Source organism: Neptuniibacter marinus (assembly GCF_001597725.1).
Classification (GTDB): domain Bacteria; phylum Pseudomonadota; class Gammaproteobacteria; order Pseudomonadales; family Balneatricaceae; genus Neptuniibacter; species Neptuniibacter marinus.
Window position 1 is genome coordinate 1 of sequence record NZ_LUTR01000003.1, and the last position, 230,686, is coordinate 230,686.

The 230,686-nt window shown below is 42.0% G+C and carries 202 protein-coding genes, 5 tRNA genes, 2 other RNA genes, 3 pseudogenes and 1 riboswitch (1 of these 213 cut by a window edge); of the genes and pseudogenes, 94 read left to right on the plus strand and 118 right to left on the minus strand.

Annotated features, from left to right (window positions below):
- Positions 1 to 2: 2 nt before the first annotated feature.
- The 7 genes from A3774_RS03705 (at position 3) to A3774_RS03735 (ending at position 4,993) form a co-directional block, all read left to right on the plus strand.
- A tRNA-Gly gene (locus tag A3774_RS03705) sits at positions 3 to 77 on the plus strand.
- A gap of 28 nt (positions 78 to 105) precedes the next feature.
- Positions 106 to 181, plus strand: a tRNA-Glu gene (locus A3774_RS03710).
- A 17-nt stretch (positions 182 to 198) separates the two neighbouring features.
- Positions 199 to 273: transfer RNA gene (locus A3774_RS03715), tRNA-Gly, on the plus strand.
- A 28-nt stretch (positions 274 to 301) separates the two neighbouring features.
- Positions 302 to 377 (plus strand) — tRNA-Glu (locus tag A3774_RS03720).
- Positions 378 to 595: 218 nt separating this feature from the next.
- Complete coding sequence (locus A3774_RS03725; RefSeq protein WP_156473648.1) at positions 596 to 961, plus strand: type 2 periplasmic-binding domain-containing protein; 366 nt, start codon at positions 596 to 598, stop codon at positions 959 to 961.
- Entirely contained in the window at positions 933 to 2,135 is a 1,203-nt protein-coding gene (locus A3774_RS03730; protein ID WP_156473649.1) for a TonB-dependent receptor, read from the plus strand. Before A3774_RS03725 ends, A3774_RS03730 begins: the two co-directional genes overlap by 29 nt.
- Positions 2,136 to 2,140: 5 nt before the next feature.
- On the plus strand, positions 2,141 to 4,993 hold the full coding sequence (locus tag A3774_RS03735) for a putative bifunctional diguanylate cyclase/phosphodiesterase (protein ID WP_067863357.1): 2,853 nt from the start codon (positions 2,141 to 2,143) through the stop codon (positions 4,991 to 4,993).
- Between the two features lie 26 nt (positions 4,994 to 5,019).
- Here the strand turns inward: A3774_RS03735 and A3774_RS03740 are convergent, their stop codons facing one another.
- The gene (locus A3774_RS03740; protein WP_067864097.1) at positions 5,020 to 5,415 is read right to left on the minus strand and encodes a PA2817 family protein; all 396 of its coding nucleotides are present in this window, start codon (positions 5,413 to 5,415) and stop codon (positions 5,020 to 5,022) included.
- Positions 5,416 to 5,652: 237 nt separating this feature from the next.
- On the opposite strand from A3774_RS03740, the gene A3774_RS03745 reads away from it, so the two are divergent.
- The 6 genes from A3774_RS03745 (at position 5,653) to A3774_RS03770 (ending at position 11,572) form a co-directional block, all read left to right on the plus strand.
- Positions 5,653 to 6,585 carry an ABC transporter ATP-binding protein gene (locus A3774_RS03745; RefSeq protein WP_067863359.1) on the plus strand — a complete coding sequence of 311 codons (933 nt, stop codon included), beginning with the start codon at positions 5,653 to 5,655 and terminating at the stop codon, positions 6,583 to 6,585.
- Entirely contained in the window at positions 6,582 to 7,355 is a 774-nt protein-coding gene (locus tag A3774_RS03750) for an ABC transporter permease (RefSeq protein ID WP_067863362.1), read from the plus strand. Before A3774_RS03745 ends, A3774_RS03750 begins: the two co-directional genes overlap by 4 nt.
- A complete protein-coding gene (queF, locus tag A3774_RS03755; protein WP_067863365.1) occupies positions 7,355 to 8,179 on the plus strand; it encodes an NADPH-dependent 7-cyano-7-deazaguanine reductase QueF in 825 nt (274 codons plus the stop codon). The genes A3774_RS03750 and queF overlap by 1 nt, the downstream gene beginning before the upstream one ends.
- 12 nt (positions 8,180 to 8,191) lie before the next feature.
- Positions 8,192 to 8,749 (plus strand): nitroreductase family protein, encoded by a 558-nt coding sequence (locus A3774_RS03760; RefSeq protein ID WP_067863368.1) that lies wholly within the window; start codon positions 8,192 to 8,194, stop codon positions 8,747 to 8,749.
- Between the two features lie 18 nt (positions 8,750 to 8,767).
- Positions 8,768 to 9,232, plus strand: coding sequence for a YiiD C-terminal domain-containing protein (locus tag A3774_RS03765; RefSeq protein ID WP_067863371.1), 465 nt, complete (start codon positions 8,768 to 8,770; stop codon positions 9,230 to 9,232).
- A gap of 102 nt (positions 9,233 to 9,334) precedes the next feature.
- A complete protein-coding gene (locus tag A3774_RS03770) occupies positions 9,335 to 11,572 on the plus strand; it encodes a heavy metal translocating P-type ATPase (RefSeq protein WP_067863374.1) in 2,238 nt (745 codons plus the stop codon).
- Positions 11,573 to 11,671: 99 nt separating this feature from the next.
- Here A3774_RS03770 and A3774_RS03775 read toward each other — a convergent pair whose 3' ends face one another.
- Positions 11,672 to 12,238 carry a peptidylprolyl isomerase gene (locus A3774_RS03775; RefSeq protein WP_067863377.1) on the minus strand — a complete coding sequence of 189 codons (567 nt, stop codon included), beginning with the start codon at positions 12,236 to 12,238 and terminating at the stop codon, positions 11,672 to 11,674.
- A 461-nt stretch (positions 12,239 to 12,699) separates the two neighbouring features.
- On the opposite strand from A3774_RS03775, the pseudogene A3774_RS03780 reads away from it, so the two are divergent.
- Positions 12,700 to 14,313 (plus strand): annotated as a pseudogene (locus A3774_RS03780) (methyl-accepting chemotaxis protein).
- Positions 14,314 to 14,588: 275 nt separating this feature from the next.
- On the opposite strand, the gene A3774_RS16730 reads toward A3774_RS03780, so the two are convergent.
- Complete coding sequence (locus tag A3774_RS16730) at positions 14,589 to 15,014, minus strand: hypothetical protein (protein WP_067863380.1); 426 nt, start codon at positions 15,012 to 15,014, stop codon at positions 14,589 to 14,591.
- A gap of 201 nt (positions 15,015 to 15,215) precedes the next feature.
- On the opposite strand from A3774_RS16730, the gene A3774_RS03790 reads away from it, so the two are divergent.
- The gene (locus A3774_RS03790; RefSeq protein WP_067863383.1) at positions 15,216 to 16,634 is read left to right on the plus strand and encodes an aminotransferase-like domain-containing protein; all 1,419 of its coding nucleotides are present in this window, start codon (positions 15,216 to 15,218) and stop codon (positions 16,632 to 16,634) included.
- A 36-nt stretch (positions 16,635 to 16,670) separates the two neighbouring features.
- On the opposite strand, the gene A3774_RS03795 is transcribed toward A3774_RS03790, so the two are convergent.
- Entirely contained in the window at positions 16,671 to 17,411 is a 741-nt protein-coding gene (locus A3774_RS03795; protein WP_067863386.1) for a spermidine synthase, read from the minus strand.
- Positions 17,412 to 17,553: 142 nt separating this feature from the next.
- On the opposite strand from A3774_RS03795, the gene A3774_RS03800 reads away from it, so the two are divergent.
- The 3 genes from A3774_RS03800 to A3774_RS03810 all read left to right on the plus strand — a co-directional run bounded on the left by A3774_RS03800 (position 17,554) and on the right by A3774_RS03810 (position 20,233).
- A complete protein-coding gene (locus tag A3774_RS03800) occupies positions 17,554 to 18,873 on the plus strand; it encodes a deoxyguanosinetriphosphate triphosphohydrolase (protein WP_067863389.1) in 1,320 nt (439 codons plus the stop codon).
- Between the two features lie 77 nt (positions 18,874 to 18,950).
- Positions 18,951 to 19,325, plus strand: a complete 375-nt coding sequence (locus A3774_RS03805) for a translation initiation factor Sui1 (RefSeq protein WP_067863392.1) — start codon at positions 18,951 to 18,953, stop codon at positions 19,323 to 19,325.
- A 152-nt stretch (positions 19,326 to 19,477) separates the two neighbouring features.
- Positions 19,478 to 20,233: a retropepsin-like aspartic protease gene (locus A3774_RS03810; RefSeq protein WP_067863394.1), complete on the plus strand. Its 756-nt coding sequence runs from the start codon at positions 19,478 to 19,480 to the stop codon at positions 20,231 to 20,233.
- 16 nt (positions 20,234 to 20,249) lie between these two features.
- Here A3774_RS03810 and A3774_RS03815 read toward each other — a convergent pair whose 3' ends face one another.
- The 5 genes from A3774_RS03815 to A3774_RS03835 all read right to left on the minus strand — a co-directional run bounded on the left by A3774_RS03815 (position 20,250) and on the right by A3774_RS03835 (position 26,626).
- Positions 20,250 to 21,446: a hypothetical protein gene (locus tag A3774_RS03815; RefSeq protein WP_067863397.1), complete on the minus strand. Its 1,197-nt coding sequence runs from the start codon at positions 21,444 to 21,446 to the stop codon at positions 20,250 to 20,252.
- 1 nt (position 21,447) lies between these two features.
- On the minus strand, positions 21,448 to 22,245 hold the full coding sequence (locus A3774_RS03820) for an outer membrane lipoprotein-sorting protein (protein WP_067863399.1): 798 nt from the start codon (positions 22,243 to 22,245) through the stop codon (positions 21,448 to 21,450).
- A complete protein-coding gene (locus A3774_RS03825) occupies positions 22,220 to 24,571 on the minus strand; it encodes an efflux RND transporter permease subunit (RefSeq protein ID WP_067863402.1) in 2,352 nt (783 codons plus the stop codon). Before A3774_RS03825 ends, A3774_RS03820 begins: the two co-directional genes overlap by 26 nt.
- A 127-nt stretch (positions 24,572 to 24,698) precedes the next feature.
- Positions 24,699 to 25,442 carry a TetR/AcrR family transcriptional regulator gene (locus tag A3774_RS03830; RefSeq protein ID WP_067863405.1) on the minus strand — a complete coding sequence of 248 codons (744 nt, stop codon included), beginning with the start codon at positions 25,440 to 25,442 and terminating at the stop codon, positions 24,699 to 24,701.
- A gap of 230 nt (positions 25,443 to 25,672) precedes the next feature.
- Positions 25,673 to 26,626 (minus strand): methylenetetrahydrofolate reductase, encoded by a 954-nt coding sequence (locus tag A3774_RS03835; protein WP_067863408.1) that lies wholly within the window; start codon positions 26,624 to 26,626, stop codon positions 25,673 to 25,675.
- Positions 26,627 to 26,768: 142 nt separating this feature from the next.
- On the opposite strand from A3774_RS03835, the gene A3774_RS03840 reads away from it, so the two are divergent.
- The 3 genes from A3774_RS03840 (at position 26,769) to A3774_RS03850 (ending at position 29,644) form a co-directional block, all read left to right on the plus strand.
- A complete protein-coding gene (locus A3774_RS03840; RefSeq protein WP_067863411.1) occupies positions 26,769 to 27,335 on the plus strand; it encodes a DUF1285 domain-containing protein in 567 nt (188 codons plus the stop codon).
- Between the two features lie 107 nt (positions 27,336 to 27,442).
- The gene (locus A3774_RS03845; RefSeq protein WP_067863413.1) at positions 27,443 to 28,612 is read left to right on the plus strand and encodes a response regulator; all 1,170 of its coding nucleotides are present in this window, start codon (positions 27,443 to 27,445) and stop codon (positions 28,610 to 28,612) included.
- A gap of 594 nt (positions 28,613 to 29,206) precedes the next feature.
- Complete coding sequence (locus A3774_RS03850) at positions 29,207 to 29,644, plus strand: CopD family copper resistance protein (protein ID WP_067863416.1); 438 nt, start codon at positions 29,207 to 29,209, stop codon at positions 29,642 to 29,644.
- Positions 29,645 to 29,909: 265 nt separating this feature from the next.
- Here the strand turns inward: A3774_RS03850 and A3774_RS03855 are convergent, their stop codons facing one another.
- The 14 genes and pseudogenes from A3774_RS03855 to A3774_RS03915 form a co-directional block, all read right to left on the minus strand.
- On the minus strand, positions 29,910 to 30,644 hold the full coding sequence (locus A3774_RS03855; protein WP_067863419.1) for a Crp/Fnr family transcriptional regulator: 735 nt from the start codon (positions 30,642 to 30,644) through the stop codon (positions 29,910 to 29,912).
- Positions 30,645 to 30,736: 92 nt separating this feature from the next.
- Positions 30,737 to 32,215, minus strand: coding sequence for a surface lipoprotein assembly modifier (locus tag A3774_RS03860; protein WP_067863422.1), 1,479 nt, complete (start codon positions 32,213 to 32,215; stop codon positions 30,737 to 30,739).
- 157 nt (positions 32,216 to 32,372) lie between these two features.
- Complete coding sequence (locus A3774_RS03865) at positions 32,373 to 33,353, minus strand: HupA family protein (RefSeq protein WP_067863425.1); 981 nt, start codon at positions 33,351 to 33,353, stop codon at positions 32,373 to 32,375.
- A 72-nt stretch (positions 33,354 to 33,425) separates the two neighbouring features.
- Complete coding sequence (locus A3774_RS03870; RefSeq protein WP_067863427.1) at positions 33,426 to 36,554, minus strand: TonB-dependent receptor domain-containing protein; 3,129 nt, start codon at positions 36,552 to 36,554, stop codon at positions 33,426 to 33,428.
- A gap of 483 nt (positions 36,555 to 37,037) precedes the next feature.
- Positions 37,038 to 37,385, minus strand: a complete 348-nt coding sequence (gene nirD, locus A3774_RS03875) for a nitrite reductase small subunit NirD (protein ID WP_067863430.1) — start codon at positions 37,383 to 37,385, stop codon at positions 37,038 to 37,040.
- 31 nt (positions 37,386 to 37,416) lie between these two features.
- Positions 37,417 to 39,939, minus strand: coding sequence for a nitrite reductase large subunit NirB (nirB, locus tag A3774_RS03880; protein ID WP_067864099.1), 2,523 nt, complete (start codon positions 39,937 to 39,939; stop codon positions 37,417 to 37,419).
- Between the two features lie 102 nt (positions 39,940 to 40,041).
- Positions 40,042 to 41,223, minus strand: a pseudogene (locus A3774_RS16970) (NAD(P)/FAD-dependent oxidoreductase); the annotation flags it as partial.
- Between the two features lie 263 nt (positions 41,224 to 41,486).
- The gene (locus A3774_RS03885) at positions 41,487 to 43,205 is read right to left on the minus strand and encodes a bifunctional protein-serine/threonine kinase/phosphatase (RefSeq protein WP_067863435.1); all 1,719 of its coding nucleotides are present in this window, start codon (positions 43,203 to 43,205) and stop codon (positions 41,487 to 41,489) included.
- Between the two features lie 112 nt (positions 43,206 to 43,317).
- On the minus strand, positions 43,318 to 44,787 hold the full coding sequence (locus A3774_RS03890; protein ID WP_067863437.1) for a NarK family nitrate/nitrite MFS transporter: 1,470 nt from the start codon (positions 44,785 to 44,787) through the stop codon (positions 43,318 to 43,320).
- Between the two features lie 216 nt (positions 44,788 to 45,003).
- Positions 45,004 to 45,894, minus strand: coding sequence for an ABC transporter ATP-binding protein (locus A3774_RS03895; RefSeq protein WP_067863440.1), 891 nt, complete (start codon positions 45,892 to 45,894; stop codon positions 45,004 to 45,006).
- Between the two features lie 29 nt (positions 45,895 to 45,923).
- Entirely contained in the window at positions 45,924 to 46,910 is a 987-nt protein-coding gene (locus A3774_RS03900; RefSeq protein ID WP_082792337.1) for an ABC transporter permease, read from the minus strand.
- A gap of 59 nt (positions 46,911 to 46,969) precedes the next feature.
- On the minus strand, positions 46,970 to 48,349 hold the full coding sequence (locus A3774_RS03905; protein ID WP_067864103.1) for a CmpA/NrtA family ABC transporter substrate-binding protein: 1,380 nt from the start codon (positions 48,347 to 48,349) through the stop codon (positions 46,970 to 46,972).
- A gap of 406 nt (positions 48,350 to 48,755) precedes the next feature.
- Entirely contained in the window at positions 48,756 to 49,784 is a 1,029-nt protein-coding gene (locus tag A3774_RS03910; RefSeq protein WP_067863443.1) for a CmpA/NrtA family ABC transporter substrate-binding protein, read from the minus strand.
- 17 nt (positions 49,785 to 49,801) lie between these two features.
- Positions 49,802 to 50,398 carry an ANTAR domain-containing response regulator gene (locus A3774_RS03915; protein WP_067863446.1) on the minus strand — a complete coding sequence of 199 codons (597 nt, stop codon included), beginning with the start codon at positions 50,396 to 50,398 and terminating at the stop codon, positions 49,802 to 49,804.
- 362 nt (positions 50,399 to 50,760) lie between these two features.
- On the opposite strand from A3774_RS03915, the gene A3774_RS03920 reads away from it, so the two are divergent.
- The 14 genes from A3774_RS03920 to atzF all read left to right on the plus strand — a co-directional run bounded on the left by A3774_RS03920 (position 50,761) and on the right by atzF (position 73,660).
- Positions 50,761 to 53,400 carry a nitrate reductase gene (locus A3774_RS03920; RefSeq protein WP_067863450.1) on the plus strand — a complete coding sequence of 880 codons (2,640 nt, stop codon included), beginning with the start codon at positions 50,761 to 50,763 and terminating at the stop codon, positions 53,398 to 53,400.
- A gap of 158 nt (positions 53,401 to 53,558) precedes the next feature.
- A complete protein-coding gene (locus A3774_RS03925; protein WP_067863453.1) occupies positions 53,559 to 53,945 on the plus strand; it encodes a YbaN family protein in 387 nt (128 codons plus the stop codon).
- A 313-nt stretch (positions 53,946 to 54,258) separates the two neighbouring features.
- Positions 54,259 to 55,506 carry an HDOD domain-containing protein gene (locus A3774_RS03930; protein ID WP_067863456.1) on the plus strand — a complete coding sequence of 416 codons (1,248 nt, stop codon included), beginning with the start codon at positions 54,259 to 54,261 and terminating at the stop codon, positions 55,504 to 55,506.
- Positions 55,507 to 55,690: 184 nt separating this feature from the next.
- Positions 55,691 to 56,683, plus strand: coding sequence for a 23S rRNA (adenine(1618)-N(6))-methyltransferase RlmF (gene rlmF / locus A3774_RS03935; RefSeq protein WP_067863458.1), 993 nt, complete (start codon positions 55,691 to 55,693; stop codon positions 56,681 to 56,683).
- Positions 56,684 to 56,800: 117 nt separating this feature from the next.
- Positions 56,801 to 57,595, plus strand: a complete 795-nt coding sequence (locus A3774_RS03940) for a gamma-glutamylcyclotransferase family protein (RefSeq protein ID WP_067863461.1) — start codon at positions 56,801 to 56,803, stop codon at positions 57,593 to 57,595.
- Between the two features lie 9 nt (positions 57,596 to 57,604).
- Positions 57,605 to 58,318, plus strand: a complete 714-nt coding sequence (locus A3774_RS03945) for an MBL fold metallo-hydrolase (protein WP_067863464.1) — start codon at positions 57,605 to 57,607, stop codon at positions 58,316 to 58,318.
- Positions 58,319 to 58,341: 23 nt separating this feature from the next.
- Positions 58,342 to 63,405, plus strand: a complete 5,064-nt coding sequence (locus A3774_RS03950) for a diguanylate cyclase domain-containing protein (protein ID WP_067863467.1) — start codon at positions 58,342 to 58,344, stop codon at positions 63,403 to 63,405.
- 388 nt (positions 63,406 to 63,793) lie between these two features.
- Positions 63,794 to 63,893: riboswitch (guanidine-I (ykkC/yxkD leader) on the plus strand.
- A gap of 59 nt (positions 63,894 to 63,952) precedes the next feature.
- Positions 63,953 to 65,035 (plus strand): putative urea ABC transporter substrate-binding protein, encoded by a 1,083-nt coding sequence (locus A3774_RS03955; protein ID WP_082792338.1) that lies wholly within the window; start codon positions 63,953 to 63,955, stop codon positions 65,033 to 65,035.
- Positions 65,036 to 65,083: 48 nt separating this feature from the next.
- Entirely contained in the window at positions 65,084 to 65,914 is an 831-nt protein-coding gene (locus A3774_RS03960; RefSeq protein WP_067863470.1) for an ABC transporter permease, read from the plus strand.
- Positions 65,907 to 66,710, plus strand: a complete 804-nt coding sequence (locus A3774_RS03965; RefSeq protein WP_067863474.1) for an ABC transporter ATP-binding protein — start codon at positions 65,907 to 65,909, stop codon at positions 66,708 to 66,710. Before A3774_RS03960 ends, A3774_RS03965 begins: the two co-directional genes overlap by 8 nt.
- A 9-nt stretch (positions 66,711 to 66,719) precedes the next feature.
- Positions 66,720 to 67,451 (plus strand): urea amidolyase associated protein UAAP1, encoded by a 732-nt coding sequence (locus A3774_RS03970; RefSeq protein WP_067863477.1) that lies wholly within the window; start codon positions 66,720 to 66,722, stop codon positions 67,449 to 67,451.
- A 12-nt stretch (positions 67,452 to 67,463) separates the two neighbouring features.
- Positions 67,464 to 68,102, plus strand: coding sequence for an urea amidolyase associated protein UAAP2 (locus tag A3774_RS03975; RefSeq protein ID WP_067863480.1), 639 nt, complete (start codon positions 67,464 to 67,466; stop codon positions 68,100 to 68,102).
- 120 nt (positions 68,103 to 68,222) lie between these two features.
- Complete coding sequence (gene uca, locus A3774_RS03980; protein ID WP_067863483.1) at positions 68,223 to 71,855, plus strand: urea carboxylase; 3,633 nt, start codon at positions 68,223 to 68,225, stop codon at positions 71,853 to 71,855.
- Between the two features lie 2 nt (positions 71,856 to 71,857).
- A complete protein-coding gene (gene atzF, locus A3774_RS03985) occupies positions 71,858 to 73,660 on the plus strand; it encodes an allophanate hydrolase (RefSeq protein ID WP_067864109.1) in 1,803 nt (600 codons plus the stop codon).
- A 69-nt stretch (positions 73,661 to 73,729) separates the two neighbouring features.
- Here atzF and A3774_RS03990 read toward each other — a convergent pair whose 3' ends face one another.
- Positions 73,730 to 74,572: a LysR family transcriptional regulator gene (locus A3774_RS03990; protein WP_231867932.1), complete on the minus strand. Its 843-nt coding sequence runs from the start codon at positions 74,570 to 74,572 to the stop codon at positions 73,730 to 73,732.
- Positions 74,573 to 74,746: 174 nt separating this feature from the next.
- Between A3774_RS03990 and A3774_RS03995 the strand changes: the two are divergent.
- Positions 74,747 to 75,246, plus strand: a pseudogene (locus A3774_RS03995) (lactoylglutathione lyase family protein).
- A 97-nt stretch (positions 75,247 to 75,343) separates the two neighbouring features.
- Here the strand turns inward: A3774_RS03995 and A3774_RS04000 are convergent.
- Both A3774_RS04000 and A3774_RS04005 read right to left on the minus strand, forming a co-directional pair.
- On the minus strand, positions 75,344 to 75,577 hold the full coding sequence (locus A3774_RS04000; RefSeq protein WP_067863489.1) for a hypothetical protein: 234 nt from the start codon (positions 75,575 to 75,577) through the stop codon (positions 75,344 to 75,346).
- Between the two features lie 105 nt (positions 75,578 to 75,682).
- Complete coding sequence (locus A3774_RS04005; protein ID WP_067863492.1) at positions 75,683 to 75,958, minus strand: hypothetical protein; 276 nt, start codon at positions 75,956 to 75,958, stop codon at positions 75,683 to 75,685.
- Positions 75,959 to 76,469: 511 nt separating this feature from the next.
- Here A3774_RS04005 and A3774_RS04010 point away from each other — a divergent pair.
- The gene (locus A3774_RS04010; protein WP_067863495.1) at positions 76,470 to 77,000 is read left to right on the plus strand and encodes an REP-associated tyrosine transposase; all 531 of its coding nucleotides are present in this window, start codon (positions 76,470 to 76,472) and stop codon (positions 76,998 to 77,000) included.
- A gap of 115 nt (positions 77,001 to 77,115) precedes the next feature.
- Here the strand turns inward: A3774_RS04010 and A3774_RS04015 are convergent, their stop codons facing one another.
- Positions 77,116 to 77,376, minus strand: a complete 261-nt coding sequence (locus A3774_RS04015; protein ID WP_067863499.1) for an HlyU family transcriptional regulator — start codon at positions 77,374 to 77,376, stop codon at positions 77,116 to 77,118.
- Between the two features lie 260 nt (positions 77,377 to 77,636).
- On the opposite strand from A3774_RS04015, the gene A3774_RS04020 reads away from it, so the two are divergent.
- Entirely contained in the window at positions 77,637 to 78,011 is a 375-nt protein-coding gene (locus A3774_RS04020) for a hypothetical protein (RefSeq protein ID WP_067863503.1), read from the plus strand.
- Positions 78,012 to 78,316: 305 nt separating this feature from the next.
- Here the strand turns inward: A3774_RS04020 and A3774_RS04030 are convergent, their stop codons facing one another.
- From A3774_RS04030 to A3774_RS04040, 3 genes are all read right to left on the minus strand, one after another.
- Positions 78,317 to 79,363, minus strand: coding sequence for an alpha/beta fold hydrolase (locus A3774_RS04030; protein WP_067863509.1), 1,047 nt, complete (start codon positions 79,361 to 79,363; stop codon positions 78,317 to 78,319).
- Positions 79,364 to 79,400: 37 nt separating this feature from the next.
- The gene (locus A3774_RS04035; protein WP_067863512.1) at positions 79,401 to 81,029 is read right to left on the minus strand and encodes a flavin-containing monooxygenase; all 1,629 of its coding nucleotides are present in this window, start codon (positions 81,027 to 81,029) and stop codon (positions 79,401 to 79,403) included.
- 996 nt (positions 81,030 to 82,025) lie between these two features.
- The gene (locus A3774_RS04040) at positions 82,026 to 84,038 is read right to left on the minus strand and encodes a sigma-54-dependent Fis family transcriptional regulator (RefSeq protein WP_067863515.1); all 2,013 of its coding nucleotides are present in this window, start codon (positions 84,036 to 84,038) and stop codon (positions 82,026 to 82,028) included.
- Between the two features lie 608 nt (positions 84,039 to 84,646).
- Here A3774_RS04040 and A3774_RS04045 point away from each other — a divergent pair.
- From A3774_RS04045 to A3774_RS04065, 5 genes are all read left to right on the plus strand, one after another.
- Positions 84,647 to 86,233: a DUF1302 family protein gene (locus A3774_RS04045; RefSeq protein WP_067863518.1), complete on the plus strand. Its 1,587-nt coding sequence runs from the start codon at positions 84,647 to 84,649 to the stop codon at positions 86,231 to 86,233.
- Between the two features lie 19 nt (positions 86,234 to 86,252).
- The gene (locus tag A3774_RS04050; RefSeq protein ID WP_067863521.1) at positions 86,253 to 87,530 is read left to right on the plus strand and encodes a DUF1329 domain-containing protein; all 1,278 of its coding nucleotides are present in this window, start codon (positions 86,253 to 86,255) and stop codon (positions 87,528 to 87,530) included.
- 80 nt (positions 87,531 to 87,610) lie between these two features.
- Complete coding sequence (locus A3774_RS04055) at positions 87,611 to 88,675, plus strand: WD40/YVTN/BNR-like repeat-containing protein (protein ID WP_067863524.1); 1,065 nt, start codon at positions 87,611 to 87,613, stop codon at positions 88,673 to 88,675.
- 5 nt (positions 88,676 to 88,680) lie between these two features.
- Positions 88,681 to 91,023, plus strand: a complete 2,343-nt coding sequence (locus A3774_RS04060) for an efflux RND transporter permease subunit (protein WP_067863527.1) — start codon at positions 88,681 to 88,683, stop codon at positions 91,021 to 91,023.
- 115 nt (positions 91,024 to 91,138) lie between these two features.
- Entirely contained in the window at positions 91,139 to 92,020 is an 882-nt protein-coding gene (locus A3774_RS04065) for a helix-turn-helix domain-containing protein (protein ID WP_067863530.1), read from the plus strand.
- 330 nt (positions 92,021 to 92,350) lie between these two features.
- Here the strand turns inward: A3774_RS04065 and gcvP are convergent, their stop codons facing one another.
- Complete coding sequence (gene gcvP, locus A3774_RS04070) at positions 92,351 to 95,254, minus strand: aminomethyl-transferring glycine dehydrogenase (protein WP_067863533.1); 2,904 nt, start codon at positions 95,252 to 95,254, stop codon at positions 92,351 to 92,353.
- Between the two features lie 277 nt (positions 95,255 to 95,531).
- Between gcvP and A3774_RS04075 the strand changes: the two genes are divergently transcribed.
- On the plus strand, positions 95,532 to 97,517 hold the full coding sequence (locus tag A3774_RS04075; RefSeq protein WP_197468001.1) for a TonB-dependent copper receptor: 1,986 nt from the start codon (positions 95,532 to 95,534) through the stop codon (positions 97,515 to 97,517).
- An 89-nt stretch (positions 97,518 to 97,606) separates the two neighbouring features.
- Here the strand turns inward: A3774_RS04075 and A3774_RS04080 are convergent, their stop codons facing one another.
- The 8 genes from A3774_RS04080 to A3774_RS04115 all read right to left on the minus strand — a co-directional run bounded on the left by A3774_RS04080 (position 97,607) and on the right by A3774_RS04115 (position 103,678).
- The gene (locus A3774_RS04080; RefSeq protein ID WP_082792339.1) at positions 97,607 to 98,668 is read right to left on the minus strand and encodes a lipid A deacylase LpxR family protein; all 1,062 of its coding nucleotides are present in this window, start codon (positions 98,666 to 98,668) and stop codon (positions 97,607 to 97,609) included.
- Positions 98,665 to 99,195: a disulfide bond formation protein B gene (locus A3774_RS04085; protein ID WP_067863539.1), complete on the minus strand. Its 531-nt coding sequence runs from the start codon at positions 99,193 to 99,195 to the stop codon at positions 98,665 to 98,667. The genes A3774_RS04080 and A3774_RS04085 overlap by 4 nt, the downstream gene beginning before the upstream one ends.
- A 79-nt stretch (positions 99,196 to 99,274) precedes the next feature.
- On the minus strand, positions 99,275 to 99,619 hold the full coding sequence (locus A3774_RS04090) for a YdbL family protein (protein WP_067863543.1): 345 nt from the start codon (positions 99,617 to 99,619) through the stop codon (positions 99,275 to 99,277).
- 13 nt (positions 99,620 to 99,632) lie between these two features.
- Positions 99,633 to 99,833: a YnbE family lipoprotein gene (locus A3774_RS04095; protein ID WP_067863547.1), complete on the minus strand. Its 201-nt coding sequence runs from the start codon at positions 99,831 to 99,833 to the stop codon at positions 99,633 to 99,635.
- Positions 99,834 to 99,878: 45 nt separating this feature from the next.
- Positions 99,879 to 102,254: a YdbH domain-containing protein gene (locus A3774_RS04100; protein WP_067863551.1), complete on the minus strand. Its 2,376-nt coding sequence runs from the start codon at positions 102,252 to 102,254 to the stop codon at positions 99,879 to 99,881.
- 27 nt (positions 102,255 to 102,281) lie between these two features.
- Entirely contained in the window at positions 102,282 to 102,692 is a 411-nt protein-coding gene (locus A3774_RS04105) for a hypothetical protein (RefSeq protein ID WP_067863553.1), read from the minus strand.
- Entirely contained in the window at positions 102,692 to 103,330 is a 639-nt protein-coding gene (locus A3774_RS04110; RefSeq protein ID WP_067863556.1) for an O-methyltransferase, read from the minus strand. The genes A3774_RS04105 and A3774_RS04110 overlap by 1 nt, the downstream gene beginning before the upstream one ends.
- 15 nt (positions 103,331 to 103,345) lie before the next feature.
- Positions 103,346 to 103,678, minus strand: a complete 333-nt coding sequence (locus A3774_RS04115) for a hypothetical protein (RefSeq protein WP_067863561.1) — start codon at positions 103,676 to 103,678, stop codon at positions 103,346 to 103,348.
- A 178-nt stretch (positions 103,679 to 103,856) separates the two neighbouring features.
- Between A3774_RS04115 and A3774_RS04120 the strand changes: the two genes are divergently transcribed.
- The 8 genes from A3774_RS04120 (at position 103,857) to A3774_RS04155 (ending at position 110,491) form a co-directional block, all read left to right on the plus strand.
- Positions 103,857 to 104,216: a hypothetical protein gene (locus A3774_RS04120; RefSeq protein ID WP_082792340.1), complete on the plus strand. Its 360-nt coding sequence runs from the start codon at positions 103,857 to 103,859 to the stop codon at positions 104,214 to 104,216.
- A gap of 4 nt (positions 104,217 to 104,220) precedes the next feature.
- Entirely contained in the window at positions 104,221 to 105,708 is a 1,488-nt protein-coding gene (rmuC, locus tag A3774_RS04125) for a DNA recombination protein RmuC (RefSeq protein WP_067863563.1), read from the plus strand.
- On the plus strand, positions 105,708 to 106,343 hold the full coding sequence (locus A3774_RS04130) for a hypothetical protein (protein ID WP_067863566.1): 636 nt from the start codon (positions 105,708 to 105,710) through the stop codon (positions 106,341 to 106,343). The genes rmuC and A3774_RS04130 overlap by 1 nt, the downstream gene beginning before the upstream one ends.
- A 703-nt stretch (positions 106,344 to 107,046) precedes the next feature.
- Positions 107,047 to 108,288 (plus strand): cell division protein FtsA, encoded by a 1,242-nt coding sequence (gene ftsA / locus A3774_RS04135; protein ID WP_067863569.1) that lies wholly within the window; start codon positions 107,047 to 107,049, stop codon positions 108,286 to 108,288.
- 80 nt (positions 108,289 to 108,368) lie between these two features.
- The gene (gene ftsZ / locus A3774_RS04140) at positions 108,369 to 109,589 is read left to right on the plus strand and encodes a cell division protein FtsZ (RefSeq protein WP_067863573.1); all 1,221 of its coding nucleotides are present in this window, start codon (positions 108,369 to 108,371) and stop codon (positions 109,587 to 109,589) included.
- A gap of 326 nt (positions 109,590 to 109,915) precedes the next feature.
- Positions 109,916 to 110,003 (plus strand) — tRNA-Ser (locus A3774_RS04145).
- Between the two features lie 41 nt (positions 110,004 to 110,044).
- Positions 110,045 to 110,166: non-coding RNA, RtT sRNA (locus A3774_RS04150), on the plus strand.
- 203 nt (positions 110,167 to 110,369) lie between these two features.
- A non-coding RNA gene (locus tag A3774_RS04155) (RtT sRNA) lies at positions 110,370 to 110,491 on the plus strand.
- Between the two features lie 186 nt (positions 110,492 to 110,677).
- Here the strand turns inward: A3774_RS04155 and A3774_RS17230 are convergent.
- The 7 genes from A3774_RS17230 to A3774_RS04180 form a co-directional block, all read right to left on the minus strand.
- Positions 110,678 to 111,076 carry a YkgJ family cysteine cluster protein gene (locus A3774_RS17230; RefSeq protein ID WP_075107898.1) on the minus strand — a complete coding sequence of 133 codons (399 nt, stop codon included), beginning with the start codon at positions 111,074 to 111,076 and terminating at the stop codon, positions 110,678 to 110,680.
- On the minus strand, positions 111,069 to 111,236 hold the full coding sequence (locus A3774_RS16575) for a hypothetical protein (RefSeq protein WP_156473650.1): 168 nt from the start codon (positions 111,234 to 111,236) through the stop codon (positions 111,069 to 111,071). The genes A3774_RS17230 and A3774_RS16575 overlap by 8 nt, the downstream gene beginning before the upstream one ends.
- Before the next feature lie 54 nt (positions 111,237 to 111,290).
- Positions 111,291 to 112,373, minus strand: a complete 1,083-nt coding sequence (locus A3774_RS04160; RefSeq protein ID WP_082792341.1) for an oxidoreductase — start codon at positions 112,371 to 112,373, stop codon at positions 111,291 to 111,293.
- Positions 112,342 to 112,695 (minus strand): nucleoside triphosphate pyrophosphohydrolase family protein, encoded by a 354-nt coding sequence (locus A3774_RS04165; RefSeq protein WP_156473651.1) that lies wholly within the window; start codon positions 112,693 to 112,695, stop codon positions 112,342 to 112,344. The genes A3774_RS04160 and A3774_RS04165 overlap by 32 nt, the downstream gene beginning before the upstream one ends.
- A gap of 2 nt (positions 112,696 to 112,697) precedes the next feature.
- A complete protein-coding gene (locus tag A3774_RS04170) occupies positions 112,698 to 113,507 on the minus strand; it encodes a dCTP deaminase domain-containing protein (protein ID WP_067863582.1) in 810 nt (269 codons plus the stop codon).
- Between the two features lie 10 nt (positions 113,508 to 113,517).
- On the minus strand, positions 113,518 to 114,282 hold the full coding sequence (tmk, locus tag A3774_RS04175) for a dTMP kinase (protein WP_067863585.1): 765 nt from the start codon (positions 114,280 to 114,282) through the stop codon (positions 113,518 to 113,520).
- 446 nt (positions 114,283 to 114,728) lie between these two features.
- Positions 114,729 to 115,319, minus strand: a complete 591-nt coding sequence (locus tag A3774_RS04180; protein ID WP_067863588.1) for a 2-hydroxychromene-2-carboxylate isomerase — start codon at positions 115,317 to 115,319, stop codon at positions 114,729 to 114,731.
- Between the two features lie 164 nt (positions 115,320 to 115,483).
- Here A3774_RS04180 and A3774_RS04185 point away from each other — a divergent pair, with 164 nt between their 5' ends.
- Together A3774_RS04185 and A3774_RS04190 are read left to right on the plus strand one after the other, a co-directional pair.
- Positions 115,484 to 116,233 carry an AraC family transcriptional regulator gene (locus A3774_RS04185; RefSeq protein WP_067863591.1) on the plus strand — a complete coding sequence of 250 codons (750 nt, stop codon included), beginning with the start codon at positions 115,484 to 115,486 and terminating at the stop codon, positions 116,231 to 116,233.
- A gap of 80 nt (positions 116,234 to 116,313) precedes the next feature.
- Positions 116,314 to 117,189, plus strand: a complete 876-nt coding sequence (locus A3774_RS04190) for an AEC family transporter (protein WP_067863594.1) — start codon at positions 116,314 to 116,316, stop codon at positions 117,187 to 117,189.
- A gap of 93 nt (positions 117,190 to 117,282) precedes the next feature.
- On the opposite strand, the gene yghU is transcribed toward A3774_RS04190, so the two are convergent.
- The 3 genes from yghU to A3774_RS04205 form a co-directional block, all read right to left on the minus strand.
- Positions 117,283 to 118,149: a glutathione-dependent disulfide-bond oxidoreductase gene (gene yghU / locus A3774_RS04195; RefSeq protein ID WP_067863597.1), complete on the minus strand. Its 867-nt coding sequence runs from the start codon at positions 118,147 to 118,149 to the stop codon at positions 117,283 to 117,285.
- A gap of 39 nt (positions 118,150 to 118,188) precedes the next feature.
- The gene (locus A3774_RS04200) at positions 118,189 to 118,863 is read right to left on the minus strand and encodes a haloacid dehalogenase type II (protein ID WP_067863600.1); all 675 of its coding nucleotides are present in this window, start codon (positions 118,861 to 118,863) and stop codon (positions 118,189 to 118,191) included.
- A 93-nt stretch (positions 118,864 to 118,956) separates the two neighbouring features.
- Positions 118,957 to 119,496 (minus strand): carboxymuconolactone decarboxylase family protein, encoded by a 540-nt coding sequence (locus A3774_RS04205; RefSeq protein WP_067863603.1) that lies wholly within the window; start codon positions 119,494 to 119,496, stop codon positions 118,957 to 118,959.
- Positions 119,497 to 119,654: 158 nt separating this feature from the next.
- On the opposite strand from A3774_RS04205, the gene A3774_RS04210 reads away from it, so the two are divergent.
- From A3774_RS04210 to A3774_RS04220, 3 genes are all read left to right on the plus strand, one after another.
- The gene (locus A3774_RS04210) at positions 119,655 to 120,236 is read left to right on the plus strand and encodes a TetR/AcrR family transcriptional regulator (RefSeq protein WP_067863607.1); all 582 of its coding nucleotides are present in this window, start codon (positions 119,655 to 119,657) and stop codon (positions 120,234 to 120,236) included.
- Between the two features lie 233 nt (positions 120,237 to 120,469).
- The gene (locus A3774_RS04215; protein WP_067863609.1) at positions 120,470 to 121,432 is read left to right on the plus strand and encodes an ABC transporter substrate-binding protein; all 963 of its coding nucleotides are present in this window, start codon (positions 120,470 to 120,472) and stop codon (positions 121,430 to 121,432) included.
- Positions 121,429 to 123,399 (plus strand): diguanylate cyclase, encoded by a 1,971-nt coding sequence (locus tag A3774_RS04220; protein WP_082792342.1) that lies wholly within the window; start codon positions 121,429 to 121,431, stop codon positions 123,397 to 123,399. Before A3774_RS04215 ends, A3774_RS04220 begins: the two co-directional genes overlap by 4 nt.
- A gap of 161 nt (positions 123,400 to 123,560) precedes the next feature.
- On the opposite strand, the gene A3774_RS04225 is transcribed toward A3774_RS04220, so the two are convergent.
- The 14 genes from A3774_RS04225 to A3774_RS04290 all read right to left on the minus strand — a co-directional run bounded on the left by A3774_RS04225 (position 123,561) and on the right by A3774_RS04290 (position 136,041).
- A complete protein-coding gene (locus tag A3774_RS04225; RefSeq protein ID WP_067863615.1) occupies positions 123,561 to 124,640 on the minus strand; it encodes a hypothetical protein in 1,080 nt (359 codons plus the stop codon).
- Between the two features lie 195 nt (positions 124,641 to 124,835).
- Positions 124,836 to 125,747 (minus strand): hypothetical protein, encoded by a 912-nt coding sequence (locus A3774_RS04230; protein ID WP_067863618.1) that lies wholly within the window; start codon positions 125,745 to 125,747, stop codon positions 124,836 to 124,838.
- A gap of 91 nt (positions 125,748 to 125,838) precedes the next feature.
- Positions 125,839 to 127,767 (minus strand): phage tail tape measure protein, encoded by a 1,929-nt coding sequence (locus A3774_RS04235; protein WP_067863622.1) that lies wholly within the window; start codon positions 127,765 to 127,767, stop codon positions 125,839 to 125,841.
- Positions 127,768 to 127,862: 95 nt separating this feature from the next.
- Entirely contained in the window at positions 127,863 to 128,900 is a 1,038-nt protein-coding gene (locus A3774_RS04240) for a phage protease (protein WP_197468002.1), read from the minus strand.
- A gap of 31 nt (positions 128,901 to 128,931) precedes the next feature.
- The gene (locus A3774_RS04245) at positions 128,932 to 129,483 is read right to left on the minus strand and encodes a hypothetical protein (protein WP_156473652.1); all 552 of its coding nucleotides are present in this window, start codon (positions 129,481 to 129,483) and stop codon (positions 128,932 to 128,934) included.
- Positions 129,484 to 129,616: 133 nt separating this feature from the next.
- Positions 129,617 to 130,318: a Mor transcription activator family protein gene (locus tag A3774_RS04250; protein WP_067863630.1), complete on the minus strand. Its 702-nt coding sequence runs from the start codon at positions 130,316 to 130,318 to the stop codon at positions 129,617 to 129,619.
- A gap of 227 nt (positions 130,319 to 130,545) precedes the next feature.
- Positions 130,546 to 130,848 (minus strand): hypothetical protein, encoded by a 303-nt coding sequence (locus A3774_RS04255; RefSeq protein ID WP_067863632.1) that lies wholly within the window; start codon positions 130,846 to 130,848, stop codon positions 130,546 to 130,548.
- 21 nt (positions 130,849 to 130,869) lie between these two features.
- Complete coding sequence (locus A3774_RS04260) at positions 130,870 to 131,715, minus strand: ExeA family protein (protein ID WP_067863635.1); 846 nt, start codon at positions 131,713 to 131,715, stop codon at positions 130,870 to 130,872.
- 77 nt (positions 131,716 to 131,792) lie between these two features.
- Positions 131,793 to 133,562, minus strand: coding sequence for a DDE-type integrase/transposase/recombinase (locus A3774_RS04265; RefSeq protein WP_067863638.1), 1,770 nt, complete (start codon positions 133,560 to 133,562; stop codon positions 131,793 to 131,795).
- A 13-nt stretch (positions 133,563 to 133,575) separates the two neighbouring features.
- Entirely contained in the window at positions 133,576 to 134,541 is a 966-nt protein-coding gene (locus A3774_RS04270; protein WP_156473653.1) for a hypothetical protein, read from the minus strand.
- Positions 134,534 to 134,857, minus strand: coding sequence for a helix-turn-helix domain-containing protein (locus tag A3774_RS04275; protein WP_067863643.1), 324 nt, complete (start codon positions 134,855 to 134,857; stop codon positions 134,534 to 134,536). Before A3774_RS04275 ends, A3774_RS04270 begins: the two co-directional genes overlap by 8 nt.
- A 1-nt stretch (position 134,858) precedes the next feature.
- Positions 134,859 to 135,245, minus strand: coding sequence for a hypothetical protein (locus A3774_RS04280; RefSeq protein ID WP_067863646.1), 387 nt, complete (start codon positions 135,243 to 135,245; stop codon positions 134,859 to 134,861).
- Positions 135,242 to 135,721 carry a hypothetical protein gene (locus tag A3774_RS04285; RefSeq protein WP_067863649.1) on the minus strand — a complete coding sequence of 160 codons (480 nt, stop codon included), beginning with the start codon at positions 135,719 to 135,721 and terminating at the stop codon, positions 135,242 to 135,244. Before A3774_RS04285 ends, A3774_RS04280 begins: the two co-directional genes overlap by 4 nt.
- Positions 135,722 to 135,774: 53 nt before the next feature.
- Complete coding sequence (locus A3774_RS04290) at positions 135,775 to 136,041, minus strand: hypothetical protein (RefSeq protein WP_067863652.1); 267 nt, start codon at positions 136,039 to 136,041, stop codon at positions 135,775 to 135,777.
- A 99-nt stretch (positions 136,042 to 136,140) separates the two neighbouring features.
- Between A3774_RS04290 and A3774_RS04295 the strand changes: the two genes are divergently transcribed.
- Together A3774_RS04295 and A3774_RS04300 are read left to right on the plus strand one after the other, a co-directional pair.
- Positions 136,141 to 136,815 carry a helix-turn-helix domain-containing protein gene (locus tag A3774_RS04295; protein ID WP_067863655.1) on the plus strand — a complete coding sequence of 225 codons (675 nt, stop codon included), beginning with the start codon at positions 136,141 to 136,143 and terminating at the stop codon, positions 136,813 to 136,815.
- A gap of 7 nt (positions 136,816 to 136,822) precedes the next feature.
- The gene (locus tag A3774_RS04300) at positions 136,823 to 137,242 is read left to right on the plus strand and encodes a hypothetical protein (RefSeq protein WP_067863658.1); all 420 of its coding nucleotides are present in this window, start codon (positions 136,823 to 136,825) and stop codon (positions 137,240 to 137,242) included.
- A 376-nt stretch (positions 137,243 to 137,618) separates the two neighbouring features.
- On the opposite strand, the gene A3774_RS04305 is transcribed toward A3774_RS04300, so the two are convergent.
- Positions 137,619 to 138,569, minus strand: a complete 951-nt coding sequence (locus A3774_RS04305; protein ID WP_067863661.1) for a ketopantoate reductase family protein — start codon at positions 138,567 to 138,569, stop codon at positions 137,619 to 137,621.
- Positions 138,570 to 139,036: 467 nt separating this feature from the next.
- On the opposite strand from A3774_RS04305, the gene A3774_RS04310 reads away from it, so the two are divergent.
- The 6 genes from A3774_RS04310 (at position 139,037) to A3774_RS04335 (ending at position 146,056) form a co-directional block, all read left to right on the plus strand.
- Positions 139,037 to 140,389, plus strand: coding sequence for a magnesium transporter (locus A3774_RS04310; protein ID WP_067863664.1), 1,353 nt, complete (start codon positions 139,037 to 139,039; stop codon positions 140,387 to 140,389).
- Between the two features lie 11 nt (positions 140,390 to 140,400).
- Positions 140,401 to 141,198 (plus strand): hypothetical protein, encoded by a 798-nt coding sequence (locus A3774_RS04315; protein WP_067863667.1) that lies wholly within the window; start codon positions 140,401 to 140,403, stop codon positions 141,196 to 141,198.
- Positions 141,199 to 142,038, plus strand: a complete 840-nt coding sequence (locus A3774_RS04320) for a mechanosensitive ion channel family protein (protein WP_075107900.1) — start codon at positions 141,199 to 141,201, stop codon at positions 142,036 to 142,038.
- A 35-nt stretch (positions 142,039 to 142,073) separates the two neighbouring features.
- Entirely contained in the window at positions 142,074 to 144,305 is a 2,232-nt protein-coding gene (gene ptsP, locus A3774_RS04325) for a phosphoenolpyruvate--protein phosphotransferase (RefSeq protein WP_067863669.1), read from the plus strand.
- Positions 144,306 to 144,371: 66 nt separating this feature from the next.
- The gene (locus tag A3774_RS04330; RefSeq protein ID WP_067863672.1) at positions 144,372 to 144,959 is read left to right on the plus strand and encodes a DNA-3-methyladenine glycosylase I; all 588 of its coding nucleotides are present in this window, start codon (positions 144,372 to 144,374) and stop codon (positions 144,957 to 144,959) included.
- A 92-nt stretch (positions 144,960 to 145,051) separates the two neighbouring features.
- Positions 145,052 to 146,056, plus strand: a complete 1,005-nt coding sequence (locus tag A3774_RS04335; protein WP_067863676.1) for a class I SAM-dependent rRNA methyltransferase — start codon at positions 145,052 to 145,054, stop codon at positions 146,054 to 146,056.
- On the opposite strand, the gene A3774_RS04340 is transcribed toward A3774_RS04335, so the two are convergent.
- Positions 146,053 to 146,379: an MGMT family protein gene (locus A3774_RS04340; RefSeq protein WP_067863678.1), complete on the minus strand. Its 327-nt coding sequence runs from the start codon at positions 146,377 to 146,379 to the stop codon at positions 146,053 to 146,055. The two genes, A3774_RS04335 and A3774_RS04340, sit on opposite strands and share 4 nt — an antisense overlap.
- 88 nt (positions 146,380 to 146,467) lie before the next feature.
- Here A3774_RS04340 and A3774_RS04345 point away from each other — a divergent pair, with 88 nt between their 5' ends.
- Entirely contained in the window at positions 146,468 to 147,934 is a 1,467-nt protein-coding gene (locus tag A3774_RS04345) for a protein adenylyltransferase SelO (protein ID WP_067863681.1), read from the plus strand.
- Positions 147,935 to 148,157: 223 nt separating this feature from the next.
- Complete coding sequence (locus A3774_RS04350) at positions 148,158 to 148,364, plus strand: cold-shock protein (RefSeq protein WP_067863684.1); 207 nt, start codon at positions 148,158 to 148,160, stop codon at positions 148,362 to 148,364.
- A 91-nt stretch (positions 148,365 to 148,455) separates the two neighbouring features.
- Here A3774_RS04350 and A3774_RS04355 read toward each other — a convergent pair whose 3' ends face one another.
- Entirely contained in the window at positions 148,456 to 148,830 is a 375-nt protein-coding gene (locus A3774_RS04355) for a DUF3301 domain-containing protein (protein ID WP_231867933.1), read from the minus strand.
- A 77-nt stretch (positions 148,831 to 148,907) separates the two neighbouring features.
- On the opposite strand from A3774_RS04355, the gene A3774_RS04360 reads away from it, so the two are divergent.
- Both A3774_RS04360 and htpG read left to right on the plus strand, forming a co-directional pair.
- The gene (locus A3774_RS04360) at positions 148,908 to 149,621 is read left to right on the plus strand and encodes a DUF599 domain-containing protein (RefSeq protein ID WP_067863687.1); all 714 of its coding nucleotides are present in this window, start codon (positions 148,908 to 148,910) and stop codon (positions 149,619 to 149,621) included.
- 121 nt (positions 149,622 to 149,742) lie between these two features.
- On the plus strand, positions 149,743 to 151,668 hold the full coding sequence (gene htpG, locus A3774_RS04365; protein WP_067863690.1) for a molecular chaperone HtpG: 1,926 nt from the start codon (positions 149,743 to 149,745) through the stop codon (positions 151,666 to 151,668).
- Positions 151,669 to 151,921: 253 nt separating this feature from the next.
- On the opposite strand, the gene A3774_RS17235 is transcribed toward htpG, so the two are convergent.
- Entirely contained in the window at positions 151,922 to 152,086 is a 165-nt protein-coding gene (locus tag A3774_RS17235) for an EAL domain-containing protein (RefSeq protein WP_082792352.1), read from the minus strand.
- A 184-nt stretch (positions 152,087 to 152,270) separates the two neighbouring features.
- On the opposite strand from A3774_RS17235, the gene A3774_RS04370 reads away from it, so the two are divergent.
- Entirely contained in the window at positions 152,271 to 152,564 is a 294-nt protein-coding gene (locus A3774_RS04370) for a c-type cytochrome (protein ID WP_067863693.1), read from the plus strand.
- Positions 152,565 to 153,275: 711 nt separating this feature from the next.
- A complete protein-coding gene (locus tag A3774_RS04375; protein WP_067863696.1) occupies positions 153,276 to 155,516 on the plus strand; it encodes a diguanylate cyclase in 2,241 nt (746 codons plus the stop codon).
- Positions 155,517 to 155,572: 56 nt separating this feature from the next.
- Here the strand turns inward: A3774_RS04375 and A3774_RS04380 are convergent, their stop codons facing one another.
- The 5 genes from A3774_RS04380 to A3774_RS04400 all read right to left on the minus strand — a co-directional run bounded on the left by A3774_RS04380 (position 155,573) and on the right by A3774_RS04400 (position 159,498).
- Entirely contained in the window at positions 155,573 to 156,676 is a 1,104-nt protein-coding gene (locus A3774_RS04380) for a phosphoribosylaminoimidazolesuccinocarboxamide synthase (RefSeq protein ID WP_067863699.1), read from the minus strand.
- Positions 156,677 to 156,774: 98 nt separating this feature from the next.
- Positions 156,775 to 156,993, minus strand: coding sequence for a hypothetical protein (locus A3774_RS04385; RefSeq protein WP_067863702.1), 219 nt, complete (start codon positions 156,991 to 156,993; stop codon positions 156,775 to 156,777).
- A gap of 362 nt (positions 156,994 to 157,355) precedes the next feature.
- Positions 157,356 to 157,742, minus strand: coding sequence for a hypothetical protein (locus A3774_RS04390; RefSeq protein WP_067863705.1), 387 nt, complete (start codon positions 157,740 to 157,742; stop codon positions 157,356 to 157,358).
- Positions 157,743 to 157,865: 123 nt separating this feature from the next.
- Entirely contained in the window at positions 157,866 to 159,068 is a 1,203-nt protein-coding gene (locus A3774_RS04395) for an EAL and HDOD domain-containing protein (protein WP_067863708.1), read from the minus strand.
- 124 nt (positions 159,069 to 159,192) lie between these two features.
- Positions 159,193 to 159,498 carry a hypothetical protein gene (locus A3774_RS04400; RefSeq protein ID WP_067863713.1) on the minus strand — a complete coding sequence of 102 codons (306 nt, stop codon included), beginning with the start codon at positions 159,496 to 159,498 and terminating at the stop codon, positions 159,193 to 159,195.
- A gap of 244 nt (positions 159,499 to 159,742) precedes the next feature.
- Between A3774_RS04400 and A3774_RS04405 the strand changes: the two genes are divergently transcribed.
- Positions 159,743 to 160,672 (plus strand): AEC family transporter, encoded by a 930-nt coding sequence (locus tag A3774_RS04405; RefSeq protein WP_067863716.1) that lies wholly within the window; start codon positions 159,743 to 159,745, stop codon positions 160,670 to 160,672.
- Positions 160,673 to 160,710: 38 nt separating this feature from the next.
- Here the strand turns inward: A3774_RS04405 and A3774_RS04410 are convergent, their stop codons facing one another.
- Positions 160,711 to 161,778, minus strand: a complete 1,068-nt coding sequence (locus tag A3774_RS04410) for a nucleoid-associated protein (RefSeq protein WP_067863719.1) — start codon at positions 161,776 to 161,778, stop codon at positions 160,711 to 160,713.
- 140 nt (positions 161,779 to 161,918) lie between these two features.
- Between A3774_RS04410 and A3774_RS04415 the strand changes: the two genes are divergently transcribed.
- Positions 161,919 to 162,452, plus strand: a complete 534-nt coding sequence (locus A3774_RS04415) for a YaeQ family protein (protein WP_067863722.1) — start codon at positions 161,919 to 161,921, stop codon at positions 162,450 to 162,452.
- A 19-nt stretch (positions 162,453 to 162,471) separates the two neighbouring features.
- Here the strand turns inward: A3774_RS04415 and arfB are convergent, their stop codons facing one another.
- Together arfB and A3774_RS04425 are read right to left on the minus strand one after the other, a co-directional pair.
- Positions 162,472 to 162,885, minus strand: a complete 414-nt coding sequence (gene arfB / locus A3774_RS04420; RefSeq protein WP_067863725.1) for an alternative ribosome rescue aminoacyl-tRNA hydrolase ArfB — start codon at positions 162,883 to 162,885, stop codon at positions 162,472 to 162,474.
- Positions 162,886 to 163,054: 169 nt separating this feature from the next.
- On the minus strand, positions 163,055 to 163,270 hold the full coding sequence (locus tag A3774_RS04425; RefSeq protein ID WP_067863728.1) for a PA3496 family putative envelope integrity protein: 216 nt from the start codon (positions 163,268 to 163,270) through the stop codon (positions 163,055 to 163,057).
- A gap of 377 nt (positions 163,271 to 163,647) precedes the next feature.
- On the opposite strand from A3774_RS04425, the gene A3774_RS04430 reads away from it, so the two are divergent.
- Positions 163,648 to 166,392 carry a bifunctional acetate--CoA ligase family protein/GNAT family N-acetyltransferase gene (locus tag A3774_RS04430; protein WP_067863731.1) on the plus strand — a complete coding sequence of 915 codons (2,745 nt, stop codon included), beginning with the start codon at positions 163,648 to 163,650 and terminating at the stop codon, positions 166,390 to 166,392.
- Positions 166,393 to 166,415: 23 nt separating this feature from the next.
- Here the strand turns inward: A3774_RS04430 and A3774_RS04435 are convergent, their stop codons facing one another.
- The 3 genes from A3774_RS04435 to A3774_RS04445 form a co-directional block, all read right to left on the minus strand.
- Positions 166,416 to 167,048, minus strand: a complete 633-nt coding sequence (locus tag A3774_RS04435) for a GGDEF domain-containing protein (RefSeq protein ID WP_075107901.1) — start codon at positions 167,046 to 167,048, stop codon at positions 166,416 to 166,418.
- A complete protein-coding gene (locus A3774_RS04440) occupies positions 167,005 to 167,568 on the minus strand; it encodes a hypothetical protein (protein WP_067863737.1) in 564 nt (187 codons plus the stop codon). The genes A3774_RS04435 and A3774_RS04440 overlap by 44 nt, the downstream gene beginning before the upstream one ends.
- Positions 167,569 to 167,790: 222 nt before the next feature.
- Entirely contained in the window at positions 167,791 to 168,075 is a 285-nt protein-coding gene (locus A3774_RS04445) for an ArsR/SmtB family transcription factor (RefSeq protein ID WP_082792353.1), read from the minus strand.
- Between the two features lie 359 nt (positions 168,076 to 168,434).
- On the opposite strand from A3774_RS04445, the gene A3774_RS04450 reads away from it, so the two are divergent.
- The 3 genes from A3774_RS04450 to A3774_RS04460 are packed head-to-tail and all read left to right on the plus strand — an operon-like array spanning position 168,435 to position 173,184.
- Positions 168,435 to 171,050, plus strand: coding sequence for an efflux RND transporter permease subunit (locus tag A3774_RS04450; protein ID WP_067863740.1), 2,616 nt, complete (start codon positions 168,435 to 168,437; stop codon positions 171,048 to 171,050).
- 14 nt (positions 171,051 to 171,064) lie between these two features.
- Positions 171,065 to 171,874, plus strand: a complete 810-nt coding sequence (locus tag A3774_RS04455; RefSeq protein ID WP_067863743.1) for an outer membrane lipoprotein-sorting protein — start codon at positions 171,065 to 171,067, stop codon at positions 171,872 to 171,874.
- Positions 171,874 to 173,184, plus strand: a complete 1,311-nt coding sequence (locus A3774_RS04460; protein ID WP_067863746.1) for a hypothetical protein — start codon at positions 171,874 to 171,876, stop codon at positions 173,182 to 173,184. The genes A3774_RS04455 and A3774_RS04460 overlap by 1 nt, the downstream gene beginning before the upstream one ends.
- A 33-nt stretch (positions 173,185 to 173,217) precedes the next feature.
- Here the strand turns inward: A3774_RS04460 and A3774_RS04465 are convergent, their stop codons facing one another.
- Together A3774_RS04465 and A3774_RS04470 are read right to left on the minus strand one after the other, a co-directional pair.
- Complete coding sequence (locus tag A3774_RS04465; RefSeq protein ID WP_067863749.1) at positions 173,218 to 174,498, minus strand: GGDEF domain-containing protein; 1,281 nt, start codon at positions 174,496 to 174,498, stop codon at positions 173,218 to 173,220.
- A gap of 180 nt (positions 174,499 to 174,678) precedes the next feature.
- Entirely contained in the window at positions 174,679 to 175,092 is a 414-nt protein-coding gene (locus tag A3774_RS04470; RefSeq protein ID WP_067863752.1) for a YgaP family membrane protein, read from the minus strand.
- Positions 175,093 to 175,300: 208 nt separating this feature from the next.
- Between A3774_RS04470 and A3774_RS04475 the strand changes: the two genes are divergently transcribed.
- Both A3774_RS04475 and A3774_RS04480 read left to right on the plus strand, forming a co-directional pair.
- Entirely contained in the window at positions 175,301 to 176,230 is a 930-nt protein-coding gene (locus A3774_RS04475) for a universal stress protein (protein WP_067863755.1), read from the plus strand.
- A 25-nt stretch (positions 176,231 to 176,255) separates the two neighbouring features.
- Positions 176,256 to 176,519, plus strand: a complete 264-nt coding sequence (locus tag A3774_RS04480; RefSeq protein ID WP_067863758.1) for a hypothetical protein — start codon at positions 176,256 to 176,258, stop codon at positions 176,517 to 176,519.
- Positions 176,520 to 176,658: 139 nt separating this feature from the next.
- On the opposite strand, the gene A3774_RS04485 is transcribed toward A3774_RS04480, so the two are convergent.
- The 5 genes from A3774_RS04485 to xthA all read right to left on the minus strand — a co-directional run bounded on the left by A3774_RS04485 (position 176,659) and on the right by xthA (position 180,511).
- On the minus strand, positions 176,659 to 177,384 hold the full coding sequence (locus A3774_RS04485) for a hypothetical protein (RefSeq protein ID WP_067863761.1): 726 nt from the start codon (positions 177,382 to 177,384) through the stop codon (positions 176,659 to 176,661).
- 115 nt (positions 177,385 to 177,499) lie between these two features.
- Positions 177,500 to 177,817, minus strand: a complete 318-nt coding sequence (locus A3774_RS04490; RefSeq protein WP_231867934.1) for a 4a-hydroxytetrahydrobiopterin dehydratase — start codon at positions 177,815 to 177,817, stop codon at positions 177,500 to 177,502.
- A gap of 84 nt (positions 177,818 to 177,901) precedes the next feature.
- Positions 177,902 to 178,168, minus strand: a complete 267-nt coding sequence (locus A3774_RS04495; RefSeq protein WP_067863768.1) for a hypothetical protein — start codon at positions 178,166 to 178,168, stop codon at positions 177,902 to 177,904.
- 72 nt (positions 178,169 to 178,240) lie between these two features.
- The gene (locus A3774_RS04500; RefSeq protein ID WP_067863771.1) at positions 178,241 to 179,500 is read right to left on the minus strand and encodes a DEAD/DEAH box helicase; all 1,260 of its coding nucleotides are present in this window, start codon (positions 179,498 to 179,500) and stop codon (positions 178,241 to 178,243) included.
- 195 nt (positions 179,501 to 179,695) lie between these two features.
- Positions 179,696 to 180,511, minus strand: coding sequence for an exodeoxyribonuclease III (xthA, locus tag A3774_RS04505; protein ID WP_067863774.1), 816 nt, complete (start codon positions 180,509 to 180,511; stop codon positions 179,696 to 179,698).
- 193 nt (positions 180,512 to 180,704) lie between these two features.
- On the opposite strand from xthA, the gene gorA reads away from it, so the two are divergent.
- Positions 180,705 to 182,057: a glutathione-disulfide reductase gene (gorA, locus tag A3774_RS04510; RefSeq protein WP_067863777.1), complete on the plus strand. Its 1,353-nt coding sequence runs from the start codon at positions 180,705 to 180,707 to the stop codon at positions 182,055 to 182,057.
- Positions 182,058 to 182,176: 119 nt separating this feature from the next.
- On the opposite strand, the gene chrA is transcribed toward gorA, so the two are convergent.
- Positions 182,177 to 183,349 (minus strand): chromate efflux transporter, encoded by a 1,173-nt coding sequence (chrA, locus tag A3774_RS04515; RefSeq protein WP_067863780.1) that lies wholly within the window; start codon positions 183,347 to 183,349, stop codon positions 182,177 to 182,179.
- A 143-nt stretch (positions 183,350 to 183,492) separates the two neighbouring features.
- Positions 183,493 to 184,749 carry a glycosyltransferase gene (locus A3774_RS04520; RefSeq protein ID WP_067863784.1) on the minus strand — a complete coding sequence of 419 codons (1,257 nt, stop codon included), beginning with the start codon at positions 184,747 to 184,749 and terminating at the stop codon, positions 183,493 to 183,495.
- Between the two features lie 109 nt (positions 184,750 to 184,858).
- Here A3774_RS04520 and A3774_RS04525 point away from each other — a divergent pair, with 109 nt between their 5' ends.
- Together A3774_RS04525 and A3774_RS04530 are read left to right on the plus strand one after the other, a co-directional pair.
- Positions 184,859 to 185,392, plus strand: coding sequence for a DinB family protein (locus tag A3774_RS04525; protein WP_197468003.1), 534 nt, complete (start codon positions 184,859 to 184,861; stop codon positions 185,390 to 185,392).
- Positions 185,393 to 185,460: 68 nt separating this feature from the next.
- A complete protein-coding gene (locus tag A3774_RS04530; RefSeq protein ID WP_067863786.1) occupies positions 185,461 to 186,558 on the plus strand; it encodes a DUF1835 domain-containing protein in 1,098 nt (365 codons plus the stop codon).
- A 417-nt stretch (positions 186,559 to 186,975) separates the two neighbouring features.
- Here A3774_RS04530 and A3774_RS04535 read toward each other — a convergent pair whose 3' ends face one another.
- Positions 186,976 to 188,004: a GGDEF domain-containing protein gene (locus A3774_RS04535; RefSeq protein ID WP_067863788.1), complete on the minus strand. Its 1,029-nt coding sequence runs from the start codon at positions 188,002 to 188,004 to the stop codon at positions 186,976 to 186,978.
- A 376-nt stretch (positions 188,005 to 188,380) separates the two neighbouring features.
- Here A3774_RS04535 and A3774_RS04540 point away from each other — a divergent pair, with 376 nt between their 5' ends.
- The gene (locus A3774_RS04540) at positions 188,381 to 190,030 is read left to right on the plus strand and encodes a SulP family inorganic anion transporter (protein WP_067863790.1); all 1,650 of its coding nucleotides are present in this window, start codon (positions 188,381 to 188,383) and stop codon (positions 190,028 to 190,030) included.
- Here A3774_RS04540 and A3774_RS04545 read toward each other — a convergent pair.
- Both A3774_RS04545 and A3774_RS04550 read right to left on the minus strand, forming a co-directional pair.
- Positions 190,006 to 190,626: a YigZ family protein gene (locus A3774_RS04545; protein WP_067863792.1), complete on the minus strand. Its 621-nt coding sequence runs from the start codon at positions 190,624 to 190,626 to the stop codon at positions 190,006 to 190,008. The genes A3774_RS04540 and A3774_RS04545 overlap by 25 nt on opposite strands.
- On the minus strand, positions 190,623 to 191,801 hold the full coding sequence (locus A3774_RS04550) for a cation diffusion facilitator family transporter (protein WP_067863794.1): 1,179 nt from the start codon (positions 191,799 to 191,801) through the stop codon (positions 190,623 to 190,625). Before A3774_RS04550 ends, A3774_RS04545 begins: the two co-directional genes overlap by 4 nt.
- Positions 191,802 to 192,319: 518 nt before the next feature.
- On the opposite strand from A3774_RS04550, the gene A3774_RS04555 reads away from it, so the two are divergent.
- Entirely contained in the window at positions 192,320 to 193,201 is an 882-nt protein-coding gene (locus A3774_RS04555) for a bile acid:sodium symporter family protein (RefSeq protein WP_067863796.1), read from the plus strand.
- Positions 193,202 to 193,247: 46 nt separating this feature from the next.
- Here the strand turns inward: A3774_RS04555 and queE are convergent, their stop codons facing one another.
- Complete coding sequence (gene queE, locus A3774_RS04560) at positions 193,248 to 193,880, minus strand: 7-carboxy-7-deazaguanine synthase (protein ID WP_067863799.1); 633 nt, start codon at positions 193,878 to 193,880, stop codon at positions 193,248 to 193,250.
- A 114-nt stretch (positions 193,881 to 193,994) separates the two neighbouring features.
- Between queE and A3774_RS04565 the strand changes: the two genes are divergently transcribed.
- Together A3774_RS04565 and A3774_RS04570 are read left to right on the plus strand one after the other, a co-directional pair.
- Positions 193,995 to 194,504: a DUF3087 family protein gene (locus A3774_RS04565; RefSeq protein WP_067863801.1), complete on the plus strand. Its 510-nt coding sequence runs from the start codon at positions 193,995 to 193,997 to the stop codon at positions 194,502 to 194,504.
- A 175-nt stretch (positions 194,505 to 194,679) separates the two neighbouring features.
- Entirely contained in the window at positions 194,680 to 195,315 is a 636-nt protein-coding gene (locus A3774_RS04570; protein WP_067863803.1) for a rhodanese-like domain-containing protein, read from the plus strand.
- 34 nt (positions 195,316 to 195,349) lie between these two features.
- Here A3774_RS04570 and A3774_RS04575 read toward each other — a convergent pair whose 3' ends face one another.
- The 17 genes from A3774_RS04575 to ccoN all read right to left on the minus strand — a co-directional run bounded on the left by A3774_RS04575 (position 195,350) and on the right by ccoN (position 211,431).
- Complete coding sequence (locus A3774_RS04575; protein ID WP_067863806.1) at positions 195,350 to 195,808, minus strand: hypothetical protein; 459 nt, start codon at positions 195,806 to 195,808, stop codon at positions 195,350 to 195,352.
- Between the two features lie 208 nt (positions 195,809 to 196,016).
- Positions 196,017 to 196,988, minus strand: coding sequence for an SLAC1 anion channel family protein (locus A3774_RS04580; protein WP_067863809.1), 972 nt, complete (start codon positions 196,986 to 196,988; stop codon positions 196,017 to 196,019).
- Positions 196,989 to 197,101: 113 nt separating this feature from the next.
- Positions 197,102 to 198,016 carry a recombination-associated protein RdgC gene (gene rdgC / locus A3774_RS04585; protein ID WP_067863812.1) on the minus strand — a complete coding sequence of 305 codons (915 nt, stop codon included), beginning with the start codon at positions 198,014 to 198,016 and terminating at the stop codon, positions 197,102 to 197,104.
- Positions 198,017 to 198,120: 104 nt separating this feature from the next.
- Complete coding sequence (locus tag A3774_RS04590; protein WP_067863815.1) at positions 198,121 to 198,591, minus strand: thioredoxin family protein; 471 nt, start codon at positions 198,589 to 198,591, stop codon at positions 198,121 to 198,123.
- A 38-nt stretch (positions 198,592 to 198,629) separates the two neighbouring features.
- Complete coding sequence (locus A3774_RS04595; protein WP_067863818.1) at positions 198,630 to 199,511, minus strand: alpha/beta hydrolase; 882 nt, start codon at positions 199,509 to 199,511, stop codon at positions 198,630 to 198,632.
- 101 nt (positions 199,512 to 199,612) lie between these two features.
- Positions 199,613 to 200,155, minus strand: coding sequence for an adenine phosphoribosyltransferase (locus A3774_RS04600; RefSeq protein WP_067863821.1), 543 nt, complete (start codon positions 200,153 to 200,155; stop codon positions 199,613 to 199,615).
- 166 nt (positions 200,156 to 200,321) lie between these two features.
- Positions 200,322 to 201,116 (minus strand): fumarate/nitrate reduction transcriptional regulator Fnr, encoded by a 795-nt coding sequence (gene fnr / locus A3774_RS04605; RefSeq protein WP_067863824.1) that lies wholly within the window; start codon positions 201,114 to 201,116, stop codon positions 200,322 to 200,324.
- 72 nt (positions 201,117 to 201,188) lie between these two features.
- Positions 201,189 to 202,577, minus strand: a complete 1,389-nt coding sequence (gene hemN / locus A3774_RS04610) for an oxygen-independent coproporphyrinogen III oxidase (protein WP_156473654.1) — start codon at positions 202,575 to 202,577, stop codon at positions 201,189 to 201,191.
- Between the two features lie 83 nt (positions 202,578 to 202,660).
- The gene (locus A3774_RS04615) at positions 202,661 to 203,323 is read right to left on the minus strand and encodes a sulfite exporter TauE/SafE family protein (RefSeq protein WP_067863830.1); all 663 of its coding nucleotides are present in this window, start codon (positions 203,321 to 203,323) and stop codon (positions 202,661 to 202,663) included.
- Complete coding sequence (gene ccoS, locus A3774_RS04620; RefSeq protein WP_067863833.1) at positions 203,316 to 203,516, minus strand: cbb3-type cytochrome oxidase assembly protein CcoS; 201 nt, start codon at positions 203,514 to 203,516, stop codon at positions 203,316 to 203,318. The genes A3774_RS04615 and ccoS overlap by 8 nt, the downstream gene beginning before the upstream one ends.
- Before the next feature lie 52 nt (positions 203,517 to 203,568).
- Positions 203,569 to 206,049 (minus strand): heavy metal translocating P-type ATPase, encoded by a 2,481-nt coding sequence (locus A3774_RS04625; protein WP_067863836.1) that lies wholly within the window; start codon positions 206,047 to 206,049, stop codon positions 203,569 to 203,571.
- Complete coding sequence (locus tag A3774_RS04630) at positions 206,049 to 206,570, minus strand: FixH family protein (protein ID WP_067863839.1); 522 nt, start codon at positions 206,568 to 206,570, stop codon at positions 206,049 to 206,051. The genes A3774_RS04625 and A3774_RS04630 overlap by 1 nt, the downstream gene beginning before the upstream one ends.
- Positions 206,571 to 206,703: 133 nt before the next feature.
- Positions 206,704 to 208,128 carry a cytochrome c oxidase accessory protein CcoG gene (gene ccoG, locus A3774_RS04635; protein WP_067863842.1) on the minus strand — a complete coding sequence of 475 codons (1,425 nt, stop codon included), beginning with the start codon at positions 208,126 to 208,128 and terminating at the stop codon, positions 206,704 to 206,706.
- A 149-nt stretch (positions 208,129 to 208,277) separates the two neighbouring features.
- On the minus strand, positions 208,278 to 209,171 hold the full coding sequence (ccoP, locus tag A3774_RS04640; protein ID WP_067863845.1) for a cytochrome-c oxidase, cbb3-type subunit III: 894 nt from the start codon (positions 209,169 to 209,171) through the stop codon (positions 208,278 to 208,280).
- On the minus strand, positions 209,168 to 209,353 hold the full coding sequence (locus tag A3774_RS04645; RefSeq protein WP_067863848.1) for a cbb3-type cytochrome oxidase subunit 3: 186 nt from the start codon (positions 209,351 to 209,353) through the stop codon (positions 209,168 to 209,170). Before A3774_RS04645 ends, ccoP begins: the two co-directional genes overlap by 4 nt.
- Positions 209,354 to 209,359: 6 nt before the next feature.
- Positions 209,360 to 209,980, minus strand: coding sequence for a cytochrome-c oxidase, cbb3-type subunit II (gene ccoO, locus A3774_RS04650; protein ID WP_156473655.1), 621 nt, complete (start codon positions 209,978 to 209,980; stop codon positions 209,360 to 209,362).
- Between the two features lie 20 nt (positions 209,981 to 210,000).
- A complete protein-coding gene (gene ccoN, locus A3774_RS04655; RefSeq protein WP_067863852.1) occupies positions 210,001 to 211,431 on the minus strand; it encodes a cytochrome-c oxidase, cbb3-type subunit I in 1,431 nt (476 codons plus the stop codon).
- A gap of 371 nt (positions 211,432 to 211,802) precedes the next feature.
- On the opposite strand from ccoN, the gene A3774_RS04660 reads away from it, so the two are divergent.
- Complete coding sequence (locus tag A3774_RS04660; protein ID WP_067863855.1) at positions 211,803 to 212,402, plus strand: alpha/beta fold hydrolase; 600 nt, start codon at positions 211,803 to 211,805, stop codon at positions 212,400 to 212,402.
- Positions 212,399 to 213,466, plus strand: a complete 1,068-nt coding sequence (gene rlmM / locus A3774_RS04665; protein WP_197468004.1) for a 23S rRNA (cytidine(2498)-2'-O)-methyltransferase RlmM — start codon at positions 212,399 to 212,401, stop codon at positions 213,464 to 213,466. The genes A3774_RS04660 and rlmM overlap by 4 nt, the downstream gene beginning before the upstream one ends.
- Positions 213,467 to 213,497: 31 nt before the next feature.
- Here rlmM and A3774_RS04670 read toward each other — a convergent pair whose 3' ends face one another.
- A complete protein-coding gene (locus tag A3774_RS04670; RefSeq protein ID WP_067863858.1) occupies positions 213,498 to 213,779 on the minus strand; it encodes an antibiotic biosynthesis monooxygenase family protein in 282 nt (93 codons plus the stop codon).
- 150 nt (positions 213,780 to 213,929) lie between these two features.
- Here A3774_RS04670 and tusA point away from each other — a divergent pair, with 150 nt between their 5' ends.
- Together tusA and A3774_RS04680 are read left to right on the plus strand one after the other, a co-directional pair.
- Positions 213,930 to 214,172 (plus strand): sulfurtransferase TusA, encoded by a 243-nt coding sequence (tusA, locus tag A3774_RS04675; RefSeq protein WP_067863861.1) that lies wholly within the window; start codon positions 213,930 to 213,932, stop codon positions 214,170 to 214,172.
- 121 nt (positions 214,173 to 214,293) lie between these two features.
- Entirely contained in the window at positions 214,294 to 214,710 is a 417-nt protein-coding gene (locus A3774_RS04680) for a ProQ/FINO family protein (RefSeq protein ID WP_067863864.1), read from the plus strand.
- A gap of 66 nt (positions 214,711 to 214,776) precedes the next feature.
- On the opposite strand, the gene A3774_RS04685 is transcribed toward A3774_RS04680, so the two are convergent.
- The 5 genes from A3774_RS04685 to mqo all read right to left on the minus strand — a co-directional run bounded on the left by A3774_RS04685 (position 214,777) and on the right by mqo (position 221,851).
- Complete coding sequence (locus tag A3774_RS04685) at positions 214,777 to 216,723, minus strand: bifunctional diguanylate cyclase/phosphodiesterase (protein ID WP_067863867.1); 1,947 nt, start codon at positions 216,721 to 216,723, stop codon at positions 214,777 to 214,779.
- Between the two features lie 23 nt (positions 216,724 to 216,746).
- Positions 216,747 to 217,454: a transglutaminase-like cysteine peptidase gene (locus tag A3774_RS04690; protein ID WP_231867935.1), complete on the minus strand. Its 708-nt coding sequence runs from the start codon at positions 217,452 to 217,454 to the stop codon at positions 216,747 to 216,749.
- A gap of 22 nt (positions 217,455 to 217,476) precedes the next feature.
- The gene (locus A3774_RS04695; RefSeq protein ID WP_067863871.1) at positions 217,477 to 218,574 is read right to left on the minus strand and encodes a DUF3080 family protein; all 1,098 of its coding nucleotides are present in this window, start codon (positions 218,572 to 218,574) and stop codon (positions 217,477 to 217,479) included.
- On the minus strand, positions 218,555 to 219,886 hold the full coding sequence (locus A3774_RS04700; RefSeq protein ID WP_269454604.1) for an MATE family efflux transporter: 1,332 nt from the start codon (positions 219,884 to 219,886) through the stop codon (positions 218,555 to 218,557). Before A3774_RS04700 ends, A3774_RS04695 begins: the two co-directional genes overlap by 20 nt.
- Before the next feature lie 471 nt (positions 219,887 to 220,357).
- Positions 220,358 to 221,851, minus strand: coding sequence for a malate dehydrogenase (quinone) (mqo, locus tag A3774_RS04705; protein WP_067863877.1), 1,494 nt, complete (start codon positions 221,849 to 221,851; stop codon positions 220,358 to 220,360).
- A gap of 442 nt (positions 221,852 to 222,293) precedes the next feature.
- Here mqo and A3774_RS04710 point away from each other — a divergent pair, with 442 nt between their 5' ends.
- Positions 222,294 to 222,695: an SMI1/KNR4 family protein gene (locus A3774_RS04710; RefSeq protein ID WP_067863880.1), complete on the plus strand. Its 402-nt coding sequence runs from the start codon at positions 222,294 to 222,296 to the stop codon at positions 222,693 to 222,695.
- Positions 222,696 to 222,698: 3 nt separating this feature from the next.
- The gene (locus A3774_RS04715) at positions 222,699 to 223,112 is read left to right on the plus strand and encodes a hypothetical protein (RefSeq protein WP_067863883.1); all 414 of its coding nucleotides are present in this window, start codon (positions 222,699 to 222,701) and stop codon (positions 223,110 to 223,112) included.
- 67 nt (positions 223,113 to 223,179) lie between these two features.
- Here the strand turns inward: A3774_RS04715 and A3774_RS04720 are convergent, their stop codons facing one another.
- The gene (locus A3774_RS04720) at positions 223,180 to 224,937 is read right to left on the minus strand and encodes a PHA/PHB synthase family protein (protein ID WP_156473656.1); all 1,758 of its coding nucleotides are present in this window, start codon (positions 224,935 to 224,937) and stop codon (positions 223,180 to 223,182) included.
- Positions 224,938 to 225,467: 530 nt separating this feature from the next.
- Here A3774_RS04720 and A3774_RS04725 point away from each other — a divergent pair.
- Positions 225,468 to 225,716 carry a glutaredoxin family protein gene (locus A3774_RS04725; RefSeq protein ID WP_067863889.1) on the plus strand — a complete coding sequence of 83 codons (249 nt, stop codon included), beginning with the start codon at positions 225,468 to 225,470 and terminating at the stop codon, positions 225,714 to 225,716.
- A 32-nt stretch (positions 225,717 to 225,748) separates the two neighbouring features.
- Here the strand turns inward: A3774_RS04725 and A3774_RS04730 are convergent, their stop codons facing one another.
- Positions 225,749 to 226,549, minus strand: coding sequence for a TatD family hydrolase (locus A3774_RS04730; RefSeq protein WP_067863892.1), 801 nt, complete (start codon positions 226,547 to 226,549; stop codon positions 225,749 to 225,751).
- An 81-nt stretch (positions 226,550 to 226,630) separates the two neighbouring features.
- Positions 226,631 to 228,592, minus strand: a complete 1,962-nt coding sequence (locus tag A3774_RS04735) for a transglycosylase SLT domain-containing protein (protein ID WP_067863895.1) — start codon at positions 228,590 to 228,592, stop codon at positions 226,631 to 226,633.
- Positions 228,593 to 228,741: 149 nt separating this feature from the next.
- Between A3774_RS04735 and A3774_RS04740 the strand changes: the two genes are divergently transcribed.
- Positions 228,742 to 230,625, plus strand: coding sequence for an ATP-binding cassette domain-containing protein (locus tag A3774_RS04740; RefSeq protein WP_067863898.1), 1,884 nt, complete (start codon positions 228,742 to 228,744; stop codon positions 230,623 to 230,625).
- Between the two features lie 46 nt (positions 230,626 to 230,671).
- On the opposite strand, the gene A3774_RS04745 is transcribed toward A3774_RS04740, so the two are convergent.
- Positions 230,672 to 230,686: the 3' end of a universal stress protein gene (locus tag A3774_RS04745; RefSeq protein WP_067863901.1), read on the minus strand. The gene runs 429 nt beyond the window's last position; only the last 15 of its 444 coding nucleotides appear in the window; the start codon falls outside the window, past its right edge — the gene reads right to left on this strand; it ends in the stop codon at positions 230,672 to 230,674.

Sequence of the window (230,686 nt, forward strand, 5' to 3'; positions counted from 1 at the left end):
TTGCGGGAATAGCTCAGTGGTAGAGCACAACCTTGCCAAGGTTGGGGTCGCGAGTTCGAACCTCGTTTCCCGCTCCAAATTCAGTAGTGAATTTGAATTTTTTGTGTCCCATTCGTCTAGAGGTCTAGGACACCGCCCTTTCACGGCGGTAACAGGGGTTCGAACCCCCTATGGGACGCCATTCTCTTTGAAGGTTTTGCGGGAATAGCTCAGTGGTAGAGCACAACCTTGCCAAGGTTGGGGTCGCGAGTTCGAACCTCGTTTCCCGCTCCAAATTCAGTAGTGAATTTGAATTTTTTGTGTCCCATTCGTCTAGAGGTCTAGGACACCGCCCTTTCACGGCGGTAACAGGGGTTCGAACCCCCTATGGGACGCCATTTCCTTATTTTTCTTTGTTGTATCGTCCAGTAAAGTGAATTTCTGCTCAGTTTTAAGAAAAATCTCTTTTCTTGAACTAGACTACTATGCGTTGTACCTTATTTATTTGAAATAAATATTGTTTTATTTCGAGTCTAGGTTCTTTCACATAGGATGTGGTTGTATTCATTGTATGATCCGACTTTTGTTATTTTTATTATTGTTAGCGCTTCCTCGGATGGGTTTATCTGAGGTGATCGTCAATTCGAGTGTTTCACTTGATAGCGTTAGCCGACAATACCTCCTCTCTATTTTCTCGATGCAAACTCGTGTTTGGCCTGACGGTCAGTCAGTTAGGGTTTATATTCTTCCTCCCAATAAAGCAGAACATCAAATGTTTGTTAAAAAAGAGTTAAAGCTCTTCCCTTATCAGTTAGTGAAAATCTGGGATCGATCTGTTTTTTCTGGCTCAGGACAGTCCCCAATGGTTGTAGAGTCCTTTGACGAGATGCTAGATAAAGTATCTAAAAATAAAGGAGCGATAGGGTATATATCCATGGATAAGGAGGGGAGCAGTGATGCTAAGACTTTACAGGTTAAATAGATGGTTTAGTGTGTTCCTTTTCAGTCTGCTATGGGCAGGTGCTGTTGAGGCAGATGATATTGACTGGGAAGTTAATGGTTTTGTTACTCAGGGCTTTGCGTTAACAGACGATAATAACTTCTATGGTAAGAGTGAGAGCGGAAGTTTTGATTTTAGAGAGCTTGGTATTAGTTCAACTACGCGCTTAAGTGAACGGTTTTTAGTCTCTGGGCAGTTGGTTTCTCGTCGGGCAGGGGAAGTGGATGATGGTAAATTAAGTGTTGATTATGCCTTAGTGGATTATCGCTTTTTGGAACAACAATGGGGACATGCAGGTATACAGCTAGGGCGGGTAAAAAATCCATTTGGTTTTTATAATACGACGCGTGATGTAGCGTTTACACGGCCTTCAATTATGCTGCCTCAATCGCTCTATTTTGACCGAGCCCGAAATCTAGAGCTATCTTCTGATGGCTTGATACTTTATGGAACGAAAATGTTGAGCGGTGGGCGTATTAAATCGGAGTTGTTAGCTGGCGCCCCGCGCAAAGATAAAAATGTGGAATATGCGTATTTGAATGATGATTGGCCCGGTTCATTTGATCAAACTCGAGGCTACCTTTGGCGTACAGAGTATAGTTTGAATGACTATAGTTTTATCGGCGCTTTTACTTATGGGAATTTCAAGTTGGATTTTGATCACCCCTCGACTCCGGCTCCTGGGGCGCCTGGTGATGGTCGTCTCGATCTTGGCGTTATTGTTTTGTCATTACAATACAATTGGGATAAGTGGAGTGTGACGGGGGAGTATTTTCGGCAAGATGTTGATTGGGGTAGTTTAGGAGGCGTATTTTCGCTTAAGCCTGAAACGGCCAGTGAATCTTTTTATCTACAGTTAGAGCATAGGTTTACGTCTGAGTTGTCTATGTTTGCTCGACGAGATGTATTTTATATAGATAAGGACGATAAAGATGGTAAAAAGACGGAAGCGCTATTGGGAGTGCCTGCCTATAATCAATATGCTTTCGATTGGACGCTTGGGGTTGGTTGGGAGCCTTCCTCTCATTGGCTGTTCCGTGCCGAATGGCACAAAGTAGAAGGGACGGGTTGGTTAGCAACACAAGATAATCCCGATCAAACCAAGAAAAAAGAGAATTGGGATCTGTTTCTTCTCCAAGCAACCTATAGGTTTTAATAAAGATGACGGATGTGCATGCGAGTAGTCGCTCTTTTTTTAGCTTGCGCTGGAAGGTATTTATATACTTAGTTTTTGCATTGACTATGGTGCATCTTATTTATGGCTATTACTCCTATTTAAGCTTAGAAAAGAAAAGTGAGCAACAGCGTCTTGAATTTATAAAACGCGATGTGGATGTGCTAGAAGGGCTGGTCGCTACCTCTTATGATCGACTGCTCAATTTAGCAGAAATCATCCCCCTCGTTGTTAATAAACAGTATGAGGGAAACATAAGATCGGAAGCATATACGGAGGTTATCGGAACCCTCTTTCCAGATCTAGTTATGAGTGGATCAATGGATGCTATCTATTTTTATGATAGTGCAGGCAAACTTGTTGTTAAAGACGGTATTTTTGTCGACTTTCCTGTATCTGTTATCACTCAAGTTCAAGAGATTGAATCGCCCGTTAAGTTTTTTCATTGCGCCGAACAATGCTTACGTTTTATTGCTATGCCCGTTACTTTGGAGAATAGCCAAGTTGGTGTAGTCGTCGTTGGGCGTGAGATGCGCGATATCATTCTTGAATTTAACCATCAAACAGGACGAGATATTGGTCTTGCCTTGCAGCCGGCTGAAAGTGTTGATGATGCTCGGTTACAAATGTTGGAGCTTAAGTATTTAACTCAAAAGTCTGAAAATGAAATGTTGTTAAATACATTAGTAAGCGAGCAGCATATCTCTGCCGAAGGTGGGGTGTATGAAGTTGATGCCAATAATCGTCATTACCAAATTCTTTTAAAGGCGCCTGAGGGAACTATTCCTGGTCAAGCTTATTGGATTCTTATAGAAGACCATACAAATACTTATATAGCGGCGAGGGATGATCTAATACAGAGCTTATTGGTTTCTGGCTCAGGACTTTTAGTGGCGGCTCTGTTTTTATTGACTGTTTTGCGCTCACCTTTGAGTGCACTCGCTAAAGTATCGTCGCTTCTACCGCTTCTCGCAAAAAGTTCCTATGAAGATATTCGTTTAGGTATACATACAATCAAACGCAGTAATATTTTTGAGGATGAGTTAGATCTCTTGCAAAATAGTACCTTAGAGGTTTCACAACAGCTTGAGTATTTAGAAACGTCTTTACTTGAGCGAGCGGAAAACCTAACTGAGCGATCAGTCCAGCTTGAGGCTGAGCGTGATTTTGTTACTAGTCTTTTGAATACTGCTGAAGCAATTATTATGACCTTAGATGATGAGGGTAATATAGAGACAATTAACCGTTTTGGTTTAGGCATACTTGGGCTTAACAATGAGGAAGTGACATCACTTAGTTTTTTTGATCTGGAGCATGATCAGCAAGATGTGAAAGAGCATCAAGCGTTAATGGAACGTTTGTTAAATAAGCAAGAAAATAAGATACAGATTTTAGCTGGGATTCGAGCTCAAAGTGGCCAGGTATTACAGATTTCATGGTTGCATTCTGCATTAAATATCCCAGATTCAAATGCACAGGTTTTATCTATAGGTATGGATGTTACAGAACGCCAGCATGCTGAAAAAAGCCTTGAGTGGATTGCAAATCATGATTCGCTCACCGCCTTACCTAATAGATTGATGTTTAATAATCTGGTAGAGCAAGCGCTTGCTCGGCATTTGGGTGGTGAGGATATTATCGCTGTACTTTTTTGTGATTTAGATTCCTTTAAAGATGTAAATGATTCCCTAGGTCATCCGGTGGGGGATGAGCTGTTAAAGCAAGCGGCAGAGCGTATTCAAAATGTCATTAGTACTAGTGACATTTTAGCCCGTTTAGGTGGAGATGAGTTTACTGTTCTGTTGGAAGCGTGTTCCTCAGTTCAAGAGCTTGAGGATGCTGCTGCGCATATTTTAACAGCATTTAGAGAGCCCTTTATCATTGATGGTTACGAAATATTTAGTACCTTGAGTATTGGTATTGCGATCTATCCTGAACATGCTGTCGATGTAACTACGCTTGTGCAATATGCAGACGTGGCCATGTTTGATGCGAAAGAGCGAGGTAAAAATCAGCTACGTTTTTATCATGATGAGCGCGGTAGTGAGCGTTATGAACGCTTTTCTTTAATTAATGATCTGCGACGAGCATTAGAGCGTGATGAGCTTAAGGTTTATTTTCAACCTCAAATAGATACGAGTTCAGGTAGCGTGATGGGAGCGGAGGCGCTTCTTCGTTGGCAGCATAAAGAGCTTGGTATGATCTCTCCCGCCAAATTTATTCCTTTAGCTGAAGAGCAAGGATTGATTGTACCTATTGGCGAATGGGTGTTACGCGAGGCTTGTAAGCAAGGGAAGATCTTACATGATGAAGGTATACATATTTGTATGGGGGTTAATGTTGCTGGTCAGCAGATTATGCATGAAAGTTTATTGTCGACTGTGCAACAAGTAATACATGAGACAGGCATAGACCCTAAACTAGTTGATTTGGAGGTGACCGAGAATTTTTTATTACGTCAGCCTGAAATCACGATTCCTAAGCTGCAAAAAATCAGAGAGATGGGTATCTCGCTCTCTATGGATGATTTTGGTACAGGCTATTCTTCTCTTAGTTATTTGAAAAAATTACCACTCAATACCTTAAAGATTGATCAAAGCTTTGTGCGTGATATAGGGATTGATCCAGAAGGTGAAGCGATTGTGAAAGCAATTATTGTATTGGCAAAAAGTTTAGGTTTAAAAGTACTTGCCGAAGGGGTGGAAACAAGTGAGCAACTTGCTTACCTTAGATTGCACGGTTGTCATTTAATCCAAGGTTATTATTTTAGTCGACCACTGCCGGGCGCAGAGCTTGTAGGTTTTGTCGCTAACCAAGCAGTGGATATAACATTTGAATAAGAGAATAGGGAGTGTATGCTTCTACACTAGTTCTGACTAAATATACTTGCACGTTTGTTTAGGTAATCAAACTCTTCATTATTTTCTTCTGCGCTGAATCGCAGTTCATCTAGCTGTTGGAATTTATCTATCTCGTCGTCGGCCATGTTATGTAGACAACTACCTCCAAAAAACCAGAGTAGATCCCTAGCGATTAAGTGGGCGAGGGCTGGGTACATTCTAAACGCACGTTCTAGAATTTGTTCTCCAGTTATATAGATGTTTTCGTTACCTGCTTCAAAGTCTTCAATAAGTTGTTTGAGGCTAAGAATAAAGGCTTCGTCTTCTTGTGTGATCTCATCATGCGTAAAGGGCTCGCACTTTATCAAATTGTTATATGCAATTTTCAGGAAATTAAGGTGATGAATTTGGTAAGATGTCATTTCGGGCTCCGATATCATGGTGAAGCTATTTTATAAGGTGGAACTTAAGCCTGCTAGTTTGATCTGAATAAATAATCCATTGAAAGCAAATTTGAGTTACTTACAATGTACGGCCGTTGTTTGTATACATAGCTTATGGATTATATGGCGGAGCTGCGTCTGTTTGGTGTAAACAGTAGAACATATACTCTTTAAAAAATTCACGTACACCCCCTTATTTTAAGTCGGGATAGCTAGATGACATTAGCGTTAACAGTTGAAAAGTTACATAAAGTTTACGGCAATGGTTTTGAAGCGTTAAAAGAGATCTCTTTTGATGTGGCTGAGGGCGATTTCTTTGCACTACTTGGACCTAACGGGGCAGGTAAGTCCACGACCTTAGGTATTGTCTCCTCATTAGTTAATAAAACGTCCGGCAAGGTCTCTATTTTTGGTATTGATATTGATGACAATCTGACGGGAGCAAAGCTTAACTTAGGTGTTGTTCCACAAGAATTTAATTTCAATATGTTTGAAAATGTCAAAGACATCCTAGTGACGCAGGCTGGATATTATGGGATTAAGCGATCCGTAGCTTCAGAGCGCGCTGATTACTATCTTAAAAAGTTAGGTCTATGGGAAAAGCGCAATGGCGCAGCTCGTATGTTGTCAGGAGGAATGAAGCGTCGCTTGATGATCGCGCGTGCGTTAATGCATGATCCAAAATTACTGATTTTGGATGAGCCAACGGCAGGTGTTGATATTGAGTTGCGTCGCTCGATGTGGGAGTTTCTGCGTGAGCTAAATACGTCGGGTACTACGATTATTTTAACGACACATTATCTGGAAGAAGCAGAAAGCTTATGTCGAAATATCGCTATTATCGATAAAGGCCAGATTATTAAAAATACTAGTATGCGATCCTTACTACAACAGCTCACGACAGAAACGTTTATTTTGGATATCGATACTAGTTTATCTGAAGCGCCGCAATTAGATGGGTACGTTGTTCGTTTGATTGCAGATAATGTTTTGGAAGTAGACGTTGAGAAGGAGCAGGGTTTAAACAGTTTGTTTGAACGTTTACAAGCTCACAATCTGTCAGTGCGAAGTATGCGCAATAAATCAAATAGGTTGGAAGAGTTATTTGTATCGCTTGTGGATAAAAATCTTAATCAGGATAAAGCATGAACGCCCACGATCTTTTTATCGCCTTTTGGACTATTTTTCGCCGTGAAGTACGTCGTTTTACCCGTATTTGGCCGCAAACTTTACTTCCGCCTGCAATCACTATGACGCTGTATTTTATTATTTTCGGTAATTTAATTGGTAGTCGTATAGGAGAGATGGGCGGTTTTAATTATATGGAATATATTGTTCCAGGTTTAATTATGATGTCCGTTATTACAAACTCATACAGTAATGTGGTCTCCTCATTTTATAGTACTAAGTTCCAACGTAGTATTGAGGAATTACTCGTATCGCCTGTACCAAACTGGATTATTTTAAGTGGTTTTGTCCTCGGTGGCGTAGTACGAGGCTTAGGTGTGGGTTTAATAGTAACCTTGCTGTCCCTATTTTTTACGGAGCTGCAGGTACAAAATCTATTAGTAACTATCACAATCGTTTTCCTGACCGCGGTTTTGTTTGCTTTGGGCGGGTTTATTAATGCGGTATTTGCTAACTCGTTTGATGATATCAGTATTATTCCTACCTTTGTTTTGACGCCACTTACTTATTTAGGCGGTGTCTTTTATTCAATTCAGTTATTACCTGAATTTTGGCAGGGCGTATCTCAGCTGAATCCTATTCTTTATATGGTGAATACCTTCCGTTACGGTATTTTGGGGGTGAGTGATATAAATGTTGGGTTCGCTTTTATGATGATCTTGCTGTTTATTGGTGGGCTCTTCTCTTATGCACTTTATCTGCTTCAAAATGGCAAAGGAATTCGTAGTTAATGAACACAAATGATGATGTAAAAAACTCGCCGTTAGGCCAGGATACTGAGTATATTAATAGTTACGATCCCTCGATATTATATCCAATAGCGCGTGACTTAAATTGGAAAGAGCAGGGTGTTGATCGTACTACGCTACCCTTCAAAGGGGTCGATATTTGGAACGCTTATGAGCTTTCTTGGATAAATCAGCGAGGAAAGCCGGAGGTTCGTCTTGCTGAATTTCGCGTGTTTGCTGATAGTAAAAATATCATTGAGTCTAAATCCTTTAAGCTTTATTTAAACTCACTGAATTTGAGTAAGTTTGAATCGCAGAAAGAGGTTGAGGCCTTATTGATTAAAGATCTTTCTGAAGCGGCGGGAGGGCGAGTTAATGTAAGGATCTATCATCCGGATCAGGCGCCAGAGTTTGGCCAATTCACCGGCTTCTGTATTGATAACCAAGATGTTGAGATTACACAATACACACCAGATCCAGACCTTCTATTTACCTGTGAAGATCAGGTTGAAGAGGTTCTATATAGCCACCTCTTAAAATCTAACTGTCCTGTAACAGGGCAGCCAGATTGGGCAACTTTAGGTATAAGCTACTCTGGTAAGGAGATTGATCGAGAAGGTTTACTAAAATATATAATTTCTTATCGTGAACATGGTGATTTCCATGAGCAGTGTGTAGAAAATATCTTTATGCATATCTGGGAACGTTGTAAACCAGATAGTTTAAACGTTTATGCTCGTTATGTGCGCCGTGGTGGATTGGATATAAACCCATTCAGAAGTAGTGAAATGGAAGATATCGATAATCTACGTTTAAGTCGACAATAACTGGAGCTGTTTATGGATGCATTAGAACTCTTACATAACCGTGTATCTTGTCCCGCCTTGGCTGAACCTGGGCCAACTAAAGCGCAGCTCGATAATATCTACCAAGCGGCGCTTAGAGCACCGGATCATGGCGCGATTAGACCTTGGCGTTTTTTAACAGTCACAGGGCCTTCCCGTGAGCGTTTGGGTGAATTATTTTTACAAGCGGCGTTAGCTGATAACTCTGAGTTAGCTCAAGAGCGTCAAGAGAAAACACGCAAGATGCCATTGCGCGCACCTACTTTGATTGTCGTCATAGCGGCGGTATCTGATCACCCTAAAGTGCCTCAGCTTGAACAAGAGGTTTCGGCAGGATGTGCAGCACAAAATATTATCTTAGCGGCCCATGCTCAAGGTATCGGGGCAATGTGGCGTACCGGTGAGATGGCTTATCATCCGCTTGTTAAATCAGGTTTAGGTGTTAAGGAAGAAGAAACCATTATTGGTTACATCTATTTAGGTACGGCTAAAAAATTACGCAACCCACCTCAGCATGATCAGGAACTTTATGCCACTGATTGGCATGGGTAAAGTGAAAGGCAGCCATTTTTGACAGATTATAATCAAATAGCAGAAGAGTTCCTTATTAAGTTGAGGGGCCAAATTCCATTGATTAATCATTTGGGACTTTTTCCTCTCAAATGGGATGGATCAAGGCTAGAAATGAAAGCCTCTCTTGCGCCTAATGTGAATGATAAAGGCACTGGTTTTGGCGGGTCTTTAGCAACGGTGGCAACCTTGTGTGGTTGGAGCATCGTTACTCTTTACCTCAAGTCTCAGGGGCGGGATGATGATGTTGTCATCCGCGATAGTCATATAGAGTACTTTCTGCCAATTACCGCAGATTTTACAGCGATTACCTCTTTGCCTGATGAGGGGGCTGTTAGCCTGTTTTATCGGAAAATGTTAGAAAAAGGGCGCGCTAGAATGGATCTTATTATCGACATTAAGCAGGATGATAAGATCGCTATGCGTTTGACGGGTAGTTATGTTGCTTTAGAAAAAAGACGTTAATATAAATAATATCCCTACCTAGTCTTGTCCTTTAATACAAACTAACCACTTAGTGCTGAGTGGTTAGTACTTCTATTTAGTTTCTATTTATTGGATACCATCATGATATACCGCTTCTCGTTACAAGGTGTTAAGTGTGCTGGCTGCGTCCGTTCTTTGGAAAAGGGTTTAACTGCGAGCAGAGCGATCGATGACTTTTCGGTGAATTTTGCGGATCGTAGTTTAACGGTCTCTTCTATGGAACCTGTTGAGCAGATCATCAGCACGGTAGAGGAAATTGGTTATGGTGCGATAGAGATAACGGACTCGGATAGTTTAGAGAAAGTTCAGCTAGCTGAGCAGCAGCATTACCGAACAACGTTGATACGTAGCCTTGTTGCTTTAGGTTTTGGGGCTTTGTTAATGGTTCAGATGTGGCTTGGCTGGGTGCCACCTATTAATCAAACCAGTGGGATTTTGTTGGGTGTTATCACCTGCTTATTATCACTTGTGATCATGTTTGCCTGTGCAAGCCATATTTATAAAGGTGCTTGGCGGTCTGCACTTAAGTTAAATTTCAATATGGATAGTTTAATTGCACTTGGAACAGGTGCCGCTTGGTTTTATTCCACAGGGATTGTTTTAGTCTCCCTATTTGGCGTTGTTCTTCCTGAACCTGCGACCCATCTCTATTACGAAGCTTCAGTTATGATTTTGGGTTTTATCTTATTAGGGCAAGCACTCGAAGCAAAAGCGAGAAAGAAAACCGGTGATGCTGTGCGTAGTTTAATGCAGCTTCAACCGAGTACTGCATTACGGATACGCGGTGATGATGAACAGGAGGTCGCCATTGAATTACTCTCGCTACAAGATCTAGTGCGAGTGCGTCCCGGTGAAAGCATTCCTGTTGATGGCGTAGTAGTGTCAGGTGAAAGTTATATAGATGAGTCGATGCTGACGGGGGAATCTGAACCGGTGCATAAGCTTGAGGGAGAGCCGCTGGTGGGCGGAACGCTCAATGGTTCTGGTAGTTTACTAATGAAGGTGGAGAAGGTTGGCTCCCAAACCGTATTGGCTCAAATTATTGAATCGGTCAGGGATGCGCAAAACTGTAAGCCAGAGCTAGGTAAACTGGCCGATAAGATTGCCTCTTTCTTTGTGCCTTCTGTGATGTTGTTTGCAGTGTTGACCGCCTGTATTTGGTTCTTTTGGGGGCCTGAGCCTCAATTAACCTACGCAGTCATTACGATGATGACTGTTTTGATTATTGCTTGCCCTTGCGCTTTGGGATTAGCAACACCTATGTCGGTCATGGTGGCAGTAGGACGGGCAGCAAGTGAAGGGGTTTTGATTCGAAATGCAGATGCGTTGCAATTGGCTGAACGAGTAACAACGGTCGTATTTGATAAAACAGGTACAGTGACAGAAGGTAAGCCTGTAGTTACTGATCAACAGTATATTTGTGATAGTCGAAACATTAGCCAAGTCCGTCAAGCAATTTTAGCGATACAGTCTCGCTCTGAACATCCTCTTGCAGCAGCCATATGCACTCATATGCAGATGACGTTAGATCATAGTGGTGAAAACCTCAGTGTTGAATCGTTTGAAAGCCTCTCTGGCTTAGGGCTTTCTGCTTGTGTAGCGGATAAGCATTGGGTTATGGGTAATGCTGCTCTTATGGCTGAACAGGGTGTTCGTTGTGAGGAGGTTTTACCTAAAGCTAAGCAATGGGCATCAGAAGCGAAATCCTTAGTATATGTTGCTTGTGATAAGGAGTTGATCGCTTTATTGGCTATTGCTGATCAGGTTAAAAGTGATTCTGAACCGGCTATCGAAAAGTTAAAAAAAGCAGGGCTGAATATCATTCTATTATCAGGGGATAACCAGCTTACGGCAGAAGCTATTGCTCTCGAAGTGGGAATCAAGCGAGTGATTGCAGATGTTAAACCTGAACAAAAGCAGGAGGTTATTAAAGACCTTCAAGCACAAGGAGAGGTTGTGGCTATGGTTGGAGATGGTGTTAATGATGCACCTGCATTAGCTCAAGCTGATTTGGGCTATGCGATTGGTACTGGGTCTGATATAGCAATTGCGAGCGCGGATGTAACGTTGATTTCAGGGTCTATATCGAGTGTCTCTAAAGCGATGTCAATCTCTAAAGCCACGGTGAAAAATATCAAACAGAATTTGTTTGGTGCGTTTGTTTACAATGCGGTAGCGATTCCTATCGCTGCAGGCGTGCTATTTCCTTTTATCGGAGTGTTATTAAATCCGGCGATTGCTGGAGCTGCGATGGCGATGTCGTCCATTACCGTTGTTAGTAATGCCAATCGACTTAGGTGGCTTAAAATAGATGGTTAAATTTAGATAGCTAAAGGGGATTGAGTCTTACTATAAAAAAATCTGTTACCAGAATAAGCGAGAGCATAAGATCTTAGTAAGACTCAATACAGAGTTTGTTTATTCGCCGATGCGGCTAATTTTTTCTATTATAATAGGGGACTTTGGTACGTCCCTATGACCGCTTTTTTCTGTTCTAGGTGCACGACTTATTTGAATCGCTAAGTCCATGCCATCGGTTACTTTACCAAAAACGGTATAGCCAAAGCGGTTACCTCTTGCATCTAAATTTCTGTTGTTGACTGTGTTTATAAAAAACTGGGAAGTTGCGCTATGGGGGTAGTTTGTACGCGCCATAGCGATCGTGCCTAGTGTATTACTTAAGCCATTTTTAGACTCATTCTTGACTGCTTCTTGAGTTTCTTTCTTTTCCATCTCTTGTGTAAAGCCGCCACCTTGAATCATAAATCCTGCGATGACGCGATGAAAAATCGTGCCTTCGTAATATCCACTATCCACATAGTTTAGGAAATTTTCGACTGTTTCAGGAGACTCATTAGGAAATAACTCAATGGTTATATTACCTAAATTGGTTTGCATAATAACCTTAGGATTGTCACCTTCGGCGAATGCAGGTGAGATAAATAAGATAGGTAAAATGATGGTTAGCAAAATCTTTTTAAACATAAGAGGTCCATTAGTTTTTATTTATACGTATAGACGCTAAATCTACCGTTTATTCTTTGCCCTGGGTAGGGAAATTTTCAGTGCTGTTTGTGGTTCTAGTTGTGCAAGTCTATAAAAAGAATATCATTTAAGTACAGGAGGCGCCTACTTTAAAAGGAGGCGAGGCTACTTGTATCAAGAAAGCTCAGCGTCGGTCAGTTTTATCTGATCTATACTTTTATGAACGAGAGTGTGAATATGGATATCTGTTGGGGATAGGATTGATGACGCTTAAGAACAGGCCTTTTTAACAATTAAAACTATAAAATCTGGGTATATTTTGAGGTTAATGGCTTATTTTGGCCATTGTCTCTTGTGCGTAGTGCGAACGGTGGAGTAATTCAAATCATGGTAAATGTGACGTTAAACAGAAAATACTTCTGTTAACGCTGGTGCCTCTTCTTACGGTATTAAGTATTGTAATGTTTGTGGCCAATATACAGTTAAGGGAGTTTGGTGAACATCAAATTGAGGTATTTCGTTCGCAGCTGTTGGCGGATAAAAAAGATGCCTTAGAGGGCTATGTCGATCTTGCTCTATCGTCAATAAAGCACATTTATGATCAGTCTTCTGCTGATGATCAAACAGCTGAAGATCAAGCTTTAGATATCATTACTAAATTGGCTTATGGTGAAAAAAATGATGGCTATGTGTTTGTTTATAAATATGATGGGACTAATTTAGCAATCCGTCCTAAGCCTGAATTGAAAGGCAAAAAGTTAATGGGTCTTAAAGATAAAAATGGTGTTTTTATTGTTAAGGATCTGATTGAACAGGCCAAAAAAGGCGGTGGCTTTGTTGAATATGTTTGGGCGAAACCATCTAAAAAAGCGGATATGCCAAAGCTGAGTTATGCCAAGGGCCTTGATAAGTGGCAGTGGATGATAGGTACGGGCTTCTATGTTGATGATATCGACGATCAAATAGCAGTCGCGCAGCAAACTTTAGAAGAGGATATTAACCATATAATGATGGTGTTTCTGTTAGTGGGCGCGGGTTTAGTGGTGGTTTTCGGTGTGATGTCTATTATGTTTGCGAATAATATTGCTAACCCCCTTGCTGCAGCAGCGGAAGCATTAAAAGGTATAGGTGAAGGAGAAGGTGATCTAAGCAAACGCCTGGATACATCGGTTAAAGGAGAGGTTGGAGATGTCGCTTATGGTTTTAATGCGTTTGCGGCCAAAATCCAACTCTTAGTGAGTGAAGTTAAAAGTGTTGTTGAGGAGCTTTCTCGTACTTCCCATTGCATGATCAGTGTTGTAGATGAGACGCGGACTGAGGTGAATGAACAACGCCAAGAAACAGAGCAAGTAGCCGCGGCTATTCATGAGATGGCTGCCGCTGTTCAGGAGGTATCTATGAATGCCACTAATACATCACACTCAGTTCAAGAAGCTGATGAGTTTGCCCAAGGTGGGCAAAAGGTAGTGAATGAAACGGTAGTGTCTATCCAGTTATTGCAAGGGGGAGTCAATGCCGCTTCAGATGTTATCACCCAGTTGGATTGTGATGCTGAACATATAGGCACTGTTGTTAATGTAATTAAAGATATTGCGGATCAAACAAACTTATTAGCATTGAATGCGGCTATTGAGGCTGCACGAGCGGGAGACCAAGGGGGAGGCTTCTCTGTGGTGGCCGATGAAGTACGTACATTGGCAAACCGTACGTAGCAGAGTACTGATGAGATACAGTCCATGATCGAGAAACTGCAGTCTGGTGCACGACAAGCGGTACAAGAGATGGAAAAGAGTCGCATACAAACAGATCAAACGGTAGTGAAAGCGACTAATACGGGATCTCAGTTGGAGAGTATCACGGCATCGGTTAGCCAAATTAGTGCAATGAGTACACAGATTGCGACTGCGGCAGAGGAACAAACGGCTGTTGCCGACGAGTTGGGGCGCAGTATCCAGCATATTGCTGATATTTCTGAGAGGGCTAGTAGTACTGCTGATCAATTGTCAGAGACGACAAGTGAGGTATCCCAGTTAGAGGTACGTTTAAGCACTTTGGTTAATCAATTTAAAGTCTAATCTTATTTTTGTAGTGCTAAAAGCGAACAATTCTGTTCGCTTTTTTATTTGTATTATTAAATAAGGACGCTGTTTATATTATGGCAAAACCAAATAAAAAGGGTCCATCAACAACGGTTAATGTGTATTGCAGTCAGTGTCGAACGCGTCTTTTTAATTACCGAAAGGGAGGAAAAGGGGCGTTGGTAAAATGCTTCAAAGAACGGATTAATGAAGATTATACAACTACCCCTTGTGTATGCCCTAGCTGTAATAGGCTGTTTGCTCGTGAAGCATTAATTCGTGGTACGCCCGCCTACAAGTTGATTGGCGGGAAGGTGTTCGCTAAGTAAACGATTCTGATCTTTAGTATGGTTTGGTGCTAAGCAGTTTATTGTGCCTTCCAGTAAATAGTAATTATCATCTTTTGGAAGAAAACTACTATCTAAGCTTTTATTTGAACTGTCTTGCTGTGTTGGTGGAAGTAGCTTATGGGTATAAGCCCCACCTTTACATAATTCGCGAGCCTTGTGATGCCACATGGCTGTTACATCTTTTAAGCTGCTTTTTTCATTACCATAGTATTGGACGGAAAAACTAGTCGAGGTGAGGGGTGAAAACTTATAGCCTGATAACCCGTCAAATAAGTGGTAGTTGCTGTCACAACCATTTAATAGATAGCTTCCTAGTATTAGTACAACTCCTTTTTTGAAATTAAGCATGACCCGCCTCCGTATATCTATTTGCTATCTTTATCATTACAGATCTGTAATTAATTTAGATTGTTAGAATAAATTAGATTGATTTTTGGTTACAGATTTAGAATTATCTAATTATTCGTATACAGATTTGTTTTTTTTTAACTGTAATGTATTATAAATCAATATCTGTACCACTTAATTGAAGTGTAATGGTGTTTAGCGGTGAAACTGTATGAGCAGTTGTTGGAAGAATTAAGTTTGCGTATTGAGCAAGGGTATTATCCCGCGGGTAGCAAAATGCCTTCTATACGTATTTTGAGTAAAGAGCGTGGCGTTAGCATCTCAACGGTTCAAGAAGCTTATCAACGTTTAGAAGAACGAGGTCTTGTTGAGGTTAAACCTAAATCAGGTTATTACGTACAAGGTCGTTCAGTTGCGCCGACACTGCCAGAAATTAGCCGTCCAGCACAAAGACCACTAGAGGTCTCTCATTGGGAGCAGGTTTATCATCTGTTAAATACAGAGAAGGGAAATGGACATCTCGCATTGGGAACCGCGATGCCTGATGTCAGTTCACCGACGCTTAAGCTATTAAAAAAGGCATTGGTGGATTCTGCAAAGCAGGGGGGAGATGCTTTTATAAACTATTGTGATCTACGGGGCTCTGAAAAGCTAAGGAAACAGATCGCCCGCCTTACTTTAGATTCAGGGTGCCAGTTACATCCCGATGAGATTATTATCACAACGGGTTGTCAGGAAGCATTGGTTTGTAGTTTGCGAGCAACCACGAATCCTGGTGATGTAGTGGCAACAGATTCACCTAGTTTTTATGGTTCTACGCAAGCGATTAAAGCGTTGGGTTTAAAGGCGTTAGAAATACCTACTCATCCTGAAACGGGTATTAGTTTAGAAGCGCTGGAGCTGGCGTTAGATCAATGGCCGATCAAAGCAATTCAGGTAACGCCTACCTGCAATAACCCACTAGGCTATACAATGCCGGAAGATCGGCGAAAGGCCTTATTGCGATTAGCGCAGCAGTTTGACCTACCTATTATCGAAGATGATATTTATGGTGACTTGTTTTACAAATCACCGCGACCACGCACAATTAAATCTTTTGATGAAGAGGGGCGTGTACTTTTATGCTCATCATTTTCAAAAACATTGGCTTACGGACTACGTTTAGGTTGGGTAGCCCCTGGGCAATGTACTGAAAGAGTGCTGCATAAAAAGTTTGTATCAACCGTGAGTAATCCACCGATCCAGCAGGCCGCTGTGGCAGAGTTTATTGCGCAGGGAGGCTATGAGCGTCATATGAGAATTATGCGCGCTCAGTATCAACAGGCCCGTGATTTGATGATTGATCTTGTTAAAATAAATTTCCCTGAAGGGACGCGTATTAGTTATCCAGAAGGTGGTTATTTGCTGTGGGTTGAGTTACCTATTGAGGTCGATACTATTAAGCTCAATAAATGCTTAGAAGAACATAACATTAGTATTGCACCTGGGGTGATTTTTTCTGCTTCAGGTAAATATAGAAATTGTATGCGTTTAAGTTTTGCTAAAAAACCAGATGAATCAGTGACGCAGGCGGTAAAACTTATGGCAAAACAGATACGGGAGTTACTTGCTGTAGGGTGATCTGTTTTGGCATAAGGCTAGCCGACTTGTTTCTATTTAATACTGTTTGAGCCGGCTTAATGAGGAAGATAAAGAGAAACCTAGTTTTAAGTTAAGTGCTTTCGCCTGATGCTTTAGCTCCTTACTGGTGAGTGAACACTCCAATTTACCAGCGAAAATGATCCAGTTCCCACAGCTGGTGGTGCAGCCTCTGATATCGGTAAAGAGCCCTCTTAATATATCAAGGCAGTCACCGGATTGATGCTCTTTCCAGCAATTAAGCACCAGCCAACCGTCCTCTTTTAGTAACGAGTGGGCAGCAGTTAAATATTCTGGAGAGAGTTGTTTAGCATCTAAGCCTTCTTCGCTGTATATATCGCTAAAGATTATATCAACTTTGCGTTTGTGCTCATCATGCAAAAAGTCGTAAGCATCCATATTAATAAGTTCTAAACGCTTACTTCTGGGTAATTGAAAGTATTTATAGGCGGTGTGGATTACATCAGCTCGGAGTTCTATCACCTGTTGTTTTAGTTCTGGGTAATGGTGGTGCAAGCAATTATTCAATGCACCTGCACCTAATCCCAAAGTGATACAACGTTTTGGCTCGGTCATTAGCAGTGCAATTAACATCGCCCGCGCATATTCATGTTGGGGCACTAAAGGTTCACTTTTAAGCCAGCAACTTTGTTCATCGGTATCACCAAATGCAAGGTAGCGTTTGTTGCCATCATCTATGACGCGTATTGCGCCATATTCATCATAGCTACGATGTATCTCTTTCCCATGTATGAACATTTGGCACCTTGCTTGATTAGAGTAGAGCGGGCATTCTATAGCGGTCTTATACTATTATGCTACTTCAGTTTTGTCTTTGATGATCGACAGAATGGGTTGCAGCGAACTAATTTATATTAAACATTCTTTTGGAGAGTTGTGCATGGAGATGCAATGGCCACGTCTATTAACAACTAAACGTTATGGACATGCGGAGCTTGCCGATGAGGAGATCGGTCGTAGTCATTTCCACAAAGATCATGATCGCATTATTTTCTCCAGTGCTTTTCGGCGCTTAGGACGTAAAACACAAGTGCATCCAATGGCTTTGAATGATCATATTCATACACGTTTGACCCACTCTATTGAGGTGGGCAGTTTAGGGCGAAGTTTAGGCATCCGTGTCGGTGAGCAGATTCAGGATCAGTTACCCGAATGGGCCACCGCTTATGATATTGGCATGATTGTACAGTCAGCCTGTCTTGCCCATGATATTGGTAATCCACCTTTTGGTCATGCGGGTGAGTATGCAATAAGGGATTGGTTTAAGCGTCGTGGTGATAGTGAACTACTCAAGAGTTTAAGCCAAGAGGAGCGACTAGATCTGATGACCTTTGAAGGCAATGCGCAAGGGTTAAGGGTTGTAACTAGAATTGAGAATCATCTGTTCGATGGCGGTTTGCGGTTAACCTATCCAACCTTGGGGGCTTTGCTCAAATATCCGTGGAGTGCTCAATATTCTGGCTCAAAAGGGAAGTTTAGTGCCTACTTAACTGAGCTAGAAATATTGAATAAGTTAGGCCGTGAATTAGGTTTAGTATCTTTAGGGGAAAACCGTTGGTGTCGTCACCCCTTAGCTTACTTAATGGAAGCGGCTGATGATATTTGTTATGCCATTGTAGATCTAGAAGATGCGATAGAACTTAATATACTGAGTTTTAATGAGATTAAACCCATACTTCTTCAGCTTTGTGGGGATACCTCATTTGATGATGAGATTTTTACCTCTCAAGCATCTGCGCGACGTAAAATCTCTGCCTTAAGAGGCAAAGCGATGGAGTTTATGGTCTCTTCTGCAGTGCAGGCTTATATGGATAATCAGCAACAGATTATGCGTGGTGAGTATCAAGGTGAATTACTGAGTGATGGAGACCCTGATGTCCGTGATGGTCTTTATATCGCTAAAGCCTTAGCAAAAGAACGCGTGTTTCCAGATACGCGAAAAGCTGAGCTTGAAGTTGGGGCTTACACGACTTTAGGTATTCTACTTGAAGCATTTTGTCATGCGGTTTATGACAATCATCACTTAGATGGTGAGAAACTTAGTTATCGTAGTGAGAGGATTATCAGCTTGATGGGTATACATGCGCCAAAACCGGAGCTTCCTCTCTATCAAGCTTATATGCGAGCGTTAGATTTTATTAGTGGCATGACTGACAATTATGCGACCTATTTGGCCCGTCAGATTGGTGGTTTAAGCTAGTAACTATATTAAAGCGGGTTAGTGCGAAACGAGTAACTATCCTATAATGGGCTTTTAATAATGATAAGGAAAATGGCGTGGCATCGTTAAAAGATCAGTTGAGTGGTTTGGTATATTCAACAGAAAAAGGTGATCTGTGCCCAGGCTGTTCTGAGGCGGTAGATGCGTGTATTTGTGCCTCATTAAACGATCAGCAACGTTTAGACAGTTTGGATGGTATTGTTCGTCTTCGCCGTGAAACCTCAGGTAGGAAAGGCAAAGGAGTTACCACAATTACAGGGGTTCCCTTGGCGGATGTGGAGCTAAAAGCCTTAGCGAAAAAACTTAAAAAAGTCTGTGGTACCGGCGGTGCATTGAAGGATAGTGTTATAGAGATCCAAGGTGATCATCGAGAAAAACTAAAAACCGTTTTGGAAAAAGAGGGTTTTACCGTTAAGTTAGCAGGTGGCTAATATGGCGAAGAAAAAAATATGTACTCGGTGTATCGCGCTACGTTTTGCTTTGTTGTTTATGGCTGTAGTGGTTTTATTTATGCTTAATGGACTTTCACATTTCTTCTCATAACGCCGTGACGTATGTTTTAAATTACAGCGAGGTAGATTGAATGTTTGGCCTATTGTATAAACGGTCTGTCTTGCTTTTACTTTTATTTATACCTACGTTTGGCGAAGCAAAAATCTATCAGTACAAAGATGATTCTGGACGCAATGTTTATGTGGACCGGTTATCAAAAGTGCCTGCAAAATATAGGGACCAATTAGACGCCCGAGACGAGGTAAAAGATCGACTTTCTAGCCAAGCGTTACAGCAACTGTCTAGAGAACGGGATCGTAAACAGTTACAGATAAAGGTAAATGCTGAGCGCTCTAAGATACAAGACGCGATCAAAAAGTGGGTGACGCCTTTTACGTTCCATTCGAACCGTATTCAGCTACCGATTAAATTTGTTTATGGTGCTCGCTCAGTCACTCTGAATTTAGTTATGGATACGGGTGCATCATTTACGGTTGTACATAAATCAGCAATAGGTTCTCTAGGGGCACAGTTTATTGAGGCGGGTGCTGCACGAGTAGCTAATGGAAGTATTGTGCAAACCCAACGGGTGAACTTTGATCGTGTCGATATAGGACCCTATCAAATACCCCATGTGTCTGCGGCGGTTATCGATTATCAAGGGAATTCAGGCGGTAGCCATGGTTTACTAGGTATGGACTTCCTATATAACGCCCAGTATGAGTTAGACAGAGAGAATCAACAGATTATTTGGGCGCCAGCTAAGTATAAAAAACTCCAAGATGATCTGTTAACATTAGATAAACTAGAGCAGCGGCTTCTGAATGAAACCGCCGCTTCAGAGTAAGCATGGCAGGCTGTTATTAAAAGTAACGTTCAACCGTTAATTGCAGATGATCATCTTGCTTAATGCTATAGCTTAGATCCATAGGATCGTTGCTACTAAAAAAACGCCCATCTAAACTGAGTTTCCAGTTGTCACCATAGCGTCGGCTTGCTTCAATAATGAGACTATCGCTGTGATAATCAATGTCGTGGCTTAGGCCTGCCAGCATCTCTGTGCTACTTGCATCGTTGAGTGTTAATCGGGCGCCCAGAAAGAGATCGTTTTGAACTGCGGCGTCAGCATCTTCTCCACGCTCATCCCAACCATATTCCATTAATACGCCGAGATCTGCGACACTTTCTTGAATGCCATAAAAGGTATACTCAAATCCACCTTGGGCGGCCCAGTAGTTTTCGCTATTAGTATCGCGGTTAATGGTTTCTAGTTTCCATAACCAACTATCTATGGTCGCTTGCAGATCAAACCCTATTTGGTCCATCTGTTCATAGTAAGGTGCTAAGTAGGTGTTGCCATTACTATTCTTAAGTAGAAGCTTTGGATCACGGTTAGTACCATGAAACCAGTAAGCTCCAAGATCAAAGTCACCTAAGGTATGGCTCCAACGTATAGCGGTATCTAAATGATGTTCGCCCGCCGAAGATTCATAGCTGGCCTGACCCCTATTGACCACAAGCCCTGAACGCAATCTTCCATCTTCACCGGAAAAGGTTCTTTCTCTAAAGCCGGGTAAAAGATAAAGATCGACTATACCCCAATCTCGAACAAGAGAGAGGTTGATCATCTGTTGGCCTAGTTTATCTTCGCCATCAAAATCTTCTACGCTATCGGTTTGGTTAATAACATCAACCAGATGCTGAAACTCGGTTACCCCCCAAAATACTTTGCGTAGACCGATACGTAGTTCCCAATCTTCACCGATATGGATCCAGCTCAGTTCACGGATATCACCGTGGGTCCGTTCGTTATCGTTTCCATCGACACGCAGATAGGGGGTGAAGGTTAGACTGTCTATGCCATCATTCCATTCCCAATAAAATTCAGGCTCCACTGAGAAAGATAAGTTTGAGCTATAGTCCTGATGTTGGAACTGGGCATCTTGGGAAAAGTAACGTGCTTCAGCACTCACTTTACCTGACATCTCATAAAAGGTTTCTGCTTGAGTAGGCAGGGCTGTTAACAGCCCTGCGGTTAGCAGTAATCGCTTACTGTTCATATTAACGTGCCCGTTTAAGGGTGTTTTTATTGAAATCGTTATCATCTAAACCGGCTTTAAATAGGTAGTCGCTATAGGTTAGATCTGTGCTTTTACCTGATTGGTGGTTAACCATTTTCATTAGGTTCGGACGCCAATGCTTACCTTCGTACTCATTGTACTCATGGTAAGTGAGTGTTTTTAATAGTGAATTTTTACGATCAAAAAACTCAATTTTCCAAGGGCGGTATTCTGCTTGATCTAACCAAGCGATACGGCGGGTATAACCGGAATTTTTATCAACAGGGAACTGTTCAACCACATAACATGTACCCCCTTCGCAGGCCTCATCACGTAAAAAATTATAAGTGTACTTTTCTACTTCGAATGAGGATAAATCTTCGTATGAAAATTCCGAACCCATAAATGGACCTGACTTGTTCCGAGAAGCGATACGTTTAACCCGTTTTAGTTTAGGTAGATATAACCACTGGTCATCAGCACCGATGGCGTGAGAGAAACTGAGGAATGCTGTTCCTTTTACATCCCTAGGTTTATCAAAAACTGATAGGCTTTTATCACCATCATTCTCCATTTCTAATGATTTTAGGCGAATATCTCGAACGCTTTCCTGTCCCTGTTTGTTGCGAAGGATCATATTCATGCTGGCTTGCATATCTTGCCAGCCTTTATCGCTTGCTTTTGCTTCCACGGCGATGCGCGTGCCTTTCTCTTCAGGCGTTTCCGCTGAAGCGATCAATGGTGCCGTTATTAGGCCTAATACGAGGATTGAATTAAGCGATTTTTTTAACAGAGTCATTGTGTTCTCCTTCAGCAGGGTTGCTATTATTTTCAGTGGTTGAGATGTCGCTTTTATCCAGTTTCATTAATAGCGCTGGTAGAAATAAGAAATCGACAATTAAGGCAATAAGAATAGTAATGGCTGTGAGTAGACCCATATCTGCATTTAATTTAAAACTAGATTGGGCGAGTACCATAAAGCCAGCAACCAGCACAAATGTGGTGATCCATAATGCGCGGCCAACACTGGCAAAGGCATATTCTACGGCGGCTTTAGGGTCTTTGTTACGCTCACGGCGTGCATGTAGGTATTTGCTTAGGAAATGTACCGTATCATCGACAATGATCCCTAAGGTCATACCCGCGACAACAGATAAAGCTAAGCCGATTTGGCCATCAATAAAATACCAGATACCAAAGCCCATAGCGGCGGGCGCAATATTGGGAATAAGGCTAATCAATCCAAATTTAACCGACCTTAACGCAAAACCTAGAATAAGCGATATTAAGATCAGGGCAACGGTTGTACCTAATAACATGCTTTTAATATTACGCTGTCCAATATGAGCGAACATTAAATTGGGGCTGGCAATATCGACTTGGTAAGTCGGGGCATGGGCTTTGAACCAAGCATATATGCGCTCCTCAATTTCAATTTGTTCAGTACTGGTTAGATTGCGAAATGTTGCGATAACACGCGTGGATGACTTATCCACATTAAGTTGATTGTTGAGATCTAAGCCGTAGGGCAGTGACATTTCATATAAAAGTAAATATTGCGCAGAAAGTTCACGATCATCGGGTAGGGCGTAGAAGTTTTGATCATCACTATGCATATTTTTATTTAGGCGTTTAATAATGTCCGATAGAGAGCTGACATGGTCAGTTTCAGGCTGTGTACGCAGCCATTCGGTTAAGTCGCCGACCGATCGAAGAAACTTAGGATCGTTTATACCGCTTGATTCTCCTGTCTCAATAGAGATTTCCATTGTTGACATACCTGACAGGTTTTCCTGCATATAGTCAGTTGCTTGCCTAAATGGGACACTGGTATCAAAGTATTTAACAAAGTCATCGTTGAGTGTGTTTTGCGGCATAAATAGGATCACAGTGATCATAATAACGGACATGCTGGGTAGCAGTATTTTACGGTTGTTAACAACAAAGCCTGCGAGTTTGTGCATGAAATCCAGCTTACCTTCCTTGGTTGCCTTAACCTTAAGGGGCAATAAACTTAACATAGCTGGGAACAAAGTGATGGAGAAGATAAATGCCAACATAACGCCTGCAGCCACCATATTTCCTAAGTCTCTAAACGGTGGTGAGTCTGAAAAGTTTAAGCTTAAGAAACCTATAGCAGTAGTGACACTGGTGAGGAAGATAGGTTGGAAGTTAATACGAAGGCTGTCTCGAATGGCTTGTTTTTTCTCTACCCCTTGGCGCATCTCATAAAACATTGTCGTTAATATATGGATGCAATCGGCAACGGCTAAAGTGAGGACCATTATGGGGGTTGTGGAAGAGGGACCGGTTAAGAAAAAGCCTGTGTGTCCCGCTAATCCCATGGTTGAAACAATAGTAAAAATGATGATGACAACAGTGGCAAATGTACCGCTGAAGGTACGGAGTAAAAAAATCATACCTAACAGGACGACGCCAAACATAATCGGTACGAGTATAGCGTTGTCGCTTAATGATGATTCAGCAAAGCTATTATTCATCATCACCATGCCGGATAAGTGAACGGTAATGTCTGGGTTTTTCTCAATAAATTGAGTTTTTATCTCACGTATTTTAGAAACTACATGTGGGATCTCTTCTACTGGATTAATGCCGGGTAGTTGTACAGTGACATTCACCACGCTTACATTGCTTTTAGGTGAGATGATTTTATGCAGTAAAAGAGGCTCGTTAATTGCGATCTCTTTTAAACGGGGCATATCTGCGTTTGTTAGGGTGTCAGCATCTAAAACTAAATCTTCTACAAACATATCGTCTTCTTCAGACCATGTATGTTGGAAGTTAGTAATTGAATCTACGCGCGTGGAAAAGGGTACTTGCCAGGATTCGGTAGTGAGTTCTTGAATCGCTTTAAGTGTTTTGGGTGTAAATACTTCGCCATCATTGGGAGAAATAATAAATGCTACATTATCACTCTTACTATAAATTTTTTGCATCGACTCGAATGCTGTTAGTTGAGGATTTTCCTCACTAAAAAATACACGGTAATCGCTTTTAAACACTAAGTTTTTAGCACCATAAGCGGAGCCAAATACAAACACTATAGTAATTAAGATGACCCAGACTGGATGATCCAGCACAAATCGGAAAAGACGGTCTTTCATTTTCCTTCTCCAGAACCCTTTCCAAGGGATTATGTTGCTCTATTGGCAACTTTATAAGTTGGTTGAATACTTAAAAGTGACGTTTCGTCATTTTTAATGCCATAAAAACGATATAAAGACCGTTTTATTATTTGTTTTGTAGTCGCTTTAATTGCCGTACTTCATCTGCAAACAGTTCGGTTTTATATTTTTTAAGAGTTCCAGCCCAGTCATGCTCTTGGGTATAAGGTTTCCAGTTCAAGCCATCAAGCATCAAGTTAGCGTGATTAATCAACTCTCGTTCTAGCTCCATCTCTGTTCTAACGCTGCATCTATCGAGGGATTCATGGAGTAGAACAATAGTGCCAAAACACATCGACCAGAGAGCAAAGGCCACTTGTGCGGGGCTTAGATGACTTTGCAGTTTAAAATCGCCACTCGTCAAGCCTTCTGATATTACATGTAGAATATTTTCAAGGAGTTTGCCTTCAAGGTGCAGATGTTCTTCGCGACGCTTTTCAGACGATTTCTCACCTATTGATGGGGTCTTGGCCGAAATAACTAGCATAAATTCGGTAGGATTTAGTAGCGCATGCAGCATATAGGCGTAACCTATAGCGAGAATTTTTTCACGGCTACAGCCATCAAATGAAGCGGCGTGATAAAAGAGATTGTATAAATTTTCAACGCTTCTATTGCATAAGCCCGTAAGCAAGTCTTCTTTGCAAGTAAAGTGATTATAGATGGTGCCTTTTGAATAGGGGATTTTAGCTGCCACCTTATCAATCGTTAGGCCAGCAATCCCTTGAGCTGTAATGATCTCTAAGGCGGTATCCATTATCTCTTCTTCGCGTGCTTTTAATACGCAATTATTAATGCTTTTGCTGCTCATTTAATTTGATTCATTATTGTTGACGAATCGTCAAAATATCTTAGGCGTGCTTTTTTTTCAAGCGTTAAAAATGCAACAAACTATTCTTGCTGTTCATCAGAGGGATGCTGAAAAAATCACCATTTTATAGCTGTGAGAGAAAATAAAGAGGGAATAACGAGTTGGTATGGGGCTGTTTTATTTAGATTAAAAGATAAACAAAACAGCCATGATGAGAGAGTGGAGGGAGGTTATAGGTTCGCTTCAGCGAGCTTCAAATCCACTATAGACTTAAGGAGTTTAAATAAACGTATAGACGCATCAATCTCCTCTTTTCGGTTAGTTAAGCTCTCAATATTTAGACCAATGGAAATATTGAGTGGAATGACCGCTTCTAAAATTTGCTCTAAATTATTACGGCAAATTTGCGTAGATTCTTGTAGTGGGTTTTCCGCATCAATAATACGAAATTTAGTAGCCTCGGGGACTGAAATGCCAAGCCACTCCATAAACTCTAATGTTTTACTGCTGCCGCAGGGAGTGAAGGTAAGAATAACCCGTTTAGGTGTAATGCCATCTTGGCGGCATTTACGTGCGTAGCTGCTTAACATATCAATAGTAGCTTGGGCATTGTAAACCGCTTGAGAGACGAAAAATTCGCAGCCATTCGCTGATTTACTAATTAAGCGCTCATGTTCATTGTGTTTGACTGCATGACGTTCTGCAATGGTAACGCCACCGAGTTGAAAGTCAGCAGGGTGCTTTGCGATAGCGGCGTAAGCATCATTTAAACTGAGCTGTATATCTCCTTCGGATGAGGGGCTGCCGACCAATACCGTATCGCGAACACCGTAGGCATTCCATGCGCTATCAAGCCACTCAATAAATGTCTGTTTATCCCGTTGAGAGACACTTTTATAAGTGATAATTGGCTTTTCAGATTTTTCACGTAACAGCTTAGAATAGGCGAGAGGATCTAAAGTGCGCATATATGGGAAAGGTCTAGGGATATCTATTCGGCTACTTTCATCCTGAATGTCATAAACAATCAGGCCGTCAAACTCCACATTCTGAAGGCGACCGAGCAGCTTGTCAGCGATCTCTGATGCAGCATCGTCAGTCGTTGTTGCTTTAGGTGGAGTGGTGCCAAAGAGATAAACTCCGCGACTGTTGTCAGCAAATTTGCTTCTTAGATCCTGTTTCATGGTATTTTTTACTTTTATTACTAAGCTTTAATTGTAGGCTATTCTAACAATTAATTATTTTCATGTAGTTAGCTGAGCGTATGAAATTTTCTCTGATAGTGATGAGTAAATTTAATAGCCAATTTTGTAATGGGGTAGGCGTTTGTCCGAAACTAATTTTAATTTAGCAAAAGTAAGTAAAACTATTGAGGAGTCTTCTGACGGCATCCCCCCTTTAGAACGTTGGGACCCAGCGTTTTGTGGTGATATTGATATGCGTATTACCCGTGATGGTCGCTGGTTTTATATGGGTACGCCGATTGGCCGTCCAGCGATGGTTAAGCTTTTTTCACAAGTATTATGGATGGAAGAGGGAAGGTATTTCTTAAAAACTCCAGTTGAGAAGGTTGGAATTAAAGTTGATGATGCCCCTTTTCTGTTTGTCGCGGTTGAAAAAAAGGAAGGAGATAAAGGGCCTGAATTAGTCTTTACCAGTTTGACGGATGATAAAGTGACGTTAGGTAAGGCGCATCAGTTATGGATTGAGCACAGTCTTGAAACGGGGGAGCCTTCACCTTATATTCATGTGCGTTTTGGCATAAAAGGGTTGATACATCGTAATGTTTTTTATGAGTTGGTTAACATGGCTGAAGAGGTAGAAAAGGGAGGGGAGACAACTTTCATTGTCACGAGCCAAGGTGTTGAGTTTGTTTTAGATACGGTTTGTTAATTATTTTGATCTAGAAATGAACTTAATTCGGTGATTTTAAAGAAAATTATTTTAATTATAGTAAACTATAATAAATTTGACGTGTGCGCTGCTAGAGGTATCAGTAGATGAGTTCAGGGAAACGGTTTTCTGTTCTTTTAATCATTCAGTCAACAAAAGAGATCCAGTCTCTTTGCAATATGGTTAAAAGACATTTTCCACGTTTTTATACTGCTTCTACTGAAGAGGAAGCTATACGGCTTATTGCCAAACATCAGATCGATGTTCTTTTATTGGGCCTTGACGGTATTCAAAACAATGAAGTGTTTTATCTACATCTTCTCAGCGCTAAACAGGATGTAGATAAGATTATTTTTAAAAAAATTGTTTTTTGTAGCCGAGAGGAGCTGAAAGATGCGTTCGGCATCTGTAATAAAGATGTGTTCGACGATTATTTTATTATTCGACCTCTTTATGATCCCTACCATTTGTTACTTCGTTTACGATTTATTCGCCGTGAGATGACGGAAAGAGATGATAGAGGTCTGTTGGGATCGGGGGATTGTAGTGTTGAAAATCTATGTGGGTATTTTGATCAGATCATTAACTGTGATAGTGAAATAGCGGATCTTAATGAAGCTAACTATGCCAAATTAATGGAACTTGTCTCATACTCAATGAAGCATATGAAGGATAAAATAATTGATGATGGCAATATGACGGAGCAGTCACGTCAAAATATTAGTAGCCTTATTGATACCCATGCTAAAGAGCATTTACAGGAAGTGGGTGTGCATCAACAGGGTGCCAATGGACAGGTGAAAAGTAAGTTAAACACAGTTACGGAAGTCGCTAAGCAGAAAAAAGCCAGTTTAGAAGCGGAGAAAGATAATCCGATTGTATTTGACGATAGTAATATCCTTCTGTTGGAAGATGAGGTTGAAGAGCGAGATAAGATTAAGATGATCTTGGAGGGTGCGGGATATAAAGCGCAAGTATCAGGTAGTGCGGTTCATACTATGAAGTTATTAAAAAACTGGAAACCGGATATCATACTGCTTGATTTAACATTGCCAGATATGAGTGCGTTATTTGTTATTGATCAGATCAAGCAAGATCCTGAAATGAGTCATACTCGGATTATGGTCTTGGCTAAACCGGGTGACACTCAAAATGCTAAAGAAGCGATGAAGCAGGGTGTACATGAGGTAATGCTAAAACCATTGGATAAAGATATGCTGCTTTTTAAAATGGGCCATAACTTAGAAGCAGTAAAGAACGAATCCCAATCATCTTGAACTTAGAGCTGCGCTTATGTGATAGATAAGTGTAGTTGTCTTCAAATTAGAGTGGAATAAGTTGTAAGAAAAGCTAGTTCAGCGCTTTTATACTAGGCGGTTTAGCTGTAGTAGCTTAGTACCTTGAAAAAAGGTAATACTTAATTAACCGTAAGTTGGCTGTTTGATAAATTATTAAAATAAAAGTAATTTTATTTTCGGGGGGGAAAGTCTACTTTATCTATGTGGGTGCGGTTTAATCTAGAAAATTACCCATGCGATTCAAGGGGAAATTTGATATAAATGGGTAGGTCAACTTGGCCGTTACTTATCTAGCCTGAGCCCTTAACTAGTCAACTTAGGTTGCTAGAATAATAAATTTGTATGCACTCCCAAAGCCGTTATTTATAGCTCGCACCTAAGGTCTTACCTATAGGAATTGTTTAAGAAGACCCCTCTTAATTACCTTTAGTCAATTAACTTTCTATCCTTTTTGTAGCCACCTTTTATCTGAACTTTGTTGATAATAGTCATTATTATATAAGGTCGTAGTGCGGATAATACTTATCTTTAAGTAATTGATTTTTTAATTTTCAAGGAGTCAAAAAAGTATTTATGGAATACCCTATTCTGTTAATTATCCACCTTAGCTGCGCTATCCTATTTATTGGAGTGGTTGCATTCGAGGTTCTTTTTCTGGAGCCAATCCGTACACATTTACCTGATAGTATGATGGAATTAGTTGAAGCAGGTATTCATACTCGGGCACGTAAGTTTATGCCTTTCGTTGTTGTTCTGCTGTTTATTTCAGGTATTGGTTTGTTGGGGAGGATTTATTGGCATAGTTGGTATCCTCCGTTCTCCAGTGCTTTTTCCACATTACTTACTATCAAGATAATCCTTGCTATCAGTGTTTTAATTCATTTTATAACCGCAATCAGAGCATCGCTGTGTAATAACATGACCTCTCGTCGTTTTCGACTGACGCACTATAGTGTTTTTGCGCATATGATACTGATTGTTATTTTAGCCAAAACGATGCTGCATGTTTAAATGGCAAGCGGAATATTAGAAAAGTTTGTTCACCTTGTGTGTCGAAGGTGTTGGGGTTGTGGGTATTCTCCCTCCCTTATCTGAATAAGGCTTAGTCTTGATTTTTTGTCGTTGTGATCTGCATGCGATCGGGAGAGGAGTGCGCTAATTTCTTATGTGCATAAGCTCTAAGCAATAAGTTTATTAAAGACTGATTCTATGAGTGTGAGGTAATTTTCTTAAAGTGAGAAAGCGTTACACAATGGGCGATCACCTTTGTGGATAATTAACGAATACCACAGCAGCGGAGTAAATCAGAAGAGGCGCTTCCTATTTTATTGCTACTTAATGTGGTTGAAGGAAGGCTAACCATTGAACAAAGCTGATCTGGTTCTAATATAACGCAGTCTTTACCTTTAACACTCAGGCAGCCTGCATCGCGGAATTTTGTTAACATTCGGGAAAGTGTTTCAGGTTCAATGTTTAGTTGCCGGGCTAAGATGCCTTGAGTGAAAGGTAGTTTTAGCCAACGCGTATTCTGAGTTTGGTAGAGTTCAGCTAGAAACATAACAAGTCGTTGCGCCGACTTGTTGACAGTAAGTTGGTCAATACGACTAACAGCAGAGTAAAGGTTATCCGCCATATTGGCCGCAATGGTTAATGCGAAATCAGGGCTTTTTTCAAAGAGTTTAAGAAGCTTGAGGCTATCTAGCTGGAGAAGTTTGCTTTTTCGGACAGCCACCGCTGAGAGTGGTGCGAGTTTATCCTTTTGAAATGCAACCGTTTCAGCAAATATAGTGCCTTCACTGATTTCTTGGTAGACTTTTTCATGTCCTTCGTGACCGAGTCTGTACAGGCGGATACAGCCTGATTGCAAAAGATAATAATGATCCAGCTTGTCGCCCTGATGAAAGACATGTTCACCACGTTGTATAACTGGCCTACGAGCACCGTGGGTTAATGCTTGAAGGTTGTCTGTTTCTAATATACGAAATAAGTTAGTTTTGGCTAAACCTTCCATGAGTGACCCCAATATCAATGCAAATAATAATCATTTTCATAACGATTGTAATGTGAATAATATCTAATCTCAATTGATTGTGTTTTAGTTATTTAAAAAATATGACGTAACAGAAGACTCACTTCTGTTTGTTTAAAGCCAAAAGCCCAATCTAAATTACTCTGATTAATACTATGGCGTATTCTTAGCTCTGGACTTAACTCTGCAAACTCCCAGCCTTTGGCACCTGTGCTTAGGATATATATCTGTTGTTTATCGTGACGTCTTTCACCTAGGAAAAAATCATGTGCGTCGTTCTTGCTATCACGATAAATCGTCTGGGCATTGACGAATAATCCAGCAGGACCGGAGAAAGCATGATATACCCCAGCACGTACTGACCAACTTTTACTACTGGCCTGATCTACATCGTATTTATTTCGATCAAGTGTCAAACCACCATACACGCTAGTACTTCGGTTAGGCATATAGGCAGCAGTAAAATCCCATTGATACGAATCATAATCTGCCCCGCTGCGCTGTCCCTCTGTTGTGTATTCATAACGTTTGGCATCTAAGCCAGTGCCTACTTGCCATTGTTGATTTAATGAATGTTGCCACCCCATTTTAAGACCATGAGCAAGATAGTGACTACTGTCATTACGGTAATAATGTTCAAGGTAAGGCGTTAGGCTGATAGTGTCTTTAGCATCCAAATACTGGTAGCCCAACTGCAAACGCGTTAAGTTAGTACTGTAATCCTGAATCGTGGCGGTATCAGAAGGATTTTTAGTGGGATAATAACTCCCGTAGCTCATCGGTTTAAACGCCACATTATGATTACCAGAGACATTAAAACGGCGTTGAAACGCCAGCTCATAATTGATCATGTTCGATTCAATGGCTTCTGGCATTTGACGTTCAAACAAACAAATCCCTGCAAAACTGCTTAAACAGGTGTAATAGCCGTTTGCCTGGTTAATATTATTGTTGTAACCAAAACCAAACGCCGCACTGCCGTGCCAATCATCACGCATATCGATTGCTTGTTTGTATTGCTGAACCAGCATTTGAGCTTGAGGTGGCAAGCCGGCATTTAATGCCTTTTCAAAACCTTCTAGCGCTCGTTTTTCTTGATAGTCTTCAAACCATAGCCGCGCCAACTCCAATAAAATTCGAGCGTCTTCTGGTTCCAAATTATTAGCGTATTCCATTCGCTGTAGCGCTAGCGAATAATCATTATGAAAACGTGCCAACAAACTTTCTGCCATGGCCACCAAGGCAGGACGGTGATCAGGTAACTGCTGATAACGTTGAATAAAATCCGGTAATAACGTCCACTGATTGCTGTTGATAGCGATGTAAATCGCTGGCTCTAATGAATCTCGAGTTGAAGGCACTTGATAATGTTTACCTTGGTACATCAAAGTCCCCGGAGGGGCGGCCAATTCTTCCTCATGTTGGCCTTGCTGTTCAATAATGCGATGGGTTTCTTCTTGTAGGAAACGGGTATCGTCCTCATCCGCTTGCACAAAAGGCACGATAAGATAAACAGATATCAGTAGCCACACCGATCTGAAACGGAACGTCATAGAATTTTTTCCATTTTAAAGAGTGACGTAATAGAATAGAGGCCAGCGAACTGGCCTCTTGGGGTGTTGCCTCTAAAACGATACGAAAAGAGAACCTTCCAGAATCGCTCAATTTGACGCTTTTCACTGGTTGCACCCAGTGGAGAGTGGTCAAATATTAAGGCGTAATAGTACCGCTGACTTTGCTACCGCCGAAGGCTGTATCATCATAAGTACCATTGGTGTACATACCCGCTAGCGCTTCTGCATCGTTATAGAAACGACCTTCGATAGTGTTAGTTGCAGCTGAATTTCCAAAGGTACCGTCGCTATTGATAGTCGTGGTAGTAGCATCAAAGTCAATGGTTTGAGTTGTCGCACCTACAGTACGGCTAATGCTACCAGTGAGTTCATTACCGCTACAGCCACTACAGTAGTTGGCAGTCAATGTACCTTTATATAGATTCACGCTGTCAGGTAGTCCACCATCCAAGGTTACACCAGATGAATTTGTACCTGTTTGGCTGATGCCAACCACACCATATTCGACATCATCCAACGTTGGCATTTCATCGTTTTTAACTGCATCATCACCTACGTACCAAACAGTACGATCAGCGCTGGTCATATTCAGGTCATAGCTGTCAGCGTCTGGAGAATCAACGGCCGGAGCCCATTCACCAAAATAAACACCACTCTCTGCTGCTAACGGATCACCACTGGCATCCGCCACTTGGCCAATTACCAAACCACCAAATTGCGGAGCAAACGACAGTTTGGTAATTTGTCGCACACTGTTAACCACAAAGTTGGCATCGTTACTGCCTCCTGTCACTGTTTCAGTATCTTTCCATACCTGAGCAATATTAATTGGCAAATTAAGCATTCCTAAATCACCCGGTGTCATAATGGCACCATTTCCATGATCAGTAATTGCATTATTAGAACCATTAATTGGACCACTAGCTACATCGATAGCGGTGCCATAACTATTAAGTTCTAGACCTGAGTCGCCACCACCAAATACCGAATGATTTGATGCATAGGGATCAACTAATAAGTCATTAGAGCTACCACCCTGCACATTCGGTGATGCAGCTATTACAGCATTACTACTCAGTATTGCCATAACAGCCAAAGCTAATGTTGATTTTCTCATTTTCACTTCCTCATATTTAGATTAGTAAAAACTAGTTTTTATAAAAACCAGCAAAAATCGTTAAATAGACTATTAGAATTTCACCTTTAATCCTGCTGTCACTGTACGACCAGGACCCGGCAATAGGGTTTTAGCCATAGGATCGAGATAATATTCATCCGTAATATTGGTGATGCCTAGGTTTAAGGCCACAGAATTATTTACGTTGTAGTTGACATAAAGATCATGCAGTAACATAGAGCGCCAATAGAAAGTATCAACACCATTACTGAACCATGCATCGCTGACGGATTCACCTAACCCCCAATCATCGGGGTTTTCTGAGGACAAAAGCTGATCCAGTTGTTTATTTTCAGCACCGGCGTGATAGACACCGCGCCAACCGAGCTCTAATTGATTACTTAAAAAACGAGCACCCAACCCCATATTAATAGAATATTTGGGTTGCAAACTGCTACCGCTGTAGGTACCTGGGAAGCCGCCCGTCATACATTCAGGAATACGATTGTAGAAAAGGTCTAGGCCAGAGGCATAATCTTTATCACAAAGTTTTTGCTCTAGCCGATAGGTCACTCCTAGGCTACCGAAATAACGGCCTGTATCGAAACGTGACTGGAGCTCTAAACCGCTGGTCTTTTTTTCATCAAACTGGATAACATCATATTGGTCGTCACGATCAATAAAGTCCTTGATTTTGGTGTTGTAATAACTCAAACGTACATCCGCCATATACATATTGGGGAAGAATTGAGTCAGGTCATGGGAATAACCTAGCTCCCAGTTAATGCTGCGCTCTGGTTTGCTAGCCCCATTGATGGCTAATGTCCCTATGGTTCCAGCACCATCAATAACAGCGCTAGACGTTAATTCATTAACACTAGGGAAGCGGGTGGTTTGTGCATAACGTAAAAAACCTGTGCTGTGTGGAGTGATTCGAGCAGTAACACTGAACACTGGGCTAAAGGCATCACCAGACTGCTCCTCAGGGGCTTCCCAAGCTTGGCCAGCATCAAGATCTTGGTAAACAACCGTGTCTGAGCCAGCGAGAACTCCCGGGATATTCTTTATCTCATATTCTCCGCTATTAGCCCCTTGGGCCTCTATCACTTTGTCATAAAGAAGTGCTGTATCGATTTCGCCATTGGCGAAAGGGTTTTGTGAGGAATCAAGCTTGCCATCTTTATAAGGTACAAATGCCGTTTTCTCCCAAACGGGATAACTCCAACTGTTATATTTAGCATGTCCAAGTTGACGTCCATCAAGATACTCTGAAAATTCAGGACTATTAACTCCGTAGGTCTGCAGCATATTAGTGTATTCATCGACCTCTTCAACAGTTAAAGGCTCGCCCCATGTCAGCTCCACACCGTCTTTACGTTGCTCTGCGGCATAAAAGTCATTACCTTCATTACGACGTTTAGCCGTTCCAGTATCCTTACCTGTGTAATTTAGATAGCGTGTTCCGGCAGTCAAAGTAAGCCAATCAGTGGGCTGCCAAGCGAGGTTAAACATCGCCGAATATTCTTTACGTTCACCTGAACGAGGACCAAAAAGTTCACTGGTTATATGCAGATCTGCGCCGCCTAATGCAATACCATTAGCGGCTGCATTGCTGGTTTGTACCTGTTCGTTGAGTTTTTCCTTCTGATAGCTACCACCTAAAATCAGCTGTAGGCGATCGCTCAGCTGAATCTGATTGCTGAAATCAAAACCAGTTCGGTCATGTTGAGTCCATTGTCGTCCTTGACGAATAATGGTGCCGTCGTGTTCTGGTTCGACAAACCAGTCAGCAAATTCTGGGAAGGATTCTACGTTAAAATCATAATCATCAAGTGCTTGTTGCGTATCTTCATCAACGGAGTAACCAAAGGGGTTTACACCACTTTGATAGCGCTCCCCTTCTGTTGTGGTATGCCAAAGGCTGGTTTCTAGGTTCAACCATTTTGAGCCTTCCGGTTTAAAATCGTAACTGAGCTTGTAGTTTTCCGTTACTAGTTCTGAATGAGGTTTTTCAAACACAAATTGGTATTGAGACCAATCAACATCGGGTTGGCTTTGTTCTGCCGCCTCTCTATATCCCCAATAGAGGATGGAGTCACCAGGGACAGTTTCCCCAAAAATTGTATTAGTACGCATAAACTGCAAACCAATTTTTTGCTCATTGGGCAAATACCAGTGATTTTTAATCAGTGTCGTATCCACTTTACTAGCGGTATTAAAAACTTCACTTCCAGAAGGGTACAATTTAATTAAATTTGGAATATATCTATCGGTTGTTGTTGTATCGAAAGAATCATACCCTGAGTATCGGTCTGCATTATTGTCACCTGCGTAATAATTTCCGGTAGTCCGCTCACTTCGTGAGATCAAAATGTCGGTAAATTCATTACGCCCAGCAATAGTTAACATTTCGGAATGGTCATCAAAATTTAAGTGTTCACTGCTACCCTTGTAGCGCTGTTCAGGGTAGGGGACTTCGATACCCATTTGCCCTAATCGGCTTGCTCCAGGAATGTCTCGATAATCTTTGCCGTAGAACGATTCGGCATTAAAGCGTGTGGCGCTAGTATTACCGGATGTCTCGATGTTCGTTTCTATTCCCCAGCTTTCCCCTTCAGGAATAATGTCGTTCGCTTCAATAGTCCGGATATTTACGGCACCACCTACACCACTTTTTATGCCTCGACTTAGCGAAGGGCCTTTTTCCACTTCAATGCTGCGAAACAAAGCTGGATCAACATAACTACGATTACCCGAACCAAACATATGCAAGAAGACGTTGGTGGATTGTTCAGTGCCATCAATGGTTAAAGGGGTTCGACCTTCACCCGTTATACCGCGGATATTAGGCGTAATGGACTGACTACTTCGAGAGTCCATGCTGTACACACCGTTCATGCCTTTGAATACATCGCTAGGGTTAGTCGCTTTAAAACGTTGTAGTTGTTCGCGATCTTGGTAAACACTGGTGACGTTTTCGGTATAGACTTCATCTTTCTTTTCTTCGTCCTTATCGGGGGTGCCTGTTACAAGGATCGATTCGAGTTCGATTGGAGTGTTTTGGGAGGAGTGGTGAGACTTTGTCTCATCTGCCTGTGCCGCGCTTGTGCAGGCAATTGCGAAAGCTAAGGTTGTAACAGGGTATCTCCATCGATGATTTTGGATGGTACACTTTCTCCTGTTGGGGAGCGGTAGCTTCATGAGATGTTTTCTCCTAAATGGCGGCGATAAAAATGGGTGGATCCTAAACATTCACCCACAGTAACCACCCATTTTAATGATAATGCTTCTCATTTTGATATGACAATTGTCATCATCTAAGAAATGATAGGTGGGGTAATTAAAAGCATGACAAGCGCGTGTGCCGCTTTTTAAACAGCTTATGTAACTATTTTTAAGTGTTATTCATGCAGGTGCAGATTATCGATGTGATTGAAAAGTAGTGATTGTGCGTTGGTTTGCTTTTATGGTGCGAGGTTGCGAAGAGCTTATGGAGTGAGGGAGAAATAACACAGAATATTTTCCATGTGTTATCTATTTCTTATAAAAAAACCGCAGGGGTTGCCTGCGGTAAAAAACCAATGTAACGACATTGGATGGTGCTCTAAAAGTATGGGTATACGTCATTTTAGAGCGCACTTACACATTACTGTGTAAGCTATTCCTCGCGGAAGTCGGTTCTCGTTATGCGGCTATGATCTCGACGTTTTCACCTTTTAAACGTACTGGCCATACGGGCACTTGAGTGTTTGAATCCTCAAAGCAGCTCCCCGTATTTAAGGAAAAGTGCTGTTTATATAAAGGTGATGCCACCATCGGTTCACCTTTGATATCTCCGATTAAACCGCGGGCTAATATATTTGCACCGCTAAAGGGATCTTGGTTACCGATTGCAAATACTTCATCTTCATATCCAGGAATATAAAAAATAGCGATTTGCTGATCTTCATACAATGCAGCAACACCTGTGTTAGGTACTAAGTCGCTTTTATTGCAGAGTTTTAGCCAGTCAGCATTTGGGTTAATTGTCATAACATTCTCCTCTTTTCATCAGCGTACTTAATTAAACTGGGCGAATTTGATCGCGTTCGATAATGTGTACAATTTGTGGATCAACCTGTTCTTCCGCATTTACTACACTTCTGAACTGTTTTAATTTTTCCTCGTCTTCCAATGTTGTTTTCCATTCACACTGGTAAGTATCAACAACATGCTGCATTTGTGATTCAAGTTCAGTAGCAATGTTTAATTTGTCATCTAGGACAACCTCTTTTAGGTAGTCTAAACCGCCCTCTAAATTTTCCATCCATACGGATGTGCGCTGTAGGCGGTCGGCGGTTTTTACGTAGAACATTAGAACTCGGTCGATATATTTAACGAGAGTTTCATCATCTAGGTCGGTAGCAAACAGGTCCCCGTGGCGAGGTTTCATACCGCCATTACCGCACACATAAAGGTTCCAGCCATTTTCGGTGGCGATCACACCAATATCTTTACTTTGTGCTTCTGCACATTCGCGGGTACAACCGGATACGGCAAATTTTATTTTGTGAGGAGAGCGTAAGCCCTTGTAGCGATTCTCAAGCTCGATTGCCATGCTTGCGCTGTCCTTCACGCCGAAGCGGCACCAGGTACTGCCGACACATGATTTAACGGTACGAAGTGACTTGCCGTAGGCATGACCGGTTTCAAAACCCGCATCAATTAACTCTTTCCAGATAAGTGGAAGTTCATGCAATTTTGCACCAAATAGGTCGACACGTTGTCCACCCGTAATCTTGGTGTATAAGTTGTATTTTTTACCGACTTGGCCTAATACGATTAGTTTGTCAGGCGTAATCTCACCACCGGCGATACGGGGGACAATAGAGTAAGTGCCATCTTTTTGTATATTGGCCATGAAACGATCATTGGTGTCTTGTAAGCCTACATGGGGCTCATCCAATACATGTTCGTTCCAGCAAGATGCGAGAATAGAACCGGCCGTTGGTTTACATATTTCACAACCTAAACCTTTACCATGCTTGGCAAGTAGATCGGAGAAGCTACGAATCCCTTCAACACGAATAATGTGATAAAGCTCTTCGCGGGTGTAGGCAAAGTGTTCACAGAGATCTGTACATACCTCTACACCCCGTTTTTCTAATTCATGGTCAACGATGGTTTTCAACATCGCTGCGCAACCACCACAACCTGATGCTGCTTTGGTAACCTCTTTAACATCGGCAACGCTCATAGCGCCATCATCGATGGAGCAACAGATTTGGCCTTTAGTAACATTTAGACATGAGCAAATGGTTGCTGTGTCTGGCAAAGCATCGGGACCTAGTACGGGCGCTGACGATCCGTCTAATGATGGTAGGATAAGAGCTTGCGGTTTGTCTGGTAGATCTATGCCATTGAGTGCATATTGAATCAGCGTATCGTATTTACTGTTGTCACCTACTAAAACAGCACCGAGCAGTTTTTTACGATCTTCAGATACAACGATACGGTAGTAAACCTGTGTGTCTTCATCTAAATAACGGTAGCTAATGCTGCCTGGCGTTTTACCATGGGCATCGCCAATAGAGCCAACATCTACGCCGAGAAGTTTAAGCTTAGTGCTCATATCCGCGCCGGTAAATGTAGCCTCGTTTTCTAGATCGCCGACAATGGCTGCAACGGCTGTTTTCGCCATAGTGTAACCTGGCGCCACTAAACCAAAGATTTGATTGTTCCATAATGCACATTCGCCGACGGCATAAATGTTTTTATCAGAAGTTTGGCAGTAGTTGTCAACAATGATGCCACCGCGCTCGCCAATTGCTAGAGCGCTACTACGAGCTAGGGCGTCTTGAGGACGGATACCCGCAGAGAATAGGATTAGGTCTGTTTCTAAGAAAGTGCCATCACTGAAGTTCATACGGTAGGTATGCTCTTCACCTGGGACAATTTCGGAAGTTGCTTTATTGCAATGAACGTCTACATCTAAAGCTTCTATTTTTTTCTTTAAAAGCTCGCCACCATCTTCGTCTAGCTGTACTGGCATTAAGCGTGGAGCAAACTCAACAACATGGGCTTTTAAACCTAGAGATTTAAGCGCGTTAGCCGCTTCTAGTCCCAGCAAACCACCACCAACAACAACGCCGACGGAGGCCGCTTTTGCACACTCTTGGATTTTATCTAAATCTTCCAAGGTGCGATAAACAAAGCAGGCATCACCATCATTTCCCGGAATGGGGGGGACAAAAGGGTATGAACCGGTAGCGAGTACTAGCTTGTCATAGGGATAGCTAGCTTGCTCGGTGATCACCTGCTTTGTATCGCGATCGATCTGCGTAGCACCTTCGCTTAAGTGAAGCTGCACGCCATGTGTTTCATAAAAGTTATCTTCTACTAGGCAGAGGTCTTGGTAGGTTGAATCACCAAAGTACTCTGAAAGATGGACGCGGTCGTAAGCTGCACGTGATTCTTCGGCCAATATATGAATTTCATATTCGCCTGCAACTTCGTTAGCGACAAAGTTTTCAATAAAGTGGTGGCCCACCATACCGTTACCGATAACGACCAACTGCTTTTTGTTTGAGTCCGTTGAAGTAGTCATAGAAGATATACCCATGTCTTGTGTTTGAGTGTCTTGAGAGCAGAACGGACTGCCAAATAGCAGTTGTTGTCTGTTCGCACTCAAATCGATGTTTTGTTTTAGCTGATCGAAATACCACTGCCCCTCACGGACATCACCGTATAAAACGGCGCCGACTATTCGGTTATCCTTCAGCCAAAGTTTTCTGTATTCATTGTGTTGAATATCGTGATAAGTCAGTGTTTCTGTCTCAGGAGAATCCTGAAGCGAACCACATGAAAAAAGGTCCACACCGCTGATTTTTAACTGAGTCGCCACCGGTGCTTCTTGATAAAATTTGGTTTCGTTGAGAAGGCTAGAGACAAGAATATCCGCCTGCTGCCAGATAGGGGCGACTAAACCATAAGTGAATGATTCAAACTGGCAGCACTCCCCTAACGCATAAATAGATGAATCTTTAGTGCGCATTTGGGCATCGACCAATATGCCGCGCTGGTAATCAAGTCCTGCTGTTTCGGCTAATGCCTTATTCGGTGTTACACCTATAGCAGTGACTACAAGGTCGGCGGGTAGCGTTTCGCCTGTGGCTAGTGCTACCGACTCTACCGAATCATTGCCTTGTATCGCTTGAGTGTTAGCTTTAAGGCGGAATTTCAGGCCTCGCTCTTCAAGCGCATTTTGCAACATTTTTCCGGCGGTTTCGTCCAGTTGATGATCTAGTAGGTACTTGCCACGATGAAGAAGCGTTACATCCATACCTTGCACACGTAAGCCTTCTGCCGCTTCAAGGCCTAAGAAACCACCGCCAATAACAACGGCACGTTTCTTTTCTTTGGCAATACGTTGCATCTGCTCAACATCTTTAAATGTTCTAAAGCTCATAACCCCGTTTAGATGTGCGCCCTCAACAGGCAGAGGGGTTGGGTATGAGCCGGTCGCAATAACCAGTAGATCGTAATCTACTTGGACGCCTTGCTCGCTAATGATTACTTTATTAGCGCGATCAATCTGTATAGCGGGATCTTGGCTGTGTAATTTCACACCATGTTCTGCGTACCACTCTGTGGGTAGGGTGATCACTTTATCTTTATCCAGTTCACCGCTGAGTAAGTTGGATAGCAAAACACGGTTATAGCTACCGCCCGGCTCTTCACCAAAAACAGTGACATCAAGCGAGTGCTCCGCACGCTCAAATAAGCGTTGCAGTAACCGGCCTGTTGCCATTCCGTTTCCAATGATGACCAAACGTTTTTTCATAAAAATCCTAAATCCCAAAAATAAAAAAAAGGCGTTCACATTCAACATGTATGAGCATGTTGATGTAGAACGCCTTTGTTCTCAGAGCTTGTTGTGATAACGACTATTAAACACATAATAGTGGTTATTGCTTTTAATAAAGCACGTAGTGTGCCATTTATTAAAATCTACTTTTTTTCAGTGGGTTACTGTGTTTGTTAGAGTGTTATTACGCTGTTTGTAGGTGGGTTTTGGCTTTGTTTTGATGCAAACACCTGTTGATGCGAACTGTTTTGGTGCGACTGAGGGGGCGGTGACCTATGCCGTGTGATCTATTTGAGTAAGAGTTGAACTAGGTTAAGGATCAGCATCAGTGCTGCGACCACCTGCCACGTGAGAATAGGGTTTTTCTCTAGCATGGGTTGATGTTTTATTTTGGCTTCAAGGCTTTGATTGGGCTGGGTGAAATCTTGTAAAAATTCAGATAGAGCTTCATATCTAAAGCGGGGGTTTGGCTGTAACGCCTTTTTTAAGCAGCCTTCGACCCATAAAGGTACACCTTTGCGGTAACGGAGTGTCGGCGTGTAGTGCATTTGGCCATAATTTTTAAGCGTTATATTATTGGTTTTCATCTCCTTGTAAGGCAGATGACCTGTGATCATCTCATACACAATGACCGCGAGAGAGAACAGGTCCGAGCGAAAACTACCGGCCTCGCCAAGTAGGTACTCAGGAGCGACATAGTTGATTGAACCTTGGGGAATTGATTTATCTAGGGGAGAGTTCATCTCCTCAATACCCGCAATTTTCACAGTACCAAAATCAAGAATTTTGATGCGTCCATCTTGGTTAATCATGATGTTTTCGGGCTTGAGGTCTTGATGCACCATGTCGGCCCGTTGGAATGCTCTTAGTCCTTGGATGACCTGTTTGGTTAGGTCCCGCACCTCATCAAGCGTTGGTGCTGGATTATCGTTCATCCATTCGCGCAGGTTCATGCCCTGAATATGTTCCCCTAAGTAGTAGAGGTACTGCTTTTCGCGCAGGGGAGGGAAGGTTTTCATCACATTGGGGTGGTCTATCCGTTGTCCTACCCATTCTTCTCGGATAAAACCATCAAGATAGAGAGGATCTTCCGCGAATTGAAGCGAGGGCGCTTTTAACACATATTGCTGCCCTGAAACGGTATCTTTAACAAGGTACATATGGCTGCGGGTGCCACTAAAAATAATGTCGAGCACTTCGTAATCATCAATTTTATTACCAATGGTCATGACCGGAGGGATAGGTAATTGGGCCAGCCGTGCATGGCTTTCATCTAATGTTTCCGAAGGCAGGTGATCTATGCAGGTGATGAGTGCGGTAAGGTTGTCATCACTACCGCGCTCAAGAGCAAGATCAATGCATTGCTGTGCAGCGGTTTCAGGTGAATCGAAATGTTCTGCAAGGATGGCTTGCAGTTCGCGATTTGATAGAAACTCATGGATACCATCGGTGGTCATTAAGAGCATATCACCCTCTTTTACACCTCGGGTTGCGTAGTCTACGTCTAAATGTTGATCGCCCCCTAAGGCGCGAGATAAGTAGTGTTTTCCACCGCTTTTACGGACATGGTCTTGTGTGAGTTGCTCTAATTGGTCCGCTTGAAAATGGTAAATCCGAGAATCGCCAACGTGGAACCAATGTAGGGTGTTGGATTTAATGATTAAGGCTGAAAAGGTACAGAGTAAGCTGTCTTTTTCGCGGCTATTTTGAATGTTTTCTTTGTGTAGCCAGCTATTCAAGGCGGTTAATACACGGGAGACAGAATTTTTTACGCTCCAGCTATGGGGAGTGCTGAAGTAGTCCTGCATGAAACTGGTGACGCTGGTTTGGCTTGCAATATGGGAGTCTTCGCAGCTGCTCACGCCGTCGGCAATGGCTGCCGCACCGCCTTTAAAGTCAAGTTCAGCATGACTCGGCAGATGGGCGGCAAAGGCATCTTGGTTACGCGCCTTTATGCCTGCACTGGATTGTCCACCAAAACGTAAGACCAACGTTTTCTTACTCATGTTCACTTTTACCTAAACGCAGGGTGAACAATGGGTTCATTGTTCACCGCTTGCTGAGGGTCAGGCCTGTACACGGAAATGAGTCTCGGTAACGTGCTAGGCCTTAGCATGGTTAACTGACTTTAATAAGTTCTACTGTACCATCTTCATTGACCTCAGCCATATGCCCTTTTGGCTCTTCTAAGAAAAGTAGGGTGATAAAGCCAATGACTGCAGTTACCGCAATCACGGTAAAAAAGGTTGAGTACTCAACTAAGGATAATACGGTTAGATAGAAGACGGCGCCAACATTGCCGTAAGCCCCTGTCATACCGGCAATTTGCCCTGTTAGGCGGCGTTTTATTAAAGGTACGACCGCAAAGACAGCGCCTTCACCCGCTTGAACGAAGAAGGAGCACGCCATCGCAGCGGCAACGGCGAGGAAGAGTGGCCAGCTGCTATCGATTAACGACATCACAGCATAACCTGCGGCCAAACCTGCAGTTAAAATTAACAATGTTTTTCTACGGCCAAAACGGTCACTGATCCAACCCCCTCCAGGGCGTGACATGAGGTTCATGAACGCATAAGCGGATGCAACTAAACCGGCATACACCATATCTAATGAAAATACGTCGGCAAAGAACAGAGGTAGCATAGATATCACCGCTAGTTCAGAGCCAAAGGTGGCAAAGTACAGTATATTTAATACTGCAACTTGCTTAAATTTGTAGCGCTCCATCTCGGGGACGGGCTGGGTAAATATAGTTTTGTTAATACGATAAGCACTATAGCAGTCATAGATAAAAATAGCGGCTAAGGTTAGATATATAGCGAACGCAGCTGTATCCGTTAAGATTGATACACCTGCTGGTGAAAGCTTCCATGTGAGCAGCGATAGAGCGGCATAGAGTGGGACCTTCATGATAATCATTAAGATGAAATCACTGGGGCTGGTAACCTCCATACCCCCTATTTTCTTAGGTTTAAAATAGGTTGAACCTTTTGGTGTGTCGGTTACATTTTTGTACCAGATCACACTAAAGAGCAAGCTCATTAAACCGGTTAGACCGACCGCATAGCGCCAGCCATCAGGGCCCCCAAAGATCACGACTAAGGTGGGTAGTAGCATAGCCGCTGCAGCGGAGCCAAAGTTACCCCAACCGCCGTATAAGCCTTCAGCCGTACCGAGCTCGTTCGCAGGGAACCATTCACTTACCATACGAATACCGATAACAAATCCTGCGCCGATAAAGCCGAGTAAAAAACGGGATACGGCGGCTTGCGCAAAATCAGTGGATAGGGCAAACATGAAGCAGGGGATACTGGCAATCGAGAGGAGGGCGGCGTACGTGATCCTTGGACCGTACTTATCCGTGAGCATGCCGATAATAATTCGAGCGGGGATGGTCAATGCAACGTTTAAAATCAGTAAAGTTTTAATTTCTGCGTTCGTTAGCCCTAAGGATTCCGCTATAGCGCCGAGTAAAGGGGCGTGGTTAAACCATACAAAAAAGCTGATGAAAAACGCCATCCAGCTTAAATGTAGAATCTTCATTTTTCCGCTGAAGGAGAAGAGAGTTAGCTTGCCACTATCACTCATGGTATTGGCCTCGATTATAGTTATAGGTGTTGAAACAAAAAAGGCGTTCTACACGTCCCCTCTGATTGTATCGGGGACGGTATGAACGCCTTTGTTCAAGCTGTTTATGTTTTTGCTATCTATTGGTGCGTCGGTTGAGCCTGAGTACAAAACTGTGCACTTATTTGATACACCGATTTACCTTTATTCGCCTTTGAATAGAGGTATACACGGACCTTAGGCTGCTTTTTCCTCGCGTTTTGCTTTTACTGGAGAATCACTATGCATATCTTGCGCCATCTTTTGTGTGCCCTCTTCTTTTTTAGGGCTACTGTCGGGGGTACGCTGTTTTTCATACAGGAAAGTCAGTACTTCATGGCGGTAGTGGTTATATTGAGGGTCGTCCGCTAACGCAATACGGTCGCGTGGGCGGGGGAGGTCAATATTCAGTATTTCGCCGACGGTGGCGGCAGGGCCATTAGTCATCATCACAATGCGATCCGAGAGGAGAACCGCTTCATCCACATCATGAGTGATCATAATAACGGTGTTGTTTAGATCTTTTTGGATCTCCATCAGTGAGTCCTGTAGATGGGCTCGCGTGAGCGCATCTAAGGCACCGAAGGGTTCGTCCATCAACATAACAGTGGGTTCCATTGCGAGGGCGCGTGCGATACCGACACGTTGCTTCATCCCTCCTGATATTTCATCAGGGCGCTTGTCCATAGCATGATCCATATGGACGAGGGCTAAGTTATGTTCTATCCATTCACGCATCTCCGCTTTACTCTTTGAGCGGCCAAAGACCTGTTTTACCGCAAGCTCTACGTTTTCATAGGCGCTTAACCACGGCAGTAAAGAGTGGTTTTGAAAAACAACCGCGCGTTCAGGACCTGGTGAGTTTACCTCTTTTCCGTCTAAGAGGCAGCCGCCGCTGGTGGCTTGATAGAGTCCGGCTACGATGTTTAGTACAGTCGATTTACCGCAACCTGAGTGACCAATTAACGAGACAAACTCCCCTTTGTTAATCGTCAGGTTAATGTCCTGAAGCGCTTTAAAAGGGCCGTTAGGTGTTGGAAAATCGATATCAACTTTTGTTAACTCTAAATGTTTAGGAGGCTGAGCCATAATAATTATCCTTTTTCTAACGTCGCTAATTAGCGAAGTATTGCTGTTTTATCCCAAGACATTTTGCGCTGTAAAAACAGCATGCAACGGTCTAGTAAAAAACCGATCAGTCCAATAACGAGTACGGCCACCATAATTCGGCCAAGGGAGTTGGAGCTACCGTTTTGGAATTCATCCCAAACAAATTTACCAAGGCCTGGGTTTTGGGCCAGCATTTCTGCTGCAATAAGTACCATCCATGCGATACCGAGTGATAAGCGCAAGCCAGTAAACATCATTGGGATAGAGGATGGCAGAACGATTTTGATAATATGGGTAAGCCAGTTAAGGCGAAGTACTTGAGATACGTTTTGTAGATCTTTACTGATTGATGACACGCCGACCGCTGTATTGAGAAGTGTTGGCCATAAGCTACACAGGGATACAGTGATCAATGAGGTGATGAATGACTTCGCAAACATCGGGTCTTTACTGACGTATACTGCACTGACAACCATCGTTACTAAGGGTAACCAAGCCAGTGGTGAGACGGGTTTAAATAGCTGAATCAGTGGATTGAAGGCGGAGTAAAGTGTGCTATTTAAACCGATGAGTATTCCCGCCGGAATAGCGATTAGTGAGGCGATAATGAAGCCTGCAAGCACGGTGATTAGGCTTGTTAAAATCTGATCAAAAAAGGTGGGTTTACCGGTGTATGGACGCACTTTTACTGTAGCATCAGGATTTTTTTCGAGTTTCTTTGCGTTACGTAGCTCTTGGCGCTCGTGGAATTTAACCTCTTTCACCCGCTCTGCTTGATGTTCCTCTATTAATGTAATCGACTGTTGATAAACCGCCGCAGGACCGGGGAAAGTGCCTAGCGAAGTGTGGACGCTTTTGGCCCCGATCTCCCAAATGAATAAGAAAACTAACAAACCAATTAGCGGTATCAGTAAAGACTTTCCCAATTGACTGAAGTTTGCTTTAGGGTTTTCAATAAAATGGCTCAGGCCTATTGTGGCTAAAATTTTACTCATGACATATTACCTTCCGTTGATCTGTTGCCCCTCTGGTACAGAGGGGCTTTGTTGTTAGATCAAAGTGTTTGATCTGGCTTCAGACCGATTGAGAATTTTTCTAGGTAGGCGTTTGGTTGCTTGCCATCAAAGGTGATGTTGTCGATAAAGTGTGTTTGTGGTGCTTTGTAGCCATCTTCGGAGACAAAATCAGGGAACATATCCGCAGTCATTTTACCTTCCTCAATGAGTTCTTTTGCGGCAACTGCATAGATATCTGGGCGGTAAACTTTCTTAGCAATATCCATAAACCACTGATCTGATTTAGGCTCAGCAATTTGTCCCCAACGACGCATCTGAGTTAGATACCAAATCGCATCAGAATAGTACGGGTAAGTGGCGTTATAGCGGAAGAATACGTTGAAATCAGGCACCTGACGTTTATCGCCTTTTTCGTACTCAAAAGTACCAGTCATTGAGTTAGCGATAACATCATAATCTGCACCTACATAATCAGATTTGGATAAAATCTTCACTGCTTCTGGGCGGTTAGCATTATTGTTGTCATCTAACCATTTAGCGGCACGAATCATCGCTTTAACAACACGAATATGGGTATTAGGATTTTCGTCTGCCCAGCCCTTAGAGACACCAAAAACTTTCTCGGGGTTGTTTTTCCATATTTCATAATCGGTTACGACTGGAACACCAATACCTTTAAACACCGCTTGCTGGTTCCAAGGTTCGCCCACACAGTAACCATAGATAGTGCCAGCTTCCATTGTTGCAGGCATTTGAGGTGGCGGAGTCACTGATAACAGTGCATCTGCATCGATCGTACCTGATGTATCGCCGTTATGAGGCGCATAATAACCAGGGTGAATACCGCCTGCTGCTAACCAATAACGTAGTTCATAGTTATGGGTCGAAACAGGGAATACCATGCCCATGTTAAAAGGCTTACCTTCATCTTTATATTTTTCGACAATAGGCTTTAACGCATCCGCTTTAATGGGGTGAACGGGTTTGCCGTCAGGCCCTTTTGGTACGTATGGCTTCATCTGATCCCAAATATCATTGGAAACGGTGATGGCGTTACCATTAAGGTCCATGCTAAACGCCGTGATAATGTGGGACTGAGTACCAAACCCAATGGTTGCGCCTAAAGGTTGGCCTGCAAGCATATGAGCACCATCTAGCTGACCGTCAATAACGCGATCTAAAAGCACTTTCCAGTTGGCTTGGGCTTCTAAAGTGACGTAGAGGCCTTCATCCTCGAAAAAACCTTTTTCGTAAGCAATTGCGAGAGGGGCCATATCAGTTAGTTTAATAAACCCGAATTTTAAATCTTCCTTTTCAGGCTCGCCGATGGCTGCCCATGCAGGGGTTGTAATTAAGGCAGCGGCTAACACCGTACTACTGATAATTTTGCTTAGTAGAGCAGTTTTCTTTTTAAGCATGGTTGGCTTCTCCAGTCTTGAAAAATAAAAAAGGCGCCTAACGTGATCACAGTCTTGTGATTCGTTAAGGCGCCTTTGCCATAAAATAATCGAGCGGGCTTTTCTGCCCGTTTCTGTATTTATCGAGCACTCTTCGTTGAATGGCTCATTTGTTTTTTTATAAAGCATTACCTATGCCAAAAAACTAAACCTCTTTATATACAGATAGTTATATATGTAATCAGTAATTTTTATTACTCTGTTTCTACAAGGGTGCGCTGCACAATAGTGCGTATTTGTGTTAGCAGGGTGCGTATTGATGCATAAAATTAAACGAATGGAGTAAGTGGGTGCCGATTATCGAGCTGTAGGCGAGCGAATGGGTTCAGGGAGAAGAAAGGCAGAAGTTGCACTCCTGCCTTGATGTTTAGCTAACCCATTTTTGAAAGAGGTCTTGGCGGTAAACTGTACGGCTAATGATTGCAAAATCGGCAGGGTTGTCTGCGTCTGATAGTTGCCCACAGTCTAACATCTGGCTAAGAATAAACTCGCCCTGTTTCGGGTCGGGAACATTTACTTGCTTGCCCGCGAAATGTTGTTTCATCGCAAGGGGCGGTGTGTAGTCAGAAAGCGTAGTGGCGGCTTGATCTAGGTATGGGGGTAGCGCAAGGAGTTGGTATAGTTCCTCTTTATTGTTGATATCTTCAACCCATTGGCAAGCTTCATATAACGCTTTTACTAATGCTTGGTGGGTATTAGGGTAGGCCGCTGCCCACTCTTGAGTCACACCAAGAACCTTTTCTGTATGGGCTCCCCATATTTTGTGTCCGGTTGTCAGTAAGCCGCCGATCTTCTGAATGAGCGCTAAACTATTCCAAGGTTCACCTACGCAATAACCATCTATAGCGCCATTAGATAAGCTTGGTATCATCTGGGTTGGTGGAACAGCAATTAATTGCACATCATGTTCTGCATCAATCCCATGTTGTTCAAGCCAGTAACGAAGCTGATAATAATGGTTTGAGTATGGATATACCGTTGCCATGACCGGTTTGACTGAGCTGCTCTTGACCTGTTTTTTAAATTGCTCACCGACTAGTTTGTCGTCTTCCCAGTTATCAATTGTTTTGGATAAGAGGGTATGGAACTCTTCAGATAAAGTGATTGCCGTACCGTTTTGGCTCAGTGCTAGGGCTGTCATCATCGGTGTTTTGTTGCCGTTTAAGCCAAGCGTCGATGCCAATGGCATCGGGGCCAGCATATGTGCGCCATCGTACAGGCCAAAGCTTACTTTATCGCGTATCGAGGCCCAAGATGATTCTTTGCATAAAACGACATCGAGGCCGTGTCTTTTGAAAAAGCCTTTTTCTCGGGCGACCACTAAAGGTGCGCAATCTAAGAGCGCGACAAAACCGAGCTTCAGGTTGTTTTTTTCAAGTGTCAGTGGTGCTGACATAAATTATCCTCTTCTCTCTACTTGCTCAGGCCGTTCGTTAGTTCCAGAACATCAATAACGCTCTGGGCGACATCGGGTAGCTTTTGACCGCGATCCATGGCGAGCTTACGAAGGGTTTCGAATGCTTGTTTTTCATCGCACCCTTGATGCTTCATTAACATGCCTTTGGCTTTTTCGATCACTTTTCTGTCAGCCAGTTGGGTTTTCGCTTTTTCGAGTTCTGCGCGCAGTGAGCTATGGGCATCGAAATGAGCAATAGCGGTATCCATAATCGCTTTTACCCGATCTGGCTGTAGCCCGTCCGATATGTAAGCACTGACGCCCGCATTAATAGCATCAGACATAGTTTTACGATCATTTTGCTGCTCAGCGAAAAAAACGATAGGTCTTGGATTGTTTTTGCTCATCGTTGACATACTTTCGAGTGTGTCTCGATTAGGCGAATCCATATCAATAATAACGATGTCTGGATGGGTATCCTCAACACGTTTATTGAGATGGGTAGTATTGGGTAGTTGGCAGACGACATGATGTCCTAGTGAGTGCAAGGCTTCTTTGAGTGCCTGTACTCTTTCCGGTTCGTCATCTATCAGTAAAACATTTAAGCGATTCACGTTACATATTAATCCATATCCGGAGGTGGATACTGGTTAATTAAGCAATAAATGTTCCATTGTGGTGCGGAAGACTTATTTAATTGTTGTTTGGAGGTACGCTGCTGTGGATAAGTGGGTAAGATGTAGCCTGTGTAATCAGGCGTTGGGTCTTGGCGATATCCTAAATTGGCACAGTGCTTGCTGAGTCACTCATCATATTTATTGATAAAAATGTACAGCATATTTAGTACATAAAAAATTATAGTAGCGCAACGGAGCGCACTTATCTGGCAACTAGCAGATATGTGGCTCCGTGCCGTGTACGCTGTAAACTGGAAAGTGCATCTGGATTTGTGTGTTACAAAGTAGTGGAGGTTTAGATGCACAAAATGACAACGTGTCCATACTGCGGTGTGGGCTGTGGTGTTGATGCTGATATTCTGGATTCCGGTTCAATCGGTGTTAAAGGCGATAAATCTCATCCGGCTAATTTTGGCAGGTTATGCGTTAAAGGCTCGGCCCTGCATGAGGTATTAGGTGCGGGTGGTCGTCTACTTTCCCCTCTTATAAATAATGTCCCTGTTTCTTGGGATAGCGCACTAGATGAGGTCTCTTCTAGATTTCTTCGCACTATATCGGAGCATGGGCCGGACTCTGTAGCTTTTTACTTATCCGGTCAATTGCTCACAGAAGATTATTATGTAGCCAATAAATTGATGAAAGGTTTTATTGGTAGCGCTAATGTGGATACGAATTCACGTCTTTGTATGTCGTCAGCTGTAGCGGGTTATAAACGTGCCTTTGGTAGCGATACAGTGCCATGTTCCTATGAAGACTTGGAAAAAGCGGAACTATTAGTGCTGGTCGGCAGTAATACCGCGTGGAACCACCCTGTTTTATATCAACGTATGCAGGCTGCTAAGAAAAAGAATCCCTCCCTGAAAGTAGTAGTGGTTGATCCTCGCCGAACAGCAACCTGTGATTTAGCGGATCTTCATTTGGCACTTAAACCGAGTACCGATAGTGAGTTATTTTCAGGATTATTGAGCTATCTGGCTGATCAGAATTGTTTAAATCATGATTACATTGAACAATACACAGAAGGTTTTGAACTTGCTTTAGCTTCAGCTCAGCAGCAGTTTGACTCAGTTTCAGCGGTAGCTAAGTATTGCGATCTAGATAGTGATATTTTAACAACGTTTTATGAGTGGTTTGCCCAGACTGATAAAGTTGTGACTTTTTATTCTCAAGGGGTAAACCAGTCTTTTAGTGGCACTGATAATTCCAATGCAATCATTAACTGTCACCTTGCCACTGGTCGTATAGGTTTTGAAGGTGCGGGCCCGTTTTCTATTACTGGACAGCCTAATGCTATGGGTGGGCGTGAGGTTGGCGGTTTAGCAAATCAGCTAGCCGCGCATTTGGACTTCTCTTCACCTGAGTATATTGATCTTGTCTCGCGTTTTTGGAATGCACCGAATATTGCTCAAACCGAAGGTTTAAAGGCGGTTGAGCTTTTTCAAGCCATTGAAGAGGGTAAAGTTAAAGCGGTTTGGATTATGGGGACAAATCCTGCGGTGAGTTTACCTAATACCCATCAAGTGACACAGGCGTTGGAAAAGTGTCCCTTAGTGGTTGTTTCTGATTGTATGGCGAGTACTGAAACCCTTAAATATGCTGATGTTTGCTTACCCGCAACAGGGTGGAGTGAGAAAGATGGCACAGTCACTAATGCAGAAAGAAGAATTTCACGTCAGCGTAGTCTCTTAGCACCTACGGGTGAGGCTAAACATGATTGGTGGATTATTAGTGAAGTGGCCAAGAAAATGGGTTTTGAAGATGCATTCTCTTATCAACATCCAGCAGAAATTTTTGCAGAGCATGCAGCGCTCTCTGGTTTTGAGAATGATGGCAACAGAGATTTTGATATTCGTCTGTATCAAGATATAGATATTGATACTTATAATTCTTTTAAACCTGTTCAGTGGCCGGTGACTCAGGAAGCACCTTACGGGACAGCGCGTATGTTTTCAGATGGCCGCTTTTTTACGCCATCAAAACGGGCAAGGTTTATACCTATTCAGGCTTCAAGCCCTATTCAGCAAGTCACCCCTGAACTGCCTTATATCTTAAATACAGGCCGTATTAGAGATCAATGGCATACCATGGCGATGAGTGGACGTGCGCGCCGCTTGTTTCAACATAGGGATGAACCTTTTGTGGAGCTTAATCAGGCTGATGCGCTAAAAGAGCAGATCTCTGATGGCGAGTTGGTTAAGCTGAGCCATCCTCAAGGGGATTATATTGGCCGTGCTAGAGTTATGGTATCGGAGCAGCGTAGGGGGGAGCTGTTTGTGCCTATGCATTGGAATAATGAATTTAGTTCCTTGGCTAAAATGGGCGCTTTACTGGAACCCGTGACGGACCCTATTTCAGGGCAGCCTGAGTCTAAGCATGGACGAGTCAGTCTTTCTAAACTTAATCCGAGTTGGCAAGGGTGGCTAATGTGTCGCTCTGATTTGGAAATCAATTTACCTGTTGAATACTGGTCCAAAGTACCTAAAGGTGATGTTACTTTTTATTATCTTGCCGATAGTGTTGAGTTGGTTGATGGTATTGCTTGGTGCAAAGAGCATTTAGGGGATGTGTCTATCTGGTTAGAAGATCCGAATAGCCAAAACTTTAGAGCAGCGGGACTAAAAGGCGAAGTACTTGAATGGACTTTTTTTGTTATGCCTTATGGAGAGATACCTTCTACACGTTGGTTGGAGGAGATGTTTTCTGAAGCGGAATTGTCGATTGATCAACGCCGTTTTATCTTGAGTGTAACCGGATGTGAAATTGAAAATCCCGGTGAGATGATCTGTAGTTGTTATCAAGTAGGTAGCAATGCCATAGTAGAAGCGATAGGGTTAGGTTCTAGGACGGTTGATATGCTCGGGGATAAGCTTAAGTGTGGAACTAACTGTGGATCCTGTATTCCTGAATTGAATGCTATATTGGCAAAAGAGCTGAAATAAACAATGATAACCAGAGAGGGGCCATTGCACTGAGTGTAGAGCTTTTCCAGAGTAGAGATAATTATAGGCATCGTTAGGTGCCTTTTTTTACTGACTATCTTATTAGGGAGGTTAAGTATCTACTTAGGCTTTAGGTTTATGCTGTTAAAGGAGGAATAGTGAAAGCTAAAATTATACGTTCTATATACCTCATAGCCGGTTGCTTATGTGTTGTTCTTGGGTTTATTGGCGTAATCCTACCGCTTCTTCCTACCACTCCTTTTTTACTGGTGGCCGCTTTTTGTTTTTCACGAAGCTCTGAGCGGCTGCATAAAACTTTATTGAATAATCGCTACTTTGGGAAATATATACGAGACTGGGAAGATGGCGGTATCATACCGTTTAAAATAAAGGTCTTAGCAACCACAATGATGGTGCTTATGGTGATTTATCCACTGTTTTTCAGGTCATTTCATTTAGGTTTAAAGGCTGGGGTTGTTGTAACGATTGTGATTGCGATGATCTATATTTGGTCGCGTCCTTCTGAATTAAAGCAGCAGGAATAGGTTTAATCTTGTTGTTATCTATCGGGTTTTCTACGTCGAGATTACATGGTTTTATTTAAAACGCTGAGTATGCTGAGTGGCTTTAATATGAAATTTACTCATTAAAAGATTGATAAAATTTTAATCAAAACGCTGCTGTTTTAAAAAAGCCTCATATTCATTATGTTTTATACTGTTTTTCAAACAGTCTGTTTTTTTATTAATACATATTCGCTAAAATTTTAATAAAAACAAACTTTTAAAACGGCCTGTACTCACTATTTTAAAGGTACAAGGTTTGTAATGATTAACTAAATAATTGTGAGTAAAGGCCATGAGTACCATCACTAATAGTTCTTTACATAATTTCAAAGTAGTCATGTTGGATGCTGAATGCCGATATACTAATTGGACTAGAGATATCACGGAGTCTAATCTTTCGTGGGATTTTGTTCGCTTTGATTCTAAAGACAGTTTGCTTTTATGTTTAGATGAGCAGATTTGTGATGCGGTAATTATCCCTTGCTCTATGCGTGCTCAAGTTGATATTGAGTTGATGGCTCAAATAGCTAAACGCCATCCTACGTCTGTTCGAGTGTTTATGGGGGCAGAATATTGGAATGCCGCTCAAAAAGCGAAAGCGGCGGATGTGGCACACCGAATTTATCCTAGCGCTGTAACGATTGAAGGCTTAGGGGCGTCGCTTGAATATCAAATTAAATTACTCCACTTACTTAATCGAAGTTCCTTACAAGCTTATGTAGGGTCTGTTGGTTGCTTGCCGTCACCCCCTAGTATCTATCGTCAACTTACCGATGCTATTAATTCTGATCGCGCAGATTTGGCTGATATTGGTGAAATTGTTGAGCAAGATCCCGCCGTTGTCGCGCAAATCATGAAGCAGGTAAATTCTGCTTTCTTTGGCTTTGAACGCACTATCGTTGATTTAAAAGAAGCGATCTCTATGCTAGGTGTTCGTAACTTACGTAGTCTTGCCTTAAGTAGCCAGTTAAATAACCAGTTTAAAAGCCCAGATGATTGGAAGGCATTTTCATTTGAGCAGATGAATGCGCGCTCCTTAGTTGTGGCTCGTTTGGCACAGACCATCTGTCGTCGATCAGGTGCCAGCAAAGTGATGCAGGATCAAGCCTTTTTGGCGGGTTTACTGCATGATTTGGGTATATTGATAATGGCATCTCATAATCCAGAGCAATATAAAAAACTACTAAATTATGCGGTTAAAAAAAGTAAACCTATCTATTTGGTAGAGAAGGCGGCTTTTGGCTTTTTCCATGGTGAGGTAGCGGGCGCTTTGCTTGCTTTATGGAACTTACCTCCTCAAGTGATAGAGGCGGTGATGTTACATCATGTCCCACATCTATCTAAAGATCATGATTTTAAAGTACTAACTGCCGTGCATGTTGCTGATGCAATGATACCCTCAGTGCATGTGGAAGGAGAGTGTAATCTCGCGAGTAATTTATCACTACGTTATTTAGATCAAGTGGGCGTTATGGATGAAGTCCCACAATGGCGGATTGTCGCCAATGAATACCGTGTTCGCATGGTATCCAACTTATAAGAGAGGATCTCATAAAATCGCTGGTAACTTTGGCCAAGTCTTGCAGGAAACATACGTTGGGGTCTGTAACAGGTAAGACTTGGCGATTTTTTTAGCTTAACAGGGCAACTTTCTTAAACCCTTTTCACTTATCTTGCTACAATCTCACTGATAAATATGAGCTGATATTAGAATGTGAGGATGTGTGAGTAAACCTTTGAAAAGTAGCAGTGATCGATCTGTAGTTAAAACCTCACTGCACGCTCGCAATCTCCATCGCTCACGTTATGATTTTGATCAGCTGTGCAAAGCATCTCCTGAGCTGTTATCCCACGTATATCAAACGCCTAATGGGCAAGATTCCATTAACTTTTCTGACCCGCAAGCGGTTAAATTACTTAACCAAGCTCTTTTGAAAGTATTCTATCAGATAGCATTTTGGGATCTTCCTCAAGGTTATCTTTGCCCGCCTATCCCAGGACGAGCAGATTACATACATCATATAGCGGACCTGCTAGCGGAGAGTAACGGAGGTCGTGTACCTGTAGGTACAAAGGTGCATGGTTTAGATGTGGGAGTGGGGGCTAACTGTATCTATCCCATTATTGGTAGTCAGAGCTATGGGTGGCAGTTTGTTGGCTCTGATATAGATCCTATCTCCATTGCTGCGGTGGGTGAGATTGTTAGATCAAACAAGGTGATGAAGAATAAATTACAGTGCCGATTACAGCCCTCGTCTGATCGAATCTTTGAAAATATTATTCAGCCGGAAGAGTTCTTCCATTTCTCTATCTGCAATCCCCCCTTTCATGCTTCGCTTGCAGAAGCTAGCGCGGGAAATAAGCGTAAAGTGAGAAACTTAAATCGAGCTAATGGAAATGCGGATAAGGCTAAAGAGAAACTCAATTTTGGCGGGCAGGGCGCTGAATTGTGGTGTAAAGGTGGTGAGGTCGCTTTTGTACGCCAAATGATTAAAGAGAGTAAACACTTTGCAGATAATGTGCTTTGGTTTACGACGTTAATATCTAAAAAAGATAATCTGCCGGCTGTTTATCAGGTACTTAAGCAGGTGAATGCTAAAAAAGTTAAAACGGTTGAGATGGCGCAAGGGCAAAAAGTTAGCCGCTTTGTTGCTTGGAGTTTTTATACTGCATCGGATCCTGAGTTTTCCTTTCTTGATCCTTCTTCTGCTTCCTAAGCTATTGATTTTGAGTCCTATCTCTGTATTGTAAAGGTCTTGCTGTCAGCTAAATAACGTCGATTTAGGTTAAGTGCTGGCTTAGTGTATTGCCCCTAATAAGGTGGTTTATATCACATGTTTCGTTATTTCGGTTTTGGCTCCAATATGAATCAGCTCTCCCTACGAGCTAAAGGTGTTGAGCCTTTAACATCGCAGCGAGCGGTTTTGCGCGGTTGGCGTTTGCGCTTTAATGTGCAGCACTTCTTCCGGCAGGAGGGCGGTGTTGGAAATATTGAATGTACCGGTAATCTGAGTGATTGTGTTTGGGGTGTGCTTTATGAGTGTCCAGATGAGGCGCTTGCACCTTTAGATGCGGTAGAAGCTTGCGGCCATGGTTATGACCGAGTCAATGTTGATGTGGAAACAGAAAGTGGAATTATCACGGCGTTTGCCTATATTGGCATAGCTGAGTTTATCAATGAGATGTGTTTACCTAGCCAGCGCTACCTTAATATTATTGTTGAGGGTGCCCGATCAGCAGGACTTGATGCTGAATATGTAACCGCGCTTGCACGTCACCCTGTGCATGACCCTGGCGTATACCCTCCTTTTCAGCCTCCCCAAGGTGATTATCCTCAATTTAATAGAACTTCTTTAGCTCAGTATCCATTGTATACGGTGTTGGATGGGTCTGTTTTTGATATGTCGGAGGCGCGACGACAGCATGAATATTTAAAAGGTTTCTTCGGGGGTAAAGATATGACATTGTTTCATCTAAAAAGGCTAGATTGTAGCGATCATAGTGAAACTATGCATGATGTGAGGCACAGGCGCTTTAATCAGGCCCAGCGGCAATATTTAGACGCGTTTCTACACGAATATGCTCGCGAGTACCGTTATGTTGGACGCTTTGATTACAGCGAAGAGTAAGGAGTATTAATGAATCATTTTCCCCCAGCGCTTGCCCATGGTGCATTAGAAGAGGTATTTCCAGACCTGTTTTTTGTTAGTGGTGCTATGGAGACCGTTTTACAGGAGATGGACTGGGCGTTTAGTCGTAATATGACGGTGGTTCGGGATGGTGAGCGCCTGATCCTTGTTAATAGTGTACGTTTAGACGAAGAAGGGCTTGCGGCATTAGAGCGTCTAGGGAAGGTGACAGATGTTATCCGTCTAGGATGTTTGCATGGGCGTGATGATGAGTTTTATGTGGATCGGTATGATGCTGACTACTGGATTTTACCTGGTATGGAAAGGGGTAAAAGTGTGGAGGACGCACGTGTGCTTACAACAGAAAACCTACCTATCTCAGATGCTTCGCTATTTATCTTTGAAACTACAAAAATACCCGAAGGCGTTTTACACATTGATCGAGCAGGTGGTGTTCTTATCGCCTGCGACGCACTACAAAACTGGTTAGAGCCAGATCAATATTTTTCCGATGCCTCTAAAAAACTGATGCAAAATATGAACTTTTTTGTGCCCGCCAATATAGGCCCTGTATGGGCGCAAGCGGCTGAACCTTTAGGGGATGACTTTAAACGCCTGTTAGCCTTGCCATTTAAACATGCTCTATGTGGTCATGGTGCCCCTGTCTCTGATACCGCGTTCGATGATTATAATGCGACATTTCAACGAATGTTCTCCCTTTAGTGCACAGTGCTAGGGAGCATGGAGTGAGGGGCGTCGGCTTAAAATTACCCGGTTATATCATCGGTTCAGTACTATGGCGGGCTGATGGGCGTGTCGTTTACCGTGCGCGCTGCTTATCCAATGATCTTCCTGTTGCTATTGAGACACTCGATACTGAATTTCCAGAACGTCATCAAGTGGCAGGTATTCGTCGAGAGGGATTGATCGGCCAACATCTATCGGAGGTTGTAGGGGTTCGAAAAGTCCATGAAGTGCTACCCCATGGCAGCGGTAATTTAGCCTTAGTCGGCGAGTTGTTTGATAACACCCTTAAAACATTGCTCATTCGTGAAGGGCGATGGGGATTGCCTGTAACTGATGTGCTCAATATAGCTTTGAGTATAGTTCGAGCTTTAGGCGGTATCCATGAGAAGGATATAGTCCATAAAGCATTAACGCCGGGCCATATATTGTTCGATACCTTAACAAAAGGTGTTTCTATTGCCGGTTTTGGTATTGCCTCCGAATTAGATCAAGAGCGTCAAGCGGTGCAGATGTCTCGTCGTCTCGAAGGGCCTTTGCCCTATATCTCCCCTGAACAGACAGGGCGGATGAACCGTGATGTAGATTATAGGTCGGATTACTACTCGCTGGGTGTGCTGCTTTTTGAGTTATTGACAGGTACACTGCCCTTTCAAGCGGATACCCTGCTGGAGTGGGTTTATAGCCATATGAGCTGTTTGCCGCCTGCTCCAGACGAGCTAAGACCTCAGATCCCTAAAGCTGTATCAGCGATTGTTCTTAAATTACTCTCAAAAGAACCTGAAACGCGTTATCAAAGTACCGAAGGTATTATCTATGATCTCGAATGTTGCGCGGAGAAACTATCAATTGAAGATCACAACATCGAGCCTTTCGAGTTGGGAAAGAATGATGTCGTACAGAAGTTTCTAATACCGCAAAATTTATATGGCCGCGAAGCTGAATTGGCTCAATTATTTGAGTTATTTGAAAGTGCAGTGACGGGACGAACTGAGTTTTGTTTAGTTCATGGTTATTCTGGGGTCGGAAAATCCGCGCTTGTTAATGAGATTGATCGCCCGCTGGTACGCGAACGAGGCTTCCTTGTTCAAGGTAAATTTGAACAGTTTCAGCAAGGGGAGGCTTATACCGCTTTAATAACGGCCTATCGAGGCTTGGTACAACAGCTATTAGCTGAACCTGAAGTGGGACTGGGTGAGTGGCGGAAGAAGTTGCTTGACGCTTTAGGGCCTAATGCTCGTTTAGTGACAGATTTGGTACCCGAACTAGAAATTATTATTGGTCATCAGCCTGAGGTAGCGGCACTTCCTCCCGCTGAAGAGCGCAATCGTTTGCAGATTCTATTAACTGCGTTTCTCCGAGTATTTGCAGGAAAAGGGCACCCCGTTGTTCTGTTTCTTGATGATTTACAGTGGAGTGATGTGCCCACGTTGGCGCTGCTGAAACGCTTAGTTACCTCAAGAGAGATGAGCCATTTATTGTTAATTGGATCATATAGAAGTAACGAAATTGGCAGCGGTCATCCTTTAGGTTTGTTGCTTGATGATTTGAGCAATCAGCATAATATTTGTCAACTTCCTTTAGGGCCGCTCGATCAACATTCCGTAAGGCAGTTAGTGGCTGATGCATTGTGTGGTGAGCTGGATGAAACTTATATATTGAGCGATATGCTTTTTTATAAAACACTCGGCAACCCCTTTTTTATCAATGAGCTATTGAGGCAGCTGCATAAAGAGGGGGCTATTACAGCAGATAAACAGAGTGGCAAGTGGTATTGGGATCTTGATGCCGCCCGTTGGTCAAATGTAAGTACAGATGTTGTTGAATTTATGGTGGGTAACCTCCGTCAGCTTCATCCTGAGACTCAGAATGTTTTACAGTTAGCCGCGTGCATTGGAAGTACGTTTGATCTTCAAACCTTAGCGGCTATTTCTGAACAAAGTATTGATGATACGGCTATAGCACTTTTACCTGCATTGAAACTTCAAACAGTGCTACCTTTGCATAGTGATTATCGTTTGGTCGGGCGGAATTCGGAGGCGTTAGGGTTTAATCCAATTTATAGGTTCCAGCATGACCGTATACAGCAAGCTGCTTATACGCTTATCGACGTTCAGCGTTTACCTGAGGTACATCTTTCGGTAGGGCGTCGCATGTTACGTCATGCTGGTGAAACTGTACCTAATGATCGCTTAATTGATATTGTGGAGCATTTAAACGAAGGGCGTTTACTGATTGAGTCGGAAGCGGAGCGTTTATATCTTGCTGAACTTAATCTACGTTCCGCTGTGCGAGCGAAACACACTTCGGCTTATGAGGTGGCACTGAATTATCTACAAATAGCTATTGGTTTATTACCCGCTAACCCTTGGTGTAGCGCGCCAAAGTTAATGCAACCTTTAGCTATAGAGATCCAACAATGTACTTATCTCACAGCTCGAACGGAGCAGGCAGAAGAGTGGATCGAAATTTTATTAGAGCATGCGCATACTGATTTGCAGAAAAGTGACATTCTGGCCACACGAACACGACAGTATTCGACCCTTGGAAGGATGGAGGCATCGATTCTCTCTGCTATTCAAGGCCTTGCGCTTTTAGGTGTGGAGTTTACCGATAATCCAACAGATGAAGAGGTTGCCGAGGAGCGGCGGAGGGTTAAGATTAACTTAGGTGAACGCCAAGTTGCGGAGCTTGTGGATGCTCCGTTAGTTAAAGATGAGGCTGTTTTAACCGCGATACGTCTTATGATGGAAATTTTTCCAGCCACGTTTCTTTCGGGTTGTGGGAATCTATTTCCGTATCTGGTCTTAAAGGCAGTCAATCTTTCGTTACGGCATGGAAATAGCCCCGAATCCGCTTTTGCATATGCCGCTTACGGCATGCTCTTGTGTGGTGATATTGACGAGCCCGAAGAGGGTTATCAATATGGGAAAGTTGGTTTAGCCTTGAATGACCGTTTTGATGATCAGGCGCTACGGACACGCGTGATTTATGTCTACGCAATGTTTGTTCATCACTGGAGTAATCATTGGTCTACGTTGACCCCTTTATTTCGTAAAGGTATTGAATCGGGTTATCAATCCGGAGATCTGCTTTACCTTGCATACAGTGCTCAAGACTGTGTGATTTGGGATCCTACTCTTGATTTAGAAACGGCCCATCGTCTACATGCGGAAAATTTAGAGATTGTTCGAGAGTGTGCTTATCAGGACTCATTAGATTCTGGTACCTTATTTTTGCAGTTACAGCGTAATTTGCTGGGACTGACGCATACACCGTTTACCTTAAGTGATGATGACTTTGATGAGCAGCGCTGCTTAGAGGGTATGCGTGAACGTCAGTTTATGACAGGGATTGCCAATTATCAGATCTATACTGCGGAGATCTGCTTTTTGTATGGCGATTATGATCGTGCGTTGAGCTTTGTTCGTGCACAGGATTTGATGATCAAATCTTCCATGTCACTACCACAGTTAGTGCGTTTTTATATTGTATCTTTTCTGACGCTTGCAACACATTTTCCATTAATGGGAACTGACGATCAGGCTGAAACAGGTCAACGTTTAGAGCGTGATCTTGCCCGTATGCGGCGTTTAGCAGATAACTGTGCTGAGAACTTCCGTCACCTTCAATTTTTAATGGAAGCGGAGTTAGAAAAGATCTATGGCTGCCCGGAAAGCACCTTAGAGCTTTATGATGTGGCGATTGATGAAGCTAGAGAAAGTGGCTTTTTGCGTGATGAGGCGACAGCATGCGAACGTGCTGCCCGTTTTCTTATCGGCCTTGGCCGTAGACGATCAGCGGAAGGTTATTTGAGAGCGGCCCATCGTATTTATGATCGCTGGGGGGCACACCGTAAGGTGGAATTACTTGAGCAGGAGTTCCCTATATTAACTGAGTGCTCCGCTAGTGCTTATCTGTCAACGGCCAAGCAGGAGATGACAGATCTTGATTTAGCTTCAGTTATGAAAGCGTCTCGTGACATATCTGGCGAAATTTTATTAGACCGATTACTCAAAACCAGTATGAGCATTTTACTAGAAAATGCAGGTGCTCAATGGGGTTGCCTCGTGGTTAAGCACGAGGGGGAATTAGTGGTGGAAGCGGTAAAACTGCCAGATCATTTGTCGGCAGAGGGATTAGCAAATCATTCACTTATTTCAACGGTTGCTGGTGAGAAAATACCTTTACCTGTCACTTTACTAAGCCAAGTATTTCACAATGGTTCTGCGATCGTACTTCATAATGCACTAGACGATGGCTGTTTTATCCATGATCCCTATATACAGGCATTTAAGCCTTTATCTGTGTTGTGTGTACCTATTCAAAGAGAGCGATTTGAGGCTGTGCTTTATATGGAAAATAATCTTGCAAGCGGCGTTTTTAGACATGATCGTGTTGAGGTTATTCGTCTTTTAGCTGCTCAAGCATCTGTGGCCATTGAGAATGCACGCCTTTATGAGCAAGTGCAGGAGCACTCTAAAACCTTGGAAGATAAAGTCGCTGAACGAACGGCTCGTTTAGAACAAGTCAATCAAGAGCTACAAGGGCTAGCTGATCGGGATGGTTTGACGGGGGTAGCCAATAGACGCAGAGGTGATGCTTATCTAGCTGAAGTTTGGGAGCGTTTGCGCAGAGAAGCACACCCACTCACGATTATTATGCTTGATGTTGATCATTTTAAGGCCTTCAATGATAACTATGGACATCAAGGTGGAGATGATTGTTTGATTGCCGTTGCCAAAGCGGTGCAATCTCAACTTCTTAGACCTACTGATTTAGTGGCTCGTTATGGGGGAGAGGAGTTTATGCTCATTCTTCCGGATACCGATTATAAAGGCGCTGCACTTATTGGTGAGAAGGTTCGTTGTGCTGTGCAGGATATGACGATTGAGCATGCTCATTCATCAGCAAGTCATGTAGTGACGGTTAGTGTAGGTACCGCCACTATGATTCCGGTAATAGAGCAGGGGGCTGATAGCTTGCTTCGTGAAGCGGATATTGCTTTATATCGTGCGAAGAGGATGGGGCGAAATCAATTACAACAAGCCTCTAATATTAGTTAATTAATAGCACTAAATAACGTTCTATTAGCAACGACCGAGGACAGCACCACTTACATTTATAAGCTTCATCCTATTAAGCTCTATCGTTTTTTCTCTTAATCTCCAGTCAAAGTTCATTCACTCTGTATAGTTCGAGTCGTCTGCTGCTTGCCACTCAGTAGAGGTGAGTTTGCAAGGATAATTCGCCTTTTTTTGGGGCGCGGATGCTATTTTTGTTTTATTTTGGGGCGGGCTAAGTGTTCTTTGAGTCGATTTTATATTTTTAACTTTTTGTTTTTAAAGAATTTAGTTTGTTTGGCCCTTATTTTGCTTTTGTATAAAGCAATATGCACAAGAGCATACTTAGGTGGATGTGTACGCGAGTTAACACCGCTTATGACAATTTGATCAAATGGGTATCTAGGGTTCCGGCTACAAAGATGTAGTGACTGGACCGAGAGTTACCAACCTCACCTGAGGTCACACGGAGGGATAAAAGCCCGGGAGAACAAAACCTATAGGTGATGTCTCTTGTGCTTAATTTTCGTGAAACTACAAAGGTGAAGTTATGATGAATACCATTCGATCTTTCATGCGAACGCTGTTGATGTGCGCTTCAGTGTTCTCCCTTCTACTCAGTTTTTCCTCAAACCTTCAAGCTGAAGAAAAAAGCGAATTTAAAGTCGCTTGGACGATCTATGTCGGTTGGATGCCATGGGATTATGGCGCAGCGACAGGGATCGTGGATAAGTGGGCTGATAAATACGGCATTAAAATCGACGTTGTTCAGGTCAATGACTATGTGGAGTCTATTAACCAATTCACGGCAGGCCAGTTTGATGCCACTGTAATGACTAACATGGATGCATTAACTATCCCTGCAGCGAGTGGTGTTGATTCAACTGCACTCATCGTTGGTGATTTCTCAAACGGTAACGATGGTGTCGTACTTAAAGATGCTAAAACATTGGCAGACATTAAAGGCCAGCAAGTTAACCTAGTTGAATTAAGTGTTTCCCATTATCTACTAGCACGCGGCCTTGAAACTGTTGGCATGACAGAGCAAGACGTTAAAGTGGTTAATACCTCTGATGCCGATCTTGTGGCTGCTTTTAGTGCCGATGATGTGACAGCGGTTACCACTTGGAACCCTTTGTTAAGCGAAATTACTGCTATGCCAAATGCAAGCAAAGTGTTTGACTCTTCTATGATCCCAGGTGAAATTATTGACCTAATGGTTGTTAATACTGAAACCCTTGAAGCGAACCCAAAACTGGGTAAAGCCTTAGTCGGTGCTTGGTATGAGATTATGACCACCATGGCAGCTAATGATGAAGGCTCAATTAAAGCAAAAAGCTTTATGGCTGAAGCTTCTGGTACTGATTTAGCTGGTTATGAAGCTCAGCTTGCTTCTACAAAAATGTTCTATACCGCAGCCTCCGCCCTAGAATTCACAAACAGCGATAGCCTGACTAAAACGATGCAAAAAGTGAGTGAATTCTCATTTGAGCATGGTCTTTTAGGTGAAGGTGCACCGGATGCGAAGTTTATCGGTATTGAAACGCCTGCAGGTGTTTACGGTAATGCGGCTAATATTAAACTACGTTTTAACCCAACGTACATGAAAATGGCTGCCGACGGCTCTCTGTAATCTCTTAATACACTTATTGCTTAGTCCAACAGAGAACTGGAGCCTAGAATGACACGTCTTATAAACCGTCAACCTAGCCGCTACTCGCGGTTGATGCTTGGGTTACTGCCTTTCATTGTTTTGTTTGTTATATACCTTGTGACATCCGATGCTCGATTGGCTGAAAACCCAAGTGATAAATTACTGCCCTCACTGGGTAGTTTTGCCGATGCCATTGTTCGTATGGGCTTTGAGCCTAGCAAGCGAACCGGCGAGTATCTGTTGTGGCAAGATACCTTTACCAGTTTGCAACGGTTAGGCATCGCTGTTGGATTGAGCGCAACGATCGGGCTAGTGATTGGTGTCTTTAATGGCATGATCCCTTATGTTCGATCACCTTTATCACCCTTAGTGACTGCATTATCGCTTATCCCACCGATGGCTATTTTGCCGATCCTATTCATCACCTTTGGTTTAGGTGAACTCTCTAAAGTTGTGCTGATTGTGATTGGCATAACGCCAGTGATTATCAGGGATATTCAGTTACGTACCGATGCGCTGCCGTCAGAACAGTTGATTAAAGCGCAAACCTTAGGTGGTAATAGCTGGCAGATCATTCTTAGGGTGGTTTTACCACAGACGATGCCGCGCTTAATTGATGCAGTACGTCTGACCTTAGGGAGTGCGTGGCTCTTTCTTATTGCTGCTGAAGCGATTGCAGCGACAGAAGGGTTGGGTTACCGCATCTTCTTGGTACGACGCTACTTAGCCATGGATGTTATTTTGCCCTACGTTTTTTGGATTACAACGCTCGCGTTTGCGATGGATTGGTCTTTAAAACGCATCTCTATATTAGCTTTCCCTTGGTACCACTCAGCGCAAGGAGCTCGCAATGACTAAAACTGAGCCCCCCATTATACAGATCAATAATCTGTGGAAAGAGTACGGCGATAACGTTGTGTTAGAGCGCGTAAACCTTAGTGTTCAAGCAGGCGAATTTGTCAGTATTGTCGGAGCCTCAGGGTGTGGGAAAACAACCTTTCTAAACCTGCTATTAGGCATTGAACAACCGAGCCAAGGCGAGATTCTACTGGACGGCGAACCTTTAGATCCTGAACCGAGTGTCGAACGTGGCATTGTCTTTCAGAAATACTCCGTCTTTCCCCATATGACGGCACTGGAAAATGTGATGTTAGGCCAAGAGTTTAGCGAAAGCTCTCTGAGTAGTCGCTTACTCGGTCGCTTATTTGGTTCGGCGCGCCGTGCTGCAAAAGCGGAAGCGCTGGATATTTTAGAAAAGGTAGGTTTAGGGCCCGCCGCAGATAAATACCCTAGTGAACTATCAGGTGGGATGCAGCAGCGTTTAGCTATAGCTCAAGCGTTAATTCGTAAACCAAGAATTTTATTACTTGATGAGCCTTTTGGCGCTCTAGATCCTGGTATTCGTAAAGATATGCACAAGCTTACCCATAGTTTGTGGGGGGAACAGAAACTAACTGTTTTTATGATTACTCATGACCTAAGTGAAGGATTTGAGCTAGGGAGCCGCTTATGGGTGTTTGATAAAACTCGCCATGACCAACAGGCTCCAGAACGCTTTGGTGCCAATGTAACTTTTGATATTCCATTGAGTACAGGACAAGAAAACCCAGAACAACTCGCTAAATTACAGGCTGTTAAACCGAGCGCAGCTTGAGGAGGAAATATGAACGAAGCAATCTTTACTGATCGTATACCGGGGGCCAGCCATTGGTCCTTGGTTGTACCTGCCGGTCATAGCTTAAAACTGACCGATTTAGAAGGTGGGGCGAATGTCAGTATGTTGTTTTATAACCCGCAAAATCTACTAGAACGCTATAACGCACCGGACTCACTTAAGTGCCAACACACGTTTAAATTAGCCACAGGTAACTGCCTCTACTCTGATATGGGCCGGATCTTCTGCTCTATTGTACGTGATGATACTCAGTGGATTGATACAGTGGGTGGTGTGGCCAATAAAAGCAAAGTGGCTGAAAAGTGGGGCGCACGTGATTATCAGAAAGACCGTAATGCATGGTTGCAAAACGGTTATGACAGCTTGTTGGTAGAAGTTGCTAAATATGGTTTAGGTAAACGGGATTTAGCCGCGAATCTAAACCTTTTTAGTAAGGTCTTTACTGATGACGAAGGCAACTTAAGTTTTGCCGAAGAACACAGTAAAGCAGGCGACGTGATTGAACTACGTTTTGAAATAGACACTTTAGTGGTGTTTACAACCTGCCCCCATCCTATGAATCCTGCGGCTGAATACCCTAATCATCCTATTGAAGTAAGCATGTATAAAGCGGCGCCGTTGACGTCAGACGATACCTGTTTAAATCATCGTCCAGAAAATACACGCGGATTTGAAAACAATCAGCGTTATTTAGCAACGCCTCATGTTTGTTCGCACTAAGGGAGAAATATCATGATTAAAGAGAGTTCATTAGCTGCTGAACAGGCGAGTCAACGGGAAACTATTGATGCCGGTGACTACTACATGAAAGTGGTTAAAGCGGGTCAGGTTTTGCGAATCTTGGATTTAGAGGGTAACCAAGCCGCAGATACCTTGTTTTACAACGCAGATGATCCTTCTGAGCGATACAGTGCAATAGATACGGTGCGAGAGCAGGGTAATGTTTACCTTACCGCAGGCAGTAAACTGTTATCTAATGAAGGCAATTTAATGCTGGAAATTGTTGCTGATACCTGTGGTCGTCACGATACCTTAGGCGGTGCTTGCGCAACAGAAAGTAACACGGTCCGTTATGATCTAAATAAAAAATGCATGCATGCTTGCCGCGATAGCTGGTTATTAGCGGTTGCTGAAAATGAGCAGTTTGGCATGAGCAAACGTGACATTACTCACAACATTAACTTCTTTATGAATGTACCTGTGACAGCCGATGGCGGATTGAGCTTTGCGGACGGGATTAGTGGTGCTGGTAAGTATGTTGAGATGAAGGCTGCCATGGATGTGATTGTACTGATCTCCAACTGTCCACAATTGAATAACCCTTGTAATGCTTACAACCCAACGCCGGTCGAAGTACTGATTTGGGATTAGTTTTTCACTTTGTGTAGAACAAAGTGCTGTCTACTTATTGGCAGATAAAATGGGCGGGGACGACCCCAATTAAGCCCTTAGAGTGTTGCTGGGACGACCCAGACATTCAGGTGAATACATATGTTTTCTAAAGTGCTAATTGCTAATCGTGGTGCCATTGCTTGTCGTATTATTCGCACACTTCGCAAAATGGGTGTTACTAGTGTTGCCATTTATAGTGAAGCAGATGCGGATAGCTTACATGTACTTCAAGCGGATGAGGCCTATTCCTTAGGTGAAGGGGCTGCCACCCAAACTTACCTTGATCAAGATAAAATTATCGCCATAGCTAAACAGAGCGGTGCTGAAGCAGTACACCCCGGTTATGGTTTTTTAAGTGAAAACCCAAATTTTGTTGCGCGCTGTGAAAGTGAAGAGATTACCTTTTTAGGGCCAACACCTGAACAGATGAATGACTTTGGTCTTAAGCATTCAGCTCGTGAGTTAGCCGAGCAAGCGAAAGTACCCCTTCTACCGGGTACAGGTCTATTAGATAGTTTAGAGCAGTCGTTAGAAGAAGCAGAGCGGGTTGGTTATCCTGTTATGTTGAAAAGCACAGCCGGTGGCGGCGGTATTGGTATGCAACGTTGTGATACTGCCCAAGAACTAACTGATGCGTACGACTCAGTGCGCCGCTTAAGTGAGAATAACTTCAGTAATAGTGGTTTATTTATTGAAAAATTTATCCAGCATGCACGCCATATAGAGGTTCAGATTTTTGGTGATGGCGCTGGAAATGTTGTAGCGCTAGGAGAGAGGGATTGTTCCGCTCAGCGTCGCAACCAAAAAGTGATTGAGGAAACGCCAGCACCTAATCTAAGTGATGAAACACGTACAGCGTTACAAAATACAGCGGTACGTTTAGCAGAGCAGGTTAACTACCGAAATGCAGGTACGGTTGAATTTGTACTGGATCAGACCACTGAGCGTTTCTACTTCCTTGAGGTCAATACACGCCTCCAGGTTGAGCACGGGGTAACAGAAGAGGTTTTTGGTGTCGACCTTGTTGAATGGATGGTGAAGCAGGGTGCTAATGAACTCGATCTTGTTAAAGAGGGAGCAGGATTAAGCCCTAAAGGTCATGCGATTCAGGTGCGTTTGTATGCTGAAGATGCAAATAAAGAGTTCCAACCTTGCGCCGGTTTATTAAGCCATGTGGAGTGGCCGGAGATCGACGGTCTACGAGTTGAACACTGGATTGAGGCAGGCGTCGAAGTCTCCCCATTTTTTGATCCTATGTTAGCAAAAGTGATCTTCCATGCGCCTACGCGTCAGCAAGCCTTAACGGGTTTAATGCAGGCGCTATCGGAATCAACGATTTATGGTATTGAGCATAATTTAGGTTATCTACATCAGCTATTAGGTAGCGAGGTTGTACAGAGCGGCCAGGTATTAACACGCTCTCTTAATGACTTTAATTATCAGCCGTACACGTTTGATGTTCTTAATGCCGGTACACAAACAACGATCCAAGATTACCCTGGTCGTGAAGGTTATTGGGATATTGGTGTACCACCTTCAGGTCCTATGGATTCTGTTAGTTTTAGGTTAGCAAATCAGCTGCTTAATAACCCTGTGGATGCCGCTGGGCTCGAGATTATTATTAGCGGGCCAACACTGCGCTTTAACCAAGCGACTCAAGTGGTGATTACGGGGGCTGAACTTGCTGCAACCTTAGAAGATCAGGCGGTACCTATGGGCACCGTGCTAGCTATTAAAGCCGGTCAAACCTTAGCGTTGGGTGCGACAAAAGGAGATGGCGCGCGTGCTTACCTCGCGGTTGCTGGTGGTATTAAATGCCCTGATTATCTAGGCAGTAAATCGACCTTCACCTTAGGACAGTTTGGTGGGCATGCGGGTAGAGCTTTGCGTTCTGGGGATGTACTCCAGCTTGATAGTCGTTTCCAAATCTCTGCTGAGGCCGGTGCACAAGTAAAATCAGCGCCTAAGTTAACAAATGATTGGCAGATTCGTGTTATTTACGGCCCTCATGGCGCACCGGACTTTTTCACAGATAAAGATATTTCTGAGTTTTTTGCCGCAGATTGGCAGGTTCATTTCAATTCGAGCCGCACTGGGGTTCGCCTGATTGGGCCTAAACCTGAATGGGCGAGAACTGATGGTGGTGAAGCAGGTCTGCATCCATCTAATATTCATGATAATGCGTATGCTGTAGGTACGATCGATTTTACCGGTGATATGCCAGTGATCTTAGGTCCTGATGGTCCAAGTTTAGGTGGTTTTGTTTGCCCTGCTACGATTATCAAAGCGGATCTGTGGAAGATGGGTCAGCTAAAAGCGGGTGATACTGTACGATTTTTACCTGTGTCTATTGCCGATGCTGCCGATGCTGAACGTGAGCAGTTACAACAAGTATCCTCTGTTTCTATTCAGGAGAGTGAGCTGCCCCAAGCGGTTATCGACTCACCGATTGTTAAAGTGTTGCCTAAAGAAACCTATGGCGAAAACGTTGTTTATCGTCCAAGTGGTGAAGACTTTCTGCTGGTGGAGTACGGCCCGCAGCGTCTTGATATTAAATTACGCTTCCGTGTTCATGCATTAATGCTGAAACTTCAAGCGCTGAATATCACAGGTATTAAAGAGCTCACACCGGGTATTCGTTCGCTACAAGTACATTACGATAATTTACAGCTACCTATAGCTAAGCTGATTGAGCTGTTAGAGCACGCTGAAGCTGATCTGGGTGATATAGATAAGCTAACGGTGCCTGCACGTATAGTTTCGTTACCACTTTCTTGGGATGACGAAGCAACGCGTTTAGCGATTAAAAAATACGATGAAGTAGTACGTAAAGATGCCCCTTGGTGCCCTGACAATATTGAGTTTATCCGTCGAATTAATGGCTTAGATTCCGTCGAAGATGTTAAGAAAATTGTCTTTGATGCTAGCTACCTTGTGATGGGGTTAGGGGATGTGTATTTAGGTGCGCCGGTGGCAACACCTATGGATCCAAGACATCGCCTAGTCACGACAAAATACAACCCAGCACGTACATGGACACCGGAAAATGCGGTCGGCATTGGGGGGGCCTACATGTGTGTTTACGGTATGGAAGGGCCGGGTGGTTATCAGTTTATTGGTCGTACCTTACAGATGTGGAACCGCTACCGTAAAACTGAGGCGTTTACGCAGCCTTGGTTACTGCGCTTTTTTGATCAGATCCGTTTCTATGAGGTGAGTGCAGAGGAGCTGAAGGAGATTCGTCGTGATCACCCTCGGGGTAAATACCCTGTCAAAATAGAGGAAACTGAGTTTTCTCTTGCTGAGTATCAAGCCTTACTTGATCAGCATCAGGATGAAATTCTGCAGTGTAAAGAGCGTCAACAAACTGCGTTTGAGGAGGAACGTCAACGCTGGGTTGAGAGCGGCCAAGCTAACTTTGAAGCAGATATGATGGTTGAGTCTCAAGGGCTTGATGAGCTGCTTAGCGAACATGAAACCGCAGTGGAAAGCCAAGTGGCAGGAAATATCTGGCAGGTCTTGGTAGAACCAGGTCAAAAGGTCAAAGCGGGTGAAGTCGTCATGATCTTAGAAGCAATGAAGATGGAATTAGAAGTGGTTGCATCTGAATCGGGCGTTATTAGTAGTATCAGCCAAGAAACGGGGGCTCAAGTTCACTCGGGCCAGCGACTTATGGTTATTAATACTCAAGTAGAAACATCAGCAACATCACAAGACACAGGTGCCGTATGAATATGCCAATAACAGTAATAGAACTATTAGCCGCTTATGAATCAGGGCAGTTATCACCGGCCGAGTATCTAACACAAAAATTGACTGAGACGAGAGCAGATACACGTAACTGCTGGATAGAATCTATCTCGGATGAGCAGTTAAATGGATTTCTGAATAACCTAAAAGGTAAAACGATTAAAGAGCTACCTCTTTACGGAATACCTTTTGCGATCAAAGATAATATTGATCTTGCTGGGCTACCAACCACTGCGGGGTGTAAAGCTTATACTTATGAGCCTGACTCCTCTGCTTATGTGGTTCAGGCTCTTATCAATGCGGGGGCTGTGCCTTTAGGTAAAACTAATTTAGATCAGTTTGCAACGGGACTTGTCGGTACGCGTAGCCCGTGGGGCGCGGTGAAAAATAGTTTTAATGATGAGTATATCTCCGGCGGTTCAAGTTCTGGTAGTGCTGTCACGGTGGCGACGGGTCAGGTCTGTTTCTCTTTAGGTACAGATACTGCGGGTTCTGGACGGGTTCCCGCCGCGTTTAATAATATTTTGGGGATGAAGGCAACTAAAGGCATGGTCAGCTGCACAGGCTTAGTACCGGCCTGTAAAACCCTAGATTGTATTACTATTTTTGCCCACACAACGGATGATCTTAATCTACTGTTGGATATCGCCGGCGAATATGATGAGACAGATTGCTATGCAAGGCCTAATGTAGCTTCTAACGATGCCTCAGCTTACCAACCTGAAAACGCGCTTAAAGGTCGTAAGATTGGTGTGCCAGCGCCTGAGCAGTTAGCATTTTTTGGTAATAAGAGTGCCGAAGCGCTGTTTAACGCATCGCTGGATAAACTGCGAGAGCAAGGTGTTGAACTGACCGAGATCGATTTTGATCCTTTTGCCCAAGCAGCATTGCTGCTCTATGAAGGCCCTTGGGTTGCTGAACGCTATGCTGCGATTGAGTCTTTCTTCGAGGAAGATTCCAGCCGTTGCCTGCCTGTAATAGAAACCATTATTGGCGGTGCTGCAGGGAAAACTGCGGTAGATGCGTTTAAGGCGATCTATCAATTACAGGCTTATAAAGTGCAGTGTGATGCGATCTTATCTACTGTCGATGCAGTGGTGATCCCTACCGCGGGTACTATCTATACCATTGATGAAGTTAATGCAGATCCCATTAAGCTAAATTCAAATGTGGGTTACTACACTAACTTTATGAACCTGCTGGATTACACCGCTATTGCGTTACCTGCAGGTATACAAACATCTGGGTTGCCGTTTGGTATTACGCTTTTTGGTCCGGCATGGTCAGATAGAAAACTATTAAGTTTTGGTGGATCTTGGCAGCAAAGTTTAGGCTTACCTTTAGGTGCGACAAATACACCTCTCCCTAAGCTTTTACCTGCGGCGACAATACAAGAGGGCTGGGTAGAACTAGCTGTTTGTGGCGCACACCTTGAAGGCTTACCGCTGAATTTCCAACTGCAGGAGAGGGGAGCACGCCTAGTTCAAACAACGCAAACATCTGCTAATTATAAGTTATACGCACTGGCGGGAGGTCCTCCCTTTCGTCCCGGTTTGATTCGGTCTGAAGGTGAAGGAAGCGCAATTGATGTGGAAGTGTGGACTTTCCCCCAAACAGAATTAGGTAGCTTTCTACAAGGGATTCCGCAACCGCTAGGTTTAGGCAAAGTGGAATTAGCGGATGGCCGTTGGGTGACGAGCTTTATCTGTGAAGGTTATGCGATCGAAACGGCTGAAGATATAACTCATCATGGTGGCTGGCGTAACTATATGCAGGCGAAATCCTAGGACAGACAAGGGTTAGGCGAATAGGGAAGCCCTGTAAGGATTATTGTCACTTTAGGGCTACTTCGATTGTTAATGCCATTGGTTGCTGAGTAAGTTTTTAATTAATTGGTAACGTCGGGGAAGCACGCGGTGCTTCTTCGTAATAAGGTAAATGGTCTCTTTTATCGGCGTATCGATAGCAGCACTTTGTATGCGATCAGGATAGGGACAGGCATTCAGCGAGGATTTTGGAATGACAGTAAAACCTAAGCCCATGGAAACCGGCAATAATATTTGGCTTAATTGATTGATATAGCCGGAGTGGGGAATCTGATCCATAGCTGTAAACCTATCAGGAAAATTCTTTTCGAGCAGTTGGCTCGCATAGTGATGGCCATCAGGATGGTTAATAAAACCGAGTGCTAATAATCCTTGCCAGTCAGATTCTGCTTGAGCCGGTAGAACTAAGCAAAGGGCATCCTCGCCTAGTTGTTCTTGTATAAATAAAGGGTCATTGACCTGTTGGGTGATAATTCCTATATCCGATAGATTGGTTTTAACCCGTTCGATAATAGTGCTATTGGGTGCAGCTTCAATATGGATACTTAGCTTAGGGAATACCTGTTGGAGATCGAGTAGCTTAGGATAGAGTTTCATCGCAATGGAGCCCGAGCAGGCTAAAGAGCAACAGCCACTATTGATATCATCATCGGCAACAATAGCCAGTAATTCAGATTCAGATTGAGCTTGTTGCAATCCGTATTTATAGAGGTGTTCACCAGCGACGGTTAATTCGAACTTTTTCCCATAACGGCTAAGCAGTGGCTTACCGATTTGCGCTTCTAGCTTTTTGATATGTTGGCTTACACCCGGTTGGGTCATGTTTAAGCGTTCGGCAGTTTGAGTGAAGTGATTGGTCTCCACTAAACTCATAAATGTACGCAGATATAAGGTATTTATCATAACTTTAAATTATCAAAATAATCGCTAATTATAATTTAATATTAACATAGAAGCTTTGTAAACTGATCCCAATTACTAACAACTTTGGAGTTGTCCCTGATGACGGATACCCGCTTGCAAACTAACAATTCACTACCAACAGAGATGAAAACTTATCCACGGGCGTTTTCCCATATTGGTATCTCAGTGCCTGACCTTGAGGCTGCAGTAAATTTTTACACTGAAGTACTCGGTTGGTATCTGATAATGGAACCCACCGATGTAGTTGAAGATGACAGCCCTATTGGAGAGATGTGTATAGATGTGTTTGGTGCTAATTGGGGACATTTCGAATTGCTCATATGTCCACCGGTGATCGAATAGGGGTTGAGCTATTTCAATTTAAGAACCAAGAAAATCCAGTAAATAACTTTGAATATTGGAAAACAGGTGTCTTTCATTTTTGCGTACAAGACCCCGATGTGGAAGGGCTTGCAGAGAAGATTGTTGCGGCCGGTGGTAAAAAACGTATGGCGAAACCCCGTTATTACTATCCGGGCGAAAAGCCTTACCGCATGATCTATATGGAAGATCCGTTTGGTAATATTTTAGAAATCTATAGCCACAGCTATGAGCTGCACTATGCCTCAGGTGCCTATAACTAAACGGACAGAATCATACTTAAACGGCCATCATTGATGGCCGTTTTTTTGTTAGTGATAGATATATTAATCGCGGCTCAAACGCCCCAAAAAAGTAATACTAAACCTGCACTGACAACCTAGCCAGCGCGGTGATCACGGCAGCGATCGCCAACGATGAACCCCATTGTGCATGTTGGATCAGTTGCCAAAGGACATAAGGGCCGAGCAATACACAGTGTGAAAGTAATCCCCACCAAAGGTAGTTTGCTTTAAGGCTCACATGACGAGCCAACAGATTCCAAGTCACGTGCATAATCACTGACAACCCGATTAACACATAAGGGTTATCCATTATTCCCAAAACTTATCCCTTCGATATAATATTTTTTATTTTTGACAGTATCATCCACTGAGTATTTTCAACTATAGGCGACAGTGACAGAATTATCTTCTTCCCTCACTCCGCATACCACATATCCTTCCCACTCTCCGCATGCAACATATCCTTCCCACTCTCCGCATGCAACATATCCTTCCCACTCTCCGCATGCCACATCTCATTCCCACGCTCCGCATGCCACATCTCGTTCCCACGCTCTGCGTGGTAATGCGGCTGTATAGCACTCATCGATGCCCCGCGCAGGAGTACGATGCCGAGTGGAAATATCAGCCCCCACGCAGGAGCATGGGGGCTAGCGTGGTGTTCTCCTCGGCGTACACTACTCGTTTCCACTCACATCTCGTTCCCACGCTCTGCATATTACTTCTCGTTCCCACGCTCTGCGTGGTAATGCGGCTGTGTAGCACATCATCGATGTACCCGCGCAGGAGTACGATGCCGAGTGGAAATATCAGCCCCACGCAGGAGCATGGGGGCTAGCGTGGTGTGCTCCTCGGCGTACACTACTCGTTTCCACTCACATCTCGTTCCCACGCTCTGCATATTACTTCTCGTTCCCACGCTCTGCGTGGTAATGCGGCTGTGTAGCACATCATCGATGTACCCGCGCAGGAGTACGATGCCGAGTGGAAATATCAGCCCCACGCAGGAGCATGGGGGCTAGCGTGGTGTGCTCCTCGGCGTACACTACTCGTTTCCACGCACATCTCGTTCCCACGCTCTGCGTGGTAATGCAGTCGGAGATTCGTTAATGTGCAGATGTGGCTAGATGTACCCAAGCAGGAGCATGGGTACAAGAATAAGCTCCCACGCATTGCGTGGTAATTAACAAGGAGGTTAATTAATGGGTCGAAGTCGTTATGTCTTTACTGCACCAGAACAACCACACTTTCTAACGCTAACTGTGTTGCACTGGTTACCAATTTTTACGCGTCCTGATGCGGTTGATATCGTTTTTAATTCATTACGCTACTTAATGGGTGAAGACTTTAAGGTTTACGCCTATGTGATTTTAGAAAACCACCTACATCTTGTAGCGCAAAGCGACCAGCTAGATAAGGATATCGCACGTCTTAAATCATTTACGGCAAGGCAGTTGATTGCTTATCTACAAACCAAAAAAGCAAAAACTATCTTGGATCAACTAGCGTTTTATAAAAAAGCGCATAAACGTGATCGTACTTATCAATTGTGGCAAGAGGGTGTGCATCCTGAACTGATACAGAGTGAGGAGATGATGCGCCAGAAGATTGAGTATATTCATCATAATCCAGTTAAACGGGGTTATGTTGATGAAGCCGTACATTGGCGCTATTCCAGTGCAAGAGATTATGCCGGAATGGTGGGGTTGTTGGATGTTTATAAAGCGTGGTGAGGGAGATGTTTTATACGCAGGCTCTTAACGTTCCCACGCTCTGCGTGGGAACGAGATGTAGATAAACTCCTAGGGATATGTGCCTTGTTTCGTCACCCCGGTGTTAACGCATATCTTAATGTGCAAAGATTCCCTCACCCTTTTGATCAATTAACTTTTTTGCTTTTGTATGCGTCATTTTTACACAGCTCTGCTTGTCAGCAACGCGATCAATTAGCGTATAGCTACGGTGCTGATCTTTTCTGCTGATAACTGCATTTAATCTATAACGGCCAAATTCTTCTTCTGGAAGTGCTGCAATCGTATACCCTTTATAGCGAATAGAGCCTTCAGGTAGAGGGGAAAACAAAGATTTAATTGATCCTAGCAAACTCATTAAGGGTGCTCCTAAATTTATTATTTTTCACACTATGAGCAATATTAGAGGGAAGTGGAATAACCTCAGTACCAAATGACTATTTTTTGTACAACTGGATATAGACTTAAGTTGCAGTGTTTCTGTCTCGTATCTCGTTACCACGCTCGGCGTGGTAATTAACAACAATGCTTCCTGATAACATATTTACTTGCTCTAAACGAAAAATGGGCCGTCAGTGTAGATTTACAATAAAGATTGTGAAAATGAGGGGGTTAAATATGACCTATCAAACAAATAAAGTTTGTGAAAGCACCTTTGGTAGCAGGGAGGCTACTTATCCTTATTACAATAAAGATTGTGATAAGTATACCGTGAAGCTTGATTTCAATGAAGGTGGATCAATTCCTACTATATTTGAATCATTGCTTTGGAGTGGCATTGTTGAAAAGCAGTCTCAATTCATGGAGGATTACCAAAATGCTGACAGTAACTTTAAAGGAAGGACAATAAACTCTACTTTGGTGACGATATTATTGGCACCTCCCTCTGAATCAGTTGGGTCCAATCAAGTAAAGTTCTCTGTTGACGCTCCTAGATATTTAAAAATACTCCGATACACACAAGGCCTTGGAAGATTTAGCCTCCTCACTTAACGAATAATGCAATTAAGAATAATACTCTTTGAAACACATTGCTTCAGCTGTACACCGTACTCTTTTATTACTTCGTTACGTGTAGTAAAAGCAAAAGAAATGTTAACACAAAGCGACATCATGCTAAGGAAACGAAAAGAGCCATAGGTAAAAACCATATGACTCTTTTTTATGCTTTTACAACCAGCAACACGATAGCGTAATAACTTGGTTAAACCTCCCATTGCTTTAACTATGAGGTCTTACTAATGTTTTAGAAGGTTCCTGTTACCAGAAGTTAAGTTGGAATTGCTTCCTTTAAAAAGTTAGAGGTCAATACTCAATAGTTCATCAAGATATTCATCCACTTGATTTATCATCTGTTCGTCAGTACCAAAAAGGCCAAGGTGTCCATCAATGGATATTATCGGTCGCAATTCACTTCCTGGAATCATTTGCTGTTCAGTACGGCAATCATCTACAGTGAAGAACATATCATGACTGATAGGCATTACATACGTTTTGGCTTTGATCCTGCCTAGCGCAGCGGTAAGGTCACCTGCTGTATGACGACTGACATCACCTCTTTGCCATTTCCAAATCATTCTAAGTAGATTGTTCGGATCCATTTGCGCGAAGTATTCAATCATGAAATCATTAACAAAGCCCCTGATGTTGGCGTGCCCAAGATCTTTATGCCTCTTTTTCGCAAAAAAATCAGTGCTCCACCCCATTACTGTCCACAGTTTTGAATGGCGTTCTAAACCTTCAGCCACTTCGGAGCCTAGATTGTAAAAACCATCCTTAAAGTTAGGGTCTGATTCGATGGCTTCAATCAACGTTTCAGCAAAGATGAAGTCATGTTCTGTGTTTTTAGCTGTTCCAGCCAAAGGCGCTGCACGTTTCACAAAATCAGGATAGCGAACGGCCCATTCATAGCTTTGTTGAGCTCCCATTGAACCACCAAAGACTAAAGCAAGGCTCTCTAAGCCATAATGCTCCGTAAGAAGTTTATGTTGGGCTCTAACATCGTCTCCAATGCGCACGAGTGGAAAAAGAGGTCCTTTCAGGTTCTCAGGAGAGTTACTGGGAGAGCTTGAAAGACCACTACCTATTTGGTTGACAATAATGATGAAATATTCAGAGGGGTCTAGAGGTCGACCTTCACCGATATACACTTGCTCCATAATTTTATTGGTACCTGAGTACCAAGTCGGTATAAGTATAGCGTTATCTTTTTCTGAATTGAGTTCACCAAATGTGGCTACAGCCAGCATACAGTCGGGAATATTTCCACCTTCCTCAAGCTGTAAGTTTCCAATATTGATTAATTCATAAGGGCCATGAACTTCTTGGGTGTAATAAATACTCATTTAAATCACCTACTTTAATATGTGTGTAGAACAGCCATTAATCTATTTTAAAACCTGGGTAGCCTTTCTCTGCTACTTCATCACATCTTTTGTGGTAGTCATTAACACCGCCAATATATGATAATAAACGACGAGGCTTGCCTTCTACATTCGAACCCATGTACCAAGAATCAGTTTTTACAACAAGTGTTTTTGAAGCAACTTCATCGTGATGTTCCACCCATGCATTTTCTACTTCTTTGGATACTTCTATTGTTTTCTTGCCGTTTTTTAATGCAAAATCGATACAATTTGTGATCCAGTCAACTTGATACTGAAGACAAGTTGTCATGTTGCAGAGCGCAGCTGATGGGGCAAGAGGTGCGCCAGTGGTAAATAGATTTGGATATCCATGTACTTGGAGGCCCATTGCCGTGGTAATTTCTTGTTGCCATTGATCTTTCAATGAACGGTTATCTCGACCTCGAAAATCAATACGGCTAAGGGCGCCTGAGCCTGCATCAAAACCGGTCGCTAAAATAATCACATCGAATTCATGAATAGTTCCATCTTCAGTTTTGATACCTTCAGGAACAAATTCTTGGATGGGGGTAGTTCTGCAATCTACCGGCTCTACATTATCTTGTAAATAGACTTCAAGATAGTTTGATTCTAATGGAACGCGGTGAGTACCGAAGGTGTAATCATCTTTCGTTGGAATTAAAAGGTTACAAAGTTTTTCGTCATTTCCTAAGCGTTGACGCATTTTATTTCGTACGAATTCTGAGACTTCTTCAGCAATATCTTCATCAAAGAAAATTTCCGAGTAACTAGCTAACCATAATGAAAGTGAGCCCTCTTCCCAATGTTCCTCAAGGACCGCGAGTCTCTCCTCTTCAGTAGATTCATGCCATGGTTTTGCTGTGAAATCATAGTCAAAACCGGCAAAAGAGTTCATTACTTTGTCTTTTGTCTCATCATAACGGTCACACCAATAGGTCCAGTCTTGTTCAGAATATTTCGGGTTTTTCATTGGGATGGCGTATTGAGGGGTTCGACAAAAAACTTTCATCGAGCTAACTTCTGGAGCTATTGTCTGAATTACCTGTATACCTGTAGCTCCCGTACCAATTACAGCTACGCGTTTTCCAGTTAAACTTTTCGCGTCTTTCGGCCATTTTCCGGTTAGATATGTTTCACCTTGGAACGTTTCTTGGCCCTTAAAGCGGTTCTCGATTGGAGCTGACAGCATGCCGCAGCAAGCAAGTAAAAACTGAGTATTGATTAGTTCTCCTGAATCAGTAACTACATTCCATCTATTAGTCTCTTCGTCATAGTGAGCAGACTTAATACGAGTACTGAATTGGATGTCTTTTTTCAGTTCGTGACGGTCGGCAACATAATTTAGCCATTCTTCAGTTTCAGGTTGAGCTGGGAAGCGCTCGCTGGGTTTCCAGGACTTATACATCTCTTCATCAAACCAGTATTGATAGATCTCTGCTTGAGAATCAAAACGAGCACCTGGGTAGCGATTCCAATACCAAGTACCTCCTACACCGGTAGCTGTTTCGTAAGCGCGTACTTTTAGGCCCATTTTTCTTAAATTATAAAGTTGGTACATACCTGCAACACCAGCACCAATCACCATTGCATCTAATACAGTTACTTTATCAGCTGCTGCATTCATATAGATTCTCCATTTTTTATGCTTATTTAGAGTTATTTATAAAAGGGGAAATGTTTATTAAGATAACTTGAATAAATATATAGACCTGTAGAAAGGAGATATTGAATAAAAAGTGTTTTTTTTGGATAATTGAGTGGCTTATGTTGTAAAAAAAAAGCGGACTGGTTAAGTGATAAAATCAGATAACGCAGCCCGCAAAAACAGGGAAAACTAAGTGTTTTATTTCCTGTAGAGGATGTGCAAAGCTAAAACAATGCTAGTGTTTTCAATTAGAATTTAGTTTAAATGTCTTCTAGCGTAGAAATGCTTGAATACGAAAAATAAATCTAACCTTATTTTAGAGCTAGTTTTAAAGGGTGGCAGGCCAGAAAACCGGGGGCGACCGAATATCCCGACCCACCATAAATTAAAGCTAGTAACATAAGGAATTATTTATCTCCTTATCTCTAAACTCGTAATAAATGATGCTCTTTTTTTTAAGAGTATTATTGAATAATAAAATGTATATATTGAAAAATGCGGGAGCTTTCTGATATTTGATAGATATTTAAATAAACTCTGTTGTGCCCGAAATATAAGGCCTAAGCGTTTAGTAAATAACATCGGAGGTTTGCTTCCGTTTTTCATCATTCTATTCAGTCTATGTAGTGTCTTCGAGTAAAACTGACATATGATTTGAGATGAGCGGTCGACCAACCGAATTCTAACTTTAAGGTCCTACGCTTGATGACGGATTGTTTGGGGAGATTTTAAGTATATTAACTCGCGGTAATATTAGTAATAGAACAAGGACTTGAGTGTCTACAAAAGCCTTTGTTATCAAATGATGAGCACAGTAAATGAGGTTAGTTTCCTGTTTTCTATGTAGGTTATATGTTTCGTTTATGGGGAAGCTGTCGTAACAAATAAAAACTTATGAGCCATAAAAAATCTCCGATATTTGGGAGAGCACACTGCTGTATGGTGCTTCTTAGTAACCGGTTTGTATTATTCTGATTATAAATCATACTTTTTTACTTTCTGGTATAAAGTACTTTTAGCTATACCAAGTAGTTTAGATGCTTTGGTCATATTTCCATTACTTGCTTGTATTGCTGCTGCAATACTAGATTTTTCGGCATTTTCCAAACTAATGAATCTAGTGTTGTTTAATGTTGTTGAACCTTGCTCCGTAGGTTCTTCGTTAATGCTTTCATTACCAGTTAAGTATTCAGGAGGAAGGTCTTCAGGTACGAGTATATTTCCCGTTGACATAAACGTCATATATTCAAGGACATTAGATAGCTCTCTAATGTTCCCAGGCCAGGACATCAATTTCAGCTTTTCGGTAAGTTCTTTTGATGCCTGCTTTCGTTCTGTTTGATAGGTTGCACTAATCCTATCTAGAATTGACTCAATTAAGCTAGGAATCTCTTCGTTCCGTTCTGAAAGGGGTTTAAGCGTTATTACAATATTAGCGATTCTATAGTAAAGGTCTTTTCTGAAATTACCTTTGAGTACCGCGAGCTTTAGATCAATATTGGTCGCTGCGATAAGTTTGAAATTTACAGCTCGTGGTTTTGTTTCACCCACGCGATAAATTTCCATTTCTTGAAGAACACGTAAAAATACAGGTTGTATCTCTAATGGCATTTCTCCTATTTCATCCAGAAATAGAACCCCTCCATTAGCAGCTTCAATCTTTCCGATCATGCCGCCCTTTTTTGCACCAGTAAAAGCGCCTTCTACATAACCGAATAATTCGCCATTAAGTAGATCTTTTGAAAATGCACCGCAATTTAAAGCAATAAAAGGGGACTCAGAACTAGTGTATTCCGTATGAATAGCTTTTGCTGCATACTCCTTACCGGAACCAGTATCACCTAATAATAGAATGGGTAAAGGTGATTTTGCCGCTAGTTTTATTTTGTCGTTTTCATGTGATGGCCCTAGGTTTAGGGTACTTATGTTTGGTGAAACGCTCAATGATGTCGTTGTACTTTGCGTATTACCGTTGTGATTAATTATTTGTGATGTACCGTCCCTAGGAATATTTACTTTGAACCCTAGTAGCTTATTTCTCTGTTTTGGATCTAAGATAGGTTGAATATAATCATCCATTGATTGGTAAAAGGCTAGGTGTTCTAAGTCAGGCTTATCACCGCCATACCTTTCTAAATTCAGCCTAAATTTCCTACCGTCTTTATATCTAGGTATAAAGCTTTTTAGTAGTTTTTCATCGTTGGTGTTTGATCTTATAAAACGACCCTGTTTATCGAATAGAAGGAAATTATTAGAACCATTGAATTTAGTGCTTGAAATAAGTGCTTCTTCAATTTTCGACCAACGCAGTATCGTCAATGTTTGAAGTTGAGATTGAATAGTATTTGCCCAAGAAGTAACTAGGGGTAAGTGGAAACGGTTAAAGCTATCTGATAACCCTGAAATATCAATAACCCCGATTCTTTGCATGTCATAAGGGTCATAAATACAAGCAGCAGTACAACTCCAGGGTTTAAAACCTTCACAAAAATGTTCTTGGCCATGCACTTGTGTTGGTTGATTAGATTCTATGGCTGTCCCTACTGCATTTGATCCAGTTACCACTTCCCTCCAAAAACTTCCTGGAAGCAAACTGATATCTTTGGCGCGGTCTATAGTCCTCGGGTCACCTGTGATTGTAAGGTTTAGCGCATTCCTGTCAGTAATAAATAGAACGGTTTCTAAGTCGTTTAATAGTAGTTTCGACTCTTCAATGGTTGAGCGTGAGCACCTTAGCAAGTCTTCATTTTGACTGAGGGTTATATTCATATCATCCTCAGAAGCAACAACTGGTGCAATCTTTGTTGAGGGGTCCACACCGATTGACTGGCAACGTTCCCATGAATTTATGATGCTGCCTCTTACTTTTATGATTTCATGTTTTTCAGTACCACAAAGAAATCGCTCCCAAGCCATATCAATTTCTTTTTGGGAAAAGTCCGCAGGGTTTTTATTGTTAGATGCATATTTCTGCTGAGTACGGGGCATTTTTTTGCTCTCATTATTATTTTTAGATTGGTCTAACGAGCATTCAATTTAGGAATTAAAAAATAACACATTACTCAAATCAGGGTAATAGGTCGCATCATTTTCATATGCTGCCAGTTAGCCGTCGTACAATCCATGTAGAAATTTCATAGTTAATCCAACTGATTTGGTTTAACTATGAATAAAAAATATTGCCACGCTTTACCAGTGTAAAACAGTAAACCTTTTTTTAGGCTATTGAAAAGCTAACACATTGGTATGATTCTATATAACTATTTTGTTGGAACTAAATGATTAGTTCCTAAGTTTGCATCACCAAGCCCCTGTTTTTATTGGCAATATTCCTAGATAAACAGCCTTCTGTAAATTGCGTTTGAAAGTCGAACGTAGCGTTTGATTCTCAAACTATATCTGGAAAACTAATCTTTAATAATTGTTTATAAATTCCTTTTTATTCAAATGCTTATTGTTTTTTATTTGTCTTTGGCACGGTAATTGATTGCTCTGTTTATGCCAAAGCTCATGAATGTGAAAGTTCATTCAAGTGCTTGGGCGAATGAAGTTTTAGTTTGTCAAAACATAACAAATATAAAATGTAGGCAATCATTGTGAAAAAAAATCAAAAGAAAACCAGTTCTCTACTGGTCGGTGCAGGACTATTACTGGGCAGCTTAGCTCATGCAGATGATGACTATAGTGTCAATTTTAGTGGGTACGTTCGTGCCCAAACCTCCATATTTCTTGAAGATCAAGAAGAAACAGCAGGCAATGACAAGTGGGATGTAGGCATGGCAAGGACATCCTTACAGCTAGAGATGGATGCTCAAGCAGGGGACGTGTTTTGGAAAGCTGTTGGTCGTCTCGACAAAGAGTATCAGACAAGCTATCTGGATGATCTTGAACAGCTGACACAAACGCAGACCCCAGGAGGTTTTGCTACAACTCAGGATTACTTGGATCAGTATCAAACAGACAGTTTGGGGGATTTTTTACGTGAGTTTTACGTAGATTTTTCTCTGAATGATCGTGTTGATGTGCGTTTAGGCAAACAACAATTAGTTTGGGGTGAAAGTGATTTCTTTCAGGCTCTCGACGTGGTTCATGGTTTTGATTATAGGAAACGGCTTTTCTTCGAGAATAATGAAGATTGGCGTAAACCGCTAATTCTGGCGAACTTTAATGTTGATGTACCAGAACTGGACGGTAACCTGAACTTTTATGTACGTCCTGGTTGGGATCGTGCTGAGGACATGGGTAGTAATTTCAACATCGAGGGTGGACGTTGGATTCCTCACCCATATCGGGGCGTAGATTTCACTGCATTTACTGACTACAACGAAGATAATCCAAATGGTGATTGGGATGATCCTACCTTTGGTTTACGCTGGAATGGTACGGCAGGCTCAATTGGTTACTCATTTGCGTACTTAAAAACCTTTAATCCTCAACCGATCATAAACCCTGCGGCCAATTCTGCAGTGCCAGGTGCGTTTGGTGTAACGTCTATGCAGTCTTACGGTGAGCTTGCAAAGAATCAGGTTCTTGGTGACTGGGTGTTCCCTGAAATAGATGTATTTGGCTTTACAGCGAATACATATAGCCAAAGCATTGATTCTACACTCAGTGCCGAATTCGCATTTATTCCTGACAAACCATATAACTATGGTGCTCTGCAATCATCATTACCTGGTTGGGCTGGGGTAAAAGAAAAAGATACTTTGGTCACTATGGTGCGCTTAGATAAAGAATTAGATTTATCTAGCTGGCTTGGTACCAATCGTCCTTCGCTTACAAGTATCCAACTGTTTGATACCTGGATTGTCGATTATGATGAAAATGATGAAATCGTAGAATTTGCTTCTTTCGGAGCGAAAAAGAAAGAACATACAACCTACCTAACCTTCTTCACTTTACTCAATTTCAACCGCGACACAATTAATCCGTCTTTAGTTCTGGGTACCGACCTTAGTAATGGCGGTGGGTTTGCTATTCCTGCTGTTGAAATGGTCTTTGGCGATAATTGGAGATTCAAAGGCGAAGCTAACCTTTGGTGGACAGATGGTGATCAGAAGCATGTTGCTGCTGGAAGTGTACCAGGTAGAAACCCACTGGGTGCTCTTGAAAACTCAGCTTCATTCTTCGACTGGTTCGGTGACGATAATCAGTTGACCTTTACCCTAACTCGCCAATTCTAGTTATAAGAGGCTCAAAATTATGAATATTGGTTATTTAAAGAAAATATCTCAGGCCGCTGTGTTGTGTTGGGCTGTTGTTGGAACAGTACAAGCAGCGGAACTACCAGCAGGTACTGTGATTTCTAAAGCTAACTTTGATGCGGTAAAAGATGCACAGTTTGAAGGAAAGCGTGTAGGAGACATGATTCCTGAAAGACTTGAGTGGATGATTAAAGAACGTGGCTTAACCATGAAGATTCGTCACTCTGAAAAAATTGATGTTGATCCTAAATACATAGAGGCAACCCAGCAAGGTAAGGGTAAGGTTAAGTTTGATCCGGCTACTAGACAGGTATCGGGTTGGACTTCTGGAATGTTTTTTGATCCTCAGGATATAGATCCAAATGATCCTCATGCCGGTGATAAACTGATTTGGAACCTTCGATCTCCAACCTATGGCGCAACTATGGATTTACGTGATCTGTCATTTGTATTTATCGATGGCGAAGATGGTGTAGAACGTATCCAGCGTTGGTGGTCACGCCGTTATTATATGGAAGGTCGTTTAGACGGTGGTCCTGTTCAGGAAGGTGATGGCGATATTATGCAGAAGACTATTCTTGTCGCTCAAAGCCCTCAGGATATAAAAGGATTAGGTACTTTTTCGATTAGATACAATGACCCTAGTGCCGCAAAGCCGGATGATACATGGGCTTATCTGAAATCTGTTAGACGTGCAAGACGTCTTACTGGTAGTGCTTGGATGGATCCAATTGGCGGAACAGTTCAGCTTTATGATGACTGGGATATTTGGGATGCGGTTCCTACCAAGTATCAATCAACTAAGTTGGTAGATACGCGTTGGGTTTTTGCAATTGCTCACAGCCCAGAGCTGAGTGTTGATAAAAGTAAAGAGGGCACTAACGCAGAATTCCCAAGCGTTGGCCTTGATGAGAAGCCGTTTTATTACCCTGCGAAACATATTGAATGGGAGCCGCGTGAAGTCTACGTAATTGAAGGTACTCCACCTGAGGGGCATCCGTATAGCAAAAAAGTGGTGTATATGGAGAAAGACTGGCCGCGTCCATACCTTGGTGAGGCGTATGACCAAAATGGTAAATTCTGGAAGTTCTTTATCTTCCAGAATCGACCTGAGGTTGCAGACGATGGTTATAAAGCCGTAATTCCAGTGATTGGTCATGTAATCGATTATAAGGCTAATTTCTCGACTACATGGTCTGCGAATATGAAATCAAATCCGGCTGGCGTGAAAGAGAATAACGTTAGCTTGAAGCAATTACTAAAAATTGCGAGATAAATTAACAGAAATATTTCCTTTAATTGACTGCTAGGCAGTGATTGTATCGCTGCTTAGCAGATTTTTTCCTGGTTCATAGTATGTCTAATAATAATTACAAATGTGATTTACCACAGAAAAATAAATTTAGTATTAGTAAAACGATTATTTCAATCATACCTTGGATGATAGTTAGTGGTTTATTGTGGGCAGGGGTTTTTGTTAAGCCAACTGTGACAATTGAGAAAGTTGAAACGCCGGCTATCGAGCCAAGAGATAATATATATGGAGTTGATGTTGTAGATAGTGAGAATATCTGGTTAGTAGGAAGCTACGGGAAAATTTTACGATCAAATGATTCCGGTTCCACATGGCGTCTTCAAAAAACTAAGGAAACCAATCATTTTCAAGATGTATCCGCTTGGAATAATAATAAAGCAGTTTCTGTAGGTAATACAGGTGTTGTTTTAATAACTGAAGATTCAGGAGAAACTTGGAAAGAAATTATTGTTCCTAAAAATGAAGTTGCAAATAAGTTACTCCGCGTTCATACGTATATTAATGGTGAAGCTTGGTCCGTGGGTGAGTTTGGTGCAATCCTTAAAACAAATGATTATGGGCGCTCTTGGGGGAAAATGCGTGAAGATGAAGATGTTATCTTAAATGACATTATTAAAATTAATGATAGTAAAGTTATTGCTGTAGGTGAGTTTGGAACAATTTTAATTAGTGATAACGATGGCGATTCGTGGAGCTTAGTTGAATTAGATTTTGATATTGAAAGTAGTTTAATGGCTATAGAGTTCAAAGATCAATTCAATGGTCTGGCTGTAGGTTTAGATGGACTAATCATCAAAACCGAAGATGGTGGTATAACTTGGCAAAGAGTAGAAACCAGTGGAGGAAAAGTTTCTGAGCATTTAATGGATATAATTTGGGATGAAAATAGAAATGTTTGGTTCTCTGTCGGGAATAAAGGTGTCTGGGTCGAAATTGATAATAGCTTAGAAAACCTAAAAAGCGGCATTTTCGATAAAATGGATTTGTCTTGGCATACAGAAATTAATCTGGTTGATGGTGAATATGTTGCAGTTGGGGCAAATGTTGGAAAATTTAGCCCGAAATATAACAAATTCGTTGAGTTAAGTGATAAGTTGGTTTGGTGATCACTATGGAAAAGTTTGCGCTAGCGTGTATAAATAAAAGAAAAATCGTATTAGCTATTGTATGTTTTTTTACACTACTTTTGTCATATCCTGCATTTAATATTGATGTAAAAACTATTTTCGAAGATCTTCAGCCAACATCTCATAAATATATTAAAACCCATGAGGAATTTAAAAATACTTTTGGTGGCACAAATATCATTACTTTTATGGTTGTGGCAAAAGATAAGGATATTTTTAATCTCAATGTTTTGGGAAAAGTTCAAGGTATAACGCAAGGGCTTTTAAAAATTGATGCTATTAATGAATTCCAAATTTATTCATTGGCTGGTAAAAAGCTGAAGGAAGTTAAAGCATCAACCGAGGGTATCGAAAGTAGGCCTTATATGTGGCCAAATCTTCCTCAGTCGGAAAAAGAAATTAGTGAACTCAAACAGGCGATTCTTAAAAATCCGTTGGTTTACGGCCCTTATGTATCTAAGGATTTGAAAGCTACACTGATTACAGTCGACTTCTTTGATGATCTTCTGAATTATAATCTAGCTTTTGATCAGGCATATGAGCTGGCTAAACAATTTGAAGATGAATCTGTTGAAGTCAGCGTAGTTGGTAACCCTATTCTCTATGGGTGGGTAAACCACTACCTACCTGAAACGATGAATTTAGTATTGCTAGCATTATCTATTTTTCTAGTCCTACTGTTCATTATCAATCGTACATGGAGGGGTACACTTTTACCTCTTATTTCTGGAGCTGTTAGCGCAATTTGGGCATTAGGTATTTCGCAACTGTGTGGAATTCACTTTGATCCTTTAGTAGTTGTAATTGCAATGTTGATCACTGCGAGAGCAGTCTCGCATTCAGTGCAAATGATTACCCGGTTCCACGAAGAAATTGATCTGTTAGGCGATAATTTGTGTTCAAAAATTGCGGCACGCCTTACTCTTAAAGATCTCCTTCGTCCAGGATTGCTAGGCATTGCGACAGATGCGGGTTGTGTCGCGGTGGTAGCGATTAGTCCCATCCCTTTGTTACAAAAGTTAGTTATATTAGCGGTTGTGTGGGTATCTACTGTAGCTGTAAGTGCAGTGATACTGACACCTGTTTTGCTCTCATGGGTCAAAAAACCAAACTCTTATGCTCATGGTTTAAATTTGGATGTGATTTTAATTCGTCCGGTTCTTAATCTTTGTGTGAAAGTTGTTGAAACAAGAGCGCGTTATGCAGTGGTTTTTATAGCTGTGACATTATTCATGGTTTGCGGTTATTACTCTCTCGGATTGAAAGTGGGTGACGCAAATCCCGGTAGCCCAATCTTATGGCCTGAATCAGAGTACAACGAAGATTCAGCGAAGATAAACAAAAAATTCCCCGGTGCTGATCGAATGTTCGTTGTCGTGGGAGGAGAAAGAGAGAATCAAGTTAAAGAAGTTGAAGTACTTAACACTATGCTACGTTTCCAAACACACATGGAAGCGCAGCCTCAGATAGGTGGAACTTTATCAATTGCTGATATTCTACCTGAAGTTAATAAAACCCTTCGTGAGGGTAATACTCGTTATCACGAACTAGGTGAAAATACATTAGTGAATGGTGAGCTGATGTATATGTTTGAGAATGCGGCTGAGCCTGGTGATCTTGACCGGTTTGTTGATACGGAACGCCGAAATGCCTCTGTTACTTTGTTCTTCACAGATCGTAAAGGGGAGACAATTCAGACAGCGATCGCGAGAATTAACCAATTTATTACAGACAATCCTCTAGTTAATCAGGTCCAGATACATTTGGCTGGTGGAGTTATTGGTGTAATAGCTGCTGTAAATGAAGTCATTTTGTCAGGGCAAATTCAATCAATTGCTTTGGCTCTGTTTATTCTGGTCATTATGTGTATTGCTGTATATCGCTCCAGCATTGCCGGTATGTTCTTTATGGCACCTGTTATCCTGTCGAATCTGGTTACATTTGCATTTATGTCTTGGCAGGGAATAGGGATGAATATCAATACGGTTCCTGTAGCTGCACTAGGCATCGGTTTAGGGGTAGATTACGCTCTCTACATCTGTGATCGAATTAAAAGTGAATATGAAAAAGGACATTCGTACATAGAATCAATTTCTACTTCTATTCATTGTGCTGGTAGAGGGGTTTTGGTTACTGCGCTTGTACTCATTGCAAGTGTATGTGTTTGGTTTTATTCATCATTACGCTTTCAGGCGGAAATGGGGCTCTTGATAGGAATTTGGCTATCAGTGTCTGCACTGAGTGCTTTGTTCTTAATGCCAGCCTTGGCTTATATTTTTAAACCTAAATTTATTTTTAGCGAAGAGAAAAGGCGGCCAGCCTTATAGGCCGCTCTTTCTTATGATGTAAGTAATCAAGGTCTAAGAATAATAGAGTTTTAAGGATGATCTTAATCTATTGTTTTTTTATTAATCACAAATAATGACCTCCAGAGGTTGTGATATGAATAATATAATTAAGCCCCAAGAGCTTCCAGAATGGGTTCCAGGTAGATTATTAAGTTCAAGTGAAAATTTAGGGTGGGAAGGTATTTCCCATCGGGCCTACCATTATAGAGGTCAGGATGTTCCCATCCCTCCAATTGATCACTACATGATTGTTAAATACACAAATGCTCATACCCTAATGCAAAGATGCTTTGATGGTAAATGGACAAAAAAAACATGCTCATCAGGTGATATTTCGTTACTGACTACGCTATCGGATTCTCATTGGCATTGGACTCAAGATATTGATGTATCTCATGTCTACATCACTAATGAGCTCATGTCTAAAGTTGCTTGTGAGGTTTTAGATAGGCCAATTAAAGATGTTTTCCTTCATGATGAATTACAGCTTCGTGATCCTGTATTGTTAAATCTGGTTGACTCAGTTCAGAACGAGGCTGCTGGAGGAAGTATGGGTGGAACTTTATATGCGGAGTCACTAGCGATACAGCTAGCAGTTCATTTGCTTAGGAATTATGCGAATGTGATAGTCAAAGAATGCTCGTTAGCCAACCTGCTTTCCAATCATCAAAAAAGGTTATTAATCGATTACATAAATAGCCATATACACGTTAAATTTAGAGTTGAAGATTTAGCAAATTTACTAGGTATGGGATTATGGACTTTTACCAAAAAATTCAGTGAATCTTTCAGCTGTACACCGCACTCTTTTATTACTTCGTTACGTGTAGAAAAAGCAAAAAAAATGTTAATGGAAGGAAATTATGCTATCAAAGAAGTTGCCTATGACTGCGGATTTTCAGATCAAGCGCATCTAACGCGTGTGGTTCGAGCGAGTCTTGGGGTAACACCAGGTCAGCTTAAGAGGTCAGCTTAGCGATTTATGTGAATTAAGGTACTATGCTTGAAATTTGAACAGGCAAATTTTGTAGGTTTTAGAGGTGAATTTGCTAATTGACGTTGATAAATATCCCATCACAGAATTTCTCTCGATAACATATTTACTTGCTCTAAACGAAAAATGGGCCTTCAGGCCCATTTTTTAATTTCAATGCCATTGTAAACATTTTCCTAATTTATCCGGAGATGTTTGCACAATCTTTATTGAAATTCACAATCTTTAATGTCGATTCACAATCTTTATTCGAAATCGACATTAACGCTCCCACGCCGGAGCGTGGGAACGAGCTGTTGTAAACCGACAGAATTAACCCTCAGCGTAATCCTCTACTGGAAGGCATGAGCAAAATAGGTTGCGGTCGCCGTATACGTTGTCGATACGGTTAACGGTTGGCCAGATTTTGCTGTCTTTTAGGCGTCTAACAGGGAAGGCGGCTTGAGCCAAGCTGTAAGGGCGATCCCAGTTTGGATCGATAAGGTCTTCCATTGTGTGAGGCGCGTGTTTCAAAGGGTTGTTGTCTGAATCCAATGTACCCTCTTGCACTTGGCGGATCTCTTCGCGAATGGTGGCCATGGCTTCGATAAAACGGTCCAGTTCTGCTTTTGATTCAGATTCTGTCGGTTCGATCATTAAGGTGCCGGCCACAGGGAACGACATAGTTGGGGCATGGAAACCAAAGTCCATTAGACGTTTAGAAACATCTTCTTCGGTAATGCCGGAAAGTTCTTTTAGTGGGCGCATATCGATGATGCACTCGTGGGCAACCCGACCATTGCGGCCTGCGTAAAGTACAGGGTAGTGTTCGCCTAGTTTTTTCGCTAAGTAGTTAGCGTTCAGGATGGCGTTTTCTGTTGCTGCACGAAGGCCAGCGCCGCCCATTAAGGCGATATAGACCCAAGAGATTGGCAGAATCGATGCGCTACCCCAAGGTGCTGCGGAGACCGCACTGTTTTCAGGGTTTGGCCCTTCAATTGGCTGTATAGGGTGGTTTGCCACAAAAGGTGCAAGGTGCGCTTTAATACCGATTGGCCCCATGCCTGGGCCGCCACCACCGTGTGGAATACAGAATGTTTTGTGTAAGTTCATATGGGAGACATCGGCACCAATGGCAGCAGGTTGGCTGATCGCTACTTGTGCGTTTAGGTTAGCGCCGTCCATGTAAACTTGTCCGCCGTTCTCATGGATGATATCGCATATCTCACAAATACTTTCCTCATACACACCGTGTGTAGATGGGTAGGTAATCATTAGGCAGGCAAGGTCATCTTTATGTTGTTCCGCTTTAGCGCGCATATCCGCAACATCAACGTTACCTTTATCATCACAGCTAACCAGTACCACTTTCATATCTGCAAGGGCCGCAGACGCAGGGTTTGTACCGTGAGCAGAAGTTGGGATTAGGCAGATGTTGCGGTGGTGATCGCCATTTGATTGATGATATTTTCGAATGGCTAAGAGGCCCGCATACTCCCCTTGGGCACCGGAGTTAGGTTGCATGCAGATGGCATCAAACCCAGTGATCGCTTTTAGCTGATCTTCCAATTCATCAATCAGTTGTTTGTAGCCTTGCGCCTGATCTATAGGGGCAAAGGGGTGTAGTTGACCAAATTCAGGCCAAGTCACTGGGATCATCTCGGCAGTTGCGTTGAGTTTCATGGTGCATGAACCTAACGCGATCATGCTGTGAGCTAGGGAGATATCTTTGTTTTCCAGTTTCTTAAGGTAGCGCAGCATCTCAGTTTCACTGTGGTAGCTGTTAAAGACTGGGTGCTGAAGAATCGCTGATTCGCGTACGAGTGCGGTGGGTATAGAGTCAGAGCCGTTGGTGGTTAGAGCGGTGTCGATTGCTTCAATATCAAGCCCATGGCCTTCACCTAAAATGCAGTTCCATAAGGTATTGATAATTTCACGGTTGGTGCATTCGTCACAGGTAATACCGATCTCAGTCTCGCTGACTTTTCGCAGGTTAATACTTGCGTCAAGGGCTGCTTGGTAGACCAATTCTGCATTGTCTAATTGCAGGGTGATGGTATCAAACCAGCTGTTATTTACTAGCTTAACACCTTTAGATTTCAGGCCTGTAGCGAGAATGTCAGTTAGACGGTGGATACGGCCAGCAATACTTTTAAGCCCGTCTGGGCCGTGGTAGACCGCATAAAATGAGGCCATATTGGCCAGCAGTACTTGTGCAGTACAGATATTTGACGTGGCTTTCTCGCGGCGAATATGTTGTTCACGGGTTTGCATCGCCATACGTAGGGCTTTATTACCGCGGGCATCGATAGAAACACCGATAATACGGCCGGGTACAGAACGTTTGTAAGCATCACGGGTTGCAAAGTAAGCCGCATGTGGGCCACCGTATCCCATAGGTACACCAAAACGTTGAGCACAACCAAATACCACGTCAGCACCAAGTTCGCCGGGTGATTTAAGTAGGACTAAGCTCATGATGTCTGCCGCTGCACAGAACAGCGCTTTCTTCGCGTGTACTTTTTCAACCAGTTCTGCGTAGTCGTTGATGTCGCCTGTTGTGCCAGGGTACTGAACTAGTACACCAAAAAATTCATGTTGATCGACCAGTTCAGCTACATCACCTACAACTACGTCATAACCGAGTGGTTCGGCGCGGGTTTGTATAACGCTGATATTTTGTGGGTGTACGTTTTTGTCAACGAGGAAGGTATTTGCCTTTTTCGCTTTTGACATACGTTTACACAGTGTCATCGCTTCAGCGGCCGCGGTTGCTTCATCAAGCAGAGAGGCGTTTGCTAGATCTAAACCGGTAAGGTCAAGAATCATGGTTTGGAAGTTAAGAATCGCTTCTAAACGGCCTTGGGATACTTCCGGTTGGTAGGGAGTATAGGCGGTATACCAACCCGGATTTTCCAATACATTACGTAAAATTACATTAGGCACGATGGTATCGGTGTAACCCATACCTATCATTGATGTGTTGATCTTATTCTTTTGGGCAACGGATTTAAGGTAAGCCAGAACTTCATCTTCGGTACGGCTATCATCAAGTGCGATCGGGGACGTTACTTTGATCGACTCGGGAACGGTCTGCTCTATTAACTGATCAAGGTCAGCTACACCGAGTTCGTCCAGCATAGCCTTTTGTTCTGCGGCAGAGGGGCCAATATGACGTGCGATGAACGCATCTTTTTGCTCCAGCGTAGATAGTGGAGTCTGATTCTGTAACGGCATCTTTTAATTACCTGTAATCAGTTGCTTATTTATTTAGAAAAAAGTGCTCAAAATTTGGGCTAATCATACCTGTTTTTTTCTATGCTTGTGAGAGGTAAACGACAAAAGTTTACTTTAGGAAACTTTTTTCTCTTATTCGGAATATTTCGGAATATTGTTGTTAAGGTCAATTTACGGCTTAAGTCTGCGACACTGTGTCACATCCCTTTTTTGACTCTGTTCTATTAGAATTCGCGCAATTTAGTTGTTTCTAATGAAAGTTTATGAAGGTGAACCTGTGAAAAAGAAAATTATATCGTTGATGGTGGCAGCGTCTGTCTCCCAATTGGCTCAGGCGGGCCATGAGTCTGATCAAAATATGGTTATTGAGATTAACCAAGGTTTACCTTCATTAGAGACAACGGTTAGTAAGTCTACTTCAGGTGTTAAAGCTTCGCCTGTATCCGATGGTGGTGAGCTACTACAAAGTATTACCGGTGTGTCGGCTGTACGTATGGGCGGGCGAGCTTTAGATCCGGTAATTCGTGGACAAAAAGAAACTCAGTTAAATATCTTGCTAGACGGTGGTTATATTCATGGCGGTTGTCCAAACCGTATGGATCCGCCAACCGCTTATACCTCCGTTGATAGTTATGATCGTGTAACGGTAATAAAAGGTAACCGCACTGTGATTTATGGTGGCGGTGGTTCAGGCGGTACGGTCTTGTTTGAACGTGATTGGCCGATGATTGATGATAAGGGTTATAACGCGGATATTTCTGGTAGTTATCGTGGTAATGGTGAGCAGTGGGAGCTAGGTGCAGATATTAAGGCGGGTAATGATAATGGTTATATCCGCTTTATTGCTCATGAAGGCGAATCTGAGAATTATGAGGATGGTGCGGGTAACGAAGTTGAGTCTAAATATGACAGCCAATCAAATGCGATTTTGGCGGGAATTCGTTTAGGTGAAAATACAACGTTGCAAGCGAGCTTTGAAAAAGTTGATGAGGAAGATGTACTTTTCCCCGGCGCACAGATGGATAGCCCTTATGCCGATGCGGAAAATTCGCGTATCAAACTTGAACATCAATTTACGCACGGGACATTGCGTCAGTTAAAAGTAGAAGCGTATAAATCCGATGTTATACATTTAATGGAAAACAGTATGATGGGGGTGCCTTCAAGCTCAGATACAGAAGGTATGCGCATTGTTTTTGATGCTAATGCTGCCGATATTGATTGGACCTTTGGTGCTGATATCCAGAATAATGATCGTACAGCCATTGGTTATATGAAGATGAATGGTATGGCTGCGTTTAGTCAGTGGCCGGGTGTCTCTATTGATCAAACGGGTCTATTTGTTGAAGGTGAAAAGGCGCTGACTCGTGATGATGTATTAAAAGCGGGTGTACGTTATGACCGTGTAGAAGCGTCTGCATCTAGAGCCGGTGAAACTTTTGGTATGGCAACGCCTGCGTCCCGTTATGCGGCGGTGTATGGCACGACAGATATTGATAGTAATGAAAATAATGTCGGTGGTTTTGCCTCGTGGACACACCGTTTAAATGATCAATATACCATTGAGACAACCTTCTCTCGTAGTGTCCGTACGGCTGATGCAACAGAACGTTATATTGCTAAAATCAGTGGTACGCCTTGGATCGGTAATCCTCAGCTAGACCCTGAAAAACATCACCAATTAGAAGCCGTATTGGCCAGTGATCAAGGGGATTTGAACTGGACATTAACGGGTTGGTATAACCGTGTTGATGATTATATTTTACGCTTTAAATCAGGCGGTACTGAGCAGTATAAAAACGTTGATGCGACTTTGTATGGTTTAGAAGCTGGGCTCTCATACAAACTGACAGGTACACTAGAGTTCGGGTCTTCTCTTGCTTGGTTGGAAGGTGAAAATACAACCGATGACACAAACCTATCGCGCATCTCTCCACTTGAGTTGAATACATCGCTTAATTACCAGAAGCAGCAGTGGAAAGCAGGTGTTGAATGGAAACTGGTCGCTCAGCAAAATGATGTATGTTTAAGTAACGATGCTTGTGGTGGACAGGACGTCCGTAAAACACTGGGTTATGGTCTAGTGAACCTGCACGGTGAGTATGAGGCGAGTAATGGTTTCGTGGTTGCGATGGGTGTAGATAACCTGTTTGATAAAGACTATACACTGCATGAAAGCCGCGATTATCTGCTAGATACTGATCCTGTACAGGTTGCTGAGCCGGGTCAAAATATCTGGGTTAAAGTGAGCGCTCATTTCTAATTAGTCTAGCTAGACGCTGCAGTATACTGGATCAGGTCGTTTGTATTTACGAGCTGATCCAGTCCTTTCTGTTTGCCCGTAAGTTCGCCTTATATACTGTATGAGTAGCTTAGGCTGAGTGAGCCAAAAGAGTGCCCCTCATCTTGTGCTTTAAATTCTCGACTGCGATGAACTTGTGCAAATGAAATTTTCCAGCCATGGTAAAGGGCTGCGATCCCAAAGGCGGTATCACCAACGAGGCTTTTTTTATCAACCGAATGGCTGTCCCTGAAGGTATTTCCATCTAAGAAAATATCTTGTACAACCCAGCGTCCATCCATAGATACAAAAGCGTGTACCCCAATATTGTGGTTGCGACTACCGCGCTGGTAGCGACCATCCCCTAAGCCGGGAGCACTATTATCACCACCGCTGCGTAAGGCGGATGTGCCGAAATCTTGTGGTAGATTCCAGCCGAATCTGACTTCCGCGCCAGCGTTAAGGTAAGTTGCAACATTACCTAAGCTACCGCCTGCATGGATAATGGTATCGTATTCAAAAAAGGGCGAAAGCTGGCCTTTTACAATACGGTTTTTATGTTCATAGACTAGCTGGAAGCCCAGTTCATTTTTAAGTTGGTTATCCCAGCCTTTAAATTTTTTAAAGCCGCGAATGTCATGGATAAAGTCTTGCGCTTCTTGCCCTAAGGCAAGGGGGCCGACAATACCTAAATTCAGCTCAGCTGTATTCATCTTGTTTTTTGTTCGGCTATGGTAGGCCAAACCACCGTATAGCCATGCGGCATAAGGTCTATCATTAGGGTCAATAGTGGTGCGATTGATGTCTTGCGGTGTATACATCTGTTGTCCAAGGCTAATAACTACGTTGCGTTGTAGTTGATTGGACGTTTTATCGCTTGGATCAAACAGAGGAAGATATGGGGTGATATCTCTGACCCAACTAGGAAGACTTTCATCATGGAGGTAATCATTCACATTGGGTGAAACCCAAGCTGCTCTTATACCATTGGTATAGTCCTGATCGGTTTCAGCGAATAGGTCATTTTCAAAATATAAATTAAACGTCCAAGGTGCATTGGACTCCGCTAAGGCGGTCTGTGTCGTTAGTAATAAAAAACAGGTCGCGGATGCTACGCGGGGTGAAAATATCACAGAAATAGCCCTTTATTTTTTGTGCGGTGGATCAGTATTTTCCAACTGATGAAAAAAAGTGCGGCAAATACGATTAGGCATTGTTCTACAATCCCTAGGCCAATAAAGCTTATTTGTTCTACAGGGCACTGGATCGCCGCATTAATCAATTCTGTTAGTTTACCAGTTATTGTTGTCTGTTTACTTAAAAGTAGTTCTATAGGTTGTTCGCAGAAAGAGGGTGGAGGCTCCGTTGACCCGATGGTGTGTTTCCATAAGTGATAACTGGTTGAGGTTATGCCGATAGTGGACAGCAAGAAACTAACAGTTCCGTAAGCCCGTTGCCCAAAGGTGCGAGGATTGTGAATTAAAGCTATAAAAAAGATTAGGGCGCTGCTTAAAACTAAGAGTTTGGAGATAGAAACTAGTGGACTGCTAATATGAGTAGTGGGGTCTTGTAGGTTGTAGACAGCATAGATAAAAGCGGCTACACACAATGAAAAGCCTAGGAAGTTAAAGCGGCGATAGATGGGATCTTTAGTACTCATCTTATTCTCTTTAAGTGTTCTACGAACAAGCGCGCCTTAAAAGAACGCTTTCATGTTCGTAGATGTGTAGATTCGCCGGTTATTTCTTTTGCCAATTACCGTTTTGAAGCTGGATATATTGTCCGGCAGGAGTTCGTTGCTGTAAGCGTTGCCCCATACGAATTTCAAAAACGGATCTTTCGACGCCCGCTTTAGATGCTCTATCTTCGTAAGCAGAGCGACGTTTGTTGTTAATGTTATCCACAAGCTTACGGACATCTGCGGGTGCACTTGAGGTTACAACACCAAGGTAGCCGTTGCTTCTCTCCCCAATCAAGCCCTGTGATTTGGCGTCATCCATAGAAATCGCCCAAACAGGTGTCGCCATAATTGAGAGCATGAGTGCGAATAGTGCTATAAAATTACGTAGGTTTAACTGTTTCATCACTTAAGCTCCCTTAAAAAATATCGCTGTTTTCAGATAGAAGGTCATCAATCTCTCGATCAACTTTAACAAGAATTTCATGTTCTATCTTAACATTAAGATTAATTGTGATGGGTTCGCTAGGAACGGCGACTTCAACACGGGGTGAGCATCCGCTAACACCAGCTAACGCAATCAATAGCGCTATGGGTGGAAGTAAAGAAGTTAGTTTCATGATCCTTCCTCAATAGTAGCTTATGTAACTTAAGTCTTAATTGCCTTAACGATAACGCTTCTCAATTGTTCTCGTCAATTTATCTGCAAATTGAAGTGTTTTAAGCAGTTTAGGAATATTTTCTTCAACATTAATAGTGAAATCGATGGGGTGGCCGTTATGCCAATCTGGATTACTACCTTTTAGACGCGTTGTTAGTAACGCAGTACCATCGGGTTCATAATTAAGTTGAATATTTAATAATTCAAAATGGAAGTTTTCTAAAGCGTCTATTGCTGTTTTGAGGCCAACGTTAGTGGCCGCGTAAGCTGCAACTGAAGCACTTGGTGAAAATATTATTTTACCTCCAGGTGCTAAACTAAGTAGCTTGCCATTATTGATGCTTATTTCGCCATCTTTATAACGTAAGGGAAAACTACCTGAGAGTTTCCCCTCGCCTGATAATCCCTGTTGTTGTTCAAGTTTAAGTACTTCGCCCAAATCAAGCTGTTCAATATCAAGTTGTGTTGCTAGGTCTGGGTTTAACGGATCAAACTCCAGATCCTTTACTTTTATACGTCCACCGAGTATTTCAGCGGTAAGCGTTTTTAAAGAGACGAGATCACGCCTTTTGCTACGCTCTTGCGTGTAGCTGTAATTTGTACTGACCTTTGTGATCTCAATGCCATTTGTAACCTTTCCAAGCTTAATGTTGCCTGTATCAGTTAAGCGTCCAGAGGGGGTAAGTGCTGTTTTGGAATCCAGATCTAGTTGTTCAATAAGTGATTCGCCCCAGCCAATTGTCGCTGTTCGGATGCTCGTGTTGGCATTGATTGATAGTTGGTTGTTTTTAAATTGACCACTACCCTTATGAAAAAGGCTGCCTGCTTTAAGGCTAAGTTCTGCTGGTATAGTGAAATATTTCCGCAGGGGCGTGTCGACTGTCGCTAAGCTGATAGGTTTAATTTCCCAGTTAAAGCGGCTGTTGAACGTTGTTATATCTGTTGCTGTTGTACCATTTATGACGACAGGTAAGTCTGGTGAGCTGAGTGTGTAGTTATGACTGAGTTGTTGTTTGCTTAGTTTGAATTCGGTTGACAGATTGATTAGCGGTTGCTGTTTTTTTTGTAGTTGTATATCGACCTTTTGAAGTTCTGCATGGCCTTGTAAGTTGCCTTGCATTAAGTCTAGTTTTTGCAGATTTAAATTAAGCTCCAGCGGCGCTATAGCTACATCAGGTAAGTTTACCGATGTGGTATTGATCTTGATTTTTAACGGTTGTATTTGTGGCGATAGGGGAGCTTTCAGTGTTTCTTTTGCAAGGTTTAAATCTACATCAACTGTATTTTGAAACTGGATGTTGAGCTTTTGAATAGGCTGGTTTAAGGCAGCATGATTGATATTGAGCAGGGTGAGCGTGCTTGTTTTATCGATGGATGCCTTTAAGTGACTGAGCGAAAAATTTATATGCCCATTAATTTCAGCTTTCGCTTGCTCGATCTCTGGTGTCGGGTTAACAACGCTTAGGTTCGCATTTATCTGTTGCTGCGTTTGTATACTGCCTAGAAGGGCGTCAGGGGTGAACTGGGTGCGTAGTGGGAAGCTGGTAATTCCTTGGGTTTTAAGTTGACCATTGATTATTAAAGGGTTCTCTGCGCTACGCTGTTTAGCAATAGTGCTGGTTAGTGTGGGGAATAGTTTGTTTTTCCAGCGCTGTAATCCCGCGACATCTATATGCTGGGTTGAATTCAATTGGAGTTGGTCGGTATAAGAAAGTGCGCCATCTATAGTGATAAATGGATTATCATTTTCCAGAAGCCGTAGGTAAAAATGGTTATCGTAACCGAGTTTTAGATCGCCCCAGCCTAGGTTTTTATTGTTGCGGTAGTGCTTTACGCGGCTATAGAGTTCTTCGCCATCAAAAAGTAGCGCACCGCTAAAATGCCAATCAGCCGTATCGGAGGGGTAATCTAGGTTGAGATTAAGCTCGCCCACTTGGATAAGATCAACAGGTATTTTTTTGAACCATTGTTGAGGTAGACGATTACTTAGGTCGATAAGATCGTTACTTTCTTCTGTTGTTTCAATGCTATCTGTTAAGTAAGTGATAGTAATATCAGATTGGGGTAACTGTACTAAGCTCAGGCGCTGATGTAGATACAGATCAACAGGGTTAAAGCGGACTAAAATATTTTCTGTTGATAAGGTGATGAGCTTGTCGGTTTGGTTTTTTTGTAATTTGAGCTTTTCTATCCGTAATGTGTCCCAGCTTGGCGGCTCCATCACTAACTCAATATGGGAGAAATTCTGTTCTTGTAACCAGTGTTCCAGCCCTTTTTGCGCGAGTATAGGTGACAGGAAATAGAGGGCAACAGGGAGAATAAGCAGAAAAGTTAAACAGGAAGACAGTAGCCACCAAAGTAGCTTAGTGCGCTTTCGCATACTGCCTCCACTTTGTTTTCATCGTTATTAGGCCGATTCGAGATCTAAATCGTACAGTCTCTCGACCGCATCTTTTAGATGAAAAATAATTTGAGTGTATTGATCGGTATCGTTTTCAATATCTATGTCACCAAGTCTATCCGCGGTTTCTTCAAGAGATTCACCGCGATTATCTATGCCTTTATCACCCAACAACCAATACATTAGGCCATATATCTCTTTAACGGAGCCAACTTGATCAAGATCTTCTATTATTTCATCACGAAGTTTAGTCAACAGTGCCATTAAAGGGGCGCTGTTGTCAGTTTCTAAATATAGTTCTAAAAGTTCAGCGGCGGTTGATATCCCATAATCTTCTGAGTTGATCATAGTGATCCCCCCATCTATTTTTTCTAGGGTGGGGGAATCTGTTTGGTAGTTTTTAATTAAATACGACATTATCGAATTTTCCTCACCACATTCATTCCATCTCTTACGGTAAGGAATAAGTTTTCAACATTAGGGTCTGAGGCAATCTCTTTGTTAAGATCAACTAGCACATCATCTATATCGGACTCGGGTTGTAATACCTTACCTGACCACAGCATATTATCTAAAACAATAAGTCCGCCTGGGCGAGTCATTTCTAGCACTTTATGATAGTAATTTAGGTAGTTACGTTTATCAGCATCAATAAAGGTAAAGTCTAACGGGGTGTCGAGAGTCTCTATAGTTTCCAGCGCTTTACCAAATATAACTTCAATTTTATGACCGTGAGGGCTGCGGTCAAAAAAGGTCTGTGCAAATTCTATGGCGCGTGGGTTTGTTTCACAGCAGATTATTTTGCCATCTTCAGGCATCCCCTCAGCAATAGATAATGCTGAGTAACCGGTAAACATGCCAATCTCTAATACATTTTTAGGCTGGTGGAGCTGAGCTAATAATTTAAGCGTACGCCCCACTAGACGGCCCGATAGCTTTTGCGGCCAACCCATATTTTTATTAGTTTCATCAATTAACTCCTGTAAAAGTTCAGGTTCAGGAGTTGTACTTTGAAAGGCATAATCTTCAACGGCTTCGTTTACCAGAAATTCCACGTATATCTTCTCTGTCTATGGCTTTTCAGCCCTTAATATCACTTTACTGGCCCAGACATTTAGCAGGGGACTGCCGTCAACAGGGCTCAATTCAAATTGGCAGATAATAATATCACTTTCTGGGCACTGCTTGATAATGGCTTTTGCATTGGCAGGGGCTGGGCGGCAGCCTGTTTTTGGTGGCGTTCCTACAGCATACAGTGACCAGTGTAGAAGTTGCTTATATTGATCGAGGGTATCGCAGACGGTATAGCTGTCTTCAATAACACTATAAGTGGGCGTAGGCTCAGAATATGTTGGCAGCGGTAACACGAGAAAAAGCCATAAGAACCAGATTACTTTTAGCATCAAAATTCCTCTAGAGCATAAGTTTGCATCTTCATTATAGAGCGCTGAGTGGTAGAAAGCCTGATCGATTTTTACATTTATGGCTTGTGCTTTTGTATCCGTACCAACAGTCAGTTAACAGCTATAGATAAAAGCCTTACAATGCGATCTGATTTATTACTTTTATTGGAGTATCGGCGTGCCTATTATTGATCCACTGATTATTTTCTTAGTGACAGGGGTTGTTTCTATGTCTGCTGCATTGAGTGCAGGGGCGTTAAATAAACTGTCTGAAGAGGAGAAACCCCCGTTTGCGAGTACGCGTAACGGTATGGTGACTATTGTTATGTTGGGCAATATTGCAGCCTTAACTCTTGTTTTCTCTGCTGCTTACGGATTTATCAATTTGGAATGGTGGATCGCATTACTTTGTGTCTTTATCTCCTTCCCTGTTGTTCATGTCATAGTGATTCAACAGATGTTTGGTGAATTTAAGGCATTAATGTTGACCTCGCCTTTAGTTATTCTTTCTATCCCTGTTTTATATTTATATTGGTAATTTAATGATGCCATCGCTAACACAGCTTGATGTAGGAAATTTGTTAATAGGTACTGTAGCTGGGTTGGTTGTGGCGGTTGTTGTTGCCAAATTAATATTTTCTTCGTTGCGCCGCCAATTGAGTGAGCGTAATGAGCAGTTAGAACAAACGCTGCTGCAAGCTCAAGGGACACTAGAAACTGAGCGACAGGAGCATACCCAGCTTAATTCTGAGTTTCAGCAACTGAATGAACGTCATCATCGTTTGGATATGCAGCGGGCTCGGTTAGAGGAGCGTTTGGCCTATATAGAACCTTTGCTAGACAACTTAGTGACAGAAAAAAACAAATTAGAAAAAAAGTTGGAACAAACTGTTTTCCAGTTATCAGATCGTTGCGAAGTGGTTGCGGAGTTGGAAACGCGTTTAGATGCAGAAAGAGAGGCGCAAGCAGAGAAACTAGCGACATTAGAAAAAGCGCGCGAGCAGTTAAAGCAAGAATTTCAAAATCTGGCCAACCGTATTTTTGATGAAAAAACCCAGCGTTTTTCTGAGACGAGTAAAGAAAACTTAGGCCATCTCTTAACCCCCTTACGTGAGCAGCTTGGCGATTTTAAGCGCCGTGTCGAAGATGTGTACGATAAAGAAACGAAAGACAGACAAGCCTTATACACACAAATTAGCCAGCTGAAACAGCTTAATCAGCAGATGAGTGAAGATGCGGTTAACCTGACGAATGCTTTAAAAGGCGAGAGTAAGACCCAAGGGAACTGGGGTGAAGTCATCTTAGAGAGAGTCCTAGAAGAGTCTGGCTTACGCAAAGGGAGTGAGTTCGAATTACAGGTAAATGCATCACAGGAGGGTAAGCGCTACCAGCCAGATGCAATTATCCATCTACCTGATGGTAAAGATGTGATTGTGGATTCTAAAGTCTCTTTAACTGCCTACGAGCAGTATTGCTCTGCCGATACATCTAAAGGTGAGAATGACCCAAGGCAGCGTTTTTTAAGAGAGCACCTTCTGTCGATTCGGGGCCATATTAAAGGCTTGAGTGATAAGGCTTACCAAACGCTAGAGGGTGTTCGCTCTCTTGATTTTGTACTGCTGTTTGTTCCTATCGAAGGCGCATTTCTATTGGCTTTAGAGAAAGAGCCTAATCTTTTTAAAGAAGCTTTTGACCGAAATATCATGTTAGTTAGTCCATCCACATTGATGGTTACGCTACGTACAATTCATAATATTTGGCGTTATGAACATCAAAATCAAAATGCGAAAGAGATTGCACAGCGGGGTGGGGAACTGCATGATAAGTTTGTCGGCTTTGTTGAATCTATTGACGATATAGGTCGTAACCTACATAAAACTCAACAGGCTTTTGATACAGCTCATAAACGTCTTAGCAGTGGGCGAGGTAATTTAGTGAATCAAGTGGCTATGCTGCAAAAGCTGGGAGCTGAAGGGAAGAAAAAACTCAGTTCCGATCTATTGGCGCGGGCATCAGAAACGGATCAATAATGAAATCAATCATTGGTTACGGCTCACTGCTGTCTGAACGCTCTGCACGGGAAACGGTACCGAGTCTAGAAAACTTCCGCATTGTTGAAGTATCAGGTTATAAACGAGTTTTTAATAAGGTTGGGGTGGTTTTCTTTAGCCGCCACAATGCCACGGCGGATTCACAAGAGATTGCTTGCTGTTCTACGCTTGAAGCTAGGGATTCAACGATCATCTGTTCACAGTTTGAATGTAGTGATGATGCTTATTATGCGCTCTATGAGCGAGAGCATCGTTATGATTGGTTGGAAGTCGATACGTTTCATCCCGAAGAGGGAGTTTCGAGAGGCTTTATGTGCACGACCAATACAGATACTGCATATAGGAAAACTAAATGCGCCTCTGAGCAGGAATATTATGAGCGTGTCGGCCAATACTACAGTGGCCAATTATGGCGTAATGATATTTTGCCTTTCCCCCGTTATTTAGCTTTCTGTTTGCAAGCTGCTGAGGGGCAAGGTGCCGAAGTGCTCGATAACTTTTTAGACTCTTCCTTTCTTGCGGATGGGAATACCTCCATAAGAGCCTACCTGAAAGAAGCGCCCCATCTTGAAAACTGGCGCGAAATGGATACAGGTTATAGTTACCGTCGTTAAGTGCTGCCCTTGTAGTAGATCTTAGTTCTCTTTGTCTTGATGGCTCACGGCATAGGAGTGAGCTATTTCTATTGTGTTGGCGGGACTTGCCTTGTGCTTCTAGAACTGAACGAGTGTGTATTGGGCTAACTCAGATCCTTTTTACCTGCATTACTGTGATGGAATGCTCCGACCTATTGCCTGAAAAAATGGTGTTTTTCTCGGCAAACTGAAACTGATTCATAGTTAAAAGCCGGAATTAAAATTTAATTTAAGTGTCCTTTAATTTTTTAAAAATAATCAAAACCTAATTTTGATAATTGTGCGAATATTCAATATTTAAATTTGATATTTACGTGAATAATCAAATTTGGATTTTGATCTCTGTTGGATTATTCAAAAATTGATTTTGATTTGTTGTTAAAATATCAATATTAAATTTTGATTTTTAATATATTTTTAACCTGTTGAATAAGCAGTGTATATTTATTGTACGATTTTGTTTTATCTGTTTAGATTGCGCTAGTGTTTTGAAATATTTGAATTTTTTTCCTAATATATATTTTTGTTTGGCCGATAAGTAAAATAGAGTGAATTTATTGCGATGCTTTATAGATATAAAATAAAGAGTCAAAATATAAAAAAATTCATCGAAAATAGGTTGGTTTATTAATGGTAATAAGTGAAAATAAGGCAGCCTATAATTAATGTACGGCGTGTGAATATGGTAGCTAACTCAAATATGATTGTTGCACTCGATATTGGTACCTCCAAAGTGGTTTGTTTGGTCGGGGAAGTTAATGTCGACAGTACAATTGATATTGTTGGAATTGGATCCCATCCCTCTAAAGGTCTTAAAAAAGGGGTGGTGGTCAATATCGAGTCCACGGTGAGCTCTATTCAACGTGCGGTCGAAGAAGCTGAATTGATGGCCGGCTGTAAAATCCACTCTGTTGCTGTTGGAATTGCGGGTAATCATATTAGCAGTTTGAACTCACATGGCATTGTTGCTGTGAGAGATGGTGAAGTAACCGAGTTTGATCTAGAGCGGGTAATTGATGCTGCACGGGCTGTTGCTATTCCTGCCGATCAAAAAATTCTACATATCTTGCCACAAGAGTATGAGATTGATAGTTCAGAGGGTATTCGTGAGCCTTTAGGTATGTCCGGTGTACGTTTGGAAGCCAAAGTTCACTTAGTAACGGGTTCTGTCAATGCCGCTCAAAATATAGAGAAGTGCGTCCGCCGCTGTGGTCTTGAAGTGGACAATGTTGTTTTAGAACAGTTGGCATCTAGTTACTCCGTATTGACGGAAGACGAAAAAGAACTAGGTGTATGCATGGTAGATATTGGTGGCGGTACTTCTGATATCGCCATTTTTACGGGTGGTTCTATACGTCATACGGCAGTTATCCCGATTGCAGGGGATCAAGTCACTAATGATATTGCAATGGCGTTGCGCACGCCTATGCAGCATGCAGAAGATATAAAAATTAAGTACGCCTGTGCATTGGCTCAGTTAGCCGCACCGGATGAAATGATTAATGTTCCTGGTGTAGGTGATCGTCCGGCACGGACTTTATCTCGTCAATCACTAGCTGAAGTTGTAGAGCCTCGCTACGAAGAATTATTCAATATGATTCAAGCTGAGCTTCGACGCAGTGGTTTCGAAGAGTTAGTGGCTGCGGGCATTGTGTTGACGGGAGGCACATCCAAGATGGAGGGTGCCGTTGAATTGGCTGAAGAGATCTTCCATATGCCTGTTCGCTTAGCGTCTCCTCAAGGTACGCGAGGAATGGAAGATATTTTAGGTAATCCTGTTTATGCAACAAGTATGGGGTTACTGCAGTACGCCTGTGATGATCAAGGCGGAGAGTCTGGCGCTCAATTAGCTGAGGTAGAAGTGATTGAGCAGCAAGAGAATATGTTGAATAAAATGAAAACATGGTTTCAAGGTAACTTTTGAAGCCCTGTTTATTAAACGGATGAATCATTAAATAAACGCTAAGTAATTAAAATAAGCGTAAAAACTGGAAGGAGATCGGTATGTTTGAGTTAGCAGATAATATTCCTCAAAGCGCCGTAATTAAAGTAATTGGTATTGGTGGTGGCGGCGGTAACGCTGTACAGCACATGGTTAATTCTGAAGTTGATGGTGTTGAGTTCATCTGTGCAAACACGGATGCGCAAGCATTAGATAACATGCACTCGAAAACAGTTATTCAGATCGGTGGTGAGTTGACCAAAGGTTTGGGTGCGGGTGCAAACCCTGAAGTAGGTCGTCATGCAGCGATTGAAGATCGTGAACGTATCGGCGAAATGCTTGAAGGGGCCGATATGGTTTTTATCACTGCCGGTATGGGTGGCGGTACAGGTACAGGTGCTGCACCTATTATTGCTGAAGTGGCCAAAGAGATGGGAATCTTAACGGTCGCTGTTGTGACAAAACCGTTTTCTTTTGAAGGCCGTAAACGCCTTAAAATTGCTGATGAAGGGATTAATGAGCTTAAAGAGAATGTAGATTCTCTTATCATCATTCCAAATGAAAAATTACTGCCAGTGCTAGGTAAAAATACCAGTCTGCTTAATGCCTTCAATACATGTAATGATGTTTTGAAAGGTGCTGTACAAGGTATCGCTGATCTTATTATCCGCCCGGGTATGATTAACGTCGACTTTGCAGATGTCCGTACCGTTATGTCTGAAATGGGCATGGCGATGATGGGTAGCGGTAGTGGCCGTGGTGAAGAGCGTGCAACTGAAGCGACGGAAGCTGCGATCAAAAGTCCATTACTTGAAGATGTAGATCTGAAGGGGGCGAGTGGTATTTTGGTTAATATCACCGCGGGTCTTGATCTTAGTTTGGGCGAGTTCTCAGAAGTGGGTAATATTGTTGAAGAGTACGCTTCTGAGAACGCTACTATCGTTGTCGGTACAGTAATTGATCCAGAGTTGACTGATGAATTAACAGTCACTGTTGTTGCAACAGGTCTTGGACGTGCAGGCCAGCAACAGGTGGATGTGGTTAATACAGGTACAGGGCGCGTTTCAGCGGCAGCTGCTTCGGGCGCTGTTTCTGATTTTGATCAGCTGGAACTACCTGCGGTTATGCGTTCCGCACGCAAAGATAGCGCTCCAAGAGCGAAAGCAGAACCGATTGAAATACATAGAGAGATAGAACAGGAACAGCCTGTTCTGCAAAAGACAGGTACGGATGACATGGAGTTCTTAGATATTCCAGCATTCTTACGTCGTCAAGCGGACTAAGTTAATTAAGTCTACTTGATAGTTTTATACCTTCCAGGTATTACTTTGGCCCAGTTTTAAGCTGGGCTTTTTTTCTTCTCCTGTTAGTTAGCACTCCTCTTTTAATTTAATCCTCCAGTGACTTTAGAAAATATGATCGTTGCATCTAGGCATTAATCGATTTATTTTCTCTTTTCTTGCACCGTCTAATCCGTTTATTTTGCGACAAATACCTGAAGATAAAACGATCACTGAATTTTTCCGTTAAATACCTTGCGGATAGGGGAGTCTATGTTACAATTCGCGCCGCGTTGATGAGCAGCTTTATGCCGCACTCAATGCAGGATGGTCAGGTGTCCGAGTGGCCGAAGGAGCACGCCTGGAAAGCGTGTATACCGCAAGGTATCGAGGGTTCGAATCCCTCCCTGACCGCCATCTATTTAAAACGAAAAAGCCTTGCTTAGCGCAGGGCTTTTTTGTGTCTGCGATTTAGAGGGATGAGAACCCGAGAAGAGGGTTTGAGCCGAGCGAAGCGAGACAACGTGGGAGCCTGCGACCACGGCCCTGAAGGGGTGAAATAATCCCTCCCTGACCGCCATCTATTAAAACGAAAAAGCCTTGCTTAGCGCAGGGCTTTTTTGTGTCTTCGATTTAGAGGGATGAGAACACGAGAAGAGGGTTTGAGCCGAGCGAAGCGAGACAACGTGGGAGCCTGCGAGCACGGCCCCGAAGGGGTGAAATAATCCCTCCCTGACCGCCATCTATTTAAAACGAAAAAGCCTTGCTTAGCGCAGGGCTTTTTTGTGTTTGCGATTTAGAGGGATGAGAACCCGAGAAGAGGGTTTGAGCCGAGCGAAGCGAGACAACGTGGGAGCTTGCGACCACGGCCCCGAAGGGGTGAAATAATCCTTCCCTGACTGCCATTAATGATTTATTTGTTAAAAATAATGCGTTATGAATGGTTTCTTTATCTAAAGTTGACGTTAATCTTGACATCTTTTCTTTTTACAAACTTCCTTAGATTATCCTCTCCTTGTATAAATTATGTGCAGTGGTAATGTCGTACGGTGATCCCTAATGTTTATAGCTGAGGTGAGGGAATGCAAAGATTACTTGAATACTTGGCGAATATCATAAAATTCAAAGGACTTACTCTCTCTTCGAATATCATCGAAAGCTTCGTCTAAACTTGTAAACCTTAATAGTGGGAATGTTTCGTTGTTACTGATGTTTGGATTACACCACGTGTTTGTGCTCGTAAGAGTAACATGCCTTCTACATACAAATGGCCTTACATCATAAATAGAGCAGCTTCCATTCTTTAGAAAAGGGCATGGAGTTCCATGAAAGTCAGCTTTGGATGAAAAGGTCTTTTGCCTCTTTACTCGTGTAAATTTCTCAATAAATGCAATTTCTACTTCACTAACTGTAACTGCATAATGACAGCAGTCAGAGCAGCCCTTCTTACAAGGTGTGTAGCGTGACGCATATTCATAAAGCTCATTCATGAAGGCGTAAAGAGTCGACAGTTTTTTTTTCGTGGCTTTTTTTAGCTTTTTTTAGTTGTGTTGAAAACTTATCTTCTTTTTCTGATAGGTGGGTTGGCGCATTTGCTACTAATTGTTCAAAGTTCCTTTGGGCCGCTTTCTTCTCTTTGTCTAATTCCATGAGTTAATCCTTGTTTGTACGTCCCAGTTATTTTTTAAAATAGAATGGCTTAACTTAATGATTTAGCTTTGGGTTTACTTTACAACTTAAATAACTCTTCCCTTGAGTAAAATAATGGCAATAACCGGATCTATTGCAATGATTAATGTTGTTAAGATCACCTGTTAAACTCTTCTTAACAAAATCGGGGTCTGCGATTAGGGGACGGCAGACACCGAATGTTAATCTTTCTTCCGCATCTATCAGAGGGGATAAATTCCAGAAATTACCAGAAACATTAATAGCTACATCTGTACAGTCTAGCAACTCTTTTGCGAAGTTGATGTATACTCCATATCCATCATTTTTTGATGGATATATTAACTTCCTTGATAGGTCATACATACCGGCAGATAAGCTTATTATATCTAAACCAGCTTGCTCTAATGTCATGATCTGGGACTTCCGCATAGCCCACTCATGATTATCATTACTTATTCCTTCAATGCATGAAAACCTCATATCTATAAGGTATTCGCTGGATAAACTTCGTAAGTCTTGTATTAGTTGAAATAAGCCACCATGGTTATCAATGGAGTATTGATCTTTCCTAGTATTTATTTTTTCGTTGAGGAGAAGAGATAGAAAGTAACCATGGGCAGCATGTATCTGTATAACATCAAAGCCATAGACTAATGCAGTTTGAGCTGACTCTATAAAGCTTTTAAAAATCTTATCAATCTGTTTTTTTTCAAGGGAGGATATGAATTCGCGAAGTTTGTGGATGGTTAAGGTTTTATTTTCTACTCTCCAGCTTCTTTGTGCATCGTTCTTGTAGTACCTGCAGGCTAGCTGTATTCCAGAAAGGCAACCATCATACTTAATATTGTTAACTAGACTTTTCCATTCTGGCGTATTGGGCTGAAGTGTTAGCGTGCCTCCATTACTTTTATACTGCTCCCCAACTGCAATGTTGCCAACATAATTTATACCCATGTATGAGCTCGATCTTTCTTGATGAAAATCAATTAGCTTTTCTGTGGGTAGGTTGTTTTCAGTAAAGCCCGTGTTTACAGGTGCAAAAAAAAAACGGCTGTTGAGTTTTTTGCCCCGGATCATCAGTTGATTATTTTTCAAAACTCTTAAACTTCCTGTCATTGAAGTTGTACTTCTTTTGGTATTCCTTGCCGATATCAACTTTAAAAAGGTTGAACAGCCTTAACATATATATAAATGAGTCTATTAGTTCTTCATTCATTTCAGCTTTATGGCTTAAAATGAAAGAGTCTAGTGATTCTTGATCATTTTTAATTAAAGCTGCTTTTTTAACTAAATTTGAGAATTCACCAATTTCTCCAATCAGCCCTACAATATCAGATGATGCTATATTAATGAGTTCGGCATTGTTCTTAGCATCGCTTGACCATCCATGTTTAGAATCAAATTCCTTCTGTGTTTTTAAAAGCTCATCTATATTCATTATCATTTTTTCCTATAGCTGGTAACTAAATGGGTTAGACCCATGAAAATTATGTTGGATACGATGCCTATAGATATTGATATTGTTGTATCAATTTTATCTCCATCTGCAATGGTTATAATCAGTGCAAACATAAGAATGAAATAAATACATGTTAGAAAAGTTACGCTTTTAAGTGTGTAGCTTAAATTTTTGTATAGCTTTCCGATATTTTTACCGTGTGTATTCTTAACTTCAGAATACTCATTTCCTATACGCCTATCTTGCTTGATTTCTTCTTCTGTAAGGAACATATCTTCAGGAATTGGCCACATGTTTGTTTGGTAGCCATGCTGACCGTGATATGGGTATTCCACTTCTTTATCAAGTTGGTAAAACTCTACTTTAGCAATTGCTTCATTGGGCTTTATTTTGATATATCGATTAGAGGAATTATGGAAAACAATACCTAGATTTCCGTAAAATCCGGGGTCTGCATAAGTATTGACGGGCAGAAGCCCGATTGAGAATAGTTTTCCTTTGCTTAATATTCTAGCTAATAAATCACTTTTAATATTAAGTGACTCTTTTGATATTATGACAACACTTTGCCTTGGTTTTATCAGGATGTAATCGTTATCGGAAAGTGTATGTTTTATGGAGTTGGCTGGGTCTGATAAATCATAGTAAATATTGCTTGCTCTGAGTTCATAGCAGCATTGTTTTATGTTTTCAGGGGAGTAGTTATCTTTGATCAATACTCCGTTTTTACAAAGTTCTCTTATTCTAGAGTCGGAGAGTGTACCAATGTGATTTGTTTCCTTAACATCCATGTTTATTTTGTTACTCCGTGTGGTATTTTAAAGCCTGAAATTTAGTTTGCTTAGGTAAAGGCTTCAAAAGTACTGATTTCAGATTTGACCATTGGCACGTATTGGTCATCCTGAAGCTACAGTGATACTCATCATCACATCCATAATCTTTAGCGCAGAGCTTGTCTTTCAATACGCCATCTACGAGTATATTGACTATGGTGGTATGAAGCTGATCGATTGTGTTGTTAGAGTCAAGTTCATAAAGTGAAGAATCTTCTCGGCATAGCCAATGGTAAACTTTACGTACTTCAGTTAAGTAATCGATATTTTCGAAAGAATTAGGGGCGCCGTCACGAACCTCAATCCTTTCTTGAGAGATATGAGGGTTCACATCCATTATGAAAGAAATATCAGGCTTTAATGCTGACTCCATCACGTCTTGACGTAGTTTTACTTTGTCTTCGCCTCTTGCTCCTTGATAACAAATGGTTGAATAGTAATACCTATCTAAGATTACTATTTTCCCACGATCTAGAGCTGGTTGAACTAAGGTCTCTATGTGTTCTTTTCTATCCATGATGAAGGCGTGTAATTCTTCATCAAGAGGCATTCTTTCAGTGGTGGCAGATTGACGAATTTTCTGGCCCCATTGGCCATCTGTTGGTTCTTTAGAAGTAACAACAGTTACTCCCGCATTTCGAAGTGCTTGAGAAAGTAAGTCAACCTGTGTGGTCTTGCCAGCTCCATCGATACCGTCAAAAACGATTAATATACCTGTGTTTTCTTGCGGCATTCGATCAGGCTCCAATTCTTAGAGTTATAATTCTATGTAAAACAAAGTGTTAGACATAATAGTCTTTATTAAAATAGATTTTATCATACAGGAATGCACAAGTAATGTATCAGGGAATAATAGAAGCACTATTTTAAATCATAAAGTGATTATGTCCCTTACTTTGACTGCGAGTTAGGTTGTCAGTTGAACAAGTTATCACCCATATGTAAATCCTCAGATTTGTAGGATTAGGATTGAGTTTGACGATTATTAATTTGGTTGCAGTTTCATATGACAGTTGTACAGTGACCTAGGCTCTCTTTAGAAGGTAACTTATTGTTTGTACGTGGTCGCCAGTTGAGGGTTTCAGCCCCCCCCCTGACCGCCATCTATTAAAACGAAAAAGCCTTGCTTAATCGCAGGGCTTTTTTGTGTCTAGCTCGTGGCGTTCGCTTTGGCTTCTCTTACTGTTTCAAAGTTTCTTCAAGTAGTTCTAGCCGATCTTGCCCCCAGAACTGTTCGCCATTAAGTAGATAAGAGGGTACGCCTAACGCACCGGCGTTAATGGTGTCATTGGTGTTGTTTGTGTAGATATTTTCAATAGCTTGAGATTGTGCGCTCGCGAGTAGTGCATCCGCATCAATAGTGTGTGCCTTGAGTATCTCTCTGAGGGTGCTTTCATCGGCAATGTCTTTTTCGTGTTCCCAGCAGGCGGCTAAAATCTGGCCAATGACTGCTCCGGCTTCTGCCCCTGAGGCTTGAAGCGCAATAATGCACTTGTCAGCTAAAACGGGGCTGGTTGGGAAAAAGCTTGGTTGCTTGTTGATCGGCAGGCCGCGTTTCTTCGCCCAACGACCAAGTTCAATTAAGCGGTAGTCTAGTCTGCTTTTTGGGCGTTGCGGTAAGGGCGTTGCGCCGGATTCAGCAAACACTTCACCTAGTTTGACGGGTTTAAAATTTACCTGTGCGCCAGCTTCTTTGGCTATCTGTAAAAAATGAGAATGACCTAGATAGGTAAAAGGTGAAATACTGGTGAAGTAGTAGTCGATTTCCATGCTGCAATATTCCTAAGGCTAAGTTGATTCGTGAGTCATATGGGTTATTCATCACAACTCCAGTGATTAGATTCATATGATAATGGATAAATTATCTTGAAAAATCTCTTTTGTATGACTTATAGTCCGGTATTGTTTGGCTTTTAATAGGTATTAAGTCCTCAATGAGTAAACCGGATCGTCTTTCTGCATTGATATCTCGCTTTGATTTAAGGGCAGATATTGTTAACGATTTAAGCGCTGCCAATCTATTTCTATTCGGCTGTGTTGAAAGCGGGGAGATTAGGCGTATAGAGTTTTGGCCTCTCAAGTCAGAAGTGGTTCACTCGACTAGGGATGAGCTGATTGTTGCAGCGTCAATTGATATGGGGGGCGAGGCGAACCCTCTTGTGCAGGCTCTACCTAAGAAGATCGTTTTAGCTGTTGATCAAGCGCGTTCGATTCAAGACCTTAGTCAGCTAATATTGAGTGAGATTGTTGAGGCGCGTTGTGGCCGTGCAACGACTATCCGGCGTTTGTTTGAGGTCTTGGTCGTTATTTTATTAAGGCATGCGATTCAATCAGATATTGAGAAAACAGGGCTGATTGCTGGTTTGGCGGATGACCGGATTTGTAAGGCGATTGTGGCTATTCATGAGCGTCCTGAATTTGAATGGCATATCGAAGATCTTGCTGATATTGCTGGATTATCTAGAAGCCAATTTATGGAGTGTTTTAAAACCTGTGTTGGCCAGAATCCAGCTCAGTATCTTCGGGAGTGGCGCTTAGCTTTAGTGCGTAAAGACCTGGAAAGGGGAGAGCGTGTTAAGACGGTTGCTTCCCGTTATGGCTACAAAAGTCAGGAAGCGATTAGCCGAGCTTTTAGTAAACATTTTCACTGTACGCCCTCGCAATACCGCTTGCAGGCGCGTTGATTTTTAGTTGCGTTAAGGCTGTGCATATTATTCTTAACGCCTTAAATTTAATTTGTTAAAACGTCTTAGGTTATAGATTTATGTTTTCAGAAATTTTTTCCATTCTAGCGCCCGTCTTTGTCTGTGTAGCTATTGGCTATGGTTGGTCGAAGAGTGGTAAAGATTTTGATACCGGATTGGTGACATCTATAGTCACCTATTTTGGCACCCCTAGTTTAGTCTTTTATGCTTTAGCAACAGTGGAGTTGGAAATATCTCATTTATGGAAAATGGGCCTCTCTGCACTTATTGCCAACCTAGCTTTTGTTGTGATTGGGGGAGTTATTCTTACGCTTCTTAAACTGCCCCATCGTGCCTTTCTGCAAGCGTTGAGCTGGCCTAATGTTGGTAATGTCGGTCTACCTCTTTGTCTGTTAGCTTTTGGTGATGAAGGGCTAGCCCTAGCGATTGCTTTCTTTACGGTTTATGTAGTGTTGCAGTTAACGGTGGGGGTTGCGTTTGTCTCTGGAAAATTTACCTTAATGTCGTTGCTAAAAATGCCGATTATTCCAGCGACCTTGCTAGCCTCTTTGTTTCTCTTTACCGGTTTAACTGTACCTAAGTGGTTATTCAATACGACTAAGTTAATTGGTGATCTAACCATTCCTTTGATGTTGTTTACGCTGGGGGTTTCCCTTGCGAGCCTTAAAATTAGAGGGCTGAAAACTGCTTTCGGTTTGTCTTTTTTAAGATTAGGTATGGGGGTCGGTGTTGGACTAGGTATTGTCTGGGGTATGGGACTGAGTGGCGCCGCTGCGGGTGTTGTTATTCTACAGTGTTCTCTGCCTGCTGCTGTCTTTAGTTATCTGTTTGCGCAGCTCTATGATCAAAGGCCACAAGAGGTGGCTGGGTTGGTTATTGTATCGACCTTTATGGGCTTTGCCTCACTGCCAATGTTACTTTGGTATGTGCTGTAAAAACCCTCTACCTATATAGATAGAGGATTTAGTGGAGGTTTTGTGCCCCTCGGTGCCTGTGATGGGGCTGACTGCACCTTAACTATACCTAGACTACACCTTAGGTTTTAACTGTAGAATTTGGTCGATGTCAGAGGCGCTATGTCGATTAGCTAGATTTTCCCAAGGCTCTCCCCAGGTTCTATTGACGATTCGGCCCCGTTGAACGGCCGGACGTTGTGAAACCTCTTCAGCCCAGCGTTTAACATGTTGGTAGCTATCTACCTCGAGAAATTCTCCCGCATCATATTGCTTGCCGAGTACAAGATTACCGTACCAAGGCCAAATGGCTATATCTGCAATGGTATAGCTGTCTCCCGCGATAAACTTGTTGTCCGCTAGTTGCTTGTCGAGCAGGTCGAGTTGGCGCTTAACTTCCATAGTGAAACGGTTGATAGGGTATTCAAACTTTTCTGGCGCATAAGCGTAAAAGTGACCGAATCCGCCGCCAAGGTAAGGGGCTGAACCTTGTAACCAGAAGAGCCAATTAAGTACTTCTGTACGCTCTGTTACATTCTTGGATAGTAGCTTGCCAAATTTCTCTGCGAGGTATAACAGAATCGCTCCAGATTCGAATACTCTAGTGGAAGAGTTGCTTTCTGAGTGATCCATTAATGCAGGGATTTTTGAGTTAGGGTTTACGGCGACAAAGCCAGAGGAAAACTGATCCCCTTCACCAATATTGATTAGGTGAGCATCATATTCTGCGTCGGTGACGCCTAAAGCTAATAGCTCTTCAAGCATGATGGTCACTTTCTGGCCGTTGGGTGTTGCTATTGAGTAAAGCTGAAAAGGGTGCTCGCCTATGGGGAGTTCTGCAGAATGTGTAGCGCCAGATACAGGGCGATTGACTTTAGCCCAAGTTCCGCCGCTTTCTTCATCAAACTGCCAAACTTTTGGTGGCGTATATGTATTTGTCATATTAATTTTCTGAGGAGTTATTAAACATTATTTTTTAAATTAAGCGTCTATTTCTTCGCTTAACTCGACTAAGTTTTTGACGATTAGGTCAGGTTCAATATCCCAAGGGTCAAAGATCTCTCCTACGCCTCGTTTTATCCACGCGGCTTTTAAACCAGCGGCTTTCCCGCCAATCACATCCCAAGGATTGCTAGACACAATCCAACTATTTTCTGTGTTGGCTTGGGTGCGTTTCATTAAATATTGATAGACCTGAGGATTCGGTTTATAGGTATTTAGGTCATCTACGCTGATAACATGGTCTAAAAGGGGTAATACGGCTGCATTGTTAAGCAGTTTGCGAACGGCGATTTCTGGGCCATTGGAAAAAGCAGATAACAGGTGCTTTTTTTCCTGCAGGTTAATTAAGCCGGGAATAACATCATCAAAGGCTTTAAGGTTTGCAAACTCGCTTACTAAATGGCGTTGCTCGTCTTCAGTTAATTCGATATTAAAAGTGGCCATGCAGTAGCGTAATGCTTGTAACGTACAAACACTAAAGTCTTCGTACTGTTGCATTAAAGCACGACGGAAGGCGTACTCTACTTTTTTATCATGCCATAGCTGACCAAAGGCTTTTGCCTTAGTGCCAGTGAGTTGCTCTAAGTGTTGGCCCATATCAACAGGGTCAACAAGGGTTCCATAAACATCAAAACCGATTGATTGTTGTATCATGCCTGTCCCACCCTTTAGCCACCCTTTAAGAGCATTCTACAGACTGCTTTTGTGGAATACTCTGAATTAATCGACTAGGTTTATTAACTTGTTTTAAACAAAGGCTTTGAACATGTCGTCAACGGGCGTTTTAGCAATATGGTTTGTGTAATTACTGATAACTTTTTGTGATAAGCCGAGCAGAATGCCAAGGATGTGTTTTTGCTCATAACCTGCAGTATAGAATTTTTCTAGTTCTTCAGTCGTTAAGTGGCCGCGGTTACGTAGGATTGAAAGCGTTGTTTCATGGAGTACTTGCAGTTTATCTGTAGGCATTTTTGTCTGATTTCTTAATGCTTGATCTACCGCAGGATCAACTTTCATCATATCAGCAATCATGCTGTGGGCAGGAACACAATAGGCGCAATCATGTTCTACATTAATGGTTTGCCAAACGACAGTTAGTTCTGCTGCATCAAAAGCTGTTTGTTGAAATAGGTCATGTAAACGCTGGTAAGCTTCGAGTGTTGCTGGATCTTCACCAAGAACTGCATGTAAGTTGGGAATCATGCCAAAGTTTTTTAATGATGTTTCATAAAGAGTTTTGCTACCTTCAGGCGCGGATTCCATGGTGTGCAAAGTAAAGGTTTTCATATTTTCTCCAGAAAAAAGTTCCATTAAAAAATAGTGCGTAATTGCAGTTATTTTCTCGTGGTAAAGTTATTGAACGTTTGTTCATTTTCAGCTTAACTGGACTTGAATTAATGTTCAAGTTAAAATTTGAACAAATGTTCAACTGGTGATGAAAGACGATGGTTAATCAAATAAAGCATGATAGGGACGTGGTGATTCAGAAAGCTACTAACCTATTTTGGGAAAAAGGCTTTCATGCCACATCTATGCGGAATCTACAGGATCATATAGATATGCGACCTGGCAGTATCTATGCCGCTTTTGGTAGTAAAGAGGGTTTGTTTAAAGAGGCATTAAAGTGCTATACAGATGCTAATATTCGACATATGCAAAAGTGCCAAGAGCAAACCTCCTCACCATTAGAAGCACTTAAGTTGTTTATTAGATCGATTGTTAAGCGTCAGCAAGATAATGCACACAGTGAAGTGTGTATGTTGGTTAAAACTGTGTCAGAGCTTACTGAAGATAATGCTGAGCTTTTAGCTGAATCTAAGCGCCTGTTAAATATGATGGAGGATGGTCTGGAAGCTGTGCTTATTCGGGCTCAGGACGCAGGTGAGATTAGTTCCTCAAGCGATACTCGTCGTTTGGCGCAGTTTTTACAGATTCAATTAATAGGGTTTCGCGCCTATATACGGATAAATAAAGATAATCAGTGTATCGATCAGTTTATAGAAGATACCTTTCTGCGTTTGCATTGAATTCGGCCAGTATCTTAAGAGCTGGTTTTTTGTACAGAATTCAGCACATTAGCCTTATACCGGTTTCTTTAGTGGTTTTTGTAGCTCTTTTGCTTTTGGTAGTCGTAAATTTAGCCGTTTTTATAGGTTAATTTTATTTATGTGATGCGGGTCATGATTAAGTCTGACTTATGGCTGTTTTTTATGCGTCATTAATCTACACTTATATTGTTCTTTCTCGTTAAGTGATAAATATGAAAAAACGGAAGTTTCGACAGGGGCTATTTACGGCGTTTTTTATCTTTTTGCTCACATTACTTAATGGTTGTTCTAGTTCGAAAGATCCATTGGTTGTTGCTACTCATATTTGGCCCGGTTATACGTTTATGTATCTCGCTGATCAATTGGGCTGGGTGGATACTGCACAGATAAGCTTTCAAAATACTTATTCTGCCAGTGAATCACTGGAATTAATCAAAGAGGGTAAAGTCGAAGCTGCGACTTTAACGTTTGATGAAGTGATACGAGCTAGGTCAGAAGGGATAGAACTCACAGTTGTTGCTATCTTAGATATATCGGCTGGCGCGGATCAAGTTATTTCGCGTACAAGGTTATCTCAACTCTCTGATATAAAAGGCAAACGCATAGGTGTTGAAATCTCAGCTTTAGGTGCGGTTGTATTAAGCCATCTATTAGATCAAGCCGGCCTCACTAAGGATGATATTACCGTTGTGGATATCACTATAGATGATCAAGAGACTGCTTGGCTTGACGGAAAAATTGATTGCGTTATCACTTACGAGCCTGTGGCCAGAAAGTTAATCATGGCGGGTGGGTATAAAGTTTTTGATAGTCGATCAATGCCGGAAATAATTTTAGATGTTTTGGCGGTAAAAACAGCAACTTTACATAAGCGTGAGCAAATTACTCATCTGATTGATGCGCATTTTAAGGCGCTGCGTCATTTTGATGTACAGCGAGAAGATGCTCTATACCGTATGGCCCCTCGTTTAGGAATGGAGCCGGATTTAATACCTTTTTTGTTTGAAGGCTTACTTCTACCCAACCGATCGAATAACCAGCGCTTAATGGTAGGGTCTCCTTCTAAAGTTGAGCGAGTGGGAAATAAAATAATAGAGGTTATGGCTCAATCAGGCTTGCTTAATGCGCCTGTTAATACTGATAACCTTGTTGACTCACGCTTTGTTAGCCCATGATGAATCGACTGTCGGGATTGTTAGTAGGTTTTTGTATAGCGCTGAGTTGCTATAGTTCTACGTTGTTTGCAATGATTCCTGAACAAATAACGATTGGGGTCTTGGCTGTTAGAGATAAATCGGTTGTGAAGCAACGCTGGGGAGCCTTGGCTGATCTACTGAATGAAAAGAGCGATAAGTATTTATTTACAGTGAAAGCTTATTATTTTGATGAGTTAGAACGCGCGGTAGCTAACCGGAGTGTGGCGTATATACTGGCAAATCCCAGTTTCTATTTATATTTACAGGAAGTTTATGGGCTCTCCTCTCCTATTTTGACTAGGGTAAATAAAACAGGTGAGCGGCTTCTTAAATCCTTTGGTGGCGTTATTTTCACTAAAGCGGGTAATTCTTCAATCACCAATTTAGAGAGTTTACAGAATAAAAAAGTGGCCATTGTTAGCACTTTTTCTTTGGGTGGGTATCAAATGCAAGCCTCTGTGTTGGATAATCAGCTCGAAGGTTTGCATAATAGCCTTGAACTTGTTGAATTAGGTATGCCCCATGATCAAGTTGTGAAAAAGGTTCTCTCGGGTGATGTAGATGCTGGGTTTGTTAGAACGGGGATTTTGGAACAGATGGTGGCCGAAGGTGAGTTGTCACTTGAGCAGGTTTATATTATTAACCAGCAATCTCTTACATCATTTCCTCTTATATCATCGACAACCCTTTACCCTGAATGGCCTTTTGCCGCTTTGCCCTACATCGATAAGAATATCACAAAATTTGTAGTCGCTGAGTTACTTAAATTAACACCCGCTGATCGTTCTTCTAGGGCAATGAAAATAGGCGGTTTCGATATTCCTGCCAATTATTCCAGTATCTCTCATTTACTACGTAGACAGCGCTTTCCTCCTTTTGAGCAAGACCTACCAATTTCACTCGTAGATATTTGGACGCAGTATAAATTGTCGATTGTTCTTGCGGTTGCATTACTCTTATCGTTAATAATCAGTTATCTCTTTTTATTAAGAAGTCACCGCAAACTATCTGATACACAAAATGAATTGTCTATCGAGCGAGGACGGTTAGAGGAGGTTATTTGGGCAACTCATATTGGTACTTGGGTTTGGGATTGCACCACTGAAAAGGTGCAATTAAATGAGCGTTGGGCAAGTATGCTTGGGTATAAGCTCTCAGAATTAATGCCGACCTCTTTTGAAACATGGCGTTCTTTAGTTCACTCTGATGATCTTGCTCAGGTCGAAGAGGCTTTGCAAAAGCATCTTTTGGGTTACTCTGCTCATTTTCAGTATGAATTAAGAATGAGGCATAAGAGTGGAAGATGGGTTTGGATCTTGACGCAAGGAACGGTTGTGGAACGAGATAGGCAGGGGAATCCCCGAAGGGTTTCGGGGTTTCATATGGATATTGACTCTCGTAAAAGTCGCGAAGTTGAGAAAGAGGCTTATAGTCAACGGTTAGAGGTTTTAGCAACGAAAGACAGTCTTACCTATTTATATAACCGGCGTAGCTTTTTAGAGTTTGGTTACACATTGTTTGAACAGGCGAAAGCAAACAACAAAGCATTAAGCTTTTTGATGATTGATGCGGATCACTTTAAGCGAATTAATGATCAATATGGACATTATTCGGGTGACCAAGTATTAAAAAGTATGGCCGCATTTCTAGAGAGAAATATACGCCAAGGAGATCTTTTAGCTCGTTTAGGTGGTGAAGAGTTTGGTGTCTTGATGCCGGAGACTGAAAGAAATACAGCCTTAATGATTGCGAACCGGATTTCAGAACTCGCAAAATTTGAAGTGGTTGCTGTAGAAACCGAGAAACTTCATTTTAGTTTAAGCATTGGTGTAGCCGAGTTAGATGATGATATTCAGACTTTGAGCCAATTGATGGCCGAGGCAGATAGGGCGTTGTACGAAGTGAAAGCATCAGGTCGCGGTTTTGCTAAAGCTCTTACAAAGTGACGCCTATCTATAATCTGTTTGGAGAGATACCTTAGTTGTTTTTTGCCCGAGCTGTAGCGCGGCACGATAAAACAACAACAAATTCAAGATATTTTGAATTTTGTTTTTTACGTTTAGTGTAAGTTATCAGTCACTACACGTAACTGATAACCGATTTAGAGTTATATTGCTTTAAATCCAACGACCTTACTTAACTCTTCGAATTTTTGTTGCTCTTTCAGTGATAAGGTCTTCTCCCCCCCCAGACTCCTCCACTGAAACATGGTAGAACGCCGACTAAAATTAAAACAAGCATTTGGTGACCCAGGAGAATGATTTCCCACCCTATACCCCAAATGCAAAGCGGCGCAGATAAAAGCACCGTTCGAGATATAGTGATCCTCAGCACCAAATAAAGCTCTGTAGTATTTCTCAGCACCGTGTTTGCATCCATAACTAGTTCTTACCCAATCAATAGTTTTACGGGGTTTGATATGATGTAGGTATTGGCATGCGCGATTACATTCATTTTCGGCATTCAATAAACTAGCTCTGCTTTTAACAAATCTATTTTCGCGGCTTGATCTTGACTCGCCAGCTATATAATTGAGAGTTAGTCCAAAATAATTTAGTTGGGGAAAAGTATCCATTACAACTCGAATTTCATCCAGTGTCATCACTGTACAGGGGACTGGTGATAACCAGAAAGGCTTACCTTCATTCATAAGCACTCGAGCTGGCTTAGTATATAAATGCTGTAGAAAGCGAAGTACGCCCTGCGACTCAGAAAAAAGGCTTCTGTTAGAATACAACCAATGATTAAAATAGATAGTGAACAATGGATGATGTCTTTTCTGGTTATCAGCGCTTATAGCGGATCGATAGTAATGGCTTAGCGCTATAAGCCCGTAACCCTTAGCAGCGTTTTTGTCATCTGCGGATCTAATGCAGTTCAAACCTTCCTCTTTAATCAAACCACATTGATAGTCACTCAAACGGTCTTGTTGTAAACACTTAACCTTCAGTAGAGTTTCAGTGATTTGAAATAACTCGTTTTCAAACATTCTGGTATCTATAGCAAATGGTTTGTTACGAATAAGCTTAAGAGCCTGATCCCAGTTAACAGCCAGTTCTTTCTGAGCGATAGCGTTTAATGCGTGCGAATGGCACGGATAGTCTCCCGCCTTTTTTGCGTCTTTTGCTTGTTGTCGGTAACGTTTAACTGAAATGCCTGAGGGGAAACGAAGAGTGTTGTTATTCATGGTTACATGTCCAAAATTAGATCTAAAATATGCCAGCCCACTAAACATACTTGATCAATTTAGGATGCACCAAAATTGACTTTCTAAAAACTGCCATCACATGGGATGTCTGCCTACTCAATTGAGTGATGGGCTATCAGGCTTGCAGTAAACCTAACACTAAGAATATTGTATGTATACTCTGATTGTCTAGGACTAATTCAATGCAATTTCATCCAAAAATTTAGCGAATAGCTTCCTCTCTTTTGGATCTAAACCAACTGATAGTAACTTTTTCAGATTATCGGCTCTAAGGAACCTACGTCCTCTTTGAATAACGCTTTCTGCCTTGTCCATATTTGGCTCAATAACTGCTTTCCATTTTACCCAATGCTTTAACTCTCTATGACTTAAAGCATCGATATTCAACTCATTGAATGTTTTCAACTCTTGCTCAATATCCAACACAAGTAACTGCCTAAGGCTATTTTCAGGGTAATATACCTCTAAGCCGTCTAGCTCCGCTTTTTTTACTTCTATGTAATGAGGTCGCTCGATATTTCTATTTTCAATTACTTCTAACTCAGCTATTTCTGTTTCAGTTGCGGCTTTTTGTGTCCAAAGAATAGGAGAACGAGTTTTAATGGCTCGACTAAGTGCAGTAAATACAGGTGATGGGCTCTTACCGTTAGACTTAATTAAAAGTTGAGAACGCTTATAAATTTGATCTGCTCCAAAATCTCCTTCTCTCATATTTCTGAGTCTTGATTCAAGCTCATCAAGTTGAAACATCAGCGCCCACAGACTTTCACGGTGATTTGAGGCAGTAAAATCCCTATCATATTTCCTTGACATGGTTTCAAAGTCCACCCCAAAATATTTTTTGCCGCAGTGTTGACCAATATTAGTTTCACGACCATCAGTAGTAACCACTAAATACCCTTTCGAGTGAGGGGTATGGCAAGTAGATAAACCACATTTAATCCACTCTTTAAAGCCATAACTACCGATTATCGTTTCTAGCTTAGAGCTATTAGGATCTAAATCATCATGGAATCCAGGTCTTGATAAAATATCATCCCAAGACTCAATTTTAACTAGGCCCTTTTCTGTATTGAGTATGATCATAGTGTAGCTACCTTACTTAAACGTAAAAATATTAGTTTAGTCGCTAAATTATAGATACCTCCATATTTAGAGCAACTAGGAAACACACCATCTATGGGTTGATCATTGAGCCGCCGTAGGCGTCTACATCCATATTTTCAGACTGAACAACTTTAGCTTTTAAATCTTCGCTTAGCTCAACCTTGAGTAAAGCTTGAGATCGGTTTTCAATATCTAGTGCTTTTTGTGCGTCAGACCAACCGAATATATCAACTGTGGCTAGTGCTTTAGCGAGGGCACGACCAATGTCCATTTCGGTTTCAGTGCCTTTGACAAATGCATTATATCCGAGTGTACCAGCTCCGTAGCCAGCAGCGCCTGCAACGCCAACACCGAGAGAGCCCATGCCCAGCCCCGCTGAAGAAACAGAACCACCTAATACTGAACTATTAAGGCCCATCCAACCGAGAGCTTTTCCACCCCAATGAGACGCATATGCGTTAAAACCAGAGCGTACACTTAGCTTTGATAAACTATCAGCTAACGTTTCCCCTGGCAGGCGGGCATAGCCACCTGAACCTGGAAGGCGAGGAAAACGTCCTCCTTTAGATCCTCCTTTACGACCCATATCCATAATATCGTCGACTATAGAACGTGAAGATCCAGTAGGCATATTCACCACATACACTGGAATAACTCCTGCTGCGGCCTCTAAGGCTTTAGCTGTGAGCACACCACCGGCTAAGTTGCCTCCTTTGCCCATCATCTTGCGCAATCCTTTGCCTCCTCCATATTTATAGGCGGCAGCGCCTCCCGCTAACACAGCCGCACCACCGAGTAGTAGATCGGTACCATCCAGACCTAGTCCTCCTTTTTTTTTGCTATCTAAGGTGTACTTAATGAGCTGATTTACTGAGTTGTTGATAGGTTGAGCAAAGCTGTCGGCGGCCTTACCTAATGCGCCTTTTAGTCGGGATACTTGATCTCCAGCATTACCTAACGCTTCTTCCAGCTCTCGATCTATAACACCAACACCATTACGAGTGGCTTCCGTTATTTTGCGCATACCGGCAATGGCATCGCCACCCAGTAGCATTTTCATACCCCGCTGGGTGTCCATATCGGTTTGACCAAACGCAGCTGCAATCAGGTTGTCACGCTGCTTATCGTTTTTTTGTTTCTTATAGAGAGTGGAGATCTCTTCTATTACAGAGAAGGCATCTCGGCGGTTGCCTTCTTTACCGTAAAAATTAATCCCTAATTTATCGCGAACGTTGTTTTGGTATTTCTGGTTGGTAAATATCCGCAGAGTGCTGTCGGCCAGGGTGGCCAGACGCTCTGGCTGCCTCTCAACATAAGAAAGCTGCTCAATAAACCCGAGCGTCTGGCTAAAATCTAGATTAGCTGTTTTGGCGTTGTTACCTACGCGGGAGAAAATACTGGAAAGGTCTTCAAGCTCTGCTTTACCTTCACGACCGGCAACCGTCATCTTGTCGAGCATCTCGGTGGCGACACCTACTTGCGACAAGTCAAAGCCAAATATCTCAGCACCAACGGCTAAACCACCCGCAAGGACGTTAGAGCTCGCACCCGTAACGGCTTGTGCTGGCGCGATCGCTTTTGTTGCTTGTAGTGCTTCGCTCCAGTTTAGACCCGACTGCAATAGTGAATCGTTTGCCTGCCGTGAACTATCAACCGTTACCCCGTACTGTTTCTGTAGATCAAACAGCTCGGCTCGAAGCGCTTTGGTTTCAGATCGTGCCACGCCAGCCGTTTGTGACATCCGTGTCAGATTTTTATCTAGTAGCGCAGAGTCTTTTGCTATCTGCAAGCCGCTCCATGCAGCCCCTATAGCAATAATCTCATTGCGAAAACTACCGAGTACTCCCCCCGTTAATTGCTTAAACTCTTGTCGCAACCCTCGCAACTCACGTTCTGATTTGTTTGCGAACGAGCCCACGTCACTACCTGACTTTCGCAGTCCGCGGGTGAATTGAGAATTTTTTAGTTCCAGTATTAAGCTAGTTGTCAGGTCGGTCATGAGATAAGACCTCAAAGTGGTGGTTGAATATATCCGAGAATAGAAAAATTTATTCTGATTGGTGTATGTTTTCTTGGTTAATTTAAGCTGCTAATTTATCGAGTTGCGCTATAAATTATTTTTTCAGCTAATTTGGATATTTTTGTTCTAAGGTAGCTTTGCTGATCAAGACCACTTACCTTAATAATGTCTTTTTCCACGCTAGTTAGGCTGGATAATGATGCCCACTCTTTACCTTGCCGAGCACAGTAATCAGCACGCTTTTTTAAATACTCCTGTTGAGGAACATACGATTTAAGCGCGACCTGCACTTCTTCAGGTGAGATAGAATGAGGCATTTCAGACGCATTTAACGGGTATTTCAGCTTTAATGACGCCGCACCACTAGTTGAATCAGGGTTTGAAACTACATCACTTGCAAGTTTCTTAATTTTCTCTTGCTGATAGCTTAAAGAGTCAACGCCACATTGGTTAATTATTCGCTTCTCATCACCGGTTAGATCTTTGAGAGCCTCCCAATTTTTGCCTTTATTAATACAATAAACAGCACGATACTTTTGATATTGCTCAATTGTCACATTGGCTTTTAGTGCAACTTCATGCTCTTCAGGTGATAGCGCACTGCACAAACCACTTTGCAATATTGTATTTTGGGCGCTAAGTGCGTCTACTGATTGCATACCATCTATACCAGGTTTATTAACTAAAGCTGCACTATGCAAAGTTAGCGGTATACCTGTTGCCGAATCATAATTAAAAACAGCTGATAAAAAACGATACTCTCCTTGGCGAATATGACTTAGCGCTCTTTTTGTCCAATGGGGGCGAATCCATAAACCTGAGCCTTCACGCCATTCAATGTCACTCTTAAACCATCCCGCAGCAGGAGCTGGTTGACCATTCGTTCCTGTATTTAAGGTTTGGTGTTCGTAATCAATAACTAAGTCATTAATAGCTGAGCGGACTTTTAATATAAGTTGATTGGCATGATATGCATCTAAAAACCATTTACCACTAGGGACATCTTCCGGACGACCATCAACAGCACTGAAGTAACCCGCAGGTAACAATTGCTGCCAACCATTACCTTCCATGCTAGCTAGAGATAAGCTTGTAAACCCTTTAATGCTCATATCTTTATCCTCGTTAATCATTAGACTTAGCTTAGGTAGATAAACCCATGGCATCTTCAAGACTAGATCTACGCTGATCAACTACATCTCGTGTCATTTCAGGTAATTTCTCATCGATAGGAAAACCATATCTATGACAGCCAAACCCACCTTTTAGGGCGTCATAAGCGGCTATAGCATCCTCCAATAACACGCTCACTTCGGAAGGCAAAACAAGTTGCTCCATAAGTTCACCAAACTTAATTTCCCAAACGCAATGGTTAGCCCTTTTCACTTCTATTAGGCGTTTATTGCTCGTGATTTCCCATTGTTTCACTTTAGATCTCAAGTTATTTATTAACTGAGTTATATCAGCTACGGTTTCTTCAGCCTGGGCAACATCATCACGTTTTATTTTTACGTCTTCCGTTGTTTCCGCTTTTTTTAATGCAGATTTAGCATTTTTTACAGCGAGCTCAGCGGTCGATAGATTTCCTTCTTCGGCAGGTAATCGCGTATAAACTAGCGACAAATACTCCGCTTCCTCCTGATCGTAAGCGGCTTTTAGGTCGTTAAAATTCTGAACTGCTTCTTCAAGTGTCATGTTTTTCACCAATAAAAATTGTTTTGTTAGTTCGCATGAGATGTAAGAGGTATCCATGCTGCTTTTTTATTTAGTTTTCTTAAGTAAGGCGCTCTAGGCGCTCTAAGGTTAGGTGCTCAAAGGCACTCATTGCTCACAATGGAGTTCGATTGTTAATCGTTTCCGATTTAATTAGTCGGTAAACATGCTGCAGGGAAATGTGGTATTTACGGGCTATTTGCCTAGCATTTTTGCCATTAAACTGTCGGTACACCAGTTTTTTTCTCAACTCAGCTTCAAGGCTTTTACACGTTGGAACAAAAAGTGCCTGACCACCTTTCATAAAACTCATAGCCGTAAATACACTTGAGATGACGCGATGTATTTCATCGATAGAAAGCTCCAGATCGGAAAGGATCTGACGGAGATATTTAATTATTTCCGATACCTCCGTTTTCCACGCCTGGTTGTCAGTCAAGCCTGTCTCTGGCTGACTGGTGGTATTAAGGTAATGCTGCTCCTGCATACTTTGTTCAACCAAGCTTGAAGTCAGTCCTTTTCCCCTTAGCTCAGTTGCATACCGATCTGGATCAATAAGACTAAGTTGATAAAGATGACTCTCTTTGACGAACTTCATGAGCTTTGCCTGGTCAGGAAGATAGAAATTACATCCTCCCCAGGTAAAGCAGACTTGCGTGAAAGCAGCTCGCCCAATAACAACTAAATTCGGATTGCTAGCCAATGAAGAGTCGATGCTATCAGCCACATCTGATACCGCTGTTGGCCAGAACTGGTGGTCTAGTAGGACTTCTCCCAGAGGAGAGGAGATTAACTCTTTCAGTGATACTTCAAGCACATCAACACCCTTTAAAAATGACTTTCTAGCAGCGGTTGCTGCGATTCAGGTGTATTGTGAAATTTTGGATGGAATCAGTGTGATTAACCTGGGTTAAATGTTTCTCGTGGGTTAAAGGCAATCTATTTGCAAGAAGTATTTCGATAGAAAATTATGAGAGAATAAAACTTGATTAGGGGAGTTGCGGCTCAACTCGCGTTAGAGCCGCGTTAGAATCTTATGAGAGGCTATTTTTTATTTTCATCGAATACTGAGTTATTTGAATTCGAATCGTCCTCTGAGAGCTTCTGGTGCAGTTTTCCGTTTACACCCATTTCTAATTTTTCGAGAACTGTTCGTTGATGGCCTGTTAGCTGTTCAACGACCCAGAACGTCTCAAAAATTGTGTTCTCCGCTTTTAAATCCATTTTTTTAGCATCCATGTAATGAAAAGCCATATCTGTTATAGCCGCTATTGCACGTGATGCTTGATCCACTTTGTAGATCATTTCAATAGCCATTTCATTTGAAAACTGCGCCTGTTCGCTCATTAAGATTATCTCCTGAAACAGTTATGCGTTGAGAACAAGTTCAGCGCTAACGCGCTCTTCGCCCAAATCAGCTGATAGATTCATCACTTCAGCCAAAAGGTTGTTTACAGCAAGTGGATAAACATCGCTGACCACGATTCCTTTTTCCTTACGCCGTAAACGATGCTGAATTGCATCTAGGGCATCAGGCTCTAAAACCTTATCCAATGAAGAGCCTACACGGGAAAACTTATGTTCCAAATATGTACTCAAATCATTGCCTAATGGCCCTAGCTCAATCTTAATACAGCGACGAATGAACTCGCGTGCCTGACTATTACGGTGTTCCTGAAGCTTAACTCCCAACTCGGTTTGGCCTATTAAGATGATGCCTAGTAATTTGGTGAAACCGTCTTCCAGTTCCCAGAAACGCTTTAGGTAACGCAGTGTTGGTACTGTCAGGTCATGAGCTTCCTCAATAATCATTACATGTCGTTGGCCCGATCGGGATGCATCACGAAGCAACCGTTCGACCTGACGCGTTTTAGCTTCCATTGATCGCTTTGGCGTTTCATCACTGACATCAGCGATTATGGCCTCACACAAGCCAGCTGCAGTAACACGAGACTTATCTATGATGCTCGGCATGATCACTGACACTTTATCGTTGTCACGTAATTCCTGAATCAGCATACGGCGCAATGTCGTCTTACCTGCACCAGAGTCTGCCACGACAGCAATAATACCTTGGCCTTCAGCTGCATCTCTCATTGCGTGGATGACATAGCGAGTCTCGGACGACATAAAAACATCTTCACTGGCTCGAATATCATCAATAAACGGATTCCGGAATAGGCGAAAGTGTTTCAACGTACTTTGTGCTAACATTTCAATCTCCTTGTGGGTGGTACTTCAAGGTTGCCAGGCAGTCGCTAACTCCTGGTAGGTGAGTGGCAGTTTTTATGTCACTCACCGTTCTCAACCCTTTTCAGTTCATTTGTGCCGTTTAATAGCACATTCATTTCTTGAGTAAATTCCAATAGTATTTCTTCAGGTATTCCATCTGGGAAACGCTGTTTAAAAATACGAGTTAATCGTTTGGCTGTATCAGTACCTGGCTCTATGCCAATACTGTCGCGAATCATTGGGACGGCTTTTGGGAAGGTTAAACGAACATCAGACAAACGCTTCGGTGTTTTTACCTTCAAGGTTTGCCCTTTACGATCCATAAAGTCAGGCACATCAGCCTGTTTTACATCAGCAAATGGGTCAATCTTGCCCTCAAATACAGGCTTGCGTTGCTTCTGAGCCTCTTTAACGTCTCGGTCTAGATCAACACCATAGGCATCACGATTCATCTCTTTACGAGCAGTATCCACAGGTGTTTCTCTTACTGGCTTATAACTCTGACCGAACACTGGTGCAGTAATGTCAAAACCAGCGGCATCGCGTTCTATCGGTGAGGCGGTATAGTGGATCTTTTCCCCATCTAGGTTTTCATGAATCACCGTGATTTCAGGCACTGTATATGGGTTATAGGTGACCTGTACTTGCTCCCCTATGCATACATCTGGAATACACTCTACCGAGTAGGAGTTAGAGCCAATCCCTTTGATTGCAAAATCTATCGTTAAATCACCACGCACTTTTCGAGTTGCGGGCTGAATCTTCTGTAGAAGGGATTTACAAAACTCGCGTTCTGGGCGGATACGTAGCTGATCGGCTTTGATAGTCTGCCATAGGCCAAAGCGAGTATGACCATGGCGTCTATGATTCCTAGTTGAATTGAACATCAATGACCATCTCTTCGCTTCAGCATTGAGTTCTTCAAGTGTATCGATCTGACACATAGAAAGACGGCTTTCAAACTCACATTCTACTAAATCATGAGTGCGTTCAACCTGACCTTTAGCACGTGGAGAACCCACTTCGTGTGCGTGATGCTTTACGTCCAAGCGGTCAAGCATACCTTTGACTAAATGCGACTGGTTCGCTGTGCCAGCATCCCAGACCAACATGAACGGCACACCATGAAACGGATCCAGGTCACGCTTACCGAAAGCATTAAGCAGAAACTCAACCAAGGTCTCAGCGTTCTCCCCTGGAGTATTGAAGTACTCTACATAAAACGTACCTGTATTGTGGTCTGTAACCAGATAACGAAGTACTCGATCATTCTTCACCCGTTCCAGATTTTCGGGCTTGTTCTTATAAAACTCATCCCTTGGCATCACCTGCAAACCCTCCTTTTTACGAAGGTAATAAAGCACACAAACAGACACATCAAATTGCCAAACATGATTAGGGTGCAAGCTGCGAACTTGGGTAAAAGGTGTCCCTTGTTTCAACTGACTAGGGTGAACTCTATGGCGTTTCATTTCTCTAGATACCGTGCTACTTGAAATATCAGAGCTTACAAGTCCGTTAGCAACGGCAATGCTCAAAGCCTCTTTAAGGCTCATAAGCTGTTTGCCGTTGTCCCGATGAGACTGCATCATTAGATTACTCACTGTAATGCACTCACCTTTACTAACTTTGGATTGGCCTCTGTCGTTTCTGGATTTTCGATCATCCATCAGCCCCAGTGCTTTAAGCTGGTCATAAACCCATTGCTCTGAGCGCCCAATTACCCCGCAAGCCTGTTGCACTATCCGGCCTTTTTCGCCGCGTTTAGCATTTTCCAAATCCGTGCTCAGGCTACACAGGAACTGCATCATTTGGGGTTCGAGTTGCATTCTTACTAACTCCTTACGAATACTGATCCAAAACACTGGCGTCGATAGGCAGGCCAAGTAGTTGATCGGGATTGATCCCTTTATCTCGGGCTACCAGTAGCGCATGGCGGAAGACCCCACGAAGCGAGCCGTACATCGATTCTTCCACGTGATCAGGTAGACTTTCTCTTTCAAAAACCTCGTCCACTACCTGGCTAAACTCGTTAATAGCGGCGATGCAGGCGAACTCTTTTTCCTTAAGCTTCAATTTCTGTTGAGAGTCCAACTCTTGAAGGCGCTGTTTTTCCTCATCTGGTGAGAAATCACGGCGTAGCTCTCGTGCCTGCTCATTGATCTTTTGGTCTTTATCTGCGAGTAGACGCTTGTCGGCTTCGCGCTCTGAGTTTGTCCTCTGTAACTGCTGTTCAAGCTCTTCTTTTTCACGGGCATGTTTTGACGCCATATCTTCGATTAGCGATATAACCTCTTCCTTATCACCAACCTGGATACATTCTCCTTGGATAATGGCTGTACGGTCCTCTCCAGAGAGTTTTCGTAGCTTGCGCATATCTCGATACCCAATACCAAGAGAGTTCAATTGTTCCAGCGTCTCAGCACCAAACACTTCTAAATTTTCAATATCTTGATCAATTTTCTGGTAAGAGAACCCAAGCGCTTTGCAAAAGCCTTCCCAAACCCCAACGTTAGGGATTAAATTTCCATTCTTATCTAACGCTTTAACGCCTTTTAAACTACGATATTGCTTGGTTTTCTTGATTTCAGCTAATTTAGATAAACTGATAACGTTAGTGAAATTTGAAAGAGCATGCCCCATTTGAATCTGGCCAAAAAGACGGTTCATCTGGTCTCGATCATCTAAATGGTCTGTTTCTGTCATTGCTGCAAGGCCTTCAGCATCTTGTGCTTCAGTGATTACTGAAGCGGCTTGCATGCCTTGCTGAATAGATAGCATTTCTTGCATTATTTTCTTGTCACTCACTTGCTAGCACCTCACCAGTTTTTTCAAGGTATTTTGCATGTACTTCATGCACTTGAGATAAGCAGTCTTGCTTGTATTTAACGCTGACATAAAGCAGCTTATCCGCTGGCTTCCAAAGTTTTGCTTTGGAATGGCTGCGGGGGGACTCAGATACCCAGCCGTGATTTCCCAAAGTAATCAAACTCCGACGTACAGCTGCATAACTAAGGCCCGATTTGTTAGCTATTTCCTCCATCGAATGGCCTTGGAAACCCATCTCAGTTAAGGTTTCAAAGACTTGGAGTAATTTGGATGTTTTTGAAGTATCACTACTCATTCTATAGTTCCTCGTTTTGGCGGTATTGAAGCTTTTGAATATATCGATGTAAGGAAGATTTGCTGGGGACGCGTTTATTACCAAACTTTTTGACACATGCCGTTCTGATATCAGCGATCGTACGAAAGCCCCTGAGTGACAAAATAAACGCTTCTAGCTCCGGATCTTTCTCAACGGAATGCTTGCCCCCAGCTTTACGAGGTTGAAGAACCGATGCAGAAGCCCGAATCGATGTCCGCTTAACCTGTGTGGGCTCCGAGGTGGATAGTTCAACTAATAGCTGCCCCGTTACTTCTAAAGCTTCATCAAGGGAAAGTTGTTTCAGAGCACCTTTCATAGCGTCCAATGCCACACATTTTTTGGCACGAAATGTCGTTACCTGATTCATGAGTAAACCTCCAGTTCAAGCCTTGGTTGCATATGCTCAGAGATATTCTTTCTGTGCCAGGCAACGTCTTCTAATAGTGATGTTAGGGCGCTATGCGCTTCATCAGCACCGCTTTGGGTATCGTAAAATGCAAGCAAGAGCCCAACTGCCTGAGTAAAAGAAGCTTGTAGATCGTGTACTTCACGGCTTGAAGCTTTCCGACCAGTGGGGATCTCTATTAACATCTTGTTAGATGAATGGCCTAGGTAGCGTGTCACCAAATCAATCCCACAAGCTGACTCAAAAGGCCGTATCAAAATGGCGGGCATACGGCCATTCTCTAACCACTTATAAAGCACCCATTTGTTTGAGAGCCCCATATGATCTGCTATTCGATCAACAGACAGGTTATGTTTCTCTCTCCCATGCTCCAAGCACCATTCCATAGCTTGTCGTAAAGAGCCTGGGCTTCGTCGTTTCCAACTGCATCTTGCCATTTGGATTACCTCCTGTTTCCAGCCGTCCAATAATGTTTTGTCCCTGCCTCTACTCAAGCAACTTCTTTCTGATTAGGCTGATTGACAGGAATAAGGTCAGTTGAGGAATGCAAAATGCCGGAAGCCATAACGAGGCTCTTACGAAGCTCTTTAGCCTTGGGACCATCCCAGCTGCCGATAAGACAGTGACGTGCATTTGAGGGATTTACACCATTATTTCTGCACCATGAAGTTAGAGAGGTTCCTGCTGTAATAAAACCTCCTCTAACTGCTTTATAGAGCCTCTGATTGGGTTCTAGCTTATTGATGTTATGCGTCATATAGATCACCATTAATAAATATTTAATTAAGATAACTATGTATTCATAGTGCTTACATTTTGTATTCATTATTAGTACATGTCAATAGAGATGATACAAATGACAGAAAATAATTCATCTACTAACGTATCAGCCGTCCTGGAGCGTGTAGGCGTTTCTTTAGGAACAAATAAAGATACAGATATAGCCAAAGCCTTAGGTGTTTCGAGGCAAACAGTATCGGGCTGGAGAAGAAGAGATAGTGTCCCTTATGAGAGCCTGATCCCTTTTGCCAAGGAAAATAATTTAGCTCTCGACTATTTGTTTTGGGGAAATGGTAGTGAAAAGGGCGAATCCAAAACAACTTTAGATGTTTCTGAAAACCAGGTGAGTGAGTCTCTACAGCCTTGGGTGGATGCTATTCAAATGTCTGATTTGCTTCATTTTATTTTTAATGAATTAAACGATGCCCTTTTCCTTGAAGAGCAGATTCCAGGGGAAGAGCCTTTCAGGTTTATTTCTCATGTGTATTGCCAATTAATTTACAATTTGCCTAAAGGGCTCTCCCTCAATTCAGAAGAGGCTTATGAGCTAGCAAAAAGGCTTTGCAAAGATGAAATCAGGTACTACGAGCAACTAGTGGAGATTGCTAGTAAAAACACTGCTGCCAAGACAAATAAAGCTGACAATATCCCATCTGGAAATGAGCCTAAAGCATCTCAAAACTTCCATGGATCAGTAGGTCAGGTTGGTGGCGGCGATATAAACAACGATTTTGGTAATAAGGGCAAATAAATAGGTAATGACGAATCAAAAATTCAATGGACCTATTGGCCAAGTCGCAGGCGGTAATATCAACAATTACGGTGCTATCCCCTATGACTCATTATCCACTGAAGAATTGTACAGCCGCCGTAGCCAGTATCGAACACTATTGCGGCAAGCAAGAAAGCGTTTATTCATCAATATTCAGCTTGCTTACTTGGCCACAACTACCCTAGGCTTCTTCGGATACATATTTTATTCGCTGAAGACAGGACAATTATTCGAACAGGTAAATCAGATTCCTCCATGGTTTTTTATGGTTTACGCTATTATTGGCATTGCCACCCCTATGTTGCTGGTAGTTAAGAAGAAACAGAAAGAGGCATCGATAATTGGAGACTGTAAAGCGCACCTCCAAACAATAGATATCGCTTTGAATCGCAGAAGTAGTCTATAATTTGAATGGCTTTGGTGATCTATAGTATCAGGAAGTGCGCCCAAAGAATCACCAAGCGAGTTGGACGGCCTGACGATCAACTCAAACCAGTTAGGCAAGGATCTCGAATTCCGTCTACTGACCTAACGGAAGAATGCAACGGCGAAGCGATGCATTCAAATTTCTCAAGCGGACTATAGCTTCAGGCGTGCGCCCAAAGAGCCGCTGAGAGGATCGGCGACCTGACGACCGATCCACCTTTATACTTCTGACCTTAGTTTTCATTGCTTACTTACAAAGTTGCAAATCAATTTACACCAACACGGCCCATAATCCCCCCTTGGGAATCGGATAATCCCGTTAATATCGTGCACACGGTATGTTTATATCTTGGTTCCTAACACCGAGCGAGCTTGTCGCATTTAATACGTAATAATGTATCAATGAGCTCAGTTGTCGTCGCAGGGGTTTTGAGTTTTAGGCAGCGCTCAATGACTGCGCCACTAATGGCATCCTGTTCTAAAGGCCTACCTTTTTCTAAATCGACCAGCATCGATGTTTTAATCGCATTAAAATTACTGATCAGTGTGAACATTTCATCCACATCTACTTTTGTTAGGGTCACATTGTCATAACTTGCTGCTTGAGCGGCTTCCTCCATCATTTTGTAAACGGTTCGGCCTAAATGAGGTTCTGATGTTATCTGTCGGGTATTTAATTCCGTTAGGGCAGATAACGGATTAACACCGTTGTTGATTAAGAGTTTTCGCCAGAGCTCGCGACGGATGTCATCACTGACTTGAATATCAATATTAGCCGCATTAAACATCTCATATAGTGTGTTTAATAAAGCTGTATCTGTCTGCTTTTGGGTGTTCGGCCATTGCCCGAATATAATTTGCGCAATACCGTCAGCCTCTACTGTTCCTGGTTGGGTAATATGTCCACCTATTCTAACGGCTAATCCCCCCAGCGTTCTTTTTTGGCCAATAACGGCGGCTATTTGCGCTTCATTATCTACACCGTTTTGTAGGGATAGAATAGGGCAGCTACCCTGTTTTAACCAAGAGGCCATTTCATCTATGACAGCTGCAGTAGCTGTGCTTTTAAGGCAGAGGATGATGAGATCGAAGTCATTGCATTGATATTTATCAGACCACTCTGCCTGACTTAATGCGTTCACAGGGCCTTGGAAATTGATAGATGAATGCTGCAGTCTAAGTCCTTTAGTTTGCATTGCTTCCAGGTGTTCGCTTCGTGCAATAAAAGTAACCTGATGACCGGCGTTAAGTAGCTTTACTCCGTAGTAGCAACCAATTCCGCCTGCGCCCCAAATTGCAACTTTCATGAACTATCCTTAAAAATATGACTTGTGTTCTATGGTTAATCTCACTACTTAGCACACTGCACTGTGCTTATATTCAAGTGGTGAGGCTCTCATTTTCTTTATTTTACCGTCTGTTTTTTGATGTAACAGAGATAGAAGCTAGATCGGCATTATCCTGTAGATGGAGGGTATGGGCTAGCTTGAATGTAAAATTAAATTGTAGAGTCCATTGGTAATATATGCACAGTTAAACGGCCCTTTTAACATAGTTAAAGAGGATAATGGGTAATTTTTCGGTTATAAATTGAGTCATGAAATGAAAGCGAGTAATGTCAATATTAGAGCCGTTAACCTGCTGTTTTCTGTTCGTTATTTATCAATTGATCCTTTAGATAGAGTTACTTTTTAGATCGTAGGATTGTTTGATGAACAACAAAGTGTGCATATATATGACTTCGTATCAATTATTTGATGTTTTAGGCTCTTGAATGAATGAAATAGAAAAAAAAGAAGATCTTGAAGGGTTTGTATCTCAACTTAATACTCCAGAAGAGAGCCCGTCCGTTGTTTTTGATAATGCGGTTGAACAGCTAGTACCCACTGAAATCAGTTTATTACTGGAATCGCTACCTATTGAAAGCCGTTGTGCACGTTGGCAACAAGTTCCCGATGAGCAAAAAACTTTAGTGCTCTTGGGGATGCGTTATCAGGCGCGGGATTCTATTCTATTAACACTAGATGAAAGCACTTTAGATCTTATTTTAAGGTCGTTAGATGCAGAGAGTCTGATTGAGTTATCAGATAACCTAACAGAAGAGCTGATTGAAAAAGCATTCGGTTATTTAGATTCCAAACAGAAAAGTTGGTATCAAGGTGCGGCGGAATTTGATGAAAAGCATATAGGTCGTTATGCCGATCATCATATAGTGACTATTCCGCCGAATGCAAAAACAAGAGATGCGATCAGAGCATTAAAGAGAGGAACGACGGAACTTTTTGATCAGGTCTTTGTAGTTGATAAGCAGGGGCTGTTTCTAGGGGTTATCCCTGTCTCTGTATTGCTTAAAGAGAAAGATCCAATACGGATGGTGCGAGGGATGATTGAAACAGTGTCGAGTCCCGTGCTTGGGAGTGATCCATTAATGACCGCAGCCGAAACTTTAGAGCATTCGGGCGAATATTCCTTACCCATTGTTGATAATGATGGGCGGCTTGTGGGGTGTATTACACAAGCTATAGCTTTGTGGATTACAAGGGAGCATTTTGAATCACAATTTATGGCCAAAGTTGGTCTTAATGAATCTGCTGATCTATTTGTTCCTGTTTTTAAAGGGGCACGGCAACGCGCTGTTTGGTTAGGATTAAACTTACTAACAGCATTTTTAGCATCGTGGACTATAGGTTTATTTGAAGCAGTACTGAGCCAAGTAGTGGCCTTAGCTGTATTGATGCCGGTTGTTGCGTCTATGGGAGGGATTGCCGGTAGTCAGACATTGACGCTTATTATTAGGGGGTTAGCGACTAAGCAGGTGACATTTAGAAATTCATGGTTATTGAGTAAGCAAGAGCTAGGTATCGCCTTGTTTAATGGAGTGGGTTGGGCGGTTGTTATTGGCTTGGTGACTTGGTATTGGTTTGATAGTGGCGTTATTGGCTTGGTTATAGGTATTGCTGTTATGGCAAATATTATGGTGGCGGCGCTATCGGGTGTTTATATTCCTTTGATTTTGGATAAATTAAAGTTTGATCCTGCGTTGTCGGGTGCTGTGGTGTTAACAACAGTGACTGATGTTGTAGGTTTTGTGACGTTCTTGGGGTTAGGAACGCTGTTGATTCTTTAGTTGGATAGATAATGCATATAATTGATCAGCCTGCTCAGCAAGAATTAAATTTAGAAGAAAAACAGTGGTATTCCATGGCGCTGGGTGATCTGACGCTCTTTTTTCAACAAAATGGCAATGAGCTTCTTACGGCAGTAAATTATCAAAGCCGAGATAAGCCAGCCTTACGTGAAGCCCTACGAAAAATAGACGACTTACCTCAAGGGGTTAAAGTCGGAGAACGTCTCTATAGTGGGCCAGAGGAGGAGTCTGTTTATATCGAGCTGCAACTAGCGGATAAACCTTATCAAGTGAATGCAGACACGCCCATTAAATTAGGCCCTAAAGGGCGGGTAGTGTTGTATGTTAGTACATCCTTGTGGGTACAGTTAAAAACGATAGATACGCAAAAAGTGATGACGGAATACCCTGCAGTTATACCGCGCATGAGTTGGGTCGGTAGCAGTTCCATAGAAGGTGCGTTGTGTTATAGCGCTAAAACGGCAGCACCGTCTGAATTAAGCCAAGTGAGCCGTAAAGAGCACCGTGCAATTACCGCGTTGGAAATTGTTAATGATAGTAGCCATTCCCCATTAACTATTCAGCGCTTGTCACTACCTTTGAATATGTTGAGTCTGTTTTATTCAGAATCCGCAGGGTTCTGGACTGAATCAATTAGATTCAGAATGGATGCTGAAACGGGTGAAACCGTTATCGTTACGTCACAAAAACCACCGGATGAACTGGGTGGATGTGAAAAAATATCCACGGCTAGAGATTCAAAACAATCCAGTAGGCTTCGTACAGCTATGAAGTTGATAATGGGATAAATGATGCCTGAATTTTTACAAAGCGTTGCCCTTGTGTCTTGGGTTAGGGCCGTACTGTTTATTGTTGTTGGTTTTATTATTGCCAAGCTAGCTTCACGTCTGTTTCGTAAGTTGAGCGATAATAAATTAAGTACCCACCACCAGCTATTGGGCAGTATGTTAATTTTTTATCTACTGTTTATGCTCTTTTTCCTATCAGGTTTAAAAGAGCTAGGCTTTAGCATGAGTGTGCTGCTAGGTGCCGCAGGGGTTTTATCTGTTGCTGTAGGTTTTGCGTCACAAACATCTGCGTCTAATTTAATTAGTGGCTTGTTTTTGATCGCGGAAAAACCTTTTGAAGTGGGCGATGTATTGACGTTGAATGAGTTTACAGGGGAAGTTATAGCCATTGACCTATTGTCTATAAAGCTTAGAACTTTTGATAATGTAATGATTCGTGTACCTAATGAAACATTAATTAAAACGACCTTTGTTAACCTATCACGCTTTCCTATACGTCGTGTAGATCTTGTTATCGGTATTGCTTACAACGAAGATATAGAAGTTGCAAGAACTGTTTTACTTGAGGCTGCACTGCACCATCCTCGTGCATTGGTTAATCCAGAACCTTTCTGTATTGTAACTATGTTTAATGCCTCATCAGTGGATTTGCAACTCTCAGTGTGGGTGGTACGGACCGAGCTAAAAGATGCGAAAAGTGAACTCCTAATTGCTTGTAAAAAGGCCTTAGATACGGCAGGTATTGAGATACCTTTCCCGCATACTAGTGTCTATGTGGGAGAGCATACTAAGCCATTGCCGATCCAGTTAGTGGAAGCAGCTAAAAAACATAAAGAATAAGATACCAAGTAATTAGCTAATTTAAGGGATATCAGATGGAAAATGTCGTATTCCAGATCTCCAAACTTATAAACCGGGTTAGTAATGAAGTCGACCCTGAAAAGCAGATCAAGCTGATTGTAGATTCTATTAGCGATCTCTTCTCTATCGATGTATGTAGTTTGTATCTGTTAAATGAAAAACGTGAACCGACGCTTTTTGCCACTCATGGTTTGAAAGCTGATCATCCTATCTCGCTTGGTGAGGGTAAAGGTCTGATTGGGCGAGTGATTACATCTAAACACTTAATTAACGTGGCCAATGCCTCTACAGAAAAAGGCTACGAATTTATACCGAGTACAGGCGAGCAAGCTTTTAAAAGTTACTGTGGCGTTCCTTTAGTAAGACAAGGTGAAAGTGTTGGTGGTTTAGTTGTACAAAACAGGCGAGCAGAAAAACTGTCTGAAGATTATGAAGCACTTTTAGTCACGCTTGCCGCTCACTTAGCGGCAATTGTGCCTAATGTCATGCGTTTAAAAAAAGGCAGGAAACAATTAAATTTCCGCATTGAGGGCGTGAAAGGGGCTCCAGGTATTGCTGTTGCTCCGGTGTATACACTTTCCTCAGCGAGTTTAGATCAGATTCAGGTGGGCCAGTGTGATAATGTCGAAGCGGAATTAGCACGCTGGAAATCGCTTAAAGAGGAGGTTGTTCTTAGCTTAAATGAAGAGAAAGCTCTGTTAGGTCAGAGCTTAGGTGATGGTAGTATTTCCGGTATTTTTGATGCTTATCAAATGCTACTGCTAGATCCCGCTTTAAATGTGCTGATTGAGTCTGAAGTAACGTCCGGTGCTAATATTTTAACGGCACTGAAGCGCGCTCTTTATTCCTATGCCGATTCATTTAGGGCTATGGAAGATTCTTATTTAGCCGCGAGGGCTGATGATCTCCTCCATTTAGGTAATAAAATCCTCAATATTTATAACGGCCCTGTTGATAGTCATGTAAAAGATTTACCGAAAACGCCTATTATTTTATTGGGTTCTGATATCGGTGTGACTGATGTAGCTATATTCCCTACCGGTATTGTTGCCGGTATTGTGTGCATGAACGGCTCCTATCTTTCACATACGGCTGTACTTGCTAATGCCTTAGGTATCCCTGCGGTGCTTGGGATTGGGCGAAATAATCATTTTGTTCAAGGGAAGCGAATTGTACTCGATGCGGATAATGCCTGCGTTATTCAAAATCCAAGTAAAGCTATCTGCAATGAGTATCGTAGAGCGGGTAAAAAGAACAGCAAAGAGGTTGAGCAACTCAAGCAGCTTAAAGATTTACCAGCGCAGACAGTCGATGGTGTGAAAATAAAGCTAATGGCTAACAGTGGCTTGGTTAATGATATTAAACCCAGTGTGACGAGCGGTGCCGAAGGCATAGGTTTATATCGTACTGAAATACCTTTTATGACGTGCCAAGCGTTTCCTACGGAAGATGAGCAGATACAAATATATTCCCAAATATTTGCCGCTTTTCCGTCAAAGCCTATCAATATGCGTGTCCTCGATATTGGTGGGGATAAACAATTGCCTTATTTCCCTATACAGGATGAAATGAACCCCGCCTTAGGTTGGCGCGGGATTCGGTTTGGTTTAGATAATGCCCATCTTTTACTGACTCAGATTCGCTCAATGCTTTTATCTGCGGGAACGGATGGGCAGTTAAATATATTGATACCTATGGTCTCTGCTAAAGAGCAAATTCAGTCCTTCAAAAAACTGGTTTGTAATGCTTTAGAGCAGCTGGAGGAGGAGGGGTTTAGCGTTAATCCACCCAAAGTCGGTTGTATGATTGAAGTGCCCGCGGCTATATCACAGATCCCTTTTTGGGCTGAAGAACTAGATTTTGTCTCAATTGGTTCCAATGATCTTAGTCAGTATCTACTCTCAGTGGACCGTAATAATGCGCGAGTGGCGAATCTTTATGATCCTCTACATCCAGCCGTTGTGCATGAGGTTAATCGTGCAGTTACAAATGCGAAAGCGGCTGGTTTACCGATCAGTTTATGTGGTGAACTTGCGTCTGAGCCATTTGCAGTTGTTTTATTGATAGGGATGGGGCTCTCATCATTGAGTTTAGGGGCTGCCTACCTACCTAAAATTAAAAAATTGATTAGGATGATTGATAGTAAAGATGCCCAAGGAGTTTTACAGCAGGCGTTGACGTTACATACAACGAAAGAGATACGGGATTGTGTTAACGGCTATATGGAAACCATTGGTTGGTCGTGATGTGCACAGATGTATTTTAACCTGCGTAACAGCAAATGATGTGCAGTTTGGTTGAAGGGGTAGAGGGTGGACGTTTCACAAACGGATGGTAAAAAACGTTGCTTCGGTAACAAACCGAATCAAAGCTATTATGCCGATTATCATGATAATGAATGGTCAATTCCTGAGCGAAATGATCAAAAGTTATTTGAGATGCTGGTGTTAGAAGGGGCTCAAGCGGGACTGAGTTGGGATACGGTCTTAAAAAAGCGTGAGGGCTATCGTCAAGCATTTTATCAATTTGATGTGCACAAAGTAGCAGCGATGAGCGATGAGGAACTTGAAGCTTTACGCGAGAATGCAGCGATTATACGTAATAAACTTAAGATCTACTCTGCACGGAAAAACGCTATTGTTTTTATAGCGATTCAACAAGAGTTTAGCTCTTTTGCTAATTATCTTTGGGCTTATATTGATCATAAACCCATTATTAACCACTGGGTCACTTTCGAACAGGTGCCGGTTACCACTGAAATAAGTGATCTCATCTCAAAAGATTTAAAAAAGCGGGGTATGTCTTTTGTGGGGTCTACTATTATTTATGCCTATATGCAGGCTATTGGTATGGTGAATGACCATCTAACCGAGTGTTGGTGTTATAAGCGGGATCACTAATCCCTTTTCATGATTGGCGTATCTCTATCGTTTCTTAATCGCCTTTGACCACGTAGAATCGCAGCCCCTTTTACCTTCTTAGTGCAGATCAGATGACAGACTTAGTCCCCTTACTTCAGCAAGCTTATCAAAATCGAGCCTCTTTACTTGAAACGCTTCATGCAGAAGAGACAAACTGTTACCGGCTTTTTCATGGTACGAATGAGGGTATGGCGGGCTTAACAATTGATCGTTACGGACCTCAACTTCTGATCCAAAGCTTTCATGATTCTCTAAATGAAATGCAAGTTGCCGAGATAGAGGCATTTTACAGCATACTGTTTTCTACGGAAGAGATCATTTATAACGATCGTAGTGCAAGTAACTCGCGTCGGCAGGATGCTAATGATGAACGTAGCTTAACGCTAGTAGGGCAAGAGTTAGGGGTGAATTACCGAGTAAAAGGTAAGCATTCAGGTCAAGACCCTTTTCTCTTCCTTGATATGCGCGTCGGTCGACGTTACATCAAGGCGCATGCTGCGAACAAAAGCGTGCTTAACCTGTTTTCATATACCTGCGGTGTAGGGCTATGTGCGGCGATTGCGGGCGCTGAAACGGTTGTAAATGTAGATTTTGCAGAACGTAATTTAGCCATTGGCAAAGAAAACTCAGAACTCAATAATTTAAGTTCAGAACAGATCAAGTTTATTCAAAGCGATTTTTTTACTGCAGTGAAGCAGTTTGCTGGTATCCCTGTTAAACAGCGCATTCGTCGTGGACAAAAGCCGCGTACCTTCCCTCGTTTGGAGCAACAGCAGTTTGATATAGTCTATCTTGACCCACCAAGATGGGCGAAAAGTCATTTTGGTACAGTTGATCTTATTCGCGATTATCCGAGTGTGCTAAAGCCCTCTCTATTAGCGACAAAAGAGGGTGGGACTCTTATATGCACAAACAACGTGGCTAAAGTCCCAATGGATGAATGGCTTGATGTGGTAAAACGTTGTGCTGAAAAAGCGGGTAGACCTATTCAGAATATAGAGCTCCTAACACCTGAGTCAGATTTCCCATCACCGGATGGTCAGTCGCCATTAAAGATAGCGGTGTTACATCTTTAGGGGCGCCATTGGTAACTTTTCAGTTTTATTTTACCATTGATAAAACTGATGCCTTCTTCTTCTAGTCGAAAGCGCTGGCGTTTATATGCTTCGCTTTCACTAGGGAAAGAGATCATCCCCTTTGCATTGATGATTCTATGCCAAGGCAGTTGAGTGTCTTTAGGTAGCTGGCTCAAGGTACGACCCACAGCTCTAGCCATACGCGGTAATCCAGCTAGTTCGGCAACTTGCCCATAGGTAGCGACATAGCCTTTAGGTATCATTGATACCGCTTGCCATATTCTCTCTTGATAGCTTGGTTCTGTATTTACTTCTGCGTTCATTTTTTGTTATCACCGCATAATATTTGGGATGATAATACCCGACTAAAATGATAGGGTAAAAGGACGTTATATGTAGGACGATTATTCAATGGCAACGCTGAAAACACTTAATTTTGATAACAGTTATCTTAGTCTACCTGAAACTTTTTATCAGCGGCTTCATCCTACACCGCTTAAAAATCCATTTTTAATTGGTTTTAATCCCGATGTTGCGCAGTTACTAGATATTGATCCTTGCGCTGTTAATCCTTCAGTCATCGCTGGTTATTTAGGCGGTGAAGAGCTTCTACCCGGCAGTGAACCTTTAGCGATGAAATATACCGGCCATCAATTTGGCGTGTATAACCCTGAGTTAGGTGATGGTCGAGGTTTACTATTAGGTGAGGTGGTTAACAAAAAAGGCGAACGCTGGGATCTACACCTGAAAGGAGCTGGAAAAACTGCCTTTTCTCGTTTTGGTGATGGTCGAGCTGTACTACGCTCAAGTATTCGTGAGTATCTCATTAGTGAAGCTATGCATGGCTTAGGTATTCCAACGACTCGGGCATTGTCATTGGTGGGTAGTGAAGAGCTAGCTATGCGTAATGGGATGATGGAACCCTGTGCAACGGTTTTACGTGTCACTCAATGTCATATCCGTTTTGGCCATTTTGAACACCTTTACTATACCCGTCAGCATGATGAGCTTAAGGTTTTAGCCGACTATTGTTTAGAACGCTATTTCCCCCATTGTTTGCAGACCGAAAAGCCTTATCTCTCTATGTATAAAGAGGTTGTGCAGCGAAGTGCTTCTTTGGTGGCGAAGTGGCAAGCATACGGCTTTGTTCATGCGGTCCTTAATACGGATAATATGTCGCTTATTGGAGAGACCTTTGATTATGGGCCTTATACCTTTATGGATCATTACAAGCCAGGCCATGTTGCAAATGGTAATGATCACCAAGGCCGTTACGCTTTCGCAAATCAGCCCTCAATCATTCAATGGAATTTATCCTGTCTTGGACAGGCTTTATTACCTCTAATTGAACGTGATGATGTGGTAGTTGTGCTAGATCAGTATTCAGAACAATATAAACAAGCAGAGCTGGCTGAGTTCAGGAAACGCTTGGGCCTACAGTTACAAGATGAAGCTGATGAAGAGCTAGTCATGTCATTGCTTAAGCTGTTTGCGCTTTATTCTGTTGATATGAACAGGTTTTTCCGTTGCTTATCGAATTTTGATGGTTCTGATGCTTCTACCGCTGCTCTAATGGCGTTGATTAAAGTACCTGCGGCTTTAAGTGAGTGGCTAATCGCTTATGAGGCGCGCCTTGAGCAAGAGGTCGCCAGTTTTCCTATACGTCGTGCCCAAATGCGGGCGGTTAACCCAGAATATATATTACGTAATTATATGGCGGAAGAAGCGATTCGTACGGCCACGGAAGGGGACTTTACCTTGGTTCATGATTTGTTGATGTTACTGCGTAATCCTATGGATGAACGCAGTGAATTTAGTCGTTTTTCTGCTGCACCACCTGAGTGGGCAGGTGGGATTTCTTTAACCTGTTCATCATAAATAAAATTAATTGAAAATTTATTGAATAAAAGTGTTTTTTTCGTTGACCAGAGCTTAATAAGCTTTATAGAATGGAACTCGCTTGAAAGTAAGACGTATATTTATGCACACCATTACGAAGTCTTATCAGTACCTCGTCCTGTTTTTCATAAGTAATCGCAACACTTCTAGCACAATCCGTCTCTTATGAGGCAAAAAATTACTCTGAAAGAATAGGACTACTATTATGTCTACTACTGGTACAGTTAAATGGTTTAACGAAGAAAAAGGTTTTGGTTTCATCGAGCAGGAAAATGGCCCAGACGTTTTCGCTCATTTCTCTGCGATTCAAGGCGACGGTTTCAAAACTTTAGCTGAAGGTCAGAAAGTTGAGTTCACTGTAACTCAAGGCCAGAAAGGCCCACAGGCTGAGAACATCACTAAGATCTAATGCTTAGTAAGTTCTAGTAAGAAAAAGCAAGGCTAAGGTCTTGCTTTTTTTGTGTCTGAAATTTGTAATAGACTGGGCTTTATCATTTCTTTTAGTGGAGAATATGCGGATCTAAATGTACATCCGTTATTTGATAGCCTAAAGTAGTAACTCGGCCAGAGTAGCGCTCTTCACCGGTCGAAGAAAATTCAAAATTATAAGAACGCCAGATTCTTATCTTGCCATCAGCTGCCCGTTTTAACCAAAAAGCACTTAAATTAATATTGTCATCGAGTAACTGAAGATCAAGCTCTTTACACTGTTTGCGAATACGATTTAGAGCGACCTCTTTTACTTTTTGTGATTGCCACCAATGATAAAAAAGGTAGGCAAATAAAGTCACGATGATTAGTGCTTGAAGATCTATATACATTGCTGCTAGTTTCCAATGAACGTGTGGGACGAAATCAGGATCAAATAAAATCATGTATTCTTTTGATTCTTACTTGTTTTACAATGAGTTGTATTAGATTGCACGATTAATTTTATGTTGGGGCTTTGCTTATGGGATCGGTTTACCAATTTTTTCAAGATAACTGGCTCAATATTATCGCCTTAATTTGGTTTTTAGTCTGCTTCAAAGGTTATATGCATTATGCCCGTAAAAAGAGTTATGAAACGCCCTGTTTAGCGAGCCTTTTGCATATGTATCGAAAGGAGTGGATGCTAAGAATGCTGACTCGTGAGGTGCGTATTGCTGATACTACGGCGATTGCGAACCTTGAACGGGGAGTCTCCTTTTTTGCCTCCACGACAATGCTAATAGTCGCTGGTTTAATGACAGTGTTAGGCTCAACACAGCAAGTTATCGATGTGGTTTCTGATATCCCTTTTGCATCTAAAGCAACGAGCGCGGAGTGGGAACTCAAAATTTTGTTGATGATTATTCTGTTTGTATATGCATTTTTTAAATTTACGTGGAGCCTTCGTCAGTACGGTTTCGTCTCAATTATGGTGGGGGGAGCACCTTTACCAGAAGAGCATGTATCTGAGCAGCAAACGGAAGCTCATGCGAACCGTATTGCGAAAATGACATCGATGGCAGCAAATAATTTTAATGTGGGTTTACGTACCTATTATTTTTGTTTGGCTATTCTCGGTTGGTTTATTAACCCATGGTTATTCATGGCCTTGAGTGCAGGTGTTGTCTATGTGCTCTATCGACGTGAGTTTAAATCGTCGACCTTAAAAACCTTAATGATGAGTGCTGGAGATTAAAAAAGCTGCTTGTTACGCTTGAAATGAATTCTCACGTCCCAATATTGTTTTCATAGGCTGCTTTGTTGTTTATCAGCAAAGCACTGTTTCTTGTGATAATCGACATATTGGATAAGTGTTAATGACTACCGAAACTCGTACAGAAACCCATGGTTTTCAGACAGAAGTGAAGCAGTTGCTTCATTTGATGATTCATTCCCTCTATTCGAATAAAGATATTTTTCTCCGCGAATTAATCTCAAATGCGTCAGATGCCGCTGAAAAATTACGCTTTGAAGCATTATCGGATGGATCTCTGTATGAAAATGATGGCGACCTTAAAATCAATATTAGCTTTGATAAGGAAGCAAAAACCTTAACAATTGAAGATAACGGCATTGGTATGAGCCGTGATGAAGTGATCGAGCACTTAGGTACGATTGCAAAATCAGGTACATCACAATTCCTTTCTCAGTTAACGGGTGATCAGTCTAAAGATAGCCAGTTGATCGGCCAGTTTGGTGTTGGCTTTTACTCCTCTTTTATTGTGGCTGACCGCGTAGAGGTATTCACGCGCAAAGCTGGCCTTCCTGCAGCTGAGGGTGTGCACTGGGCTTCAGAAGGCGAAGGTGAGTTTAGCATTGGCGATGTGGAGAAAGAGGGGCGTGGTACACGTATTGTTCTGCACCTTAAAGAAGGTGAAGAGAGTTTTGCTGATGGTTTTGCCTTACGTGGTCTAGTACGTAAATATTCAGATCATATCTCTATCCCGGTTGTTATGCAGAAAGAAGCAACACCTAATTTTGATGAAGAAGGCGAAGAAGAAAAAGATAAGGCTGTTGAGCTTGAAGATGAAACCGTGAACAGCGCTACTGCGTTGTGGACACGTAATAAATCTGATATTACTGAAGAGGAATATCAGGAGTTTTACAAGCATATATCCCACGATTTCGGGAACCCACTTACATGGGCCCATAACCGTGTTGAAGGGAATATGGAGTACACCAGCCTGCTGTTTGTTCCTGAGCGCGCACCTTATGACCTTTGGAACCGTGAAGCGCCACGCGGCTTAAAGCTCTACGTGCAGCGTGTCTTTATTATGGATCAAGCGGATGAGTTTTTGCCGCTATACCTTCGCTTTATGAAAGGTGTAATTGATACTAAAGACCTTTCACTTAACGTCTCACGTGAAATCCTGCAGAAAGATGCAAACGTTGACAAATTACGCTCTGCTTTGACTAAGCGTGTTTTGGATATGTTGATCAAATTAGGCAAAAATGATCCTGAAAAATATGCATCTTTCTGGAAAGAGTTTGGTCAGGTACTGAAAGAGGGCCCTGCGGAAGATTATACTAACCGCGAGAAAATTCTTAAGTTAATGCGCTTCTCTTCAACTCATACGGGTAGCGAAGAGCAGAATGTATCGTTGGATGATTATATCTCTCGCATGCCTGAAGGTCAGGATAAGATCTACTTTGTGGTTGCTGATAACTACAACACGGCTAAAAATAGCCCGCACTTAGAGATCTTCCGTAAGAAAGGAATCGAAGTGCTGCTAATGACCGATCGTATTGATGATTGGATGATGAGCCAGCTGCATAACTATGATGAGAAGGCTTTCCAAGATGTAACTAAAGGTCAGCTTGATCTGGATGATACTCAGACTGAAGAAGAGAAGAAAGTTCAGGAAGAGGCGGCTAAAGAGCTTTCAGGGTTAGTTGAGCGCTTGAAAGCAAGCTTAGGTGACAAAGTTGCTGATGTACGTATTACTACTCGTTTGACGGATTCACCTGCTTGCTTAGTGTTAGGTGAGCAAGATATGGGTCTGCAGATGCGTCAGATTATGGAAGCAGCAGGTCAGGCGGTTCCTGATAGCAAGCCAACGTTTGAAGTAAATCCTGAACATCCGTTGATTGAGAAACTTGATAAAGAAGCTGATGAAGATCGCTTTGCTGATCTTGCTTTGGTTTTATTTGATCAGGCTGGTTTAGCCGCGGGAGCACAATTGGATGATCCCGCGACTTATGTTGCTCGTCTTAATAAGTTACTGTTGGAATTAAGCGCATAAGCTTAGTGACCATCAAACTTAAAAAAGCGGCTTTTATAGCCGCTTTTTTATGGCACTAAGGTTGGCGTCACTTTATTTTATATACATTGCATGGTTTTCAATATGCGTGATTAAGTCTTTGAGGTTGAGGCTTTATTGTAGAGTCAGCCTTGATGAAATTAGATATCTAGTTGTGCTCAATGTTCAGGCTGTTTAATCGTTTCGACCCCTTCTGCACTTACTATCAATCCTAGCCTTTTAGCTAAAGTGATAATCATGTCAACACATCAGTATTCATTGAATCGGAAGCTATATTCATTGAATCGGAAGCTATGGCAGCGGTAAAACTTTTATCGGCTTTAAGGTAATTGACCGCTAATTGGTTTAAATAACTGAGTCCGTAATAATCTCTACCAAAACCATCAATCGCAATATGAATGCCTGCGCGAGTTTAGCTGTTACTTATCCTAGCTTTTATAACGAATAGATTTTACGGCTACTTTTTGATTCAGGTTAATGGTTTCTTAGTGCTAATAGTTGAGTATTGGGTCTGTGGAATTAGGTCGGATTTTGGACGGATATTTTTTCAAGCGGGTTCATCTATTTCAATTGAGGTAATCGTAATGGGTAAAACACTAGGGCTAATTGGTTTAGTGCTATTGTCATCTATCTCCTATGTACACGCAGAGGGTCAAGTGATCTATGATAAACACTGTAAAGGCTGTCATGTTGCGGGTGTTGGCGGGGCGCCAAAACCCGGAGATAGTGCAGCATGGGAGCCGCGTATAGCGCAGGGCATGGATGTGATGGTACAAACGGTTGTTGTGGGCAAAGGCGCTATGCCACCTAAAGGAACCTGTTTTGATTGTGATGAGGCGGCTTTGAAAGCGGCAGTAGAGTTGTTAATTGCAAAATGATACACAGAGTAAATTACATACTTTGTGTATTATTGAATCTTCTATAGTTGCAATCTGTAAGGTGGAGTCGTTGTTCAGTGTTCCTGTTGAAAGAAGAGCCTCTTAACCTATTACCGACTTTCCTGTAGCTAATGCTTTTCTCTCCTCATTGGCTGAATAGAGTGGCTTGGAAATAGTGGGTGGGCGAGCCTTACCATTGTTAAAATGCTAGAATTAGCAGTTGTGATTTCCTAGATGGGGCGTTGGGTAAAGTAGAATAATCTTAAAAGTAAGTTTTGTTTCCCCAAGCAAGCAACTCAACTAGAAAATGGCGTCGTTATTATTGAAGCACAAGAGGGAACTTAGGCCATTGTTGTAGTGTTAATAGTGGTAAAATAAGCCATTATCAAATTATTGTTTCGACAACGGGGTATTTTCGCCTTGAGATAGAAGTTCAATGCTAGATGCTTTAGAAAATTTTGTTTGCAACCATTGTATTAGTGGGATAATTGCCTGCTCAAGCTCAGCATATAGCGCATTCATCCGATCAGTGTACAGTCTGAAGAATGCATTGAAGTACTCAGTTCATCGCTTAAATAATATAAATAAGGTTGTATCCCGATTTTTTGTTCCATTATAGAAAATACGTAGAGTTTTTCATCTAATTTGTCGTTCCAACTTCATATTCCTGATCTAAACTGAAGTGCAGAGTTTTTATTCTAAGGGTTATCTATGCGGTTACTGTTTGCCAGCGTATTGTTCATATTGTTAAGTGGCTTGGCTTCAGCTAAAGATACTATTGATGTTCGGTTATTGTGGAAGCATCAGTTTCAATTTGCTGGTTACTATATGGCTATAGAAAAGGGTTTCTATGCCGAAGAGAATTTAGATGTCCGTTTGAAAGAGTATGACTTTAACCTTGACCTTGTTGATGAAGTTATACAGGGTGAGAGCCAGTTTGGTATAGCGCGTACCTCATTGTTAATTGATAAAAATGCGGGAGCGGATGTGGTTGCGCTGTTTGCGGCTTATCAACAGTCTCCGTTAATGCTTTTGACTCGTAAAGATTCCAATATTCTTCTCTCTTCCGATCTGAAAAATAAAAATGTCATGATCACCAACGACGCTAAAAAGGTTGGAGAGATCATTGCGATGCTTTTGCAGGCGGGCATCACAGTTTCTGACTTTAATCAGCAAGAACATAGTTACAACCCCGAAGATCTTATTAATGGTAAAACCGATGCTATGGCATCCTATATATCGAATGAACCTTTTCACTTGGAAAAACAGGGAGTGGAGTACAACACCATACATCCTAAAGATTATGGTTTTGATATGTATTCAGATATTTTGTTTACTTCTAGGGAGTTTGTAGAAAAAAATCCTGAAATTACAGACCGTTTTTATCGCGCTTCTATTAGAGGCTGGCTTTATGCATTTGAGCATATAGAAGAAACGGCGGAAGTTATTTTTAAATATTATAACTCTCAAGATAAGTCTTTATCTGCGTTGATTTATGAGGGAGAAGAGCTTAGAAAGTTAGCCTTTGATAATAATGGTAATTTTGGCACGCTTTCGATCAATAAGTTTAATGAGATGGCGCAGGTATACCTGATTACAGGGAGTATTTTTTTAGGCTACGATTTCTCTGATTTTATCTATCGCCCGCTCAGTAATATGTATAGGTTAAGCCAAGCAGAGCAAAGCTATCTTGATGAAAACCCTAAAGTGAAAGTATGTGTTCATCCGGATTGGCATCCTTTTGAATCTTATTGGCAAGGGAAATATCAGGGTATGCTTGCTGATTACCTACAGTTGATAATGGGTAATGTAGGTCTTGAGTATGAAATAGTACCCTCTATTACTTGGAAGCAATCGTTGAAACAAATTCGCACTGGAGAGTGTGATCTTTTAGCGGGTGCCATGCAAACGGTAGAGAGAAGCCAGTATCTTGATTTTACGCGACCCTATTTGAGTGTGCCTGCGATTATTGCTGTGAAGGCCGATGAAAATAAAAAGCACTTACCTGAAATGACCTTAGGTGTCATTGAGAAATCAGCTTTCCAAGAGATCCTGCCGATTCGATACCCTAATCTTAAAATCTTAAGTGTAGATCATGTGGTTGAAGGACTGCGCCTGTTGCAAGCAGGCACTATAGATGGATTTGTAGGCGCAGGCGCGAATATTGCTCATATAGCTAAAGAGTTTCAGATAGCAGATATAGTGATCAATGATGAGCTGCGAGATAGCTGGGATTTTAGTGTTGCGATAAGAAATGATAGACCTTATCTGCAGAGTATTTTGAATAAATCGATTGCTGAAATAACCCCTGAAGAGCGTGATGCAATTATTAACCGCTGGTTGGTTGTGGAGTATAAGCATACGGTTGATTACACCACTATTTGGATCGTGATAGGGGTGAGTGTCATACTCGCTTTGTTGGGGCTATATCGCTATATACAAGTGATATCTTACAATAAGATGTTGAAAACTATAGCAGAAAAGGATGCTTTAACCGGTATCTTTAGTCGTCATAAATTACGTTCTGAATTAGAGTCCTTTACTGAATTAGCACAGCGGCATAATTGGTCACTCTCTGTCATGTTTTTTGATATAGATAATTTTAAACAGATTAATGACAGTTTAGGTCATGATGTTGGTGATAAAGTGCTAGTGAAACTGTCTAAATTGATCTCAGGGATGTCGCGTAAAACCGATCGTTTTGGACGCTGGGGGGGAGAGGAGTTTCTGTTTATTATGCTTGAAACGGATCTTGATAAAGCGCATAAAATAGCAGAAAAGTTTCGATTAAAGATCTGTCAGCATCAGTTTGGATTACCTAGGCCGGTAACCTGTAGTTTTGGTGTAGCTCAGTATAAGCATAATGAAAGTATTGAGCATTGGGTTAGTCGTGCAGACCAAGCCATGTATCAGGCCAAACATGAAGGGAAAAACTGTGTACGAGTTAGTTAAAAAAAACGAGCAGTGTAGATAACTGCTCGTTTTAGATGTTTGTGTATCAAGCTTGTTTAATCGATCAATCCGTAATCTTTACGTAAAATTTCGATAATTTCTGCTTTCGGGTTTTCTGAAAGTGTCAGTGGTTGACCAATAATCTTTTCTGCGATACCTACATAAGTTTTAGAGACCTTCATTAGTAAGGCTTCAGGTAAGGCATTATCTTTAGCTAGAGCATAACGCTCATCCATACGCTCTTTATTCAAAAGAATATCTGGATCGGGGAAGTAGTTAAGCAGTTCTTGGCGAAATACCTCTTTAGAATTTTCAACTACTTTGCCTTCGCGATAGGAAGGGCCATCCCATATACGCGATGAATCAGGTGTACCGACCTCATCCATGTAGATCAGCTTTTCCTTACCTGCAGCATCCGTGACATAACCAAATTCAAACTTAGTATCGACGAATACCTGATCAATCTCGGCAAGTGCGTTACTGATAACATCGAAACCTTCTTTGAGTAGTTTCTCGTATTGGGCGATATCATCTTGGTTACGGAACTGGAAAGCTTCGTGATTATTGCTGATATCATCTCGTGTGATATTAACATCATCTACTTCAGGGACACCGGGAATGCCGGTAAGGATTCCTTTAGTTGATGGAGTAATAAGAAGCTCCGGTAGCTTTTGGTCTTTATTTAGGCCGTCAGCAATTTCAATTCCACAAAACTCACGCTCGCCTTTTGCATAAGAGCGCCACATTGACCCAGTGATATATTGACGACAAATAGCTTCGATCATGACAGGTTTTGCTTTTTGTACGATCCAAACAAAAGGGTGTGGAATATCTAATATATGGCTATCTGCAAGACCATGTTCACGGAAGAGCTTAAACCAGTGGTTGGATATAGCGTTTAAGGCTGCACCTTTTCCTGGTACACCATTCATTCCGCCTTCTCCATGCCAGATACATTCAAAGGCTGATATGCGGTCACTAATAACCATAATAGCCAACGGCGCATCAGCTGCGACATCGTAGCCTTTTTCTTTAATAAGGCGTTTGCTATCAGCCTCAGTTAACCAGTAAACCGAGCGAACTTTACCGCTATGGATTGGTTGATCTGTGCGAATAGGAAGATCGTTATTAACGGCCAATACTTTATCAGCAAGACTCATTGATATATGTCCTGTATATAATCTGTGAAATCAGTAAATGAGGGCTTTACTCAGTTAAAGCCCAAGTTTAATCGGCAATACTTTTAAGAGTTAAACTATTATGAATAGCGTTTTACATCACGTAATAGTGAGCTCAAATCCAAATCTTGCATATCTGCGAGTGCTTCCAAATCATTGGATGTTCGCGGTGGAAGCTTCTTGAGCCGCTCTCGTTTGGCGTCCTTGTCTCGAATTTTATCTAATAGACTGTTCTGTAAAGCGTCCAATTGCTCTGTAGATAGTGCAAAGAGACGACTGACTAATTCTTCTTCAGTCATATTTTTCGTTTATGCTCCGAAACAAAAAATCAAAAACAATCGGCAATTATACCAGAATTGTATGATCTTCTATCAAGTAACATTGTAAATTTTATGCTGGAAACTTACCTTTCAATTTTACTGTGGGGTGAAATAGTTTTTTTCGATTGATGCTTACTGATTTCTTATAACGTCTCCAGTCACAATTGTGCTGGCTAGGTTTTATGAAATGAAACAGATGTATGTATTTTTGTGGTAGATAAACCAGATAATTAAATATAACGGGTTAAGTCGACAGAGAAGTATCTATGCTAAATGCTGGATAATTTAATAAAAAACGCATTTATTTTAGGCATCGAAAATGTGTATTGGGTTAATGCAGCTTAGAGGAATAGATTACGGTTGACTAAGGTCATAACGCAATGTGCACAACTTTTACTGTGAACACAGTCGCCTGTTGCTAGCTTTTCTAACTCGTCTATTTTTTTCTTTACCTGCATCTGTAGCTCTTTTGAAACTTTTTTCTCTTGTCTATAAATCTCTAAAAATAGATCAGCTTCAGAAAAATCAAATATTATAGGAGTAGTCTTAAGGTAGCAGCTGCTTAATGTAAAGCTGACTTGATTCTTTTCTAGAATGATTTGGGGTTCTACCGCTGGAATACCCCTAAACTTGAATCCTTTCGGGCTCATTTGATTAAGTATTGAATGGCATATAGGAGCGCACAGTTCATTGTCAGTGGCACCAAGGCTGGTGACAAAAATACTCATGGTGACGTCCTATCTAAGATATAGTGATACCTTTATTCTAGGGTAGGTGAGCAAAAAGGGATAGTGAGATTAATGATAGTCAGGGACGGTCGGTTTTAGATGTATATGTTTTGCTGTGTCTCTTTAAATTGATGCAGCTTTTTGACTCTCTAATGCCCATTGTATAGCGTTATTTTGAGATTTTAATAAGTGATTTTCGTTGACTTGGCCAGAGAGTTTATCCCATTGGTAATGAGAAAAACTGATCACATCGTTTAGCATAAGACCGAGTTCACCTTCCCTATGTAGTAGAGCGTCACTAACCGCATCGCTAATAGGTATATGGTTATTTAACTCGATCATGGGAATAGAAAATAAGGCGTCGGCCCCTGATAGTATGCCCATTAAGAAGGATAAGCCGGGTTCTGAATTATAATATGATGCCATAGATTCGCACATCTTGGCACGAATAAGCAGTTCACGACAGAGCTCGTCAGGAATATCTAAATTGCCAGACAGAGAGACTACGACTGCCCAGCGTTTCAATTCAGCTAGGCCTAGTAAAATAATTGCTTCATTAATTGTAGAGATCGATCGTTGTAATGAGAATGTGGCTGAATTAACTATTTTTAATAAGCGCAGGGCGAGGCGAGGATCTTTGGAAATTATCTTTTCAAGGTTTTCAGGCGTTACATCAGGATTGTTTAGCTCAGATAGAAGCTCCATCATCACTAGCTCACTACCACTCACTCGTTGTCCTTCAATAATTTCAGGATAGGCAAAAAAGTAGCCTTGGAATAACTTAAATCCAAGTTTACGAAAGCGATGAAATTCGACGATAGATTCGACTTTTTCAGCTAGGAGCGTGACGTTATAAGGTGCTAGTTTTTCTAATGTATGAAAAAGCGCCTTGCCTTTAAGCTTGAGCACGTCAATTTTTACAATATCAACTGTATCCATAATGGCTTCAAACTTATTGTTCCAAACAAAATCATCGAGAGCTATTTTGAACCCTTTCTTCGATAGTTCTCTGACTTTCGCGATTGTATCCTTGTTAATTGGAACATCTTCAACAATCTCTAGAACTACGTTATCAGCGGCGAAGCTGGGGAGTTCGTGGAAGAGAAGGTCCTCATTTACGTTCATAAAGGCTGGAAGAATACGCATCTGTCCTTTATGTAAAACGCCGGTGAATGCATTAATAAGTACTTGGCATGTGGCAGCGGTGGCATCAAAGAGTTCACCTGGAGGGCAGCCGTTAACATCGCGGTATAAGAGTTCATAGCCGATTGTTTCGTAGTTAACATCCAAAATTGGCTGTCTTGCTAGTAGAATTTCCTCAAGCACGGCTAACCCTCGTACGACCTAGATAAGTTATTACTTAGTTAATGAAGTTACAGATGATAGTGGGTTCTTACAAGGAAAAAAAAGCCGAGCATGGGCTCGGCTTTTTTTCTTGCTAACAATTCAATTACTTTGCAATAGACTGTAGTTCAGTCATTGCAGCTTCGCGTGTTTCATTCGCGATAGAGGTGAATGCTTCACCTTGGCCTTTAAGTAATTCGAAAAGCGCTTTGTTTGCTTCCATGTTGAACTTGATTAGCTCTTCTGGAGTTTTAAGCTCTTTAGCTTTCTCTGCTTCAGTTTTGAAGAAAGAAGTTAGCTGTTCGCCAGACTTTTTCTGCTGTTCAATAGATTTTGTGATCGCTGCAGCCTGCAAGTTCATTAGAGATTGAAGGGCATCGAATGATTTCTGGAAATCAACAGGGTTCGTCATAATAATTCTCCTTAAGGTTCTTGTGCGCTGCACAATATGGGTTCTATTCTAGTCTGTTTTTTGACCAAGTCAATACTATTTTTGCTGCACTGCACAAAAAATAAATATTAGTTCCTAAACGAATAAAGTTAAAGAGTCAGTTTAGGAGAGTAATAGGAAGATATTACGGGATGATGTATAGACCTTGGTTGAACAAATTGATCTAATTGATTCCCCAATTAGCGAACGCGAGTAGTGTAGGTCTATGGCCGGTATCGAAACGATTCTATCCCTCTTTATTCTTATAGGCCTTGGCTATTTGGGTAAGCGAACTGTTATGGCAGGATATTCGTTAGCCCCACTCAACACGTTTGTTTATTATTTTGCGGTACCCGCGCTGCTATTTAACTCTGTATATAAACTCTCACTTGATAGTTTATTTCAACCTTGGTATCTGCTTGCTTTTCTTTTTGCCGCTACGTTAACTGCTTTAGCTGCCGTATTTGGATGTGTTTTTTTCTTTAAAGAGAAAGATCGGGAGGTGTTAGTTTTTAGAGCATTAAACGGTACCTTTTCTAACTATGCTTATATGGGTATTCCTCTGGTTTTTGGTTTGCTGGGAGAGGAAGCTTATGGGGCGATGGTGAGCATTATCTTATTGGGTAATCTATTCCAGATTGGCAGCACTCAATTTCTTATTGAGAGCCAGCGTCAGGATGGTCGCGGGTTTAAGCAACTGTTGGCGATTCTGGATAAATCTCTTTTACGTAGCCCTATCTTTTTAGCAACGTTTTTTGGTGTTTTAGTTTCCGCATTAGCCCTTGAGTTCCCGGTTATTATTGTCAATGCTTTGGATCTGTTGGCACCTGCAACCGTACCGGTTGCTCTGTTTTGTTTAGGAGCAAGTTTGGAGTTTAAAGCGCTACAGCAAAGTAAAGCGGAGTTAGTATGGTTGGTGGTCGTTAAACTATTTATTCATCCGCTGCTTACCTTAGTTATTTTCCGGATGGCAGGGCTTAATGATCATAACTGGTTATTGGCTGCTGTTTTCTTAGCTGCGCTGCCTACTGGGGCCTTAGCGCATGTTATGGCGTTACGATATGACGTAAAGGAGAAGGAAACATCGCTTACAGTGGTGCTTTCTACATTAGCTTCAATTGTAAGCGTGTCTTTATGGGTAGGGTGGATGATGTAACTGTGAGTGGTTTTACAGTTACATCACCTGAAAGGTTCTTAATCGTCCTGTTCTAGGGCTTCACGCAGTTGGTTAATGACTTTACTGGGTAAGCGACTAATAATAAGGCGATTATTATCTTCGTCGAATTCAATATCTTTACCTGAGTTAAGTTCGCCAAAATTACGTTTAGTGAAGTCTACACTCCAGTTATCCGCTTTAACTTTAAGCTTGGCAAAGCGGTTAATTGTACTGGTATGAGGTTGGAACTCTTGGCTGACGTTATAGGGGCCTTTATTCGCAAATTGTCCAAAGGTGCCGGCTGCGGTTTCTGCCTGTTCTGGGGGAATGTAGGCATCGAATAGATTTTCTATCTCATTCAGATTGGCTGATTCCTTTTCGGAACGCTGTTTTGATAAATAGCTGACGACGTCTTCCACGACCTCTTCTTTACGGTCGCTCATATTATTTTGATTGCAGAAGTCTCGTGTCGCGCGGATAAGTTCACCTGTTGATTTACGTGATGGGGTGACATCGGTACAGCCAAATGCGGTGGAGAAAAAGTGAGTAATCTCCCCTTTTTCTTTGCTACCAATAAAGCTGAGATAGCTATCCTGCTTTTTGCGAAAGGTGCTGATATTAATACGCGCTGCCTGGTGAAGTTGATCCAGATTAACTTCCATCACTTCTGTCGGATGGAGATCATTGTCAAATCCTATACTGGCTTTGTCTCGGACAAGCGCTATCAGTAAATATTCATAACGATCGCTGGCATATAGGGAGAAAAGAACGTATCCACCATTGGCATTATGGGCAGATGGATTGTTGATAGCCGTCGCTAACTGGGACATGCTTTTATCAACCAATGTGGCGAATACAGCTTCATCCCACTCTTGGCTGACAAACTCTTCAAACGCAGATATAAATGGGTAACTCTCTTCGTTCTCAGTGTTAAAGGAACCATGGGTTAAACTTGAGCGGCGACTGAAGGCGGCGTTAAGGGTCTCAAACAACTGGGTTGCGATCGGAGAGGCGATAGGGATTATGCCACCGCGGTCGGTGATCCGTGCGGGGGACTCTTCCGATTCCTTAACCAGTTCGCGAATCGCCAGATGTTTTAATTCCATAATGACCTCAAATCTTATTCGGTAAAAATAATATGGGGGAGAGATTGTATTTAAAACTCTTCGTTGATGCAGTATAAAGATGCACTCAATGTAAATGTCCTTGTTTGTGGGCGTTCATAATTATCTATAGGTTCCCTCCCATGGCGTTAAAACCTACCATCTTTAAAGCAACGTTGAACCTGATTGATATGAATCGGGATATATATACCACGGAGAAGTTGACCTTAGCTTTACATCCATCAGAAACGTCTGTTCGTATGATGGTGCGGTTATTGGCTTATGCGCTTAACTATGATCAGGACCTTTCTTTCAGTAAAGGTTTGTCAGCTAATGATGAACCTGATCTATGGATTAAACGTCCAGATAATTCTGTGAGTTGTTGGATTGAAGTTGGACAAGCTTCGCCTGAGCGGATACGTAAAGGCGTTAGCCGAGCTGATCAAGTCAAACTCTATGCTTATGGCTCAGAAGTAGATATATGGTGGGCTAAGCATTCTGAGGCACTTATGGGGTTACCTAAAACCGAGATCTATAGCTTCCCTGCTGCTCAGGTGGATCGTTTAAGTGAGTTATGCGGCCGAAATATGGAGCTGACTATTACGATTAGTGAAGAGCAGCTTTATGTCACAGTGGGTGACCTGCAGTTAGATGTAGATTTAACACGATTGGCTTAACACATATTTAGGGGGAGGGTTAAAAGTCGACTTTTCCCCGGCCTTTTTTAATTTGTCCCCGCTTATTCTTTTTGTCCATTCTTTTTCTTTGCGAGCTGCGTGTGGGTTTTGTTGCCCGCCGTTGTTTCTCGAGTGTTGTCGCGGTTTTAATTAGCTGTCGTAAGCGTAGTAGAGAGTCCTCTTTATTGCGTTCCTGATCTCTAAAACTTTGTGCTTTTATAACTATTACACCATCCGCAGTGATCCTTTGATCTTGGTAGGCTAATAAACGGTCTTTAAAAAAATCGGGTAAGGAGGAGCGTTTGATATCAAAGCGGAGATGAATAGCGCTAGAAACTTTATTCACGTTTTGACCACCGCAGCCTTGGGCTCGGATCGCTTTAAATTCGATTTCCTTGAGAGGGATGGATATACGGTTTGATATAGTCAGCATAAGGCTATTCTATCAATCAGATGGATAGAAAGTCAGGTTTTATGGCATTAGGGTTGTAAAGTATTTGGGACTAGGGATGATTACATGATTTTTTTGCCGTTCATCGCGCTAAATATAGCGCGGGCTGGTGGTTCAGCCCGCGCTCAAAACGGGTTGGATATAAAGTCAGTTAGTCATCATACCAATCATCAAATACATCTTTGATATCTTTCATTAATTCTCGTTCTTCACGCATAGCCTCCAAGCGTCGACGCTTGTCTGGATTAATACTGTCTTTTTTATGGATAGTTGAGTCGACTTGTACTGAGTCAAGGTCATCGCTCATCCAATCTTCCAGATCAATTGCTGAATCTGGCTCATTACTAACGGGGCGTTGTTGGCTCATCGCAATGCCTCACCAATTGAGTTTATATATAGCCTGATTATGGTACATATTTCAAAATAGGAAAGTAGAGTCGAGACTATTTTTTGTCAAGAAAAAGTAGGGCTGCACGGCCTGATAAGAATTCTTTTAGTGATAGGGTATGTCTTGGGAGGAAAGTGGCGATTACGCTGTTGGAAGATTAGATGAGGAGAAATGGCATCTATGTGGTAAACAACTTTCCACTTAGCTACTCTAAACTTTGTAAAGTTGGTCCGACCTTGCTTTTGTAAGAAAGTCGTAAAATTTAGATGTTAATTATACTTTGGTATAGAAAAAACTATTTTGCTGCAGTGCAAAAAAGTATAAGATAATGAGATATTGATAGAGGATTTCAGTGCGTGGCTACTAAGTATCTCAAACGTTTTTTTAAACCAGCTTCTATTGCTGTTTTTGGTGCATCTGCCAGAGAAGACAGCATGGGCGGTATTGTTATTCAAAACCTGCTAGAAAGTGGTTTTAAGGGATCTCTTTACGCAGTTAACCGTCATGAATACGACGAGGTACATGGCGTATCTTGTTTTAAAACCCTATCAGATCTGCCTGAAATGCCAGATTTAGCCATTGTTTGTTCACCACCGGAAACTGTTGCAGACCTTATTCGTGGCTTAGGCGTGAGTATGGTTAAGGCCGCGATGATTTTAACCGGTGGTTTGTCGATGATGAATGATGAAACCCATCGATCATTGCGTGATGAAGTTCGGGAAGCGGCTAAACCTTACGGCATAAGAATCATGGGGCCTGACTGTATGGGGATGCTTGTCCCTGGTCATAATATGAATGCCAGTTATTCTCATGTAAATATACTTAAAGGAAAAGTCGCTTATATCGGCCAGTCGGGTATTTTAGGTACCGCTATGATCGATTGGGCAACAGGTCAAGAGATCGGTTTTTCTCATTTTTTGACCTTGGGTGATGGCGCTGATGTAGATCTTCCTTCGGTGATCGATTACCTCGCACAAGATCCATATACCCATGCCATATTATTACAGCTAAACCGTGTGGATGGGTCTGCACGGGATTTTATCTCTGCGGTGCGTTCTGCTTCGCGTAACAAGTTAGTACTTGTGTTAAAAAACGATACATTTATCGGTGCAAAATCTGCGACTCAATTAGCTGAAGGCATCTATGATGATGACCTTGTTTATGATGCTGCACTACGGCGAGCGGGTGTTGTTCGAGTTAAAAGGTCTGATGAGCTTTTTAATGCATTAGAAACGCTGACACGTATGAAGCCTATGCGTGGCGAACGATTGGCTATTCTATGTAATGGCACAGGTCCAAATGCGTTAGCAACAGAACAGTTATTTAAACATAGAGGTAAACTTGCGGAATTAACGGATGAGACGCTCGATGCACTGGCTGAGATACTGCCTACCCATTGGAACCGTTCAAACCCTGTTGACCTTAATTCTGATGCGCGTCCGGAACGTTTTGCCGAAGCGGTACGATTATTAACAAAAGATAAAAATGTTGATGCGGTTTTGATGTTACATGCGCCGACACGTATGGCTTCTTCCGTTGAAACGGCTGATGCTGTGATACAGATTGCTAAAAAAACACCACGCAATATTTTAACCTGTTTTATGGGGCGAGCGACTGCTATTGAGGCCCGTAATCATTGTAACTCTGCCGGCATATCAACTTTTTTAACGCCTGAAGAATCGGTGGATGCTTTTATGCATATGGTAGACTTCCACCGTAATCAGGACGTGATGCGCCAGACTCCACCCCCTTATATGGAGCAAAGTAGCCCTCATCATATTCGTGCTAGGCAGCTTGTCCAAGATGCATTGACAGAAGAGCGGGATTATTTGCGGCATGAGGAAGCGATTGAGCTATTAGATTTATATGACATTCCTGTCGCTAATACTTTTTATTGTGACAGCATTGATGATGTAGTGAAATGTGCCCCAAAAATAGAGGGCTCAGTGCAAGTTAAAGCATTGCATAAACATAATGTTTATCCATTCAGTTATGACGATACAGGCCGCCAGCGTTGGAAAGAGGTTGTGCAAGATCTATTTTCGAGTGCGGAAGTTGAGCATGCAACGACGCAGCTCTCCTATAGGATGGGAGAGATTTACCCAGTAGAGCATTTGATGGGCTTTTGTGTTCAGCAGATGAAGCGGGGTTTCCAATCGTTACAAATTAATGTGGGAATCACTAGAGATCCAACGTTTGGACCGGTAATATTTTTTGGTGTCGGTGGACATACCGTGGATGTTTTAGCTGATCGCCATGTCATGCTACCCCCTTTAAATCTTGCTTTGGCCTCAGAGTTGATTAGTCAATCTCGGCTTTGTCAGATCATTGAAGAAAATAGTTACCGTCCTGAACTGGATCTACAGCAACTGGCTAATTTACTGCTTAAATTATCTGAGATGATTGTTGATCTACCTAATCTTAAAGGGTTAGAGATTAACCCAATGTTGGTTAATAAAAGTGGTTTGCTAGTGATGGACGTTGCCGTCTCGCTTTCAGCTAAAGCGGGCTGTTTGTCGATCTCTCCATACCCTGAGCATCTAACTGAAAAAATAAGCCTTAAGCGTTCAGGTCGTAAGGCCATTATTCGCGCAATTCGTGGCGAGGATGAGCCTAACCACCTTGAGTTTTACAATAAGCTGAGTCCTCAATCTATACGTCTACGCTATTTTTACAGTCGCGGTATCCCAACACATCAAGAACTGGCTAACTGGACTCAGATTGATTATGACCGAGAGATGGCTTTCATTATTACAGCCCCACGGGAAGATGGGGAAGGGATGGAAACCTTAGGTGTAGTCCGTGCAGTTACAGACGCTGATAATGTACAAGCTGAGTTTAGTGTTGTTATACGTGATGATCTGCAGGGCGAAGGCTTAGGTGTTGCGCTTATGAATAAGGTTATTCAATATTGTAAAAGCCGTGGTACTTTGCAAATTACAGGCTCCACCTTGCCAAATAACAAAGGTATGCAAAATTTAGCTAAAAAGTTAGGTTTTGCAAATAATTATAATTCCGAAGAGGAGGTTGTTGATATGAAAATGATGTTAAATGAACCTACCGAGGATTGGCAGCGTTTACGTTTAAACCTACCTCGTTAAGTCATAGGGTATAGGACGAGTTTTTAAGAGTTATTGCTCACAGGAGTGAACTGTTTGTCTAAATGGGCGGTATTAGGGTGATGGATTTGGATATTGTTTTTCCCTTTCTGTTTAGCTAAATACATCGCGTTATCCGCATTTCGGATTAAGGTTTCTTTATCGGTTCCATGTTCTGGATAAATGGCAATACCTATACTGGATGAAATTTTAATAGTGTTACCTGCTATTGGGATAGGTTTAGCTGTCTCTCTTAGCAATTTTTCCGCGATATGTATCACATCTTTTCTTACCTGTATTTTTTGCAGGATGATAACAAACTCATCCCCTCCCATTCGAGAAACAGTGTCGTGGCTTCTAAGTATGCGCTTAAAACGTTGTGCAATTATTTTTAATAGTTCATCTCCAACCCCATGACCATAAGAATCGTTTATAGCTTTAAAACCATCTAAATCAATAAAAAGGATAGCAATAGAATGCTGCTCTCGCATCTCTGTACGCAATAATTGGTCAAAACGGTCATTAAATAAAGACCTATTAGGTAGGCCCGTTAGTGAATCGTAAAATGCTAGGTGTTGTATCTTCTTTTCGCTTTCACTTGATCTTATTCTTAACTCAATGTTTTCTATTATATTTTTTTCCTTGTAGTAAGGCGGCATAGATAATGAATATAGAGAATAAAGATAACATTAAAGCCATACCTGTAGAGGTGGCTTGCTCTGAGGTTAGGTAGTGAAGAATATTGGGCGCTATTGTTGGTATGATAAAGGATATTATTGAGAGTTTATCGACTGATAAAGAGGAGGATGCTCCCGCTAATAAACCCGCCAACATCATTGAGATGTATAACTGTGAATCTAAGGGAACCTGGGCAGCAAAGAAATAACCACACCATCCCCATATTGCGCCGGATAAGAAAACACCTACCCTAAAAAATATTAGCTTTATTGTAATATTTTCGGTTATATGCCTTTTTTCATTAAAAATAAGAACAAATAAGAGGCGGGAAAAAAGTATGCCTAAGTTGAGTGTTAGCCATAAGATAAGTTCGTTATAAGCGATTTTATCTTTTAAATGAAAAGTTATTAGGAAACAAAGAAATACACTAATAATAAAACTTATTTTTAGAGATTTTCTAAGTAATAGCATTTTTTCTAGATTGATAGATACGCTATTCATTTTTTTTACAGTATAAAGAACTTATTACTCTAACAGTTAGTTGTTAGATTATCATTCTAGTGAATGTGAATTTTATTAATGAACTTTATGATTAGCTAGGAAAATGCACCTATAGTGGGATAGATGAGATGAATATCTTAGTCTATGTAATTAAGAACGATTAAATTAAATGGAGCTTTCGTTGTTTGAGGCGCCAGATAAACCAGCGCACAAATTTGAGTTTTAAATGGTTGGGCAAAACATCTCATGAAGGGTATGGATAATGCGTTTTGCGGTATCACCTTGTAAAGAGTAATAGATGGTTTGTGACTCTCGGCGGGTTTTAACTAACCCATCTTTACGAAGTACAGCAAGGTGTTGAGAGAGTGCTGACTGACTTAAATCTAAACAATTGTTCAACGCTGTAACAGAAAGCTCTTTCCCATCGAGGTAGCATAGGATCAACAACCGACTTTCGTTGCCGAGCGCCTTCATTAATTGCGCTGCTTTGCCCGCATTATCTTTCATCATTTCAAGGGTTTCTGCATCAAGTGATGCCACAGTTGAATCGTTCAAAATTATACTCCGAAGCGCTTAACTATTAATGTTGGAAATGTAGTTTCCATACCGCTCACGCCAGCGTTACTGCTATTAATTATTATCAACTTATAGTTATTAATATATAGTTTTTTATAACTGATCTCATCTTACCTAGTTTGCTGCTTTTTCGCAATTTTCTAATATATTGCTGTCAGTATAGGGCATAACTTAACCTCTGCACCTTAGTCTAGTCTTAGTTTTATAGAGCCTTAATATATTGCAATATTAGTTTATACTAATATAATTGATGTTTATTTACTATAAGCTTCACACTATAGGGGTGCTCAATGGGGTTTAAAACGCGGCTGGTTGCTTTGGCGATGGAAAAACCTAAGTCGGTTTTTCTGATGATTATTGCTTTAGTTGTACTGGCGGGTCTACAAATACCGAGCATTAAGGTAGATACAGATCCGGAAAATATGTTGCCCCATGATCAGGTTGATCGTGTTTTTCATGACAATGTTAAAAAACGGTTTTCGCTCTATGACTCTATTATTGTTGGTGTCGTTAATACCGAAAGTGAGCAGGGGATTTATAATCCACAAACTTTGCAAGATCTGCATCAGCTTTCCGCTGCAGTTCAGTCTATGCAGGGGGTTATCCGTCAAGATCTGATGTCGTTGGATACGGTGGATAATATAAGTCAGTCGGTTGATCAGCCGGGTACTATTCGTTTTGAATGGATGATGAAATCGGCACCGACAACGCAACTGCAGGCTGATCAAATAAAAGCATCGGTCGAAAACCTACCTCTACTACAAAATACACTTGTCTCTGGTGATGGCGAAGCGGCAGGTATTTATATACCCATTGAAAGTAAATCTGAAAGTTACCGTTTATCTCAAGAGATTCAGGTTGTTATTGATCAGTTACAGGCAAAGCATCCTGATTCTGGGAATGAGTTTTATATGGCTGGCCTTCCCGTTGCTGAAGATACTTTTGGTGTCGAGATGTTCATTCAGATGGCGATCTCTGCTCCTTTAGCAGGGTTGATGATCTTTATTCTAATGTGGGTGTTTTTCCGTTCCATGTTATTGATTACCGCACCGATGCTTGTTGCATTGGCAGCGGTCATTATTACGATGGGTCTATTGATTGGGCAGGGCTATACCGTCCATATTATGAGCTCGATGATCCCTATTTTTCTGATGCCTATCGCCGTTGTTGATTCTGTTCATATATTGTCTGAATTTTCAGATCGCTATAAACCGGGAGATAAACCTAAAGCTGCGTTAAGAGAGGTGATAGGGCATCTATTTACACCGATGTTTTATACGTCAATTACATCAGCTGTCGGTTTTGCTTCATTAGCATTTACGCCAATTCCCCCTGTGCAGATTTTTGGCCTACATGTGGCTTTTGGTATTTTGCTTGCTTTTGTTTTAACCGTGACTTTGGTGCCTGCCTATATTGTTAGTTTATCGCCTCAACGCTTGGCTGCACTTAAAGATCATTCTATTTCGGAGCAGGTGCATGAGGATGATGCTAGCCTGTTGAGTCGCTTGCTGTCCATTACCGGGCGTTTCTCCATCGCTAAATCTAAAGCCTTGGTGGTCATGTTTGTCGGTGTAGCGTTAGTGTCAATTTATGGATTAACAACCATTCAGATTAATGATAATCCCGTGCGCTGGTTTAAAGAGGATCACCGACTTCGTATCGCCGATAAAGTGATGAATGAACACTTTTCCGGTACCTATGATGCCTTTTTAGTTTTGGAGCGAACCGGCTTGGATCAGCAGAAAACGGCTTTCCTTGCGTATTTACGCAAACAGGTAAATACGCGTGAAAATGCAGAAGGAGTTGTTGCTAAGTTAGATGAGATTTTAGATTCGCTTGATAGTGAAGAGTACAGTGCTTTGCTACAAAAGCTCACCTTCGAATTAGATGATGCTGCTTATGAGGATAGTGCTAATGAAGCGAGTTGGTTAGCTCTATTAGATGCTGTGGAGAAAGTGCAATCTGAAAGTAAGTATTTTCTGACGCCAGAAGCATTAGCTTATTTGGATGACCTCCAGTTATTTTTAAATGATTCCGAGTTAATCGGAAAAAGTAATTCCCTTGTTACCTTATTGAAAACTGTATTTAGGGAGTTGCAAGGGGGCGATTCTAGCCAGTACAAACTGCCAGAAAGCAGTAATGCTGCGGCACAAACTATTTTAAGTTTTCAATCCTCTCATCGTCCCGATGATCTATGGCATATGGTGACACCTGACTACAATTCGACTGCACTATGGCTACAACTTAAGAGCGGTGATAATCAGGAGATGAGTCGGGTTATTCAGCTTGTAGATGATTATGTAGCTCTACATCCTCTCCCTGAAAATGTTGAGATGAACTGGGCCGGTTTAACTTATATCAATGTGGTTTGGCAGGAGCAGATGGTAACTGGCATGTTAAGCAGTCTTACGAGTGCGTTTTTTATGGTGCTGGTGATGATGTTTGTTCTGTTTCGCTCAATAAAACTCGGCTTATTAGCGATGCTGCCTTTGACGGTCACGATTTTATTTATTTATGGTCTGATCGGTTTTGTCGGTAAAGATTATGATATGCCGATCGCTGTTCTCTCCGCCCTAACTTTAGGGTTATCAGTGGATTTCGCTATTCACTTTTTGGAGCGTTGTCGGGCAACCTATCAGCAAACAGGTAGTTGGCCTGAAACCGTTGATGAAATGTACAAAGGTCCCGCTCGAGCTATTAGCCGAAATGCGGTTGTCGTGGCGATAGGCTTCACCCCTTTATTATTTGCACCTTTAGTGCCTTATATCACCGTCGGTTTTTTCCTCGCGATGATTATGGCTGTTTCTGCTGTAGTTACCGTGGTCTTATTACCCGCTGTAATTAACGGCATTAAAAATAAAGATAAGCTTTTTTCAGTATCAGAAAATGATTTATTAAAAAAGTAAACAGGAGAAAGGTAATGTTTAAGTTAATCTCCATAACGTCGCTGTTTGTTGTGGCTGTCCTTAGTGTTTTCAAAAATGTTTATGCGGCGGACTTAACTAATGCAGATGAGATAGTGTCCAAAGCTAATCTGGTCTCTTACTACGCGGGTAATGATGGTCGTTCGGAAGCGCGAATGTTAATTAAAGATGCTCAAGGTAGAGAACAAAAGCGGCAATTTACTATTTTACGTCGTGATCGAGAAGAGGGTGGTGAACAAGACTTTCTCGTTGTATTTAGTCGTCCATCCGATGTACGCAATACCGTATTTCTTGTGGCTAAAAAGCCGGGTGGGGATGACGATCGTTGGTTATATCTTCCTGGCTTAGATTTAGTAAAACGTATTTCGGCCGGTGATAAACGTACAAGTTTTGTTGGCTCCCACTATTTTTATGAAGATGTATCGGGGCGTAGCATAAGGGAAGATAGCCATCAGTTACTGGAAACTACAGATAAACATTATGTGATAGAGAATAAACCTCTAGATACAAATAGTGCTGAATTTAGTCGGTATATTGCTTGGATTAGCAAAGCTAACTTCTTGCCGGAAAAAATAGAATATAGGGATGAGAACGATACAGTCTATCGACGTGTAGAGGTTCTTTCTAGCGCACTTATTCAAGGCCATGAAACGGTAACTAAATCAAAAGTTTCTGATCTGCGTAGCGGCGGTTCAACTACCTTAGAGTTTCGTTTTCAAAACTATGATCTAGGTATGGATCAGGCTGTATTTAGTGAGCGCTCATTGCGTAAGCCACCACGTGAATGGTTGCAGAGAGGACAGTAATGAAGTCTAAAATAGCCCAAGCAAGGCTTATATTTACGGTTGTAACCTTCTCGCTCTCATCTCTACTTTATGCGGCAGATGATTGGGGGGATGACGCTTGGGGCGAAGAGGAGAAACAAGGGGCTATAGTACATGGCTTTATCGAAACCGCTGTCGGTAGCCGAGTGAGTGATGATGCGTTAATAAGTGATGATTTAAGCTTGGCAGAGGTGCGTGCCCGAGTTGAAGCGGAAAGTTATCAAGGTGACTTGCGCCTGAGCGGTAAAGTAGACCTATATGCTGATGGGGTTGAGAGTGGTTTAGATATCTATCTACGGGAAGCTGTGGCGGAGTTTTCCCTGGCGGATAATGTTGATGTGAGAGCGGGGCATCAAGTTTTAACTTGGGGTACTGGGGATCTAGTCTTTTTAAATGACCTGTTTGCTAAAGATTGGGTATCTTTTTTTGCTGGTCGAGATGATGAGTATTTGAAGGCGCCTTCGTCTAGTATAAAACTGTCTGCTTATGGGGAAAAAGCGAATATTGATTTTGTTTGGACACCTATATTTAACAGCGATAATTTTATTTCAGGTGAGCGCTTTTCCTATTTTTCACCGAGGGTGGGAACACAAGTAGCCGCACCTAACGGAAAGCTCGTACCGGAAGAGCCAAGTGAGAGCTTCAGTCATGGTGAGTTTTCAGCGCGTATTTATGGGCGTAGCCAAATACTTAGTGGTCGTAGTACAGAGTGGGCATTGTATGGCTATCGCGGCTTTTGGAAACAACCTAATGCTATTAATAGTAATAATCAGCCTTATTTCAGCCCGTTAACAAGTTTAGGTGCTAGCCTTCGTACGAATATTGCTAGTGGTATAGGTCATACTGAATTAGCGTGGTACAACAGCGTTGATGATGGAGGAAGCGACCCTTTAATTCCAAATAGTCAGATTCGTTTTTTAATGGGCTATGAGCAGGAGTTAATTTCGAAACTGAACTTAGGCGTTCAATACTATTTTGAACATATACTTGACTACGATGCGCTGGCAGCTAATGACGGTGGTTCTATATATCGCCCTGATGAGCATCGGGAATTATGGACTCTTCGCTTGACCTATAGAGCGATGCAGGACAATTTAACACTTAACTGGTTTAGCTTTTATTCGCCTACAGACCAAGACTACTATCACCGCCCCTCAGTTAAATACCGCTTTAATGATCAGGTGAATTTAACCTTAGGTGGAAATATTTTTGGCGGAGAGCAGCCCCATACTTTTTTTGGCCAGTTTGAAGATGCATCGAATATATATGCACGGCTGAGGTGGAGCTACTAATATGCTTGGTAGACTGAGTATGAGGCGAATTTATTAAGCGTAATCTTTTCGCTGCCCACGACGGGTTGGTTTTGGCTTAGGTTTGTAATGGACCGTTGTAGAGCAGTTACGACCGTTTTTCTTCGATGCATATAGTGCCTCATCCGCTTTTTTTATAACGGCTTGGGCATCGGCTAAGTCCGCTGTTTTTTCACAAATACCAATACTTATCTGGACACTGACTACTTCACTTTTATCGCGTTTATGGCGCTGTTGTTGGCCCTGATCATTATCTTTTGGACGATCTTGATTACGGATATGCATCGGATAATTGGCGATTGTTTCCCTGAGCTGCTCTATATAAGGGAGTGCTTCCTCCTCGTTTTTACCAGGGAAAACTAAGGTGAACTCTTCCCCCCCATACCTATAGGCTTTGCCGCCACCGGTGACTTGATTTAGCTTTGCTGCAACCATTTTTAAAACCTGATCACCTACATCATGCCCGTAGGTGTCATTAAACTTTTTAAAGTGATCAATATCACACATGGCTAAGGTATAGCGTTTACCTAAGGTTGCTAATTTATCTTGCAGGGCTCTACGGGCGGGAATCGCGGTTAATTCATCAATAAAAGCCATCTGATAAGAGTTTTGCATTATTGAAATCGCTAGGGCAATTAGACTGGCAGATACAAACAGGGCTGAGATAAGAGGTTTATCGAAGTAACTTAACATGATTAATGCTGAGATAAATGAAGCAAGTAGGGCCGCATCTGTATAAGTTTTACGTATCGTAAAAGAGAGTACTACCGGAATAAAACAGACCGTAAAAGTAATAGCGGCGGCTTCACTTAGGTAATATTTATGGAACAGCATCTCTAGCATGCTCATCGGTAGATCAGCTAAATAAAGCCCTATAGAGCCGTTGGCCCAACTTAAATAAAGGGTGAGATAGCTGAAAACTATAAGTGCGATTCTAATGATACCTATAGGAGTAAATAATCCTCGCTCTTTATAGATAGCGATTAATGCCATATGAAGAGGGAGTAGTACCGATATGCTACTGAATAACACAAAAGCATCAGGTTGGTTCAGACTGGTTTGTAAACCATGTTGAATAAGCCAGTAGGCGCCACTTAAATTGAGGGCCGTAAACAAAATTTGGCTTCTTTTAAACCAGTAACCTAGTAGTGCGACAATAAAAGCGACAGGGTAGGGGGTTAAGGATAAAATTTGTTGATATTCGTGGCTAAGTTGAGTGGCTATAGGCAGCACAAGACCCATACCACCAAGTAGTAGCAGAGAAGGCAAAATTAAGCCTGCAAGTCTTAAAAACAAATTTATAATCCAACCGAGTTAACAACTGCTCCATTGTAACGACAGTGAGCGAAAAGTAACGACAGTTAATGAAAAAAATTGTTCTTAAACAATAAAAAAGCCGAATAAAGGTACTCGGCATAAGTTACAGGCTTTATACGGGACCCTATCTGAGGTCACTATAATGCGCTATTTGAGCGTTTAAACCCCTTCTGTTTTTTTACAGCCTAGCATTGTTGCGATCATCATCGCTGGACACCAACCAGTGAAGGCTGACTGGCTTAAACTCACACCAATAATAGCGGTGATGATTAGGAGCATAGGTGTTAGGTTTAAGAAGAGTACCGCTGCTACCGTTAATAAGATTACCGACCCTGCGATAATATGAACCGCTTGATTGACGGTGACACCTTCACTGCTACAGCGTTCAGCTTTAAGACCCATTTTTTGAAAGATAAGTATGGCTGGACACCAACCTGTAAATGCGGATTGAAATAGATTCAAACCAACAAAGCCGGTTAGGTAATACCAGTTTGGATTCACGTAGGTTCCGAGTGCTAAGCTGGCAAGGACAACGAGGCCTGCCATTAAGCGTAGGGCTGCATTGATAGTCATAAAGCCTCCTGTTTTCAGAAAGTGTAGATTAAGATTAATTTATATCTCAATATTATATATAAGTAATTTCTAATATAAAAGTTTTTTTATTCAGTCGTTAAATGTTTCAATCAAGGTACCTTTCATCTATTGAATCTATACTTTGAATAGTTATCCTCGAGTGCAACGTCCGTAACTAAGAAAGATTAAGCCTATGATGAGGGAGAATATGGATAAAATTCTGGTTAATATCGATTTCAAATATGACAACGCAGGCTTATTAGACAAAGCGATATTGCTAGCAAAGCAACATTCAGCGGTTATTGAGTTGTTTAATTGTTGTTACAACCGCGGGATTACCCAAGGGTATATGTTTGATAAAGCGGCAGAGCAGAAAGCAGAGCACGCTTATATTCGTCAGACGGAAGCGAAACTAGAAGCCTTATCCGAGAGGGTAGAAGCTGCGGGCGTTAAGGTCAGTTTTGATGTGTGTTGGGAACGCCATCAGGTTGAGGGTGTTTTGCGTAAAGTCTTGCGTTTTGAGCCTGATCTTTTAATACATGGGGTTCAGCCCCATCGTGGAATAGGGCACTATTTGTTTGCGCCTATAGACTGGCTGATTGCAAGGAAAAGCCCAGTACCTGTACTGTTTGTAAAACAGAAACCTTGGAAAGATATCCTCCGTATAGCGGCCTGTGTGGACCCCTTCCATCAAGGTGATGAGCAAGGCAAGATAGATAAAGTTATTTTAAAAAAGGCTCAAATGTTTATCACTGATAATCTAAGTGAGCAACGTGTTTTACACTGTTTCAATACATTACCCCACGAAGCTATTTTTGATGAGCACATGGTGACAGATTATGCTGCTTTACAAGAACGAGTAGAAAAAGAGCATGTGAAACGTTGTAATCGATTGCTAGCTGAGTTTGGTCTTAGCGTTGATTCTGAATTGGTTGATATTATAAAAGGCGAAGCGGAGTCTGTAATTAGCCAATATGCAGAGCAAAAAGGTATCGATGTGCTGGTGATGGGTGCGGTGGCGCGAGGTATGTTCGATCGTCTTCTGTTGGGCAGCACTATGGAAAAAGTAGTCGATGATGTTGATTGTGATGTGCTAATCGTTAAAGGGCCGGATTTTAAATGTCCAGTGGTGGAATAAACAAAGCCGGTTGTAAAGGGATCTAATGCGTTATCTTTTTGGTGTGGTTTTACCTGCATTATTGCAGGTGCTTGTGGTTTTTATTGTGATAGAAACAAATACAGGCAATGGTTCTTGGGCGGGGCTTGCTGCTTACCTTATTGGTATTTTCGCTATCCCATTAACGGCGATTATTAATGCGTTATATATATGGAAAAGTCCAGATGAGCACTTTCTCAATATGATCGGGAAGTGCTTTAGTATTTCTGTGATCGCCCCGATTCTTTGTATTTTTATGATGTTTTTATAGTCATATTTTAAGTGCAAAGCGGATATATGTAACTTTATTAATTTACAAATATAGACCCATTAAGCTCGTAATAACGGGAGAATATAGGCGATTAACAGGAAGTCTAGAGATGTTAAGCACCTTTTGATCTTTCACTTTTTCATACTAATGATGTGCCATCGGCGTTGATACTCAGCTCTCCATTCTTGGAAAATTCTAAGCTGATTTCAGGGTAGGCTTGGGAGCGGTTGTCACCTAAGTAGGCAGAGAAATTTTCTAAAATAATATCCACTTCCGACTGTGTTTGAGCTTGTGCTAAGGCTTCACGCATAGGCTCAGTCGCCTGAATCGCCGCTACATGAGAGGATAAAGCGTGAGCCGTTTGTAATGTTTTAAGCATTTCGGGATGTTGCTCGAATGCCGTCGTTAATTCCGCTGTATAGGCATAATCATTAGGTAGAACCAATTTTCCTTGGTCATCAAATTGAATGGTTTGAGGCGCTTCAGGAATATTGTTTTGAGTTAAAAAGTTGGGGAAGACAGAAGAAATATGTTTTTGTAGTGCCAATACATTATTAGCACTAGGTAAGAGAAGATTAGATGCGCCAGAGGCTAAGTCGTTAACTGAGGGGGATTGGGTGAAGTAGCTATCTAAGTCGATCTCCTTCGTACCACTTCCGGTATCCATTTGATAAACGGCTGTGCTGGTTTGCATCGCTTTGGCTTCATCAGATAAGGTCACGCTTGAACTGTTGATCGATGGGTAAACCTTTGCCCCTTGGGGGTGAGGATTTACCTCTTGGTTGTTAGTGGTTAGAGAGCTATTTATCACCTTAGAGGGCGTAGTATAAGCGGTGTTGTAGCTGTTATTTGTATAAATGGTCATGGCAAAGCTCAAAGTATAATCTATGTTAGCTTATCTAAAGCGATTTATGTGCCAGTTTTGTGGGTGAAGCTTATAGCCTAAAGTTATTCGGACTGAAGGGGGGAGATAAGAAGAGTTACTGTTTTGCCAGTTTATATGCGTACAGATCCATTTGTTTGGCAAGGTCGACATCTTTGTCGGAGATTCCAGATACTTCGTGGGTCATTAGTTGAACGTTTACCTTGTTATAAACATTAAACCATTCGGGATGATGATTGATTTTTTCGGCGTAGATGGCGCATAAGGTCATAAAACCGAATGCAGTGCTGAAATCATTAAATACAAATTGTTTGGTTACTTTTCCTTTATCTATATGCCAGCCACTACCCGTTGTATTGAGCTCATCAAGAAGGGCTTGAATCTGGTCGGCATTAAACTTATTGCCTGTCATCATAGTGCCTATACTGAGTATCAATCGAGTTGGGTCGAGCATGTTGATAAATGGGGTGTATCCCCATTTATCTATGCCAGTGCGTTTTTACAGATCAAGGTTTCGAGTTAAAACTTCAGCGGACTTAATAATACGTGTTGTCCGATAAAGTTCTGGGTGCTTTTCATCATCGGAGTATCCTACTGGATCTCCAGCGCCCGTATTGACGAACCAAGAATTTTCCGGACTGCGTTCATCCAGTAATTTTTTAAATTCCGCCGGTTTAATGCCCAGCGCTTGAGCCGCTGCATTGTAGGTGCAGCGAGTTTTTACTGCATTCAGGTAGTCTCGTATGATAATAATTTTATCCAGCATTAAAAGGTAATTCCTAAAAAGTTAATATTTGTATAGCTGTATTTACCTGTTAGCTATGATCGACATCGAACGTTATTTTTCGCCCCAAATTTTCTTAGCGGCTTCCGCAGCACGGATTCTATCTTTTTTGCTCATGCGTTTGCCTTTTACCGGCGCTTGACCTTTTTGTTCTCGAACCTCAATGGGGACGATACTATCGCGCTCAAACCCTTCTATTTGCTCACGTTCAAGGGTTTGTTTAATGCGCTTTTCAATCAGTTTAAAGTGACTGTCACCTTCATGGTCGATGAAGGAGAGTGCTAAGCCTATTTCGCCTGCGCGACCAGTACGTCCAATGCGGTGTACATAGTCTGCTGGCGAACGGGGTAGATCATAGTTTAGCACACAAGGGAGATTAGGGATGTCGATGCCGCGTGCAGCGAGATCGGTGGCCACTAATATCTTACATTTTCCTGACTTAAAATCAGCTAAGGCGCCACTGCGCTCTGCTTGAGTTAAGTCTCCGTGTAGTGCTTGTGCATTAATATCTGCACGGGATAGTTTTAAAATTACATTGTTGGCGGTACGTTTACTGGCAACAAAAATTAAAACGCGAGACCAGTTCTCTGTTTTTATCAGGTGCTTCAACAGCATAGTGCGATTGGTACGATCGACCTCTATTGCGCGTTGTGCTAATTGTTCAGGAATTGTAGCTTCTTGTTTAATCGAGATTTCAATAGGGTTATTGAGTATCTCTTGAGTCAAGGTCCGGACACTGTGTGGAAACGTAGCAGAGAAGAGTAAATTTTGTCGCTGCTCTGGGAGTTCGTCAAGAATATCATCTAATTCATCACTAAAACCTAAATCAAGCATACGATCTGCTTCATCTAACACTAAGCTGTGTACGGCGCGTAGATCAATTGCGTTACGTTTAAATAGATCGATTAAGCGCCCAGGGGTGGCTACAACTATATCGCAACCACTACGCATGGCTTGCATCTGAGTATTGATAGATACACCGCCATAGACAGCGAGTGATTTTAATCTGCGTGGGAAGTATTTTGCATATTGTTGAACGGCTTCTTCAACCTGAACGGCTAATTCACGGGTAGGCACCAGTATTAAAACGTTAGCGTGGTTGCTACGCGGTGGAATTGAGTCTTTCATCCTTTCCAGTATAGGCAGCACAAACCCTGCAGTTTTGCCTGAGCCTGTTTCTGCAGCGGCCAGCACATCTTTACCTTCTAACGTCGCTGGAATGGCTTTCAGTTGGACTGGCGTTGGTTCGGTGTAACCTAAATCCGTTAAAGCATTTAACAGGAAGTCGGAAAGATTAAGTGAAGAAAAAGACATAAAAAGGTAACTGCTCAAGATTCAGGAGATCGAACGGTCCATTCTAGCAGAATTGAGTAGAATTATCGGCCTGTTCTTTTAAGCCTTAGCAGATTCAACGGTAATACTGAGTTCTTTGCCGATGCAGGTGGAGGGAAACCCTATTTAAGTAAGCCTTGCCCTTAAGCGCTTAAGGGCAAGGTTTCTATATTTGAATTATAGATCCAGTTCTGCCCAGATAGGGGCGTGATCAGAGGGTTTTTCCATGCTTCGAATCTCATAATCAACACCGGCATCTTGGCATTTCTCTAGCAGTGGTGCTGTTAGTAAAATACCATCAATACGTAGACCACGTTTAGGATCATCAGCAAATCCCTTTGAGCGGTAATCAAACCAGCTAAAAACACGGTCTTCATCAGGGTTAAGGTAACGGAAGCAATCAGTTAAGCCCCAGTCTATTAGTTTTCCATACCATTCCCGCTCTTCCGGTTGGAAGCTTGCTTTGCCTGTTTTTAACCAACGTTTACGGTTAGGCTCACCAATACCGATGTCTTTATCTTCAGGAGAGATATTTAGGTCACCCATAACAACGATATTTTGTTCAGGTGAGCAGTGGGTCTCTAAGTGACTTTGTAGGTCGGCATAGAATTTACGTTTAGCTGGGAATTTTATTTCGTGATCTACACTTTCACCTTGAGGGAAGTAACCGTTCATGACTCGAACCGTATTGCCGTTGTCTGTTTCGTAATCACCCATAATCATGCGCTTTTGCGCATCTTCGGTATCTGTTAGGTAACCTTTCTGTACATTGGTCAGTGGCTTTTTGGAGATAAGACAAACACCGTAATGGCCCTTTTGTCCATGGATTTCGACGTGGTAGCCCATCGCTTCAACATCGGCCATAGGGAAGGCTTCATCATGGACTTTGGTTTCCTGTAAGCCGATGATGTCTGGTTGGTATTTGTCGATAACGGCTTGTAGTTGGTGGAGGCGTGAGCGAAGGCCATTCACGTTGAAGCAAATTAGTTTCATCTGATCGCTGTCCTGATCGGTAAATAAATGAATATGAATTTTATTGAACAATTAAGGGGAAAGATACTCTGAAAGTGATTAGGAAAATCAATTAGGCTATTTAACTTTCTTAATTAGCCCTCATAGTAGTATCAATGTAAATTGATACTTATAAAATAGACCCATCTTTAAGACACAAGTAAAGGAGCCTGTTGTGGCGGAATATGATTTTGATCTATTTGTAATTGGTGCCGGTTCAGGTGGTGTGCGTGCAGCTCGTATGGCTGCTGGTATGGGTGTAAAGGTAGCTATAGCTGAGGATCGTCATTTAGGCGGGACTTGTGTCAATGTTGGCTGTGTACCCAAAAAGTTGTTTGTGTACGCTTCGCAATATGCAGAAGGCTTTGCTGAAGCTGCGGGATTTGGTTTAACCAATAAAGGCGTGGAATTTGATTGGCCCACTTTACGTGATAATAAAACTCGAGAGATTGAGCGCCTAAATGGGATCTACCAGAATCTTTTAGTTAATTCTGGCTGTGAGCTGATAAATGGTCGTGCGGTATTGGTTGATGATCATACTGTGGCTGTAGGTGATAAGCAGTATAGCGCTGAGCGTATTTTGGTTGCGGTTGGTGGTTGGCCAAATGTGCCTGACATTCCAGGCAAAGAACATATCATTAGCTCTAACGAAGTCTTTTATCTGGATGAGTTTCCTAAACGTGCCTTAGTCGTTGGCGGTGGTTATATTGCGGTCGAATTTGCAGGTATTTTTTCAGGCCTTGGTACTGAGACAAAATTGGTTTATCGCGGTGATCTGTTTTTACGTGGCTTTGATAATGAAGTACGTGAGTTTGCGGCGACAGAAGTGGCTAAAAAAGGCGTAGATCTAGTATTTAATAATAATGTTGAATCTATAGAGAAGCAGGCGGATGGCTCTTTGCTTGCTCAGATGACAGACGGTTCTAGTATTGAAACTGATCTTATTATGTACGCAACAGGCCGTAACCCTAAAGTAGCTAACCTTGGTTTAGAAACGCTAGGCATTAAACAGGCTAAAAACGGTGCGATCATCGTTAATGATGAGTTCCAGACCAACGTTCCTTCTGTGTATGCAGTAGGAGATGTGATTGATCGTGTTCAGTTAACACCGGTAGCTTTGGCTGAAGGTATGGCCCTAGTTAATAACCTATATGCGGGTGAGAATAGAAAGGTTGATTATGACCTAATTCCAACCGCTGTTTTCTGTCAGCCTAATATAGGTACCGTGGGCTTGAGCGAAGAACAGGCGCGTGAAAAATACAGCAATGTTGAGGTGTATAAATCGAGTTTTAGAGCGATGAAGCATACCTTAAGCGGCAGTGAAGAGCGTACCTTTATGAAGATGCTGGTGGATGCTGATTCACGTAAAGTTATTGGCGTGCACATGGTTGGTCCTGATGCAGGTGAGATTATTCAAGGCATAGGTATCGCCTTAAAAGCGGGTGCCACTAAAGAGGTGTTTGACTCGACTATAGGTATTCACCCAACAGCCGCTGAAGAGTTTGTGACTATGCGAGAACCTGTTTAACTTTCTTATAAGCTCTCCTTCCCTTTGAGCTTAGAGTTAGCCCGCTTTGTGCGGGCTTTTTTTGTCTGTGATTTTTATAGGGTATTTTTTATATCGAATGCTATTAACACTATTGATTATTAAAGCAGAAAACCAAGGCCGATAAAGCTTAAAACGAATAGTAGTATAGGTGGCTTAAACTGTCTTAATATAAAGAATGCGATAAGCGCGATGGCAAAGTCGATATTAGATTGTACTGCGCTTAAGAAAATAGGTTGATATAAGGCAGATAGCAGCAGCCCAACTACAGCCGCATTAACGCCCCAGATTGCCCCAGCAACCCTAGGTTGTTTAGCTAATGATTCCCACGTATTTTGTAGACTTAATACCAGCAATAAACCCGGTAGGAAGATAGATAGTGTTGCGACTAAGGCTCCTATTAAGCTTGCATTAGGAGTCAGTTCTGCACCTAAAAATGTAGCTAATGTAAACATCGGCCCCGGTACTGCTTGAGCGGCGGCATAACCGGCAATAAAACGGTCGTTATCAATATGTTCTAGTGACTGTTGTAACAAAGGAAGTACTACATGTCCGCCACCAAAAACTAAACTACCCGTTTGGTAAAAAGGTGCAGCAAGGGTGGCCCAATCAGAAATATAAGCGAGAGGAGGTAACATTAGGAACAAGCTAATAAAGAGGATAAAGGGAGGCTTAGCGAGTATAGATTTTACTGTAGATGTAGAATTTTTCTGTATGTTTAGAGCAGTGTTTTCTATATGGGATTGGTTTCTGGATTCTACTACGCCATACACTGCCGCCCCCATCAATACAGCCATCTGTGTCCAAATATTAGGTAGTATTAACAGGGCGGCTGCACTAAGTATAGCGATACAAAGTGAACGTTTTTCTTTACAAAAGCTACGTTGCATATTCAGTGTTGCATCGGCGACTATAACAACGGCCAATAATTTTAAGCTGTGGATTAGGCCATTGACTCCGCTGCTGCCTTCGCCGAATTGAGTAGTGGCAATAAAATAGATAATGAGAAAAGAGGGGAGTGTGAAACCTAGAAAAGCCGCAATGCCTCCTGCTATACCTGCGCGTTTTAATCCGATAGCAAAGCCCACTTGGCTTGACCCAGGGCCGGGTAAAAATTGGCTTAGGGCGATAAGTTGGGCATAAGCTTCCTGTTCAAGCCATTTTAGATCTTGGACAAATGTTTTTTGGAAATACCCCAAGTGAGCTGCAGGGCCTCCAAAACTAGTGCAACCTAGCAGAAGAAAACGCCAGAATACCTCCAAAATTTTAAACATTTATAGCCTATTACCTATGCTGATTAGTCACTAATTGACGCTTTCCGAATAAAGCGCATTACTGAAAATATTGCAGAATAAGGTAGAAGTATGAAAATTATATGACAAGGCTAATCCTTTGTTGTTTAGTAATACATGTTTACTTATTCAACCTGTTTGTTTTTAGCCTCAATCCATTGGGACATGTATTGAGTACTCTTCATGCTGTGGTGCATTAGCATTGAACCGGTGAAATTGTGGAGTCTGTGAGTTTGTAAATTGTCGAGCAAGGTTAAGATTTTTTGAATCAGAGCGGGGCCTGTTTTACTACCATCATATAAAGTCGTTAAAATTGGTCTCGCTGCTTGTGTAGCCAACAACCAATTATCAGGTTCACTATAAAGCGTCACACAGGCGTTGATAAATTCTTCATCATTATTGGCGATTTTGCCTGGCCAACTATAGTTTGGAGCCATACCTTCCGCACCAATATCCGTTGTTATTGAGGGTGTCTCGCATACCATTGCGTCTAAAAGTTTGCCTTTAATGCCAGCACCAAATCGTAAGGGAGCTAAGCATAAGCGTGCTTTTTGTATCACGTCGTAAGCATCATCTGCCCAGCCTTTGATTAGAAAACCGCTTTTAGGGTTGTGTAGTGCAGTTGCCTTTGGTGGCGGATAGGATCCGTAAATATGTAGTTCTATGTTCGGTAGCCCTTTCTCTTTTAATCGTTTTCTAATCTCTGGCCACAAGGTTTGTATATATAGAACAGAATCCCAGTTAGGGGCATGACGGAAGTTGCCGATCATCATCATATGTTGTCGATCCTCATAGGAGGCAAGCTGTTTGGGGAGATGATTAAGATCGAGCATAAAAGGGAGGTGATGAATTTGTGAAGCGGGCATTTGAAAGTGCTTTTGGAGCAGCTCTATCTCATAGCTGGAGATGATTAATGAAAGGTCTGAGCGATAGATCGCGGCAATTTCACGTTTTGCAATATCGGTGTATAGATCACTTATCTGCATCTCTCTTGCTTGTTTTACTGCTTGATGGCGGGCATTTCGTAAACACTGCAGATCTTCCGTATCTAAAATACGCAGAGCATTTGGGCAGTTTTTTTCGACTCGCCACCCAAACTGTTCTTCCATCATAAAGCGGTCAAACATAACAATATCTGGTTGTAGTTCATGGATGGTTTGATCGAAGCGACTATCATTTAATGTAATCGATAAGGTATCTATTCCCTCATCTTTTAAGTCGACCATATGATCTGTTACTTGTGCAGGGCTGGCAAATATCACCTGCCAGGCTTGACGTTTAAATAGACGCAACAGGGATAACATATGGCTACCGGCTGCAGATGATTTAGGTTCCGGCCAGACGTATCCAATAACTAGAACTTTGAGTGGAGATGCCTGCATAAGAAGGACCTATAGATAAAAGTAACTGAACTATTTTACCTAGCCAATGAGAAGAATCTACAAGTTGTCATGTTTGCTTGTTTAAATAGATAAAAATAAAGGAGGAAATATGACACTGAAAGATCATTTTGAGTTAATGGCTCGTTATAACCAGTGGATGAACGAAAGTATTTATGAAGCTGCAAGTGAATTGGAACCGTCGTTGCTATCTGCAGAGCAGGGTGCTTTTTTTCATTCTATTTTAGGCACACTTAATCATATTTTGGTTGGCGATATTATATGGTTGAAACGGTTTGCTGAGCATCCATCCCATTTTAAGGCTTTAGAAGCGGTTAAACTAATAGAAAACCCAGATACTTTAGATGCGTTACTGTACCACGACTTTAATGAGTTAAGGGACGCACGTTATGTGTTAGATATGGCACTTATTGATCTATGTGATCAGGTAGAAGTTTATGATCTCGCTTATCCGCTAGCCTATTATAATATGCATGGGAATAAATTCGAAAAACGGTTTGGCTATCTACTACAACATTTCTTTAATCATCAAACCCATCATCGTGGTCAAGTGACCACATTATTGAGTCAAAATGGAGTTGATTTAGCAACCACCGATCTATTAGCTATCATTCCTGAGGCTTGATAGGGTAAGTGTTGTTCCCATCCAATGATATTGGTTCTGGAGCAGAACGATGGGCTAATGGAGTAAAGATGAAGTTACATATTACAAATGGTGATTATTCTGGTGATATGCTTAATCGCTCAGAATTGATACAGGGTGATGTGCTTTGTTGGAAAGATCTATTACATGATGGTCCGGTTCTCGCGCTTCCATATGAAGCATACAGTAAGGCGCGTACCACTTATTTGATGAGTTTACTTAAGAGCGCAGAGTATTCGGGCGAGATCACTGAACAGATGATTGCAGCTGACTTTGTTGCTCGGAAAAATCGATTAGACAATATTGAAGTCTATGATGAAGTTGTATTGTGGTTTGAGCATGATTTATACGATCAACTACAGCTGCTAGAGATCTGTCATCGCCTTCTTAATCTTGGATTAGCGACGCCTCCGTTATCAATTATCTGTATTGATCGCCATCCTGAGGTCCCTTATTTTTATGGCTTAGGTAATCTGACACTTGAGATGATGGAAGAGTTGTTTAATCAGCGCGTTCCTTTATCACAGCGCCATCTTATAGTGGCAGATACTATTTGGAATTTTTTTACTGCCCCATCGCCTGAAAACTTGGCGAGTGTTGCACAAACCGAAATAGTTGAGTGGCCTTTTATGGCGGCAGCACTACGTCGATTTTGTCTTGAATATCCATCTATAGAAACGGGCTTAACTTTAACGCAAACTTATTTACTGTTGACCTTATTGCGTGCCCCTGATGAATTACCTGCCTTGGAATATACTTTAAAGCAGTCGGAATTAAAGGGTTTACTGCCTGAAGGGGTTACTGCTACTGAACGGTATTACGAGATTCTTTCTGGGCCAGCAACATTTAGGCGGGTTTTTAATCATCTGCAACAGTTGGAATCGGCTCCTTTTATGGGAGACCTTTCTGTTCGTTCTGAACTTAACCGCCTGATGAATGCAGATCTACCTTATATTAGTAAGTGTCTAGTTAATGGTGAGGAGGTTTTTTCGCTGACGGTTGCTGGGGCGGAAGCGCTTCAAGGTAATAAACAGTGGCAAGCGGACAATCCAAGTGATTTCTGGCGTGGTGGCGTGCATTTAACCTCAGAAGCGTACTGGTTGTGGGATGAGCACTTAAAACAGTTCAATGTCTCAGCCTATGATTAGCCTAGCCCAGTAGGGAATCGCCTAGTTTCTTTTTTCGCGCTCTTGGTAAATTCAAATAATCTCGTTGTTGAGTTACTTAGATAATTCTTATCTTCAAAAGTATATATGACGTGAAGGCGTAATACTTTATTTTGTTGGCTTATAAATAGATATTGATAACGTAAAACTATTTTTTATAGTCTTGTTATAAGGTTTAGTTAGTTCTAGATACGGTTTGGGGAAATCACTTATATCAGAAAATTTAATAGCTTTTAGTATTTGAATTAGGCTTTTGAGCGATGATATAGCAGGGTTGTGTGTGGGGTAGGAATTTTGTGAGGAATAGGAAAGATTTCAGGCCCGGACTGTGTTCGGGCCTTACTTTCTTTCTTGTTCCAGCAAGCAGGTTTTAGCCATTAGATATTAGACAGGGTTTCTTTAATTTGCGCAGTTCACTTGGTTGCGGCCACTGTCTTTGGCTTCATAAAGCGCTTTATCTGTGCGGTCTATTAATTGTTCAGCGGTTTCCCCAGGTTTTAACTGAGAAACCCCAAAAGACGCTGTAATCGAGCTGATGATTTCTCCCGATTTCTTTTGTTTAATTCTAATTGCTTGAATTTTTTCGCGTACCTTTTCTGCAATTTCGCTTGCAGATTCTATGTTCACTCCAGGCATCAAAACGGCAAATTCTTCACCGCCATAACGTACTGGAAGCATAGGCTCAGGGCATACATCTTTTAGAAGTTTGCCCACATATTGCAACACTTTATCGCCCATAAGGTGCCCATAGGTATCGTTAAAGTTCTTGAAGCGATCTATATCTACCAAAATGAATGATGAGATAAGGTTGTGATTTGTGTTACTGATGAGTTGCGCTAGTTCAGAGTCAAATACCCGACGATTGAATAGATTGGTCAGCGGATCGACACGAGCATCTTGCCTTGTTTTATTTAGCTCTTCTTTGAGTGCTTGGATCTCTATTTGAGCCGCATGCATTCGTTCTTGAAATAGGCGTGCAGTGTCACCAATAGATTTGGTATGTGTTGATAGCACATGAATAATTGAATCTAAGGGTAGGCTTACTTCGCCATCCTCTTGTTCCTTAAGTGTGGCTAAGCTTTCTTCTAATACGGTACTAAAATTGGCCGTTTTTTCAGCTGTGTGGCCAGCATCTTCATAGAGGTTGTTAATTAAGCTGATTAAACTTGCTTGAATATCTTCAGCACCGTTGATCTCATCCTTGATCATGTGCTCACGAAAAAGTTGTTCGCTGAGCATGGTAGGGCAAGTGCCGTAGGTTGTAAGTGTTTTGTCTAGCTGAACATTTAATTCTGGTAGACGGTCACTCACATAGGTGTACCACAACGCATAATTGAGTGGGTTGGGGGGGATGTTGTGCTTGACCATCAATGGGATGGCCTGACGAAGATATTCAGCAGCTTGGTTATTGTTTTCAGCGAATTTCATACTACCTCAATCGCTTAGATATAGTTGAACGAATGTTGCTTTGAAACAGGCTTTCAGTGACACAATTTAGAAAGGTCGTTTCTTTATTACCCGGTAACTCTAAAACAAGCGTTTTAATTTATAAACAGTTTATTAAATAAATATTTAATTACAGTCACTTAAACCTATATGTCCTGTATCGGCAGAAGTCTCTTAATCTTCAACGAAATATCTATTTTCTTGATTTATATTCATAGTTCAATATATAGGTTTGATCAATTATTGCTCTGATGAATCGATGGTTCTATGTATAGGTGATCTCTTGAGTCTTATAAAAATAAGGTTTCTTGCTACACTGTTTTGAGTATTAGTCATTTTATAAGGAGGGATTCTCTTTATGGCGCTGCTTCGTGGTATTCATTTTCGTAATATACGAGGAGATGTTTTTGGGGGTATTACTGCTGCAGTTGTTGCACTCCCTCTAGCGCTAGCCTTTGGCGTTTCTTCTGGTGCAGGGCCTATCGCTGGTATTTACGGCGCCATTTTTGTTGGTTTCTTTGCGTCTTTATTTGGTGGAACTCCGGCTCAAGTATCGGGGCCAACGGGGCCGATGACTGTTGTTATGGCGGCGGTTTTCACTCAGTTTAGTGCTATTGATCCGGTGCAGGGGCCTATTTTGGCCTTTACTGTTGTTCTAATGAGCGGCTTTTTTCAGGTGCTCTTTGGGCTGTTTAAGCTGGGTAAGTACATTACCTTAATGCCATTTCCTGTGATATCCGGTTTTATGAGTGGTATTGGGGTTATCATTATTATCTTAGAATTAGCGCCGCTATTAGGGCATCATGGTGAGTCATCAGTGATTGCATCATTGCAAATGCTACCAGAGAATATTTTATCTTATCAGGCTTCGGCCCTATTGCTTGGTGTGTTAACGCTGTTAATTGTGTTTTTATGCCCAAAGTCAATCGCTAAAATTATTCCGTCGCCGTTGATCGCTTTGTTCTTAGGCACACTAATTTATATCGCTTTGTTACCTGAAAACAGTGTGCCTGTTATTGGCACTATCCCTTCGGGTTTACCTGAATTTATCTTTCCAAGTATTGATTTTGCACTTCTTGAAGATATGTTGCTGGCTGCAATTATGCTGGCGGCTTTAGGCTCGATTGATTCTTTATTAACGTCATTAGTGGCAGATAATATAGTTAAAGAGCAGCATGATTCCGATCGCGAACTGATTGGTCAGGGTGTTGGTAATATGATGGCGGGGCTTTTTGGTGGGCTACCTGGTGCGGGGGCGACCATGCGAACCGTTATTAATATTCGTGCCGGAGGGAAAACTCCTCTGTCTGGAGCTGTTCATGCCATCGCGCTTCTTCTTGTCGTTCTAGGAGCGGGTCCTTTAGCGGAAGATATTCCTCACGCCGTACTTGCTGGAATTCTAATTAAAGTTGGTATTGATATCATTGATTGGAATTTTTTGAAGCGGCTTCATCGCGCCCCCATTTTTGTTGTTGTGTTGATGCTTTTAGTGTTCGGTCTGACGGTTTTTGTTGATCTTGTTAGCGCTGTGATTGTTGGTGTCTTTATAGCGAATGTTATTACCATTAAGCATCTATCGGATATTCAGATTGATTCCATTCGAGTTGTTGCAGATCAGCCAGATAACATTGATCACTTAAGCCTAAGAGAGAAAGAGATTCTTGTTAGCGCGGGAGGAAAAATCCTGCTTTATCATTTAGAGGGACCAATAAGCTATGCTTCAGTGAAAGGGATGACAAAGAAATTAACGAATAGTCAGCCCCATGATGCCCTGATGTTTGATTTCACCTCAGTCCCGTTGATTGATGTGTCTACCGCAATGGCGATTGAAAACATTATGGTTGAAGCATTAACGGCTAATCGAAGCGTGTATATGATCGGTATTAACGGGCCGGTTCGCAGTGTGCTTTCTAAAATGCAGATACTTAACCGTTTAGCTGATGAGTGTTTGTTTGATAAGCGAATAGATGCCTTAGAAGCAGCTCACCAACGCATCTCTTTGTCTTGATAATGTATTTGGTGTTGGTAGGGAATAAGTTGCTGCCTTAATTCGGCCAGTTGTTGGTCGCTTGCTTGGCCGGTGAGTAGTAACTCTTCATTCCAGTTACGAGACAGTACTTCTGCTTGGCATTTCATGAGTAGTGTTTCAATACTACCGACTAAAGCGTGGGGTAGGGTTAGAGTAAAACGAAACTTATCTACTTTTTCTAATGTAGGTAATGTTTTTAAGGCTTCTTGGACGGCTAAGCTGTAAGCTCTAACAATCCCGCCAGCACCGAGCTTAATACCACCAAAATAACGTGTTACTACGATGCTGATCTCACAAAGCTCTGTGTGACTAAGAACGTTGAGCATTGGTTTTCCTGCAGTGCCTTTAGGTTCACCATCATCGCTACTTCCCCAGCAGTTCAAATCTGATCTAGGTCCTGCAATCTGTGCCCAGCAGTTATGATTCGCTTTGTTATGTTCTTGTCGTATTCCATCTAAAAAGGCTTTAGCGCTCTCTAGGTTAGGTGTATGGCCTATATGGGTAATGAAACGACTATGTTTGACTTCAATTTCTGATTGGTGGAGCGCTTGCGCGGGGATCTGTTGTTGATTCATCGCTCTAACCCTGTAGCTAAAAATATACGGCCTAGCCAATCTTGCGGAAGCTCTAGTTCTGCTAATGATTTTTTAAGACCTGCAATTATCTGTTCTGAACTATTATCCGGTAGGGTTAATGGTTGATGCTCAGGCGTGGATAAGAGTATTTCTAGATTTACTTTATTCTTGTAGTAATGAAGTGACAGACGATAAAGGTTTACTTCCTTATCTAGAGATTGCAGGTATTGTTTGATACATGGCTCAATCTCGTCGCGCATAGGCGGTAATTGGTCAGTAAGTAACTTTTCATGCTCTTCATCATCGTAGGTATCTATATGGTAGATAATATGAGCGATATCCCCGTTTTTATATAGCTTCATGCATGCGGCATCGCCAATAAGATGGCCTTCAGAGGCACTAATGAAAGGGGAGACTTGAATATGCATCTCTAACAAGCTTTTATTCCCCATTGCTCGAGTTTTAAAACTATGCACACTGATGATTCCTTTAACTGACATCACTTGGCTTTTGTATTTACCTACCTGCTCTGGAGGTAAGGCTGAGCCAACGAGCTCTTGAAAACTTTTCCAGCTAAGGCTCCATCCAATTCTAGCAACCATCAATGCTACGGCTATAGCAGCTACAGAGTCGAGCCAAGTGATGCCTGCCATTGCCCCAGCAACACCAATAAAAACTACAACGGATGAAATTGCATCTGTTCGACTATGCCAAGCATTCGCAATCAGGAGATCAGATCCTATTTTACGGCCAATTCTAACTGTATATTGATAGATCCACTCTTTTAAAATAATGGAGAGTAAAGCAGCGGCTAATGCGGGCCATTCGGGAATAGGTAAGGTTTCATTACTTAGTAAATTGAGAGTACTGTCGTATGCCATAGCACCTGCGACGGCAATCAAAATACTGCCTAAGAGTGCAGTACCAACCGTTTCAAAATATCCATGCCCCCAAGGGTGGTTTTCGTCTGGTCCTTTATGAGAGATTCTTAAAATTACGATGACGATAAGATCAGTAAATAGATCTGATAAAGAATGGATGCCATCAGCGATTAAGGCGGATGAGTGCGAGACAAGGCCAACGCCTATTTTTAGTAGACCTAAGAGCGTATCGATTAACGCTCCGATGATGGTGACTTTATTTGCGGCTTTTAGCTGTGCCGTATCTTGTTGCATTATTTGTCCATTTTAACTCAGAGGGTGAAGATCAAAGATAGCTTTATCTTAGCAGTTTTATTGTTTTCGATAAGCAAGAAGTAAAGGCGGATAGGTTATTTGAATGCTTTGTTTGAAATTGTCGGATAATGCTAGCTATTTAGGGGTGTTTAGACGAATCATTGTTTTATTGAAAATATACCTTTTACACTGTTAATTTGTGTAACTCATTAATGTCTCTCCTATACATATTTTAAAACCTTAAATTACAGTATTGACATATTTAACATGTTGATATTAAAGAAGTAATTTGTTATTGATCAAAAAATGTTCAGTTTAACGGAGCGCCTTATTTAATAGGCGTTTCATGACGTTTTAAATAAATAACTCACAAAGTTATCCACAGCGTATGTGGGTAGCCTTTGCTATCCCTTATATCATCAGTGTTTGAGTTTTATTGGGTAAAAAAAATTGCCTTTTATGTTGTATGAAAACCAACAAAAACTTAGTATCGTTTTATTAAAAATTTAGGATTGAATATGGAACATGGAATAGCCGTACAGCTGGTTTTACCTCTAGCACTTTTTACTATTATGCTGGGTGTTGGAATGTCTTTGCGGGTGTCTGAGTTTTCGCTGCTTTGGCGTCGACCTAACGTTGTCTTAGTTGGGGTTTTATCTCAACTTTTGTTATTACCTTTATTAGGTTTTGTTGTTGTCAGTGCTTTTGATCTCCCTGCGGCCCTAGCTGTCGGTATTATGGTGTTAACTTTTGCACCTGGGGGAGCGACATCTAATATGATTACTTATCTGTCACGGGGAGATACAGCTCTGTCTGTTTGTCTAACAGCTATCTCTGGTTTGATTACACCCATTAGTATGCCGATTTTAACGGCCTTAGCCGTCAGTTACTGGATGGGTGAACAAGCGGCGATAGAGTTTCCCATTGTTCTTACAATGGTCAAGTTGATGGTGATCTCTGTGCTTCCCGCTTTATTGGGCGCCTTAGTTCATCATCGCTGGCCTGCTTTTTGTCTGCGCATTGAGCGCTATGTTAAAGCGTTAGCAGGTCTTTTTCTGGTGTTGGTTGTTTTCGGTATAGTAAAAACGAACTGGGAGCAGTTACCCGCGTTAACTTTTCAGTTAGGGCCGAGCGTACTTGTACTCGTTTCTTTAGCTATGTTTTTAGGTTATTGGATTGCTCGTCAGATGCGACTTAATACAGAGCAAGGTATTAGTTTAGCTGTAGAGGTAGGTATTCAAAACGCGGCGATAGCCTTGTTAATAACGGGGGGGATTTTACACAATTCGGAGATGGCAGCCAGTGCGCTTATTTATGGCGTTCTGATGAATATTCCCGCTTTTATATTAATCGCTTACCGTTTTTATACATCTAGGCAGGCATTTAATCGTACAGTATAGCGACTTAGTTACAATCAATACCTTAGTTTCAATTATTACCTTAGCTTCAATCAATGCCTAAGGTTTTATGGCTCTGAAGGCTCAGTTTCCACCGTGGGTTCTTTAAGCAGAAGTTGATAATATCTTGAGTGTGAATAGGGCGGGTTGGACTATCTAAAGGCTGTAGATAAAATTCTCTGAAATCCATCTCTTCAAACTGTTCAGGTCGGGCAAGTTGCTGAGGGTAAACTAGCTTTAATTCATCACCAGAAGTGATTATTACCTTGGCATCGGCTTTTGGACTGACACAGACCCAGTCAATGTTGTTTGGAAGAGGTTTTGTTCCGTTGGTTTCTATGGCAATAATAAAACCATGCTGGTGGCAGGTATCGACTAAGTTTTGATCGAGCTGGAGAGCAGGTTCTCCACCAGTAAAAATAATATAAGGTGGGATATTACTGTCTTTAGGCCAAAAAGAGCTTAGAAACGTACAGAGATCATCGGCAGTTTTGAATTTTCCACCGTTTTGACCATCAGTTCCGATGAAGTCAGTATCGCAGAAATTACAGACAGCTGTTTGCCTGTCTTGTTCGCGACCGGACCATAAATTACAGCCGCTAAAACGACAAAAGATTGATGCGCGTCCACTTTGTGCACCTTCGCCTTGCAAGCTATAGAAAATCTCTTTTACGGAATACATTAGATTATGTTAGAAAGGGCCTTTATTTTAAAGGCGCTAAGTCTACACTGGCAGATTTTGACTGCAAGTTAATTTCATTCATCATCATACAATTAGGTTTAATAGGGTAGTTACGTGGAACTTAAACAGATAGATAAAACGATTTATAAGAAAAAACAGCGTAAAGTTGCGCTGATTTTGTGTCTGATCTTTGCGCTGATTGCTTTAGGGTTAAGTGCTTTATTACGTAACTATTTTGGGAACCCAGAACAAGCAAACACCATGATCAATTTAATAGGTGTTTTAACGGGTGCTTTAATTACGATCGGTATTTTTTCTCGATTTGTTGGGCGTCCCTATTATGATGAACTGCGTTATGCATGGAACCTTAAGCGTCAAGCTTTGAAAATACAGAATCATCGTCATCGCTGGGAAGTGTTGCTTGATGAAGGTGATAAGACGGCCGCTATTGTATTGGCTTTTTATTATAAGGCGACGTTACAAATTCAGAGTCTTGAAGGGAATGATTTTGGTTATCATGACACTGAAAAACGGGAAGCTAAATTTTTAGATCAATGTCAGAAAAAAGGTTTAGAAGCGGACCCTCATTTATATACGATTGATATGTTACTCACCCTAAAATAGAGAGGTTTATCTCGTTTCTATTTTATAAAGGTGTCGTTTTATATTTGTTCTTAGCGATAAGTCGTCCATCAGTTTATTCTAATGTCTTATATTAGAGTTAATGACTATTAGTAGGCTTTTGTGCAAAAATCGTTATAACTATACCGAATAAACTTATAATAATAGAGGTTTCGACATGTTAAAGCACACTGTGGGTCGTTTTGCGTTAGTGGCGGCATTGATCTCATCTCCCCATGTAATAGCTGAAGGAGGCAAGGCGATGATAGCGCCGGGTCTCGTGTCTTTTACTGTTCAGCATGATGGTGAGCCTATTGAGGTTATGCGTAATCAAGATCCTAATAATACGATTAATGAGCTTTATAACACGACCTTTCGAGGTATGCCTCAGCCAATAAGACCTTTTGAGCCTTATGATGTTGAAACTATTGGCGAACGTGAATTTGTTGATTATATGCAACAGGCGGAAACTGATGAGAATATCTTAATTGTAGATACTCGCACCGTTGGTTGGCATTATCGTTTAACGATTCCAGGTAGTATTAACGTTCCTTACACGGTAATGGAAGAAGAGGAAACGGCGGCAGATGCTCTGGAAGAGTTTGGCGCAGTTAAAAAAGAAGATGGTAGCTTTGATTATAGTCAAGCTAAGATATTAGCGATGTTTTGCAATGGTTATTGGTGTGGGCAAACACCTGCCTTAATTCGAGCAATGCTAGAAGCTGACTATCCAGCAGAAAAATTAAAGTATTACCGTGGCGGAATGCAAGCTTGGACAAGCCTAGGTCTGACTACTGTAGGCGATGGGGGATAGAGTATTCCTAGGAAAGCCTACAGGGTAGGTTTTCCTAACTAATTACTTGACCTCTATAAACTAGACCTGACTTTTTTCGTTCAATTTTGGGTTTAGCTTTCTTCCGTTCGACTACTTGTCCTCTATAGATAACAGTGCTAGCTTTATCAGTAATCTCATCAGGCGCTTCAATAGGTGCCGGTTCGGCCTCAATGACTTCCTCAGAATAACCTATCTTTTCCAATAGATGTAATGCAGCTTCAGGTTGTAAGCTCTCGGCAATCGGGAAAAGTAGGTCTGGAGTAAAGGAGCAGCGAAGGTTTTGGCTGTTGACTAAAGTTTTGAATGCCTCTTCGTTACTTAATCCGCAATAATTTAATCCAATTAACGCGCCTTGATTGATAACAATTTGCCCAGAGCGGTTTGATTCGGAAGCAATAAAAACCGTACCAGTAAGCTTTTCCCAGCATACTTTCAATAATGTATTTTCTAAAGAGAGTGGAACATTTGTCATTGGAAATGGCCCATAAGCTATAGACCTGATAGTCAAAGCATTAATTATGCCACAAATGTTAACTTTATGATTTTTAATGACTAAATTTTTATTATTCTTATTTTTTGTACCATTATGGTGATATCTGCTTCGTAGTGATTTTTTTAGTGCATATTTTTGTTTGATAACAATTAGAGTAAGAGGGGCAGATGGGTGCGCCCTCTTTAGTTTATTCAGGAAGGAATATTTCGTTGCGGATTATCGCAAGTATTGTACGAATAAAAAGTGTGCTGATGACTACTGAAGATAAGGTAAGTAATACAATAATCATATATTGAAAAAATGGAGATGGATTGTGCTGATGCATCACCATTGTTGCTATTGTTAAAGCTGCAAGAGGGAATGAGTAAGCCCACCAAGACATATAAAAGTTTATTTTACTAAATTTGGGTAGTTGAGTGATGAGTAACAATAATAAGAACATAGCGGAATAAAATAAGATACGCGCGAAATTGTCTATATCACCGTTTAATTTCACATATGAAATGAAGCCTACCGCTGGTGGAGCGATCAATATAAATAGAGTGGGAAGAAGTTTTTGTGGTAATGGGTCATGAAAAAACATGCGGTTAAAAATTAATGCTTTTAAAATAATCCAGTAGATAATCCCTATAGAAAAGCAGAACCAGCTCAATTCAATAAATCCATGCTCTACACCGGCAATAGGAACCAAAATATTACCAACCACCGGAATAAACCATGCTGGAGTTGAATGTTCTATCTTGAATTTTGGATGGTGTATCCATTGGTTTAAAGTATGTAGCGTGAAGCTCAGATGTATTACAGTACCGGCTCCCCATAAATAGAAGGAGAGTTCTTTAGATACATGTAGCGTCGCAATACTCATTAAAATAAGGCTAATCGAAAATGCTGGGAAGAAGCTTGTTTTAATAGGATGCTGAAACTCCTCTAGTACCGCGTCTGGGTAGTTCTTAGCTTTAAAGGTATAAGTGATAACAATAAGCAATAATGCTAATGCACTTACGACCAGAAGTGTTTGGGCGACGGCCTCTGTAACACCCAAAACGGTGACAGCTTTATCCCAAGCTAGCGTCAATCCTGTTAGCCCCATAACGATAGAGAAGAATGCGGCGGGAAAAAATTTCAGTTTGGGTAAGGTTTGTTCTGAAGTATCTTGCATGTCTCTAATTACTCGAACATTAGAATATACTAATATTGTAAGTGTTTTTAAGTAATAAAGCCAAGTTTTATATTCAACCCTTCCCAGCCGAATTAACCGCTGGGAAGACGGAGTTAAGGTCTTTTCGCTTCACCACCAAAGGCTTTTATAATCGCAGGAAAGAGTTTTGCAAACTCTAAGCCCATTTGAACCATATCAGCATCAAATTGAGCGACTTCATCCTCAGCGGCCTCATCTGACATTTTGTCTTGTAATTGGTCACTGAGTTTAAGGCGTTTGATTGAGAGATCATCTTGTAGCAGAATTTTCAGATGTTCATCCCATTCAAGAGCAAGTTTAACGACTCGTTTACCTGCTTCAAGGTGGGCAATAAACTCTTCATCTTCCAGTTGCTGACCTTTAATGCGAATAACACCGCCTTCAAGTACATTATCGCGCAACTCGCATTCATCCAACACTTCAAAACCTTCAGGTATGCTCGTATCACTTTCTAGCCAAGTGGACATAACAGCTGAGGGTGATTGTTGCACATCAGGAAGAACTATAGGCAGACTACCTAGTGTTCCACGTAGGTGACTTAGTAGCTCTTCAGCACGTTTGTGGCTAGAAGAATCAACAGCGATCCAGCCTAAGCTAGGAAGTATAATTGCACTTGTTTGTTGAAACTTGCTGAAAGCGCGGGGTAGGAGATCAAGCACCACTTCATCTTTCAGTTGGTCTTTCTCTTTTTTGTAAACTTTACGTGCTTGGTCGCGTTCAATAACAGCAACTTTTTCACCGACGGCCTCTTTGATAACCGCGCTGGGTAGAATTTTTTCCTCTTTTCGTGCGGCAATCATAAACATGCCGTGGACTTGATGAGCAAAAACATCGTCTAGTAGGTGGCAAGGAGAAACCCAGCCATAGCGGCTCAATTCTTGGCTTTTACAAGGCGTAAATGTTTGTTCCAGTAGCTTTTCTTGTAACTGTTCCTGTGTGTATTCAAAGGGTTCAGTTAAACGATAAAAGATGACATTCTTAAACCACATAGCAGCTCCTGATAGGAAAAAGGCAGTGCATAGTAGCAAGAAATGTTGTGGATGGAAGAGGAAATTATAGGTTTATGACGAAATTAATTATCTTAATAGGGTACTCAGGGATTTATTTTTTTAAAAGCTATGTTAAGGGCTTTATCGACATAGTATCCGTAGAGGTCTAGGGTGTTGATACCGACCATCTCTTCTGCAATTTCCTCACCTTTATTGTTTAGAAAAAGTAGTGTCGGGGTTGCCCATGCATTGTAGCGTTGAGCAAATGTATTAGCACCTACCTGCTGCCCGTTAAAATCTTTAATACTTCCGCCTGTGTTAATTTCAAGCTCGCTAAAGAACGTAGTGCTCTCATAACGTCCACTTAAAAGCATTGGATGGATGATCTCTTCGGTAATAAGAAGACAGTAGTGACAATTAGGTTGCGATACTAAGAGCATCACAACTTTTTCTTGGCCTGATGAATTTCTACCCGTCTCTATATAGGCTTGTTGTAAGTCTTTTGTTTTAGGTATCTCTACAGCCCAGAGAGCTTGGCTGGTTATTAAACAAAAGGTTGCTAGTAATCTAAACATGTAAATTTCGGCGTGTATTCCAGGTCGCGGCTGAGTGTTTATAGTTGTTCGATGAATTCTAAACTATGTTCGGTAACTTCATCCATATAAAGGTCTCGAAAGAAGTGGTCAGCCCCCTCAATTTGAACACTTTGTACCACATCGTTGTTTAATGCTTCCATTTTTTCAAATAGACCGTTGACGATTGTATCTTCACTGCCACTAAAGACCAGTGTTGGTAGTGTCGTTTTAGATAAAAGCGCTGGGGTATCAAAGCGAGGGTTGGCTTGGTAGTAGTTTACAAAACTTGCAGCTGCTACTTGTGTATCTTCACAGTAGATAAAATCTGTATGGATAAGCATGTCATTTGGCGTTAATTGCATTGCTTTTTCTAGCTGAGCTTGCAGTGGGTGTTGGTAGCGTTTGGTGTAACTCGCTGTTTCATCTTGTTCTGACCAAGTTTGCGGAGCAATTAAAATTTGTCCTTTTATAGCGGGGTCTGAGTGTGTATCCGCATACCAAGCTGTTTGATTTCCTCCTCGTGAGTGGGCGGCTAATATTATTGCTTGGCTGCCTTGTGCTTTAAGCCAGTCTACCCAAGCAGCTATTTCATGAATTGCATCGGTATGCTTATGGGTGTGGGGCGTTTTACAGTCGTACATACCATGCCGATTATCAAGACCTAAACTTAAATTGATAGCTAGGCTACTCATGCCTTCATCAGCCAGTAGCTCTTGCCATGTGGCAATGATCTCCATGCCATTGTGGGCGAGTGTGCCGTGGGTGATGAGAAGTATATTGTTAAAACCGTTCTCTTCTGTCAGGTACAGGTTGGCATTTAAGTCGAGATGCTTATATTTTAGTGTGATCTCTTCTGCATATAGGTTGCTGGAGTTAAGAAGGCTGCTAGCAAGGAATAGGGCGATAATAATACGGAGCATAGAAATACCTAAACGGCTTGTTTATCAATTAAGTTATAATGATATTCTTAAAAGAAATATGCAAGCCGTTTCAGTGTTCTATTAGAGGTCACTTGTAGTGTTTAAAGGCCTTCGTAGGCTAGAAGCGTATGTACTGGGACGCCGGCATCTTGGATTTTACTGGAACCTTGAAGGTCGGGTAGGTCAATAAGTGCAGCGGCTTCTGATACTGATGCTCCCAATTTTTTGATAATGCTGCAGGCCGCAAGTATTGTTCCGCCTGTAGCGATTAAATCGTCAAAAACTAAAACTTTGTCTCCAGAAGTAACTGCATCAACCTGCATTTCAACTGTCGCTGTGCCATATTCCAGCTTATATTCTTGTTCGATTGTTTGGCCTGGAAGCTTCCCTTTTTTACGGACGAGAACTAAGGGAATATTTAGATGGTAGGAGATAATAGAGCCGATCAAAAAGCCTCTGGCATCAATGCAGGCGATATGAGTAATATCACTATCAACATAACGCTGAATAAAAGCGTCAGAGATCATGCGTAATGCTTTTGGATCTTTAAACAGGGGGGTTATGTCACGGAACTGTACGCCAGGTTCAGGCCAGTCAGGGATGGTTCGAATAACTGACTTCACATAACATTCGTCGTATGACATTAAAAACTCCTTGGAAACAGCTTGTTGATTTGGCTCAATGCATTTTAGGGGAGGTAAAGGTCTAATGAACCCGTTGGGTTACACATTGAGATGGCTACTTTTTGTGCGACTGACGAGCACCGGTAGTCAATATGCCGGTGCTCTTTTGTTTTATATATTATATGACTCAGCAGTGACCATTTTTACCACATTGCGCACTTACTGGTTCAGCGGTATCGCTTTCTATAACCTCTCCAGATAATCTGTAGAGTTGTTCTATATCTTCTATATGAACTTCTTTGCCTTCAACGCGCAGTAAATTGGCTTTCTGGAAACGTGTGAAAATACGGCTGACAGTTTCGACGGCTAAGCCTAAGTAATTACCAATCTCATTACGCGACATGGACAGGCGGAAGCTAGTTTCAGAATAGCCGCGAGCTTTAAAGCGTTGCGAAATTTTTACCAAAAATGTTGCTACACGCTCTTCTGCATTTTTCTTTGATAAAAGAAGCATCATTTGTTGTTCTTCGCGAATCTCTTTGCTCATAGTGCGTAAGAGTTGGCGGCGTAGTTCCGGTAGTTGCCCCGACAGATCATCGAGGCGTTCAAATGGAATTTCGCAAACGGTTGTTGTCTCTAGTACTTTTGCCGAGACAGGGTATTCGTTGCTATCAAATCCGCTCATGCCAACCAATTCGCCTGGAAAATAGAACCCAGTGATCTGTTCCTCACCTTCATTTGTGATGGTGTAGGTTTTGACGGTTCCTGCTCGAATCGCATACACGTCAGTGAACTCAGAACCTTGGTTAAATAGGTGATCACCTTTTTTTAATGGTCGACTTTTATCGATAATTCTATCTAACCGTTCCATCTCTGTCATATTAAGCGAAACGGGGAGACATAATGAGCTAAGACTACAAGTGTTACAGCTAACCTGCTGCAAACTACGCAGCTTCCCTTCGTTTGTCTTGTTATCACTCATAATACATTCCTGTTGTCGTTATAATCGAGTGGCTACATTTTGATTATGTAATATTTCTGTAAATACGGGAAGTTAAATAATCCGTGAGAATCGCTGTGAGCTAATGTCTTTTGGTATATAAGCATCAAAAGCCATACATATTCTACGAATTAGTAACCGACCGGCGGGTGATACGGTAATGCGTTTTGTGTCCATTTGAATGAGACCATCGGAGGTAAAAGCGCTTAGCTCTTGTTGGGCATCAGCAAAGTACTGATCGAATTGGATACCGAAGCGCTGCTCTATTGGTGCTTTTTCTAATTCGAAATGGCAAATAAGATGAGTGATGACATGGCGGCGTATAATGTCATCTTGGGTTAAGCTTACGCCGCGTTTAATTGCATGCTTTTCGCTTTCTACTGCATCTGTATAAGCTTGCATCTCATGCTGGTTTTGATAGTACACAGAACCAATTTGACTAATGGCAGATACACCCATGGCAACGAGGTCACATTCAGAATGTGTTGTGTAGCCTTGGAAATTTCTGTGTAGTTTTCCCGTGTTTTGCGCAATAGCTAATTCATCATCAGGTTTAGCAAAGTGATCCATGCCTATATAGACATAGCCAGCTGCTAATAGTTTGCTAATGGTAGATTCGAGAATCGCAAGTTTTGTTTCAGGACTTGGTAAAGTGGATTCATCAATATGACGCTGTGGCCTAAAACGATCGGGCAAATGAGCATAATTAAATACAGAGAGCCGATCTGGGTTCATCTCAATAACAGTATCTAATGTCTCGTTAAAGCCATCAAATGTTTGATAGGGTAGGCCATAAATAAGATCAAGGTTAAGTGAGCGGAAGCCTTGGCGGCGAGCTTCTTCTAAAATGGCTGAGGTTTGTTCAACCGATTGCACACGGTTAACAGCTTCTTGCACCTTAGGGTCTATATCTTGTAAGCCTAAGCTAATGCGATTAAAACCGATCTCTCTTAATACTTGGATTGTTTCTTCAGTGGCTTCTCTTGGATCTATCTCAATAGAGTAATCGCCGGAGTCATCATCTAGTAGATTAAAATTAGCCCGCATCTGCTGCATTAACTCTCTCATCTGCTCATGGCTAATGAAAGTAGGCGTACCGCCGCCCCAGTGAAGCTGAGTGACCTGACGGTCATTATTATACCATTTGGAAAGCTGAGCCATCTCTTTATACAGGGTATCCAAATAGGGCTGTGCTTTCTTACGATTTCGTGTAATGACCTTATTGCAGGCACAGTAGTAGCAAACGTGCGCACAAAATGGAATGTGTACATAGAGAGAGAGTGGCGCATTTAAGTCGGCAGAGTTTTGTCCCGTTGTCACCAAATCCGAGGAAGATAGTTCAGGATCGAACTGAACGGCTGTCGGGTAAGATGTATAGCGTGGACCCGAAAGGTCATATCGCTTGATTAGATCTAAGTCCCATTTTATCAGGTTGCTATCCACGAATTTTTCCCTCGTTATCTCAAATGCTGCCATCACTGACAGTAAATAATCTATTAGTAATTAAGCTTGGTTTAACTCTATGGCTAATTCACTATGCCTTGCCAAGGGATCGTGTAGAGTCCCATCAGTATAATCAGGCTACCAGAGAGGTGTTTTGTTAGTTTTCGTTGTAAAACTGTTTTTACTTGCTGTGCTAAAACGCCAGTTAAAAGCATAGTGGGCAGCGTGCCTAATCCAAAAGCGATCATTAATTGTGCGCTTAAGGTCCAGTCCGCAGCGGCGGATGCCCATATGAGTGTGCTATAAACGAGACCGCAAGGTAGCCAGCCCCAAAGTACGCCGAGCATGAGTGCTTGGCGTAATGTTTTAACCGGTAAAAAGTGGCGTGCAAAAGGGCTGATTTTTTTCCAGAGATAGGAGCCTAGATGCTCAACCTTGGTCAGACCTTGCCACCATTGTGCTATATAAAGTCCCATGCTGACTAACATTAAACCTGCAAATATTCGTAATGCGAGTTGTATGCTTGGGTTTTCAATTAACCAACTTACACTGCCGAGTAATGCCCCCGCTATAGCGTAGCTGGTAATTCGCCCGCTGTTGTAACCCAGTAATAAGCCAAAGCCTTTCATACCATTTGGGCTGCTAAGGGAAACTGTTGTCGCAATACCACCGCACATACCAAGGCAATGTGTACCGCCGAGTAAACCTAGCAAAAATGCGGTTGGTAGTGAGAGTGCTTCAGTCATCCTTATCCTTAGGAGAAGGTTTTTTTACTTTGGCGTCATCGGGAATCAGTGCTTCGTCATCGTCATATAAAATGCTATGAGCGGGGCTGTCCAAATCATCATACTGACCATTATTAACGCTCCAAAAGAAAGCCCAAACGGCACAGCTCGCTAAGATGATAGCGATTGGAATAAGGAGAAAAATAATGTCCATGGGAATCAATAACCCTTAATTTTTAAAGGAGTAATTCTACCTGATTTTATTGTTAGGGGTTAGTCTTCAACGTTTCAGATTGATGTTTGATTGGGCCTAATTTTCTTTTCTTTAAGCGGTTCAAACGCATTGCATTACTGACAACAACAAGCGAGCTTGCAGACATTCCTAGTGCCGCCATATAAGGAGCAATAAAGCCAAAAGCTGCAAGAGGAAGCGCCATAAGGTTATAGAAAAGAGACCAAAATAAATTTTGTTTGATGATTCGCTTAGTTTTTCGAGCGAGTAAAATGCCGTCCACTAAGCGTAGTAGATCGTGACTGATTAACACTCCGTCAGCATTAGTTTTTGCTAAGTCTGTTGCGCCGCCCATAGCAATCGATGTTTGGGCGCCAGCTAGTACAGGAATGTCATTTATTCCATCGCCGACCATGACGACCTGTGCGCCATTTTCTTGAAGGTTTTTCACATGACTTAGCTTTTGCTCAGGAGAGACGCCTGATACTGTGTTATTAATACCTAAGAAAGTGGCTACTTCCTCAACCGCAGATGAATTATCGCCTGTTAGCATTTCACAGGTTAATCCCAGTTGCTGTAGATGTTTGATGGTCTGTTGGGCTTCTCTGCGAACTTGGTCGTTGAGCCTAAACCAAGCTAAAGCTGAATTTTCATTGCAAAGGAGTAGCCATTGACCACTGATTTCTGGCAAAGGGGGTTGAGGTTGTGAACAAATCTGGGATGAAAAGTCTGGTTTTCCTATACGGTAGCGCTGATTACCTATAGACCCTTCGAGTCCTTGACCTACTTCATTATGGATATTGGAAGCGTTCAGTTCGGCAGATTTCTCATGAAACGCTTTGGCTATAGGGTGTTCACTATGTTTTTCAATCGCCGCTGCAATTTTAATACATTCGCTTTCACTGAGATCTGTTAAGGGTACGATTTGCTGTAGGCTCAGATTGCCTTGAGTCAATGTGCCGGTTTTATCAAAAACAATATGGGTGGCAGTGGCTAGGCTTTCTAATACATGGCCGCGGGTAATCAATAACCCATTTTGTCTTAAGGTACCGGTTGCTGCAGTCAGTGCTGTCGGAGTTGCTAGAGAGAGTGCGCATGGGCAGGTGACAACGAGAACTGAGAGTGTAATCCAAAAGGCTTGAGAGGGTTCAACTAGCCACCAACTGAAGCCAACAATAATCGCTGTTAGTAGAACCGCAGTGACAAAATAGCTAGCGACTTTGTCGGCGACTTTAGCTACATGAGGTTTTTCCTCTTGCGCCCGTTCGAGCAAACGAACAATGGCAGATAACTGGGTCTCGTTACCTGTTTGAATGATCTTGATGGTAATTGGGTTTTCTACGTTAATTGTGCCGCCAACAACCTTATCATCGATTTGCTTGCGTATAGGTAGGTATTCACCGGTTAATGCGGATTCATCAACTGAGCTGTTACCCGCGGTGATAATGCCGTCAGCTGGGATCGTATGGCCTGGCCGTATAATGACATAATCGCCTACCGTTAAGTCTTTGACGGGAATTAGTTGCTCATCATTGCCGACGATCTTTAATGCACTTGCAGGTAGTAAATTAAGTAAAGAGTTCCCCGCACGGCCTGTGCGGTGACGGGCTTTCATCTCAAGGAAGCGACCAATTAAAAGAAAGAAAGTAAACATGGTCACTGAATCAAAATAGACTTCGCCGCTATTTGTGATTGTTGCCCAAACGCTGGCGAGATAGGCGCCACCTATAGCTAGTGATACAGGAACATCCATAGTGAGATGTTTGGTTTTGAGGTCTCGCCAAGCCGCCAGAAAGAAGGGGCGTGCGGCATAAAAAATAACGGGGGAAGCAATAACTAGGCTTGCCCAACGCATGAATGTGACGTATCTATTTTCAATGCCCTGAATGTCACCGCCATAAAGAGCAACCGCGATCATCATTGTTTGCATCATCCCTATACCGGCAATACCTAGTCGGCGGGTTGCTCGCTTTTGTTCTTGTTCTAAAAGCTGCTCTTCTTTATCAGGGTGATAGGGGTGGGCTTGATAACCTATACGGTATATTTCAGAAAGCAGGGTGCTTAATGGGGTAACTGTTTTATCCCAAGTGATACGCGCACGGTGGTTAGTTAAGTTAACGTGTGCTTTCTCAACGCCAGGAATCCCTTGAATATGATGTTCCAAGAGCCAAACACAGGCTGCACAAGTGATGCCTTCAATAACGAGGGAGGCTTCGGATAAGTTGTCTTTAGTAATGACAAAGTCTTTCTGGATATTAGGTTCGTTATAGAGAGTTAGTTCTTGAAGAAGTTGTTCAGGTAACTCTTTGCTTCTAATTTCAGGTGAACCTGCTGATTCGGTACGATGCTTATAATAGGTATCTAGCCCACTATTAACGATGGTTTCTGCTACAGCTAAACAACCGGGACAGCACATGTCACGCGGTTCATCATTGATAATGGTTGTGAAATTGCTACCAGGTGGAATAGGGAGTCCACAGTGGTAGCAATTTTTTGATGAGTGGTTGTCCGTCATTAGTTGTGCGCTGGTTCTAACTCAATACTATTTTGATCATAAGGCGGATGGATCTCCGCACGTAAGTTCCAGCTAGCAGAATCATCTTCTAAGATAAGGTAACGTTTACCTTTAAGGGATGTTTGCAGGCTACCGGTATATGAATTGGTGCTTGGAACCTGTTTTAGCATGATGTTTTGATCGTACTGTTGATGCGTTGGATGCACGATACTTAGTGTTAAATGCTTAGGCTTTTCGGTCTGGTTTGATCTGAAATGTACCATCAGATCGCCTGTTGCATTATCAAGTTCAAGAGTGCCTGAGACGCCTAAAGCTTTGGCTGCTTCTGAATGGGATTTGTCAACAAAGTGGCCCCGTGCAACTTTGTACATATCATCTTTAACTATACCGTCATGGGTAATGATAGATAGGTAAAGGAAAGAGGTGCCATAAATAACGACGGCAATGATTGGCGCTAAAATAAACCAGAGCCAAGGCTGTCTGTACCAAGGAGCAATCGGTGTGTTGTCTTCTGAATTCATTGTTATATACCCCAAAAAAAAGCTGCAAGTTAAATGCGTGTACGGTTACACATTTAACGGGCAGCTATTCTAACCTATTTACCAACAAGGTGGTGCATAAATGCACCACCTTATGTTGATCTTCAACAGCAACTTAGCGTTTCGGCGCTGGGCCAATAAAGCGGTTTTCCTCTTTGATAGAAATTGAAGGGTTATCTAATGCTTCAACCTCAAAAAGTATATTGTTATTAGCTTTGCTTAAGTATTTAGCTGGAATAGCGATACGTATAGGCAGATCCAATAGTTCACCGGACTTAATCATTACAATCTCATCGCCCATATATTTCATGCCTTCAAGTCCTGAAACTTTAATGCTGAATTGATGGTCAATCTGCTCTTTGTTGGCGAGCTTGAGTGTGTAAGTATTTTCAATCATACCATTAGAGGTTTCAGCGAATAGCTTGCCTCGGTCACGCAAAATATCTACTTCAAGTGGGATACGGCTATATAGTGTATATCCGAATGCGATAAACATCGCGCAGAGAACTGCAAAGTAACCTATTAAACGTGGACGTAAAATATGAGTTTTATTTCCAGCTAACTGGTGTTCTGTTGTGTATTTAACGAGGCCCTTTTCATAGCCTACTCGTTCCATAATATCGTCACAAGCATCGACACATGCGCCACAGGCGACACACTCATATTGAAGACCATCGCGTATATCGATTCCGACAGGGCATACGTGAACGCAGTGGTTACAATCAATACAATCACCTAAGCCTTCGGCTTTATAGTCACTCCCTTTTTTACGTTTACCTCGGCTTTCACCGCGCTCTTCATCATATGAAATGATAAGGGTGTCTTGGTCAAACATGACGGATTGGAAACGTGCATAGGGGCACATATAGATACAAACTTGCTCTCTTAGCCAGCCTGCGTTTCCGTATGTGGCAACCGCGATAAAACCAATCCACCACATTTCCCAAGGACCTAGCTGGAATGAGAGAACGCCATCGATGAGTTCTCTTATCGGGGTGAAATAGCCAACAAAGGCAATCGCTGAGGCAATAGAGAAAAGGATCCAAAGTATATGCTTAGCGCTTTTTCGCATGAGCTTTTCTGTGCTCATACCTTCGGTTTTATCCATGCGCATGCGTTTGTTACGGTCACCTTCAGTCATGCTTTCGATCCAGATATAGATCCAAGTCCACACAAATTGTGGGCAAGCATAGCCGCACCATAAACGTCCAGCGAATACAGTGAAGAAGAAGAGGGCGAAAGCAAGAATAATAAGTAACCAAGATAACAACATGAAATCTTGTGGCCAGAACGTCATGCCAAATACATGAAATTGGCGGTTGGGTAGGTCAAATAAGACAGCTTGACGGCCATCCCATGTAATCCAAGAAAAACCGAAGAACATTAGAAGCATAATGAAGCTTGATGCTTGACGGAATTTTTTGAAAATGCCTGTATAGTCTTTAACGTAAATGTGCTCACGTTTTGCGTACAGATCAAAATTCTCCTCAGAATTTTTCTTTTTCTTTGGAGTGACGTCTTGAACTGGGATCTGATTCATATCGTTGCTCACATACTCACCAGTGATAATTGAAAATCAACTTTGCTAATACCTGCTCAATGCATTAGCAAAGCTGAATATTTTAAACGATCTACAAAAAAAGGCGATATGATCCATATCATATCGCCTTTTATTTTCAATTTCTGCACTTACTTATTTGACAAGCTATATACGTAAGCGGTGATCAAATTGATTTTGTCTTCGCTTAATAGGTCTTTATGGGCAGGCATTACACCAGCACGACCGTTACGAATTGTATGAGCAATGTTCTCAAAAGAGCCACCATATAACCATGTGTTATCAGTTAGGTTTGGTGCTCCTAAGATAGGCAGGCCTTTAGCGTCAGCGCCGTGACAAGCAGTACAAAGTGCCTGGAATTGGCCTTTGCCGCGTTCAGCTGCTTCACTATCAGACTCTGCTCCGCTTAGTGATAGAACGTAGTGCGCAACATCACGTACACCTTCTTCACCAAGAACTGCGCCCCAAGGTGGCATACCACCTACGCGACCATTAGTGATGGTGGTTTTGATCGTTTTTGGATCGCCGCCGTATAACCAATCATTATCAGTCAGGTTAGGGAAGCCGTGTGCGCCTGTCGCTGCTGAACCGTGACACAGTGAGCAGTTGTTAGCGAACATGCGTTGACCCATTTTAAGGCCACCTGCATTTTCAGGCTTTAGAAGTTCTTCAGTAGGCAGAGAAGCGTATTTTGCAAATACAGGCTTATATACTTCTTCTGCATGTTGAATTTCTTCTTCCCATTGGTTGTGAGATGTCCATCCAAGCAAGCCTTGGTAATTACCTAGACCTGGGTACAGAACAAGATAACACAGACCAAAAACAACAGTTCCAATAAACATCTGGAACCACCATTTAGGGAGTGGATTATCATACTCAGCTATGCCATCAAATTCGTGGCCTAGCGTTTCTTCAGTAGTCTCGTCGTGCGGCTGGCTCTTGCGAGTAGCAAGAAGCAGCCAAGTACAGCCAAGAATTACTGCTAGGGTAATTACCGTTACCCATGCGCTCCAGAAAGCACTCATTTTTGATCTCCCCCGTTATTGGACTCATCACCCAGTATTGGCTCGTCAGGTTCCTGAAGAGGCATATTCGCTGCATCGTCATATTTTTCTTTGTTTTTAGGGTTAAGTACCCAGGCAAACAATGCTAAGAATGTGATTAGCATGACAACCGGAATGTATGGACCATAAACTTCGTAATTCACGCGTTATTACCGCTTGTTGTTGTATTCAGAATGCAATTTGCCCAAGGACTGCAAGTAGGCAACAAGAGCATCAATCTCATATTTGCCTTGCACTACATCCTGCGCACCAGCGATCTGTTCATCAGTGAATGGAACGCCAACACTGCGCTGTGCTTCAAGCTTCTTGGCAGTATCTTTGCCCGTTAGCTTGTTTTCAAACAACCAAGGGTATGACGGCATTTTAGATTCAGGAACAACGTCACGAGGGTTATACAAGTGAGCGCGATGCCAATCATCAGAGTAACGGCCGCCTACGCGAGCTAAATCAGGACCAGTACGCTTAGAACCCCATAAAAATGGATGTTCCCATACGTGCTCATTAGCGGTTGAGAAGTGACCGTAACGTTCCGTTTCTGCACGGAAAGGACGAATCATTTGGCTATGACAAACATTACAACCCTCACGGATGTAGATGTCACGGCCTTCAAACTCAAGTGCTGAGTATGTGCGAAGACCTTCGATAGGTTTAGTCGTAGAAGACTGGAAGAACAGAGGTACAATCTCAGCCAAACCACCGCCACTGATGACGATGATAATCAGCAGGATCATGATGCCGATGTTCTTTTCAATCGTTTCGTGTTTGATCATTTCTATATGCTCCCTTGACCTTAAGCTGCTTGTGCAGAAGCTTTGGCTTCTGGTGCAGTACTGCCTTTACGAACAGTCTGCCAAGTGTTGAAAGCCATCAGAACCATACCCGTTAGGAAGAACATACCGCCCAACCAACGAACGAAGTAACCAGGATGAGACGCTTCAAGTGCTTCAACGAAGCTGTATGTCAACGTACCGTCTTCATTCACTGCACGCCACATTAGGCCCTGAAGGATACCGTTAACCCACATCGCACAGATGTATAGCACTGTGCCAACGGTAGCAAGCCAGAAATGTGTGTTAATAAGGCCAACACTATACATTTGAGCTTTGCCGAATAGGCGAGGAAGCATATGGTATACAGCACCGATAGAGATCATTGCTACCCAGCCAAGTGCACCTGCGTGTACATGGCCAATAGTCCAGTCAGTGTAGTGAGACAGTGCGTTTACTGTTTTGATGGACATCATTGGGCCTTCAAACGTAGACATGCCGTAGAAGGATAGGGATACAACTAGGAAGCGAAGAACAGGGTCGGTACGAAGCTTATGCCACGCGCCGGACAGTGTCATCATACCGTTGATCATACCACCCCATGATGGAGCAAGTAGAATCAAAGACATAACCATTGCTACAGACTGAGTCCAGTCAGGAAGCGCTGTGTAGTGAAGGTGATGACCACCTGCCCACATGTATGTCGCAATTAACGCCCAGAAGTGAACGATAGATAGGCGGTAAGAGTAAATCGGACGTTCAGCTTGTTTTGGTACGAAGTAATACATCATACCTAGGAAGCCAGCTGTCAAAAAGAAGCCTACAGCATTGTGGCCGTACCACCACTGAACCATCGCATCAACAGTACCAGGGTAAATAGAGTATGACTTCCACATTGTTACGGGAATCGCCATGCTATTTACAATATGCAGTACAGCAACTGTAATGATAAAGGCCATGTAGAACCAGTTGCCTACATAGATGTGAGATGTTTTACGCATCTTCACCGTGCCAAGGAAAACTACTGCATAAGCAACCCAAACTACTGTAATCAGTAGATCGATTGGCCATTCTAGTTCGGCATACTCTTTAGAAGAGGTCAAACCTAGTGGCAATGTGATAGCAGCTGCAAGAATTACAACCTGCCAGCCCCAGAAGGTAAACGCTGCAAGACCATCAGAGATCAGGCGGCGCTGGCTGGTACGCTGTACAACGTAGTAAGAAGTTGCAAACAGGGCGCAGCCGCCGAATGCAAAAATAACTGCGTTAGTATGCAGTGGACGCAGACGACCATAGGTCAACCATGCGGTATCAAAGTTTAGTGCAGGCCAAACCAATTGTGCAGCGATTAGGACACCGACGGTCATGCCGACGATACCCCAAATTACTGTCATTATGGCGAACTGGCGCACCACTTTATAATTGTAGGTGGGGTGTTCAGTTGCTGTGCTCATGTCAGACTCTCATCAACAAGCTAGATTATGGAAATTTGAGTTTCACTGCTAATTATCTGGGAATAAGCCCGTATTATCAATGTATTTAGGAGATTAACTGGGGCATATTGTCGCAGGAGTTGAATGTCGACCTAGGTCTAGTATCTTTACTTCTTAGGTCTTGGTTTTGTTTTTAACTTATTGAATTAAAAGGATTAAATTTCTTTGTGTGCCTGCTGCTTTTTCGAAGTTATGATCTATTTAGCGGCTTTTTTTGACCTATATCTATGTTTTTTGAAAAAGAACGGAGTTCTTTTCGGGGCTTTGTTTGACATAAATCAATTTCGATTTGTGCAATAATCAGTTGCTTTTATGTGGGTAGGGCACAGTTAGTGTTAATCAATGGAAAGCCTGAGAATGGGCGGATTATTCTTGCGCATGGCGCGGGAGCCGGTATGAATAGTGAGTTTATGCAAACAATAGCTGAGAAATTAGCTAGGCAAAACTTCGAAGTAGTCCGTTTTGAATTTCCTTATATGCAGCTTATATCTGAAACAGGCAAACGTCGTCCTCCTGATCGAATGCCTAAACTCCTCGCTGCTTTTGACGAGGTGATAGCTCAATTTGATGATGGTGTGCCGTTATATTTAGCAGGGAAGTCGATGGGGGGACGTGTCGCTTCGATGTTGTTTGAGCACTCTCCAGCAATTGGGTGTTTTGTTTTTGGTTATCCGTTTCACCCCGCAGCTAAACCTGACAGGCTTCGTATTGAACATTTATTAGAGATTGAGAAGCCTATGCATATATTTCAAGGTACAAGAGATCGAATGGGTTCACTTTCTGATGTAACGCAGTACAATCTGCCACAATCGGTGTCATTGCATTGGTTAAACGATGGTGATCATGATCTAAAGCCTAGAAAAGTATCAGGTTTTTCGCGTGAGGATCATTTAAATCATATAGTTAGTTTCATTAAGGATTGGGTGCGTTGAACCTTATTAATCGTTTACTTTTACAGTGTCGTTCCGGTTTTGAGAAAGAGGCTGCGGCGGAAATTACTGATAGGTGTGGGTCTGTAGGTATATATGGTTACTGCACGCTTAATGAGAACGACGGCTATCTCTTTTTTCATATTCAGCAAGAGGGCTATGCAGAAAAAGCGATACGAGAGCTCGGTTTCCACGAATTTATCTTTATTCGTCAATGGATGGCTTGTGGTGACTGTCAACGTTTAGAACGAGAGGATCGTGTTGCTCAAATTGAAACTTTAATTGAAGGTTTTCCCTCCTGTTCTGATCTTTGGGTTGAATATCCAGATACGACCGATGGGCGAGAGTTAGCGACATTTTCGCGTAAATTCGGCTCCGCATTGGCACAAAAGTTACGTAAATCTACTTTTTTGAAAAAAGAAAAACCGAACAAAGCCCTTCGGTTAATATTGTTTGTATTGACGGGTAGTGATGTTTATATAGGTTATTCTGCTGTGGCTAATTCTGCACCTTGGCCGTTAGGGATTCCTCGGTTGAAGTTCCCTAAAAATGCACCTAGTCGTTCAACGTTAAAATTAGAAGAGGCATGGCATTGGTTTATCCCTAAAAATGAGTGGGATGAACGTTTAGCACATGGTTCTCGTGCTGTTGATCTAGGCGCTGCGCCGGGCGGTTGGACTTGGCAACTTGTGCAGCGGAGTATGTTTGTGGCCGCTGTTGATAATGGACCGATGCAGCCTGATTTAATGGAGACTGGGCAGGTTAACCATGTCCAAGAAGACGCATATAAATTTATTCCAGATCAACCTGTTAATTTAATGGTTTGTGATGTGGTTGATAAACCGATTAAGACAGCGGATATGGCTGCTGACTGGGTGATCAATGGATGGTGTTCCGAAGCTATATTTAATCTTAAATTGCCAATGAAACAGCGTTACCAAGAGGTTACGGCATGTTTTACTTTGATCGCCGAGCGGTTTATGAATGCAGGGCTTGGTTATGAATTGAGCGCTAAGCATCTTTACCATGATAGGGAAGAGATTACTTGTCTCTTGCGTATTCGTTAAATCGAAAACGCAGGAGACAAGTTTGTTTATCTTAATGTTCAAATATGGTGATTTTTTCTTCGCTTTCTAGCATTGGGTTAATCATCGCCATCATTTCTAAACGCTCTTCTGAGCTCGCCCAGCGTTGCCAGTCTTGCAGTGTTCTATAGGTTGCAATAACAAGCCGATGCTTATGATTGGTAACATTTTGTAATGCTTCTCCAGAGATAAAGCCGTGCGCTTGCATGGCGCGTTGTAAGGTTTCCCGTGCAACTTTGTCATAATGTATGACTAATTCATCTGCTATGTGACGTTCGATCATAACTCTGATCATAGCGCTCTCCCCATCTGAAATAACATATCTGTCTTATAGAATGGTTTATTTATGGCTTAAAAGCGATTTTAGTTAAGTAATTTGAGTTAAATTGCTTTTTCTGTCATAGGTAATTTGAGACAATATGCAACTTTGTGCAAGAGACAAAAGATGACAGATATCAAGGCAGACCATATTCTAGACGCGCAGGGATTATATTGTCCTGAGCCGGTTATGATGTTACATAACCATGTCAGGGATATGGGAGTAGGGGAGATATTGCATATTATTGCAACAGATCCTTCAACTCAGCGTGATATCCCCAAATTTTGTAATTTTTTGGGTCATGAGTTGGTGGGAGAGTATGTAGAGCAGGAGCTTTTTGGGTATTATATCCGTAAAGGTGAGTGCTGATATCCATCAGATTTTTTTAAAACCAAGCAATTATTTATCAACTGGAACAGTTGCTTGAATCTGCTGAAATGCAGCAGAACAACCATACAAAGTAATATGTTCCAGTCCGAGGCTTAACAAGGTGAATGACGTAGTAAACAAAGCGCCAAAGGCGAAATCCAAAAACCGTGCTGCTAATATGGCTGCCCTGCAGCAGTTGATGGAAGCGTATCCTAAAACCTTTGATCGTAAGAATGTCAGACCTCTTAAAATCGGTATTCAGGAAGATTTGGTTGCTGATGAGAAGGTTGCAAAAAACAAGATTAAAAGAGCTTTAGCGAGCTATGTTCGTGCCCTAAATTATTATCGTTCTTTGCGTGAAGGCGCTGAACGTATTGATATTAATGGTGAAGCGGCGGGTGTTGTTACTAAAGAAGAGTCTGAATACGCAAAACAGAAGTTGAAAGAGATTAATAAAGCCCGTCAAGAAAAGCGTCAGGAACAAGAGCGGGAAGAGCGTTTAAGTATGAAATTAGAGATGTTAGTTAATCGTAGCTAAATCTTTTTTCAGGCATAAAAAAACGACGGCATGCCGTCGTTTTTTTATGCCTAAGCCTAACTGAATCTAGCTTAGTTCTTTCGGTGAACCATGTAGATAGCCTTGGCTACCATCAATCTCAAGCAGAGTTAACAATTGTAGCTGGCTTTCGCGTTCTACATGCTCTGCGTAGGCTTGAATATCTAAACTATGGGCCACGCTGATTAAACTGCTAACAAAAAAGCGATCTTCTGCATTTTGGTCTATTTCTCGGATGAGGGAACCGTCAATTTTCACGTAATCAGGTTGTACAGAGTACAAATAGGAGAAACCATTGGGGTGAACACCAAAATGGTCAACACCGAAGCCAATATCAAGCTCTTTTAATGCTTTTCTAAAGGTTGTTATGGCATCAGTATTATTTAAAACAGCAGTTTCATCTACTTCAAATAGCAGTTTGCCTGCTAGGGATTTGCCCTTTAGTTGTTTGGATAGCCAATCAATCAATGAATCACTTTGTATAGCTTCATGGCTTAAGTTTATGGTTAACGGGCAAGCTGCGCTCTCAATTTTTTGTAAGGCTAGCTCGATAACAGCACGATCCATTTCAGCCATAAGACCAAGCTCTTTTACTAAGTTGATAAATTCGCCTGCCGATGTGGCTTTGTTATCGCGGTCTAAAATACGTGTGAAAATTTCATCTTGGATCGGCATTGAGTTCGGGCTTTTACTATAGACGCTTTGTGCTTGTAAAAATATTTTACGCTGGTTTATAGCATTAGCGACATGCTGTTTCCAATCAGAAGGTTGGGTGATGCTGGTGTTTGCTTCGCTATTATATTGCTTCCAAAGTACACTTTCTTTGCTCGCTTCCTCGCTGGCGATTTTAGCATCGGATAGGAGTTGACTACTATGACTTATATCGCTGCATTCACAGCTACCCACACTAATAATAGGGTGAGAGATATCTGTATTCATAAGCTGGCTTAATAGCTTACGGCTTTCTAAGTCGACTTTGTCCAGTTTTAGTTTTAATTGATCAAAGTTTGTATGACTGGTTAATAAAACGAAGTCAGCCCCTGTAATCCTTCCAAGGATAGATTGGTCTGCTTGTCGAGATACCTCTTCCAGCAGTGTGGCTAAGTGCTTGAGAAGGTTGTTGGTTTTGTCCATACCTACCTGTTGGTTGATCTCTTGCAGGTTGATCAAATGGATATTAAACAGGGTGCCCTTACCAAAATCTTTACGGTAATCAATTCGTTCTGCTAATTGAGTGATTGTGGCTCTTTGGTTAGATAAGCCCGTTAGATTATCTTGATAGGCGTTACGGCGAAGCTCTTCAATATTTCGAGCCTGCTCTTCAAACATACCTTTTACGCGTCTAATCATGCGATTCATCGCTTCGACAACTTGGCGCAATTCTCGAGTGCTTGGTAGTTTTTCTTGTTCTATGTAACGTTTTTCTGAAAGCGCTATAGCTTGCTGTTCGACACTGTTTAGTGGTCTTAATAAATATCGGATCAGGCCGCTAATAGCTAATAGGCAGATGATGGAAAGAGATACAAACAAAATTATACTATCTTCAGCTCCCTTCCATAACTTATCGTATGCATAGTCTGCACTACTTTGTACATAAATTTTACCCACCTGTTGCCATTGATAAGTGACTTCTCGATACATAGAGGGGGGGGTGATAACGACTAAATTCTGGAACCACTGGGGAATATCATCGCTAATTGTTGATGGCATACTTTTTTCGAATAAGATGCCTTGTTCAGCATTAGTTACGATGATTTGTTGGTAGAAACCGCTGTCAAAAATAGCGTTAACTGCGGTTTCCACAGTTGCGCTATCGTTCTCTGCCATATAAGGACCGAGGTAGAGGCCTAAGTGTGTTGCGGAGTCCTGCGCGTGCGATTCTAATTGGTCTTGTAGTATTGAACGCGAACTTTCTGACATAATATACAAAGTGCCAGAAACCAAGCCGATAAGAATGGCAAATATCGCAGCTATCAGTTGGTTTACTAGTGACATAGTATTGCTCCTCGTCATTAAACCTAGCGCAGGTTAATGTCTTTGTTTTCAATTCTTGATTGCAACTTAACCCAGGGTTTTAAACGATCAGATGTGCCGACTAATGTCGTTCTACGGCCCATTTTAGATATCCAAAGTTTATCACCATTGAAGCTGTAAACATGCAGCAAATCAGGGCGTTTTGATGCGGGTAAGATTGTGCCATTGATATTGTCGAGTATTAATGGGATAGCGCTCTGATTGGGGTAATAGGTTAAGACCATATGTGCTTGGTTATACTCTAATGCTTTTACGTAGGCTAAATTCATTTTTTCCACAGGTACACCCAGTTCTTTCAAGGTGTAATATTTAGCAATGCTGAAATCTTCGCAATCACCGCCATTTGTTATGAGAAACTCGACGGGGGTTGCCCAGTAATCTTTTTTCTTCCAGTGTTTGATATCATCTAGAAAGCGCACTTGGTTAAAAAAATCGTTTACCTGTTCTAGCTTATCCTGCTCGCTCTCATTGGCCAGCGTTATAAGCAACTCCTGCCAAATTTCTAATCGGCGCTGTGCTTTTGCTCCGTACTGCTTACCTAGCTTTTCTATATCTGCTTGGCTAAGGCGAATGCTTTCATCTGCCCCCACTTGAATGAAAATTAGGCAGGATAGTGCTAGCATAAATGCCAGTAGAGATAGATGGCATTGGTTGCTAAAACTGCGCTTGTCTATAGAGCGAACTGAATTCAATGTTGAGTCCATAACCTAATGGTCAATCACTATGTGTAGGCATCATGCCACATTGTTTGAGCAGTTTCTGCCAGCTTTGCGTATGTTTATCCCGTGCAAAAATATATTGTGCCCATAAACTATCTGGTTTCGAGTTGGATAGTATTAAACGTTGATAAATTTCTAGTTGCTTAGAGGGTTTCAAATTGTAGTTATTAAACGAATCAATTAGTTGATTGTTGGCTGATCTCCATTCTATCGCATACTTGTGGACCATAGCTAAATAGGGCTGGACCTCACCAATATAATATTTATAAAAAACGTTTTGTATAATTCTAGCTCTTCTAGAGGGCGTATTGTTAAAACACAGCTGTTTTTTTTGTAATCCATGCTCAATCGTTTGCGATGCATTCATTAAATGGGCAGTCAGCAATTGAAGAGAACTTAGAATTTTAGGACCCGAGCGGTTGTTATATAGAATTTTATAATTAGATTCTAAGTTATTGAGCGCTTGAGGGATTTCCCATTGGGTATCTAGGCGGGGGGATTTAATAATATCGGTTAAGGTTTTAATCGCATTGATGCTGTTCTGCGTACTACCATCATCCAGTAAAGGTAGTAGATCTTTAGCGCGTGAGAAGTTTAGTTCTATCTCTTTTGCGGTGAATATACCGTTCCATAGTTCTGAAGGTAGGTTTTCCTTTTTTATCTGATAAATAGTATCAACTTGGGCCAGTAGCTTTTGATCCACTTGAGTATCAGTGTTTAATTTTTTCCTACACTTTTCTAATGCATGAAAAAATATTAACTCATAATACATTTTTTGCGAGGGAGCATAAACTTTGCCTAAGGAGCTATTTCGTTCCGCAATTAAAGGTAATAACTTACATTCTTTTAAGCTCATAACGTCGAGTAGGCCCTCTCTGATCTCTTTAGTGGGGCGGATCAGATGGCGACGAAGGGGGAACTGGTGACGAGAGGGGGTATCTTCTACATGTAATTGGTCAACCTTGAGTACATTGCTAATTCTGTATTGGTAGTTATTTAGCATCTCTTCAGGTGTGTCTCGCTCACAGCCTGTAAGGATTAGGGTCAGTAAGGTTCCCCATAAAAGGTGATAGCTATATCGAAAGAGAGGCATGTAAGGTCTGCTTGCTTTTCCACGTTAAACGAGAGAGTAACAGTATAGCGCTAATTGTTAGGCCGATTAAAAGACCAATCCAAAAACCACTAGGTCCCATTTGTGCAGCAATTAGATCTGTTTTGCCTAAAATATAGCCTGTTGGTAAGCCTACAAGCCAGCATGAAATAAAGACAAGGATAAGAGGGAATTGTGTGTCTTTGTAGCCCCTTAGGGCGCCAGAACAGGTGATTTGTATAGCATCTGATAGTTGGAATACGGCAGCTATTGTTAGAAGGGTGGTCGCAATCTTAATGATCTCTACATCTGCAGTGTATAAGGAGGCTATTTGTTGGGCAAAAAATGCGATAAGCCCAGAGCTAATTAAAGCAATAGATAAGGTGATGATTAAACCTGCTTTTGCACTATGAATCGCCCCTGCTGCATTTTGGGCTCCTAATTGATGCCCAACTCGAATGGTGAGTGCAAAAGAGATGCTCAATGGAATCATAAAGACGAGCCCAGTAAAGGTTATAGTGATCTGGTGAGAGGCAATAATTATTTCGCCAAGGTCAGCTATTAAGAGGGCGATCACAGAAAACATGCTCACTTCGATCAATAAGGCAAACCCTATAGGTAGACCTAATGCTACATAGCGTTTAAAAGCATCGATTTCGGGGAGTTTCCAGCCATTCAGTGGGGATAGTTTCCTAAATGTGTTGGCATTGGTTAGGTAGATAATAGAGACAAATAACATTAGCCACATCACAATTGCGCTAGCCCAGCCGCAACCAACCCCACCGAGTTGAGGGAAACCTAATTCTCCATAAATTAGCAGGTAATTAAGTGGGATATTACATAGAAGACCAAAGACAGCAATTTTCATAGCGGGTTGGGTTTTGCCAAAGCCTTCGATATAGCTGCGGATCAGTTGGTATAGAAGTAAAGCAGGTATGCCCCATGAGATTGCAGCAAGGTACTCCATGGTTAGTATTGCTAAATGGGGTTCTACATCCATGAAAGCTAAGATGGGGGCGCAGTTATGTAGAAAAAACATAGAGCAAAGGCTTAGTAGAATCACAATAAGTGATCCTTGGTGAAGTGTTTCATTTGCTTGGTGAGGTTTCTCTTCGCCTACAAAATGCGCAACCATCGGCGTTGTTGCCATTAAAATCCCTTGGCAAGCAATAAATATAGGTAGCCAAATGCTCGAGCCTAAAGATACAGCAGCAAGGTCGGTTGAACTAAAACGACCCGCCATAAGGGTATCGACAAACCCCATGGAAGTTTGCGCTATTTGTGCGATCGCAATAGGGAAACCGAGATTAAGCAATAACTTGATTTCAGAAAGGTATTTCAGCGTTCTGCTCCAGTAAAATAAGGACTAGTTTTATATAGTAAAGAAGCTGTAGGTTTACTTTAACGAGTATTTTCTTCTAAAAGTTCGAGTATTTGTATCGCTTCAGTTGCTGATTGACCACAAAAATCTGGTTCCGCTTTAAAGTCTGCGCATGCTTTCGGCCGATCGGGATGGTGGAAGATAGCACAGCGTAGAGTTTCTGTAAGATGTTGGCATCTGACACCGGCAGGTTTTTGGAGGCTACTGATACTTGGAGCTATACAGCATGCCCCGCATTTTTCTCTGCACTGCATAGTGTAATGTGCTTCATATAGATTAAGAGGTGGGTATTGTACGTTGGCAATCAGTAAAGAAAAAGGCCGATAGTGTTATCGGCCTTTTAAAGTTTGAGCTAGCTTTTAGCTTCAGTCGCGAGTTTGTTGATGAGTTGATACTACCTGCTGGCTAGGCTTGTTCTGGGTCTAGTTTTAAGGTGGAAAGTGTATATTCGCGAATTGATTTTAGGCGTTCAGGGTCTTGCGTAAGGTCGTGACCATAGGAAGGTATCATCTCCTTAATTTTTGCCTGCCACTCAGGTGACGCCAGTTGATCTTTAAAGCAGATTTCTACAATACTAAGCATCGCACTAACCGATGTTGATGCTCCAGGTGACGCGCCAAGTAAAGCAGCTAAAGTGCCATCAGCAGCGGTAATCACTTCAGTCCCGAATTCTAATTTCCCTTTACCGTTTTCATCTTTCTTGATGATCTGTACACGTTGGCCTGCGTGAGAGATCTCCCAATCATTTTCTTTAGCTTCAGGGATAAAGTTGCTCAATGACATAACACGTGAACCATGTGTCTGCATCACTTCACTAATTAGGTATCGTGTTAGATCCATATTAGTAGCACCAACATAGAGCATTGGTTTGAGGTTATTAAGCTTCATGCTGCCAACTAAATCGAAGATAGACCCGTTTTTGAGGAATTTAGTTGTGAACCCTGCAAAAGGCCCAAACAGCAGTGATTTCTTGCCATCAATGATTCGAGTATCAAGGTGAGGCACAGACATAGGTGGGGCGCCAATAGGGGCGGCCCCATATACTTTAGCGGCATGCTGTTCGATGATCTCTTCATTTTTACAGACCAGCCATTGGCCACTTACAGGGAAACCACCATATCCATCAGCTTCAGGAATTGCTGTTTTCTGTAATAGGGGGAGTGCTCCGCCGCCAGCGCCTAAAAATACAAAGCGGCTATCAATAACATCAAACTCGTTGGTTGCGTTATTTTTAATCGTGACAGACCAGCTAGTATCTTTATTTTGATAGAAATCTTTAACATCATGGTTAAGAAGAAGCTCAAAATCACTTTGATCTTGAAGGTTTTTAACCATGTGACGGGCCAGTGCGCCAAAGTTTACATCAGAGCCATAACGTACCCGAGTCGCCGCTATTTTTTCATTGCTCTTTCTGCCTTCCATGACCAGTGGCATCCATTTTTTAATAACTTCAGGATCTTCACTGTACTCCATCACGTTAAACTGATGGTGTGAGCTTAGGGCTTCGTAGCGCTTACGTAAAAATTCTACGTTTTTATCGCCCCAGACGAAACTTTGATGGGGGACTGGGTTTATAAACTGTGAAGGTTCGGGTAGTGCATTTTGCTGGACCAAATAGGACCAGAACTGCAGGCTCACTTCAAAGGAGGCATTAATAGCAAAGGCTTTGTCACAATTAATGCTGCCATCATCCATTTCTGGCGTATAGTTCAATTCACAATAAGCGGCATGTCCTGTTCCCGCGTTATTCATGCAATCTGTGCTTTCGACAGCAATTTGATCGAGTCGTTCGATCATGGCTATTTTTAGGGATGGGTCCAGCTGCTTGAGCATAACACCAAGTGCCGTACTCATCGCTCCCGCGCCGACTAGCAATACGTCTACTGATTTTGTGGTCATAGGAACTTCGCCATTTTAATAATAATAATGGTTTGTGAAGTGGCACAGGTAAGGGGGCTTGTGGCCGCAACGTAATTCTAATCATGCCGAAATAGCTTACTACGTGATTACCTGAGACTTCAGAGCCTGCAAACAATTGGATAAATATATTACAAATTATATTGTTGCAGTGCAGTTGGCGCGAATTATACGGGTTTTGTTCTGAATGTCTTGGTTTGAGAGTCTAAAGACGTTAGCCATTTGGATAATAATAGTCCTAAAGTATTATTTTTTAGGGCAAGTTGAGTTGTTTTTTTTCAAATCGCTGACTTATATCAATATTTACTATTCCGTTTAGCTATAAGTACGGGCTTTTTTGATATTAGTTTATATATATTTACATAGCGGATGGTCTGGACTAGGCTGCAAGCCTTATACAACATACATCTGCTTGGAGTTGTTAGTGGAAGATATTATTGAGTTGTTACAGGAACGTAACCAAAAAGTTCCGGTGCCATTAGATCTACCGAATTACGATGATCTGGTTGAGATAGAAGAAGCGATTCTGATCTCTTTACCAGATGAGTATAAACAGTTCATGCTTGAGGTAAGTGATATTGTCTGTGGTTCCATTGAGCCAGCGACATGCGCAGATCCCCAATCTCATACCTTTCTTCCCGATATGGCAGCAAGAGCTTGGGATCTAGGCATGCCACGTGAATATATCCCCATTTGTGAACATGAAAATGGATTTTATTGTATCGCTGATACTGGACAGATCTTTCTATGGTTGTATGACGAGGGTATCGATGATGAGTGGGGATCAATATGGGATTGGGCTAAAGATGTGTGGTTGGAGAGTTAATCTATGAATGCCCAATTATTTAAACAGGTAGAGCAGCTGGCTGAAGCATTAATCTCCGCAGCAGATCGAGATGATGAAACTGTCTTTTATCAACTTTATGATCAGTTGAAGTCGTTATGTGAGCAGCACGTTGGTAAGAAAAGCGATCATCCGCTTTTCCTCGAAACCTTGGCTGATTTTACTGACGATAGTGTGACCGCTGTGGATTATTATCAGCGCGCATTTTTAATTGCTGATTCGCTTAAGGAAAATGAGTATAAGGCTTCCATACAGTTCTCTCTTGCGCAGCGATTGATTGAATTAGATCAAATAGGTGAGGCTAAAGCGGTATTGGTTAAAGCGGAGAAGTTTGCCAGCTTTACTGAAGATGATGTGTTAAAAAAAGAAATTGCTGAATTGCATCAAACCGTGATTTAACGGCTAAAATTTTAGCCTAAATAAAAAAGGAGCCAATAGACTCCTTTTTTATGGTTTAGCATTTATGCTAGTCGATACGAACAGTTACGTAACGACCTGGTGCTGCTTCAATACCTTTATAAGTATCGTTGCCTTCAGTTTCTGGTGCGGCTACTTTTTTGCCTGCACGGCGTTTTAGCCATTCAGACCAGTGTGGCCACCATGAACCTTCTTGGCGTTCTGCTGATTCTAGCCAATGGTCTGGGCCTTGACCTAGCTCACCGTTAATCCAGTAGTTACGACGGTTTTTAGAAGCAGGGTTAATAACACCTGCAACGTGGCCGCTTGCGCCTAGCACAAATTCATTTTTACCTTTAAGGAGTTCGGTACCAGGAAAGGTGCCTTTCCAAGGGGCAATATGGTCTTCAATGGTGGATAGGAAGTAGCAAGGGATCTTGATTTTTCCTAAGTCGATCTTTTCACCACAGAGGGTTAATGCGTCTTTCTTAACCAATGCGTTATCAAGGTACATATTGTTGATGTAGAAAGTGTACATAGTCGCAGGTAGGTTAGTCGAGTCACTGTTCCAGTAGAGAATATCGAAAGGAGGCGGTGTCTGACCTTTTAGGTAGTTATTAACAACGTATGACCAAATTAAATCATTAGAGCGGAGCATGTTGAATGAGGTTGCAAGCTCACGACCACTCAGGTATCCCTGATTAGTAACTTTGTCTTCTAATTTTTTAACTTGCTGCTCATCAATAAACACACATAGATCGCCTGGATCCGAGAAGTCTAATAGTGTTGTAAAGAATGTGGCGGATGCAATTGTTGTATCTTTACGTGCTGCCATAACTGCTAATGCTGAGGCTAAGAACGTACCACCGACACACCATGCAACGGCATTAACCTTGTCCGCCTCAGTAATCTCTTTAACTACATGGCTTGCTTTTATGATGCCCTCGTCTACGTAATCGTCCCAGCTAATGTTACCTTGCTCAATTGTAGGGTTTAGCCAAGAAATGAGGAAAGTTGTTTGTCCTTGATCAACACAGTATTTCACATAAGAGTTACTTTCTTGCAAATCAAGAATATAAAACTTATTGATGCATGGAGGAACGATCAGCGTTGGGCGCGTGAATGTTTCTTCAGTGGTTGGTTTGTATTGAATTAGTTGAAATAGTTCGTTTTCAAAAACAACCGTGCCTGGCGTAGTAGCAATGTTTTCCCCAAGTACAAAGGCTGACTCATCGGTCATCGAGATTCGACCTTTATCAACATCGCCTAGCAGATTTTTAAGGCCATCAACTAAACTCTGTCCATTTGTTTCCAGTGCTTGCTGTAACACTTCTGGATTTGTCATGGCAAAGTTTGTTGGTGAAAGCGCGTCAATGTACTGCTGGGTATAGAATTCTAACTTCTTCTGCTCGTTATCGGACAGGTTTGCATTTGCTGCCATCTCTTGCATCAGCTTAGAGCTTAGAAGGTAGGACTGCTTGATATAGTCAAAAACAGGGTTTTGAGACCACTCTTCAGCTTGGAAACGACGATCACCACGGGCAGGTTCGGCAACCGCGTCAGATGCTTTACCGGTTAAGAGGTTTGTCCATAAATTCATCTGACTTTGTTGATAATCGGTAATAGCACGAATCCAAACCGTTGGGTCTTCCCACGAGCGGTTTGCAAGCTCAGTCCAAGATTGTGCAAATTGAGTAAAAACATCATCGCCACCAGAAGTGGAAAACATATCAAACACTTTTTGGGTCTCAGTGTTTAGATAGTCAATAAATTCCTGAGGGTTTGAGAGCAGGTTGTTGTTATCCATTGGTTCGCCTTTCTTTGTCATATCCGTTTTCCATCTAGCCTAGCTTCACATAGTCTTTATGAGTAGGAGGCGGGATTAAGGGCAATAATTACCAGTTTCAGCATATTCGCACAGGTTTTTCTTTGCAAGAATACAAGAGCGTTCATTTAATAGAATAGCATATTATTGTGCAGTGCAACAAATCAAGCTATTCATTGGTCGATGGAACTTAGGTGTTACGACTAAATAATATGTTCATTATCGATCTTAGCAGCAATATATTGCAGTATTTTGTACTACTCATCCGCTGAACTGTATAAGCATTATTTGTGTTGATTGAAGAGGGTTTTAAAGTAATTACTTAGACTGCTGTCTATTGATCTCCTATGTTAGGTGAAACGAGTAGTTCTTATGTCTGCTATTTAGCCCCATTGTTTTTTGCTGACTTGATTAGTATAAGCGGCGATCTTATTTTTATTTAATAATTTTGTTGGTGTATTTTACAGAGAGTAGTGTTTTAGCAAGGCAATCTTAAAAAGCTTAATTAAGTATTAATTTGATGTGGAAAGGGTATGCGGGAATTAGAGTTAATGGGAACCTTAGGTTGCCACCTATGTGAGGTTGCTGAGGCGGTTGTTACTTCAGTGGTCAATATGGACGTGTATGCCATCTACCAGGTTGATATTGCTGAAGATGATGACTTAATGGAGAAATACGCTTTAACGATACCTGTATTAGTTGATCTACAGACAGGCAAAGAGCTTATGTGGCCATTTGATGGTTGCCAGCTGACTGCTTTTTTAAACGAGCTATCCGTTTAGGTTATTAGGTTCCTATATTTTTTTACTGGTATTTAATCGTTGATATTAAAAAAGTCGAGGGTAGTTTTCTGAACATCATGGTTCAGTTCTTCCAATGTTTTATCCACAAGTGTTGCGACTACTGCGGCAATATGAGGTAAATGACTTGGAATGTTGCGTCTAGATTTTGGTTTAGGCTTTAAATCTCTTGGCAGTAGGTAGGGTGCATCTGTTTCGAGCATTAAGCGATTAGAAGGGATCTCCTTGACTAGTTTTTGCAATTCTAAGCCTCTACGCTCGTCACAAATCCAGCCGGTTATACCTATATGGAGGTCTAAATCTAAATAGTTATATAACTCCTGTTTCGAACCGGTAAAGCAGTGTGCTACCGCATGAGTAAAATCATCACGGTGGGACTTGAGTATTTCCAACTGTTTTTTGTGGGCATCTCTTTCATGTAGAAAGAGGGGGAGTTTGTGGGTAGAGGCTATTTCTAACTGTGTAACAAAACTGAATATTTGTTGTGCTGGCGTTGATAGGTTGCGATTGAAATCTAAACCCGTTTCACCTAAAGCCACGACGCCGGCTTCTTTTGTTAGTGTATTTAATTCTGCGAAGTCCGCGGATGAATGGTCTTTTGCATAGTGAGGATGAATACCTACTGTGCAGAATAGCTGTTTAGGGTAGCGCTGGCATAATTGAATAGCGTCTAATGACTCTTGAAGGGTTGTACCAGTAATAATAAGTTTATTTATACCATCGGTAAGTGCTTGCTCAATTACCTCATGCCGGTCTTTATCAAAACTGCTATCCGTTAAATTTACGCCAATATCGGTCCAAAAACAGTTGTTCATTCAAATAGCCTGATCAATAGGAAAATATCTAGGGGTGACGTTATCACCGCTAGATATTTTAGTGAGTATGGTTTATCGGTTTTACAGCGCTGTTGCTTTGTTTTGGTTTAAAGCTAATAGTTTAATCTGCTTTTCTGTCAGTAGGCGGGCTTCACGTCCTGCTAAACGATCGTAAATAACTCGAAACGCCAAGACATTCTGTACATATCTACGTGTTTCTTTGAATGGAATAGTTTCGATCCATATATCTAAAGGAAGGTCACCGCGCTGTCGGAGCCATCGTTTTACGCGATGGGGACCTGCATTGTAAGCGGCAGCCGCAAATGCAGGGTTATTATCAAAGCGTTTTAGCATATCGCCTAGATAAGCCGAGCCCAAGGTTATATTCGTTTCTGGATCATAAAGTTGTGATGTCTTTTTATAGGGTACTTCGTGCTTTTGGGCTGTTTGTTTGGCCGTTTTAGGCATTAACTGCATAAGTCCTCTGGCCCCTACAGGTGATTGTGCATTATAGAGAAATGCACTTTCTTGACGGGCTATAGCCATGGGAAAGCTTAGATCTAACTCATTTTTTAAAGCGTGAGTTTTGAATAATTTGCTGTGAGGTTGAGGGAAGCGTAAGTCGATATGATCCCAGCGTTTCGTTTTAGCAGCATTAATAATAGCCTGTAAGTACCAACCCCAAGATTTCGCTAAGTAACCAGCGACATTTTTTTCTTCGGGCGTCATTTGTGATAGGGCTAAATTCCATTCACGGTTAGCTTCTATTAGTCTGCCTAATTTAAACAACTCTCTGGCTCGAGCTACTGCAGGTTTGCTTGATAGTTGAGAGAGTTGCTCTGATGAGAAGGGGTTATTAATGGCATTTAGTTGGAAGGGGCTTTTGTTGAGTTCAGCAGCGAGGAAACCGTAAAAGCTTCTATCTTTAGATAGATCAGCTAATTGCTTTGCCTGACTTTTGTTGGGTGATAAGTTTCGTTCAGCAATTAAGTGCCAGTATTGCCATTTTGGGTCGGCTTTAGCTGTTTCGCTGAGGTGTGCGATACCTATTTTTACGGTCTTCCAATCTTGCTTTGCGAGTGCATTTCGAATACGGGTTTCAGTTAAAGACTCGATTTTATAGTCAGGATCTAGTAGATGAGATAACTGAATTGCTTGGCTATGGTAGTTAGCATTTAGGCGAATCCCCATATATTCAGTAACAGATAGCTGCTCTTCTTGGCTCATCAACTTATCCCGCACTTTTATCCAAGCTTGGATCGCGCTAATCGGCTGTGTGCGATACCAGCGTTTGTAAATTATCGTTGCAACTTTGCCTCGACTCTCTTTTGGCAAGAAGGATAATGATTTTTTACTGATGCTTTCTGGTTTTTTGTAAAGCGCCCAAAACTGTTGGGTTTGTTGTTTTTGCTTTTTGTTTTTGATCTTTTTATCGATATATTGAGCGAGTTTAATATTATTTTCTTCGATACTAAGCCAAAAACGCTCATAAGCTTCATCTGATGTAGGTCTGCCTGTTGCCATCCACTCTTTAAATAAGGGGTCACAAGTCTTGGGCTGAGATTCTCCGACGACCCAAAGGTCTTTAGCTTTATATAGAGCCTCTTTCTTCTGTTTTGCTGTCCCGTTCAAAAATGCTTGAAGTTGCATGCACTGATAATGGGTGTGATCTATAGGGTGTAGGCTGAAATGTTGGGAATAGGAGTTCCACTGTTTTTGTCTGTTCAGGTGTTTAAGCCAAGTTTTATTGAGTCGCTGTGCTATAGGTAGTTCATGATTTTTTTCAATAAACGCATTAATTTTTTCAGGTTTTGAGCTTGTGAGATTTTTTAATATCTCTTGATAGTCTAAGTAAGGAGCTAGAGGGTATTCATCGAGTTGTGCACGTAGTTTTGCATAGGCTTCTGTTTTGTTTTGCTTTAAAAGTGATTCGGCCTTAAGAAACTGTTTACGTAACGATTCTGTAGACGCATTGATAGTCGTTGCAAGAGTTAACAGTGTAAAACAGAAAAAAATGATGAATTTGTGCATGACACGATACATTTACCAAGTCCTATGTGATGTTCCGTTACCTATTTATACGGCAGTTTGAGCTTATTATTAAATAATAATTTGTCTGAATGCAGCATTTTCATGCATATCTAGTAAAAACTAGTAGAATAGCGCCTTCATAGAACAAAAGCTGAACAAACATGCCACTTATTAGACTCGATAAAATATCAATCGCCTTTGGCGCGAACCCTCTTTTAGATAATGTTGATTTTCAAATAGATCCGGGAGAAAGGGTTGCTTTAGTTGGATTAAATGGTGCGGGCAAGTCCACACTGCTCAAAATCGTTGCGGGCCATCATAAACCGGATGGGGGAAAATTCTGGGTAGCACCTACCTGTCGAATCGCTGAACTTCCCCAAGCTATGCCAGCTGCAGATGAACGCTTAGTGCGAGATGTGGTTACGTCGGGGCTGCACGATATTCTTAAGCTGAGAGAGGCTTATGATGAATTAGCTTCATCTGCAGAAGTGGATATGAACAAGCTTGATCACCTTCAGCATGAGATTGAAGCGGTTGATGGTTGGCATCTAGAGCAACGGGTCCAGCGAGTTATTGAGCAGCTTGAGCTTCCTGGCGATAAGCTAATGTCTGAACTTTCTGGTGGTTGGCGTCGTAGAACGGCCTTAGGTGCGGCTCTAGTTCAGCAGCCTGATTTGTTACTTCTCGATGAGCCGACAAACCACTTGGATATTGAAACTATTGAGTGGTTAGAGCAACAGTTGCTTGAGTTTAGGGGGGGATTATTAATTATTTCTCATGACCGAGCATTGGTGGATAGATTAGCGACCCGTATTATTGAATTAGATCGGGGTAACTTATCTTCGTTTCCGGGTAGTTATTCAGCCTACATGGAACTTAAACAGAAGATGCTAGAGGACGAAGAGAAGCAGAATGCGCTCTTTGATAAGCGTTTAGCGCAGGAAGAAACTTGGATAAGACAAGGAATTAAAGCGCGTAGAACCCGTAATGAAGGACGTGTTCGTGCCCTGAAACAAATGCGTAATGAACGCTCAGATCGACGTGAACGAGGTGGTAAAGCTAAATTCTCGCTCGAAGAAGCCGCACGTAGCGGTAAGATTGTTGCTGAGTTACAAAACGTTAGTTTAGGCTTTAATGATAAAACCCTCTTCAGTCATTTTGATTTCACACTTTTACGTGGTGATCGTGTTGGCTTGATCGGTCCTAATGGAGCGGGTAAGAGTAGTTTGTTAGGTGTGTTGTTAGGTAAGCAAACGCCAGATAGCGGTCAGGTTAAATTAGGGACTAACATCGAAGTTGCGTACTTTGATCAATTGCGTGCCCAAGTCGACCCTGAAAAAACAGTAATAGATAATATTGCTGAAGGCCGTGAAAGTATCACTATCAATGGTAAACAGCGCCACCTTATTAGCTATCTAAATGATTTCATGTTTGCCCCAGAGCGAGCTAGAACACCCGTCAAAGCATTATCGGGTGGTGAGACTAACCGAGTATTACTCGCCAAACTTTTTAGCCAACCAGCTAACTTATTGGTACTCGATGAGCCGACAAACGATCTAGATATAGAAACCTTAGAGCTGTTAGAGGAGATAATCCTTGATTTTGATGGCACTATTTTGTTGGTAAGCCATGATCGATCTTTCCTTGATAATGTGGTGACAAGCACATTGGTTTTTGAGGGTGATGGAAAGCTAAATGAATATGTCGGTGGATACGAAGATTGGCTTCGTCAGCGGCCGAGCCTAGTAAAAAATACACCTAAAAAGTCTTCCAAAGTCGATAGTGGTCCGGTTGTTGAAAAGCCAGCTAAAAAGAAAAAACTAAGCTATAAAATACAACGAGAGCTTGATGAATTACCCGCTTTGTTGGAAGCGGCTGAGGAAAAATTAGCAGGGTTACAAGAGCAAACCGGTAAGGCTGATTTTTATCAGCAAAGCCAAGATGTAGTGAGTTCTATACTTGAGGAAATGCAAGCTCAAGAGCAGGTAGTGGAAACACTGATGGAACGCTGGGTTGAGCTTGAAGCTATGCAAGAGGAGGGCTAGCCTCCTCTCTACTCAGCACACCGCACCACACCACACAAAGGAGAGATTATTCAGCCTCTTC

Coding starts and splice junctions, on each gene's coding strand:
- A3774_RS03725 (WP_156473648.1), top strand. CDS start 596: ATGGGTTTATCTGAGGTGATCGTCAATTCGAGTGTTTCACTTGATAGC.
- A3774_RS03735 (WP_067863357.1), top strand. CDS start 2,141: ATGACGGATGTGCATGCGAGTAGTCGCTCTTTTTTTAGCTTGCGCTGG.
- A3774_RS03740 (WP_067864097.1), bottom strand. CDS start 5,415: ATGACATCTTACCAAATTCATCACCTTAATTTCCTGAAAATTGCATAT.
- A3774_RS03745 (WP_067863359.1), top strand. CDS start 5,653: ATGACATTAGCGTTAACAGTTGAAAAGTTACATAAAGTTTACGGCAAT.
- A3774_RS03750 (WP_067863362.1), top strand. CDS start 6,582: ATGAACGCCCACGATCTTTTTATCGCCTTTTGGACTATTTTTCGCCGT.
- queF (WP_067863365.1), top strand. CDS start 7,355: ATGAACACAAATGATGATGTAAAAAACTCGCCGTTAGGCCAGGATACT.
- A3774_RS03760 (WP_067863368.1), top strand. CDS start 8,192: ATGGATGCATTAGAACTCTTACATAACCGTGTATCTTGTCCCGCCTTG.
- A3774_RS03770 (WP_067863374.1), top strand. CDS start 9,335: ATGATATACCGCTTCTCGTTACAAGGTGTTAAGTGTGCTGGCTGCGTC.
- A3774_RS03775 (WP_067863377.1), bottom strand. CDS start 12,238: ATGTTTAAAAAGATTTTGCTAACCATCATTTTACCTATCTTATTTATC.
- A3774_RS16730 (WP_067863380.1), bottom strand. CDS start 15,014: ATGCTTAATTTCAAAAAAGGAGTTGTACTAATACTAGGAAGCTATCTA.
- A3774_RS03795 (WP_067863386.1), bottom strand. CDS start 17,411: ATGTTCATACATGGGAAAGAGATACATCGTAGCTATGATGAATATGGC.
- A3774_RS03800 (WP_067863389.1), top strand. CDS start 17,554: ATGGAGATGCAATGGCCACGTCTATTAACAACTAAACGTTATGGACAT.
- A3774_RS03810 (WP_067863394.1), top strand. CDS start 19,478: ATGTTTGGCCTATTGTATAAACGGTCTGTCTTGCTTTTACTTTTATTT.
- A3774_RS03815 (WP_067863397.1), bottom strand. CDS start 21,446: ATGAACAGTAAGCGATTACTGCTAACCGCAGGGCTGTTAACAGCCCTG.
- A3774_RS03820 (WP_067863399.1), bottom strand. CDS start 22,245: ATGACTCTGTTAAAAAAATCGCTTAATTCAATCCTCGTATTAGGCCTA.
- A3774_RS03825 (WP_067863402.1), bottom strand. CDS start 24,571: ATGAAAGACCGTCTTTTCCGATTTGTGCTGGATCATCCAGTCTGGGTC.
- A3774_RS03830 (WP_067863405.1), bottom strand. CDS start 25,442: ATGAGCAGCAAAAGCATTAATAATTGCGTATTAAAAGCACGCGAAGAA.
- A3774_RS03835 (WP_067863408.1), bottom strand. CDS start 26,626: ATGAAACAGGATCTAAGAAGCAAATTTGCTGACAACAGTCGCGGAGTT.
- A3774_RS03845 (WP_067863413.1), top strand. CDS start 27,443: ATGAGTTCAGGGAAACGGTTTTCTGTTCTTTTAATCATTCAGTCAACA.
- A3774_RS03850 (WP_067863416.1), top strand. CDS start 29,207: ATGGAATACCCTATTCTGTTAATTATCCACCTTAGCTGCGCTATCCTA.
- A3774_RS03855 (WP_067863419.1), bottom strand. CDS start 30,644: ATGGAAGGTTTAGCCAAAACTAACTTATTTCGTATATTAGAAACAGAC.
- A3774_RS03860 (WP_067863422.1), bottom strand. CDS start 32,215: ATGACGTTCCGTTTCAGATCGGTGTGGCTACTGATATCTGTTTATCTT.
- A3774_RS03865 (WP_067863425.1), bottom strand. CDS start 33,353: ATGAGAAAATCAACATTAGCTTTGGCTGTTATGGCAATACTGAGTAGT.
- A3774_RS03870 (WP_067863427.1), bottom strand. CDS start 36,554: ATGAAGCTACCGCTCCCCAACAGGAGAAAGTGTACCATCCAAAATCAT.
- nirD (WP_067863430.1), bottom strand. CDS start 37,385: ATGACAATTAACCCAAATGCTGACTGGCTAAAACTCTGCAATAAAAGC.
- nirB (WP_067864099.1), bottom strand. CDS start 39,939: ATGACTACTTCAACGGACTCAAACAAAAAGCAGTTGGTCGTTATCGGT.
- A3774_RS03885 (WP_067863435.1), bottom strand. CDS start 43,205: ATGAGTAAGAAAACGTTGGTCTTACGTTTTGGTGGACAATCCAGTGCA.
- A3774_RS03890 (WP_067863437.1), bottom strand. CDS start 44,787: ATGAGTGATAGTGGCAAGCTAACTCTCTTCTCCTTCAGCGGAAAAATG.
- A3774_RS03895 (WP_067863440.1), bottom strand. CDS start 45,894: ATGGCTCAGCCTCCTAAACATTTAGAGTTAACAAAAGTTGATATCGAT.
- A3774_RS03900 (WP_082792337.1), bottom strand. CDS start 46,910: ATGAGTAAAATTTTAGCCACAATAGGCCTGAGCCATTTTATTGAAAAC.
- A3774_RS03905 (WP_067864103.1), bottom strand. CDS start 48,349: ATGCTTAAAAAGAAAACTGCTCTACTAAGCAAAATTATCAGTAGTACG.
- A3774_RS03910 (WP_067863443.1), bottom strand. CDS start 49,784: ATGTCAGCACCACTGACACTTGAAAAAAACAACCTGAAGCTCGGTTTT.
- A3774_RS03920 (WP_067863450.1), top strand. CDS start 50,761: ATGCACAAAATGACAACGTGTCCATACTGCGGTGTGGGCTGTGGTGTT.
- A3774_RS03930 (WP_067863456.1), top strand. CDS start 54,259: ATGAGTACCATCACTAATAGTTCTTTACATAATTTCAAAGTAGTCATG.
- A3774_RS03940 (WP_067863461.1), top strand. CDS start 56,801: ATGTTTCGTTATTTCGGTTTTGGCTCCAATATGAATCAGCTCTCCCTA.
- A3774_RS03945 (WP_067863464.1), top strand. CDS start 57,605: ATGAATCATTTTCCCCCAGCGCTTGCCCATGGTGCATTAGAAGAGGTA.
- A3774_RS03955 (WP_082792338.1), top strand. CDS start 63,953: ATGATGAATACCATTCGATCTTTCATGCGAACGCTGTTGATGTGCGCT.
- A3774_RS03960 (WP_067863470.1), top strand. CDS start 65,084: ATGACACGTCTTATAAACCGTCAACCTAGCCGCTACTCGCGGTTGATG.
- A3774_RS03965 (WP_067863474.1), top strand. CDS start 65,907: ATGACTAAAACTGAGCCCCCCATTATACAGATCAATAATCTGTGGAAA.
- A3774_RS03970 (WP_067863477.1), top strand. CDS start 66,720: ATGAACGAAGCAATCTTTACTGATCGTATACCGGGGGCCAGCCATTGG.
- A3774_RS03975 (WP_067863480.1), top strand. CDS start 67,464: ATGATTAAAGAGAGTTCATTAGCTGCTGAACAGGCGAGTCAACGGGAA.
- uca (WP_067863483.1), top strand. CDS start 68,223: ATGTTTTCTAAAGTGCTAATTGCTAATCGTGGTGCCATTGCTTGTCGT.
- atzF (WP_067864109.1), top strand. CDS start 71,858: ATGCCAATAACAGTAATAGAACTATTAGCCGCTTATGAATCAGGGCAG.
- A3774_RS03990 (WP_231867932.1), bottom strand. CDS start 74,572: ATGAGTTTAGTGGAGACCAATCACTTCACTCAAACTGCCGAACGCTTA.
- A3774_RS04000 (WP_067863489.1), bottom strand. CDS start 75,577: ATGGATAACCCTTATGTGTTAATCGGGTTGTCAGTGATTATGCACGTG.
- A3774_RS04010 (WP_067863495.1), top strand. CDS start 76,470: ATGGGTCGAAGTCGTTATGTCTTTACTGCACCAGAACAACCACACTTT.
- A3774_RS04015 (WP_067863499.1), bottom strand. CDS start 77,376: ATGAGTTTGCTAGGATCAATTAAATCTTTGTTTTCCCCTCTACCTGAA.
- A3774_RS04020 (WP_067863503.1), top strand. CDS start 77,637: ATGACCTATCAAACAAATAAAGTTTGTGAAAGCACCTTTGGTAGCAGG.
- A3774_RS04030 (WP_067863509.1), bottom strand. CDS start 79,363: ATGAGTATTTATTACACCCAAGAAGTTCATGGCCCTTATGAATTAATC.
- A3774_RS04035 (WP_067863512.1), bottom strand. CDS start 81,029: ATGAATGCAGCAGCTGATAAAGTAACTGTATTAGATGCAATGGTGATT.
- A3774_RS04040 (WP_067863515.1), bottom strand. CDS start 84,038: ATGCCCCGTACTCAGCAGAAATATGCATCTAACAATAAAAACCCTGCG.
- A3774_RS04050 (WP_067863521.1), top strand. CDS start 86,253: ATGAATATTGGTTATTTAAAGAAAATATCTCAGGCCGCTGTGTTGTGT.
- A3774_RS04055 (WP_067863524.1), top strand. CDS start 87,611: ATGTCTAATAATAATTACAAATGTGATTTACCACAGAAAAATAAATTT.
- A3774_RS04060 (WP_067863527.1), top strand. CDS start 88,681: ATGGAAAAGTTTGCGCTAGCGTGTATAAATAAAAGAAAAATCGTATTA.
- A3774_RS04065 (WP_067863530.1), top strand. CDS start 91,139: ATGAATAATATAATTAAGCCCCAAGAGCTTCCAGAATGGGTTCCAGGT.
- gcvP (WP_067863533.1), bottom strand. CDS start 95,254: ATGCCGTTACAGAATCAGACTCCACTATCTACGCTGGAGCAAAAAGAT.
- A3774_RS04085 (WP_067863539.1), bottom strand. CDS start 99,195: ATGAGTACTAAAGATCCCATCTATCGCCGCTTTAACTTCCTAGGCTTT.
- A3774_RS04090 (WP_067863543.1), bottom strand. CDS start 99,619: ATGAAACAGTTAAACCTACGTAATTTTATAGCACTATTCGCACTCATG.
- A3774_RS04095 (WP_067863547.1), bottom strand. CDS start 99,833: ATGAAACTAACTTCTTTACTTCCACCCATAGCGCTATTGATTGCGTTA.
- A3774_RS04100 (WP_067863551.1), bottom strand. CDS start 102,254: ATGCGAAAGCGCACTAAGCTACTTTGGTGGCTACTGTCTTCCTGTTTA.
- A3774_RS04105 (WP_067863553.1), bottom strand. CDS start 102,692: ATGTCGTATTTAATTAAAAACTACCAAACAGATTCCCCCACCCTAGAA.
- A3774_RS04115 (WP_067863561.1), bottom strand. CDS start 103,678: ATGCTAAAAGTAATCTGGTTCTTATGGCTTTTTCTCGTGTTACCGCTG.
- rmuC (WP_067863563.1), top strand. CDS start 104,221: ATGATGCCATCGCTAACACAGCTTGATGTAGGAAATTTGTTAATAGGT.
- A3774_RS04130 (WP_067863566.1), top strand. CDS start 105,708: ATGAAATCAATCATTGGTTACGGCTCACTGCTGTCTGAACGCTCTGCA.
- ftsA (WP_067863569.1), top strand. CDS start 107,047: ATGGTAGCTAACTCAAATATGATTGTTGCACTCGATATTGGTACCTCC.
- ftsZ (WP_067863573.1), top strand. CDS start 108,369: ATGTTTGAGTTAGCAGATAATATTCCTCAAAGCGCCGTAATTAAAGTA.
- A3774_RS17230 (WP_075107898.1), bottom strand. CDS start 111,076: ATGAATGAGCTTTATGAATATGCGTCACGCTACACACCTTGTAAGAAG.
- A3774_RS16575 (WP_156473650.1), bottom strand. CDS start 111,236: ATGGAATTAGACAAAGAGAAGAAAGCGGCCCAAAGGAACTTTGAACAA.
- A3774_RS04160 (WP_082792341.1), bottom strand. CDS start 112,373: ATGACAGGAAGTTTAAGAGTTTTGAAAAATAATCAACTGATGATCCGG.
- A3774_RS04165 (WP_156473651.1), bottom strand. CDS start 112,695: ATGAATATAGATGAGCTTTTAAAAACACAGAAGGAATTTGATTCTAAA.
- A3774_RS04170 (WP_067863582.1), bottom strand. CDS start 113,507: ATGGATGTTAAGGAAACAAATCACATTGGTACACTCTCCGACTCTAGA.
- tmk (WP_067863585.1), bottom strand. CDS start 114,282: ATGCCGCAAGAAAACACAGGTATATTAATCGTTTTTGACGGTATCGAT.
- A3774_RS04180 (WP_067863588.1), bottom strand. CDS start 115,319: ATGGAAATCGACTACTACTTCACCAGTATTTCACCTTTTACCTATCTA.
- A3774_RS04185 (WP_067863591.1), top strand. CDS start 115,484: ATGAGTAAACCGGATCGTCTTTCTGCATTGATATCTCGCTTTGATTTA.
- A3774_RS04190 (WP_067863594.1), top strand. CDS start 116,314: ATGTTTTCAGAAATTTTTTCCATTCTAGCGCCCGTCTTTGTCTGTGTA.
- yghU (WP_067863597.1), bottom strand. CDS start 118,149: ATGACAAATACATATACGCCACCAAAAGTTTGGCAGTTTGATGAAGAA.
- A3774_RS04200 (WP_067863600.1), bottom strand. CDS start 118,863: ATGATACAACAATCAATCGGTTTTGATGTTTATGGAACCCTTGTTGAC.
- A3774_RS04205 (WP_067863603.1), bottom strand. CDS start 119,496: ATGAAAACCTTTACTTTGCACACCATGGAATCCGCGCCTGAAGGTAGC.
- A3774_RS04210 (WP_067863607.1), top strand. CDS start 119,655: ATGGTTAATCAAATAAAGCATGATAGGGACGTGGTGATTCAGAAAGCT.
- A3774_RS04215 (WP_067863609.1), top strand. CDS start 120,470: ATGAAAAAACGGAAGTTTCGACAGGGGCTATTTACGGCGTTTTTTATC.
- A3774_RS04220 (WP_082792342.1), top strand. CDS start 121,429: ATGATGAATCGACTGTCGGGATTGTTAGTAGGTTTTTGTATAGCGCTG.
- A3774_RS04225 (WP_067863615.1), bottom strand. CDS start 124,640: ATGAATAACAACACTCTTCGTTTCCCCTCAGGCATTTCAGTTAAACGT.
- A3774_RS04230 (WP_067863618.1), bottom strand. CDS start 125,747: ATGATCATACTCAATACAGAAAAGGGCCTAGTTAAAATTGAGTCTTGG.
- A3774_RS04235 (WP_067863622.1), bottom strand. CDS start 127,767: ATGACCGACCTGACAACTAGCTTAATACTGGAACTAAAAAATTCTCAA.
- A3774_RS04240 (WP_197468002.1), bottom strand. CDS start 128,900: ATGAGCATTAAAGGGTTTACAAGCTTATCTCTAGCTAGCATGGAAGGT.
- A3774_RS04245 (WP_156473652.1), bottom strand. CDS start 129,483: ATGACACTTGAAGAAGCAGTTCAGAATTTTAACGACCTAAAAGCCGCT.
- A3774_RS04255 (WP_067863632.1), bottom strand. CDS start 130,848: ATGAGCGAACAGGCGCAGTTTTCAAATGAAATGGCTATTGAAATGATC.
- A3774_RS04260 (WP_067863635.1), bottom strand. CDS start 131,715: ATGTTAGCACAAAGTACGTTGAAACACTTTCGCCTATTCCGGAATCCG.
- A3774_RS04265 (WP_067863638.1), bottom strand. CDS start 133,562: ATGCAACTCGAACCCCAAATGATGCAGTTCCTGTGTAGCCTGAGCACG.
- A3774_RS04275 (WP_067863643.1), bottom strand. CDS start 134,857: ATGAGTAGTGATACTTCAAAAACATCCAAATTACTCCAAGTCTTTGAA.
- A3774_RS04280 (WP_067863646.1), bottom strand. CDS start 135,245: ATGAATCAGGTAACGACATTTCGTGCCAAAAAATGTGTGGCATTGGAC.
- A3774_RS04285 (WP_067863649.1), bottom strand. CDS start 135,721: ATGGCAAGATGCAGTTGGAAACGACGAAGCCCAGGCTCTTTACGACAA.
- A3774_RS04290 (WP_067863652.1), bottom strand. CDS start 136,041: ATGACGCATAACATCAATAAGCTAGAACCCAATCAGAGGCTCTATAAA.
- A3774_RS04295 (WP_067863655.1), top strand. CDS start 136,141: ATGACAGAAAATAATTCATCTACTAACGTATCAGCCGTCCTGGAGCGT.
- A3774_RS04300 (WP_067863658.1), top strand. CDS start 136,823: ATGACGAATCAAAAATTCAATGGACCTATTGGCCAAGTCGCAGGCGGT.
- A3774_RS04305 (WP_067863661.1), bottom strand. CDS start 138,569: ATGAAAGTTGCAATTTGGGGCGCAGGCGGAATTGGTTGCTACTACGGA.
- A3774_RS04310 (WP_067863664.1), top strand. CDS start 139,037: ATGAATGAAATAGAAAAAAAAGAAGATCTTGAAGGGTTTGTATCTCAA.
- A3774_RS04315 (WP_067863667.1), top strand. CDS start 140,401: ATGCATATAATTGATCAGCCTGCTCAGCAAGAATTAAATTTAGAAGAA.
- A3774_RS04320 (WP_075107900.1), top strand. CDS start 141,199: ATGATGCCTGAATTTTTACAAAGCGTTGCCCTTGTGTCTTGGGTTAGG.
- ptsP (WP_067863669.1), top strand. CDS start 142,074: ATGGAAAATGTCGTATTCCAGATCTCCAAACTTATAAACCGGGTTAGT.
- A3774_RS04335 (WP_067863676.1), top strand. CDS start 145,052: ATGACAGACTTAGTCCCCTTACTTCAGCAAGCTTATCAAAATCGAGCC.
- A3774_RS04340 (WP_067863678.1), bottom strand. CDS start 146,379: ATGAACGCAGAAGTAAATACAGAACCAAGCTATCAAGAGAGAATATGG.
- A3774_RS04345 (WP_067863681.1), top strand. CDS start 146,468: ATGGCAACGCTGAAAACACTTAATTTTGATAACAGTTATCTTAGTCTA.
- A3774_RS04355 (WP_231867933.1), bottom strand. CDS start 148,830: ATGATTTTATTTGATCCTGATTTCGTCCCACACGTTCATTGGAAACTA.
- A3774_RS04360 (WP_067863687.1), top strand. CDS start 148,908: ATGGGATCGGTTTACCAATTTTTTCAAGATAACTGGCTCAATATTATC.
- htpG (WP_067863690.1), top strand. CDS start 149,743: ATGACTACCGAAACTCGTACAGAAACCCATGGTTTTCAGACAGAAGTG.
- A3774_RS04370 (WP_067863693.1), top strand. CDS start 152,271: ATGGGTAAAACACTAGGGCTAATTGGTTTAGTGCTATTGTCATCTATC.
- A3774_RS04375 (WP_067863696.1), top strand. CDS start 153,276: ATGCGGTTACTGTTTGCCAGCGTATTGTTCATATTGTTAAGTGGCTTG.
- A3774_RS04380 (WP_067863699.1), bottom strand. CDS start 156,676: ATGAGTCTTGCTGATAAAGTATTGGCCGTTAATAACGATCTTCCTATT.
- A3774_RS04385 (WP_067863702.1), bottom strand. CDS start 156,993: ATGACTGAAGAAGAATTAGTCAGTCGTCTCTTTGCACTATCTACAGAG.
- A3774_RS04390 (WP_067863705.1), bottom strand. CDS start 157,742: ATGAGTATTTTTGTCACCAGCCTTGGTGCCACTGACAATGAACTGTGC.
- A3774_RS04400 (WP_067863713.1), bottom strand. CDS start 159,498: ATGACGAACCCTGTTGATTTCCAGAAATCATTCGATGCCCTTCAATCT.
- A3774_RS04405 (WP_067863716.1), top strand. CDS start 159,743: ATGGCCGGTATCGAAACGATTCTATCCCTCTTTATTCTTATAGGCCTT.
- A3774_RS04410 (WP_067863719.1), bottom strand. CDS start 161,778: ATGGAATTAAAACATCTGGCGATTCGCGAACTGGTTAAGGAATCGGAA.
- A3774_RS04415 (WP_067863722.1), top strand. CDS start 161,919: ATGGCGTTAAAACCTACCATCTTTAAAGCAACGTTGAACCTGATTGAT.
- arfB (WP_067863725.1), bottom strand. CDS start 162,885: ATGCTGACTATATCAAACCGTATATCCATCCCTCTCAAGGAAATCGAA.
- A3774_RS04425 (WP_067863728.1), bottom strand. CDS start 163,270: ATGAGCCAACAACGCCCCGTTAGTAATGAGCCAGATTCAGCAATTGAT.
- A3774_RS04435 (WP_075107901.1), bottom strand. CDS start 167,048: ATGCCGCCTTACTACAAGGAAAAAAATATAATAGAAAACATTGAGTTA.
- A3774_RS04440 (WP_067863737.1), bottom strand. CDS start 167,568: ATGAATAGCGTATCTATCAATCTAGAAAAAATGCTATTACTTAGAAAA.
- A3774_RS04445 (WP_082792353.1), bottom strand. CDS start 168,075: ATGAAAGATAATGCGGGCAAAGCAGCGCAATTAATGAAGGCGCTCGGC.
- A3774_RS04450 (WP_067863740.1), top strand. CDS start 168,435: ATGGGGTTTAAAACGCGGCTGGTTGCTTTGGCGATGGAAAAACCTAAG.
- A3774_RS04455 (WP_067863743.1), top strand. CDS start 171,065: ATGTTTAAGTTAATCTCCATAACGTCGCTGTTTGTTGTGGCTGTCCTT.
- A3774_RS04460 (WP_067863746.1), top strand. CDS start 171,874: ATGAAGTCTAAAATAGCCCAAGCAAGGCTTATATTTACGGTTGTAACC.
- A3774_RS04470 (WP_067863752.1), bottom strand. CDS start 175,092: ATGACTATCAATGCAGCCCTACGCTTAATGGCAGGCCTCGTTGTCCTT.
- A3774_RS04475 (WP_067863755.1), top strand. CDS start 175,301: ATGGATAAAATTCTGGTTAATATCGATTTCAAATATGACAACGCAGGC.
- A3774_RS04480 (WP_067863758.1), top strand. CDS start 176,256: ATGCGTTATCTTTTTGGTGTGGTTTTACCTGCATTATTGCAGGTGCTT.
- A3774_RS04485 (WP_067863761.1), bottom strand. CDS start 177,384: ATGACCATTTATACAAATAACAGCTACAACACCGCTTATACTACGCCC.
- A3774_RS04490 (WP_231867934.1), bottom strand. CDS start 177,817: ATGATGACAGGCAATAAGTTTAATGCCGACCAGATTCAAGCCCTTCTT.
- A3774_RS04495 (WP_067863768.1), bottom strand. CDS start 178,168: ATGCTGGATAAAATTATTATCATACGAGACTACCTGAATGCAGTAAAA.
- A3774_RS04500 (WP_067863771.1), bottom strand. CDS start 179,500: ATGTCTTTTTCTTCACTTAATCTTTCCGACTTCCTGTTAAATGCTTTA.
- xthA (WP_067863774.1), bottom strand. CDS start 180,511: ATGAAACTAATTTGCTTCAACGTGAATGGCCTTCGCTCACGCCTCCAC.
- chrA (WP_067863780.1), bottom strand. CDS start 183,349: ATGTTTAAAATTTTGGAGGTATTCTGGCGTTTTCTTCTGCTAGGTTGC.
- A3774_RS04520 (WP_067863784.1), bottom strand. CDS start 184,749: ATGCAGGCATCTCCACTCAAAGTTCTAGTTATTGGATACGTCTGGCCG.
- A3774_RS04525 (WP_197468003.1), top strand. CDS start 184,859: ATGACACTGAAAGATCATTTTGAGTTAATGGCTCGTTATAACCAGTGG.
- A3774_RS04530 (WP_067863786.1), top strand. CDS start 185,461: ATGAAGTTACATATTACAAATGGTGATTATTCTGGTGATATGCTTAAT.
- A3774_RS04535 (WP_067863788.1), bottom strand. CDS start 188,004: ATGAAATTCGCTGAAAACAATAACCAAGCTGCTGAATATCTTCGTCAG.
- A3774_RS04540 (WP_067863790.1), top strand. CDS start 188,381: ATGGCGCTGCTTCGTGGTATTCATTTTCGTAATATACGAGGAGATGTT.
- A3774_RS04545 (WP_067863792.1), bottom strand. CDS start 190,626: ATGAATCAACAACAGATCCCCGCGCAAGCGCTCCACCAATCAGAAATT.
- A3774_RS04550 (WP_067863794.1), bottom strand. CDS start 191,801: ATGCAACAAGATACGGCACAGCTAAAAGCCGCAAATAAAGTCACCATC.
- A3774_RS04555 (WP_067863796.1), top strand. CDS start 192,320: ATGGAACATGGAATAGCCGTACAGCTGGTTTTACCTCTAGCACTTTTT.
- queE (WP_067863799.1), bottom strand. CDS start 193,880: ATGTATTCCGTAAAAGAGATTTTCTATAGCTTGCAAGGCGAAGGTGCA.
- A3774_RS04570 (WP_067863803.1), top strand. CDS start 194,680: ATGTTAAAGCACACTGTGGGTCGTTTTGCGTTAGTGGCGGCATTGATC.
- A3774_RS04575 (WP_067863806.1), bottom strand. CDS start 195,808: ATGACAAATGTTCCACTCTCTTTAGAAAATACATTATTGAAAGTATGC.
- A3774_RS04580 (WP_067863809.1), bottom strand. CDS start 196,988: ATGCAAGATACTTCAGAACAAACCTTACCCAAACTGAAATTTTTTCCC.
- rdgC (WP_067863812.1), bottom strand. CDS start 198,016: ATGTGGTTTAAGAATGTCATCTTTTATCGTTTAACTGAACCCTTTGAA.
- A3774_RS04590 (WP_067863815.1), bottom strand. CDS start 198,591: ATGTTTAGATTACTAGCAACCTTTTGTTTAATAACCAGCCAAGCTCTC.
- A3774_RS04595 (WP_067863818.1), bottom strand. CDS start 199,511: ATGCTCCGTATTATTATCGCCCTATTCCTTGCTAGCAGCCTTCTTAAC.
- A3774_RS04600 (WP_067863821.1), bottom strand. CDS start 200,155: ATGTCATACGACGAATGTTATGTGAAGTCAGTTATTCGAACCATCCCT.
- fnr (WP_067863824.1), bottom strand. CDS start 201,116: ATGAGTGATAACAAGACAAACGAAGGGAAGCTGCGTAGTTTGCAGCAG.
- A3774_RS04615 (WP_067863830.1), bottom strand. CDS start 203,323: ATGACTGAAGCACTCTCACTACCAACCGCATTTTTGCTAGGTTTACTC.
- ccoS (WP_067863833.1), bottom strand. CDS start 203,516: ATGGACATTATTTTTCTCCTTATTCCAATCGCTATCATCTTAGCGAGC.
- A3774_RS04625 (WP_067863836.1), bottom strand. CDS start 206,049: ATGACGGACAACCACTCATCAAAAAATTGCTACCACTGTGGACTCCCT.
- A3774_RS04630 (WP_067863839.1), bottom strand. CDS start 206,570: ATGAATTCAGAAGACAACACACCGATTGCTCCTTGGTACAGACAGCCT.
- ccoG (WP_067863842.1), bottom strand. CDS start 208,128: ATGAATCAGATCCCAGTTCAAGACGTCACTCCAAAGAAAAAGAAAAAT.
- ccoP (WP_067863845.1), bottom strand. CDS start 209,171: ATGAGTGCTTTCTGGAGCGCATGGGTAACGGTAATTACCCTAGCAGTA.
- ccoO (WP_156473655.1), bottom strand. CDS start 209,980: ATGATCAAACACGAAACGATTGAAAAGAACATCGGCATCATGATCCTG.
- ccoN (WP_067863852.1), bottom strand. CDS start 211,431: ATGAGCACAGCAACTGAACACCCCACCTACAATTATAAAGTGGTGCGC.
- A3774_RS04670 (WP_067863858.1), bottom strand. CDS start 213,779: ATGATCAGAGTTATGATCGAACGTCACATAGCAGATGAATTAGTCATA.
- tusA (WP_067863861.1), top strand. CDS start 213,930: ATGACAGATATCAAGGCAGACCATATTCTAGACGCGCAGGGATTATAT.
- A3774_RS04685 (WP_067863867.1), bottom strand. CDS start 216,723: ATGTCACTAGTAAACCAACTGATAGCTGCGATATTTGCCATTCTTATC.
- A3774_RS04695 (WP_067863871.1), bottom strand. CDS start 218,574: ATGCCTCTCTTTCGATATAGCTATCACCTTTTATGGGGAACCTTACTG.
- mqo (WP_067863877.1), bottom strand. CDS start 221,851: ATGACCACAAAATCAGTAGACGTATTGCTAGTCGGCGCGGGAGCGATG.
- A3774_RS04715 (WP_067863883.1), top strand. CDS start 222,699: ATGAATGCCCAATTATTTAAACAGGTAGAGCAGCTGGCTGAAGCATTA.
- A3774_RS04720 (WP_156473656.1), bottom strand. CDS start 224,937: ATGACAAAGAAAGGCGAACCAATGGATAACAACAACCTGCTCTCAAAC.
- A3774_RS04725 (WP_067863889.1), top strand. CDS start 225,468: ATGCGGGAATTAGAGTTAATGGGAACCTTAGGTTGCCACCTATGTGAG.
- A3774_RS04730 (WP_067863892.1), bottom strand. CDS start 226,549: ATGAACAACTGTTTTTGGACCGATATTGGCGTAAATTTAACGGATAGC.
- A3774_RS04735 (WP_067863895.1), bottom strand. CDS start 228,592: ATGTATCGTGTCATGCACAAATTCATCATTTTTTTCTGTTTTACACTG.
- A3774_RS04740 (WP_067863898.1), top strand. CDS start 228,742: ATGCCACTTATTAGACTCGATAAAATATCAATCGCCTTTGGCGCGAAC.